The following is a 163130-nucleotide window of genomic DNA, read 5'->3' as shown; positions in this document are numbered from 1 at the left end:
GCCCCCCCCCGCGCCCCCCCCCCCCCCCCCCGCCCCCCCCCCCCCCCCCCCCCGCCCCCGCCCCCCCCCCGCCCCCCCCCCCCCCCCCCCCCCCCCCCGTGCTCCGCCCCCGGACCCCCGCGCCTCAATCGCCGGCGGGGCTGGATATGCCCGGATACGCAGGGCGAAGCTGAACGCGCAGGGCTGGATATGCCCGGATACGCGCGGCGAAGCTGACGTGCCAGGCTGGATGTGCCCGGATACGCGCGGCGAAGCTGACGTGCCAGGCTGGATGTGCCCGAATGCGCGCGGCGAAGCTGACGTGCCAGGCTGGATATACCCGGATACGCACGGCGAAGCCGGACGCGCAGGGGCCGGACATGCGAAAGGCCCGGTACCCCTTGCGGGGTACCGGGCCTCACCGCTTGCGCGGAGAGCTACCCGCTAGTGCGAGTGACCGTGGCCGTGACCGGCATCGGCCTCTTCCTCGGCCGGCTTCTCGACGACCAGGGTCTCGGTCGTGAGCAGCAGCGACGCGATGGACGCGGCGTTCTCCAGCGCGGAGCGGGTGACCTTGACCGGGTCGATGACGCCGGCCTTCACCAGGTCGCCGTACTCGCCGGTCGCGGCGTTGAAGCCCTGACCCTTGTCGAGCTCGGAGACCTTCGCGGTGATGACGTAGCCCTCAAGGCCCGCGTTCTCCGCGATCCAGCGGAGCGGCTCGACGGCGGCGCGGCGCACGACCGCGACACCGGTGGCCTCGTCGCCGGTCTTGCCGAGATTGCCCTCGAGGACCTTGACGGCGTGGACCAGAGCGGAGCCACCACCGGAGACGATGCCCTCCTCGACCGCGGCGCGGGTCGCGGAGATGGCGTCCTCCAGACGGTGCTTCTTCTCCTTGAGCTCCACCTCGGTGGCCGCACCGACGCGGATCACGCAGACACCGCCGGCCAGCTTCGCCAGGCGCTCCTGGAGCTTCTCGCGGTCCCAGTCGGAGTCCGTGGACTCGATCTCGGCCTTGATCTGGTTGACGCGGCCCGCGACCTCGTCGGACTTGCCACCACCGTCGACGATGGTCGTGTCGTCCTTGGAGACGGTGACGCGACGGGCGGTGCCCAGTACGTCCAGACCGGCCTGGTCGAGCTTGAGGCCGACCTCCTCGGCGATGACGGTCGCACCGGTGAGGGTGGCGATGTCACCGAGCATGGCCTTGCGGCGGTCACCGAAGCCCGGGGCCTTCACCGCGACAGCGTTGAAGGTGCCACGGATCTTGTTGACGACCAGGGTCGACAGGGCCTCGCCCTCGACGTCCTCGGCGATGATCAGCAGCGGCTTGGAGGCACCGGCCTGGATGACCTTCTCCAGGAGCGGCAGCAGCTCCTGGATCGAGCCGATCTTGCCCTGGTGGATCAGGATGTACGGGTCGTCGAGGACGGCCTCCATACGCTCCTGGTCGGTCACCATGTACGGGGACAGGTAACCCTTGTCGAAGGCCATGCCCTCGGTGAACTCAAGGTCCAGACCGAAGGTGTTGGACTCCTCGACGGTGATGACACCGTCCTTGCCGACCTTGTCCATCGCGTCCGCGATGAGGTCGCCGACCTGGCTGTCCTGCGCGGAGAGCGCGGCCACGGCGGCGATGTCGGACTTGTCGTCGATCGGGCGGGCCGTCGCGAGGAGCTCCTCGGACACGGCCTTGACCGCGGCGTCGATGCCCTTCTTCAGGGCGGCCGGGGACGCGCCCGCGGCCACGTTGCGCAGGCCCTCGCGGACGAGCGCCTGAGCGAGCACGGTGGCGGTGGTCGTACCGTCACCCGCCACGTCGTTGGTCTTGGTCGCCACCTCCTTCACCAGCTGGGCACCGAGGTTCTCGTACGGGTCGTCCAGCTCGACCTCGCGCGCGATGGTGACACCGTCGTTGGTGATGGTGGGCGCACCGAACTTCTTGTCGATGACGACGTTGCGGCCCTTGGGACCGATCGTCACCTTCACCGTGTCGGCAAGCTTGTTGACGCCGCGCTCGAGGGCGCGACGGGCGTCCTCGTCGAACTTCAGGATCTTCGCCATGGAGCTGAACTGTCCTCTCAAAACAAGAACTGCGCCCCTCGCCGCCCGGCTAGTTATTTCGCAGGGGGCCAGGGGCGCAGAACAGAAGCAAACGTGGGTGAATTACTTCTCGATGATCGCGAGCACGTCGCGAGCCGAGAGAACGAGGTACTCCTCGCCGTTGTACTTCACCTCGGTGCCGCCGTACTTGCTGTACAGCACGACATCGCCGGTCTTGACGTCGAGCGGAAGGCGCTCGCCGTTCTCGAAGCGGCCCGGTCCCACGGCCAGGACGACGCCCTCCTGGGGCTTCTCCTTGGCGGTGTCGGGAATGACCAGGCCGGAGGCCGTGGTCTGCTCGGCGTCGAGCGGCTGGACCACAATGCGGTCCTCGAGCGGCTTGATCGCAACCTTGGTGCTGGTCGACACGATCCGGTCTCCCCCTTCGGAGATCTCACGGGGTTAACAGTCTTTGGTCGGCGACCAGGTGGGCCCGTCGTCGCGGGTGCCGGACCTGCCGGTCGCACAGTACTGCTGGCACTCTCCAGTGGGGAGTGCCAGCACTGAGACTATGACCGCGATTAGCACTCGGTCAAGCGGAGTGCCAATTCACGCCCCTCGTGGCGCGCATGTCGTACGACGTCACGGACCGGACCCGGCTCGAACCGGCCCTGCCACAGGGAGAACGCCCGGCCCCTCCCGGCCGTTCCGGACTCCTGCGGCCAACCGCAGGCGACGACGACCATCGAGCCAGGTGCCCCGTGGTCCCCGCGCACCGCCGCCGGCCGCACCTCCGCCGGACTCGGCGGCCGGTTCACCCGCTGCGCGGCCTTGCGGCCCAGCCGTTCGATCGGGTCCACCGACTGCGCGCAGCCGGTGGTGACGGTCAGGAGCGCACCGGCGGCCAGCAGTCCGGCCAGCAGCCGGTGCGCCCTTCTCATACGTAGTCCTCCAGCCGGGCCACGGCGTATCCCTTGTCCGTGACGACCTTCATGACGGCGCGGACCAGGTCGGGCATGGAGCCCTTCCAGTCCTTCTTGCCGCGGAAGTGCGTGAGGATGATGTCTCCGGGGTGCAGGTCCTGGTCCTCCTCCCGCCACTCCATGTGGTCGGGGAAGGCCTCCTCCGACCACAGGGGTACGGCGGTGATGCCGCAGGACTTGGCGATCCGGAGGGTGTCGCCGTTGTAGTTGCCGTACGGCGGCCGGAAGAGCCGGGGGCGCTCGCCGTACTGCTTCTCGATGATGTCCTGCTGGTCGCAGATCTCCTGCTTCTGCTCGCCGTAGGAGAGGCCGGGCAGATAGCGGTGGTTGAGCGTGTGGTTGTTGAGGGTGACGCCACGGGACTGCGCGTCCTTGAAGTACCCGTAGTTGTCGCTCACCAGGTAGTCGCTGAGGAACGCGCTGTACGGGATGTTCAGGTCCGACATCATCCGCAGCAGCTCGGGGTCCTTGTCGTCCCCGTCGTCCATCGTCAGGAAGACGATCTTCTTGTCGGTCGGGACCGTGGTGAAGACCGGCGGCAGCGAGTCGTCACCGCCCTCGACCTCGAAGCCCTTGCGGGTGGTGATGTGCGGCTTCACGGCGGGCGGGACGGGCGCGGCCAGCGGTGTGCTCGCCAGACCCCACTTCTTGGCGGCGACCGCGCGGGCGGCCTGGGCGAGGCGGGCCTTCTCGGCCTGCGCGGCACGCGTGCCCGCCGCCCCCGCGTTCCCGGCCGGGCCGCCCGGCTGCCCGGCGAGGGCCTTGGCTCCCTGCCCGGCCCCGGTCGCGGTGCGGCTGTCGGTCCCGGCCGCGCAGCCGGAGCCGACCGCGGCGACCAGGAGCGCGGCCAGGACCGCGTAACCGGGCCGGCGCCGCAGGTATCCCCGGCCTCGCCCCGTCCCGCTCCGCAACACCCCCCTCCGCACCGACCAGATCCGACCCGACCCGACCCGCACCGGCTCCGCCCGCATCTGCGCCTGCTCCGCCTGCACCCGCTCCTCCTGTCCCGGTCTGCGCCTCTTCATGGTTGATTCTTCCTTTTGTCGTACAAGCTGCATGGCGCCGCATACTGCCAGCACGTGATCGGGCTCCCGGGCCGACACCGCCGCCGGGCCCGCACGGTCCCCCGGCTGGCTCACAATGGGTCAGGTGAACGCTCTCGCCCCGACCGGCCCGCCCGGCCCGCCCGACGCCCCCGACCCCCTCGCCGGCTTCCTGGCGCTGCGCACCCCGGAGGGCGCCGGACTGCTGGCCGGGCTGCGGTCGTACGACCCCGCCACGGAACTCGCCACCGCCACCCTGCTGCGCCGCACCCACCCGGCCGACCTCGTCTCGGCGGCGCTGGGGCAGGCCCGGCTGCGGCAGCGGGCGGAGGCCAAGTTCGGCGCGGAGGACGCGCACCGGATGTTCTTCACGCCCAACGGGGTGGAGCAGGCGACCCGCACCTCGGTGGCGGCCCACCGCGCCGGACGGTTCGCGGGCACCGGGGTGCGCAGCGTCGCCGACCTGTGCTGCGGCATCGGCGGGGACGCCATCGCGCTGGCCCGCGCCGGGATCTCCGTCCTCGCCGTGGACCGCGACCCGCTGACCGCCGAGGTGGCCAGGGCCAATGCCGCCGCGCTCGGCCTGGACGCGCTGATCGAGGTGCGGTGCGCCGATGTCACGGAGATCGACACCTCGCCGTACGACGCGGTGTTCGTCGACCCGGCCCGCCGGGGCGGCCGCGGCCGGATCTTCGACCCGGAGGCCTACTCCCCGCCCCTCTCCTGGGCGACCGCCGCCGCGCTGAAAGCCCCCAGGGCGGCGCTGAAGATCGCCCCGGGAGTCCCCCACGAGGCGATCGGCCCGCAGGCGGAGGCCGAGTGGATCTCGGACGGCGGCGACGTGAAGGAGGCGGTGCTCTGGTTCGGCGAGGGCTTCGAGGCCGGCGCGTACCGCGCCACGCTGCTCCCGTCCGGAGCCACCCTGTCGGCCCCGGCCGTGCTGCCCGCCCCGCCGGTCGGACCGGTCGGCCGCTATCTGTACGAGCCGGACGGCGCGGTGATCCGGGCCCATCTGGTCGCCGACATCGTGAACCGGTGCGGCGGCCGGCTGATCGACGGGATGATCGCGTACGTCACGAGCGACGAGCTGTACGAATCGCCGTACACGGCCGGGTACGAGATCACCGATCAGCTCCCGTTCAACATGAAGCGGCTGAAAGCGCTGCTGCGGGAGCGGAAGGTCGGTGTCCTGACGGTCAAGAAGCGCGGCTCACCGGTCGAACCGGAGGAGCTGCGACGGAAGATGAAGCTCCAGGGCCCGAACCGGGCCACCGTCTTCCTGACCCGGGTCGCGGACGCTCCGACGATGCTGATCGGCCACCCCGTGACCGGCCCGGAGGCAGGTCGGGGCTGAAGACGGGAGCCGACCGGGCCCGGGGCCTACGCGAGGTCGGTCAGGTCGTCGGCGTACACCTGTGAGAGCGGCTGCGGGCCCACGTACTGCTGGCAGTTGCACTGCCCCGACTCGAAGCGGACCGGCTTCTTCTGCTCGTCCCAGGCGGTCGGCACCTCGACCAGCTCATGGCACTTGCCCTGCTTGTCGTGCTTGGCGAGGTGGTGCGTGCAACCGCAGACCGGCTCCGGCGGCTTGTGCGCCGCCTCGACGGCCAGCCGTTCCTGCCGGTCGGCCTCCAGCAGCTCCAGCTTGCGCGTGTGCCGATTACGCAGCGCTGTACGGCCGTTGTCGACGAGCCAGCCGAATCCGCCCGTCCAGAAGATGATGAGCAGCCACCAGTACCACTGCATGAGCAGTCCTCCCCCTGAGTCCTTCGTGTACGCGCCAAGGATAGGGCCGGATTCAGCGGTGCGCCCCGCCGCCGGAGGAGATCAGCGGCGCGGGCGCCGGCGCCCCGATCAGCACCCGGATCACCCAACGCCGGTGCAGGAACGCCTTGGTGGCCCCGATGATCCCGATGAGCCAGCCGATGAACCCGAGGCCCATGACGAGGGCCATCAGGCCGTAGGTGTCGTCGCCCCGGACCGCGCCGGCCGGAACGGCGACGCAGGCGTACAGCCCGAACGCGCACAGGAGGAAGGAGCCCAGCAGCCAGACCAGGCTCGTGCCGGGCAGCCGGAGCACCCGGTCACCCGCCGCGTCACGGTCCAACTCGCCCCATTGCGCGAGCAGTCGGCGCACCTGCCGGTCGCGGCGCAGCCCGACGACGACAAGGATGACGGCCGGCACCAGGCAGCACACGCCCAGGGCGAGGAGGACCACGCCGAAGAAGGCGCTGAAGATGTCGTACGACTCCTCGAAGGTGATGAGCGCCGCGCCGGCCAGCGACCAGCCCAGCGCGCCGAGCCCGCCCCAGAGCCACAGCATCCCGAGCCGCGCCGGCCCCAGGTGCGTCTTCACCAACTCGCCGAGGATCAGGGCCCGGTCGGCGAGCAGCGCTCCCCGGTCGGGCCAGGTGCGTATCTCCACGGGCGGCGGTGGCGGGGGCAGCGCTGAACGGCGGGACATGCGCGCGACCCTACCGAGTGCCGGGCGCGCGCACGGCCTTCCGCCGCCGTGCGCCGGGGCCGGTGCTCAGGCGTTGCGCAGGGCCTCGACGTCGAGCCGCTTCATGCCGAGCATCGCCTTCATCGCGCGGGCCGCCTTGTCCTGGTCCGGGTCGGTCAGGGCCTCACCGAGGCCGGGCGGGACGATCTGCCAGGAGACGCCGAATTTGTCCTTGAGCCAGCCGCACTGACTCTCCTGCCCGCCGTCCGCGGTGAGCTTGTCCCAGAGCGCGTCCGCCTCCTCCTGCGACTCGCAGTCGACGGAGAGGGAGACCGCCTCGCTGAACGGGAACTCGGGGCCGCCGTTGAAGGCGATGTACTCGGTGCCCGCCAGCCGGAACCGTACGGTCATCACTGCGCCCGCCTCGCCCGGTGCGGCCGCGGTCCAGCGGGTGACGTCCACGACGCCGGAGTCGCCGCCGACGACCGAGATGTAGTGCGCGGCGGCCTCCTCGGCCTGGTTGTGGTCAAACCACAGGAACGTGGTGATCTTCTGCATGGTCGCTCTCCTCACGCGGTGGTGCGGACGGTCGTGCAGGGTAGACCGGTCGCGGGCCCGGAACTCATCGGCCGGCCCGGCCGAGCTCATAGGCCGGCCGGGTCAAGGAGCATCGCCCGGTCCAGGAGCATCGCCCGTTCCCGCTCGTCGCGGGTCGGCTCCGCCGCCCGTACGGACTCGGCGCGCGCCTCGTCCGTACGCCCCGTCCTGACCAGCAGATCCCCGCGGACGCCCGGCGGCAAGTGGTACGCCCTTGAGGGCGGGGTCCGCGGCCGGCGCGTCGACCGGTTCCCCGGCTCTCACCCCTGCGTCGAACGGGCCACGGCCGGACCGGCGCCTCCCGCGGAATTCTTCTGAGAATCCTCCGGACCGGCCACCGGGACACTCCCCGGATCGGCCCCCGAGGCACTCGGGAGCAGGACCAGCGCCGCCAGGGCCGCCAGCGCGAGCAGCCCGGCGGCGACCCAGAACGCGGCCGCGTAGCCTCGGACCAGCTCGTCCCGGCCCGCCGCTCCCCCGGTGACCCGCGCGGCGACCGTCACCAGGACCGCGAGTCCGAGCGAGCCGCCCACCTGCCGGGAACTGTTCAGCAGACCGGAGGCCATTCCGGTCTCCCCGGGCACCACATCGGTCGTGGCCGCGGTGCCGAGCGGTACGAAGCACATGCCGATACCGACGGCGGCGACCAGCGACGGGCCGAGGATCGAGGTGAGGAAGGTGCCGTCCGTCCGCGCGGTGGCCGCGAAGCCCGCGATGCCGAGCGCGGCGAGGGCGCCGCCGGTCGCCAGCAGCCGTCGGGTGCCGAGCCTCGCGACCGTACGGGTGGCGATCACCGAGCCGGCGACGACGCCCACACAGAACGGCAGGAAGGCGGCTCCGGCCGCCGTCGGCCCGTAGCCGAACACCTGCTGGAGGCAGAGCGAGACGAAGTAGAACGCGGCGAACTGCCCCGAGCTGAGCAGCAGGCAGAACAGGTTCGCCGTCAGGACCGGCCGCCCCCGCAGCAGGCCGGGCCGCAGCAGCGGCGACGCGGTCCGCAGCTCGACGGCGACGAAGGCGGCCAGCAGCAGGGCCGCGCCCCCGAGCGTGGTCAGCGTCCTGGCCGAGCCCCAGGGGTGTGCCGAGGTCCCCACCAGGCCGAGGACCAGCAGCGTCGTGCCGCCGGTGGCCAGCAGCGCCCCGGCCACATCGAGCCGGGCGCCGGTCCGGGCCGGGCCGGAGACCGGTCCGGTGCGCAGGGAGGCGATCAGTGCGAAGGCCACGATCGGCACGTTGACGAGCATCACCGCACGCCAGCCCGCCGCGTCCGTGAGCACCCCGCCGGCCAGCACCCCGACCGCACCGCCCGCCGCGCCCGCCATGCCCCAGAGCCCCAGGGCGCGGGAGCGCGCCGGTCCGGCCGGGAAGGCGATGGCGATCAGCGCGAAGGCCACCGGGGCGAGCGCCGCCGCGCCCACGCCCTGCACCGCCCTCGCGGCGATCAGCGCCCCGGGCGACTGGGCGAGGCCCCCGGCCAGGCTCGCCGCACCGAACAGCGCCAGGCCGCCCCTCAGCACCGGCCGGCTGCCGAGCAGGTCCGCGAGGCGTCCGCCGAGCATCAGCAGCCCGCCGAAGGCGAGCGCGTAGGCGTTCACGGCCCACAGGAGCCCCTCGGCCGAGAAGCCGAGACCGGCGCGCATATCGGGCAGCGCGACGTTCACCACGGACATGTCCAACGCCACCATGAACTGCACGACGAGAGCTACCAGCAGTAGCCAACGCGTCTGCCGTGACTGGTCGTTCACGGTCTTCCCCTTCCCTCACGGTCACTCGGTCGATGATTACTATACGCGTATAGAAATTAGGCGCGAAGGAGTCACGGCGAAGGAGGAGGGAGAGAAGCCGGGCGGAACGGGGACAATGGCCGGGTGTCAGGGACAGAGAAGAAACCGCCGGGGTCGAAGCGGTCCGTGGGGCGCCCGCGCAGGCTCGACCCGGACGCCATGGTCGCCACCGCGCGCCGCATCCTTGAGGAAGAGGGCCTGGACGCCCTGAGCATGCGGCGGGTGGCGAAGGAGCTCGGCTCCACCCCGATGGCGCTCTACCACTACGTCCAGGACAAGGACGAGCTGCTGATGCTCACCCTGTCCGGGACGGCCGCCGCCTTCCCGCGCCCGGAACTGCCCGCCGACCCGCGCGAGCGGCTGACCGCCGTCGCCGCGCACATGCACGAGATCATCGGGCAGCTCCCCTGGGTGCTCGACATCCTGGCGCTGGGCGAGCTGACCGACCGGAACGCGCTGTGGATGGTCGAGGAGATCATCGACTGCGCGCTCGCCTGCGGCCTGACCCCCGGGCAGGCGGTACGCGCCTACCGGACGATCTGGAGCTACGTCTACGGCGACCTGGTCTTCCGCAGGGCGGCCACCCGCCGCGCCGAACACCCGCCGCCCAAGCGGTACTTCCCCGACATGGTCACCGACGCGGACGCGGCGGAGCTGCCCCGCCTCACCGCGATCAAGGACGACTGGCGGGCGTACGCCGCCGACTACGACGTGGTGGACGAGCTCGACGCGATCGTCACCGGTCTGCTGACCCGAGGGACTCGAAGCGCCAGCGGTGCACCGGCCGGGTGACGATCCCCGCGTCCGGCTCGGGCAGCTCCGGCAGCTCGTCGCCGTACGCGCCCTCCCACCAGGTGATGACCAGGACCCGGTCCTGCGGGGCGCGCAGCAGCTCGCTGCGCAGCGGCGGCCGCGCCAGCTCGCCCGTCCGGGCCCGCGCCCACGCCAGCAGCTCCGCGCCCCGGCCCTCGGTCGCGCGGGCCTCCCACATCATCGCGACGGTCGCGGTGCTCATGAGTAGAGGTTGTCCTTGCTGATCTCGTGCACATGATCGTGCGTGTGGGCATGGCCGTGGGCGCTGCCCGGTACGTGGGTCTCGGTCACCGGCAGTGAGGAGTCGGCCGACAGCCCCAGGTCGGAGGCCGGCCGGTTGCGGGCCACCATCTCCGCGCCCAGTGCCGCGACCATCGCGCCGTTGTCGGTGCACAGTCCCGGCCGCGGCACCCGCAGCCGGATGCCGGCCCGCTCGCAGCGCTCCTGGGCGAGTGCCCGCAGTCGCGAGTTGGCCGCGACTCCGCCGCCGATCATCAGGTGGTCGACGCCCTCGTCCTTGCAGGCGCGGACGGCCTTCCGGGTGAGCACGTCCACCACGGCCTCCTGGAAGGACGCCGCCACGTCCCGTACCGGCACCTCCTCGCCGGCCGCGCGCTTCGCCTCGATCCAGCGGGCGACGGAGGTCTTCAGGCCGGAGAAGGAGAAGTCGTACGCGGGGTCACGCGAGCCGCTGAGACCGCGCGGGAACGCTATGGCCTTCGGATCGCCCTCCTTCGCGAGACGGTCGATGACCGGGCCGCCGGGGAAGCCGAGGTGCAGCACCCGGGCGATCTTGTCGAAGGCCTCGCCCGCCGCGTCGTCGATGGTCGCGCCCAGCGGCCGTACGTCGTTGGTGATGTCCGGCGCCAGCAGCAGCGAGGAGTGCCCGCCGCTGACCAGCAGCGCCATCGTCGGCTCGGGCAGCGGGCCGTGCTCCAGCTGGTCGACGCAGATGTGCGAGGCCAGGTGGTTCACCCCGTACAGCGGCTTGTTCAGCGCGTACGCGTACGCCTTCGCCGCCGAGACGCCGACGAGCAGGGCGCCCGCGAGCCCCGGACCCGCGGTGACGGAGATGCCGTCGAGGTCGCGGCCGCTGACCCCGGCCTCCTTCAGGGCGCGCTCGATGGTCGGCACCATCGCCTCCAGATGCGCGCGGGAGGCGATCTCGGGGACGACGCCGCCGAAGCGCGCGTGCGTGTCGACGCTGGAGGCGACGGCGTCGGCGAGCAGCGTCGTCCCGCGGACGATGCCGACGCCGGTCTCGTCGCAGGAGGTCTCGATGCCGAGTACGAGCGGTTCGTCAGCCATCAGTCAGTCTCTGTCTCTTGTACGGGTGCCTGTACGTCTTCTTCTTCGTGTACGTGCAGGCGCATGACGAGCGCGTCGATGTTGCCCGGCTGGTAGTAGCCGCGGCGGAAGCCGATCGGCTCGAAGCCGAAGCGCTCGTACAGCTTCTGCGCCCGGGTGTTGTCGACCCGGACCTCAAGGAGCACCTCGGCGCACTCGAAGGCCGTGGCGTGCTTGAGCAGATCGCTCAGCAGCTCGGAGCCGAGGCCGCCGCCCCAGTGGTCGCGGGAGACGGCGATCGTCTGTACGTCGGCGAGGTCGCCGGCCGCCGCCAGTCCCGCGTACCCGACGATCCGGCCGGTGACCGGGTCCTCGGCGACCACGTAGCGGCGGGTGGCCTGCGGGCCGCGGGCGTACGCCAGCTCGGACCAGAACATGCCGGGTGACCAGGCGTCGTCCGGGAACAGCTCGTGTTCGAGGCCGAGCACGGGGTCGATGTCCCACCAGCGCATCTCGCGCAGCACAGCGGTCGCGGTGGTCACTTCGGCGTGACCACCTTGTAGTTCTTCGGGACCTGCGCGTCGGGCCTGCGGAGGTAGAGCGGCTGCGGCGGCAGCAGGCCGGCGCCCGCGGCGAGGCGCTCGGCGGCGAGGGCGGCCAGGGCGCCGGCCGCGACGTGCTCGGGGCCGCGCGCGTCCGGGAACGCCTCGGGGTAGAGCACCGCGCCCGCGCCGACCACGGGGACCCCGGCGAGCTGGGCGGCGATGTCGGCGGGCCGGTCGACGGCGGGTTCACCGGTCCGGGTGCGGGGGTCCTCGTACCGCGCCCAGTAGACCTCCTTGCGGCGGGCGTCCGTCGCGACGGCGAACGGCCCCTCCAGGCCGGCCTGTCCGGCGGCGTACGCGAGTCCGTCCAGGGTGCACAGTCCATGCACGGGCACGGACAGCGCCGACCCGAACGTCGCGGCCGTCACCAGGCCGACCCGCAGCCCGGTGTACGGGCCGGGGCCGACGCCCACGACCACGTCCGTCACGGCGTCGAGTTTCACCCCGGCGGCGGCGAGGACGCGGTCGACGGCGGGCAGCAGCAGCTCCCCGTGCTTCCGGGCGTCGACCTGACCGGACTCGGCGACGACACGGGTCCCGTCGTACAGGGCGACGGTGACGGCAGGGGTGGCGGTATCCATAGCGAGCAAGAGCACGCAAACAGCCTACGGCTCCGGCGCGGGGGGCGACCGCGCCCCGTACGGCGTCCCGGTACCGGGGGTCTCGGCTGCTACCGTCACCGGGTATACGCGGAGTACGTGTAAACGCTTGTACGACAACCCAACGGCGAAAGAGGCGCGCACGGTGGCAAGGGGCAGCTCAGGAATCGTGGCCGCGCTCACCGCGGCGGCCGTAGCCGTGGTCGGTCTCCTGGCGTACCAGGCATCGGCGAACGCCCCCGACTCAGTCGCCCCCAAGCCGAAGACGTCCTCCAGCGGCACGCCCTCCGGGACGGGCCACGCCAAGCCGAAGCCGAAGCCGAAGAAGGACCCGCTCGCGGTTCCGGCCTCCTCGGGCACGGGGACGCGGGTGGTGTACGCGCTGGGCGACCGGCGGGTGTGGCTGGTCGACGCGAAGGACAAGCCGACGCGGACCTTCAAGGTGATGCCGAGCGCGGTGAGCGCGCTTCCGGGGACGTACCAGGTCACCTCGCGCTCCGGCACCGTCACCGGCTCCGACGGGGTACCGATCGAGCACGTGGTGCGGTTCGCGGCGACCGACGACGTGGCCATCGGCTTCAGCGCCGCGCAGGACGGCTCGATGGAGAGCCCGGACCCGACGCTGAAGGCGGGCGGCGTACGGATGTCCCGTGCGGACGGCAACGCGGTGTGGACGTTCGCCACGGTCGGCGCGAAGGTGGTCGTGATCCCGTAGGCCGGTCCGGGCAAATCAGCCCGTCCGGCGATTGAGGACGTCTTTGAGCTCGGCCAAATCAGCCCGTCCGGCGATTGAGGACGTCTTTGAGCTCGGGCGACACAGGCCCGGGGTTCCGTCCTCAAACGCCGGACGGGCTGAAAGTGCCGGACGGGCTTGATGGGCGTCAGGCGCGGTCAGGGGCCGAGGGCGCGCCCTCTCGCGGCGCGGCGGCCACGGCCGCACCCGGCCGCACCACGCCCGGCGGCGTGGACACCGCGATCGCCGCCGCCCCCGCGGCCAGCAGATCCCGCATCGATACCACCCGCGGCGGCTTCCGCACTTCGTGCTCGGATGTCGGCATGGACGCCTCCTGGGGCTCCGGTGGAAGGCAGGGTTAGGCAGACCTAACCTGCTCTCGCCCTCCATGTCACCACGCCCGCCCCACCGCGCGCAACAATTTGCCGACACCGTGTCGGAAAGCGGGCGCGGACCCAGAGATCACCCAGAGATCACCCGGAGATCACTCGAAGATCACCCGACGCCTCTCAGGCCTCACCAGGCCCGTTGTCCTCGTCCACCACCCACGGCGCCCACGGCGCGAGCCGCAGTCCCGCCCAGCGCGCGCCCACGCCCACCAGCGTCACCGCGCGCCGCTCGTCGTCCGTGTCACCGACCGCGCGGTCGATGAGCACCCGCAGCCGGTCGTCCGCCAGCTCCTCGACCTTGCCGTCGCCCCACTCGACGACCACCACCGATTCCGGCAGCGACACATCGAGGTCCAGGTCCTCCATCTCGTCGAGCCCGCCGCCCAGGCGGTACGCGTCGACGTGGACGAGCGCCGGGCCGTCGCCGAGCGCCGGGTGGACGCGGGCGATCACGAACGTGGGGGACGTGACGGCGCCGCGCACCCCCAGGCCCTCGCCGAGGCCGCGGGTCAGGGTGGTCTTCCCGGCGCCGAGCTCGCCGGTGAGCATCACGAGGTCGCCGGGGCGCAGCACACCGGCGAGCCGGCGGCCCAGGGCCTGCATCTGTTCGGGGGACTCGACGGCCAGGTTCACGGTGACGGTGCCCGGCCCGGCGCCCTCGGCGACCTCAGCCGCCGGGCTGTTCTGCGGTGCTTCCATGCCCGCCAACGTTAGGCGATTCCGGTACGGCTCCCGCCCGCACCAACAGGTCGGCCAGCCGGTCCGTCACCGTCTCCGGGTGCTCCAGCATCACCAGATGCCCGGCGTCCGGAACGATGACCAGCTCCGCGTCGGGCAGCTGGTCCGCGATCGCCTCGCTGTGCGAGCTGGGCGTCACCAGGTCCTTGTCGCCCGCCAGGATCAGCACCGGGACCTCGCGGAACAGGGGCAGCGCGGCGGTCTTGTCGTACTCGGTGAAGGCCGGGTAGAACTCCGCGACCACATCGATCGGCGTGGACTCGATGAGCCGCTCGGCGAACCGCTCGACCGCCGGGTCGACGTCCCGCGAACCGAACGAGTACCGCTTGATCAGTCCCGCGAACAGATCCGCGGTCGCCCGCCTGCCCCGCTCCACCAGCTCCGTCTGCGAGCCGAGCACCTTCAGCACCCCGGGCAGTACCCGCCGTACCGCGTTCACGCCCGCCACCGGCAGCCCGAAGCTGACCTCGCCGAGCTTCCCGCTCGACGTGCCGACGAAGGCGACGGCGGCGACCCGGTCGCGGAACAGGGCCGGGTACTGGTCGGCGAGCGACATCATCGTCATGCCGCCCATGGAGTGCCCGACCAGCACCAGCGGGCCCTCGGGCGCGGCCGCGTCGATCACGGCCTTGAGGTCGCGGCCGAGCTGGTCGATGCCGACGTGGACGCCCTGCGCCTGCGCCCGGCCGCGCTCCGAGCGGCCGTGGCTGCGCTGGTCCCAGTGGACCGTGCGCACCAGGCCGCGCAGGGCCGCGCGCTGGAAGTGCCAGGAGTCCTGGCTGAGGCAGTAGCCGTGGCTGAAGACGACCGTGACGGGGGCGGGGGCCTTGCGCCCGAAGAGCCGGCGCCTGCGCGGACCGGCCGCGGTTCCGGGGGGCGTACCGCCCGTGCCGGTGCCGCCGCCGGGTTCGACCTCGTCGATCTCGTAGTACAGCTCGGTGCCGTCGTCGGCCGCGGCCCGGCCCGGCAGCCCGCGCAGCGAGCCGTACGGGCCGGTGGCGTCCAGCGCCAGCCTGGCCCGTTTCCGCATCCCGCGGCCGACCGTCAGCCGCTCGACCGCGACACCGGCGGCCGCGCCCGCCGCGATCACGCCTATGGCGGCCCCGGCGATCCCCGCCCGGCGCCAGCCGACCGTCGAAGCGGCCGTCGCCATCGCGTCCCCCGCGCTGATCTCGCTCACCGTGCCGCGCTCCTCGTGGGTCGTGTCCGTCAGGTCAGGGCTGATCGAACAGGTCGGAACGGGTCAGAACCGGTCCGATCCGATCCATCTGATCCGATCCGTCCAGTCCAGTCCAGTCCAGTCCAATCCAATCCAGCCCAATCCGATCCGGTCCGATCCGGTCCGATCCGGTCTTCCGATCATGCTCAGATCGTGCCCGGTCAGGAACGCTTCCTCGTTCAGGACCCGGCCGACTTGCCGTCCGCCGTCCCGTCCCGGTAGACGCGCGGCACCCGGCCGCCGATCCGGGTGACGATCTCGTACGCGATCGTGTCCGCCGCCCGCGCCCAGTCCTCGGCGCTCGGCTCGCCCCGGTCCCCCGGGCCGAACAGCACGGCGTCGCTGCCCTCCTCGACCACGTCCCCGTCGAGGTCGACGACGAACTGGTCCATGGCCACCCGGCCCGCGACCGTCCGCCGGACGCCGCCGACCAGGACCGGGCCACGGCCCGACGCATGGCGCGGGATGCCGTCCGCGTACCCGATCGGCACCAGGCCGAGCGTGGTCTCCCTGGACGTCGTGTAGTGGTGCCCGTAGCTGATGCCGTGCCCGGCCGGCACCTGCTTGACCAGGGCGACCGACGCGGCGAGCGTCATCACCGGACGCAGTCCGAAGCCGGCCGGGGTGCCCAGCTCCGGGCTGGGCGAGATGCCGTACATGGCGATCCCGGTCCGCACCAGGTCGAAGTGCGACTCGGGGACGGTCAGCGTCGCCGGGGAGTTGGCGATGTGCCGGACCTCGGGCTCGGCACCGGCCTTCTCGGCGTACGCCACCATGTCGCGGAACGCGTCCAGCTGGGCGGCGATGGAGGGGTGTCCGGGCTCGTCCGCGCAGGCGAAGTGGGACCAGAGGCCGGTGATCCGGACGGTGCCCGCCTCCTCGGCGGTACGGGCGGCGGCGACGAGCTCGGGCCAGTCGGCGGGCTGGCAGCCGTTGCGCCCGAGGCCGGTGTCGGCCTTGAGCTGGATACGGGCGGGGCGGCCCGCCTCCGTGGCCGCCGCGGTGACCTCGCGCAGCGCCCACATACCGCTCACCGAGACGTCGACATCGGCCTCGATCGCCTCGCGCCAGGGCCCGCCCGGCGTCCACAGCCAGCACATCACCCGGCCGCCGAGCCCCGCCGCGCGCAGGGCGAGCGCCTCCTGCGGGGTGGCGGTGCCCAGCCAGGTGGCGCCCGCTTCCAGCGCGGCACGGGCACAGGGCACCGCGCCGTGTCCGTAGGCGTCGGATTTGACGACGGCCATGAGCTGCGCGCCGGACGCTCGGGCACGCAGAACGCGCACGTTGGCGCGGAGTGCGGCGAGGTCGATCTCGGCACGGGCTCTCAAGGACGCTGTCTCGTTCATCGCGCCCAGTGTCTCAGAGCTGTACGGCCCGGCCCTCCGGGCGCCGGTCGCGGCAGGGCGCGCGCCTCCGCTCCCGTCAGCCGTGGTGCAGCTCGTGTTCCAGGTGGTCGACGAGGACCGGTACATGGCTGTGCGGGACGTCCTTGACGGCCGTGACCAGCGTCACCGGGCCGCCGTCGCGGACCAGTGCGACGAGCTCGCCGACGGCGGCGGTGTGCGCGGGATCGGCCAGTTCGGCGCGGTAGCGGTCGACGAAGTCGTCGTAACGGGTGCCGGAGCGGTCCTCGTGGTACCAGGAGCGCAGCTCCTTCGACGGGGTGAGGTCCTTGAGCCACTTGTCGATCGCGGCGCGCTCCTTGGCGACCCCGCGCGGCCAGAGCCGGTCGATCAGGACGCGGGTGCCGTCGTCGTCCTCCTGCGCGTCGTACACCCGGCGTACGCGCACGTCACCGTCACCATCACCGTTGCTGCCCACGACCGCTCACTCCTTCGCTGCCGCTGTCCCCCGTCTCCGCCTCCCAGCATCACTCAGGCCCGTACGTCCCGCCAGGCCGCCCGGATCGCCTCCGCGACGTCCTGCGCGGCGACCGGCGAGCCGTCCGATGCGTGCCGGGCCGCGAGGCCGTGGAGGTGGGCGCCGACGGACGCGGCGTCGCGCGGGGCGAGGCCGGCGGCGAGCAGCGAGCCGGTCAGGCCGGAGAGCACGTCACCGCTGCCCGCGGTGGCCAGCCAGGAGGTGCCGGTCGGGTTGACCCGCACGGGGGTGCGCGGGGTGTCGGTGGCGACCAGCGTCGTCGAGCCCTTGAGCAGGACCGTCGCGCGGAAGCGGGAGGCGAGTTCGCGTACGGCGTCGAGCCGCCCCGCCTCGACCTCCTCGCGGGGGACGCCGAGCAGCGCGGCGGCCTCCCCGGCGTGCGGGGTGAGGACGGTGGGGGCGGTGCGCGCCCGTACGGCGGCTGCGTCCAGCAGCCGCAGCCCGTCCGCGTCGACCAGCACCGGGACGACCGCGGCCAGCACGTCGGAGACCGCCTCGACGGCGTCCGTGCCGTCGCCGAGCCCCGGCCCGACGACCCAGGCCTGCACCCGCCCGGCCTTCGACGGCGGGCCCGCGTGGACCAGGGTCTCCGGGTGCCGCGCGATGACCGCGTCCGCCCCCGGTCCGACGTACCGCACCGCACCGGCCCCGCCGCGCAGCGCCCCGGAGACGGCCAGCACCGCGGCGCCCGGATAGCGGGCCGACCCGGCGACGATGCCGACGACGCCGCGCCGGTACTTGTCGCTCTCGGCGCCCGGTACGGGTAGCAGCGCGGCCACGTCCGCGTACTGGAGCGCCTCCAGTTCGGGCACGTCCGGCAGTTCGGCGCCCAGCCCGATGTCGACGAGGTGCAGCGCCCCAGCCCGTTCGGCGGCCGGGTCGATAAGGAGACCCGGCTTGTACGCCCCGAAGGTGACGGTCGCGTCGGCGCGGACCGCGTCGCCCCGCACCTCACCGGTGTCGGCCTCGACGCCGCTCGGCAGGTCGACGGCGACGACGGGCGCCCCGTGTGCCGCGTACTGCGCCACCAGCGCGGCCGCCGCCGGGCGCAGTCCGCCGCGCCCGCCGATGCCGGTGATGCCGTCGACGACGAGGTCGACCCGGCGCCCCCAGTCGCGGTGCCGGCCCTCCGCCGGGCCCGCGTCGGCGTCCACCACCCGTCCGCCCGCCGCGCGCAGCGCCGCGCTCCCGCCCTCGTGGGCCCGGCCGGGCGAGACCCGTACGGCCAGCACACCGGCGCCGCGCCGGGCGAGCCGGGCGCCCGCGTACAGGGCGTCGCCGCCGTTGTCGCCGCTGCCGACGAGGAGGACGACGCGGGACCCGTAGACCCGGCCGCCGCGCCGCAGCAGATCGATGCACGCGGTGGCGAGCCCGGCGGCGGCGCGCTGCATCAGCGCGCCCTCCGGGAGTCGTGCCATGAGGGCCTGTTCGGCGGCCCGTACGGTCGAGACGCTGTACGCAGTACGCATGGCTCCAACGTACGCAGAGGCAGCCGCCTTCGGCACGCGGACGGACGGGCCGAAGGCCGGATCGGGCCCCGCGCTCACCCCTCCGCGATCACCACGGCCGACGCGATCCCCGCGTCATGGCTGAGCGACACATGCCACTGCCGCACACCCAGTTCGGCGGCGCGCGCGGCGACCGTGCCGCTCACCCGCAGCCGGGGCTGCCCGCTCTCCTCGACGTACACCTCGGCGTCCGTCCACAGCAGCCCGCCGGGCGCGCCGAGCGCCTTGGCCAGGGCCTCCTTGGCGGCGAACCGGGCGGCCAGCGAGGCGATCCCGCGCCGCTCTCCGCTGGGCAGCAGCAACTCGCTCTCCAGGAAGAGGCGTTGGGCCAGCTGCGGCGTACGTTCCAGCGCCGCGTCGAACCGTTCGATCTCCGCCACGTCGATCCCCACCCCGATGATCACGTACGTCCCCTCACAACTGCCCACTCACTTCATTCCACGGTCCGTTCCATTGTTCATCCCATTATTCATTCCACGGTGACGGACTTCGCCAGGTTGCGCGGCTGGTCCACCTCGTTGCCGCGGGCCGTGGCCAGCTCGCAGGCGAAGACCTGCAAGGGCACGGTCGCGACCAGCGGCTGAAGCAGCGTAGGCGTTGCGGGAATCCGGATGAGGTGGTCGGCGTACGGGACGACCGCCTCGTCGCCCTCCTCGGCGATAACGACGGTGAGCGCGCCGCGGGCCCGGATCTCCTGGATGTTCGACACGATCTTGCCGTGCAGCACGGAGCGCCCGCGCGGCGACGGCACCACCACGACGACCGGGAGACCCTCCTCGATCAGGGCGATCGGCCCGTGCTTGAGCTCACCGGCGGCGAACCCCTCGGCGTGCATGTACGCGAGTTCCTTGAGCTTCAACGCGCCTTCCAGGGCGACCGGGTAGCCGACGTGCCGGCCGAGGAACAGCACGGTGTCGTGGCACGCAAGGGAGCGGGCCAGCGCGCGCACCGGCTCCATGGTCTCCAGGACCCGCTGGACCTCGCCGGAGATCTCGGAGAGCTGGCGGATGACGGTACGGATCTCGTCGCCCCACTTGGTCCCGCGGACCTGGCCGAGGTACAGGGCGACGAGGTAGCAGGCGACGAGCTGGGTCAGGAACGCCTTGGTCGAGGCGACGGCGACCTCGGGACCGGCGTGCGTGTAGAGGACGGCGTCGGACTCGCGCGGGATGGTGGACCCGTTGGTGTTGCAGATGGCGAGGACCTTCGCGCCCTGCTCGCGGGCGTGCCGCAGCGCCATCAGGGTGTCCATCGTCTCGCCGGACTGCGAGATCGCGATGACGAGGGTGCGCTGGTCCAGGATCGGGTCCCGGTAGCGGAACTCGCTGGCCAGCTCGGTCTCGCAGGGGATGCGGGTCCAGTGCTCGATGGCGTACTTGGCGATCATCCCGGCATGGAACGCGGTCCCGCAGGCGACGATCACCACCTTGTCGACCTCGCGGAGCTCCGCCCGGGTGATCCGCACCTCGTCGAGGTGGAGCGTCCCCTCCGGGTCGATCCGGCCGAGGAGGGTGTCGGTGACGGCCTTCGGCTGCTCGGCGATCTCCTTGAGCATGAAGGAGGGGTAGCCGCCCTTCTCGGCGGCGGACGCGTCCCAGTCCACGTGGTACGGAAGCACCTCGGCGGGCCGCCCGTCGAACCCCGTGACGAGCACCCCCTCCCGGCGCAGCTCCACCACCTGGTCCTGGCCCAGCTCGATCGCGGACCGGGTGTGCGCGATGAACGCGGCGACGTCGGAGGCGAGGAACGCCTCGCCCTCCCCCACGCCCACCACGAGCGGCGAGTTCCGCCGGGCCCCGACCACCACGTCGGGCGCGTCCGCGAACACGGCGACGAGGGTGAACGCCCCTTCGAGCCGCCGGCAGACCTGCCGCATCGCCTCGGCCGGGTCGGCACCGCCGGAGTACGCCTCGGCGAGAAGGTGGGCGACGACCTCGGTGTCGGTCTCGGAGATCAGGTCATGGCCGCGCCCGGTCAGCTCGGAGCGCAGGGCGGCGAAGTTCTCGATGATCCCGTTGTGGACGACGGCGACGCGTCCGGCGTTGTCGAGGTGCGGGTGGGCGTTGGCGTCGGTGGGCCCGCCGTGGGTGGCCCAGCGGGTGTGGCCGATCCCGGCGTTTCCGGTCGGCAGCGGCCGCTCGACCAGCAGTTTCTCCAGATTGACCAGCTTCCCGGCCCGCTTCGCGGCGGCCAGCCCGCCATCGGCGAGGACGGCGATCCCGGCGGAGTCGTACCCCCGGTACTCCAGACGCTTGAGGCCCGCGACGACGACGTCCTGCGCCGACTGCCCACCGACGTATCCGACGATTCCGCACATACCAGTCCCTCCGTGGTCACCTGCCCATGTTCTTCGCATATTCGCAGAAGGTGCGGGGGGTGTCAGGGAGGACGGCGTCGGCCGGGAAATGCGGCGCCACGGCCCGGCGCCGCACGCCGCCGCCCCGGAGGACCGCGCCGGTCCGGCCCCACCCGAGACCCTGATCCCGTGCCTACGTGCGCGGGCTTCTAATATCAATGCCGGTGTTCTCCGGCGGATGCCGACGCCCGTTTGGTCGTGCCCGCCGCCCAACAGCGACACGACGACGGCCACCCCATGGCGGTGGAGTCGAGCATCGAGGAGAGGAACGTTCATGCGTGCCCGGAACATCGTTGCCGCCACCGCGACAGCATTGGCGCTGGTGGGCGCCCGCGACCTCATCCAGAAGAAGCACGCACTGCTCCGGAACTTCCCGGTGGTCGGGCACGCCCGGTACCTGCTGGAGACGATCGGGCCGGAGCTGCGGCAGTACATCGTGACCTCCAACGACGAGGAGCGCCCGTTCAGCCGTGACCAGCGCACCTGGATCTACGCGTCGGCGAAGGGCGAGAACAACTACTTCGGGTTCGGAACCGACAACGACATCGAGCACGTGCAGGGGCACGCGTACGTGAAGCAGCGCACGTTCGCCGGAGACCTGCTCCCCGACGTGCACGACCCGCAGGCCCTGCTGCCGTCGGCCAAGGTGCTGGGCGGACCGCGCGGGCGCGCCAAGGCGTTCCGGCCGGCGAGCGTGGTGAACATCTCGGCGATGAGCTTCGGATCGCTCTCCGGTGCGGCGATCACCGCTCTCAACAAGGGGGCGGCGCTGGCGGGCACGATGCACAACACGGGCGAGGGCGGCCTCTCGCCGTACCACCGCAACGGCGGCGACCTCATACTTCAGCTCGGTACGAGCTACTTCGGCTGCCGCAACGAGGACGGCAGCTTCAACATCGACAAGCTCTTGGACGTGGTCGCCGGCGCCCCGGTCAAGGCGATAGAGATCAAGCTCTCCCAGGGCGCCAAGCCGGGGCTGGGCGGGTTGCTGCCGGGCGCGAAGGTGACCCCGGAGATCGCCGAGATCCGTGGCATCCCGCTCGGCGAGGACTGCGCCTCCCCGTCGCGGCACACCGCGTTCAGCGATGTCGACTCGATGCTCGACTTCGTCGAACTGCTCGCCACCGAGACCGGTCTGCCGGTCGGGGTCAAGAGCGCGGTGGGAGAGATGGGGTTCTGGCAGGAGCTGGCCACGCTGATGGCGCGTGGCGACCGTGGCGTCGACTTCGTGACCGTCGACGGCGGCGAGGGCGGCACGGGGGCGGCGCCGTTGATCTTCGCGGACTCGGTGTCACTGCCGTTCCGGATGGGCTTCTCCCGGGTCTACGGCACCTTCGCCGAGCTGGGGCTGACCGACGACCTGACCTTCATCGCCTCCGGCAAGCTCGGCCTCCCCGAGAACGCCGTGGTCGCCTTCGCCCTGGGCGCCGACATGATCAACGTGGCGCGTGAGGCGATGCTGTCGATCGGCTGTATCCAGTCGCAGAGGTGTCACACCGACAAGTGCCCCACCGGCATCGCCACCCAGAACCCGCGCCTGGCCCGTGGCCTGGACCCGACCTCGAAGGCCACCCGTGCCGCCGCCTACCTGCGCACCCTGCGTATGGAGCTGATGAAGGTCTCGGCGGCCGTCGGCGTCGCCCACCCGGCCTTCATCACGGCCGACGACATCGAGATCCTGAACGGCGACTACGACGCCCGCACCCTGTCCGGTGTCTACGGCTACAAGGACGGCTGGGGCGAGCTGGGCCCGCAGGTCGCCGAAGAGATCACCGCGTTGCTCGCCACCCGGTCGAAGTCGGCCTTCGAGCAGGGACCGGCCGCCTGAGACGCCGGCGGTGGACCTGAACAGCTCCTGAGGGGGCGATGCCGGGGTCGATGCCGTTCCCGAGGCCGGAGCGGTGAAGTAGGAACGACTCATACTTTGAACCGTTCCTACTTTGCCGCCTGCCGCAGGAGAGCCCGTGGCCTTCACCGGACGTAGCCGTGAGCTGCGCATTCTCGGATCATGGCTGGAGCGCGTCACTTCGGGGACAGGGGGCAGCACCGGGCAGGCGCTGGTGATCAAGGGCCGACGCCGGATCGGCAAGACTCGCCTGGTGCAGGAGTTCTGTGCCCGTTCGGGGCAGCCGTACGTCTTCTTCCGGGCGACCCGCAGTCAACCCGCGCCGATGGCACGGCGGGCCCTGTTCGACGCGGTTGCCTGCGGCCAGGGAATGCGGGACCACGGCGCGGCGCTGGAGCACGCCGCCGCCCCGGAGGACTGGGTCCGGACGCTGGCCGCCGCCGCGGCCACCCTGCCGGCGGACGAGCCGGTGATTCTCGTACTGGACGAGGTCCCCTGGCTGTCCGAGGCGGACCCGGGATTCGGCGCGGCGCTCAAGACGGCGTGGGACATGCATCTGTCCGCGAAGCCGGTGCTCCTGCTGCTGCTCGGCTCCGACCTGGCGATGATGGACCGGCTGACATCGTACGACCACCCGTTCTACGGCCGGGCGGGTCAGTACACCGTGGGGCCGCTCAGCCCGGCGGACGTGCAGGATTCCACCGGACTCGACGCGGCAGCCGCACTCGACGCCTACCTCGTCACCGGGGGCTTCCCCGAAGTGGTCACCGGCTGGCGGACCGGGGAACCGGTCGCCTCCTATCTGCACCGCCAGGTGGAGGACCCGTCGTCAGTGCTGCTCACGACGGGCGAGCGCTCCCTCGCGGCGGAGTTCCCCGCCCGGCTCCAGGCGGGCAGGGTGCTCCGGGCGATCGGCTCGGGCGAGCGCACCTTCTCCGGCATCGCCGCGAGCACGGGCGGCGCCGACGGGCGCGCTCTGGCACACGGCACGCTCGCCCCGATACTGACCGAACTCACCGAGGCGAAGCGGATCGTTGCCGCCGACCTCCCCCTGTCCACCCAGGCAGCCCCCAAGCTCAAGCGCTACCGCGTCGCGGACACCTATCTGCGCTTCTGGCTGGCTCACTTGGAGGACGCCGTCGCACAGGCGGAAAGGGGCAGGGGCAAGATCTCGGCCGCACGCATCCAGCGGTCCTGGCCGTCCTGGCGGGGACGCGCGGTGGAACCGGTGATCAGGGAGTCACTCGCCCGCCGGGTACCGGACGGCCTCTTCCCCGAGGCGACCGAGGTCGGCGGCTGGTGGAACCGTCAGAACAACCCGGAGGTCGACCTCATCGGCGCCGACACCCAGCCGGTGGCGCGCCGGGTCGCCTTCGTGGGCTCGGTGAAGTGGCGCGACGAGACCCCGTTCGGGGCAACGGACCTGGCCGAACTCGTCGCGTCAGCACAGCAGGTGCCGGGCGCGCAGGACGCGGCCCTGGTCGCGGTCAGCCGCCGGCCCCCGACGGGAGCCGCGGCCGAGGGGCTGGCCGCGCACTGGGGGCCGGAGGCCGTGATCGCCGCGTGGCGGTGACGTCGGGCGCTGCCCTCAGTTGGCCGACGCGTACGAGACGAAGTCCGCCCAGGCGCCCGGCGCGAAGCCGAGTTCGGGGCCGGGGATGTTCTTGGAGTCGCGGACGTGGACGGCGGTGGGGGCGGCGGCTACCTCGACGCACGAGGGGCCGTCATTGGTGCTGTAGCTGCTCTTGAACCAGGTCAGGTCGGAAGGGCTTCCGACCGAGGGCTTCGCAGTCATGTCTCTCCCAGCAATTTTTCGACGAAGATTCGCGAGAGCCGAGGCGTGAGTGCCTGGGCCCGGGTCAGGCCGTACCGCATCTCAAGGATTTGGACTTCCTTGGGATCGCTGATCAGCCGACTGGTGAGCTGAACTTCGTTGAGCCCGACAGCCGTGCCGTCACTCAGCTTAAACACCCGATGAGGGCCTCCCAAGCCCGCGTGCTCCTCGGTCTCGGTCGGCATCACCTGGATCTCGACATGCCTCAACATGCTCAGTTCTAGCAGGTGTTCGAGCTGCTGACGCAACACCATTTTCCCGCCGGTGGGGCGCCTGAGCGTGGCCTCCTCCTGCACGAAGGTCAGCAGCGGGGCGGGCCGACGCTCGAAAATCGCCTGCCGGGCCAACCGCGCGGCCACAAGCTGGTCGACCTGTTCCTCGGTGAACGCCGGGCGGCGCTCCCCGTAGAGGGCGCGGGCATACGACTCCGTCTGAAGCAGCCCGTCGATCACACCGGCCGCAAACGAGCCCAACTCGACCGCATCGGCCTCCAACTTGGCTAGATCGCGGACCTTCTTCGGATACCGCGCCTCCGCCACATCCCGCTTCATCGCGGCGATCTTGCCGTTCGCGCCCAGGGCCTTGTCCGCCCGGTCCAGGAACTCCGGCTTGGGGATCCGGGTGCCGGTCTCCACTTTGTAGACCAGGTTCTCGCCGTACCCGATCGCCTCGCCCAGTTCTGCGGCGCGCAGGTTCGCCGCCTCCCGCCAGAGCCGGATCTGCCGGCCGACCACGGCCATCACGGCGCCCGACTCGTCCTCGGGGTCAACAGCCCAATCCGGTCCGTCCACCACGTCGTTGCCACTCATGCGCCATCCGCCTCCACCCGTTCGCGGCGCTCCGGCGCTGTACGGCTTGGACAGGCCCGTACGACCGCTGGACAGTCACCGTCCGTATACGTGTCACTGCTTTTTAGCGTAGCGACGGACGGCCACTCTGAGTGACGTGAACCGAGAAATCACCCAACCGCGTGCACGCAGCGGCCAATTCGCCGTGCAGCTTTCCGCGACCCGCCGGGGCGCCCGACTCGCCCGGCTGCTGGCGACCGAACAGCTCCGTTCCTGGGGGCTGCCGTTGGACGACGCGAGCCAGGTCATCGCCGAGCTGGCGTCGAACGCGGCGCTGCACGGTTACGTACCGGGGCGGGACTTCCGCATCCTGCTGACGGTCACCGGGGACACGCTCCGCATCGAAGTGACGGACGCACGCGGGGAGCGGCTGCCCCGTGTGCTGGAGCAGTCCGAGGCGTACGAGTCCGGGCGGGGGCTCCTCCTCGTCGAGGCGCTGGCCACGCGCTGGGGCGTCCGGCACGGCCCGTTCCCCCGAAAAACGGTCTGGGCGGAGGTCTCCCTCACCGGGTCGTAACGAGCGCGACGCGGCCGGCTACGACCCGGTGGGGCGCGTCCCGGTCGGCCGCGACGCGGCGGCCCACGACGTAAAAGGCTTTAAGTCCTTTGGGAAGAAGAAACTCTCAAACCAAACCCGACCCAACCCATCCCGGTGGACCTCAGCAGGCCCCGGCGCGCCCACGGGGGCGCCCGTCACTCACACGGGTGAGGTTGGCCAACTGAGCTGGATTTCGCCCGGGTTGCCTGGCATATGCTCGCGAAACCAACTTCAGACATGAGACGGCCCCCGCCGGGACTGACATCCCGAGCGAGGGCCTGACCACCAAGGAAGAGAACGCTTCCCGATGGATAACCAGCAGATTATCGCGCCCTCGCGCGCCTCGTCAGGCACCCGGCCAGGCACCCGGTCAGGCACCCCGTCGCGCGCCCGGTCAGGCGGCGTCCTACACGTCAACGTGCGCCACACCAGCCACTTCACGGTCGTGGGCAACCACCTGGCCCAGCACCAGGACCTCTCGCTCGTCGCGATCGGACTCGCCACCCACATCCAGTCGCTGCCCGCCGGGGCGAAGGTCGGCATCAAGTTCCTGGTCGAGCGCTTCCCGGAGAGCGAGGCCCGCATCGCCGAGGCACTGCGCGAACTCGAAGAGAACGGCTACCTGAGGCGCGACCGCGAACGCCTGGCCAGCGGCCGCGTGATCACGCGCACGACGTCGTACAACCAGCCGTGTACGGAGGCCGTCAGCCCGGCCGCACCGACTCCGGCACCCGCTCCAGCCCGTGTTCCGGCTCGGGCTCCGGCTCCAGCCCCTGTTCCGGCTCCGGCCCTGGTTCGGGACCCAGTTGCCCCACCGGCCCCCGCGACCACGCCCGCACCGGCCCCCGCGCCCGCGCCCGCACCCGTCCTCCCCCGGCCGCAGGCACTCACCCCGGACCTGCACCAACGCGCCTCGGCGATCCTGCTCGGGCTGCGGCGGGAGGCTCCCGTACTCGTCCTCTCCGACAAGGACATCCGCAGCCTCACCCCCGCCGTCGCAACCTGGCTCGAACGCGACGCCGTCCCCGAAACGATCACCCGGGCCCTGACGACGGACCTGCCCGTCCCCCTTAAGTACCCGGCCAAGCTGCTCGCGCACCGGCTGAGCACACTGCTCCCGGCCTCCGTCCCGCCCGCGCCGTTCTCCCCTCCCCCGGTGCCGCTCCAGAACTGCGACGACTGCGACCGCGCGTTCAGAGCGCCCGAGCCCGGCAGGTGCGGCGAGTGCGTCGCGGAGTCGTCCGTCACCGCGTAGAGGCGATGGCTACCCTGTTCCCGCGCCGAAGACTGCCGGACCCAGGCAGTGTGCGGAGGCTTGCCGCACCTGCATGCTGATGGCTGCCGACAGAGACGGGGCCATCAGTGGCAGCGAACACAATCCGCGCCGTGACGCGTGCACGCATGGGATCGGCCCTGGCGGTGACGGTCCTTCTGCTACCTTTCGGCGGCTACGGGCTGGCCAGGGCGGGGCTGGTACCGGACGGAACGCCGATCGCGCTCGGCCTGCTGTCGCTGATCGCCGGTGGCGTCCTCCTGCCCGCTCTGTGCGAGGAGCGGGCCCCGTTCCGGCACTCTTCGTCGCACCTGATCGCGCGCACCTTGACCGGCGAACGGTCCGTCGCCCTCAACCGGATCACCTCCGTCCGGCTGCTGACGACCTTCTCGTACGGCAGCGCGTACCGGACCCTGCTGGTCCGCGACGCCGACGGGGTGGCGCTGGGCATCACGACCGAGAGAAGCCGCAGAAAATTGCGCCGAGCAATAGAGAAGGCCGACGCGAACGCCGCGCGAGACGCCGTCAAACCCCGTGTGAGCCGCGCGGCTCGGGCACATCTGGGCCTTGCCCCAGGGCGCGGGCTGGTAGGCCACACGGTTCTCGCCCTTCTGGTTCTGACGGTGTCCGCGAGCCTCTACGTGGTGGTCGTGCTCCGACTCGGCGGGCGGTAGGGCGAAGGGAAGTATGCCTGCGCAAGCAGATCGTGAAGCTCAAGGAGCAACAGAGCTACGGTCTTGCCCCGCCCCGCCCCGCCCTCAGGCGGGGGCTCAGACGGCGACCCCGAGTTCCTTACGGGTCCGCCGGACGAACTCACGGGCGGCCGGCTCACGCCGCCAGGGGGCGAGGGCTGTGTTGAACTCGCGGACGTAGTCCAGGGCCCTGGAGGACTGCACGCGCGCGAGGATGTCGATGGACCGGTGGCCCAGTTCAAGGCCGAGGTCGAGGTCACGGGCCTGGAGGTGGGCGGTACCCACGATCGCCAGCCGCATGCCGACAGAGCGGGTGAAGACGCCCGACGGCATGGCGGCGGCCTGCTGGTTCCAGGCCAGGGCGACCTTGGGAATCTTCAGGTCGCGGAAGATCTCGGCGGCATCTGCCGACAGGCGGGCGTGGTGATAGAAGTCGATCCACGCAGGCTCGTCGCCGCTGTCGTCCTTCGCCTGTTCCAGCAGCGTCTCGGAGGCGGCCAGAGCTCGGGAAGCGGCCCTGGGGTCGTTCTCGCGGGCGTGAGCGCGGGCCTCGATCAGCTTGGTGAAGGCCAGCACCCTGTGCACCGCCTGGCCTTTCGCCCGCTCGAAGGCGCCCTGGGCCATATCGACGGCCTCGCCGGCGAATCCGCGCAGGAGTGACTGCATGGCCATCGTGGTCAGGACATAGCAACCCAGCTGAACGTCACCACCCGCGCGAGCCAGGCGGAGGGCCTGGATGAAGTGACGTTGGGCGACATCGTGTTCTCCGACGTCGAAGGCCGTCCAGCCGGCCAGCCGGGACAGTTCCGCGGTGACGGAGAACAGTTCGCAGCCGACGTCGTCGGAGAAGGAGCCCCGCAGCAGCGGAGCGGCCCGCTCCTGGAGGCAGGTGGTGACGGAGTTGGCTTTCCAGCTCCCACCGCCGTACTTGGAGTCCCATCGGCGGGCGTCGTTGGCTGCCTCGCGCAGTTCGTCGAGATCCGCACGGCCGACCTGGCGACCACCGTCGTGGCCAGCGGTCTCATCGGCGGGGGTGACCAACCGGCGGGTGACGGGGGTACTGAACGCGGACACGGCGAAGCCGGATGCGCCGGTGGTGAGGAAATCGCGGCGGTTCACGGAGCTCCAGAACGAAGTGGCGACGCGGACGGCATCAGCGGGATCTCGTGGGAAATCCAACCCCATGTTCGTGTCCGGTGTCTGCGCATCGCACATACCGATTTCGGCAAGGCCGACGGACCGGAGCCCAGCCGTTCACCGATCGCCTGGGCGAGGAACTTGGGAACCGGCCACTTCGGCGTCATTCCGCGTCTGCACCAGTTCGCGACGGAGGTATGCGAGTAGTCCGTCGCCATGCCAGCCTGTCGGCGAGCTGGTTGATCCGGTGGGCCAGGGACTTGTGACTCACACCGCAGCCTTCGATGAGCCGGGCCAGATCCGTGTTGGGCGGACGGCTCCGGCGGACGGTCGACGTCACGACGTCCCCCCGATCAGTTGCTCAAGCGTTGCGCACACGGAAAGTCGTACGGATCGAGGCCCGGAATTCGTACGCCGCTCGACGGCAGCCGGGCATTCTCGTCCGTATGCGCTTCCCGCGTGTTGGGTCACCGAGGGTATTGCCTCGCGGGCTTGCACTGAACCGCGCATGCGAGTTGTAAGCCCCCTTGCGAGCCCTCCCCGCGATCGCCCGCAACCGCTGTGATGAGGGTCCAGGCCACCGCCGGGACCGGAACAACTTCCTTTCGGCGGTGGCCACCACCAGGCATCCCAACCACCCTCGGGGGTGAACCAGATGTGCGGAATCGCAGGACTGGCCGGAGACGACGCCTCCCGGCACGAGAGCACGGTCGGCGCGATGGGTCTCTCGCAGGCCCATCGCGGGCCGGACGGCACGATGCGGGCCGCCTCGGTCGACAGGCGGGCGGTGCTGGCGATGAACACGCTGCTGATCGTCGACCCGCAAGCCATGCCCGGCCCCTACCTCGACCGCTCCACCGGCGTTCTGCTGGCCTTCAACGGCGAGATCTACAACTTCCGCCGGCAGGCGAAAGCCTGGGGCATCGAACTGTGCGCCCGCGAGTCGGACGCCCACTTTCTGCTGCGGGCCTGGACGAAGATCGGCCCGTCCTGCCTGGACGGGCTGGACGGCATGTTCGCTCTGGCCGTCTACGACCCACGCGTCCGCAAGCTGTTCCTCGCCCGGGACCGGCTCGGGGAGAAACCGCTCTACTGGCGGCTGGACGGCGGACGACTCGCGTTCGCCTCCGAGGTCACCGCCCTGACCGGCTACGGCAGTGCCCCGCCGGTCCTGCGGCCCGAGATGGTGTCCATCGAGACCCCGACCGGAGTCGACACCCCGTTCCAGGGTATCCAGTTGCTGGCCCCCGCCACCCTGATCACCTTCGACACCACCACCGGTTCCCTCGACCAGCACACCTGGTGGTCGCTGGAGGGCTGCCGGCCCTTCGAGGGTGACTACAAGGAGGCCCTGGCCCGGTTCTCGGTCGTGCTGGCCGAGCAGGTCCCACTACGGGCCCCGGCCGGCGACTTCGCCCTGCTGTTATCGGGCGGCCTGGACTCCTCCGTGCTGGCCTACCTGATGCGTCCGCCGGCCTGCATCACGGTCCGCTACCCGGGCCAGGACCGGCTGGACGAGTCGAAGACCGCCGCGGCCATCGCCCGTGACATCGGCGCCGAGCTGATCGTGGTCGAGCCGGGCACCTCCGACTTCGCCACCGTGCTGAAGCACATGATCTCGGCGTTGGACTATCCGATGGGCAACGCGTCGACGTTCTCCGAGTACATGGCCTACCGCAAAGCGTCTGCTCTCGGCCTCAAGGTCGTCGTCGGCGGGCTGGGGCCGGACGAGCTCCTGATGGGCTATGTCCGTCACGCGCTCGTCCTCTTCGGCGCCGACGCCGTCCTGGCCTCGGGACTGGAGGCATACCGGCCGCTGGCCACGAAGCTGATGCACGCCGCCGGACAACGACTGGACCCGGCGGAGGCTGTCACCCGGCTCGTCCTGCGCGGGCCCGACCCCGAGGGGCGGATCCGCGACCTGGTCGGCAGTGCGATGAGGCGGGCCGGCGGGGATCCGGCCCGCGCGTTGACGCTGGCCGATCTGGCGACAGCCTGGCGTCCGCTGGTGATGACCAGCGACAAACTCGCCTCCGCCCATGGACTCGAACGCCGGTCGCCCTACCTCGCCCGCGACCTGGTGGAGCTGTGCTATCGGCTGCCGGCCGAACACAAGATCTGCGATCCGGCCGAGGGGAAGCGGATCCTGCGGGACGCGGCGAAGGCACTGGGGCTGCCTCGGGAGGTCTGGGGCAGCCGGGACAAGCTCGGCTTCGCCAGCCCCGTCCCCGCCTGGCTGAACGGGCCCCTCGCAGCCTGGGCCGACGATCAGATCCGCACCGCTCTCGCCGAGGCGCCGACGGCCTGGCGGCCGTTGCTGGAGGACGGGCTTAAGCCCGGCAGTCGGTTCGACCGCACACGGATGCAGGCCGTGATGGCAGCAGCCTGGTTTTCGGATCAGGCGGTGAGGGCTGCCGCATGATCTTCAACTCCGTTACTACGGTGGCCGGATGCGATCCGACACCACCACCTCCCCGCAGCCGTCCACCGCCCGCGGAGCAGTCGCGGTCATCGCCGACCGGCGCGGAGAACTCCTCCTGCACCTGCGTGACGACTTGCCGGGCGCCATCGCCTGGCCCAACCACTGGAGCCTGCTGGGAGGCGGCGCGGACAGCGACGAAACCCCGGCGGCCGCGATCGTCCGCGAGCTCGAAGAAGAAGCCGGCCTGACCGTCTCCGGACTCACTGAACTCTTCGAGATCCGCGACGCCGACGGCTCCGGCCAGATCATCACCTTCTTCGCCGGATCCTGGGACGGCGACGAGACCCACCTTCCTCTCGCCGAGGGCGTCAAGCTCCAGTTCTTCGCCCCCGAACGCCTCGGCATCCTCATGATCCCGCCGTTCATCCGAGACGGGATACACCGTTACCTGGCCGCCCGGCCCGCCTGATCACCCCGCCCTCTTCGGGCGAGGAGGGATGGGGCCGCCGAGGCGGCCCCATCCGAAGGGAATACCCGCTCGTGAAGCTCACCGTCATCGGCTGCGGCTACCTCGGCGCCACCCACGCGGCCTGCATGGCCGAACTCGGGCACGACGTGCTCGGCATGGACGCCGACATGGACAGAGTCGCCACCCTCAACTCCGGCAAGGCCCCGTTCTTCGAACGCGACCTCGACGACCTGCTGACCAAGCACACCGCGACGGGCCGCCTCAAGTTCACCGCCTCCTACGCCGAAGCCGCCGCCCACGGCGACCTGCACTTCATCGGCGTCGGCACCCCGCAGCAGGTGGGCAGGAACACCTACGACCTCACCCAACTCTTCAGCGCTGTCCGCAAGCTCGCGCCGCGCCTGAAGGGCCCGGCCGTGGTCGCGGTCAAATCGACCGTCCCGGTCGGCACCGCACCACGCGTCGCGGAGATCCTGAGCGAGCACGCCCCTGCGGGCGAGAAAATCGAGGTCGCCTGGAACCCGGAGTTCCTCCGCGAGTCGTTCGCCATCGAGGACACCCTTCACCCAGACCGGCTCGTCCTCGGCTTCAACACCGAACACTCCTGGGCCGAAGCCGTCCTTCGACAGTGCTTCGGCAAGATCATCGAAGTGGGGACACCGACGATCGTCACCGACTGGGCCACGGCCGAACTCGCGAAAGCCTCCGCGAACGCCTTCCTCGCCACGAAGATCTCGTTCATCAACGCGATGGCCGAAGTCTGCGAGACAGCGGGCGCCGACGCCGGCCGGCTCGCCGACATCCTCGGCCACGACGCCCGCATCGGCCACCGCGGCATGCGGCCCGGTCTCGGATTTGGCGGCGGCTGCCTTCCCAAGGACATCCGCGGCTTCATGGCCCGCGCCGGTGAGCTCGGCGCCGACCAGGCCGTGACATTCCTGCGCGAGGTCGACGCGATCAACAACCGCCGCCGCGAACGCATGGTCGACCTCGCCCGCGAGCAGCTCGACGGCAACCTCATGGGCAAACGCATCACTGTCTGGGGCGCCGCCTTCAAGCCCAACACCGACGACGTCCGCGACTCACCCGCTCTCGCCGTCGCCCAGAAGCTCCACGAACTCGGCGCCACGGTAACCGTCACCGATCCCCAGGCCCTCGACAACGCCCGCAAGACGCAACCCGAACTCGACTACATCGACGACCCGATCGCCGCCGTCCAGGACGCCGATCTGCTGCTGCACCTCACCGAGTGGCCGCAGTACTCCCGCCTCCACCCCCACCGCCTGGCCTCGCGCGCCGCCGGCCTGCGGGTCATCGACGGCCGCGGCACTCTCACCCCGGCCACCTGGCGGGAGGCCGGCTGGACCTTCCGCGCCCTCGGCCGCCCCTGAGCCCACACGCTGACGCCCGCAGGCCTGCCCAGGAGAGCCCTTGGGCGGGCCTGCCCGCTTGGGAGGGGCATAAATCCAACAGCCGAACCCCTAAAGTCGATTACGCTGAGTTCATGTTCAAATGCGCACTGTGCGGTGCTCCAGTCAAGCGGCGCCGTGAACACGTCCGCCCCAGTTGGCTCTTGGACCGCTACAAGGACGACGGCCCATTCACCTTCTACCAAGGCGAACAGCCGATCCCCTACAGGAGCGGAAAAACGGAACGGTCGCAGCTGCCCCGAGTGATGGCTCCCGCCTGCGGGCACAACGACCGGGGCGGACGTGACTGCAACGGCTGGCTCAACACCAGCTTCGAAAAGCCCGCCACGCCGCACATCCGGGCCCTGCTGGACGGCGAGTCGATCAGCGGCTCCGCAGTTGAAGCCGTTGCCCGCTGGGCGGTCAAGACTCTCCTCCTCGAACAGCATCCCGAGGCACACGACTCAGAGCTGCCCAGTCGGGAACGCGGCTCGTGGGCGAACCTCGACAGCATGCTGCACGGCATGCGGACGACGGGACAGTTGCCGCCCCACCTTTCACTATGGTGCGCCGTCACCAGCCAGGAGGAGTCCGGGCCAGACACGCCTGACGAAATGGTTCTGCTCCCGGACCTGCTTGTCGCGGGGAAGGCGCCATCCGCTTTCGGCTTCTCAGCACTGGGCTTCGGCATGACTGGCGGACAGCAGCTTGCTCTGCAACTGCTGCACCACCCCTACGTCGAAGTCGAGCACCCCTTCGAGGCGGCAAACCTCGCCACACGACTCTGGCCCACGCCCCCCACCACGCTCAGCTCAACCGCGACGCCGGCCCTCGGCATGCAGGGCACACGGAACTGGGACCGAACCTTCTGCAAAGGCGGGTCCGAGATCAACCTGAACCAGATCCGGCTGTCCCAGTCCGGCTCCGGGAACCGGCTCGTCAGCCCCCGGATCAAGGCTCGCAAACTCGGGCCGGGCGGACTTCCCGCCCAAACACCGCAGACCTGCAGCGTTCAGGGTGCTGATCACTACTGAACTTGAATGTGTGATGTCGGCCCGAGCGTGTCAGCTGGTCAAGGTCAGACCGACATCACACATTCAAGTTCAGTAAGGATCACCGGGGGCTAAGGACTTGCAGGGAATCAAGGTGTTGCTTCCCTGCAAGTCCTTAGGAGATAGACATCCTGTCGACAGAACTACTGTCCGAGACGATGAAGTCCCGATCGCTGGAGTGTTCCGAGTCCTCATCACCGCTGAGGTACTCACCGGCGGCGTTGCGCTCGAAATCGTGGCTGCGGTTGCAGGTCGCGCATTCGATCTGCAAATTGTTGAGGTCGTTGTACGCGGCCTTCGCCTCATCATTGTTGGTGACACCCTTGGATTTCAGGTACTGCTTCCACGGCTGGCGGTGCCCGATGTCAATGCCGGGATAGGTGACGCCGCGCTGGCAGGACGCGCACCGCCACATCAGCGTGGGCTGCTCCGTGAATGGATCAGTGACACGGCGGCTCTCCGCTTTGTCGATCACGGACTCGCGGGTACGCGCATACCACTCCAGCCGCGGCAAGTTCGCGAGGAAGGCGTCCACCTGGGCCTTGGTTTGAGCATCGCGCCGCTGCTTGCCGGGGATGTCACTCTCCCCGTCAAACAGCAGCGGATCAGCCTCATCGTCATACCAGCGCTGGACCGAGGCCGAGACAGCGCCGGCGGTGGTTGCGGCACTCGGACCAAGACCCTGAATCGCACTGGCCCTACCCGAGCGCATCCGCGCCGCGTTCGACTCCGCCTCGCGCTCCTCATCGTCGTGCGGATGGGTCATGCTGAACCCGCCGCCCGTTCGATGTCCTGTCGAGGCTTTCTCCTGGTTGCGGACGACGTGGGTGAGCTCGTGGTCCAGCGTCTCCGAATCGCGGCCGTGCTCCCCGATCACAATGTCCTGATTCACTGTGAACGCCCGCGCCTGGACGGAGGCAGCCGCCTGCCGCGCGACAGTCCCCGTGTGCACCCGGACCGCAGACAGGTCAGCCTGGAATTGGTCTTCTTTGCGGGCCAGCGTGGCCTGATTCAGCGGGCGGCCGTGAGTGCGCAGACCAGCCTCGACGTCGGACCGCTGAACGGCTTCCTCGTCGTGCTGATGCTCTCCCTCTTCCTCTTCCCGCGCACGCTGCATCATCCGCAGCACCGTCTGGTTGCCGACGCTGGCCTGCAACCCCAACAACCCGGCGGGCGGGCCCGACCGTGCTGTACCGCCACGGGTGCCCGGAGCAGCGGATCGGGACTTCTTGTCGTGCGAGTGCATCCGGGCCTCCTCGGGTGGAGCTCTGGGTTTCGAACCTAAAGGCACTGTGCCTCCTCTGGAACCCGAAGCTCCGAGGCCTTTCGGACAAGTGGGCTCCGGTTCCTGTCCCACCTGTGGGAATGCCCCCCAGGAACGTCGGCGCCGTACCCAACTCTGCCCAAACGGGCAGTGTTCCCTCTCGAACACCGCCACCCGTCCATCCACCTCGCCGCGACCACCGGCAGCGACGCGAAAGCACGGGTGCAGACCCTCACCGGACTCCACATCGCCGGCACCTTCATCTGGTCCACCCGATGATCCAAACGAAACCGCCTAGCCTTACCTTCGATCAACCGGGCAGCCGGATGGCAGGAGATCACCATGTCAGCGATCGTGGTGATGCCTCGACCCAGCTCACTTGTATTGGCCATGTCACGACCACCGCCTGTCGCACCGGGTCGCGTCGATGGTCACCGCTCAACCGGGCCAGTGTCCACCGCTGGTCAGCCCAGCCATGGGCGAGGGGACCAAGCTCTGACTGCCGCTCCAAGACTGCCATTTGTTCTACCGAAAGCCTCGGACGCCCTGGTGATCCCTTCGACCGGACACCCTCTTCACCCCCCTCACGCCACTGGCGGCGCCAGCGTTCCGACCACTCGCTCACGCGCAGCGCGGCCGTGATCTCCCCGTTCTTCGCGCCGCTCTCGAAGCGACCGGCCGCCTCCAGCCGGATCCGCTCTATTGCAGCCCTCTTGCCATCAGTCAAACGGCCGCCCTGCGCGTATCTCCCACCACACAACTGCCGACCTCGCTCAGTCCCTGTCAGGCGAACGGCCCGACATCACCCAATCAAGTTCAGTAGCCGGTCTTCAGCTGGGTGAAGCGGAGGCGGTTGCCGAACGGGTCGCGGAAGCCGCAGTCGATTCCGTAGTCACGGTCGGTGGGCTCCTCGGTGAACTCGACGCCCTGGGCGAGCAGCGTCTCGTACGTCTTGCGGCAGTCGTCCGTGGTGAGGATGAGCCAGCCGCCCATCGCGCCCTTGGTCACCAGTTCGCGTACCTGCTCCGCCGTCTCCTCCGACATGGCGGGGGCGCCCGGCCGCTCCAGCAGGATCTGGCGCTCCGGGTGGCCGGGGACGCTGACGGCGAGCCAGCGCATGAAGCCCATGTCGACATCGGCGGCGACCTCCAGGCCGAGCTTGCCGACGTAGAAGTCGAGGGCCTGGTCCTGGTCGAGGACGTAGATCTGCGAGTGCGTGATTGCTGTGAACATGTGCTCAACGCTAGAGGGCGGGCCGCGGGAAAAGTTATCCAGAACTGCTCGGTTGCTCAGTCGCTCCATCGCTTCACGGCTCCGCCGCAGCGCCGCTCAGTCGCTCGGTCGCGTCCACGCCATCGTGAAGCACGTGGGAACGCCCGTGGGTACGGATTCCTTGCGGTACGTCCTCGGTGAGCGGCCGACGATGTCCCGGAACGTACGGCTGAAGGTGCCCGTGCTGCCGAAGCCGACCTCGAAGCAGATGTCCGTCACGCTGTGGTCGGTCTCCCGCAGCAGGAACATCGCGCGCTCCACCCGGCGGCGTTGCAGGTAGCGGTGGGGCGTCTCGCCGAACGTGGCACGGAAGGTGCGCGAGAAGTGCGCCGGGGAGACATGGGCGATCCGGGCCAGGGCGGCTACGTCCAGCGGCTGCGCGTACGCGCGGTCCATCGCGTCCCGGGCCCGGAGCATCCGGCGGTTCGACTCCTCTGCGGCGCGGCTCACACCGCCATCACACCACGCCCGCCCCCGCCACCGGCTCCGCCGGTCCCACACGTGCCGGCTCCGGCGCCGGGCTCTCCACAGCCCCCGGAGCCTTCCGGTCCCCCCGCACCAGCACGAGCACCACCACACCCGCGACGACTCCCACCGCACCGGCCACCACGGCCGCCGTGTTCAGCCCCGAGGCGAACGCCGCCCGAAGCGCGTGTTCCGGTACACCGGCCGCGCGCAGCCCCGGCGCGCCGCCGCCCGCGAGCGCGTGGGACCGCCCCTCGCTCAGCGTCTCCCCCATACGCGAGGTCAGCACCGTCCCGAACACGGCTACCCCGAAGGCGTATCCGAGCTGCCGGAACGTGTTGACCGCGCCGCCGGCCATGCCCGCCCGCTCCGGCGGTACGGAGGCGAGTGCGGCGCCCGCGATGGCCGGGGAGACCAGACCCGTGCCGATGCCCGCGACGATCAGCCCCGGCAGCAGCGCGGGCCACGAGGAGCCCGCGCTCAGCACCGCCTGGCCGAGCGTGCCGACGCCGATCAGTGCGAGCCCGACGCCGATGGTCAGCCCCGGCCTCACCCCGTGCAGCAGCCGCCCGCCGACGGCCGCCACCACGAAGGCCGTCGCGGCCAGCGGCAGCACCGCGAGACCGCCCTGGACCGGGCTGAGTCCGAGCACGGTCTGCAACCAGATCGAGGTGTACGGCAGGACGGCGAAGGCCGCCGCGTTGAACGCGAGCGCCCCGGCCATCACCCCGACGAAGCCGGGCTTACGGAACAACGACAGTTCCAGCAGAGGGTGTTCGACGCGCTGCTCGACGAGCACGAAGCAGAGCAGAGCGAGCGCGGCGACCCCGAACGTGGCGAGCGTGCTCGCGGACGTCCAGCCCTGGCTGCCCGCCCGGACAACGCCGTACGTCACCGCCCCCGCGAACACCGCGAAGGCCGCGGTCCCGGCCCAGTCGATCCGCCGGCCCCGCGCCCCGCGCGACTCGGGCACGGTCCGGGCCGTCAGCCAGATCGCGGCCACGCTGACCGGCAGGTTCACGAAGAAGATCCAGCGCCATCCCGGCCCCTCGGTCAGCAGCCCGCCGACCACCGGCCCGATCGCGGCGGCGGCACCGCTCACCGCGCCCCACAGCCCGAGCGCGGCGGACCGTTCCCTGCCCTGGTACACGGAGGCGAGCAGCGGCAGCGTGGTCGCGAACATCGCGGCCGCGCCCACCCCCTGGACCCCGCGTGCGGCCACCAGCGCCGTCGGCGAGGAGGCCAGCCCGCAGGCCAGCGAGGCGGCGGCGAAGAGCACGATGCCCGCGACATGGACCCGGCGCCGCCCGAACCGGTCGGCGGCGGCGCCGATCCCGAGCAGCAACGCGGCGAGCGCGAGCGCGTACCCGTCGATGACCCACTGGAGTTCGGAGAGCGACGCGCCCAGCGCCTGTGCCATGTCCGGCAGCGCCACGATCACGATCGTGACGTCGAGCAGCAGCATGAACGTTCCCAGACAGACCGCGGTGAGCGGCCCCCACTTACGCATGTCTTTCTCCCTGTACGGATTCGGCGTGGCCGGCGACCACTCCCGTACGATCGGATGAGCGCGACCGAAATCCCCAGCCAGGAATCGATGAGCGCCGGAATCCGACACAGAAGAGGCATTCAGCGATGGAATCCAACCCGCCGGGCGACGTCCTGGACCTCCGGATCCTGCACGCACTGGAGCTGGACGCCCGCGCCCCCTTCAGCAGGATCGCCACCGTGCTCGGCGTCTCCGACCAGACGGTGGCACGCCGGTTCCGCCGGTTGCAGACCGCGGGCGGACTCCGGGTCGTCGGGGTCCGCTGCGCGACCGCCGAGGACTCGCTCGACCACTGGCTGCTGCGCGTGCGGTGCGCGCCCGAGGGCGCGATGGCGATCGCCGAGGCCCTGGCCAAACGTCCCGACACCTCGTGGATCGGCCTCACCTCGGGCGGTACGGAGGTGACGTGCACGGCCAACGTACGCAACCAGGGCGATGCCGACGACCTGCTGCTCGGCAAGCTGCCGCGCACCCCGCACATCGTCGACATCCGCGCACACCAGCTGCTGCACCGCTTCTACGGCGGCCCTTCCGGCTGGCTCCACAAGAGCGGTGCGCTCTCGACCGAGGAGGCCGCCGCCATGGCCACCGCGCCCCTCCCGGACCACCCGGGCCCGGCAGTCATCACCGCCGAGGACGAGCCGCTGGTCGCCGCGTTGGAGGAGGACGGCCGGGCCACGTACCCCGAGCTCCAGAAGGCGACGGGCCGGTCCGAATCGGCGGTCAAACGCCGCCTGGTCCAGCTCGTCGCCTCGGGCGCGCTGTACGTCGACGTCGAGTTCGAATCCGACTACTTCGGCTTCCGCAACGCGAGCATGCTGTACATCACCGCCGCACCCCGCGCCCTCCACACGGTGGGCGAGGCACTTGCCACCGACCGCGAGGTCGCGTACGCGGTCGCCACCACGGGCACGTCCAACCTGCTGGCGGTCGTGATCACTCGTGACACCCGTCACCTGTACCGCTACCTGAGCGAGCGTCTGGGCCGGCTGGACGGCGTCGAGCACGTGGAGTCGATGCCGTTCCTGCGCCGCGTGAAGCAGCTGACGTACCGGCCGTTCCGGGGCTAGGGCCTCTCGTTTGGATCATGCTGGGCTCGCGGGGGCCGGCACCGCACCTCGCGGCGTTGTCGTCGGTCGCCAGGACTCCGCCCTGACTCCCTCCTCCGCCTTGCGATGCACGGCACCGGACCCCGCTCCCTGATCCAGCCTGATCCAAACGAAAGACCCTAGGCCGTGTCCGCGGATCCTCGGTACGGGAGGGCCCGGCGGTCGGTGTGATCCGTTCCGGGCCCCGCCCGGCGGCTCCGCTCAGCGCACGTCGACGAAGTCGACCGCGGAGGTGGCGGCGCCGGTGGTGGACCAGCCGCCGAAACTCCAGCGCCAGTATCCGTCGACGGATGCCTTGACGGTGGTCCTCAGTGTGCCCGTGGAGCTGGACTTCACCGTCTTGACCGTGGCGTAGGCGGAGCCGCCCTTCTTGCGGAACTGGAGCTTGACCGTCGCGGCGGCGACGCCGGTGTACCTGTGCTTCACCCAGTCCGCGCGCTTGAGGCTGCCCGTCACGGTGAGCGTTCCGCCCTTCTTCACCGGCTCCGGCGAGGCGTTGACCGTGGCCTTGGCCCACCGCCGGATCTGCACACCGCCGGGAGCGGTCGTGTACTGCTCCGTCCTGAGCTTCCCGTTGGTCTTCCAGAGCTTCGTCGCGACGCCGATCTTCCAGGTCGTCGCGTCGTTGTTCGAGTCCAGGCGGTAGCGCGGATCGATGTACAGCGCGCCTTCGCAGTCCGAGGTCCGGGCGGCCGTCTCGTAGCAGGTGTAGCCCGCCTGGAGGCTGCCGCTCCGCGCCCCCTTCGCGGCGGTGGTGCCGTGGTAGAGGTACGGATCCGCGTCCCACGCGCTGAAATCGGCCGTGCTGTACCCGGCGGGGAGGTGGACCCGGAAGGTGATCCGCGGTTCCTTCACGTCCGACGTTCCCACGACGACGGGCTTGCCGCCGTTCACGACGATCCCCGTCACCGTGATCCCGGTGCCAGCGGCCTGCGCCGTCGGAACCGTGAACGCCGAGAGGACGAGAGTCCCCGCGAGTACGGTCACGGCCCCGGTTCTGCTGCCTGTCTTCATTCGTACCTCGGTGGGCTTGCTGCCTGAAGGGCTGGGGAGCCGGTCGGCCGACCGGCGGAGCGGCAGGCTACCAGCGGGCCGGCCGGGCGATCCGGGCAGGGTGATCATGGAAATCCGCCAGGGCCCGGAAGTCCCGTCCGTCCCCCACGTGACCGACTCCACCCCCCACTCCGTTCGAACTCCCGTCGAACTCCCGCAACAATGACCCCGTGATCACTTCGCCGACACGGAGCACGAACCGACGCGCCGAGCACGCCGCGACGCCGTACGTCGACCTCTCCCGAGCGGAGTGGAGCGCGCTGCGCGACAAGACGCCGCTGCCGCTGACCGCCGAGGAGGTGGAACGGCTGCGCGGGCTCGGGGACGTCATCGACCTGGACGAGGTGCGGGACGTCTACCTGCCGCTCTCCCGGCTCCTCAACCTGTACGTGCAGGCCACCTCCGGGCTGCGGGGCGCGCTGAACACCTTCCTCGGGGACGCGGGCAACGGGCACGGCGCGCAGCGCGGCACCCCGTTCGTCATAGGGGTCGCGGGCAGCGTGGCGGTCGGCAAGTCGACCAGCGCCCGTATCCTCCAGGCGCTGCTGGCCCGCTGGCCGGAGCACCCCCGGGTGGAGCTGGTGACGACGGACGGGTTCCTGCTGCCGATGAAGGAGCTCCACGCGCGCGGGCTGATGTCGCGCAAGGGTTTCCCGGAGTCCTACGACCGGCGCGCCCTCACCCGTTTCGTCGCCGACATCAAGGCGGGCAAGGACGAGGTGACGGCCCCCGTCTACTCGCACCTGATCTACGACATCGTGCCCGGCGAGCGGCTCACCGTGCGGCGCCCCGACATCCTCATCGTCGAGGGGCTGAACGTGCTCCAGCCCGCGCTGCCCGGCAAGGACGGCCGGACCAGGGTCGGGCTCGCGGACTACTTCGACTTCAGTGTGTACGTGGACGCACGGGCCGAGGACATCGAGACCTGGTACCTCAACCGCTTCCGCAAGCTGCGCGCGACGGCGTTCCAGGACCCGTCGTCGTACTTCCGCAAGTACACCCAGGTCTCCGAGGCGGAGGCGATGGAGTACGCGGCGACGATGTGGCGGACCATCAACAAGCCCAATCTGGTGGAGAACGTCGCGCCGACCCGGGGCCGTGCCACCCTGGTGCTCCGCAAGGGCCCCGACCACAAGGTCCAGCGGCTGTCCCTGCGCAAGCTATGAGGCGCGGGAATCACCTGAGGAGCCCTTCGTGCTGCATCTGCGCCTGCTGGTCCCCGCCGAGCACACGGACGAGGTGACGGGCCTGCTGGAGCGGACCGTCGGCACCGCCCACCTCGTGGTGCTGCCGGGGGCCGCGCGTGACCCGGTCGGCGACATGGTGATGTGCGACGTGGCGCGCGAGGCGGGCGACGAGCTGATCGCGGAGCTGCGGCGGCTCGGGGTCGACACCTACGGGTCGATCACCGTCGAGAACATGGATCTGACGCTCTCCGCGCGCGCCGACCGGGCCGAGGAGGAGGCACCGGGCGAGGGCGCGGACGCGGTCCTGTGGGAGGAGCTGACGGAGGCGACCCACGAGGAGTCGACGTTCAGCGTCACCTACGTGTCGTTCCTCGCGGTCGCGACGATGCTCGCCGCCTGCGGTGTGATGCTCGACAACGCGATCCTGATCGTGGGCGCGATGGCGGTGGGCCCGGAGTTCGGCCCGCTGGCCGGGATCTCCACGGCGCTGGTGCAGCGCGCCCCGCGCCTGGTGTGGCGCTCGTTGTGGGCGCTGGTCGGCGGCTTCGCCCTCGCGATGGTGCTGACGGCCGGCTTCGCCTGGCTGATGGACGTCTTCGGGTTGTTCGACGCCGCGATGATCGAGGCGAAGCGGCCCAATACGGCGTTCGTCTGGCAGCCGGACTGGCTGTCGTTCGTGGTGGCGTTCCTGGCGGGCATCGCCGGGACGCTCTCCCTGACCTCGGCGAAGTCCGGGGCGCTGATCGGGGTCGCGATCTCGGTGACGACCGTGCCGGCCGCGGCCAATGCCGCGGTGGCGTTCAGTTACAGCGACTACCACCAGATGGCCGGCTCCGCGCAGCAGCTGGCGGCGAACCTCGGCGGCATCGTGCTCTCGGGGACGCTGACGCTGCTGGCGCAGAAGGCCCTGTGGCGGACGGCCCGGCGCCGCCAGCGGGCACACGCGGAGCCGCCCGTTCGCAGCACGCGGGCTTAGGGAGGCGGGCGCAGCCGCCCGCCCCCCCCTGACGCTTAACCCAGCGCGGACTTCACCACGTCGGCCAGCCGTCCGGCCACCGCGCGCGCCTGCTCGATGTCGGCCGCCTCGACCATGACCCGTACCAGCGGCTCCGTGCCCGACTGGCGCAGCAGCACGCGTCCGGTGGCGCCCAGCTCGCGCTCGGCCTCGGCCACGGCCGTGGCCAGCTCCGGGGAGGTGGCCACCCGGGACTTGTCGACGTCCGGCACGTTGATGAGCACCTGCGGCAGGCGCTCCATCACACCGGCCAGTTCGGCGAGCGTACGGCCGGTGGCGGCGACCCGTGCCGCCAGCATCAGGCCGGTCAGCGTGCCGTCGCCGGTCGTGGCGTGGTCCAGGACGATGACGTGGCCGGACTGCTCGCCGCCCAGGGCGTAGCCCTCGGCCTTCATCGACTCCAGTACGTAACGGTCACCGACAGCGGTCTGGACGAGCTGGATGCCCTCCCGCTCCATGGCGATCTTGAAGCCGAGGTTCGACATCACGGTGCCGACCACGGTGCCTTTGCGGAGCTGTCCGGCGTCGCGCATGGCGAGGGCGAGGACGGCCAGGATCTGGTCGCCGTCGATCTCCTCGCCGGCGCCGTCCACGGCCAGGCAGCGGTCGGCGTCGCCGTCGTGCGCGATGCCGAGGTCGGCGCCGTGCTCGACGACGGCGGCGCGGAGCAGCTCCAGGTGCGTGGAACCGCAGCCGTCGTTGATGTTCAGGCCGTCCGGGTCCGCGCCGATCGTGATGATCTCGGCCCCGGCGCGGGCGAACGCCTCGGGCGAGACGCGGGCGGCGGCGCCGTGCGCCTCGTCGAGTACGACCTTCAGTCCGTCGAGCCGGTTGGGCAGTACGCCGATGAGGTGAGCGACGTAGCGGTCGAAGCCCTCGGCGTAGTCGCTGATCCGGCCCACGCCGGCCCCGGTGGGACGGGCCCACGGCGCACCGGTGCGGTGCTGCTCGTAGACCGTCTCGATGCGGTCCTCCAGCTCGTCGGCGAGCTTGTGGCCGCCTCGGGCGAAGAACTTGACCCCGTTGTCCGGCATCGCGTTGTGGCTGGCGGAGAGCACCACGCCGATGTCGGCGCCCAGCGCGCCGGTGAGGTAGGCCACCGCCGGGGTCGGCAGTACGCCGACGCGCAGGACGTCGACGCCCGCGCTGGCGAGGCCCGCCACCACGGCGGCCTCCAGGAACTCTCCGGAGGCGCGGGGATCCCGGCCGACCACGGCCGTCGGCCGGTGGCCCTCGAAGGTGCCCACTTCGCCCAGTACGTGCGCCGCAGCGACCGAGAGGCCGAGCGCGAGCTCGGCCGTCAGGTCCGCATTGGCGACACCGCGCACGCCGTCCGTGCCGAAGAGTCGTCCCACTGGTGTCCTCCGAAGGTGCTCCGAAACGCAAAAAAACAGACCAGACAATCCACGGGCGTATGAACGTCTTATGCCGTTATATGCCCGAGGCTGCCAATAAACGAACGCCCCGGCAGCACGAGGTGTGCCGCCGGGGCGAACGAGTAACGCGGATGAGCAGGCGGTTTAGCGCTTGCTGTACTGCGGTGCCTTACGGGCCTTCTTGAGACCGGCCTTCTTGCGCTCGACCGCACGGTCGTCGCGGGAGAGGAAGCCGGCCTTCTTCAGCGTGGCGCGGTTGTTGTCCTCGTCCGCCTCGTTGAGCGAGCGGGCGACGCCGAGGCGCAGGGCACCGGCCTGACCCGACACGCCGCCACCCGAGATGCGGGCGATGACGTCGTAGCGGTTGTCGAGCTCGAGCACCTTGAAGGGCTCGTTGACTTCCTGCTGGTGCACCTTGTTGGGGAAGTAGTCCTCAAGGGTGCGACCGTTGATCTTCCACTTGCCGGTGCCCGGAACGATCCGGACGCGGGCGATGGCGTTCTTGCGACGGCCAAGGCCGGCCGCGGGCTGCGGGTCACCGAAGCGGCCCACGAGCGACTCCGAGGTGTACTCGCCCTCGACGGGCACCTCGGACTCGAAGGTGGTCACCTCGGCGAAGGTCTCTTCGCCCTCAGTGACCTCGGTGCCCTCGACGGGCGTCTCTGCAGTGGTCTCGGCCACGATTCTCCTCAGATCTTTCTGTACGTCTTAGGGGGAGGCCGAAACTACTGCGCGACCTGGGTGATCTCGAACGGGACCGGCTGCTGCGCAGCGTGCGGGTGCTGGTCACCCGCGTAGACCTTGAGCTTCGAGATCATCTGGCGACCCAGAGTGTTCTTGGGGATCATGCCCTTGATGGCCTTCTCGACAGCCTTCTCGGGGTTCTTCGCGAGGAGCTCGTCGTAGCGCACGGAGCGCAGGCCGCCCGGGAACCCGGAGTGGCGGTACGCCATCTTCTGGGTCTTCTTGTTGCCGGAGAGGTGAACCTTCTCGGCGTTGATGATGATGACGAAGTCGCCCATGTCCATGTGGGGGGCGTAAATCGCCTTGTGCTTGCCTCGGAGGAGGTTCGCAGCCGTGGTGGCCAGACGACCCAGGACGATGTCCTCGGCGTCAATGATGTGCCACTGGCGAGTGACATCGCCGGGCTTGGGGCTGTACGTACGCACTTCGTAGCCTTCGCTTCTTCAGTGGATGGGGTCCAGACACACGGCACCTCTGAAGCGATCATGCAGCTGGGGCCTCACAATGCCGGGAACGCTGCCCGTATGCGAGCCACTGGTAACTGCTCCAGAGAACCTACGTAAGGGCCCTTCGCGTGAGAACGACGAAGCCAATACGTATAACAATCCCCGACAGTACCCGCCGCGCCCCGGACGGGTCAAAACGCGTCACCCGCGACGGGTTCCCGGCCCCGGCCCGGGGTTCCGTCCTCAATCGCCGGACGGGCTTGCGCGTCTGCGGCAGCAGCTTCGCCGGTGTGCAGACGCGCGTGATGCAGGGGTGGGGACGTGCAGGGGAGTCCCCGCAGGAAATGGCGTACGACCCGGGTCCCTCTCGGACCCGGGTGAACACGCCATTTTCGAGGAGACGCCCCGGAGGGGCACCACCCCCCACCCACCCGGAAAGCGCCCCTGCGGGGCACCCGCACAAATCAAGCCCGTCGAGGGGGTCCCCCCATGCCCTTAAGGCTATGGGGGAGATTGAGGACAAAACCCCGCACCCCGCACCGGCGTCACCGCACTCGCGACACCCGCCGCTCGTCCCAGACCGGCTCCGCCGTCTCCCGGACGACCCCGTCGGAGCCGAAAACCAGATACCGGTCGAAGGACTTCGCGAACCACCGGTCGTGCGTGACGGCCATCACCGTCCCGTCGTACACCTCAAGACCGTCCTGGAGCGCCTCGGCCGACTCCAGGTCGAGGTTGTCGGTCGGCTCGTCGAGCAGCAGCGCCGTCGTGCCGGACAGCTCAAGGAGCAGGATCTGGAACCGGGCCTGCTGTCCGCCGGACAGCTTCTCGAACGGCTGGTCCCCCTGCCGCTCCAGCTCGTACCGCCGCAGCACGGACATCGCACCGCCCCGGTCCTTGGCCTGCTCCGTCCACAGGATCTCGACGAGCGTCTTGCCGAGCAGCTCCGGGTGGGCGTGGGTCTGCGCGAAGTGGCCGGCCACCACCCTCGCCCCGAGCTTCCACTCCCCCGTGTGCGCCACCGTCTCGCCGGCCAGCAGCCGCAGGAAGTGCGACTTGCCCGACCCGTTCGAGCCGAGGACGGCGACCCGTTCCCCGTAGAAGATCTCCAGGTCGAACGGCTTCATCAGGCCGGTCAGCTCCAGGTTCTTGCAGGTCACCGCCCGCATCCCGGTCCGGCCGCCGCGCAGCCGCATCCTGATGTCCTGCTCGCGCGGCGGCTCCGGCGGCGGGCCCGCGTCCTCGAACTTCTTGAAGCGGGTCTGCATCGCGTGGTAGCGGTTCGCCATGTCGGGGCTGTTCGCCGCCTGCTGCCGCATCCGCAGGACGAGCGCCTTCAGCCGGGCGTGCTCCTCCTCCCAGCGCCGCAGCAGCTCCTCGAAGCGCGCGAAGCGCTCCTTGCGGGCCTGGTGGTACGTGGCGAATCCGCCACCGTGCACCCATACGTCGCTGCCGGCCGCGCTGGGCTCCACGCTGACGATCTTCTCGGCGGCCCTGGACAGCAGCTCCCGGTCGTGGGACACGAAGAGGACCGTCTTACGGGTCTCCTTCAGCCGCTCCTCCAGCCACCGCTTTCCGGGGACGTCCAGATAGTTGTCCGGCTCGTCGAGCAGCAACACCTCGTCGGGCCCGCGCAGCAGCGCCTCCAGCACCAGCCGCTTCTGCTCACCGCCGGAGAGCGTGCGCACCTCGCGCCACTGCGCCTTCTCGTACGGGACGCCGAGCGCCGCCGTCGTGCACATGTCCCAGACCGTCTCGGCCTCGTACCCGCGCGCCTCGGCCCAGTCGCTCAGCGCCTGCGCGTACGCCATCTGCGCGGCCTCGTCATCGACGGTGAGGATCTTCTCCTCGGCCAGGTCGACGGCCCGCGCGGCCTCCCGGACACGGGGCTGGGCGACGGAAACCAGCAGGTCACGCACCGTGCGCTCGTCGCGCACCGAGCCGACGAACTGCTGCATCACCCCGAGCCCGCCGCTCACCGAGACCGAGCCGCCGTGCGGCTGGAGCTCCCCGGCGAGCAGCCGCAGCAGGGTGGTCTTCCCGGAGCCGTTCGCCCCGACGAGGGCGACCACCGCCCCGTCCGCCACACGGAACGAAGCATCGCCGAGCAGCACCCGCCCGTCCGGTAGGTAGTACTCCAGATGGCCTGCTTCAAGATGTCCCATGTACAGCATTGTCACGGCCCGCGAAGCTCTGGCCCAACCGGTTTGTGTTCCGTCCAGTGCCGTGACCGGCGATGTTTGTCCCGTAAGGAGCGTCGTCCAGTGCGTGCGATCGCAAGGCGGACAGAAGTCCTTGTAGCGGAGCTACCAGGGCTTTTGGCCAACGCCGCGAGCGTGCGTGCTGGACGACGCGACGGGGCAGACATCGCCGGGAGGGGCACTAGGATTCGCCGCATGAGCTTTGGGCAAGGGGGGCCCTCCTGGGGGCCGGGCGACAGCGGGACTCCGGACTGGGCGGCGCTGGCCGAGCAGTCCGCGGCGCGGGCCAGACGCAAGAGGTGGCTGATGATCGGCGGGGGCGCGGTGGCCACCGCCGCGGTCGCCGCGATCGTGGCCACGGCCGTCATCTCGACCAACAAGGACGACTCCGCCGCGTCCGGCGGGAAGAACGCGAGCCAGCTGCCCTCGGCGACCGACCTGCCGAGCGAGACGGCGCAGCCCGAGCCGTCCTTCTCCTCGGTGCAGCCGCCGCCCCCGCCGGACCCGAAGGACTACATATCCGACGTGAAGAAGGACCGGGCGCCCGTCAGCGCCGACGCCTTCTTCCCCGGCAAGCAGCTGAAGATGGGCGACCGCGTCTACGCCAAGGGCGCCACGAACCGCACCACGAACTGCGCCGCGACCACCCAGGGCGCACTCGGCTCCATCCTCGCCGGCAACGGCTGCGACCAGGTCATCCGTGCCACGTACAGCCGCGACGGCGTGGCCGTGACCATCGGGCTGGCGGTCTTCAAGACCGAGGCCCAGGCCAAGAAGGCCGCCGAGCAGGCCTCCGGCGGCATCGCGTCGCTGAGCGGCTCGGGTGTGCCGACCTTCTGCCGCGGCGGAACCGTCTGCCGCCGTACGGCCAACTCCTACGGCCGGTACGCCTACTTCACGGTCGGCGGCTTCACCAGCGGCAAGAGCGTCACCAAGGCCGACAAGAACGTGTTCGCCGTCGGCGACGACCTGACGAACTTCACGTTCCGGCAGATCCGCCACCGCGGCGAGGTCCAGGCATCGGCAGCCGCCACCGCCCCCACCACCTGACCCGGTCTCGGTCGCTTCCCTCCCTTTCAGCCACTCCGTTCAGTCACCTCTTCCCGATGCGGGGGATCTGCCGCTGTGCGCCTTGCCTTCCCGCTCGCGTTCCTGCGCATCGTGCGCCACCGCGACGCGATCGGCACCGACCTCGCGCCCGACGAGGCCGTGGCCCTCGACGCGCCGGACACCCCGCTGCGCGCCGCCCTCGCCGCGGCGGTGGCCGGAGACCACGCACCGGCCCGGGAGCTCCTCGCCGCCACCCGGACGCACGCCCAGTGGGAACGCAGGGACGCCTGCGTGAGCCGGCTGGCCCGGACCGCGCTGCACCACGACGGCTGGCTGGAGAGCTGGGTCCAGGAGTCGCCCGGGGACCCGGACGCGATCCTCGTCGTGGCCGACTTCCAGCTCCAGCAGGCCTGGCGGATACGGACGGACGCCGGCGCCGAGGACGTGGAACGCGACCGGTTCCAGGCCTTCTTCGCGCTCCTGGAGGACGCCGTACCGGTGATCGGCGCCGCGGCCGAGCTGAACCCCGCCGACCCGGTCCCGTGGCGCATCGCCCTCACGCACGCCCGCGGCATCCAGGCCCCGCGCGAGGTCTTCGACGCGTATCTGGCCGAGGCGCGGGCCCGCGACCCGCACCACTCCGGCTGCCACCAGCAGGCCCTGCAGTACCTGTGCGCCAAGTGGTTCGGCTCGCACGAGGAGATGTTCCGGTACGCCGAGCGGGTGGCGGCATCGGCCCCGCCCGGCTCGAAGCTGCACGCGCTGCCGCTGCGGGCGGCGCTGGAGTACCGGCTGTCCGCGCAGGACGGACCGGACGGGCCGGACGGCCCCGACCCGTACGGCCCCGAGACCGAGGCGGCCCTCACCCGGGCCCTGGGCCTCTCCGGCAGCTACCCGGCGGGCGAACGCGAGGCGGCCGGCTTCCGCAACGAGCTGGCCCTGATGCTGATCATGGACGACCGGCCGGCCGAGGCCCTCGACGTGTTCCGGGCCATCGGGGTGCACGCCACGGAGTTCCCCTGGGCCCGGCTCGGCGACCCCCTCACCGAGTTCCTCGAAGCCCGCTCGGACGTCCGGATCGACCTCGCCTCGCAGGTCCCGTTCTTCCGCCGCCCGCCCGAGCCGCCCGCCACCGACGCGGACGCCCCGGACTGGGCGGAGCTGGCCCCGCGCACGGTCGCCATCGTGCCCGCTCCCCCGGCCGAGGTCGCCCAGGCCGCCCTGCTCTGCGGCTACTCCCTGCGTACGGCCCCGGCCGGCGAGGGCTCCAGCTACGTCGAGGTGGTCCCGGAGGCCGTCCGCAGCCGGCGTACGGCGCTGCTCCCCGAGGAGCCCCTGACAGCGGCGGCCGAGACCTTCACGACCGGGGAGAGCTGGCCGGCCCTGGTCCTGCACCGCGCGCCGGGGCGCAGCAGCATCACCGCCCTCCACCAGGGCCGGACGCACGCCACGCACACCTGGCACACCGAGTCCCCCACCCCCGACCACACCGAGGTCCGGGCCACCGCGCAGAGCCTCGCGCACCTCTACCAGCAGGCCGACCCGCGCCCCCTGGCCCACATACTGCGCTCCACCGGCGACCCGGCCGGGCACCAGGAGGACCTGGTGACGGCCCTGGGCCTGCCGCCCGTGCCACCGGGCTTCGGAGGGGAGACCCAGGTCCTCGGTGAGCTCCCCGGAGCCAGGGTGCTGGCCAGGCGCGGACTCCTGGCGGGGATGCGCGACACGATGTCCACGGACAGCGGCGGCCATCCGCCGGAGCCCCGCCCCCCGCACACCCCGCGCCGGCTGCTGATCCGGACACTGATGCTGCTGGTCCTCGCCCCGGCCGCCGCCTTCGCGTGGTGGAGCCCGCAGATCGGCTGGTTCCGCTCCTCACTGCTGAGCGGTGCGGCGCTGTACGCGGCGGGGTCGCTCACGGGCGCGCTGCGCAGGCGCGGTCAGGCCACGGCCTGACCCCTCGTACGGGCCCCTCCGGTCAGCAGCAGCCGGCCCCCGGCAGGGTCCGCACGTTACGGGCCTCGACCGCCCGCGCCGCCAGCAACTCATCGGCGGGGTACGCGACTTCCTCCAGCGTCAGCCCGTGCGGCCGCACGACATGCACCCCGGGGTCCCGCACCCGGGCCGCCAGCACCTCGGCCGGCCAGGCCGCCGGGCGCCGCCCGTCCCCCACGAACAGGGCCGCGCCGATCAGCGCCCGCACCATGTTGTGGCAGAACGCGTCGGCCTGCACGGTCGCCGTCATGATCCCGGACGCCTCGTCCCGTACCCAGCTCAGCTTCTGCAAGGTACGGATGGTCGTCGCACCCTCGCGCTTCTTGCAGTACGCGGCGAAGTCGTGCTCCCCGGTCATCCGCGCCGCCGCCTCGTTCATCGCGGCAACGTCCAACGGCCGGTCGTGCCACAGGACATGACCCCGCACCAGCGGGTCCACCCCGCCCGGCCGGTCCGCCACCCGGTAGGCGTACCTGCGCCACAGCGCCGAGAAGCGGGCGTTGAACCCCGCCGGCGCCTCCTCGATCCGCCGGATCCGCACATCGGACGCCATCCGCCCGGCCATCCGCCGCAGCAGCTTGTCCGCGTGCTCGGCCCACACCTCGGCCGGCAGGTCCACGTGCGCGACCTGGCCGCGGGCGTGCACCCCGGCATCGGTGCGCCCGGCCACGGTCAGGTCGTACGTCCGCGAGGAGCGGGTCACCGTGCGCAGGGCATCCTCGATCTCCCCCTGGACGGTCCGCCGGCCGGTCTGCTTCGCCCAGCCCGAGAAGTCCTTGCCGTCGTAGGCCAGGTCCAGCCGCACCCGTACGAAACCGGGCTCCACTACGTCACTCACCAGCGATCCTCTCAAGATCCGTGCACAGCAGAACGGGCCCGCACCGCCCCGAAGGGTGATGCGGGCCCGCCCAGTGGTCTCAGAACGCTCAGGCGTCCTTCGACTCCTCGTCAGCCTCGGCCGGCTTGGCGTCCTCGACGGACTCGACCGGGGTCTCGTCCTTCTTGAGGGCGTCTTCCTTGACCGCACGCTTTGTGGCGGCCTCGGCCTCACCGGTGGCAGCCTGCGCCACGGTCAGGGCCTCGACCAGCTCGATGACGGCCATCGGGGCGTTGTCGCCACGACGGTTGCCGATCTTGGTGATACGGGTGTAACCACCGGGGCGGTTCTCGTACCGCGGGGCGATCTCGGTGAAGAGCGTGTGCACGATGCCCTTGTCCGTGATCGACTGCAGCACCAGGCGACGGTTGTGGATGTCGCCCTTCTTCGCCTTGGTGATGAAACGCTCCGCGACCGGACGCAGGCGGCGGGCCTTGGCCTCGGTCGTGGTGATGCGGCCGTGCTCGAACAGCGCCTTCGCAAGGTTGTTGAGAAGGTGCTTCTCGTGCGCAGCGCTGCCGCCCAGACGGGCGCCCTTGGCGGGCTGAGGCATGGTATTTCTCCTTGTGTGCTGCACCGGCCGTATCAGGTACCGGTGTCAGTTCCCGAGCGGCGGTCGCCACACGGAAGTATTCATCCGCCACACGCACTCGACATCAAACCCGCATATCAAGCCCGTCCAGCGCTTGAGGACACCCCTCTCACGCCCGAGCCCGAAATCCAAGCCCGTCCGGCGCTTGAGGACACCCCCCTCGCACCCGAGCCCGAAATTCAAGCCCGTCCGTCGATTGAGGACAAAGCCCTCGCCCGGTCCGGGGCGCCCATCACAAGGACACGCACCCCAGCCGGAGGCGAATCAGTACTGCTCGGTCTCCACAAAACCCGCATCCGCATCGTCGTCCGCGCCGAACGCGTCCGCCGCGGCGGTGGGGTCGAAGCCGGGAGGCGAGTCCTTCAGCGCCAGGCCCATACCGGCCAGCTTCGCCTTGACCTCGTCGATCGACTTCGCACCGAAGTTGCGGATGTCGAGCAGATCGGCCTCGGAACGAGCCACGAGCTCACCCACGGAGTGGATGCCCTCGCGCTTGAGGCAGTTGTACGAGCGGACCGTGAGCTCCAGCTCCTCGATCGGCAGCGCCAGATCGGCAGCGAGCGCGGCGTCCGTCGGCGACGGGCCCATGTCGATGCCCTCGGCGTCGATGTTGAGCTCGCGCGCCAGACCGAACAGCTCGACCAGGGTCTTACCGGCCGACGCCATGGCGTCACGGGGACGCATGGCCTGCTTGGTCTCGACGTCGACGATCAGCTTGTCGAAGTCGGTGCGCTGCTCGACACGGGTCGCCTCGACCTTGTACGTGACCTTGAGCACCGGCGAGTAGATGGAGTCGACCGGAATCCGGCCGATCTCCTGGCCCACCTGCTTGTTCTGGACCGCGGAGACGTAGCCGCGACCGCGCTCGACGGTCAGCTCCATCTCCAGCTTGCCCTTGCCGTTCAGCGTGGCCATGACGAGGTCCGGGTTGTGGACCTCGACACCGGCCGGCGGGGCGATGTCGGCAGCGGTGACCAGGCCGGGACCCTGCTTGCGCAGGTACATCACGACCGGCTCGTCGTGCTCCGAGGAGACGACCAGCTGCTTGATGTTGAGGATGAGGTCGGTGACGTCCTCCTTGACACCCGGCACGGTGGTGAACTCGTGCAGGACGCCGTCGATCCGGATGCTGGTGACAGCGGCACCGGGGATCGAGGAGAGGAGCGTACGGCGAAGAGAGTTACCGAGCGTGTAGCCGAAGCCCGGCTCCAGGGGCTCGATGACGAACCGCGAACGGAACTCGTCAACGACCTCTTCGGTCAGCGACGGACGCTGAGCGATAAGCATGGTGTGAATCCTTCAGTCGTGGGCGCCCACTATTTGACGCCCTACAGATGAAACAAGGATACGGGCGGCACACCCCCGTAGGGGGCATACCGCCCGTACCCACGCTACTGGCGCACGGCCGTCACCGGCCGTTGCGCATCAGACGCGGCGACGCTTCGGCGGACGGCAGCCGTTGTGCGGCGTCGGGGTGACGTCCTGGATCGAACCGACCTCGAGGCCCGTGGCCTGGAGGGAGCGGATCGCGGTCTCGCGGCCGGAGCCCGGACCCTTCACGAAGACGTCAACCTTGCGCATGCCGTGCTCCTGCGCGCGGCGGGCGGCCGACTCGGCGGCCATCTGCGCGGCGAAGGGGGTGGACTTGCGCGAGCCCTTGAAGCCGACGTGGCCGGCGGAGGCCCAGGAGATCACGTTGCCCGCGGGGTCCGTGATCGAGACGATGGTGTTGTTGAACGTGCTCTTGATGTGCGCGTGGCCGTGAGCGACGTTCTTCTTTTCCTTGCGACGCACCTTCTTGGCTGCGCCCTGACGACCCTTGGGGGGCATGTCTTTACTCCAGATGGAGAGGGGAGGTGATCGGTCCTACAGCGAAGACCGCTGGATGCTGCGGATGCCCGGTGACCCGGACGTTCGCAGTGCGTCCGCTGAGGACTACTTCTTGCCCGGCTTCTTCTTACCGGCGATCGCGCGACGCGGGCCCTTGCGGGTACGCGCGTTCGTGCTGGTCCGCTGGCCGTGCACCGGCAGACCACGGCGGTGACGAATGCCCTGGTAGCAGCCGATCTCGATCTTGCGGCGGATGTCGCCCTGGATCTCGCGGCGGAGGTCACCCTCGGTGCGGAGGTTGGCGTCCACGTACTCGCGGATCTTGACCAGGTCCTCTTCGGCCAGGTCACGAACGCGGGTGTTCGGGTTCACGCCGGTGGTGGCGAGGATCTCCTTGGACCGGGTGCGCCCGATACCGAAGACGTAGGTGAGGGCAACCTCCACGCGCTTTTCGCGCGGGATGTCAACACCTGAAACGCGTGCCATTCAATGGCTCCAGTTGTCATTTCGGGGGTCTTCCGCAGTGCCGCTCCCGATCGCCGACCGCTCGCTGGGAGCGGTGGTACGCCCGGGTCTCCGGCCCCCGCCGGAGGTGTCGTCAGCCGTGGCTTGGACGGGCAGTGCGTATGTACGTTTACGTGCGTCGCGCGAAGTACTGCGAGATGCGAGGGGGTCGTGCGTCAGCCCTGGCGCTGCTTGTGGCGCAGGTTGTCGCAGATGACCATGACCCGACCGTGACGGCGGATCACCTTGCACTTGTCGCAGATCTTCTTGACGCTCGGCTTGACCTTCATGGGATGTCAGGTTCTCCGGGTCAGTGCCAGCACCCGCCGAAGCGGAATGTGGGCAAGATCTACTTGTAGCGGTAGACGATCCGGCCACGCGTCAGGTCGTACGGGGAGAGCTCCACGACGACCCGGTCATCGGGAAGGATTCGGATGTAGTGCATCCGCATCTTCCCGCTGATGTGCGCGAGGACCTTGTGACCGTTCTGGAGCTCCACCCTGAACATGGCGTTCGGGAGAGACTCGATCACGGTGCCCTCAATTTCGATGGCACCTTGCTTCTTGGCCACGCTTCGCCTTTCGAATCGGCTACCTTGATCGGCTCTGCACACTCGTGTGCATACATACGGGCACACTGATGCACGAGAGCCGACGAGTCAGTCTACGTCAGCGGACTCCAAAAGACGAATCCGTCAAGTTTGCCCACCGCGGGAGATCCTTAGACCTCCGCGCCACCGTCAATCACCCCGGCGGGCGCGGTGCGGATCATTCAGCCCAACGGGTGCGGTTCATTCAGCCCAGCGGGTCCGGCGCCGCCTCCACGCCGTACTGCGCCAGCTTCTCGCGGCCGCAGTCCGGTGCGGTGAGCACCAGCGGGCCCTCCTCCGTGAGGGCGATGGAGTGCTCCCAGTGGGAGGACCAGCTGCCGTCGGTCGTGAGGACGGTCCACTCGTCGGCCATCACCTCGGTGCGTGCGGTGCCGAGCGAGACCATCGGTTCGATGGCCAGGCAGACACCGGGCACCAGCTTGATGCCCTTGCCGCGCTTGCGGGCGACGTAGTTCAGCACGTGCGGGTCCATGTGCATCTCGGTGCCGATGCCGTGGCCGCCGTAGTCCTCGACGATCCCGTACTTGCCGGTCGACGGGCGGGGCTGGCGGCGGATGTAGGACTCGATCGCCTTCGAGATGTCGACGAGGCGGTTGTTCACCTTCATCGCGGCGATGCCGGCCCACATCGACTCCTCGGTCACCCGGGACAGCTCGACGAGCTCCGGAGCGTGACCGGTGCCGACGAAGGCCGTGTACGCGGCGTCGCCGTGCCAGCCGTCGATGATCGCGCCGGCGTCGATGGAGATGATGTCGCCGTCCTTGAGGACGGTCTTGTCGTCCGGGATGCCGTGGACGACGACCTCGTTGACCGAGGTGCAGATCGTCGCGGGGAATCCGCCGTAACCGAGGAAGTTCGACTTCGCACCGTGGTCGGCGATCACCTTGCGGGCGACCTGGTCCAGGTCCAGCGTGGTGGCGCCGGGCACCGCGGCCTCTCGGGTGGCCGCGTGAATGGCAGCGACCACCAGCCCCGCCTCACGCATCTTCGCGATCTGCTCGGGGGTCTTGATCTGCACCATTGCGCGGCGCCTTTCTGGGTGGACGGTGACGGGTGCGGCGTACTCCACGATACGGCCGCAAACAGTCGGGCGCGGCGCCCATGGACGCCGCGGCCGACTGTGCACTCACATGTACTGCGGGGTTCGCTCTCAGGCCTCGTCGGGCTTCTTGAGCGCCTCCATGGCCCGCTCGGTCACATCGGTGACCTTGCCGAGCGCGGAGATGGTGACCACCAGGTTCTGTGCCCTGTAGTAGTCGATGATCGGCTCGGTCTGCGTGTGATAGACCTCAAGCCGGGTGCGGACCGTCTCTTCGCTGTCGTCGTCGCGCTGGTACAGCTCGCCACCGCAGGTGTCGCAGACACCCTCGGTCTTCGGCGGGTTGTACGTCACGTGGAACACGTGCGCGCTCTCGTTGCGGCAGACGCGGCGGCCCGCGATCCGCTTCACGACCTCGTCCTCCGGGACTTCGAGGTCGAGAACCGCGTCGAGCTTTACGCCCTCGTCCTTGAGCATCACATCAAGGGCCTCGGCCTGACCCACGTTGCGCGGGAAGCCGTCGAGCAGGAAGCCGTTGACCGCGTCCTGCTGGGACATGCGGTCCTTGGCCATCCCGATCGTGACCTCGTCCGGCACCAGCTGTCCCGCGTCCATGAAGGCGCGGGCCTGCTTGCCAAGGTCAGTGCCCTGGCTGATGTTGGCGCGGAAGAGGTCGCCCGTGGAGATGTGCGGAATCGACAGGTTCTTGGCAAGGTACGCAGCCTGCGTTCCCTTGCCGGCACCCGGCGGGCCGACGAGGACGATTCGCATCAGCGGAGGAACCCTTCGTAATTGCGCTGCTGGAGCTGACTCTCGATCTGCTTCACGGTTTCCAGACCCACACCCACGATGATCAGGATGCTCGTCCCGCCGAACGGGAAGTTCTGGTTGGCGCCACCGAAGCCTGCCAACGCCATCGTTGGCACAAGAGCGATCAGACCCAGGTACAGCGAGCCCGGCCAAGTGATCCTGTTGAGCACGTAGCTCAGGTACTCGGCAGTAGGTCGACCAGCCCGGATACCCGGAATGAAGCCACCATACTTCTTCATGTTATCGGCGACTTCCTCGGGGTTGAACGAAATCGCCACGTAGAAGAAGGCGAAGAAGACGATCAACAGGAAGTACGCGGTGATGTAGTACGGGTGGTCGCCCTTGACGAAGTGGTCCTTGATCCAGGTCGCCCAGGCTGCCTGGGAGTTGGAGAACTGGACGATCAGGGCCGGGATGTAGAGCAGCGAAGAAGCGAAGATGACGGGAATCACACCCGCCTGGTTGACCTTCAGCGGGATGTAGGTGGACGTACCACCGTAGGACCTGCGGCCGATCATGCGCTTCGCGTACTGCACCGGGATACGGCGCTGGGCCTGCTCGACGAAGACCACGAGGGCCACCATCACGAAGCCGATCAGGATGACGGTGCCGAACTCGATCCAGCCGTCCGCGAGCTTGCCGCTCGTCTTGATGGCCCACAGGGCGCCGGGGAAGCTGGCGGCGATCGAGATGAACATCAGGATCGACATGCCGTTGCCGATGCCGCGGTCGGTGATGAGCTCACCGAGCCACATGACGGCGGCGGTGCCGGCGGTCATCGTGGTGACCATGACGATGGTCGTGAAGATCGAGTGGTTCGGGACGATCTGATCGGCGACGGGGCAGCCGCTGAACAGTGCGCCACTGGTGGCCGTGGCCACCAGGCCGGTGCCCTGGAGGATGGCGAGCGCGACCGTCAGATAACGCGTGTACTGCGTGATCTTTGCCTGGCCGGACTGCCCCTCCTTCTTGAGCGCCTCTAGTCGGGGAATCACCACGGTCAGCAGCTGAAGAATGATGCTGGCCGTGATGTACGGCATGATGCCGAGCGCGAAGATCGTGATCTGCAGCAGTGCACCACCGCTGAACATGTTCACCAGGCCGAAAAGGCTGTTGTTGCCCTTACTTGCCTGATCAACACAGGTCTGGACGTTCTCGTAACTCACCCCCGGGACCGGGATGTGCGCCCCGAGCCGGTAGAGCACGATGATGCCGAGCGTGAAGAGCAGCTTCTTGCGCAGGTCGGGCGTCTTGAACGCCCGGGCGAACGCGGTGAGCACGGTGCCTCCTGCGACCCCCGCGCAATGCGTAGAGGTGACGGTCTTGAGGATTGACGAATACGTAACAGTCAAAGGTCCCCGGGCGGCTTGCGTCCAGGGCTTACCACAGCAACGGACGCCACCTTACCGGCGTACATGCCCCCCTAGGAACGACCAACCGGGGATGCCCCATATGAGAGGCATCCCCGGTCGGATGTTCAGGCCACCTATGTGTCCGAGTTGTCTCAGACCAGCTCGGTGACAGTGCCGCCGGCAGCGGCGATCTTCTCCTTGGCGGAGCCGGAGACGGCGTCAACCGAAACCTGCAGCGCCACGGAGATCTCGCCCTGTCCGAGGACCTTGACGAGGTGGTTGTTGCGCACCGCACCCTTGGCGACCAGATCGGCCACCGTGACCTCTCCACCCTCGGGGTAGAGCGTGCCGAGCTTGTCCAGGTTCACGACCTGGTACTCGGTGCGGAACGGGTTCTTGAAGCCCTTGAGCTTCGGGAGACGCATGTGGAGGGGCATCTGCCCGCCCTCGAAGCGCTCCGGAACCTGGTAGCGGGCCTTGGTGCCCTTGGTGCCACGTCCGGCGGTCTTACCCTTGGACGCCTCGCCTCGACCCACACGGGTCTTGGCGGTCTTGGCGCCCGGGGCAGGCCGGAGGTCGTGGGCCTTCAGCGGCTGGTTCTCCGCCATGTCAGTCGACCTCCTCAACCGTCACGAGGTGGCGGACGGTGTTAGCCATTCCGCGGAACTCGGGGCGGTCCTCCTTGACAACCACGTCGTGCAGGCGCTTGAGCCCGAGCGAACGCAGGGTGTCGCGGTGGTTCTGCTTGCTGCCGATGTACGACTTGGTCTGTGTGATCTTCAGGCGAGCCATCACATACCTGCCGCTCGAGCACGGAGCAGAGCAGCGGGGGCCACGTCCTCGAGGGGCAGACCACGGCGAGCCGCGATCTCCTCGGGACGCTGGAGACCCTGAAGGGCCGCCACCGTCGCGTGCACAATGTTGATCGGGTTCGAAGAACCGAGCGACTTCGACAGGATGTCGTGAACGCCGGCGCACTCCAGAACGGCGCGCACCGGGCCACCCGCGATCACACCGGTACCGGGGGAAGCAGGCTTGAGCAGAACAACGCCCGCAGCCTTCTCGCCCTGGATCGGGTGAGGGATGGTGCCCTGGATACGCGGAACCTTGAAGAAGCTCTTCTTGGCCTCTTCAACGCCCTTGGCGATGGCCGCGGGAACTTCCTTGGCCTTGCCGTATCCGACACCGACGCTGCCGTCACCATCGCCCACCACGACCAGCGCGGTGAAGCTGAAGCGACGACCACCCTTCACGACCTTGGCGACGCGGTTGATCGCGACGACACGCTCGACGTACGCGGTCTTCTCGGCGGCGCTGGCGCCACCGTCACGGCCCTTCCGGTCCCGCCGCTCGCCGCCACCGGCACCGCTTCCGCGGCGCTGGGGTCCAGCCATTGGAATTACCTCTCTCTGTTACGTCCGCTGTGCGTAGGAACCGGGGCTTAGAACTTCAGCCCGGCTTCACGGGCGGCGTCAGCCAGAGCGGCAATCCGCCCGGCGTACTGGTTGCCACCGCGGTCAAACACGACGGCCTCGACGCCTGCGGCCTTGGCGCGCTCGGCGACCAGGGCCCCGACCTGCTTGGCGAGGGCGCTCTTGTCACCCTCGACGCCGCGGATGGAGGCGTCAAGCGTCGACGCCGACGCGAGCGTGTGGCCCGCGATGTCGTCGATGACCTGAGCGACCATGTGGCGGTTCGAACGCGTCACAACCAAGCGCGGACGCTCGGGCGAACCGGAGATGTGCTTCCGGACGCGGATGTGGCGGCGCTTGAGGGCGGCACGCTTGTAGGCGTCGCCCTTGGCGATCTTTACACCGTATGCCATGGCTTACTTACCCGCCTTTCCGACCTTGCGGCGGATAACCTCGCCGGCGTACTTGACGCCCTTGGCCTTGTACGGGTCAGGCTTCCGCAGCTTGCGGATCTTCGCCGAAACCTCGCCGACCTTCTGCTTGTCGATGCCCTCGACACTGAACTTCGTGGGCGACTCGACCTTGAAGGTGATGCCTTCGGGGGCCTCGATGAGGATCGGGTGGCTGTAGCCCAGGGCGAACTCCAGGTTGGAGCCCTTCGCCTGGACGCGGTAACCGACACCGCTGATCTCGAGCGCCTTGATGTATCCCTGGGTCACACCGGTGATCATGTTCGCCACCAGCGTGCGGGACAGGCCGTGAAGGGCCTTGTTCTGACGCTCGTCGTTCGGGCGGACGACGTTCAGAACGCCGTCCTCACCCTTGGTGACCTCGATCGGCGCGGCGACGGTGTGCGAGAGGGTGCCCTTGGGCCCCTTCACCGCGACCGTGCGGCCATCGATGGTGACGTCCACACCGGCGGGAACCTGGATGGGGAGCTTGCCGATTCGCGACATGAGCTTTTCCTCCGTTCCCGACTACCAGACGTAGGCGAGGACTTCCCCACCTACGCCCTTCTTGCTGGCCTGCTGGCCGGTCAGGAGACCGTGGGACGTGGAGATGATCGCCACGCCCAGGCCGCCGAGAACCTTCGGCAGATTGGTGGACTTTGCGTATACACGCAGACCCGGCTTCGAGATGCGCTTGATGCCGGCAATCGAACGCTCGCGGTTCGGACCGAACTTCAGGTCGAGAACGAGGCTCTTGCCGACCTCGGCGTCCTCGACCTTCCAGCCGGTGATGAAGCCCTCCTGCTGGAGGATCTCCGCGATGTGCGACTTGATCTTGCTGTGCGGCATCTTGACGTCGTCGTGATACGCCGAGTTCGCGTTACGCAGACGCGTGAGCATGTCTGCGATGGGATCAGTCATGGTCATGAGTTGGCCTTCGGCCTCTCTCGCCGGGGTTTCCTGTATGCGCCATCCCTCTCCCCACTCAGTGGCGGGACGGGTGCGGTGCGGGGACCTACGGCGTAGTAAGTCGGTCTAGGGCGGCAGGCGCCCAACCACACAAGCCTACGGCATGTGAGGGCGGGCTCCTGCCGACCAGATACTTACCGAGAGCTTCCGGATAATCCCAACGCCCAAAGGGCGAAGGAGGATTACCAGGAGCTCTTGGTCACGCCCGGCAGCTCGCCACGGTGAGCCATCTCACGAAGGCACACGCGGCACAGGCCGAACTTGCGGTAGACGGAGTGGGGCCGGCCGCAGCGCTGGCAGCGGGTGTACCCGCGGACGGCGAACTTCGGCTTGCGGGCAGCCTTAGCGATCAGGGACTTCTTCGCCACGGTCAGTTCTCCTTGAACGGGAAGCCGAGGTGACGAAGGAGGGCACGACCCTCGTCGTCATTGGTCGCCGTGGTGACCACGGTGATGTCCATGCCCCGGACCCGGTCGATCTTGTCCTGGTCGATCTCGTGGAACATGACCTGCTCCGTGAGACCGAAGGTGTAGTTGCCACGGCCGTCGAACTGCTTCGGCGACAGGCCACGGAAGTCACGGATACGCGGAAGCGCGAGCGACAGCGTACGGTCCAGGAACTCCCACATGCGGTCACCACGGAGGGTGACGTGGCAGCCGATCGGCTGCCCCTCGCGCAGCTTGAACTGCGCGATCGACTTGCGGGCCTTGGTGACGGCCGGCTTCTGGCCGGTGATCGTGGTGAGGTCGCGCACGGCGCCATCGATCAGCTTGGAGTCGCGGGCGGCGTCGCCCACACCCATGTTGACCACGATCTTGACCAGACCGGGGATCTGCATGACGTTCTCGTAGGAGAACTCCTCACGCAGCTTGCCGGCGATTTCCTCGCGGTAGCGCGTCTTGAGACGCGGCGCAGTGGTGGTAGTCATCAGATGTCCTCACCGGTGCGCTTGGCAACGCGGATCTTGTTGCCCTCGTCGTCAAAGCGGTAGCCGACGCGAGTAACGACCTTGTTGCCGTCCTTCTCAACAACCAGCTGCACGTTGCTGACGTGGACGGGGGCCTCGGTCGTCACAATGCCACCGGTCTGCGAACCGCGAGCGGTCTGACCGGCCTTGGTGTGCTTCTTGACCCGGTTGACACCCTCGACGAGGACGCGGTCCTGAGCAGGGTAGGCAACGATGACCTTGCCCTGCTTGCCCCGGTCCTTACCGGTGATGACCTGAACCAGGTCGCCCTTCTTGATCTTCATGCTTACAGCACCTCCGGCGCGAGCGAGATGATCTTCATGAACTTCTTCTCGCGCAGCTCACGGCCCACCGGGCCGAAGATACGGGTGCCGCGGGGGTCGCCGTCGTTCTTCAGAATGACTGCGGCGTTCTCGTCGAAGCGGATGTACGAGCCATCCTGACGACGACGCTCCTTGACGGTGCGAACGATGACGGCCTTGACGACGTCACCCTTCTTCACGTTGCCACCGGGGATCGCGTCCTTGACGGTGGCGACGATGACGTCACCGATGCCCGCGTAGCGGCGACCCGAGCCACCGAGAACACGGATGGTGAGAATTTCCTTCGCACCCGTGTTGTCGGCGACGCGCAGTCGCGACTCCTGCTGGATCACGTCTATCTCCTGATCGTCTGCCGGTTCCCGGCGGGGGCCGCTCCGTTACCGGAGCGAGCCCCCACCGAGCCTGGCGGAACCTGCCTGAGGGGAATGCCCCTCAGGAATTACTTGGCCTTCTCGAGGATCTCGACGACGCGCCAACGCTTCGTGGCGGACAGCGGCCGGGTCTCCATGAGGATGACACGGTCGCCGACGCCGGCGGCGTTCTGCTCGTCGTGAGCCTTGAGCTTGTTCGTACGGCGGATGACCTTGCCGTACAGCGCGTGCTTGACGCGGTCCTCGACAGCGACGACGACGGTCTTGTCCATCTTGTCGCTGACGACCAGACCCTCACGGGTCTTACGGAAACCGCGGTCAGTGTTCGTCTCAGTCACAGTCTTCTCGCTCATCAGACGCTCTCCACCGTCTCGATGCCGAGCTCGCGCTCGCGCATCAGGGTGTAGATCCGGGCGATGTCCTTACGGACGGACTTGAGCCGGCCGTGGTTCTCGAGCTGACCCGTCGCCGCCTGGAAGCGGAGATTGAACAGCTCTTCCTTGGCCTCGCGGAGCTTGTTGAGGAGCTCCTCGTTGCCCAGCTCGCGCAGCTCGGACGTCTTGGTACCGGCCGACATCACGACTCACCTGCCTCGCGCCGAACAATCCGGCACTTCATCGGAAGCTTGTGAGCAGCGCGGGTGAGCGCCTCACGAGCAATCTTCTCGTTCGGGTAGGACAGCTCGAACATCACCCGACCGGGCTTGACGTTCGCGATCCACCACTCGGGAGAACCCTTACCGGAACCCATGCGGGTCTCGGCAGGCTTCTTCGTCAGGGGGCGGTCCGGGTAGATGTTGATCCAGACCTTGCCGCCACGCTTGATGTGACGGGTCATCGCGATACGAGCGGACTCGATCTGACGGTTCGTCACGTACGCCGGGGTCAGCGCCTGGATGCCGTACTCGCCGAACGCAACCTGCGTGCCACCCTTGGACATACCGCTGCGCTTCGGGTGGTGCTGCTTGCGGTGCTTGACCCTACGGGGGATCAGCATTTCGGTCAGGCCTCCGTTCCGGTGCTCTCAGCCGCCGGAGCAGCGGCGGACGCCTCGGCCTTGGGGGCCTCGGCGGCCGGAGCCGACTGCTGCGGCTTGCGGCCGCGACCGCCACGCTCGCCGCCACCACGGCCACCGCGGCCGGCCGGACGGTCAGCGCCGCCACGGGCCGGGCGGTTGCCCGCACGGGCAGCAGCGTTCTCGGCGCGGACCTCGGCGATGTTCTTGACATCGCCCTTGTAGATCCAGACCTTCACACCGATACGGCCGAAGGTCGTCTTGGCCTCGAAGAAGCCGTAGTCGACGTTCGCACGGAGGGTGTGCAGGGGCACACGGCCCTCGCGGTAGAACTCCGAGCGGGACATCTCGGCGCCGCCGAGACGACCGCCGCACTGGATCTTGATGCCCTTGGCGCCGGCCTTCATCGTGCTCTGCATGCTCTTGCGCATCGCACGACGGAAGGAGACGCGGGAGGAGAGCTGCTCGGCGACGGCCTGGGCCACCAGCTGAGCGTCCACCTCGGGGTTCTTGACCTCGAGGATGTTCAGCTGGACCTGCTTGCCGGTCAGCTTCTCCAGCTCGCCACGGATGCGATCGGCCTCGGCGCCGCGGCGACCGATGACGATGCCCGGACGGGCGGTGTGGATGTCAACGCGGACTCGGTCGCGGGTGCGCTCGATCTCGACCTTCGAGATGCCGGCCCGCTCCATGCCCTTCGTCATCATGCGACGAATGGCAACGTCTTCCTTGACGTAGTCCTTGTACAGCTTGTCGGCGTACCAACGGGACTTGAAGTCCGTGGTAATGCCGAGCCGGAACCCATGAGGGTTAACCTTCTGGCCCATTACCGGGTTCCTTCCTTGCTGCTGACGACCACGGTGATGTGGCTGGTCCGCTTACGGATCCGGTAGGCACGGCCCTGAGCACGCGGACGGAACCGCTTCAGGGTCGGACCCTCGTCCACAAACGCCTCGCTGATGACCAGCGAAGAGGCGTCGGGGTGGTCGTAGTTGTGTGCAGCGTTGGCAATGGCGCTGTCGAGCACCTTGCCAACCGGCACGCTCGCGGCCTGCGGGGCGAAACGCAGGACCGCCTGAGCCTCCGTGGCATCCATGCCACGGATGAGGTCCACCACTCGGCGGGCCTTCATGGGCGTGACGCGGATGTACCGCGCCTGGGCCCTGGCTTCCATGGTTGTCCCTTCAGTGTGAGTCGTCATAGTCGTTTCCACCCCGCGCTAGCGGCGCTTCGACTTCCGGTCGTCCTTGACGTGGCCGCGGAAGGTGCGAGTCGGCGAGAACTCGCCGAGCTTGTGGCCGACCATCGACTCGGTGACGAACACCGGGACGTGGATCTTGCCGTTGTGCACCGCGATGGTGTGACCCAGCATGGCCGGGATGATCATCGAGCGACGGGACCAGGTCTTGATGACGTTCTTGGTGCCGGCTTCGTTCTGTACGTCCACCTTCTTGACGAGGTGGCCGTCTACGAAGGGCCCCTTCTTGAGACTGCGCGGCATCTAAACCCGCTCCTAGCGCTTCTTGTTCGTCTTGCGGCGGCGGACGATGTACTTGCTCGATGCCTTCTTCGGCGAGCGAGTACGACCCTCCTTCTGACCCCACGGCGAGACCGGGTGACGTCCACCGGAGGTCTTGCCTTCACCACCACCGTGCGGGTGGTCGACCGGGTTCATCGCAACACCGCGGACGGACGGGCGAACGCCCTTCCAGCGCATGCGACCGGCCTTGCCCCAGTTGATGTTCGACTGCTCGGCGTTGCCGACCTCACCGATCGTGGCGCGGCAGCGGGCGTCGACCAGGCGGATCTCACCCGACGGCATACGAAGGTGGGCCATGGTGCCCTCCTTCGCCAGCAGCTGCACGGAGGCACCCGCGGAACGGGCGAACTTCGCGCCGCCGCCGGGCCGCAGCTCGATGGCGTGGAGGGTCGTACCGACCGGGATGTTGCGCAGCGCCAGGTTGTTACCGGGCTTGATGTCGGCGGCCGGACCGTTCTCGACACGGTCGCCCTGCGTCAGGCCGCGCGGCGCGATGATGTAGCGCTTCTCGCCGTCGGCGTAGTGCAGCAGCGCGATGCGCGCGGTGCGGTTCGGGTCGTACTCGATGTGCGCGACCTTCGCCGGCACGCCGTCCTTGTCGTGACGACGGAAGTCGATCACTCGGTAGGCGCGCTTGTGTCCGCCACCCTGGTGGCGAACGGTGATCCGACCGGTGTTGTTACGGCCGCCCTTGCTGTGCAGGGGACGGACCAACGACTTCTCCGGCGTGGACCGCGTGATCTCGACAAAGTCGGCGACGCTGGAGCCACGACGGCCCGGGGTCGTCGGCTTGTACTTGCGGATACCCATTTCTCAGTCCTCGTCCGATTCCGGACGACTCGACCTCCGCTAGGAGGTCGGGCCGCCGAAGATGTCGATTCGGTCGCCCTCAGCGAGGGTCACGATGGCGCGCTTGGTGTCAGCGCGCTTGCCGAAACCGGTCTTGGTGCGCTTGCGCTTACCCTGCCGGTTGATCGTGTTGACCCCGGTGACCTTGACCGAGAAGACCGCTTCCACGGCCTGCTTGATCTGGGTCTTGTTGGAGCCGGGCGCGACGATGAACGTGTACTTGTTCTCGTCGAGCAGCGCGTAGCTCTTCTCCGAGACAACCGGCTTGACGAGAACGTCACGCGGGTCGTCGTAGGTCTTGCTGGTAACGGTCGCCTCGCTCATCAGGCGTCGCTCCCTTCGGTCTCAGCGGTCTGGGGGCCAGACACGAAGGACTCGAAAGCGGCCTGGGTGAAGACCACGTCGTCAGAGACGATCACGTCGTACGTGTTCAGCTGGCCCGGGTCCAGGATGTGCACCTGGGGCAGGTTGCGTGCGGAGAGCCACGCGGCCTCGTCGTTGCGGTCGACGACCAGGAGCACGTTCTTGCGCTCCGAGATCTTGCCGAACAGCGTCTTCGCGGCCTTCGTGGAGACTGCGGCACCCTCGACCACGCCGGTGACGACGTGGATGCGGGAGTGGCGCGCCCGGTCGGAGAGGGCACCGCGCAGAGCGGCGGCCTTCATCTTCTTCGGGGTGCGCTGCGAGTAGTCACGCGGCTTGGGGCCGTGTACGACGCCACCGCCGACGAACTGCGGCGCGCGGGTCGAACCCTGGCGCGCGCGGCCGGTGCCCTTCTGGCGGTAAGGCTTGCGCCCACCACCGCGGACTTCGCCGCGACGCTTGGTCGAGTGCGTGCCCTGACGGGCAGCTGCCAGCTGTGCGACAACGACCTGGTGGATCAGCGGAACGCTGGTCTTCGCGTCGAAGATCTCCGCGGGGAGCTCGACGGTACCGGCCTTGTCGCCTGCCGGCGAAAGGATGTCAATGGTGCTCATTACCTCAAGCCCCCTTGGCCGCGGTACGGACCAGGACGAGGCCGCCGTTCGGACCGGGGACTGCGCCCTTGATGAGCAGCAGACCCTTCTCCGCGTCAACCGCGTGGATGGTCAGGTTCTGGGTGGTGACGCGCTCGTTACCCATCCGGCCGGCCATGCGCATGCCCTTGAAGACACGCCCAGGGGTGGCGCAGCCACCGATCGAACCGGGGGAACGGTGCTTGCGCTGGACGCCGTGGCCGGCGCCGAGGCCCTTGAAGTTGTGACGCTTCATGACACCGGCGAAGCCCTTGCCCTTGCTCTTGCCCGTGACGTCAACCTTGACGCCGGACTCGAACACCTCGGCAGTGACCTCCTGGCCCAGCGTGTACTCGCTGGCGTCAGGGGTGCGGAGCTCCACCAGGTGGCGGCGCGGGGTCACGTCGGCCTTGGCGAAGTGGCCCTTGAGGGGCTTGTTCACCTTGCGCGGGTCGATCTCGCCGAAGGCGATCTGGACCGACTCGTAGCCGTCGCTGTCGTTGGTGCGGACCTGGGTCACGACACACGGCCCGGCCTTGACGACGGTCACCGGGACAACCCGGTTGTTCTCGTCCCAGACCTGGGTCATGCCGAGCTTCTCGCCCAGGACGCCCTTAATGTTCTTAGCCATCTCGCGCGTCACCTCAGAGCTTGATCTCGATGTCGACGCCTGCCGGCAGGTCGAGACGCATGAGCGAGTCGACCGTCTTCGGCGTGGGGTCGAGAATGTCGATGAGGCGCTTGTGCGTGCGCATCTCGAAGTGCTCGCGAGAGTCCTTGTACTTGTGCGGCGACTTGATGACGCAGTACACGTTCTTCTCAGTGGGCAGCGGCACCGGGCCTGCGACCGACGCACCAGTGCGGGTCACCGTCTCGACGATCTTCTTCGCCGAGGAGTCGATGACCTCGTGGTCGTAGGCCTTGAGCCGGATGCGGATCTTCTGTCCCGCCATGGCTACTAGTAGTCCTGTCTCTCGTAACGCTCTGGAACCCGGGGTTCTGATTACTCCGCCTCCGACCCACGCGGTCGGGCGTGTCGCATCCCCTCTACGAAAATCTCCCGAAGAAGATCCCAACCAAGGGGGTGCGGGCCTGTAGACCGCGCTGCCGGGGGAGGAACCCCACCGGGCGCCTGGCCGGTGCCACACATACGCTTCCCGAAAGATTCCCGTACGTCCGGTCCACATGGGGCCGACGAGTACTGTGGGACTCGCTTCCGGTCCTCCCGGCGGGAGGCGCGCAGCATTGACACTCAACCGAGCAACCTGGTCAGTGTGCCATACGGGGTGTGAGCCTGGCCAATCGGGCGTGGGATCTTACCCCCCGGGGTCCGATGGTCAAACGCGGGCACGCGTCGGCAACCCCCGTTCGCCTCCCCAGGGCGGCTAATTCGGTCGAGTAGCGCAGCTCATCGCCCCTACAGTGACCGGCCGGACCAGGCACGTCACCGGGGGCGGGAATCCTGCGTACGCACTATCCGCGGACACCGCACCTGCCCTGGTCACCGGGGGCCGCCTCGGACGACGTGCGCCTCGCGGACCTCGCCGGACTCGCCGGCGCCGAGGTCGTGGTCACCGAGAAGCTGGACGGCGAGAACACCACGCTGTACGCCGACGGACTGCACGCCCGCTCCCTCGACTCCGCCCACCACCCCTCCCGGGCCCGGATCAAGGCGCTCCAGGGACGCGTCGGCCCCCGCATCCCGGCGGGCCGGCGGATCTGCGGCGAGAACGTGTTCGCCCGCCACTCCATCCCGTACGAGGACCTGGCCGGCCACTTCTACGGCTTCTCCGTCTGGGACGGCGACCTCTGCCTCGGCTGGGACCGGACCGTGGCGTTCCTGCGGGACCTGGGCATCCCGACCCCGCCGGTGCTGTGGCGCGGGGTGTTCGACGCCCGTGCGCAGCGGACGCTGCGGGCCCTGCGCCCGGACACCGGACGCCAGGAGGGTTACGTCGTACGTCCCGCCGAGGCCTTTCCGGCCGCCGCGTTCGGGCGGCGGGTGGCCAAGTGGGTACGCCCCGGCCACGTCCGGACGGACACCCACTGGATGCACGCCGCGGTGGTGGAGAACGGGCTCGGGCCGTCCGCCGCGCTGTGGGACGTGCGCTCGGGCGCCCCGGTGGACCCCGCCGCCCTCGCCACCGCCGTGGGAACCGCCCCCGGCGACGCCCCGGCCGCCCTCGCGACGGCCGACGAACTGGACGGCCTGAGCCTCACCGGCGACGACCGGCTGACCGGGGTACTGGCCGCCCTCCTCCACCGCACCCGTCGCGCGGCCCTCGCCCCCGCGCTGGCCGCCCCCCTCGGCATGCCGCTCGCCCGCCGCATCGCGGACCTCGGGTCTTTCGTTTGGATCAGGCTGGATCAGGGAGCGGGGTCCGGTGCCGTGCATCGCAAGGCGGAGGAGGGAGCCATGGCGGAGTCATGGCGACCGACGACAACGCCGCGAGGTGCGGTGCCGGACCCCGCGAGCCCAGCATGATCCAAACGAGAGGCCCTAGCCGGACTCGCCCCCTCACTGCACCGCCCCTACCCGGACGAGGAGCGCCGCGGCGGACTGGCGCGGATGTCGCTCGCCGCCGGGCTGCCGGTGCTGCACGCGGTGGCCGGCGGGCTGGCCGGCACCCCGGAGGCCCGCGAACAGGTGGAGTGGTCGCAGCTGCACGCTCAGCAGGTCCGCGAACCGGACGGGCTCCGGGAAACGTTCGCCGGCCTGGAGCGCGATGCGGCCGACCGCTGCCTGGCGCAGGCCCGTCACGCGTACGCGCTGGGCCGGATCAGTACCGCGCAGGAGGCGGTCGCCGCGACCTGGCGGTGGCGGGACGGGGCCTTCCCGCGCCTGGTCCACCTCGTCGGCCCCTCGGGCAGCGGCAAGAGCACCTTCGGCCGCGCACTGCCGGGCACCGGCACCTACATCTCCCTCGACGACCTGCGCCTCGCCCGCGGCTCGCGCGCCGACCAGAGCGCCAACGCGGACGTCCTGCGCGAGGGGCTGCGCCGCCTGGAGGCCGCGCTGCTCCCCGGCGCCACCGTGGTCTGGGACGCCACCTCGCTCAACCCGCACCAGCGCGACCTGGTGCACGCGGCCGCCCATCGCCGGAACGCGCTGGTCACCCACGCCGTGGCCTGGACCGGCGAGGAGGAGCTGACCGCGCGCAACACCCGCCGCGCCCACCCGGTCCCCCCGGAGGTACTGGCCTCCCAGCTGCGCCGCTTCGTACCGCCGTACCCCGGCGAGGCCCACCGCACCTGGTACATCGGCACCAGCACAACAGTGGAGGACCGGGCCTGATGCGTACGAGCGAGGAGATCTACCACCGGGTCCGCTGGGACCCCCGGTTCGACCCGGCGCGCTTCGTCCTGGGCGTCGCCCAGCGCTCCGCCGCCCCCAAGCGCGTGCCGCTGGAACGGTTCACCCCCGGCGGGGACATCCCCTGGCACCGGGTGCTGTTCTTCGAGGCGGACGGCGAGACGGTGTGGGACCGCACCTCGGGCGTCGACTGGATCGACGCGACGGACGCCGTCCGGATCCGCACCCCGCGCAGGCTGCCGTCCCCTTACTTCACCTCCCGCGCCCCGCACGCGTTCTCCCCTTATACGGACACCTGGGAACCGGCACCGGCCGGGTCGGCGAGCCCGGTCACCTCACTCACCGTGCCGACCGTGCTGACCGTGCTGACAGTGCTGACCGTGCTGACCTGGAACACCCTCTGGGACCGGTACGACAGCGACCGGATCGACACGGCCCGCCGCCGCCCCCTGCTGCTCGACGCCCTGTACGCGGCGGACGCGGACGTCATCGCGCTCCAGGAGGCGGAGCCCGCGCTGCTGGACCTGCTGCTGGGGACCGACTGGGTGCGGGACGGGTACACGCTCGCCACGGACCCGGCCGGCCGGGACGCGGCGGACTGCGGTCTGCTGCTGCTCAGCCGGCTTCCGGTGCGCGAGGCGGGGCTGCACGTCCTCGGCCCGCACAAGGCGGTGGCCGCAGCGGTCGTGGAGACGGCCGAGGGCCCCGTCACCGTGGCCGCGACCCACCTCAGCAGCGACCACTCCCCCGCCGGAGCCGCCCGCCGGGACACCGAACTCGCGGAACTGGCAACGGGGCTGGCCGGGGTCGAGGGCGAGGTGCTGCTCGTCGGGGACTTCAACGACGGCGGCGACCGCCCGCAGACCCGGCTGGCGATGACGGACGCCTGGCACGAGGTGCACGGCCCCGCCGACCGGACCCCGACCTTCGACCCGTGCGCCAACCCACTGGCCGCCGTCTCCTCACTGGCGGGCCGCGTCTCCCGGCTGGACCGGGTACTGCTGCGGACGGACCGGCTGCGGGCCCGGACAGCGCAGCTGACCGGCGACGCGCCGGGCCCGGAGGGGCTGTACATCTCCGACCACTACGGGGTACGGGTGGAGCTGGGCACGGCGGTTCCGGCTGTGTACATCTCCGACCACAACGGGGTACGGGCGGAGCCGGACCTGCGCCGGCACCTGGACGAGCCCCACGTCGACCTGGTCACCGTGGCGACCGGCGCGCTCTCCCCCGCCGACGCGGGCCACCTCGCGGAACGCGTCGCCGCAGCCCTCCCCGGCGCCCGGGTCCATGTCGTCGGCTCCCGGCGCATGGGCTGCGCGCTGCCGGACGCGGACCTGGACCTGGTGGCGGCACTGCCCGGCGCGTGTGACCCGGTCCTTCTACGGCAACGGCTCGCCGCCGCGCTCCCGGAGGCTCGGGAAGTCCGCGAGGTCGCCGGCGCCCGGGTGCCCGGCCTGCGCTTCCACCTGGACGGGCTCGACATCGACCTGGTCACCGTGGCGACCGGCGCACTCTCCCCCGCCGACGCGGTCGCCCGCCGTGCGGAGCTGGGCGAGGCGGCGGCCGTAGCGCTGAGCGCGGTGAGCGACGCGGCGGCGGTGCTCGCGGCGGCGGAACCCCAGCGGGACGCCTTCACGGTCCTCGCCCGGAACGTCAAGGCGTGGGCGCGGGCCAGGGGCCTGGACTCCGCCCCCTGCGGCGGGCTGCCGGGCCTCGCCTGGAGCGTCCTCGCGGCCCGTACCGCACACGAGTCGGGCGAGCTGCCGCAGCTCGCGCTGCTCCGGCACTTCTTCGCGACCTGGGCGGCGTGGGACTGGGCGAGGCGGTGGGACCGGCTGCGTCCGCCGGGGCGCCCGTCACGGTGCTGACCCCGACTTCCCCCGTGCGTTCCTGCACCACGCAGGTCTCCGCCGCCGGCCGCGATCTCCTCGCTGCCGAGCTGTACCGCGCCTGGGAGATCCTGGAGTCCGCCGAGGACGGCGACGACCCGCGTTCCCTGCTGTGCACGCCGCCGCCGCTACCCGAGCAGCACACCGCCTGGGCCCTCGCCTCAGTCCGCCCCGGCCCCGACCAGGGCCGGCTGCGCGGCAGGCTCCTCGCCCTGATCACCGCCCTCACCGACGCGGGCGCCGCCGACTGCCGCGTCTGGCCACGCCCGCTCACGGCCGACGGCCGCACGGGATACGCGATCGGGCTGGGCGCGACGCCACCGGACGGGCCCCGGCTGACGGAGATCGGAACGGAGCTGCTGCGCGGAATCAGGGACGCCTCGCTGGCGCCGGTGGGGCTGTCGGCGCTGCGGTCGAGCGGTGACCGGGCGTTCGCGGACGGGCCCTTCTGACAGGGACGCGAGTACGTAGGGGGATCAGCGCCCGGCGGCGTACGGGACGAAGCCCGCCCACGCGCCCTCACCGAAGGCAAGCCGTGGTCCGGGCAGGTTCTTCGAGTCGCGGACATGCACCGTGCCGGTGGCAGTCGCCACCTCGACGCAGGAGTCCCCTTCGCTGCTACTGCTGTAGCTGCTCTTGAACCACTCCAGCCCGAGAGCGCCCCCGGCAAAGGTGTTGCGGATCATGTCTCTCCCAGCAGTTGCTCGATGAAGGCCAGCGACTCCCGTGGCGAGAGAGCCTGGGCCCGGATCATCCCACAGCGCAGCTCAAGGATCCTGAGCTGCTTCGGATCGGATACCGGTCGCCCGGCAAAGGCGTCATCCGAGCGCCCCACCGCAGTGCCGTCCTCGAACTTCAATACTTCGACCCCGCCATCCATTCCCGCGTGGTCCTCGCGGCTGGTCGGCATCACCTGAATCTCGACATTCCGCAACTGCCCGACCTCCAGTAGCCGTTCGAGCTGTTGGCGCAACACCATTGTGCCCCCGATAGGACGACGCAGGGTCACCTCCTCCTGCACGAAGCTGAGCGTGGGAGCGGGCGACCTCTCAAAGATGCGCCGCCTGGCCATGCGCGCGGCCAACACCCTCGCCACTTCGTCCTCCGAGTACGCAGGCCGCCTCATCTCGAACAGAGCCCGTGCGTACTCCGGCGTCTGCAACAGGCCGTGGATGTTGTGGTTGCTGTACAACTCCATCTCAACCGCCCGCTCCTCCATCTTCGCCAGCTCCCGGATCTTCTTCGGGTACCGGACCTCCGCCACGTCCCGCTTCATCGCGGCGATCCTCCCGCCCGCGCCCAGCACGTCGTCCGCCCGGTCCAGGAACTCCGGCCGGGGGATGCGCCGCCCGCCCTCCACCTTGTAGACCAGGTCCTCCCCGTAACCGATCGCCGCCCCGAACGCGCCGGCCCGCATCCCGGCCGCCTCCCGCCAGGCCTTGATCTGGCGACCCACGGCGGCGACCACCGCAACGCCCGGCTCGTCATCGGGATCGACGTCCCAACCGGGCTCGTCCGCCCCGCCGCCGCCCTGCTCCGTACCGATCCCGTCCACACTCATCCGTGCCCCACTTCCGACGTGCGTGCCGTTCTTCCTCAACCGCCTCTGTTCCCCGCACGTCACTCCGGACAGCCGGGACAGCACTGGACAAGCCCGGGACAGTCACCGTACGCAAGGGCTTTGTCACTGGGCACGGTACGCAGAACCGGCCACGCTGAGTGACGTGAACCAACAAACCGCCACTCCCCAACGCCCCACCACCGAACGCACGTTCACCGTGCTGCTCTCCTCCACCCGCCGAGGCGCCCGGCTCGCCCGCCTCCTGGCCGTGGCCCATCTCGACCTCTGGGGGCTGCCGTCCGAGTCGGCGGCACACATCGTCGGGGAGCTCGCCGCCAACGCCACGGTCCACGGCCGCGTACCGGGCCGGGACTTCCAACTGCGCCTCACCGTCCACGCGGACGCACGGCTGCGGATCGAGGTCACGGACACCCGAGGTGACCGCCTGCCCGTCGCGGCGATCCCCGACCGGCACGCGGAGAGTGGGCGCGGCCTGCTCATCGTCGAGGCCCTCGCCGACCACTGGGGCGTCACTCCGGGCCCGGTCCCGCGCAAAACGGTCTGGGCGGAACTCGACCTCGCACCGTGACCGAAGCCACCGGGTCGCGGCCGCCCACGACCCCCTCGGCCACGACCCGGTGAGCCGCGACGCGGCCGCCCACGACGTCTAAAGGCTTTTAAAGAACTCGGGGAAATAACCCGACCCAACCCCACCCGACCCCGTCCTGACCTGCGTCACTCACACGGGTGACATATGACAACTGGGCTGGATTTGGGACGGGTTGGCTGGCATATGCTCGCCGCGACCACCACAGAACGAGACGGCCCCCGGCGAGACGCGAATCTCAACCAGGGGCCTGACCACGAGGAAATAGCCCTTCCCGATGGATACCCAGCAGGTTATCGCGCCCCCGTGCGCCCAGCCCAGCTCCCCTAGCTCTCCCGGCTCCCCCAGCACCCGGCACGACGTCACGCCGACATCCGGCGTCATCCACGTCAACACCCGCCACACCTCCGGCTTCACGGTGATCGGCAACCACCTCGCCCAGAACCGCGAACTCTCCCTCATCGCGATCGGGCTCGCCGTCCATATCCAGTCACTGCCCGCCGGGGCGAAGGTCGGCATCAAGGTGCTCACCGACCGCTTCCCGGAGAGCGAAGCCCGCATCACAGCCGCCCTGCACGAACTGGAAGACGAGGGCTACCTCCACCGCAGCCGCGTGCGACTCCCCAGCGGCCGCGTCGTCACGCGCACGGTCTCGTACAACCAGCCGCCCGGCGCCGCCGCGTCCACGACCACAGCACGGCAGCCCCAGCTCCAGCCCCGCCGAAGCAGTCCGCCGACCACACCCGCCGCCCCACCGCCACGCGAGGTCACCCCACCCGCCGCACCTCCGCCGCCCGCACCGGCACCCACGCCCGCACCCGTCCACGCACCCGTCCACGCACCCGTCCACGTACCCGTCCACGTACCGCCGCCCACCGCCCCCAGGACACCTCCCCAGCCGCTCCCCCAGCCGCACGCACCCACCGAGGAACTGCACCGGGCCGCCTCCGCGCTCCTGGCCGACCTACGCCGTCACGAACCCCAACTCACCCTCACCGAGAGCGACATCACCACCCTCACCCCCGGCATCGCCACCTGGCTCGAACGCGACACCCACCCCGACGCCATCCGCCACACCCTCACCAGCGACCTCCCCAACCCCGTCAAACACCCGGCCAAGCTCCTCCGCCACCGCATCACCACCCTCCTGCCACCCCCACTCCCCGACACCACAGCCCTCACCCCACCCCACCGCAAGACCATCACCATCCCGCTCCAGAACTGCGACACCTGCGAACGCGCCTTCCGCTCCACCGCCCCCGGCCACTGCCGCGACTGCCGAATCGAACACCCAGCCATCACACACAGCACCGCCTGACACACATCCACCCTCAACCCCGAACGGACCTGCATGGTCAGCTCACCGCACGAGGCAATGCACCGCATCTTCCAGGAGTACCCCGGCCTCTTCTCCCGCGTCTCCGAAGTCCTCGGCATCGACATCCCACAACCCACCTCAGCCACCGTCCTGCCCACCGACCTCACCGAAGCCAAACCCGTCGAACGCCGCGTCGACACCCTCCTCCGCATCGAAACAGAGACCACCGAACCCTTCCTCCTCGCCATCGAAGCCCAAAGCAAAAAAGACCCACGCAAAACAACCAGCTGGCCCTACTACGTCAGCTACCTCCACAACAAATACAACGGCCTCCCCGTCCTCCTCCTCGTCGTCTGCCAAGACCACACCACCGCCCAATGGGCCTCCCGCCCCCTCACCATCGGCCTCCCCCAATGGCCCACCCTCACCCTCAACCCCCTCGTCGCAGGCCCCCACAACATGCCCGTCATCACCGACATCGCCGAAGCCCGCAAAGACCTCGCACTCGCCACCCTCGCCGCCATCACACACGCCGACAATCCGGACGTCGGTGCCATACTGAAAACACTCTCCGCCGCACTACGCGAAGCACCCGACAACATCACAGACCCCATCGTCGAACTCACCGCACAAGGCCTGGGCAACCGCCCAGCCGCACAACAATGGAGGAACCTGGTGGCCGTGGATACCTCTTTCTACACATCCTTCATGTCAGAAGAAATCCGCGACGAAGGACGGGACGAAGGCCGAGCCCAAGGCCGCGCGGAAGGCCAGGCAACAGGCCAGGCCGAAGGCCTCCTGCTGATCCTCCAAGTACGCGGCATCGCCCTCACCGACGAGACCCGCCAAAAGATCACCACCTGCACCGACCCCCAGCTCCTGCACCGATGGCTCCACCGCGCCACCACCGCCACCACCGCCGAAGAGGTCGTCGCCGAGGACCACTGACCCCGGTCCTTGAACTCAGAGGGCGGTCGGCCCCGACCGGGGCCGACCGCCCTCTGTCCAGAAGTCCTTCATGCCGGAGAGAAGGACAGGAAAACGTGTTGGCCGCCTGCCACAGGGGTGCGACGATACGGCTGTTTTCCCACCCGGAGGGACCTTGTTCGCTTTCGTCTGTGCGCGGTGTGATGCCGAGTTGACCGCCCCGATGTCGCAGGTCTCTCTTCCGGTCCACGCCCATCAGAAATACGGGAACGGCACCCAGATGCCCGTGCTCATGGAGCCGGGAACGTTCGCTGTGGACCCGGCCCACTGGGGACCGCCTCGGCGGCCGTGGGGAGAGACCGACCCGGTGGAGGCGGAGGCCCGCGGCATCTGCGCACCGCTCCGCGCCCCGTCCGACGGCGCGACCGAGGCGATCGTGATCGCCCCCGGAGACATCCGCGGCACCCGGCTGATTCCCGAGAAGGGCGGCGGTGCCTGCTGCGGCCTCGACGCGAGCGATGGCCCCAACATGGCCTGTCAGAGGTGCGGGCTGGCCGTAGCGAGCAGGATCGACGACTGCTCGCTCTGGCAGGCGGTGAGGCTCGCTCCGGATGCCGTGCGCCGTCTCTGCGTCGGCGGGGCCGACGCGGCACCGCTGTCCTGGGAGGCGCTGTTGGAGGAGGGGCAGAGCACGCCCCCGTTCGAGCCGATCTCCACATGGGGAGGAAGAAGCCTTGGGTCGGGCCACTACTGGTCGTGGAGTCCGCGATGGGAGGCAGCGGCCGGCCACGCGCTCGCCCACCTGCTGGCGGCCTCCGGAAACCGGCCGGTGAGGGTCCCGAACGGCCTGATCGCGGACGTGTTCCAACGCGCCCTCGACTCTCTGCTGCCCATGGGACAGCCGGAACGACGCGCCGTTCTCGCCGGACCGGGAGAGCCTGCCCCCGCCGCGGACGTCGACATCCTGCTGGTGCCGGTGCATCCGCAGACGGGGCAGACCTGGGCCCCCGCCGGGCCGGCCGCATCGGTCCGCCTGGTGCCGCTGCCGCTGGGGGTGTGGCTGTGGATGGCCCTTCCCCAGCCGTACCCGCCCGTTCCCTCCTCGGGCCGTCTGCCCCGCGACGTCCTCCGTGACGACCCGCTTCCGCCCCGCCCCCGTTCTCTGTTCCGGGCCGACCGGGAAACGTTCCGGCACGCGCTGGTCCGGCTACCGGCCGTGCACAGCCTGTGGCTGCGCACGATCCTCGACAACCTCACGCAGCACAGGTTGGCCGACCTCTTCTAGGGCCTGTATTGGGCAGAGGACCGCCGACCCGGATTCCGGCTCTGACAGAATCCGGCCATGCATGTACGTACCACTCAGGCGTGGTCCCTGCGCCCCGCCACCCCCGAGGACGTCGACGCCATAGCCGAGCTCCGGGCCGTCGTGATGCGCCCGGACCTGGTCCGTCTCGGCCGCTACGACGAGCACCGGGTGCGCCGGCGGCTGCGCGACTCCTACCGGCCCGAGTACACCTCGGTGATCGTCCCCGACGGCCGTTTCGGCGGCAGCGTCACGCTGCGGCCGGTCGAGGACGGCTGGTGCCTGGAGAGCTTCTTCGTCGCCGAGGAGCTCCAGGGCAGGGGCATCGGCTCCGCGGTCCTGCGTGAGCTGCTGGCCCGTACCGACGCCGAAGGCACCCCGGTCCGGCTCAACGTGCTCCAGGGCAGCGCGGCCCGGCGGCTGTACGAGCGGCACGGGTTCACCCTGGAGCGCGAGGACCCGGTCGACGTCTACATGGTGCGCCGACCCGTACCCACTCCGTGAAAAGAAGAAGGGCCCCCTCCCGCCGCTCGCGCGACGGGAGGGGGCCCTTCTCGGTGCTCTGTGCGGAGCTACCAGGTCAGACGCTCAAGTACTTACTTGAGGATCTTGGTGACCTGGCCGGCGCCCACGGTCCGGCCACCCTCACGGATGGCGAACTTGAGGCCCTCTTCCATGGCGACCGGCTGGATCAGCGCGACGTTCATGAGGGTGTTGTCACCCGGCATGACCATCTCGGTGCCCTCGGGAAGGGTCACAACGCCCGTCACGTCCGTGGTACGGAAGTAGAACTGCGGGCGGTAGTTGTTGAAGAAGGGGGTGTGACGGCCACCCTCGTCCTTCGACAGGATGTAGGACTGGGCCTCGAACTCGGTGTGCGGCGTGACCGAACCGGGCTTGATGATGACCTGGCCGCGCTCGACGTCCTCGCGCTTGATGCCACGGAGGAGCAGACCGACGTTCTCACCGGCCTGGCCCTCGTCGAGCAGCTTGCGGAACATCTCGATGCCGGTGACCGTGGTGGTGGTCTTGTCCTGCTTGATGCCCACGATGTCAACGGTCTCGTTGACCTTGAGGACACCACGCTCGATACGACCGGTGACGACGGTGCCACGACCGGTGATCGTGAAGACGTCCTCGATCGGCATGAGGAACGGCTTCTCGACGTCACGCTCGGGCTGCGGGATCGACTCGTCGACGGCCTTCATCAGGTCGAGGACGGTCTGGCCCCACTCCTTGTCACCCTCAAGAGCCTTGAGCGCCGAGACCTTGACGACCGGAAGGTCGTCGCCCGGGAACTCGTACTCGGAGAGGAGCTCACGGACCTCGAGCTCAACGAGCTCCAGGATCTCCTCGTCGTCCACCATGTCGGCCTTGTTCAGGGCGACGACGATGTACGGAACGCCGACCTGGCGGGCCAGGAGCACGTGCTCCTTGGTCTGCGGCATCGGGCCGTCGGTCGCGGCGACGACGAGGATGGCGCCGTCCATCTGCGCCGCACCCGTGATCATGTTCTTGATGTAGTCAGCGTGACCCGGGCAGTCGACGTGAGCGTAGTGACGCTGCTCAGTCTGGTACTCGACGTGCGAGATCGAGATGGTGATGCCGCGCTGGCGCTCTTCGGGAGCCTTGTCGATCTGGTCGAAGGCCGAGGCCTCGTTCAGGTTCGGGTACGCGTCGTGAAGCACCTTGGTAATGGCGGCCGTAAGGGTCGTCTTACCGTGGTCAATGTGACCGATGGTGCCGATGTTGACGTGCGGCTTAGTCCGCTCGAACTTTGCCTTCGCCACTGGGTCCTCCTGCGGAGTGGTTCTGTACGCCTTGCTTCATCGGCGCCAGGTGATCTTTGCTGGGATGCCGGGACCCGGGGGCATCCGGCGCAGTGCTTGCGCGCTGCGCCGAATGCCCCACCGGGCTCCGGTGACAAGCCTAAAGCGTGAGCTCGGGAGAGTTACTCGCCCTTGGCCTTCGCGATGATCTCCTCGGCGACGTTCCGCGGAACCTCGGCGTAGGAGTCGAACTGCATCGAGTAGCTTGCGCGACCCGAGGTCTTGCTGCGGAGGTCTCCGACGTAGCCGAACATCTCCGAGAGGGGCACGAGGCCCTTCACGACGCGAGCGCCGCTGCGCTCCTCCATGGCCTGGATCTGGCCACGGCGGGAGTTGAGGTCGCCGATCACATCGCCCATGTAGTCCTCGGGCGTGGTGACCTCGACGGACATCATCGGCTCCATGAGCACGGGGGACGCCCTGCGGGCACCCTCCTTGAACGCCTGCGAACCGGCGATCTTGAAGGCCAGCTCCGAGGAGTCGACCTCGTGGTAACCACCGTCGAGAAGGGTGACGCGGACGCCGACCATCTCGTAACCGGCCAGGATGCCGAACTGCATGGCTTCCTGGGCACCCGCGTCCACCGAGGGGATGTACTCACGGGGGATGCGGCCACCGGTGACCTTGTTGACGAACTCGTAGGACGCGTCGCCACCCTCAATGGGCTCGATGGCGATCTGCACCTTCGCGAACTGGCCGGTACCACCAGTCTGCTTCTTGTGCGTGTAGTCGACACGCTCGACGGCCTTGCGGATCGTCTCGCGGTACGCGACCTGCGGCTTGCCGACGTTCGCCTCGACGCGGAACTCGCGCTTCATGCGGTCGACGAGCACTTCGAGGTGAAGCTCGCCCATACCACCGATGATGGTCTGGCCGGTCTCCTCGTCGGAGTGCACCTGGAAGGACGGGTCCTCCTCGGAGAGGCGCTGGATGGCAACACCCAGCTTCTCCTGGTCGCCCTTGGACTTCGGCTCGATGGCGACCTCGATGACCGGCGCCGGGAAGTCCATGGACTCCAGGATCACAGGCTTCTTGTCGTCACAGAGCGTCTCACCGGTCGTGGTCTGCTTGAGCCCCATGACAGCGATGATGTCGCCCGCGCCCACCGACGCGATCTCCTCACGCTTGTTCGCGTGCATGCGGTAGATCTTGCCGATGCGCTCCTTCTTGCCCTTGACCGAGTTCAGCACCGCGGTGCCGGCCTCGAGGCGACCGGAGTAGATCCGGACGAAGGTGAGCTTGCCGAGGTGCGGGTCGCTGGCGATCTTGAACGCGAGACCGGAGAACGGCTCGTCGTCCGAGGGACGGCGCGTGATGACGACCTCGGGGTCCTTGACGTCGTGGCCTTCGATGGCCTCGACGTCCAGGGGGGAAGGCAGGTAGCGGACGACCGCGTCGAGCAGGGGCTGGACGCCCTTGTTCTTGAACGCGGTGCCACAGAACACCGGGGTGACCGTGACGGAGTCGGCCGTGCCCTTCGACGCGAGCGTGATCCGGCGGACCGCCGCGTACAGCTGGTCCGCGGTGGGCTCGACGCCCTCCAGGTACAGCTCCATCATGTCGTCGTCGTTCTCCGAGACGGCCTCAAGGAGCTTGCCGCGCCATTCCTCGGCGGCCTCCTTGAGGTTGTCCGGGATCTCGACGGTGTCGTACATCTCGCCCTTGACGGCCTCTTCGGGGTACACGAAGGCCTTCATCGTCACGAGGTCGACGACGCCACGGAAGCCGGCCTCCGCACCGATGGGGAGCTGCATGACGATCGGGACAGCGCCGAGGCGCTGGACGATCATGTCAACACAACGGAAGAAGTCGGCACCGGTGCGGTCGAGCTTGTTGACGAAGCAGATACGCGGCACGCCGTAGCGGTCCGCCTGGCGCCAGACGGTCTCGGACTGCGGCTCGACGCCGGCCACACCGTCGAACACGGTGACGGCACCGTCGAGGACGCGGAGCGAACGCTCCACCTCGACGGTGAAGTCGACGTGACCGGGGGTGTCGATGATGTTGATGGTGTGGTCAACATCATCGAGCGGCCAGTGGCAGGTCGTCGCGGCCGACGTGATCGTGATGCCGCGCTCCTGCTCCTGCTCCATCCAGTCCATCGTGGCAGCGCCGTCGTGGACTTCACCGATCTTGTAGCTCACACCGGTGTAGAAGAGGATCCGCTCGGTGGTGGTCGTCTTCCCCGCGTCGATGTGGGCCATGATCCCAATGTTGCGGACCTTGGCCAGGTCAAGCGAAGTGGTGGCCATAAGGCTCAATCTTCTCTCGGTCTCGATGGGGTGAGCGACTACCAGCGGTAGTGCGCGAAGGCCTTGTTCGACTCGGCCATCTTGTGCGTGTCCTCGCGCTTCTTGACGGCAGCGCCAAGACCGTTGGAGGCGTCGAGCAGCTCGTTCATGAGCCGCTCCGTCATCGTCTTCTCGCGACGGGCGCGGGAGTAACCGACGACCCAGCGCAGCGCGAGAGTGGCGGCGCGACCGGGCTTGACCTCGATCGGCACCTGGTAGGTGGCGCCACCGACACGGCGGGACTTGACCTCGAGCGAGGGCTTGACGTTCTCAAGCGCGCGCTTCAGCGTGATGACCGGGTCAGCGCCGGTCTTCTCGCGGAGGCCTTCCATGGCGCCGTACACGATCCGCTCGGCGGTGGAACGCTTGCCGTTGAGCAGGATCTTGTTGATCAGCGAGGTGACAAGAGGAGAACCATAGACCGGGTCAATGATGACCGGGCGCTTCGGGGCGGGGCCCTTACGAGGCATTCTTACTTCTCCTTCTTGGCGCCGTAGCGGCTGCGGGCCTGCTTGCGGTTCTTGACACCCTGGGTGTCAAGGGAGCCGCGGATGATCTTGTAACGAACACCCGGCAGGTCCTTCACACGGCCACCACGCACGAGCACGATGGAGTGCTCCTGCAGGTTGTGTCCCTCACCCGGGATGTAGGCCGTGACCTCGATACCGGAGGTCAGACGCACACGCGCGACCTTCCGGAGTGCGGAGTTCGGCTTCTTCGGGGTGGTCGTGAACACACGCGTGCAGACGCCGCGGCGCTGGGGAGAACCCTCGAGCGCGGGCGTCTTGTTCTTCTCGACCTTGTCCTGCCGGCCCTTCCGGACCAGCTGCTGAATCGTAGGCACTACTTCTCCGGTTTCTGTGTGCCGTCGGTGAAACTAACCTGAAACATCTCCGACCCACGCGGTCGGGTGTGTCGAATACTGCGGGTCACTGCCCTGAAGGCGGTGGAAGCGCATATCACGGTGGCCAAAAACGGGCTCGCCGTGCGGTTGAGGACACGCACGCAAGCCCAGGCACACCCCAGGCACAAGGTCTGATCGTACCTACCTCATCGACTCCGGTCAAAACAAGTGCTGTCCACCCGGACAGGTCATCCGCCGGCAACCCCCGTCCGAACCCCGTGGAGGCGGCCCGTCGGCCCCGTCGCACCCGTGCCCGCACACGCCGGAGGGCGGCCACCCCGCGTACGGGATGACCGCCCTCCGGTCGTATCAGGCGACTCGCTTACTGGTTGTACGGACCGTAGTCGTAGTCCTCCAGCGGAACGGCCTGGCCGGAGCCCGTGCCGAACGGCGAGTAGTCGATGTCGTCGTAGCCGACGGCCGAGTACATCGCGGCCTTGGCCTCCTCGGTCGGCTCGACCCGGATGTTGCGGTAGCGGGACAGACCCGTACCGGCCGGGATGAGCTTACCGATGATGACGTTCTCCTTGAGGCCGATCAGGGAGTCGGACTTGGCGTTGATCGCCGCGTCCGTCAGAACCCTGGTCGTCTCCTGGAAGGAAGCCGCGGACAGCCACGACTCCGTCGCCAGCGAGGCCTTGGTGATACCCATCAGCTGCGGACGGCCGGAGGCGGGGTGACCGCCCTCGGTGACCACACGACGGTTCTCGGTCTCGAACTTCGAACGCTCGACGAGCTCGCCCGGCAGCAGCTCCGCGTCGCCGGACTCGATGATCGTCACACGGCGCAGCATCTGCCGGATGATGATCTCGATGTGCTTGTCGTGGATCGACACACCCTGCGAGTTGTAGACCTTCTGGACCTCGCCGACCAGGTGGACCTGGACCGCGCGCTGACCGAGGATCCGCAGCACGTCGTGCGGGTTGGTGGCACCCACGGTGAGCTTCTGGCCCACCTCGACGCGGTCGCCCTCGCCGACCAGCAGACGGGCGCGCTTGGAGATCGGGAAGGGGATCTCCTCGCTTCCGTCGTCCGGCGTGACGACGAGCTTCTTGGTCTTCTCGGTCTCCTCGATACGGACCCGGCCGGCGGATTCCGAGATCGGGGCGACACCCTTGGGCGTACGGGCTTCGAAGAGCTCGACGACTCGGGGCAGACCCTGGGTGATGTCGTCACCGGCCACACCACCGGTGTGGAAGGTACGCATCGTCAGCTGGGTACCGGGCTCACCGATGGACTGGGCGGCGATGATGCCGACCGCCTCACCGATGTCGACCAGCTTGCCGGTGGCGAGCGAGCGTCCGTAGCAGAAGGCACAGGTGCCGACCGCGGACTCACAGGTCAGGACCGAGCGGGTCTTGACCTCCACCACGCCGGCGCCCACCAGGGCGTCGATCAGGACGTCACCGAGGTCGACGTTGGCAGGCGCGATGACCTTGCCGTCGACGACGACGTCCTCGGCGAGCATGCGGGCGTAGACCGAGGTCTCGACGTCCTCCGTCTTGCGGAGCACGCCGTCGGCGCCCTTGACGGCGATCCTCAGCTTGAGGCCGCGGTCGGTGCCGCAGTCCTCCTCGCGGATGATCACGTCCTGCGAGACGTCCACCAGACGACGGGTCAGGTAACCCGAGTCGGCGGTACGCAGGGCGGTGTCCGCCAGACCCTTACGGGCACCGTGCGTGGAGATGAAGTACTCCAGGACGGTGAGGCCCTCACGGAAGGACGCCTTGATGGGACGGGGAATCGTCTCGTTCTTGGCGTTGGACACCAGACCACGCATACCGGCGATCTGACGCATCTGCATCATGTTTCCTCGGGCACCCGAGTCAACCATCATGAAGATGGGGTTCGTCTTGGGGAAGTTCGCGTTCATCGCCTCGGCAACCTCGTTGGTCGCCTTGGTCCAGATCGCGATGAGCTCCTGCGTGCGCTCGTCCTTGGTGATCAGACCGCGCTCGTACTGCTTCTGGACCTTCTCGTCCTGGTCCTCGTAGCCCTTGACGATGGCCTTCTTGGCCTCGGGCACGACGATGTCCGCGACGGACACGGTGACGCCGGAACGGGTGGCCCAGTGGAAGCCCGCCGCCTTCAGGTTGTCGAGCGTCGCCGCCACGATGACCTTGGGGTAGCGCTCGGCGAGGTCGTTGACGATCTCGGAGAGCTGCTTCTTGCCGACCGAGTAGTCGACGAACGGGTAGTCCTCGGGCAGCAGCTCGTTGAAGAGCGCGCGGCCCAGGCTCGTCCGCAGCCGGAAGGTGTCACCCGGCTGGTACTCGGGCTCGCCCTCCTCGGCGACCGGCGGCACCCAGCCACGCGGCGGGATGGTGCCCACCGGGAAGCGGATGTCGACGGACGACTGGAGCGCGAGCTCACCGGAGTCGAACGCCATGATCGCCTCGGCCGTGGAGCCGAACGCGCGGCCCTCGCCCTTGGTGTCACGGAGTTCACCGTCGGTGGTCAGGAAGAACAGACCCAGCACCATGTCCTGGGTCGGCATGGTGACGGGACGACCGTCGGCCGGCTTCAGGATGTTGTTCGAGGACAGCATCAGGATGCGGGCCTCGGCCTGCGCCTCCGCGGAGAGCGGCAGGTGCACGGCCATCTGGTCACCGTCGAAGTCCGCGTTGAACGCGGTGCAGACGAGCGGGTGGATCTGGATGGCCTTGCCCTCGACCAGCTGCGGCTCGAAGGCCTGGATGCCGAGACGGTGCAGCGTGGGCGCACGGTTCAGGAGAACCGGGTGCTCCGCGATGACCTCTTCCAGGACGTCGTACACGACCGTGCGGCCGCGCTCGACCATGCGCTTGGCCGACTTGATGTTCTGCGCGTGGTTCAGGTCCACCAGGCGCTTCATCACGAACGGCTTGAAGAGCTCCAGCGCCATGGCCTTCGGCAGACCGCACTGGTGCAGCTTGAGCTGCGGGCCGACGACGATCACGGAACGCGCGGAGTAGTCCACGCGCTTGCCGAGGAGGTTCTGACGGAAACGGCCCTGCTTGCCCTTCAGCATGTCGCTGAGGGACTTGAGCGGGCGGTTACCGGGACCGGTGACCGGGCGACCGCGGCGGCCGTTGTCGAACAGCGCGTCGACGGCCTCCTGCAGCATCCGCTTCTCGTTGTTCACGATGATCTCGGGGGCACCGAGGTCAAGGAGACGCTTGAGGCGGTTGTTGCGGTTGATCACACGGCGGTACAGGTCGTTCAGGTCGGAGGTCGCGAAGCGGCCACCGTCCAGCTGCACCATCGGACGCAGGTCCGGCGGGATGACCGGCACGCAGTCGAGCACCATGCCCTTGGGCTTGTTGCTGGTCTGCAGGAACGCGGAGACGACCTTGAGGCGCTTGAGCGCACGGGTCTTCTTCTGGCCCTTGCCGGTGCGGATGATCTCGCGGAGGCGCTCGGCCTCCTCGTCGAGGTCGAAGGACTCCAGGCGCTTCTGCAGAGCAGCGGCACCCATGCAGCCGTCGAAGTACGTGCCGAAGCGGTCACGCAGCTCGCGGTAGAGCAGCTCGTCGCCCTCGAGGTCCTGGACCTTGAGGTTCTTGAAGCGGCTCCACACCTCGTCGAGACGGTCGATCTCGCGCTGCGCACGGTCGCGCAGCTGCTTCATCTCGCGCTCGGCGCCTTCGCGCACCTTGCGGCGCACATCGGCCTTGGCGCCCTCGGCCTCCAGCTCGCCGAGGTCGGTCTCGAGCTTCTTGGCGCGGTTCTCCAGGTCGGAGTCGCGACGGTTCTCGACCTGCTGGCGCTCGACGGAGACGTGCGCCTCCAGCGACGGGAGGTCGCGGGTACGGCGCTCCTCGTCGACGAACGTGATCATGTAAGCGGCGAAGTAGATGACCTTTTCGAGGTCCTTCGGCGCGAGGTCCAGCAGGTAGCCCAGTCGGGACGGGACGCCCTTGAAGTACCAGATGTGAGTGACGGGAGCGGCAAGCTCGATGTGGCCCATGCGCTCACGGCGCACCTTGGCGCGAGTTACCTCGACGCCACAGCGCTCACAGATGATGCCCTTGAAGCGGACACGCTTGTACTTGCCGCAGTAGCACTCCCAGTCCCGGGTCGGACCGAAGATCTTCTCGCAGAAGAGTCCGTCCTTTTCGGGCTTGAGCGTGCGGTAGTTGATGGTCTCCGGCTTCTTCACTTCGCCGTGGGACCAGGTCCGGATGTCGTCCGCGGTGGCAAGGCCGATCCGCAGCTCGTCGAAGAAGTTGACGTCGAGCACTTGTCGTCAATCCCTCTTTCGGGGGTTCGAGCCCCCTCGCTTCACGCGAGAAATCGGGGCACTTCAGCAATGGTCTGAACGGGTCCGGGGAGAGCCGGCCGGATCACGTGGATCCGGCCGGCCAACCCGTCAGACCTCTTCGACGCTGCTCGGCTCGCGCCGGGACAGGTCGATTCCGAGCTCCTCCGCCGCGCGGAAGACGTCCTCGTCCGTGTCGCGCATCTCGATGGACATGCCGTCCGAGGACAGCACCTCCACGTTGAGGCAGAGCGACTGCATTTCCTTGATGAGCACCTTGAAGGACTCGGGAATGCCGGGCTCGGGGATGTTCTCGCCCTTGACGATGGCCTCGTAGACCTTCACGCGGCCGGTCACGTCGTCGGACTTGATCGTCAGCAGCTCCTGGAGGGCGTATGCGGCGCCATAAGCTTCAAGGGCCCACACCTCCATTTCACCGAAGCGCTGTCCACCGAACTGAGCCTTACCACCCAGCGGCTGCTGGGTGATCATGGAGTACGGACCCGTCGAACGAGCGTGGAGCTTGTCGTCGACGAGGTGGTGGAGCTTGAGGATGTACATGAAGCCGACCGAGACCGGCTCGGGGAACGGCTCGCCGGAGCGGCCGTCGAACAGGTTGGCCTTGCCCGAGGGCTGGACCAGCCGGTCGCCGTCGCGGTTCGGGATCGTGGCCTGGAAGAGGCCGGTGATCTCGTCCTCACGGGCACCGTCGAAGACCGGGGTCGCGACGTTGGTGCCGGGGGCGACCTGGTCGGCGCCGATGGTCTGGAGGCGCTTGGCCCACTCCTCACCGAGGCCGGAGACGTCCCAGCCGCGGCTGGCGAGCCAGCCGAGGTGGATCTCCAGGACCTGTCCCGGGTTCATTCGGGACGGGACACCCAGCGGGTTGAGGATGATGTCGACCGGGGTGCCGTCCTCCAGGAACGGCATGTCCTCGATCGGCAGGATCTTCGAGATGACGCCCTTGTTGCCGTGACGGCCGGCGAGCTTGTCACCATCGGTGATCTTGCGCTTCTGCGCGACGTAGACGCGCACCAGCTGGTTCACGCCCGGCGGCAGCTCGTCGCCCTCTTCGCGGTCGAAGACGCGGACGCCGATGACCTTGCCGATCTCACCGTGCGGCACCTTCAGCGAGGTGTCGCGCACTTCGCGCGCCTTCTCACCGAAGATCGCGCGGAGCAGGCGCTCCTCGGGGGTCAGCTCGGTCTCGCCCTTGGGCGTGACCTTGCCGACGAGGATGTCACCGGCGACGACCTCGGCACCGATCCGGATGATGCCGCGCTCGTCGAGGTCCGCGAGGACCTCTTCGGAGACGTTCGGGATGTCCCGGGTGATCTCCTCCGGGCCGAGCTTGGTGTCACGGGCGTCGACCTCGTGCTCCTCGATGTGAATCGAGGAGAGGACGTCGTCCTGCACGAGGCGCTGCGACAGGATGATCGCGTCCTCGTAGTTGTGACCCTCCCACGGCATGAACGCCACGAGCAGGTTCTTGCCCAGGGCCATCTCACCGTTCTCGGTGGCCGGACCGTCGGCGAGCACCTGGCCCTCGACAACCCGGTCGCCCTCGGAGACGACGACCTTCTGGTTGACCGAGGTGCCCTGGTTGGAGCGCATGAACTTCGCGATGCGGTACGTGGTGTACGTGCCGTCGTCGTTGGTCACGGTGATGTAGTCCGCGGAGACCTCCTGGACCACACCGTCCTTCTCGGCCTTCAGCACGTCACCGGCGTCGGTGGCGCAGCGGTACTCCATGCCGGTGCCGACCAGCGGTGCCTCGGACTTGATGAGCGGCACCGCCTGACGCATCATGTTCGCGCCCATGAGGGCACGGTTGGCGTCGTCGTGCTCCAGGAACGGGATCATCGCGGTGGCGACGGACACCATCTGGCGCGGCGAGACGTCCATGTAGTCGACTTCGGTGCCGGGCACGTAGTCGACCTCTCCGCCACGACGGCGGACCAGGACGCGGGGCTCGGTGAAGCGCAGCTCTTCGGAGAGCGTCGCGTTCGCCTGGGCGATGACGTAACGGTCTTCCTCGTCGGCCGTGACGTAGTCGACCTCGTCGGTGACCTGGCCGTCGACGACCTTGCGGTACGGCGTCTCGATGAAACCGAACGCGTTGACGCGTCCGTACGAGGCGAGCGAACCGATCAGACCGATGTTCGGGCCCTCAGGGGTCTCGATCGGGCACATGCGTCCGTAGTGGGACGGGTGCACGTCACGGACCTCGAAGCCGGCCCGCTCACGGGAGAGACCACCCGGGCCAAGAGCCGACAGGCGGCGCTTGTGGGTGAGACCCGACAGCGGGTTGTTCTGGTCCATGAACTGCGACAGCTGGCTGGTGCCGAAGAACTCCTTGATGGAGGCGACGACCGGCCGGATGTTGATCAGGGTCTGCGGCGTGATGGCCTCGACGTCCTGAGTCGTCATGCGCTCACGCACGACGCGCTCCATCCGCGCCAGGCCCGTACGGACCTGGTTCTGGATGAGCTCGCCGACGTTGCGCAGACGACGGTTGCCGAAGTGGTCGATGTCGTCGGTCTCGACGACGATCGAACGGCCGGACTCGCCGACGGTCTCGGTCTCCCCGGCGTGCAGCTTCACCAGGTACTTGATGGTCGCGATGATGTCGTCGCTGGTGAGGACACCGGCGTCGAGCGGCTCGTCCGCGCCGAGCTTCTTGTTCACCTTGTAGCGGCCGACCTTCGCGAGGTCGTAGCGCTTCGGGTTGAAGTAGAGGTTCTCGAGCAGCGTCTGAGCAGCTTCGCGGGTGGGCGGCTCGCCCGGACGCAGCTTGCGGTAGATGTCGAGCAGTGCGTCGTCCTGGCCCTGGGTGTGGTCCTTCTCCAGGGTGGCGCGCATCGACTCGTACTCGCCGAACTCCTCCAGGATCTGCTCGGTGGTCCAGCCGAGAGCCTTCAGGAGGACGGTGACGGACTGCTTGCGCTTGCGGTCGATGCGGACACCGACCATGTCGCGCTTGTCGATCTCCATCTCCAGCCAGGCACCCCGGGAAGGGATGATCTTGGCGGAGAAGATGTCCTTGTCGGACGTCTTGTCGATCGAGGAGTCGAAGTAGACACCCGGCGAGCGGACCAGCTGCGACACGACGACACGCTCGGTGCCGTTGATGACGAAGGTGCCCTTGTTGGTCATGAGCGGGAAATCGCCCATGAAGACCGTCTGGGACTTGATCTCGCCGGTCTCGTTGTTGGTGAACTCGGCCGTGACGAAGAGCGGGGCGGCGAACGTGAAGTCGCGCTCCTTGCACTCGTCGATCGAGTTCTTCGGGGGCTCGAAGCGGTGGTCGCGGAACGTAAGCGACATCGACCCGGAGAAGTCCTCGATCGGTGAAATCTCCTCGAAGATCTCCTCCAGGCCGGACTTGGTGGGGACGTCTTGTCCACTGTCCAGAGCAGCCTCGACGCGAGCCTTCCAGGCGGCGTTACCGAGGAGCCAGTCAAAGCTCTCGGTCTGCAGCGCGAGGAGGTTCGGAACCTCGAGGGGCTCCTTGATCTTTGCAAAAGAGATGCGCAGCGGGGCGGTGCTGGCGCCGTTGTTCGTATTCGCGGTCGAGGCGTTGCGCGAGGCGGCCAAGAGGGGGTCCTTCCGAGGGCTCGGACTCACTACGCGCGTACCGGTCCCAAACTGGACACATGGATAGATGTCCCTTTTCAGGGATGCTCAGTCCACGGTGCACAAGATGGGTATGCCCCTGGTGACGGGCAGGAGGCAGCTAACAGGCAGCGCAAAGGGTCAGTGTAGCCAAGAGGCACACTGATGTCCAGTCGGGGTTCTCAGAGACCCACGTTGCTCTCAACAGCTTGTTCTCAACACCTATGTCTAGCCCTGCATGAGTCGCGCTCTTCTTTACTGCCCTGTTCGCCGTCGATCCATGCCTCGGATCCGGATCGATGTGATGACGCGCCTTGAGAATTGCGCGCCTCGTGCGGTTCGTCAAGGCCCCCCAGCCGGGACAGGCCCGGGAGACCCGTACACGCCGCCCCTCGGCGCCGTCCGCGCTCCCCTCCGAGAGGCGCACGGCGAAGATCACCATACTCGTCAGCACGGGAAGAGCAAGGCACCCCCACGGGTACGCCGAAAGGCGATCACCCGTACGGGTGATCGCCTTTCGCGATGTGACGTCCGTGCCTCGCGGCACGGGGGTCCAGACGAGTCAGAAGACTCGCAGGGTCACTTGACCTCGACGGAGGCGCCGGCGCCCTTGAGGGACTCGGCAGCCTTCTCGGCGGCCTCCTTGGCGACCTTCTCCAGGACGGGCTTCGGGGCGCCGTCCACGAGGTCCTTGGCCTCCTTGAGGCCGAGCGAGGTCAGCTCACGCACGACCTTGATGACCTGGATCTTCTTCTCGCCGGCACCCGTGAGGATGACGTCGAACTCGTCCTGCTCGGCCTCGGCCTCGGCGGCGGGGCCACCGGCGGCGGGACCGGCGACGGCGACGGCCGCGGCGGCGGTGACGTCGAACTTCTCCTCGAAGGCCTTCACGAAGCCGGAGAGCTCGATGAGGGTCATGTCTTCGAACTGCGCGAGCAGGTCGTCCTGGGACAGCTTCGCCATGATAGGCGTCCTTCCACTATTCGGCAGGTGCCGGATGTATATGTCGGCGGGCGTACGTGGCGCCCGCTGGACCGCTGAGCGAAATTACTCGGCGGCCTCGACGGGAGCCGGCGTGCCGGCACCGTCCTGCTCTTCCTTCTTGGCGCGAAGCGCTTCCGCGGTGCGGACGAACTTCGACGGCAGAGCCTGGAAGAGCTGCGCAGCCTGAGTCTGCTTGCCCTTCATGGCACCGGCCAGCTTGGCGAGCAGAACCTCGCGGGACTCGAGGTCCGCGAGCTTCTTGAACTCATCGGCGGACAGCGCCTTGCCATCAAGGACACCGCCCTTGATGACGAGGTTCGGGTTGTCCTTGGCGAAGTCACGAAGACCCTTCGCCGACGTCACCGGGTCACCGGTGACGAAGGCAACCGCCGTCGGACCTGTGAACAGGTCGTCGAGCGTGTCGATCCCGGCCTCGTTGGCCGCAATCTTGGTCAGCGTGTTCTTCACCACGGCGTACTGGGCGTTCTCACCGAGCGAACGGCGCAGCTCCTTGAGCTGGGCCACGGTGAGACCCCGGTACTCGGTCAGCACAGCGGCGTTCGAGCTGCGGAACTGGTCCGCGAGCTCGGCTACCGCGGCAGCCTTGTCGGGCCTTGCCATGAGCGTCGGCCTCCTTCCGGGTGATGAGGACCGCTCAGAAGGGGCCGGAAAAGACGAAACGCCCCGGCACAGGTGCCAGGGCGTAGCTCAACCGCACGAAGTCCGGGAGCTTTCCACAGTCACCTGCGCAGGTCGTCCGTGTTCAACGGATCCTTCGGTTGCTGTTCCCCCTTGCGGGAGTGCAGCAACGACCAGCGGTCTTTGGCTTCTGCAGAAGAATACGCGACCGGGGTCGCGCCGAGCAAATCCGTCCCGCTCCGGCTGCCGCGGGTGGTTCAGGACGCGCCGCCGGACGCGCCCTGCTGCTGCTTCAGGAGCTCGGAGAAGTCGACGCTGTCGGAGGCCGGCGGCCGCTCGACCGACACCTTGGTGCCGTAGTCGCTGTAGAACACCGTTGAGTTGAGCTCGCCGGTCTTCATCTGGCCGCGCTCGGTCTTCTTCACCAGCAGGTCGTTCTTGTCGACCCAGATGTCGACCTTCTCCGTGCTGATCCCGGCGTCGTTGAGCTGCTTCTTGAACGCGGCGAGCTGGCCGGCGTCCAGCTCGGAGTTCTTGGCGGTCAGCTCGGCCACGTCGACCGTGCCGGAGTAGTGCGTGGTGGCGACACCCCGGACGTCCTCCTGGCCCACCTTCTTCACGTCCCCGGAGGCCAGCAGCGCCTTCACCCCCTGGTCGGGGGTGGTGTTCTGCATCTGGTCCTTCATCACCTCGCCCGAGGCGCCGGAGAGCTCGGCGAGGTCCTCGTAGCTGTAGTTGATCCAGTGCTTGCCACCGGCCTGCTGGGCGAAGACCTCGCCCATGTTGGCCGCGTAGCCGTCCTTGAAGTAGCGCGCCTGCATCGTGCCGTCGCTGCCGGCCTGCTTCAGGGTGTCCGCCATGGTGCCGCCGGTGTACTTGATCTCCATGACGCCGCTGATGCCGTCCGACCAGTCGATGGCGCCGGTCTGCTTCATGGACATCTGGCTGCCCATCTCGGTGGTGCCCTCGACCTTCGCCGAGTGCGCCCCACCGGTCTTCTTCTGCACCGCGAGCAGTGCGGCGATCGGTTCGGCCTTCGTCGCCGCCGCGCCGCCCTCGCTCTTGCTCTTGCTGTCCGATCCGCCGCAGGCCGCGACCGACGTCAGCGCCGCTGCCACTGCCACGGACAGACCCACGCGCCGTACGGTACTTGTCCTCATATCCGCTCCCACCCCTTTGTCCGGCTCTCGGTGACCTCACGCTAACGCACGGCTCCGACAGTCCACTGGTACGTATCAACGAGGACGGGCCCCGCACCTCGAAAGGTTGCGGGGCCCGTCAATGTCACACGTGACGCGGCGGTCGTACGAGCACAAGGGCTCAGACGGAGGCCGGGTCCTCCTCGACGAGGAGGTTACGGGTGCGGTTGGAGTCCAGCGGGATGCCGGGGCCCATCGTGGTGGCCAGGGTGGCCTTCTTGATGTAGCGGCCCTTGGCGGCGGACGGCTTCAGACGGAGGATCTCGTCCAGCGCCGCTGCGTAGTTCTCCACCAGCTTGGTCTCGTCGAACGAGGTCTTGCCGATGATGAAGTGCAGGTTCGAGTGCTTGTCGACGCGGAACTCGATCTTGCCGCCCTTGATGTCGTTGACAGCCTTCACGACATCGGGGGTGACGGTGCCGGTCTTCGGGTTCGGCATCAGACCACGCGGACCGAGCACGCGGCCCAGGCGGCCGACCTTGCCCATGAGGTCCGGGGTCGCGACGACGGCGTCGAAGTCCAGACGGCCCTTCGCCACCTCGTCGATGAGCTCGTCGGCGCCGACGATGTCGGCGCCCGCGGCTTCCGCGGCCGCAGCACGGTCACCGGTCGCGAAGACCAGGACCCGGGCGGTCTTGCCGGTGCCGTGCGGGAGGTTCACGGTGCCACGGACCATCTGGTCGGCCTTGCGAGGGTCGACACCCAGGGCAAAGGCGACCTCGACGGTGCTGTCGAACTTCGTGGAGGCGGTGTCCTTGGCGATACGGACGGCCTCGAGCGGGGCGTAGTTGCGCGCCCGGTCGATCTTGGCGTCCGCAGCGCGGAGGTTCTTGCTGCGCTTCACTTCTACTCCTGTGGTTTCAGAGTGTGGAGTCGTGGTGCGGACCAGCGCTTGGTCCTACCACTGAGGGCGGTGGGGCTGAATCAGCCTTCGACCGTGACGCCCATGGAGCGGGCGGTGCCGGCAATGATCTTCGACGCGGCGTCGAGGTCATTGGCGTTCAGGTCGGGGAGCTTCGTCGTGGCGATCTCGCGGACCTGGGCGGCCGTCAGCTTGGCAACCTTGGTCTTGTGCGGCTCGCCGGAGCCCTTGTCCACACCCGCGGCCTTGAGGATCAGCTTGGCGGCCGGCGGAGTCTTGGTGATGAAGGTGAAGGAGCGGTCGTCGTAGACCGTGATCTCCACCGGCACGACCATGCCACGCTGCGACTCGGTCGCGGCGTTGTAGGCCTTGCAGAACTCCATGATGTTGACGCCGTGCTGACCCAGTGCGGGGCCGACCGGCGGGGCCGGGTTGGCCGCACCGGCGTTGATCTGGAGCTTGATAAGCCCCGTGACCTTCTTCTTCTTGGGAGGCATGTGCTCTCTCCGGGTCCTAGTGAGAGTTTTCGCCGTCATCCGGTCATCCGGATGCAGGCATACCGCACAACGATAACGGGTATAGCTGCGCGACCAAAAACCGAGCAGGTCAGAGAGGCTTTGTCAGCCGGTCTGACCTGCTCGGTAGGCATGTGTCCAGAAGCTGGCGGCCCGCTCGGGGCAGTCGCTAGTTCTTCTGGATCTGGTCGAAGCTGAGCTCGACCGGCGTCTCGCGGCCGAAGATCTCGACGAGACCCTTGACCTTCTTCGAGTCGGCGTTGATCTCGTTGATCGTCGCCTGGAGGGTCGCGAACGGACCGTCGGTGACGGTGACGGAGTCGCCCACCTCGAAGTCCAGCACCTGGACCTCGACCTTGCGGGACGGAGCCGGCTTGCCCTCGGCCTCCGCGGCCTCACGGGCGGCCTTCTCCTCGGCCTCCGGAGCCAGCATCTTGACGATCTCGTCCAGGGTCAGCGGGTACGGGTCGTAGGCGTTGCCCACGAAGCCGGTGACACCGGGAGTGTTGCGGACGACGCCCCAGGACTCGTTCGTCAGGTCCATGCGCACCAGGACGTAACCCGGGAGCTTGTTCTGACGGACGTTCTTGCGCTCGCCGTTCTTGATCTGGACGATTTCCTCCTCAGGCACCTCGGCCTGATAGATGAACTCCTCCACGTTCAGCGAGACGGCGCGCTGCTCCAGGTTGGCCTTCACACGCTTCTCGTAACCGGCGTATGTGTGGATGACGTACCACTCGCCCGGCAGGGTGCGCAGTTCCTCGCGCAGGGCCGTGACGGTGTCGACGGGGGCGGCCGGCTCGGCCTCTTCCTCGTCCGCCTCGTCGGCGGCTTCCTCGGCCTCGGCCTCTTCGTCGTCCGCGGCGGCCTCGGCCTCGGCGGTCTCTTCGTCGGCGCTCTCGGCCTCGGTGTCACCGGCGTCGGCCGCTGCGGCCTCGTCGGCGCTCTCGGAGTGCACTGCGGCCTGCTCGGCGGGCTCGCCCGCGGCCTCGTCGGCAGCTTCGGCCTGGTCCGGCTCCACAGCGTCCGCCGCCTCGACGATGTCGAGCTCGTCCTCGGCGGACTCGAAGGCGCCCGCCGTCGGCTCGACGGCGTCGTTCAGGTTCGGGTCAGACACGGTGGCTGCTTCTTCCTGGATACAAATGGGTGGAACATGCGAAAGGGGCGCCCATGAGGCGCCCTCCGCGGGATCAGCCGAAGACGTACTTGATGACCCGCTGGAACCCGAAGTCAATCACGGTCACAAGACCAATCATGACGACTACGAACACAATCACCACTGAGGTGTATGTCGTCAGCTGGTTGCGGGTCGGCCAGACAACCTTGCGGAGCTCGGCCACGATCTGGCGGTAGAAGAGCGCGAGACGGCCCAGAGGGCCCTTCTTGCCGCGCTTGCCGCCCTTCCGGGTCTTCTTCTTCGACTCGGGGACTTCATCCTCGGCATCAGGCATGTCGATGGAGCCCACGGCGTCCGTCACGCTTCTCACCTGATTCCGGGTCATGGCCGTGCCGCGCCCGGTGGAGCCGCACGGCGATGCATTTAAGTACGTACATGCGCACACATCCCGGCGAAGGAGTGTGTAGCAGGGCCGGAGGGAATTGAACCCCCAACCGCTGGTTTTGGAGACCAGTGCTCTACCAATTGAGCTACGACCCTTTGTGGTTTCCACCAACCTACCGCATGCTCCCGGATGTCCCGAGTGCAGGAACGGCGCGGCTGGTGAAGGCCAACGACAGGTGAGTGTACGTGCTCAGCGGCCCGGCGTCGAACAGATAGCTCCCGACCGCTCCTGTCCGATGCTGTGCGGTTGTTTGTCCTCATGCTGTCCGAGTGCTGTCCGGTCCCTGAAACCCCTGTGCCGACAAGGAATACGGTCTGGGAGCATGGGGGGCATGAGCGCTGCTACTTCTCCCTCCGAGCGCCGGGTCTCCGCCCGCATCGGTGCGATCTCCGAGTCCGCCACCCTCGCCGTCGACGCCAAGGCCAAGGCCCTCAAGGCCGCCGGCCGTCCGGTGATCGGCTTCGGTGCCGGCGAGCCCGACTTCCCGACCCCCGGCTACATCGTCGACGCCGCGGTCGAGGCCTGCCGCAACCCGAAGTACCACCGCTACACCCCGGCCGGCGGGCTCCCCGAGCTCAAGGCCGCCATCGCAGAGAAGACGCTGCGCGACTCCGGCTACGAGGTGGACGCCTCCCAGATCCTGGTGACCAACGGCGGCAAGCAGGCCATCTACGAGGCCTTCGCCGCGATCCTCGACCCGGGCGACGAGGTCATCGTCCCGGCTCCGTACTGGACCACCTACCCCGAGTCGATCCGCCTCGCCGGCGGTGTCCCGGTGGAGGTCGTCGCGGACGAGACCACCGGCTACCGGGTCTCCGTGGAGCAGCTGGAGGCGGCCCGTACCGAGCGTACGAAGGTCGTCCTGTTCGTCTCCCCGTCGAACCCGACCGGCGCGGTCTACAGCGAGGCCGACGCCGAGGCGATCGGCCACTGGGCCGTCGAGCACGGCCTGTGGGTGCTGACCGACGAGATCTACGAGCACCTGGTCTACGGCGACGCGAAGTTCACCTCGCTGCCGGCGATCGTGCCCGAGCTGCGCGACAAGTGCATCGTGGTCAACGGTGTCGCCAAGACGTACGCGATGACCGGCTGGCGCGTGGGGTGGATCGTCGGCCCCAAGGACGTGGTGAAGGCCGCGACCAACCTGCAGTCGCACGCCACGTCCAACGTCTCCAACGTCGCCCAGATCGCCGCGCTGGCCGCCGTCTCCGGGAACCTGGACGCGGTCGCCGAGATGCGTACCGCCTTCGACCGGCGCCGGCAGACCATCGTGCGGATGCTCAACGAGATCGACGGCGTGCTGTGCCCGGAGCCCGAGGGCGCGTTCTACGCGTATCCCTCGGTGAAGGCGCTGCTCGGCAAGGAGATCCGCGGGAAGCGTCCGGCCACCTCGGTGGAGCTGGCGGCGCTCATCCTGGACGAGGCCGAGGTCGCGGTCGTACCGGGCGAGGCCTTCGGTACGCCGGGCTACCTGCGCCTCTCCTACGCGCTGGGTGACGACGACCTCGCCGAGGGCGTCTCGCGGCTCCAGAAGCTGCTGGGCGAGGCGAAGGCCTGACACTCCGTGCTGCGCACAAGCGGGTTCCCGGCCGAGCCGGGGACCCGCTTATGCGTTCAGGCAAGCGCTCGTTCGATGAATCCGGCTGCCTGGGCCGAGATCCTTGCGGCAGGATCTTGGAGTGACTCCTCCCCCCTGCGAGACTCCGTTGGGAGCGACAGGGGGCTTCCCAGCCGGCGATGACCGGCCGCATGACGGACAAGCCCTGCCCGACGCCTTCCGGCTCAGAGCGGAGCGTTACAGCTACAGAAGGTGATCGGCCATGGATCGTGATGTAAGGCTGTTGCCCAAGGCCCACCTGCACTTGCATTTCACCGGGTCGATGCGGCCCACGACTCTGCTCGAACTCGCCGACAAGTACGGTGTGCGGCTGCCGGAGGCGCTGACCGGCGGCGAGCCTCCCCGGCTGCGCGCGACGGACGAGCGCGGCTGGTTCCGTTTCCAGCGGCTCTACGACATCGCCAGGTCCTGTCTGCGCTCGCCCGAGGACATCCAGCGGCTGGTGCGCGAGGCCGCCCAGGAGGACGTCGCGGACGGCTCCGGCTGGCTGGAGATCCAGGTCGACCCCACCTCGTACGCGCCCCTGCTCGGCGGGCTCATCCCGGCGATCGAGATCATCCTGGACGCGGTGGACAGCGCGTCGCGCGCGACGGGGCTGCCGATCCGGGTGGTCATCGCGGCGAACCGGATGAAGCACCCGCTGGACGCCAGGACCCTGGCCCGGCTCGCGGTGCGCTACGCCGACCGGGGCGTCGTCGGGTTCGGGCTCTCCAACGACGAGCGGCGCGGCATGGCCCGTGACTTCGACCGGGCCTTCGCCATCGCCAGGGAGGGCGGCCTGCTGGCGGCCCCGCACGGGGGCGAGCTGGCGGGCCCGTCCAGCGTCCGCGACTGCCTGGACGATCTCGACGCGTCCCGGGTCGGGCACGGGGTGCGGGCCGCCGAGGACCCGCGGCTGCTGCGCAGGCTGGCGGAGCGCGGGGTGACCTGCGAGGTGTGCCCCGCGTCGAACGTGGCGCTCGGCGTCTACGAGAAGCCGTCCGACATCCCGCTGCGCACCTTGTTCGAGGCCGGGGTGCCGATGGCGCTCGGCGCGGACGACCCGCTGCTCTTCGGTTCCCGGCTGGCCGCGCAGTACGACCTCGTGCGGCGCCATCACGCCTTCACCGACGAGGAGCTGGCGGAGCTGGCCCGTCAGTCGGTACGGGGTTCGGCGGCGCCGGACGCGGTGCGGGCGGAGCTGCTGGCGGGCGTGGACGGCTGGCTGGCGAAGCCGGCGGGCTGAGCGGCCCCCGGTCCGGCCTGCTCCCCGATCCCCCGCAGCAGCGTGCGGGCCACCGACTCGGCGAACGCGTCGAGGGAGTGGGGCGGCCCGCCGGTCTCCGTGGCCGCGTAGGCGAAGGCCCGCTGGGCGCAGGCCCCCAGCAGCAGGGACGCGGCCGCGTAGGTGTCGGCGTCGGCCCGTACCCGGCCCGCGGACTGCTCCGCGCGCAGATAGGCGTCCACCCCGCGGATCGGCACGTGGGGGCCGGTACCCATCTCCCGCATCGCCGCGTTGTGGCGGTCCCTGAGCCTCGGCTCGGCGTACAGGGACGCCGCGATCGGGAAGCTCTGCTCGTAGAAGAGGGCGGCCTCGCGGGCGATCTCGGTGAGGTTCCGCTCGACCGTCCGTTCCCCCTCGCCCGGATCGGCGATCAGCCGCTTCAGGATTCCGTCGACCTTGGGCAGCCGTTCCTTCAGGACCGCCACGAAGAGCTCCTCCTTACTCGGGAAGTGCTTGTAGAGCGCGGCTTCCGAGCAGCCGGCGGCTTTCGCTATCTCCTTGGTGGTGGCGCGGGCCAGGCCGATGGTGAGCATCAGCCGGTGAGCGGCGTCGATGATGCGGGCGCGGGCCGGTTTCTGCTCCATGTGTACTCCAACGAACCTTGACGAGCGGGTGAGTATTCACTCACTCTAGAGGTGAGTGAATACTTACCCACCCCGGGAAGGTGCGCAATGAGACTCACGGTTTTCGGTGCGACAGGCGGTATCGGTCAGGAGATCGTCCGCCAGGCGGTGGCGGCGGGGCACGAGGTGACGGCGGTGGTGCGCGACCCCGCACGGCTGGCGGTCCCGCTCTCCGACGTGACGGTCCACACGGTGGCCCGGATCGATGACCCGGAGGCGCTGCGCGAGGCGGTCACGGGCCGCGACGCGGTGCTCTCCGGTCTGGGCTCGCGGGGCCGGAAGGCCGGCGGGATCGCCGAGCGGCTGACCCGCGGTGTGCTGGCGGCGATGGAGGCCGAGGGGACGCGGCGGCTGCTCGTGGTGAGCGCGGCCCCGGTCGCGCCGGAGCCCGCCGACGACCCGCTGCTCGACCGGATGATGCTCGGGGCGATCGGCGCGATCCTCAAGGAGGTCTACACGGACCTCACCGCGATGGAGGCCGCGCTCGCGGCCTCCGCGACGGACTGGACGTCCGTACGGCCCCCGAAGCTCACCAACGGCCCGCTGACGGGTACGTACCGGACGGTCTACGGCAGCAACCCGCGCAGCGGCCGGTCCATCTCCCGGGCCGACGTGGCGCACGCGATGCTGGCGCTGATCGACGACCCGGCGGCGGTGAAGCAGGGCGTGGGCGTGGCGTACTGAGCGGCCGGCCCGTGCCGGGTCCGGCTACAGGGTCACGCCCACGGTCACCGGTTCGTTGACCAGCGTGACGCCGAAGGCCTCGTGGACCCCGGCGACGACCTCGCGGGCCAGGGCCAGCAGGTCGTCGGTGCTCGCGGCGCCCCGGTTGGTGAGGGCGAGCGTGTGCTTGGTGGAGATACGGGCCGGGCCGGTGCCGTATCCCTTGGTGAATCCGGCCCGGTCGATGAGCCAGGCCGCCGAGGTCTTGGTGTGTCCCCCGCCCGCGGGGAAGGCGGGGGGCGACACCTCCGGTCCGAGCCGGTCCGCCACCCGGGCGAGGAAGGCCTCGAACTGCTCCCGGTCCAGGATCGGGTTGGTGAAGAACGAGCCGGCCGACCAGGTGTCGTGGTCCTCGGGGTCGAGCACCATGCCCTTGCCGGCCCGGAGCCGGAGCACGGTTTCGCGGGCGGCGGCGGCGGGAACGCGCTCGCCCTCCGCGACGCCCATGGCACGGGCCGTTTCGGGGTACTTCAGGGGCGCGGACAGGCCGCCCGCCTCTTCGAGCCCGAAGCGGACGCGTAGCACCACGAAGCGGTCGGGTTCGGCCTTGAAGCGGCTGTGCCGGTACGAGAAGTCGCACTCGGCGTTCGGAATGGTGACCGTCTCGCGGCTGTGCCGGTCGTAGGCGACGACCTCCGTGATGGTGGACGACACCTCCTGCCCGTACGCCCCGACGTTCTGGATCGGTGTCGCTCCGGCGGAGCCGGGGATGCCGGCCAGGCATTCGAGCCCGGCGAGTCCGGCCTCCACGCTGCGGGCGACGGCGTCCGTCCAGACCTCTCCGGCGGCGAGTTCGAGCGTGGCGCCGTCCAGCACGAAACCCTTGGTGGCGATGCGCAGGGCGGTGCCGTCGAAGCCCTTGTCGCCGATGACCAGGTTGCTGCCGCCGCCGATGACCAGGAGCGGGGTGCCGCTGTCGTCGGCCGCGCGCACGGCCTCGACCACTTCGGCGTCGGTCGTCGCGGTGAGGAGGCGGGTGGCGGGGCCGCCGAGCCGGAAGGTGGTCAGGGGGGCGAGGGGGGCGTCGTGGAGTTCCTGCACGGGGACAAGAGTACGGTCCGCTCCCCCGCCGTCATGGCGCGGCCGCGGACCGTATCGGCGTGACCACTCCTCAGGCGGGTACAGGGACCCGCGCCTCGGCCTGGTCGGGCTCCTGCACCGGGGTGGTGACACGGCGCGGGATCAGCAGGGCGACGAGTGCGGCGAGTGCCACCACTCCGGCGCCGAGCCAGACCGCGGGAACGGTCCCGTCCGTGAAGGACTGCGGGGTGCCGTAACCGCCCTGCGAGGAGAAGACCGTGGCGAGCACGGCGACCCCGAGGGCGCCGCCGACCTCGCGCAGCGCGTTGTTGGCGCCGGAGGCGATGCCCTGTTCGCCGGGGCGGACGCTGGACATCACCAGGCTGGCGGCGGGTGCGAAGTACAGGGCCATTCCGACGCCGCCGACGATCAGTCCGGGCAGCTGCGAGGCGTAGGAGGCGTCGGGGGCCAGCGCCATGGCGAACAGGCCGAGGCCGACGGCCTGGAGGGCGAGCCCGGTCACGACCACCGGGCGGCCGCCGAAGCGGTCGGCGAGCACCCCGGCGATGGGCGCCACCAGCATCGGCATTCCGGTCCAGGGCAGCATCCGCAGACCGGCCTCGGTGGGTGAGTAGCCCAGCACACCCTGGAGGAACTGGCTGAGCAGGAAGATCGAACCGAACATGCCGAGGAACATCAGCAGGCTGGCCATGTTGATCCCGAAGAACGCCCGGTTCCGGAAGAGCCGCATCGGCAGCATCGGGTTCTTGGCGTGGAAGCCGTGGTAGATGAACCCGCCGAGGAGGACGCCACCGGCGATGAGGGAGGTCAGGACGACGGGGTCGGTCCAGCCGTCGGAGTTGGCGTTCACCAGGCCGTAGACGATCCCGAAGAGCCCGCCGCTGACCAGGAGGGTGCCGGGCACGTCGAGCCGGGCGTCCGGGGCGTACGACTCGGCCAGGCGCAGCCGGGCGAGCGGCAGCAGGATCAGGCCGACCGGGACGTTCACCCAGAAGATCCACTGCCAGGAGAGGTGTTCGGTGAGGCTGCCGCCGATCAGCGGCCCGCTGGCCACCGCGAGGCCGGTCACAGCGCCGAAGAGGCCCAGCGCGGCGCCCCGGCGGGCGGGCGGCACCGCCGCCGTGAGCAGGGTGAGGGTGAGCGGCATCATGATCGCCGCGCCCACGCCCTGGACCGCGCGGAAGGCGATCAGTTCGTTGATCCCGGGCGAGAGGGCGGCCGCGGCGGAGGCGGCGGTGAAGACGGAGAGTCCGACGCTGAAGAGTCTGCGTCTGCCGAACCGGTCACCGAGGGAGGCGCCGAACATCAGCAGGACGGCGAAGGTGAGGGTGTACGCGTTCACCGTCCATTCCAGCTCTTCCAGCTCGCCGCCGAGGCTTTCGCGGATGGAGGGCAGGGCGGTGGTGACGACGAGGTTGTCGAGGGCGGCCATGAAGCTGGCGACGCTGGTGATGACGAGGGCCCAGACCGCTCCCGAGCGGCCTTTCGTTTGCTGGGTCACTGCTCCCCCTGAGGGTTAGTTATTGATTACTAACTTTTCTGGGCAGAAAATCGGGCCGAACACGGGGTTCACCCTGTTCAGGCCCTCGGCCTGGCGGATTCGTAGAACCCGGACCAGATCCGGTGACCGGCCGGATAGCCAAGTGAGGTCAGGGTGTTGATGAGCATCCCGTACGCGAGAAACGAGGTCGCCTCGTCGACATCGACGCCGAGCGCGAGGGAGATGTCGTCGAACATCTCCAGCCAGCCGGCCCGCAACGACTCACCGAACTCGTGGTCGCCCGCGGCCTCCGCCGCCGCGACGGCCGCGTACATCTGCATCTGCATCAGCAGCTGGTCGGGGTCGTCGATGATCAGACGCTGATACGCGGCGCCCATGGCCCGCAGCGCCTCATCGCCCTCGAGCCCGTCGGCGGCCTCGGCGAAGACCTGGCGGGTGTCCACCAGGCACCGCTCGGCGGCGGCGAGGAACATGGCCTGCTTATTGGGGAAGAGCCGGAAGAGGTAGGGCTGCGAGACGCCCACACGTCTGGCGATCACTTCGGTGGATGTCGCGCTGTACCCGCCGCGGGCGAACTCGGTGATCGCCGCCCGGATGACGCTTTCGCGCCGCTCGTCTGCACTCATCCTTACCATGCGGGCTAAGTTAGTACTCAATCACTAACTTAACAACCGGCATGGCACGGACGCTCATGCGCAAGGGGCACGGCCCCCAGCTTGATCTTTGACCTCAAGGCTAAAGAACAAGCTGGGACCGTGCCCCTTACGACACCCGGCTCCGGACGGCGTCAGCCGAGCTGGACCACGGCGCGGGACATGCCCAGCACCTTCTTGTCGTCACTCATCGCCGTCAGGTCGACCCGCACCCGCTTGTCGTCCAGCAGGGCGGCCACCTTGCCGCTGACCTCGATGAGGGCACCCTTGTCGTCATTGGGCACGACGACCGGCCTGGTGAACCGCACCCCGTACTCGACGACCGCACCGGGGTCGCCGGTCCAGTCCGTGACCACCCGGATCGCCTCGGCCATCGTGAACATGCCGTGCGCGATCACGTCCGGCAGTCCGACCTCGCGGGCGAACTTCTCGTTCCAGTGGATCGGGTTGAAGTCTCCGGAGGCGCCCGCGTACTGCACCAGCGTCGCCCGGGTGACCGGGAACGACTGCGCCGGCAGCTCCGTACCGACCTCGACCGACCCGTAATTCACCTTCGCCGTCATCACGCCTCCTCGGCGGCACGCGCCACCAGCTTCGTCCACGCCGTCACGACATGCTCGCCGGACTCGTCGTGGACCTCGCCGCGGACGTCCAGGATGTCGTTGCCCGCCATGGACTTGACCGCCTCGATGGTCGACGTGACCGTCAGCCGGTCCCCCGCCCGCACCGGGCGGACGTAGGCGAACTTCTGGTCACCGTGCACCACCCGGCTGTAGTCCAGGCCCAGCTGCGGGTCCCGCACGACCTGCCCCGCGGCCTTGAAGGTGATCGAGAACACGAATGTCGGCGGCGCGATCACATCGCTGTGACCGAGCGCCCTGGCCGCCTCGGGGTCGACGTACGCGGGATTGGTGTCGCCGACCGCCTCGGCGAACTCCCGGATCTTCTCCCGGCCGACCTCGTAGGGCGTGGTGGGCGGATAGGTCCGCCCGACGAAGGACTGGTCGAGCGCCATGAGCTCGCAACCTCCTGATGAAAGACGAATGGGCCGAAGTACAGCCCTATACAACGACACGAGGCCGCCCCCAACGGGGACGGCCTCGTGTACGAGCCTGATTCAGCGCGTTTCGCGGTGCGCGGTGTGCGAGTTGCAGCGCGGGCAATGCTTCTTCATCTCAAGACGGTCCGGGTTGTTACGCCGGTTCTTCTTGGTGATGTAGTTCCGCTCCTTGCACTCCACGCAGGCCAGCGTGATCTTCGGGCGGACGTCGGTGGCAGCCACGTGAGTGCTCCTTGGACGGACGGTGGACGGATGAACGCAAAAAAAGAGTAGCCGATCGGAGGACCGACCCCACAATCGGCTACTGTTAGTAGCGGTGACCGGACTTGAACCGGTGACACAGCGATTATGAGCCGCTTGCTCTACCGACTGAGCTACACCGCTTTGATGATGAGTCTCCCCGCCGAAGCGGGGGTTCCCGATCACCAGAGCCCCAATGCGGAATCGAACCGCAGACCTTCTCCTTACCATGGAGACGCTCTACCGACTGAGCTATTGGGGCGAGCGATGAAGACATTACACGCTCGGTCGCCGATCGCCCAAATCCGTTTCGAAGCCCCATCCCGAGCCCTCGATCGGCGCCGCTCCGAACCCTTGATCAGCCGCTCGTCCGGCGCTTGATCAGCGGTTCGACAGCCACCGGACCACCTCCCGCCCCATGCGTCCGCTCCGGCCCCACGCACCCCACCGGACGACACCGGTACGACTATTCAGCTCCTCCTCGAACCCGACACATCACACCCCTAGGCTCGACTCACTCTGCGTAATCCTGTCCCCTTCCCTGGAGCGCGATGCCCGACAGCCGGCCGCGGCCGCCAGACGACCACGCCGCCGACGCCGCCAACGGCCGGGAGAGCTCCGCGCTGACGCTCTGCGGCGCCCGTCTCACCGACGGCCGCATCGTGGACGTACGGCTCGGAGGCGGCCGCATCGAGGCCGTCGGCACCGCCGGCAGCCTCTCCGCACCCGGCGCCCGCGTCGATCTGCGCGGCCACCTGCTGCTGCCCGCACCCGCCGAGCCGCACGCCCACAGCGACACCGCACTCACCGCCGACGGCGCCGGACCGGGCGCTCCGGGACCGGCCTCGCAACTCCCCGAGGACGTCCAGCGGCGCGCCACCGAGGCCGCGTTGCTGCAACTCGGCCACGGCGCGACCGCGCTCCGCTCGCACGTGCGGATCGGCGGCGTACAGGGCCTCGCCGCCCTCGAAGCCGTCCTCCAGGCACGCCGCTCGCTGCGCGGACTCGCCGATCTGACACCGGTCGCCGTCCCCCGGCTGCTCACCGGCATCGCGGGCGCCGACGGCCTGGCCATGCTCCGCGACGCGGTGAAGATGGGGGCGGGCGCGGTCGGCGGCTGCCCCGACCTCGACCCGGACCCGACGCGATACGCCGAAGCCGTTCTGGAGATCGCCGCCGAGCACGGCTGCCCCGTCGATCTGCACACGGACAGTGACGACCCGGCCCGCCTCGCCCGGCTCGCGGCCATGGCGGGCGGACTGCGGCAAGGGGTCGCCATCGGCCCCTGCGCGGGCCTCTCGCGGCTCCCCCGGGAGGCCGCGGGCCGCGCCGCCGACCAGCTCGCCGCGTCCGGGGTGACGGTGATCTGCCTGCCCCAGGGCGGCTGCTGCGCGGTGGAGCGCCGGGGCACCGCCCCCGTACGGCTGCTGCGGGCGGCCGGGGTGCGGGTCGCGGCGGGCAGCGGGGCGCTGCGGGACCTCGCCAACCCGGTCGGCCGGGGCGACCCGCTGGAGGCCGCCTTCCTGCTGGCCTCGCAGAACGGGCTGCGGCCCGAGCACGCCTACGAGGCGGTGTCCGCGGAGGCCAGGCGTGCGATGGGGCTGCCCGAGGTGCGGATCGAGGCGGGCTTCCCGGCCGAACTGCTCGCCGTGCGCGGCGAACAGCTCTCCGGGGTGCTCTCACTGGCGTACAGCCGGATCGTGGTGCACCGCGGCCGGGTGGTGGCCCGGACCAGCGCGGTACGCGAGTACTGCGACTCGGAGACGGGCGGCGGGCCCGGACTCCCCCGCCAGGGACGGCCGGAATCCGGTCCCGGCGGCGGGCCCTGAGCGCGCAGCGGCGCTCTCCGGCGTACGGTCGTGACCATGCGCATTGTCATCGCAGGTGGACATGGTCAGATCGCGCTGCGGCTGGAGCGACTGCTCGCCGCACGCGGGGACGAGGCGGCGGGCATCATCCGGGATCCCGGACAGAGTGCCGCCCTCCGGGCGATCGGCGCCGAACCGGTGGTCCTGGACCTCGAATCGGCCACCGAGAAGGAGACCGCGGAGGTGCTGAGCGGCGCCGACGCGGTGGTCTTCGCGGCGGGCGCGGGTCCCAACAGCGGCAAGGACCGCAAGGACACGGTGGACCGCGGGGCCGCGGTGCTCTTCGCGGACGCGGCGCAGCGGGCGGGGGTGCGGCGCTACATCGTGGTCTCGGCCATGGGCGCCGACCCCGACCACCCCGGCGACGAGGTCTTCGACGCGTATCTGCGGGCCAAGGGTGCGGCGGACGCGTACGTGCGCTCCAGGACGGCGCTCGACTGGACGATCCTGCGCCCCGGAATGCTGACCAACGACGCGGGCACCGGTCAGGTGCTGCTCGCCGCGTCGACCGGCCGCGGCCCGGTGCCGCGTGACGACGTGGCGGCGGCGATCATGGAGCTGCTGGACACCCCGGCGACGGCGGGCCTGACGCTGGAGCTGATCTCGGGCAACGTACCGGTGATGGTCGCGGTGAAGGACGTCGCGGGGAACTGACGCGGGCGCCGGGGGCGGCGGATCCGCGGCCCCCGGCAGCGGCCCCCGTCAGCGGCCCTCGTCAGCCACCTCCGTCAGCAGCCTCTGTCAGCCGCCCGGTGCCGGACGTACGGTGATGCCGTGCCGCTCCAGCAGGGCGGCGGTGACCCCGTCGCCCTCGCGCAGCTCGCCGGCGAACGTACCGTCATAAACCCTGCCGCGCCCGCACGAAGGGCTGCGGGCCATCAGCAGCGCCTCGGTGCAGCCGGTCCTCCGCGCCGCCTCCAGCGCCCGCCCCGCGCCGTCCAGGAACGCCTCGGTCACGTCGTGCCCGGTGTCGTCCACGACGCGGGCACGGCCGTCCAGCACGTCGTGGCCGTCGCCGCCGACGATCTCGGCGGGGCGGCGGGGCGTGGGCAGCCCGGCGGCGACCTCGGGGCAGAAGGACACGGGCCGGCGGTCGCCGATGGCCGCGGCCATCTCCGGTGCGGCCTTGCCCCGGCCGTCGAAGCGGCAGGGCACCCCTTGGAGACAGGCACTGACCAGCACGGATTCCATGTTCACGCCCTTCGCGACGGCACAACAGAGAAGGCCCCCGTCCGAGGACGAGGGCCTTGCTTTGTGGCGGCGCCAGGGTTCGAACCTGGGTAGGCTGAGCCGGCAGATTTACAGTCTGCTCCCTTTGGCCACTCGGGCACACCGCCAAGGGATGCTGCCGTGAGACCCGTCTCTCGACGGCGCTCTGTGGCAACGACGTAAACGATACCTGATGCCCAGGGGTGCTACGCCACTGGATTGACCAGCGGCCCGGACGGGCGCGGGTGGCTAGGCTTTGGTGGGCGGCGTGGGGCCAGCGGGCCCCGCGGCCGCCCCGTAGACATCCCGTTTTCCAGCACCCCCGATACAAGGAGCCACACGTCATGGCCGACTCCAGTTTCGACATCGTCTCGAAGGTCGAGCGGCAGGAGGTCGACAACGCCCTCAACCAGGCCGCCAAGGAGATCTCGCAGCGTTACGACTTCAAGGGCACCGGCGCCTCGATCTCCTGGTCCGGCGAGAAGATCCTCATGGAGGCCAGCGGCGAGGAGCGGGTCAAGGCGATCCTCGACATCTTCCAGTCCAAGCTGATCAAGCGCGGCATCTCACTGAAGTCGCTGGACGTGGGCGAGCCCCAGCTGTCCGGCAAGGAGTACAAGCTCTTCGCCACCATCGAGGAGGGCATCTCCCAGGAGAACGCCAAGAAGGTCGCGAAGGTCATTCGCGACGAGGGCCCCAAGGGCGTCAAGGCGCTGGTCCAGGGTGACGAGCTGCGGGTCAGCTCGAAGAGCCGGGACGACCTTCAGGCCGTTCAGGCGCTGCTGAAGGGCCAGGACTTCGACTTCGCCGTGCAGTTCGCGAACTACCGATAGGACGCGGCGGTCCGGGCGCGGAGCGCAATACGCTGTTCCGCGCCCGGACGCCATGTCCGAATACCGCCGGTCGCGGCGGTGCGGGCGAAGCAGACTGGTCCGTGGCGGCCGATGATCCGGCTGCCGGCCGGACGAGGAGAGGGACGAGCCATGACCATGTACGCGACGGTCGACAGCCCGCTGGGCGAACTGCTGCTGGTCGGCGAGAAGGCCGCGGGACCGGCCGGCGACGGGGTCGCGCTCGTCTCGCTCTCCCTGCCGGGCCAGAAGGGCGCGGCGGTCGTCCAGGACGGCTGGAGCCGCGAGCCCGGGGCCTTCGCGGGAATCACCGCGCAGCTTCGGGAGTACTTCGAGGGCCGGCGGACCCGCTTCGACATCGTCCTCGCGGACGGCCGGGGCACCGAGTTCCAGCGCCGGGTGTGGGCCGCGCTGGATGACGTCCCCTACGGGGAGACGGTGTCGTACGGGCAGATCGCCGAGCGGGTCGGTGCCTCCGGGGCGGGGGTACGGGCCGTGGGCACGGCGATCGGGCGCAATCCGCTGCTGGTCGTACGGCCGTGTCACCGGGTGATCGGCTCGGACGGGGCGCTGCGCGGCTACGCGGGCGGCCTGGAGCGCAAGGAGCGGCTTCTGGGGCTTGAGGGCGCCCTGGCGGTGAGCTGATGAACGGGCTCTTCCCCAGGCCGCGGGCACAGGTCGCGCCGGGGGCCGTGCACATCCCCGACTGGCTGTCCGCGGAGCGGCAGCGGGAGTTGGTGACGGCGTGCCGGGAGTGGGCGCGCGGGCCCGTGCCGCTGCGGCACGCGGCGTTGCCGGGCGGCGGGGTGATGTCCGTACGGAGTGTGTGCCTGGGCTGGCACTGGCAGCCGTACCGGTACTCGCGTACGGCGGACGACGTGAACGGCGCGCCGGTCGCCCCGTTTCCGGAGTGGCTCGGGGAGCTGGGGCGGGCGGCTGTGATGGCGGCGTACGGGCCGGAGAGCCCTGTGGGGACGTACGCGCCGGACACCGCGCTGATCAACTTCTATGACGACGCGGCGCGCATGGGCATGCATCAGGACAAGGAGGAGCGGTCCGGTGCGCCCGTGGTGTCGCTGAGTATCGGTGACACCTGTGTCTTCCGCTTCGGGAACACGGAGAACAGGGGAAGGCCCTTCACGGACGTGGAGCTGGCCTCGGGGGATCTGTTCGTCTTCGGCGGGCCGTCGCGTTTCGCGTTCCACGGGGTGCCGAGGATCCGCCCGGGTACGGCCGGTCCCGCGACAGGCATGAGCGGTGGTCGGCTCAATCTGACCCTGCGCGAGACCGGGCTGGACGTCTGAGTAACGGGTGCGCCTCAGCGGCGTTCTCGGGAGTTCCCGAAGAACAGGCGGTAGATGATCAGCAGGACCAGCGATCCGCCGATGGCCGAGATCCAGGTCCCTGTGTCGAAGAAGTCCTTGGAGATCGGGCGGTCAAGGAACTTCGACGATATCCAGCCTCCCAGGAAGGCACCGACGATCCCGGTCAGGGTGGTGCCCACGAGGCCGCCGGGGTCGCGGCCCGGCAGCAGAATCTTGGCGATGACGCCGGCTATCAGTCCGAGAATGATCCAGCCAATAATGCTCATGCGTGCGAACCTACCCGTCACTCGGTCTTGGAATCCAAGACGTTCGTGAGGGTCGGCCGGTTGCGGTCCGCGGCGCGCGAACCGCATGTCTCGGGTTGTCCTGTTTGCCGCCCGCGGTGGCTTCTACCAGCCGGCGAACTGCTCGTCGGTGCTGACGATCTCCTTGCCGAAGGGCATCAGCGATACGGGGATCAGCTTGAAGTTCGCGATGCCCAGGGGGATGCCGATGATCGTGATGCACAGGGCGATTCCCGTGGTGATGTGCCCCAGCGCCAGCCACCAGCCGGCGAGGACCAGCCAGAGGACGTTGCCCACGCAGGAGGGCGCGCCCGCGTCCCGGCGGTCGACGACACGGTGGCCGAAGGGCCAGAGGGCGTAGACGCCGATACGGAAGGCCGCGAGGCCGAACGGGATGCCGATGATCGTGATGCACAGCAGGAGGCCCGCGACGAGGTAGCCGAGGAACATCCAGAAGCCGCACAGGACCAGCCAAATGACGTTCAGAATGGTTTTCACGGGCGATGACCTGCCATCTGCTCGAGTCGGGCAATGCGCTCCGCCATCGGCGGATGTGTCGAGAACATCTTGGACACGCCCTGTCCGGGGCGGAAGGGATTCGCGATCATCATGTGGCTCGCGGTCTCGATCCGCGGCTCGGGCGGCAGGGGAAGCTGCTTCGTGCCGGCCTCCAGCTTCCGCAGGGCGCTCGCCAGGGCCAGCGGGTCGCCGGTCAGCCGGGCGCCCGAGGCGTCCGCCTCGTACTCGCGGGACCGGCTGACGGCCAGTTGGATGACGGAGGCGGCGAGCGGGCCCAGGATCATGATCAGCAGCATGCCGAGGATGCCGGGGCCCTCGTCGTCGTTGGAGCGGCCGATCGGGATCAGCCAGGCGAAGTTGACCAGGAACATGATGACGGAGGCGAGGGCTCCGGCGACGGACGAGATCAGGATGTCGCGGTTGTAGACATGGCTGAGCTCGTGGCCGAGGACGCCGCGCAGCTCCCGTTCGTCCAGGATCCGCAGGATGCCCTCGGTGCAGCAGACCGCGGCGTTGCGCGGGTTGCGGCCGGTCGCGAAGGCGTTGGGGGCCTGCGTCGGGGAGATGTAGAGCCGTGGCATGGGCTGGCGGGCGGCGGTGGAGAGCTCACGGACCATGCGGTAGAGCTGGGGCGCCTCGAACTCGCTCACCGGGCGGGCGCGCATGGCGCGCAGTGCCAGCTTGTCGCTGTTCCAGTACGCGTAGGCGTTGGTGCCGACGGCTACCAGGAGCGCGACGATCAGGCCGGTACGTCCGAAGAAGCTGCCGATGAGGATGATGAGTGCGGACAGGCCCCCGAGGAGTACGGCGGTTCTCAGCCCGTTGTGCCGGCGGTGCACGGTACGCCCTCCAGGTGGTGCAAGCAGGGGAACCCTTTGCTTGGTGGGTGCTCCACTCCCCAGTGGAGCTTCCCGTACTGGTCAACGCCAGGCGAGGAGAGCTAGTTCCCTTGTGCTTGCGGTCCGGTCGCGCCCGCGGGACGGGGCCGCTCCGGCTGTTCGTGCCGGAGCGGGCCGTAGACCGTACGGGTGGAGGCGTGTCCCGGGGTCAGCGCTGGACGGGGAGTTTGGCGAGCGCGAGGGCCTCGGGGTCGGGCTCGACGTCGCTGGTGCAGTGGCCGCAGCGGGAGGCGACGGCCGGGATCTCCGTGTAGCAGCGGGGGCAGTCGCGCAGGGCGGCCTTGATGTCGGCCTGCTCCTCGTCCTTCTTGGCCGTGAAGCGGTTCTGGACCTTGGCCATGGGCACGACGACACAGAAGTAGAGGACCGCGGCGGTGATGAGGAAGGCGATCGCGGCGCTGACGAAGAGTCCGTAGGGGAACGTCACGTCGTCGAACTTGAACTCGGCCTTGCTGAAGTCGCCGGTGCCGCGGGTGATGAGGCCGATCAGCGGCACGATGAACGCGTTGCTGAACCCGGTGACGACTGCGGTGAACGCGGCTCCGACGGCGAGGCCGATCGCCATGGAGATCACGTTTCCGCGCAGGATGAATTCCTTGAACCCGTTCAGCACTGCTCTGGCTCCTCTGTGATGTCAACGCGGGGTGCGTCGTGTGCGGGCATGACCTTGCCCTGAGCGGGCTGTCGGGGGCAAGCCGATCTTGAAGCCGTTGGAACAGGTACCGGACAGGTGTCGCAACGGCGGTTAGAACAGGTTGACGGCGGCGAACCTGAGGACGGTCTGCGGGGCGCCCGAGAGGGCGATCCCGGCGATGGCGGTGAGGACGATCGCGGCGGTCAGCGGGGCCGGGGTCCGGTGCCGGGTGGTGGGCCGAGGCTGCTCCGTACCGTCCTGCGCGGGGCCGCGGAACAGGGCGGCGGTCCACTGGAGGTAGTAGTAGAGCGCGATCACGACGTTGACGGCCATGACGACGGCGAGCCAGCCGAGTCCGGCGTCGACGGCCGAGGAGAAGACGGTGACCTTGGCGAAGAGGCCGATGATGCCCGGCGGCAGTCCGGCGAGGCAGAGCAGGAAGAAGCCCATCGCGAGGGCGGCCAGGGGGCGGGTGGCGTAGAGGTTGCGGTAGTCGGCGATGCGGTTGCCGGGGTGGGTACGGGCGACCAGGGCGGCCACCGCGAAGGCGCCGAGGTTCACGACGGCGTACATCAGGGCGTACGCGACGGTGGAGCCGATCTGCCGGTCGCCGGCGTACGCGGCCGCGGCGATCGGCACCAGGAGGTAGCCGGCCTGGGCGACGGACGACCAGGCGAGGAGGCGTACGGCGCTGCGGGCGCGGGTGGCGCTCTGGCGCAGCGCGGCGACGTTGCCGACGGTCATGGTGAGTGCGGCGAGGACGGCGAGGGCGGGGCCCCAGACGTCGGCGTAGGAGGGGAACGCGACCACGGTGACGAGGATGAGGCCGGAGAAGCCGACCGCCTTGCCGACGACCGAGAGGTAGGCGGCGACCGGCAGGGGGGCGCCGACGTAGGTGTCGGGGACCCAGAAGTGGAAGGGCGCGGCGGCCGTCTTGAAGGCGAAGCCGACGAGGGTGAGGGCGACGCCCGCCTGGGCAAGGGTGGTGAGCTGCCCGGGGACGTCGTCGAGGCGGCCGGCGATCTCGGTGAGGTGGAGGGTGCCGGTCGCCGCGTAGACGAAGCTGACGCCGAGGAGCATCACGGCGGTCGCGACGACGGAGGACAGGAAGAACTTCAGCGCGGCCTCGGAGGAGCGCCGGTCGCCGCGCTTGATGCCGACGAGGGCGAACGCGGGCAGCGAGGCGACTTCGAGGGCGACGACGAGGGTGGCGAGGTCGCGGGCGGCGGGCAGCAGTGCGGCGCCCGCGGCGGAGGACAGCAGCAGGAACCAGAACTCGCCGGCCGGGAGCTTGCGGGTGTCGCCGATCGAGAGCAGTGCGGTGAGCAGTGCTCCGCCGAGTACGAGGGCCTGGATGATCAGGGTGAAGTGGTCGGCGGTGTAGCTGCAGACGCGGGTGCCGGTGGTGAGGCAGAAGGTGGAGCGGTCGCCGTCGCGCAGCGGGATGAGGAGGGCGAGGGCGGCGACGAGTCCGGCGACGGCTCCGTAGCCGAGGAGCGGTTTGCGTTCCTGGGGGACGAAGAGGTCGGCGACCAGGATGGCGAGGGCGACGGCCGCGACGGTGACCGGGGGCGCGATGGCGAGCCAGTCGACGGACTGGACGAGGCTGGTGGTGCTCTCGGCCGCTGTGGTCACGACTTGCCTCCTGCGAGGAGCTTCTGCACGGCCGGGTCGGTGAGGCCGAGGAGGACGGCGGGCCACAGGCCGGCCAGGACGGTGAGGGCGGCGAGGGGGGTCCAGGCGGCGAACTCGTGGTGCTGGATGTCGGGGATCCGGTGCGGTTCCTCGCGCTTGGCGCCCATGCAGACGCGGCGCACCAGGATGAGCATGTACGCGGCGGTGAGCAGGGTGCCGAACGCGGCGACGGACATGAAGGTCAGGAAGGCGGGGCGGCTCAGGCCGTCGGCCGGGTCGAAGGCGCCGAACAGGGCGAGCATCTCGCCCCAGAACCCGGCGAGGCCGGGCAGGCCCAGGGAGGCGATCGCGGTGAACGCGAGGAGGCCGCCGAGGCGGGGCGCGCTGCCGTAGAGCGCGGCGCCGGTGGCGCCGGAGAGGGTGTCGAGGTCGGCGGTGCCGTACCGGTCCTTGACCGCGCCGACCAGGAAGAACAGCAGGCCGGTGATGAGGCCGTGGGCGATGTTGGCGAAGAGCGCGCCGTTGACTCCGGTGGGGGTCATGCTCGCGATGCCGAGGAGTACGAAGCCCATGTGGCCGACGGAGGAGTACGCGATCAGGCGTTTCAGGTCGCCCTTGGCGCCGGGCCGGACGAGGGCCAGGCAGGCGAGCGATCCGTAGATGATGCCGGCGACGGCGAAGGCCGCGAGGTAGGGCGCGAAGGTGTGCATGCCGTCGGGGGCGACCGGGAGCAGGATCCGGACGAATCCGTAGGTGCCCATCTTCAGCAGGACGCCCGCGAGCAGCACCGAGCCGACGGTGGGGGCGGCCGTGTGGGCGTCCGGGAGCCAGCTGTGCAGCGGCCACATCGGGGTCTTGACCGCGAGTCCGATCCCGATCGCGAGAACGGCTGTGACCTGCACGGACGAGGTGAGGCCGCGGCCGTTGTCAGTGGCGAGTGCCACCATGTCGAAGGTGCCGCTCTTCAGTCCGATGAGGAGCAGCCCGAGCAGCATGACGACCGAGCCGAGCAGTGTGTAGAGGATGAACTTCCAGGCGGCCGCCTGCTTCTGCGCACCGCCCCAGCGGGCGATGAGGAAGTACATCGGGATGAGCACCATCTCGAACGCCAGGAAGAACAGCAGCAGGTCGAGGACGGCGAAGGTCGCGAGGGTGCCGGACTCCAGGACGAGGATCAGTGCGACGAAGGCCTTCGGGGAGGGGCCCGCGGGCGGTTTGAAGTAGCTGTGGAGCGCGCAGAGGAAGGTCAGCAGCGCGGTCAGTACGAGAAGGGGGAGCGAGATGCCGTCGATGCCGAGATGGATGCGGACGTCGAGCGCCGGGATCCAGCTGATGTCGGTGGTGGCCTGCATCTTCGACGGGTGGTCGTGGTCGAAGCCGAGGGCCAGCACGATCGTGGCGGCGAGGATCACGCCGGTGACGGTCACGCCGTGGCGGAGCACGGCCTGGTCGGGGTTGCGGCCCTTCAGTCCGGGCGGGGCCGGGAGCAGGGCGGCGACGGCTCCGATGAGCGGGGCGACGACGACGAACGCCAGAAGGAACTGCATCACGGATGCGCTGATATCGATCACGGTTCACGACCCGGCGTTGACGTTGGCGAAGACCACGGCGGCGACCGCCAGGACCAGGGAACCGGCGAGCAGTGCGCTGAGGTAGGTCTGCACGTTGCCGGTCTGGGCACGGCGGACGGCGGTGCCGAGCCAGCGTGCGCCGGTGGCGGAGCCGCGTACATAGGTGTCGACGACCTCGCGGTCCAGGAAGCGGACGAGGGTCGCCGCGGCCTGGACGGGGCGGACGAACAGCGCCGCGTACAGGGCGTCCAGGTGGAAGCCGGTGGCCGCGTGGCGGTGGAGCGGGCCGAGCAGCAGCCGGCCGGGGTCGGCCGGGTCGGGGGCGTCACCGGCGCTTCCGTAGGCGGCGGTGTGGCTCTCCATGGCCTCGGCCTCGATGAGCGCGGGTTCCGCTCCGGGGTGGGCGACGACGGAGCCCATGGGGGTCCGGGCGGCCAGTGCCGTGGTGTGGCGCCAGGCCCCGTAGGTGACGAGGCCGCCGACGAGGCCGACGCCGGTGGAGAGGACCGCGGTGGTCAGCGACGGGGTGAGGCGGTGGCCGTCGAACCAGTCGCCGATCACACCGACGGTGAGTCCGAGGGCGATGGTGGGGACGGCCAGGACCCAGAGGACCGAGGTCATGGCGACGGGCTGCCTGCCGTGGTCGGGGGCCTCGGCGCCGCGGCCCCGGAAGGCCAGGAGCCAGAGCCGGGTGGCGTAGGCGGCGGTGAGGACGGCGGCCAGGAGTCCGGCGACGAGGACGGTCCAGCCGGCGGCGGCCGGGGCGACGTGGCGGTCGCCCAGGGCGGTGTGCTCGGCGGCGACGAGGACGGCTTCCTTGGAGAAGAAGCCGGCGAACGGCGGGATGGCGGCCAGCGCGAGGAGCGCGACGGTCATCGTCCAGTAGGCGTCGGGGATGCGCTTGGCCAGGCCGCCCATGCGGGACATGGCGGCCAGTGAGTTGGTGCCGGCGGCGTGGATGACGACGCCCGCGGCGAGGAAGAGGACGGCTTTGAACGCACCGTGCGAGAGGAGGTGGAAGACGGCGGCGCCCCGGTCGCCGACGGCCAGGGCGCCGGACATGTAGCCGAGCTGCCCGATCGTGGAGTAGGCGAGGACGCGCTTGATGTCGTCCTGGGCGAGAGCGGCGAGTCCGGAGCCGATCATCGTGACGGCGGCCATCACGGCGAGGACGACGAGTGCCGCGCCGGAGGCGGCGAAGACGGGGAGCAGCCGGGCCACGAAGTAGATGCCGGCGGCGACCATCGTCGCGGCGTGGATCAGCGCGGACACGGGGGTGGGGCCGGCCATCGCGTCGGGCAGCCAGGTGTGCAGGGGGAACTGCGCGGACTTGCCCGCGACACCGGCGAGGAGGAGCAGCGCGATCACGGTGGGGTGGTCGAGGCCGCCGTTGGCGACGGAGCCCAGGATGCCGGTGATGCGGAAGGTGCCCGTGTCGGCGGCGAGGGCGAACAGGCCGATGAGGAAGGGGACGTCGCCGAGCTTGGTGACCAGGAAGGCCTTGAGGGAGGCGGCGCGGGCCTCGGGCGTCTCCCAGTAGTGGCCGACCAGGAAGTACGAGCAGATGCCCATGATCTCCCAGCCGACCAGGAGCACCATCAGGTCGCCGGAGTAGACGACGAGCAGCATCGCGGAGGTGAAGAGGGAGACGAGGGCCGCGTACGAGGGGTAGCGGGGGTCGTCGCGCAGGTACGCGGTCGAGTAGATCTGCACGCAGCTCGCCACGAGGGCGACGAGGACCGCGACGAGGACCGCGAAGCCGTCGAGGTGCAGGGCGAGGTCGACCGGGACCGAGCCGGTGGGGGTGAGCTGGGTCGCGGCGTCGATGGCCCGGCCGCCGCCCTGGCGGGCCGCGACGACGGCCGCGATGACGAGGGCGGTGAGGGAGGGCAGTACGGCGAGCGGGCGGACGAATCCCGGGGCGCCGCGTCCGAGCAGGAGTCCGGCCGCCGCTCCCAGGAACGGGAGGAGGGGGACGAGGACGGCGAGGGTCGTGGTGGTCACGGGGTGGCCTCTGCCTTCTTTGCCTTCCCTGCCGGAGCAGTGGCCTGGTCTTCGGTGCCGGAGGCGGTGGCTGTGCCGGCGTCGTCGCCGTCGCCGTCGCCGTCGCCGTCGCCGTCCGGGAGTGTCTCGGCCTCGTCGGTCTCGGCGGTGTCGCGGAGGCGGTCGATGTCGGAGCTGCCGCGGTTGCGGTACACGGCGAGGACGATGGCCAGACCGATACCGATCTCCGCCGCCGCGATGGCGATGGTGAACAGGGTGAGGGCCTGGCCGGAGTGCAGGGCGTCGCGGAGCCACACGTCGAAGGCGACCAGGTTGAGGTTTACGGCGTTGAGCATCAGCTCGACGGACATCAGGACCAGGATCGCGTTGCGGCGCGCGAGCACTCCGTAGAGCCCGGTGCAGAAGAGGAGGACGGCGAGCACGGCGGGATAGGCGAGGTGCATCAGCTCTTGCCCTCTCGGTCCTTGCGGGACAGGACGATCGCGCCGACGAGGGCGGCGAGCAGGAGGACGGAGAGCGCCTCGAAGGGGAGCACCCAGTGCCGGAAGAGGAAGGCTCCGGTGGCTTCGGTGGACCCCTGGACCGGCCCGTCCAGCTCGATCCAGGTGGTCCGGAAGGCGTCCACGACGACCCAGACGAGGGTGCCGGCGGCGACGACGGCCACCGCGAGGGCGGCCCGGCGGTTCTCCGAATCGGCGTCCGGGGAACGGCCGATGGGGGCCCTGGTGAGCATCAGGCCGAACAGGAGGAGGACGACGACGGAACCGACGTAGATCAGTACCTGCACCCAGGCGATGAACTCCGCCGTGAGCAGGAGGTATTCGACGGCGAGGCCGCCGAGCGTCACGATCAGCCAGAGGGCCGCGTGCACCAGCTGCCTGGTCGTGACGGTGACGAGCGCCGCGCCGAGGGTGGCGATCCCGACCAGGACGAAGGCGATCTCGATCCCGGTCGGGGAGAGGAAGCCGGGGTGGCTCTCGGTGAGGCTGAACGCGGGTCCGGAGGCGGCGCCCAGGGTGGTGCCGGCCGCAATTGCGGTGATCACGCCTGGCCCTCCTGATCCGTCGCCGTGGGGTCGGTCGGGGCGGGATCCGTCGCCGTGGGGTCGGTCGGGGCGGGATCCGTCGCCGTGGGGTCGGTCGGGGCGGGATCAGTCGGGACGGGCGGGGTGGCTGCGGCAGCGGCTTCCTGCTCGCGCTGGGTCCGGAGCTTCTCCGCCGTCTTGCGGGCGGCGGCGATCTCCTTCGGTTCCTCGGCCGCCGGGTCGAGCGCCGGCGGCTCCGGCACCGTCCACATCCAGTCGCGGAGCTTGTCGCGCTCGTGGGTGAGTTCGAGGATGTCCGTCTCCGCGTACTCGAACTCCGGCGACCAGAAGAGCGCGTCGAACGGGCATACCTCGATACAGATCCCGCAGTACATGCAGAGCGAGAAGTCGATGGCGAAGCGGTCCAGCACATTGCGGCTCCGCTCGCGCCCGCCCGGGGCCGCGGCGGGCGCCGTCTCCTTGTGGGAGTCGATGTAGATGCACCAGTCGGGGCACTCGCGGGCACAGAGCATGCAGACCGTGCAGTTCTCCTCGAACAGCGCGATGACGCCGCGGGAGCGGGGCGGAAGTTCGGGCTGCACATCCGGGTACTGCGCGGTGACGGTCTTCTTCGTCATCGTCCGCAGGGTGACGGCGAGACCCTTGGCCAGGCCTGCGCCGGGGATCGGGGGCACTAGTTGATCGCCACCTTCACGATGCCGGTGAGCGCGATCTGCGCGAGAGCGAGCGGGATGAGCGTGGTCCAGGCGAGCTTCTGCAGCTGGTCCTCGCGGAGACGGGGATAGCTCACGCGCAGCCAGATGACGACGAACGCGAGGACGGCGATCTTCAGGAGCGTCCAGACCCAGCCCAGTCCGTCGGCGCCCAGCGGGCCGTGCCAGCCGCCGAGGAAGAGGACGGTGGTCAGCGCGCACAGCACGACGATGCCCGCGTACTCGGCGAGCAGGAACAGGGCGAAGCGGAGGCCGGTGTACTCGGTGTACGCACCGAAGATGATCTCCGAGTCGGCGACCGGCATGTCGAACGGCGGGCGCTGGAGTTCGGCGAGCCCCGCCACGAAGAAGACCAGGGCCCCGGTGATCTGCCACGGCAGCCACCACCACTCGAAGGCGTCGAGGATGCCGGGGAGCGAGACCGTGCCGGCCGCCATCGCCACGGAGGCGGCGGCGAGCAGCATCGGCAGCTCGTAGGCGAGCAGCTGAGCGGCGGTACGGAGGCCGCCGAGCAGCGAGAACTTGTTGGCCGATGCCCAGCCCGCCATGAGCGAGCCGAGCACGCCGATGCCCATCACGGCGAGCGCGAAGAAGATGCCCGCGTCGACGACCTGGCCGACCGCGCCCTCGCCGGGGCCGATCGGAATGACGACGAGCACGAGGAGATACGGGAGCAGGGCGACGGCGGGGGCGAGCTGGAAGACGCGGCGGTCGGCCTCGGCCGGGACGATGTCTTCCTTCTGTACGAACTTCACGCCGTCCGCGACGAGCTGGGCCCAGCCGTGGAAGCCGCCGGCGTACATGGGGCCCAGGCGGCCCTGCATGTGGGCCATCACCTTGTGTTCGGCCTGGCCCACGACGAGGGGGACGACCATGAACACCGCGAACACGATGACGAGGCGGAGGGCGACGTCCAGTACGTCGTTCACTCGGTATCGCCTCCGGCGGGTGTGTCAGGGGTGGCAGGGGTGTCGGGAGTGGCAGGGGTGTCAGGAGTTTCGGCGGTGCCGGGAGTCTCGGCGGTGCCGGGAGTTCGGGGGACGTTGTGCCACGGCGCGTCCGTGGTGGGAGCCGAGGCCGGGCCCGTGGGCGTCGGCGGCACGACCGGCTGCTGCCCCGCCGAGCCGTCGCTCGCGCTGCGGGTGCGGCGGGCCGGGCGGTCGCCCGCGGGCCTTGCCGTACGGGTGGCACGGGCGGGAGCGGGAGGGAGCAGGCCCTTCATCGGACCCCACTCGTTCGGGTCGGGGACGCCGGGCGGCAGCATCGTGCGCCGCTTGGGGCCGCCGTGCTCCGACTCGCCCGGCTCCTTGGCGCCCGGCCAGGCCTTGGCCACGCGCGCCGCCAGGACGAAGTCCTTGCGCAGGGGATGGCCCTCGAAGCCCTCGGGCAGCAGCAGGGGGACCAGGTGCGGGTGGCCGTCGAAGGCGATGCCGAACATCTCGTGCGTCTCGCGCTCGTGCCAGGCCGCACCCGCGTAGACGTCGATCGCGCTGGGCAGCACGGCCGCCTCGTGCGGAACGGTCGTACGGACCAGCAGCCGTCGGACCGTCGAGCCGGGCGCGGAACGGTCGGGAAGCGCGGCGAGGTGGGCGCAGACCCGGAAGCCCGTGCCCGGTTCGTCCACGGCGCTCAGCCAGTCGAAATAGGTGCAGCCGAGCCCGTCACGCGCCGTTTCCAGCGCGGCGATCCAGGAGGCGGGCGGCACATCGACGGTCAGCAGGTCGTACGCCTGCTCCGCCGTGGCGTCCTCGCCGAAGATCTCGGTCACGGCATCCGGCAGCCGGTCGTAGCTCTCGGCGGCGGTCACTTCGGCTCCTCCCCGGAGGCGTCCGACTCGGAGACGTCCGGCTCGGAGGCGCCCGGCTCGGACCGTGCCTGCACTGCCTGCGGTGCGGCGACCAGTCCGCTGCGCAGCGCGGCGGTGGAGGGACGGGTCGCCCCGCCGTTCGCGTAGCGCTCGCCCAGCGACTCGCGCGCGATCTTCTCCTGGAGCTTGAGGATGCCCTGGAGCAGGGCCTCCGGCCGGGGCGGGCAGCCGGGCACGTAGACGTCCACCGGGATGATCTGGTCGACGCCCTTCGTCACCGAGTACGAATCCCAGTACGGGCCGCCGCAGTTGGAGCAGGCGCCGAAGGAGATGACGTACTTGGGCTCGGGCATCTGCTCGTACAGCCGCTTCACCGCCGGGGCCATCTTGTCCGTCACCGTGCCGGAGACGATCATCAGGTCGGCCTGGCGGGGGCCAGGGGCGAACGGGATCACGCCGAGCCGGATGAAGTCGTGGCGTGCCATGGAGGCGGCGATGAACTCGATGGCGCAGCAGGCGAGTCCGAAGTTGAAGACCCAGAGGCTGTAGCGGCGGCCCCAGTTGAGGACCACCTTCATCGGCTCGGGTGCGAGCCGGGACAGCACGCCCAGCCGCATCGGCTCAGGAAGGAACGTGGGTACGGGATCGGGTACGGGATCGGGCACGGGCACGGAACCCGACTCCGGCCCCGGCTCCGATCCCGGTCCCGACTCCGGCCCTGGTCCCGACTCCGGTCCCGACTGCGGCTGCGACTGTGGCCGTTGCTGCGGCTGACCGGCTGACGACGGGCTCGTCACGTCCATTCGAGGACGCCCTTCTTCCATGCGTAGAGCAGTCCCACGGCCAGGAAACCGAGGAAGATGAACATTTCCACCAGCGTCGTCGCGCCGTATCCGGGCGCGGCGAAGACGGTCGCCCACGGGAACAGGAAGATCGAGTCGACGGCGAAGATCACGTACAGGAAGGCGTACACGTAGTAACGGACCTGGGTGTGGGCCCAGCCCTCCCCCACGGGGTCCACGCCGCACTCGTACGTGAGGAATTTCTCCGGCGTCGGGACCACGGGGCGCATCAGCCGGCCGGTTCCGAAGGCGACGGCGACGAACAGCACCCCGACCACGGCGAGCAGTCCGACGACCGAGTAGCTGTGGAAGTACTCCGACGCGAGAACGGTCGGTCCCGGCAGGTCCGCAACGTCCGCCACGTCCGCCCCTCGCTCCCTCGAACCTCTCCGACGATCTGTACGCACGGGAGTCTAGGCCCTGTAAAGGAACGGTAAGCAGCCGCGTCGGACAACTGGTGGGGTTATCCCTACTTCATCGCCACCCATGAGCCCCATGGCGTCCGGGTGCCTCACCCGGCAGGCTGGGCATATGACCATGAGCCCCCAGGTACCCGACAACGACCGGCCGCCGCCCGTCCGCTTCGCCCTCGACGCGTGCACCTGGAAGGAGATCGCGCATCTCCTCGCCAACCTCCCCATGGCGATCGTCGGGTTTGTTTACACGGTGTTCATGATCGCCGTCGGTGTGGGGCTCGCGGTCACGGTGATCGGTCTGCCCCTGCTGGCCGCCGGGTTGCAGGGTTCGCGGCTGCTCGGCCGGGCCGAGCGGAGCCGGGCGCGGGGTCTGCTCGGGGTGCGGATCGACGAGCCGAGCCCGATGGCTCCGGTCCGCCGGGAGGAGGGGTTCTTCTCCTGGCTGTGGTCGAGCCTGAAGGACCCGGTGGGCTGGCGCGCGGTGCTGTACTCCTTCATCCGGCTGCCGTGGGGCGTGCTCACCTTCGTGGTGACGTTCGTGAGCCTCTTCGTCCTGTGGCCGGTGCTCCCCTATACGGCGCGGCTCATGTCCAACGCCGACCGGGGCATGGTGCGCGGACTGCTCTCGCCCTCCGACGAGCTGGAAAGCCGGATCGCCGAGCTGGAGTCGGACCGGGGTGTGGTCGTGGACACCGCCGCCGCCGACCTTCGCCGCATCGAACGCGACCTCCACGACGGCGCGCAGGCCCGCCTCGTCGCCCTCGCCATGGGGCTCGGGCTCGCGAAGGAGAAGCTGACCGACGACCCCGAGGCGGCAGCCCGGATGGTCGACGAGGCCCACGGCGAGGTCAAGGTCGCCCTCCAGGAACTCCGCGACCTGGCCCGCGGCATCCACCCCGCCGTCCTCACCGACCGCGGCCTCGACGCCGCCCTCTCCGCCATCGCCTCCCGCTGCACCGTCCCCGTGACGGTGGGGGTGGATCTGGCGTCCCGGCCCGCACAGGCCATCGAGGGCATCGCGTACTTCACCGTGTCCGAACTGCTCCAGAACGTCAGCAAGCACAGCGGGGCGCGCACGGCGTCCGTCGATGTGTGGCGGACGGCGGACCGGCTGCTGATCCAGGTCACCGACGACGGACGGGGCGGGGCCTCGCTGGACGGCGGTACGGGGATGTCCGGGCTGGCCGAGCGGCTGGGGGCTGTCGACGGTCTGTTCGTCCTCGACTCCCCGCCCGGCGGCCCGACGACGGTCACCGCGGAACTGCCCTGGCGCAACCGGGACGACGAGAAGAGCGCGGCCACGGCCGGCACGGACCGGACCGCCGCGGCCGAGCGGCGCTGAGGGGCGCCTCCGGGCAGCCCCGTGGGGTAGGGAAAACCCCCGGCCGGAGAGGGATACCGCCCTCATGGCGGGCCGCTCACCGCGACAGCACACTTGAAGTGCACACATGAACTTCGCACGTGAAGCACGCACAGCAGACAGAGCCGGCCTTGCAGACGCAGACGTAGACGCAGACGCAGACGCAGACGAGCAGAAGAAATGGACGGAACCCATGGCCACGACATACGGACCCGAGACGCGGGACGATGATCGACCGGGAACCGGCTTCGGGGACCGCACCGCGGAGAAGCACTTCTTCCCGGCCTGGCTGCGGGCCCCCGTCGAGGGCCGGACCTGGCGCGAGTTCACCTATCTGCTGCTGAGCCTGCCGATCAGCATCGTGCTGTTCTGCTTCGCGGTCACCGTGACGTCGGTGAGCGCCGGCCTCCTCATCACCTTCCTCGGGATTCCGCTGCTGGCCGCCGGGCTGGCCATGTGCCGCGGCTTCGGGGCGATGGAGCGGGCCAGGGCCCGTGGCCTGCTGAACCTGGACGTGCCCGCTCCCGCGCGGGTACGGGGCCGGACCGGCGGTCTCATGTCCTGGGTCGGGGCGGTCCTGAAGAGCGGGGTGTCCTGGCGGCACCTGCTCTACTCGGTGCTGCACCTCCCGTGGGCGGTCTTCGCCTTCTGCGTCTCGCTGACGTTCTGGTCGTGGGGCTGGGCCGCCCTCACGTACCCGTTGTGGCACTGGGTCTTCCCGACGCATGTGGGGGTCAGCGGCATCCAGCTGTACGGGGACGCCGGCCACCAGGTCTACCTGGACTCCTCCCTCGACCTGACGGCGACCAGCGCCACCGGGCTGGCGATCGTCCTGATCACCCCGTGGATCATCCGGGGCCTCGCCTCGGTGGACCGGCTGATGGTGGCCGGGCTGCTCGGTCCGTCGCAGCTGGCGACCCGGGTCACGGAGCTGGAGTCGGACCGGGGTGTGGTCGTGGACACCGCCGCCGCCGACCTTCGCCGCATCGAACGCGACCTCCACGACGGCGCGCAGGCCCGCCTCGTCGCCCTCGCCATGGATCTGGGGCTCGCGAAGGAGAAGCTGACCGACGACCCCGAGGCCGCCGCGCGGATGGTCGACGAGGCCCACGGCGAGGTCAAGGTCGCCCTCCAGGAACTCCGCGACCTGGCCCGCGGCATCCACCCCGCCGTCCTCACCGACCGCGGCCTCGACGCCGCCCTCTCCGCCATCGCCTCCCGCTGCACCGTCCCGGTCACGGTCGAGGTCGACCTGGCGTCCCGGCCCGCGCAGGCCATCGAGGGCATCGCGTACTTCACCGTGTCCGAACTGCTCCAGAACGTCAGCAAGCACGCCCACGCCACCCGCGCGTCCGTCGACGTGTGGCGGACCGCGGACCGGCTGCTGCTCCAGGTCACCGACGACGGGCGCGGCGGCGCCGGCCTGACGTCGGGCAGCGGTCTCGCCGGTCTGGCCGAGCGGCTTGACGCGGTGGACGGGATCCTGGTCGTCGAGTCCCCGGCGGGCGGCCCGACCAGGATCACGGCCGAACTCCCCTGGCGCGGCTGACCGCCCCTCCCCCTCCTCACTCCACCTCCGGCCGGCTCCGGTCCCCCGGGGCGACGCAACCCTTCGACCGTCCGCGGCGTCACCGCCGATACTGGGATGCTGGATGCTGAACGGCATACGGGCGGGGAACAGCGAGCAGTGGGGGAACAGACGTCGTGGTGGAGGACAGGGTGCGCGTGGTCATCGCCGAGGATTCGGTACTGCTCCGGGAGGGACTCACCCGGCTGCTGACCGATCTCGGCCATGACGTCGTGGCAGGCGTCGGGGACGCGGAGGCGCTGATCAAGACGGTGAGCGACCTCGCCGCGCAGGACGCGCTGCCCGATGTGGTGGTGGCCGACGTGCGGATGCCGCCGACCCACACCGACGAGGGCGTGCGGGCTGCGGTGCGACTGCGCAAGGAGTACCCGGGGATCGGGGTGCTGGTCCTTTCGCAGTACGTCGAGGAGCAGTACGCCACCGAGCTGCTGGCCGGGTCCAGCCGGGGCGTGGGGTATCTGCTGAAGGACCGGGTCGCCGAGGTCCGGGAGTTCGTGGACGCGGTGGTCCGGGTGGCGCAGGGCGGTACGGCGCTGGACCCCGAGGTGGTGGCGCAGCTGCTGGGCCGGAGCCGTAAGCAGGACGTGCTGGCCGGGCTGACACCCCGTGAGCGCGAGGTCCTCGGCCTGATGGCGGAGGGGCGGACGAACTCGGCGGTGGCCAAGGAGCTGGTGGTGAGCGACGGCGCGGTGGAGAAGCACGTCAGCAACATCTTCCAGAAGCTCGGGCTGTCCCCCAGCGTCGGCGACCACCGGCGGGTACTGGCCGTGCTGACCTATCTGAATTCCTGATACCGCGGCCAACTATCTGACACCCTGTCAGATAGCTGCCGGGGCGCTCCCGGCGGCCGTCCGGACGGGAGAGCCGGGCGGAAGAGCCGGACAGGCCGGCCGGCGACTCGCTGCAGGCCCTCTCCAGCGAGGGTCCGACGAGGAACCAGGTGGCTGATGAATCATGGCGGAACAGCGCCGAAAAGCGTCTCAAAATGCCGTCCATCATGTGATCGGCCAGAGGAAGGCGACCCTTACAGACGTAGGGTGGGGCCTGGGACCGCCGGCGGGCCGGATGGTTCCGAGCCGCCGCGCCGAGGGAGGTCCAGTAAGTGACCAGCCAGGTCAGTAGCCCAGCCGAACAGGCCGATGAGGCCAGTGAGGCGCTCGTGGGGGGACAGCGTGCCCCCCAGTCCGCAGCAGGCAACGGGGACAAAGAGATCCGCCGTCTGGACCGGGTGATCATCCGTTTCGCGGGTGACTCCGGTGACGGTATGCAGCTCACGGGTGACCGGTTCACCTCGGAGACCGCTTCCTTCGGGAACGACCTCTCCACGCTGCCGAACTTCCCCGCCGAGATCCGGGCCCCCGCAGGCACTCTGCCGGGTGTGTCGTCGTTCCAGCTGCATTTCGCCGACCACGACATCCTGACCCCCGGCGACGCACCCAACGTCCTCGTCGCGATGAACCCGGCCGCGCTCAGGGCGAATATCGCCGACGTGCCGCGCGGCGCCGAAATCATCGTGAACACCGATGAGTTCACCAAGCGGCCGATGGCGAAGGTCGGGTATCTGACCAGTCCGCTGGAGGACGGCTCGCTGGAGGCGTACAACGTCCATCCCGTGCCGCTGACCACCCTCACCATCGAGGCGCTGAAGGAGTTCGGGCTCCCCCGCAAGGAGGCCGAGCGCTCCAAGAACATGTTCGCGCTCGGGCTGCTCTCCTGGATGTACCACCGTCCGACCGAGGGAACCGAGACCTTCCTGCGGGCCAAGTTCGCCAAGAAGCCGCAGATCGCCGAGGCGAACGTGACCGCGTTCCGGGCCGGCTGGAACTTCGGGGAGACCACCGAGGACTTCGCGGTCAGCTACGAGGTGGCCCCGGCCTCCCACGCCTTCCCCACCGGCACGTACCGCAACATCTCGGGGAACCTCGCGCTGTCCTACGGGCTGATCGCCGCGGGCCGGCAGGCGGACCTGCCGGTCTACCTGGGCTCGTACCCCATCACCCCGGCCTCCGACATCCTGCACGAGCTGTCGAAGCACAAGAACTTCGGTGTGCGGACCTTCCAGGCCGAGGACGAGATCGCGGGCATCGGCGCCGCGCTGGGCGCCGCGTTCGGCGGTGCGCTCGGGGTGACGACCACGTCAGGGCCCGGGGTGGCGCTGAAATCCGAGACCATCGGCCTCGCCGTCTCCCTCGAACTGCCGCTGCTGATCATCGACATCCAGCGCGGCGGCCCCTCCACCGGTCTGCCCACCAAGACCGAACAGGCCGACCTGCTCCAGGCGATGTTCGGGCGCAACGGCGAGGCCCCGGTGCCGATCGTGGCCCCGAAGACCCCGGCGGACTGCTTCGACGCGGCGCTCGACGCCGCCCGGATCGCCCTGACCTACCGCACCCCGGTCTTCCTCCTCTCCGACGGCTACCTGGCCAACGGCTCCGAGCCCTGGCGCATCCCGGAGGTCGGCGGGCTTCCGGATCTGCGCGTCCAGTTCGCCGGCGGCCCGAACCACGAGCTGGCCGACGGCACCGAGGTCTTCTGGCCGTACAAGCGCGACCCGCAGACCCTGGCCCGCCCCTGGGCGGTCCCCGGCACCCCCGGCCTCGAACACCGCATCGGCGGCATCGAGAAGCAGGACGGCACCGGCAACATCTCCTACGACCCCGCCAACCACGACTTCATGGTCCGCACCCGGCAGGCCAAGATCGACGGCATCGAGGTCCCGGACGTGGAGGTCGACGACCCCGCTCAGGCCCGGACGCTGGTCCTGGGCTGGGGCTCCACCTACGGCCCCATCACCGCCGCCGTCCGCCGGCTGCGCGCCGCCGGGCACCCCATCGCGCAGGCGCATTTGCGCCATATCAATCCGTTCCCGCGGAATCTCGGCGAGGTGCTGAAGCGTTACGACAAGGTGGTCGTCCCGGAGATGAACCTCGGGCAGCTGGCCATGCTCATCCGGGCCAAGTACCTGGTGGACGCGCACAGTTACAACCAGGTCAACGGCATGCCGTTCAAGGCCGAGCAGCTCGCGACGGCCCTCAAGGAGGCCATCGATGCCTGAGACCAATGAACTCCTCCAGTCCGGGACCGGGACCGCGACCGGGACCGAGCCGAACGAGCTCCTCCAGCTGGTGCCGAAGTCCGAGGCCAAGCAGTCGATGAAGGACTTCAAGTCCGACCAGGAAGTGCGCTGGTGCCCCGGCTGCGGCGACTACGCGGTCCTCGCCGCCGTGCAGGGCTTCATGCCCGAACTGGGGCTGGCGAAGGAGAACATCGTCTTCGTCTCCGGCATCGGCTGCTCCTCCCGTTTCCCGTACTACATGAACACCTACGGGATGCACTCGATCCACGGCCGCGCCCCGGCCATCGCCACCGGACTCGCCTCCTCCCGGCGGGACCTGTCCGTCTGGGTGGTCACCGGTGACGGCGACGCGCTCTCCATCGGCGGCAACCACCTCATCCACGCCCTGCGCCGGAACGTCAACCTGAAGATCCTCCTCTTCAACAACCGGATCTACGGGCTCACCAAGGGCCAGTACTCCCCGACCTCCGAGGTCGGCAAGATCACCAAGTCGACGCCGATGGGATCGCTGGACTCCCCCTTCAACCCGGTGTCGCTGGCGATCGGCGCGGAGGCGTCCTTCGTCGCCCGTACGGTCGACTCCGACCGCAAGCACCTCACGAGCGTGCTGCGCGCGGCGGCCGACCACCCCGGCACGGCGCTGGTGGAGATCTACCAGAACTGCAACATCTTCAACGACGGCGCGTTCGAGGTCCTCAAGGACCGGGAGCAGGCCCAGGAGGCCGTGATCCGGCTGGAGCACGGGCAGCCGATCCTCTTCGGCACCGACAGCGCCAAGGGGGTCGTACGGAACCCTCGGACGGGTGATCTGTCGGTGGTCGCGGTCACCGAGGAGAACCGCTCGCAGATCCTCGTCCACGACGCGCACGCCGCCAACCCGAACACCGCGTTCGCGCTGTCCCGGCTCGCCGACCCGGACACCCTGCACCACACCCCGATCGGCGTGCTGCGCAGCGTCGAACGGCCGGTCTACGACACCCAGATGGCCGAGCAGCTGGACACCGCCGTCGAGCGGGACGGCAAGGGCGACCTGGGCGCGCTGCTCGCGGGCAACGACAACTGGACAGTGGTCGGCTAGATAGCGCCGTCCGCCCTGTTCGGCGACGTGAAGCGGCCTCCGGGAGTACACCCCGGGGGCCGCTTCGCGTCGCCGAACGGCTGACATTCCCGGCGTCCGGCGATTGCGGACCGGGCTCCGGCCGGCATCCGCGCACCATGTGGCCATGACCCTGGACCGTCCGGCGTACCGCATCAAACGACGGCTGCTCGGCAAGCCGCTGACCACCGAGCACATCAGCGACGAGAAGCTGAACAACCGGACGGCCCTCGGGGTGCTCGCCTCCGACTGCATCAGCTCGTCCGCGTACGGCTCCGAGGAGATGCTCCGGGTCCTCGTGCCCGTCGTCGGCGCCGCCGCGTTCACGATGATCATGCCGGTGACCTTCGCGATCCTGCTGGTGCTGCTGCTGCTGACGCTCTGTTACAGCGACGTGGTGACGATCTACACCCGGGCGGGCGGCTCGTACGTCGTCGCGCGGGAGAACTTCGGGCCGAACGTCGCGCAGATCGCCGCCGTGGCGCTGCTCGTCGACTACATCGTCACCGTCGCCGTACAGGTCTCGGCCGGCACCAACGCCCTCATCTCGCTGGCCCATCTGGCCGGCAACCAGTTCACCGGCCTGGACCATCTCCAGCTGCCGGTCTCCGTCGCCGTGATCGTGATCCTCGCGTACGGGAACCTGCGCGGGGTCCGTGAGGCGGGGCGGCTCTTCGCACTGCCCGCCTACCTCTTCATGGCCGCCGTCGGCCTGATCCTGGCCGTCTCCGCGGCGCGCGGGCTCACCGGCGGGCTGCCGCACGCCGATCTGCACGCCGCCGGGGTCGTACCGCTCGGCACCCCGGGCGACGGCTGGCTCTACGGCGCCTCGCTCTTCATCGTGCTGCGCTCGTTCGCCAACGGCGGCTCGTCCCTCACCGGGCTCGAAGCGATCTCCAACGGCATCTCCGCGTTCCGTGAGCCCCAGGGCCGCAACGCGCGCCGCACCCTCATCACCATGAGCGTGATCCTCGGCATCCTCGTACTCGGTGTCTCCACGCTGGCGCACTTCACCCATGCCGTCCCGTACACGGACGGCACGCCAACCGTCATCGCGCAGGAGGCCCATCTCGCCTTCGGGAGCGGGATCGTCGGCACGGTCGGGCTGGTCTTCGTGCAGCTGGCGACCGCGCTGGTCCTCTACACGGGTGCCAACACCCCGTTCACCGGCTTCCCCTACCTGGCCAGCTTCGTCGCCGAGGACCGGTTCCTGCCACGGGTGCTGACCCGGCGCGGGCACCGCCTCGCGTTCTCCAACGGAATCATCGCGCTGACCGTCGTCTCACTGGCGCTGCTCCTGGTGACCGGCGCCAGCGTGGACAAGCTGGTGGCGCTGTACGCGATCGGCGTGTTCACCGCGTTCACCATGGCGGGGGCCGGCCTCACCGTCTACCACCTGCGGCGCCGGGACCGGTACCGCAGGGCGAAGATCACGCTCAACGGGCTCGCCGCGGTCACCTCGGCGGCCGTCGTGCTGATCTTCGCGGTCACCAAGTTCACCGAGGGCGCCTGGCTGGTCGTGGTGGTCTTCCCGCTGGGGGTGTGGACGCTCATGCGGATCAACCGCGAGTACCGGCGCGAGGCCGCCGTGCTCCAGGGCATCCAGGCCCCGGGCGCGGACCGGGCGGTGTACAGCCGCCATCTGGTCCTGGTCCTGGTCGAGACGCTCGACCTGGCGACGCTGATGGCCCTGCGGTACGCGCATGAGCTGCGGCCCGACGAGGTCCGGGCGGTGCACTTCGCGATCGACGAGGCGTACGCCAGGCGGCTGGCCGCCCGCTGGGAGGCGACGGCCGCCACCGCCGTCCCGCTGGAGCTGGTGGCGTGCCCGGACCGGCGGCTGCGCCACGCGATGAAGGAGCTCGCGTACCGCAGCACCGAGGACGGCGAGACCTGGCTGACGGTCCTGGTGCCCCGGCGGACGTACAGCAACGCACTCGGGAAGCTGCTGCACCGGGGCACGGGCGAGAAGATGGGGAAGACGCTGACGCAGCTGCCGCACGTGGTGGTGACCATCCTGCCGTTCGACGTGTCGCGGGCGCTGCGGACGATGGAGGAGCGGCACCGGCCCGGGGAGAGCTGACCGCCCGGCACCCGGCCCAGCCGGAGCCCCGGCCTAGGTGTCTGGCCTAGGTGTCTGGCCTAGGTCCTCGCGTCGTACGCCGTGCGCGCCGCGCCCACCGCGTCCAGGTGCCGTTCCGACCAGCGCGCCAGGCCCCACACCTGCTCGGCGGCCTCCCGGCCCATCGCGGTGAGCGTGTAGTCCACCCGTGGCGGGATGACCGGCTTCGCGTCGCGGTCCACGAAGCCGTCGCGCTCCAGCGTCCGGAGCGTCTGCGACAGCATCTTCTCGCTGACCCCGCCGACCTCGCGGCGCAGCTCGCTGAAGCGGAACGAGCGTTCCAGCAGGGCGGCGAGCACCAGGACCCCCCAGCGGCTGGTGACGTGTTCGAGCACCACCCGGGACGGGCACATGGGCTCCCGCACGCTCGGTCCCCCCGCGAGCATCTCCCGCACGGTCGGCTGCCGCCCATCCGGACGGCGCACGTCCGGCTGCCTCTCCACGTTACTTACGCTCATACCAGTACCTTACTTCAAAGTGCGTACTTTCTTTTGGTTAGTGCCATCCCTAAGGTGAGTAACAGAAAGCGCGAACGGAACATAAGCACCCAAAGAGGAGCGACATCCCATGAGCATCGTCGCCACCGGAGCCACCGGAGAGCTCGGCCGGCTGGTCATCGACCAGCTGCTGGCCACCACGCCCGCCGGCGGGATCGCCGCCGTCGTCCGCGACAAGGAGAAGGCGGCCGGCCCGGCCGCCCGCGGCGTCGAGCTCCGGATCGCCGACTACAACCGGCCGGAGACCCTGGCCGGGGCCTTCCGGGCCGGTGACCGGGTCCTGCTGATCTCCGGCAGCGAGGTCGGCAGCCGGATCACGCAGCACGCGGCCGTCATCGACGCGGCCAAGGCCGCGGGCGTGGCGCAGCTCGCGTACACGGGCATCCTGGGCGGCCCGGACGCGGACTTCCTGCTGGCCGACGAGCACAAGGCGACCGAGCAGCTGATCCTCGACTCCGGGCTGCCGTACACCTTCCTGCGCAACGGCTGGTACACCGAGAACCAGACGGCCAGCCTGGCCCCCGTCCTGGCCCACGGCGCCGTCGTGAACAACGCGGGCGAGGGCAGGATCGCCTCCGCGCCCCGCGCCGACTACGCGGCCGCGGCCGTCGCGGTACTGACCGGCGAGGGCCACCTGGGCAAGGCCTACGAGCTGAGCGGCGATGTCGCCTGGTCGTTCGCGGAGTACGCCGCCGAGGTCGCCAAGGCGTCCGGCAAGGAGATCGTCCACAACGACGTCCCGGCCGCCGCGCACCAGGAGATCCTGGTCGGCGCCGGTCTGCCCGCGGAGCTCGCCACGATCCTGGTGGACGTGGACGAGGCGACGCGGCGCGGACGGCTCGCCGGCACCAACGGCGACCTGGCCCGGCTGATCGGCCGCCCGACGACCCCGCTCGCGGAGACCGTCGCGGCAGCGGTCGCCGCGGAGCGGAAGAAGAACGTCCAGTAGGGGCACCCGCGGCAGGGTCCCGGACCCGATGTCATGACCGTCTGGCGATACGGCAATGACACCGGGCCCGGTCGGCGTTACCTTCGTCTGGCCGGCGAAGCGTCGGCGCGCACCTGCCAGGAGGGCCCGTGAAAGGGACGAACGAACAGCGGACCGGGCTCCTGTCCGGATTCGCCGCCTACGGACTGTGGGGTCTGGTCCCGCTCTTCTGGCCACTGCTGAAGCCGTCCGGCGCGGTCGAGATCCTCGCCCACCGCATGGTCTGGTCCCTCGGCGTCGTCGGCATCGCGCTCCTCGCGCTGCGCCGCTGGTCCTGGATCGGCGAACTGCTGCGGCAGCCGCGGAAGCTGGCCCTGATCACCGTCGCCGCGATCGTGATAAGCATCAACTGGGGCCTGTACATCTGGTCCGTGAACCACGGCCACGTCGTCGAGGCCTCCCTCGGCTACTTCATCAATCCGCTGGTCACCATCGCCATGGGTGTCCTGCTCCTGGGGGAACGGCTGCGCCCCGTGCAGTGGGTGGCGGTCGGCACCGGCGTCGCGTCGGTGCTCGTCCTGGCGATCGGCTACGGGCAGCCGCCGTGGATCTCGCTGACCCTGGCGTTCTCCTTCGCGACGTACGGCCTGATGAAGAAGAAGGTCAACATGGGCGGCCTGGAGTCGCTCGCCGCCGAGACCGCGGTGGTGTTCGTGCCCGCGCTCGGCTATCTGCTGTGGCTGGGCGCGCGGGGCGAGTCGACCTTCCTCTCCGGGGGCGCCGGCCACCCGGTGCTGCTCGCCGCGACGGGGGTGGTGACGGCCGTACCGCTGATCCTGTTCGGGGCCGCGGCGATCCGCGTACCGCTCTCGACGCTCGGCCTGCTCCAGTACCTGGCCCCGGTCTTCCAGTTCATCCTGGGAATCGTGTACTTCCACGAGGCGATGCCGCCCGAGCGGTGGGCCGGCTTCGCCCTGGTCTGGCTGGCGCTCACGCTGCTGACCTGGGACGCGCTGCGGACGTCACGTCACACGAGGATGCAGGTGCTGGCCGCGCGACAGGCCGCGACGACATCGGCCGAGCCCGCCGCGGACGGTTCCGCTTCCCCTCCCGCGGTGACGACCCCGACCCCGTGACCCGCACCGCGACGCACGCCGCGACCCACGCCGCGACCCACACCGCACAATAATTGACCTGGTTGCTTTTTTAACTCGGTTGCGTTTCCATGGATCCCAACGGAAACGGCAACCGAGGAGCAGGCGTGCCCAAGCCCCCGACCACCACCGTGCTGATCACCGGATCCGGGCCGACCGGCCTGACCCTGGCCATCGATCTGGCCCGGCGGGACATCGGCGTACGGATCATCGACAAGTCCCCGCAGTTCCCGCGCAGTTCCCGGGCCAAGGGCCCCAACCCGCGCTCCCTGGAGGTCCTGGAGGACCTCGGTGTCATCGAACAGGTGCTGGCCGCCGGATCGGCGCCGCTGCCGATGCGCAAGTACCGCGGCGCGGAGGTGATCGCCGACACCGACCCGTACGCGGCGGCCCGCCCGACGCCGGACGCCCCCTACGACCGGCCGTGGCTGATCGCCCAGTGGCGGCTGGAGGAGATCCTGCGTGCCCGGCTCGCGGAGTACGGCGTACGGGTCGAGCTCGGCGCCGAACTCGTGGGGCTGGCCCAGGGCGACGACTCGGTGACGGCGTCCCTGGCCGGCGGCCGGGAGATCGAGGCCCGGTACCTGGTGGGCTGCGACGGCGGCCACAGCGCGGTGCGCAAGCTGCTCGGCGTCCCGTTCGAGGGGAAGACGGACGAGGAGCAGATGATGGTCTGCGGCGACGTCGAGGCGCAGGGGCCGGACCGCGGCGTCTGGCACCAGTGGTTCGACGGGGACGGCGGCGTGATGCTCTGCCCGATCCCCGGCACCCGGTCGGGCTGGTGGTTCCAGGCCGCCCCCGAGACGGACGCCGCGGGCAGTCCCGTACCCCCGTCGCTGGAGAGCTTCCAGCGGCTCTTCGCCAAGCACACCGGACGGCCCGGCGGCCTCCTCTCGTCGGCCACCCTGCTCTCCACGTACCGGGTCAACGAGCGCATGGTGGACCGCTACCGGGTGGGCCGGGTGTTCCTGGCCGGTGACGCCGCTCATGTGCACGCCATCGCGGGCGGCCTCGGGATGAACACCGGTATCCAGGACGCGTTCAACCTGGGCTGGAAGCTGGCCGGGGTCGCCACCGGCCGGGCGGCGCCGGAGCTGCTCGACACCTACGAGGAGGAGCGGCTGCCGATCGCCGCCCGCACCCTGGACATCACCGCGGAGCGGCTGCGGGCCACGCTGGAGGCGATCAAGGAGCCGGGCGGCGGCCTGGACTCGGCGGTCACCCCGCAGACCTACGGCCTGGGCGACGGCTACCGCTGGAGCTCCCTGGCCCCCGCCGGCGGCACCGCCCGGCTCCGCGCGGGCGACCGCGCGCCGGACGCGCCCTGCCGCGACGCGGCCACCGGAGCGCCCCGCCGGCTGTTCGAGACCTTCGCCGGACCGCACTTCACCCTGCTCGGCTTCGGCGCGGGCACCGCACAGGCCCTGCGCGACGCGACCGCGGCACACGGCGACGAACTGCGGGCGCACACGGTGGTCCGGGCGGACGGGGCAGACGGGGCAGACGGGGCAGACGGGGCAGACGGAGGCGCCGCGTACGGCGGGCTGACCGACGACGGCGGCCGGGTCCGCTCGGCGTACGGCATCGGGCCGGACGAGGACGACGTACTCGTACTGATCCGCCCGGACAACCACGTGGGCCTGATCGCCCCGGCCGGGGACCACCGGGCCGTCGCGGAGTACCTGAAGGGTGCGGCATTGGAGCGAGCTTGAGCGAGTCACGGCGGGTCGTCCCCCGGATGACCCGCCGCTTATATTTTCCTCACATCTTATGACCCGACCCCTGCGCACGTCCGGGACGTCCCGCACGCTCCTGCGTACCGCGACCGCCACCGCCGCCCTGTCCGCCGTGTCCGTCCTCGCCTGCGGGATCGCCCCCACCGCGGTCGCGGACGACACCGTGGTGACCGTCCATCAGGACGGGCTCGGCCCCGACGGCCCCTGGCTCCGCCTCCAGGAAACGACCCCGGACCGGGATCCGGGGGTCCAGGAGGTCTCCCCGAAGCCCGACCCGGTGCATCTCAACGGCAGCCTGCGCCTCGCCATCGCGGCCGGGCAACAGGCCCAGGCCGCCCACTACTTCAACGCGACCTGGACGCCGGAACCGATCCAGCCGCTGCTGGACGCGGGCATCTCGTACTGGGCGTACACGGCATCCGAGGGCTCCAGCGTCACCAACATCGGCGCCAACCTCCAGCTCCCGGCGTCCTGCGGGGGTTTCACCACCCTGTCGTTCGAACCCGGCAACAACACGGACAGCCAGGGCGCGGCGCTCAAGCCGGACACCTGGCAGAAGTACCGGCTCACCGGCGACTCCGTGATGCGGACCTCGCGTGCCGTCGCGGGCATCCCGGCGGGCGGGGACGCCCCGCTGTCGCACTTCGTCACGGCGTGCGAGGGGGCGTACGGGGTGATCGCCAACATCGGCCGGCTCGGCGACCCGAACGGCACGCTGAACACATACGTCGACAACATCACCGCCAAGGGCACCACCTGGGACTTCGCCGTCACCGGCCGGGCGTCGGCGGCGCTCACGGTCCCCGAGGAGATCAAGGCGGGCGACGGCCCCCGTCCGGCCGACGTCTCCTACACCGACCCGGCGGACGGCCCCGAGTACCAGGGCATCGGCACGCGTCTGACGCTCAAGGGACCGGCCGGGCTGGAGCCGGGCCAGCTGACCGTGATGTCCGAGGGCTCCACGGTCCCCCTGACCCGGGAGACGGACGGATCGCTCACCGGCGAACTGCGGACCAACCTCCGGGCGGGCGCCACGCTGGAGCCGGGCGGTAAGGCCGGGGCCGCGTTCACCCTGGCCGCGGCGGAGGGTGCGCCGACCGGGCGGCTCGACGTGACGACCGAACTGACCGTCACCGTCGACGGCACCGACGGTCCGGTGGGTACGGGCGTGAGCGCCACGGGCCACAGCCGGATCACCGACGGCACCGGTCCGGGACCGTCGCCCTCCCCCACGCACCCCCACCACCCCAAGCCCACCCCGCCCGGCGGCGGTCACGGCGGCGGGCACTGGGGCGGCGGCCACGGCAACGGCGCACCCCTGCCGAACGGCCCGGTCGACGCGGGTGACGGCTCCACCGCCCTGACCGGCTCCGGCTCCGACGGCCTCTCCGGTCCCGGTCTGGCGATCGGCGCGGCCGGGCTGCTGGCAGCCGTCGCCGCCGCGGTCGGCGGGCTCCGCACCGCGCGGCGCCGGCGCGGTTGAGCACCCGCCTCCGGCGGGAGCGGCCGCCCCGGCGGTCGTTCCCGCGCCCGGCCGGGGCGGCCGGGCTGATCCCGGCCGCCGCGGCGGCGCTGGTCCTGCTGCTGGGCTCCCCCCTCGCGGAGCCCGGCACCGGGACCGCCCCCCGGTCCGGCCCCGCGCCCACGGCGGCGCCCCTGCCCGCCGCCCGCCCCGTCCGCATCGACATCCCCGGACTCCGGGTCAGCGCACCCCTGGTGGACCTGGCCCTGGACAGCCGGGGCAGGCTCGGCGTGCCCGACCCGGCGGACCGCAACCTGGCCGGCTGGTACCGGGACGGCGTGACGCCTGGCTCCCCCGGCAACGCGATCGTGGTGGCCCACGTCGACACCTCCACGGGCCCGGCCGCCTTCGCCGGGCTCGACGCGCTGCCGGCCGGCGCCACCGTGGACGTCCACCGCGCGGACCGGAAGATCGCGACCTTCCGTATCTACGCGACCGAGGTGTACGAGAAGAGCGACTTCCCCAGCACCCGCGTCTACGGCCCGACGAAGGACGCCCAGCTCCGCCTGCTCACCTGCGGCGGCGCCTACGACCGCAGCGCGGGCGGCTACCAGTCCAACGTGGTGGCCTACGCCCGGCTCACGTCGGTCCGTGCAGGCTGAGAATCCCGCCACGCCCGAACACCGATTCGACCCCGCGGCGGGGCCGGCCGGGCAAGAATGGCGCCATGCCTCTTGACTGGAAGATCGTCATCGACGCCGCCGACCCGCACACCCAGGCCGGCTTCTGGGCCGAGGCCCTCGGCTACGAGATCGAGGACAACAGCCCCTTGGTCGAACGCCTCCTGGGAATCGGAGCCGTACCGGAGGCCATCACGACGACCGCGCACGGCCGGAAGGCCTGGCTCGACCTGGCGGCCGCCCGGCACCCGGACGACCCGTACGAGCCGGAGAGCGGAACGGGCCTCGGACGCCGCCTGCTGTTCCAGCGCGTCCCCGAGCCCAAGACGGTGAAGAACCGCCTCCACCTGGACGTGCACGCCGGACCGGAACGCCGCGAGGCGGAGGTGGCCCGACTGGAGCGACTGGGCGCGCGGGTGCTCCGCAAGGTCGCGGAGCCGAGCGGGACATGGACCGTGATGAGCGACCCGGAGGCCAACGAGTTCTGCGTGCAGTGACCGAGGGCGCGGCGCGGTACGAGGCCGAGGGGCCGGGGCGTGGACGCGGCACAGGACGGGAACGAGAGGCGCCCTGCGAACGGTGAGCGCCGGGGTGAAACCGCGCAGGGGGCTGATCCCGCCTCTAAGACACGCCCTGGCGATCCGCGCAGGCCCCGAAGTCGAGCCAGCCGATCTCAGGTCCGGACCAGCCCGACCACCCGTCCCAGCCGATCTTCTCCTCGCTCACGGAGACCCCGGCGCCGTCCTGCCGACCGGTATGGCGGGAAGCGGTGCCGTCCCCGCCCGACTGGACGATCTGGAGCTCGGCGCGGCCGTCGTGATCGGTGTCGGTGGCCCGCACCGCGTGCACGAACGTCGAGCCGCCCATACGGATGGTGCCGGTCCGGTCACTGCTCAGGTCGCGGGCGAGAGGCCCGTAGCGCACCTCGTGCACCACCATGTTCTGCCGAGGCGTATCGCCCTCGTCCTCCTGACTGTAGAAGAGAGCCAGGTCGAGGTACCCGTCGCCGTCGAAGTCGCCGAAGGTTCCCCGTGTCGCCATGTCCCGCATCGGTACGCCGCGCAGCTTCTGCCAGAAGCTGCGGGCCTCTCCGACGCCGACCGTGGTGCGGAGAACGTCACTGTGGAAGACCACTGAGCCGGTGCCGTTGCGGTCCGGGTCATGGATCTCGTCCAGTTGTCCGTCCGCGTCCACGTCGGCGCGCAGGCTTGTGCTGTCGACGGCACATATCGCCATGGGGGCGTGGTCGCCCGGTTCGGGCCCGATGGCCAGCAGAAGCCATGAGCCCGCGGCGACCACGACGAGACCGGCCCCGGTTGCCGTGAGCCGCCGACGGCGACGACGCGCGCGCTGTCGCCGCAGCGACGCGATCTCTTCCGCAAGCGTGGGTTGCTTCGGATCAGCAGAGGGAGGCATGGCCGAACCCTAGGGCCTCTCGTTTGGATCATGCTGGGCTGACGGGGTGCGGCACCCTGCCGAGGCCTGGCGCGATTTCTCCCGATACGCACCCAAGCCGTCCCGGCCGCCTCCCCGCACCGGACCATCGCCGCAGCTCAGGGCCGTACGGCGGAAAACGTAGATCCCTAGGCTTGGCCCATGCCTCTCCCACCCACCTACGCCCTTGTCGCCACGGACCTGGACGGCACCCTGCTGCGCGGCGACGCCACCGTGAGCCCCCGCACCCGCGCCGCGCTCGGCCTCGCCACTGCCGCCGGGGCCCGCCACCTGGTGGCCACCGGCCGGCCGGTGCCTGCCGTACGGGAGTTGTTCGCCGCGCTGGGGTACCGGGGGCTCGCCGTCTGCGGGCAGGGAACGCAGGTGTACGACGCCGGGGCCGGGCGCATGATCCACGCGGTCGGCCTGGACCGGGAGGCGGCCGCCACCGCGCTCGGCAAGATAGAGGCCCAGGTGGGGCAGGTCTTCGCCGCGGTGGACCAGGACGGGGTCGACGGCCTGACCCTGATCGAGCCGGGCTTTCCCATGCCGCGCCCCCCGCTGTCGGCCCTCCGGACGCCCCACCGCGACGCGTTGTGGGCCGCTCCGGTCATCAAGGTGCTGATCCGCCATCCGGAGCTCGACGACGACGCGCTGGCGGCCGCCGCCCACGCGGCCGTCGGGGATCTGGCGACCATCACCCTGTCCGGGCCGGGCACGGTCGAGCTCCAGCCGTACGGCATCGACAAGGGCGCCGGCATCGCGCTCGCCGCCGAGCACCTGGGGCTGGACCCGGCAACCGCGATCGCCTTCGGTGACATGCCGAACGACCTGCCGATGTTCCACAGTTGCGGGTACGGGGTGGCGATGGCCAACGCCCATCCGCTCCTGCGGGCCGCGGCGGACGAGGTGACCCTTTCCCACGAGGACGACGGGGTCGCCGTCGTCCTGGAACGGGTCTTCGGCTGACACGGCGCCCGTCAGGGCCGGCCCGGACCTGGACCGGGGCCGGGACCGGGACCGTGCCCGTGCCCGTCCTCGTCGGGGCCGGGCACGGCCAGCAGGAATTCGGCGCCGCCTTCGAGCATCCGCGCCACGTCGGCCGAGCGCGGGAGCATCGTCTTCTCGTAGCCGCGCACCGCGTCGTCGACGGTGGCGGAGCGGACGAGCGAGAGCGCGAGTTCACTGGCGTCGAGCATGGCGAGGTTGACGCCGACGCCCAACGGCGGCATGAGGTGTGCGGCGTCCCCGAGGAGCGTCACGCCGGGCGAGTGCTCCCAAGTGTGCGGCACCGGCAGGGCGAGGATCGGGCGGTCGACGTAGGGGCCGTCGTTGTCGGTGATCATCCGGAGCGTCTCCGGTGACCAGCCCGCGTACTCACCGAGCAGCTGCGCCCGGATGCCCTCGGTGTCCTCGGGGCGCAGTCCCGTCGCGGCGATCCAGTCCACGGGGACCCGCCGCATGATGTAGACGCGCAGGTGGCCGCCGCTGTTCCGCTGCGCGAACAGGCCACGCTCTCCATCGGCGGCGTGGGCGCTGCCCTTCCCGACCAGTTCGGAGAGCTCGGGGTGCGCGCTCTCCATGTCGTCGAACCGCGCCTCAAGGAAGGTGACCCCCGTGTAGTGCGGTGTCGCGGGCGACACCGCGGTGCGGACGCGGGAGAAGGCGCCGTCCGCGCCGATGACGAGATCGGCCTCGGCGGCCGGCCCGTCGGTGAACGTGAGCGTGCGCGGGCCGCCGGCCGGTCCGCTCACCGACTCGAGAGCGCGTCCCCACTGGACGGTCCCCGGTGCGAGCGAACGCAGCAGGAGGTCGCGCAGCTGTCCGCGGTCGATCTCGGGGCGGGCCGTTTCGCCTTCGTCCGGCACATGGTGGGCGATCACTCCTCCGGCCGGGTCCAGTTGGCGCATTTCCTGTCCCTCGAACCTGGCGAGCGCGAAGAACTCCTCCAGCAGGCCCGCCTCACGGAGGGCGAGTTGGCCGTCTTCCTCGTGCAGGTCGAGCGAGCCTCCCTGGTTCCGGGAGGTCTGGTCCGGATCGCGGTCGTACACGGTCACCGCGATGCCGTGCCGCTGGAGGATGCGTGCGCAGGTGAGGCCTCCGGGGCCTGCACCGATGATGCCTATGCGGGCGTCGGCGGGTGTCGGACTGTCCATGGTGGATTCCCCTCGTCGGCGGGGTTGCGGCGACGCCACGGCACGGCGGTCTGCGGTGTCGCGGCCCGATCGGCGGCAACCCCTGTCGGCACCCAGCAAAGCAGGAACGAGTGCATAACTGCAACCATTACAGTTTCGGCTTCATTCCAGTCGTGGGGTACGGTGGGCACCATGCCCGACACTCCGACCGTTGGCCGCCGCGAGCGCAAGAAGGCCGCGACCAGGCAGGCCATCGCCGACGCCGCCCTGGAACTCTTCCTGGAACACGGATTCGAACGGGTGAGCGTCCGTGACGTCGCCGAGAAGGCCGACGTGTCGACGACGACCCTCTTCGCGCACTTCCCGGGCAAGGAGGCGCTGGTCTTCGACCGCGAGGCGGAGGTCGAGGCCGCGCTGACCGCCGCCGTCCGCGAACGGCCCGCGGGCCAGGACGTGGTCGAGGCGCTCCGCGCTCACGCCCTGACGTCGTGGGTGCGGGTGGCGTCGGATCCGCGTCGGGACCGGTTCACCGCACTGGTGGACGGGACGCCCGCGCTGCGCGAGTACTGGGAACGCATGTGGATGCGGCACGCGGGCGCGCTCGGCGCCGTGATCGCGGAGGAACTCGGCCGGGAGGCCGATGACCTCGCGTGCTCGGCACTCGCACGGTTCGTCCTGGAAGTCCCGGCCCTGGCCCTGGCCGGACATGATCCACGCGCCTCCGTGGAGACGGTGTTCGATCTGCTGACGTACGGCTGGAAGTCGTCACAGCCCGGCCCCGGCGGCACGGCCGCGGAGCCCCGGAAGGGCTGACACACCCGGCCGGACCGGCCCCGATCCGCCGGAGAGCGCGCGAGCCCCTAAGCAACCGCCCCCAGCGACCGCAGCACATGGTCGACCAGCGACGCCACCGCCTCCGCGTCCTGCATCGGCTTGCGCAGCACGTGGCGGTAGTAGACCGGGCCGTACAGCATCTCCACCGCCAGCCGCAGATCGGCGCCCGGCGGGATCTGACCCCGCTCCTGAGCGATGCGCAGCCGGGTGACCACCTCTTCGAAGCGGGGTTCGATCAGCTGGGTGCGGACCGTTTCGGCCAGTTCGTCGTCGTGGTGGACCTCGGAGAGTATTCCGGCGTACGCGGGCCCGTAGGGCGGTACGGAGAGCACGCCGACCGCGCCGGTCACATGGGTCCGCAGGTCCGCGGCGATGTCGTCGGTGTCGGCGGCCGGGGCGGCCTGGACCAGCGCCTCCGTGAACGCCTCCAGCAGCACCGCGCTCTTTGACGGCCACCAGCGGTAGATCGTCTTCTTGCTGACACCCGCCCGCGCCGCGATCGCCTCGACGGTGACGCGGCCGTAGCCCTTCTCCGTACAGAGGTCGAGGGCGGCCTCCAGGGTCGCCCTGCGTGAGCTCTCGCTGCGGCGCAGTGAACTCGGCGATGTGATCATTCGGTGAGCATAGGGCCGTTCGAGCCAATCCTTATTGACAGTCCGTCGCCAGAAGTCGAACAATGCTCAGGCGGAAACGGAACGTACCGTGTCGGCTCGTTCCCACCCTTCGCACCGTTCGTGCCGTCCGTGCCGCGACGAGCCGATCGGGGGACGGCTCGCCCGGCCGGCGGTACGGGTGAGGGCCCCGGCCGAGGTCAGGCCGTGATGTCCTTCGCCGTGAAACGCGCCCAGGCCGCCGAGCCGAACACCGCCGCGTACAGCCCCTGGAGCTCCAGGTTCCGCACCAGGTCGTCCCAGTAGACCGGGGCGCGCAGCAGGTCCGCGAAGGACAGCCAGTAGTGCGGGAAGAGGTACGGGTGAATCCCGTGCAACTGCGGAATGGTGTCCACGATCTGCACCGTGATCAGGACCCCGACCGTCGCCGCCATGGCCGCGATGCCGCTGTTGGTGAGGGTCGAGACGAACAGTCCGAGCGCCGCGAAGCCGATGAGTGAGGCCGCGACCGCCATCGCGACCAGTACCGCCCTGAACAGGCCCTCACCGAAGCCGATCCGGGTACCGGAGATCGTCGTGACGTCTCCGACCGGGAACAGCAGCGCGCCCACGGCCAGCGCGGACGCCGCCACGACCAGGGTCGCGATCAGGCAGAAGGCCAGTGTGGTGGCGTACTTGGCGAGCAGCAGCCGGGTCCGCCCGGCCGGTGCGACCAGCAGGTAGCGCAGCGTTCCCGCGTTGGCCTCGCCCGCGACGGAGTCGCCCGCGATGACGCCCACCGCCATCGGGAGGAAGACCGGGAGCGTGGCGGCGAGGGAGGCGAAGACCAGGAAGAGGCCGTTGTTGGTCACCTGGGAGAGGAACGCGGGCCCGGCCCCGCCCTCGCCGGGGCCGGCCGATGAGCCGTTCGCCGTCTCGATCCGGACCGCGATCCCGATCAGTACGGGGACGGCTGCCAGCACCCCGAGCAGGGCGAGGGTGCGCCGGCGGCGCAGGGTGACGGTCAGTTCGGAGCGCAGGATGCCGAGCGTCCACAGCGGGTTGCGCCGGAGCGGGCGGGCCTCCTCGCGTACCTGTTCAGCCTGCGACATCGAATCCCTCTCCGGTGAGCGCGACGAAGGCGTCCTCCAGGGAGGCCCGTTCGACGCCGAAGGACCTGACCCGTACTCCGCCGCGCACCAGGGCGGCGTTCAGGTCGGACAGTTCCACGGAGCCCGGTGGGGCGTCGGCGCGTACCCGGTCTCCGTCGACGGTGAGCCCGGTGACTCCGTGTTCCTTGAGGACGCGGGCGGCGCCGGCCGGGTCCGGGGTGGTGACGGCGAGCCGGCCGCGGGTGCCTGCCGCGAGGTCGGCGACCGGGCCCTGGGTGAGCAGCCGGCCCCGTGCCATGACCGCCGCGTGCGTGCAGACCTGCTCGATCTCGTCCAGCAGGTGGGAGGAGAGGAACACCGTGGTGCCCTCGGCCGCCAGCTCCCGGACCAGGGTGCGGATCTCCCTCATGCCCTGCGGGTCCAGGCCGTTGGTCGGCTCGTCCAGGACGAGCAGCCGGCGCGGCCTGAGCAGGGCCGCGGCCAGGCCGAGCCGCTGCTTCATGCCCAGCGAGTACGCCCGCGCCTTCTTGCCGCCCGCTGCGGCCAGGCCGACCCGCTCCAGGGCGCCGGCGACGCGGGCGCGGCGGGTGCGCGGATCGGCGGTCGGGTCGGCGCAGTCGTAGCGCACGAGGTTGTCCCGGCCGCTCAGGAACCCGTACGGCGCGGGCCCCTCGATCAGCGTCCCGACGTGCGGGAGCACGGTGCGGGCCGCGTCCGGCATGGGGCGGCCCAGGACCCGCGCGGTGCCGGACGTCGGGGCGATCAGCCCCATCAGCATCCGGATGGTGGTGGTCTTCCCGGAGCCGTTGGGGCCGAGGAAGCCGAAGACGCTGCCGCCGGGGACGGTGAGGTCGAGCCCGTCGACGGCGAGCTGGCCGCCCCGGTACCGCTTGGTCAGGCCGCGGGTCTCGATCACGGGGGCGGCCTCCGCCGCCGGCCGTGGACCGCTCACGGTGCCGGGGCCGGTCACCGGCTCGGTCTCGGTCATGCGTACTCCCCATGGTTCGCCGGAGCGGACGCGCCGGACGGGTTCGCCGGAGCGGGCGCGCGGCCGGCGGGCACGGATCGTGTCCGCCCCGCCGTACGGAGGCTACGGCGGGGCGGACGCTTGGTGCACGCGTTGGCGGCGGTGTCGGGTGACGGAGACTGCCGGATCACCCCACGGGCTTCTCAGCCGGCGTTGTCCGCCGCCTTCACCAGCGCGTCCTTCGTGACCGCGCCGACGTACACCCGGCCGTCATCGGTCATCAGCGCGTTGACCAGGCGGGTCTTGAAGACCGTGCCCGAGCCGAACTTGCCGGTGACCTTGTCACCGACCGAGTCCAGGAACCCCTGCGCCTCGGCCGGTAGGTCGCCCGACGCCTTCGAGGGGACGCCCTTGCCGCCGGGGGCCTTGATCTCGGCGATGCTGTTCCAGCCCTCGCCGATCACGTTCAGGCCCTTGAGCTCGCTCAGACCGCCCTCGGCCTTCGGCGCCTTCTCGTGGTTTCCGGCGCTGTCGGCCTCGGTGACCTCGGCGCCCTTGGGCGGGGTGAAGGAGAACGAGGACGCGTCCGGCTTGCCGAAGTCGACGGAGGTGAACCCCGCGTCGATCGCCGCCTTGCCGCCGCTGCTGGGCTGAAGCGTGAACTTGAGCGGTACGCCGGTCTCCGCGTCCACCGCGACGGTGATCGAACCGATCGTGGAGCCGCTCTGCTCGGGCTTGACGACCAGCCGGTACGCATCGCGGCCGGCGACCTGGGCGGTGCCCCCGACCTTCACGGACGTGGTGCCGTCAGCGGCCTTGAGGGCCTGTTCGGCGAAGGCCTTCGGGGTGGTCGGTACGCCGTCCGGGGCCGGGTGCCCGCCGCGCTTCGCGGCGTCCCCCGCCTTCTCCTTCGCGTGGTAGACCGCGTTCGACTTGCTGTCGTACGCCCAGACCTGGTCACCGTTGTGGATGAGGCTGTACTCGGACGCGTTGTCCAGGATGGACACCCGCTGCTTGTCGGGGCCGTCCGCGGCCACCCGGAGGGTGTGCGTGCCGGACGCCAGCTCCGTCAGCTTCGTCTGCGGGTCGGCGCTCGCCGCGCCCTTGTCCCCCGCGCCGTCCGGGATGAAGGAACCGGCCAGGCCGCCGAGGGACGGGATGCCGAGGTCGGTGCTGATCTTCACCGTGCCGGACAGCTGCTGCGTGTCCGATGCGGCGATCTTCTCGATGAGTTCCTGTGCGCTGATCTCCGGCAGATCGGGGTCTCCCGAGCTCGCGAGCGCCGGGACCAGCCCGATCGTCGCGGCCGCCACGCCCGCCACCGCTACCGGGACGATGTAGCGGGCCGCTTTCCGGCGGCCCGCGACGGTGCCCGTGGTGCCGTGCGGGGCCGTGCCGTTGGTCCCTGCGCTGTCGTTCGGTGCCATGTGTGCCCTACCTCCGTGGTCGGCGGCTTCCGTCCGGATGCACTCGTCCACTCCGTGCCGCCATTCTCACCCGTTTTGGTCAGGAGTGGTTGTTCTCCATCTGACCAAATCGGGCGGCCCGAAGCGTCAGCCCGGGGGAGCAACTCCTCGTACCTCTTCGGTATGACACCGGGGGGCTGTGGCCCCGCCGACCCGTAGGGGACGGCGAGCAGACCGGGGCTCAGAGGTCACCCGACAGGCTCTCAGCCCGCGCGGTGCACCACGGCGTCGCACATCTCTTCCAGCGCGGACTTGGCGTAGCAGCCGGGCAGCGGCGCCAGCGTGGCCCGCGCCTCCTCGGCGTACCGGATGGTGTCGCGCCGGGCCTGGTCGAGCGCCGGGTGGGCGCGCAGCCGGCGCAGCGCCTCGGCGAGCCGGCCGCTGTCGGTCAGGTCGCCGTCCAGCAGCTCGACGAGCTCCAGGTCGTCCGGCTTGCCGTCGGCCTCGGCCTGCGCCCGCAGACGGAGCACGGGCAGCGTCGGGATGCCTTCGAGGAGGTCGGTGCCGGGGGTCTTGCCGGACTCGTGGGAGTCGGAGGCGATGTCGAGGACGTCGTCGGCGAGCTGGAAGGCGACGCCGAGCCGTTCGCCGTACTGGGTGAGGGTGTCGGTCGCCGAATCGCCGGCACCGGCCATCATCGCGCCGAACCGGCAGGCCACGGCGACCAGCGAACCGGTCTTGCCGCGCATCACCTCAAGGTAGTGGTCGACCGGGTCGCGGCCGTCGCGCGGGCCGGCGGTCTCCAGGATCTGGCCGGTGACCAGGCGCTCGAACGCCTCCGCCTGGATGCGCACCGCCTCGGGGCCGAGGTCGGCCAGGATGTGCGACGCGCGCGCGAAGAGAAAATCGCCGGTCAGCACCGCCACCGAGTTGCCCCAGCGGGAATTGGCACTGTCGACCCCGCGCCGCACGTCGGCCTCGTCCATCACGTCGTCGTGGTACAGCGTCGCGAGGTGCGTCAGCTCGACGACCACGGCGGCGGGCACCACGCCCGGAGCGTCGGCGTCACCGAACTGGGCCGCCAGCATCGCGAGCAGCGGCCGGAACCGTTTGCCCCCGGCGTGCACCAGGTGCTGCGCGGCCTCGGTGATGAAGGGCACCTCGCTCTTGGTCGCATCGAGCAGGCCCGACTCGACAGCAGCCAAACCGGCCTGGACACCGGCTTCAAGAGCCTGGTCCCGCACGCTCAGTCCGAACGGCCCGACGACGGTCACGAGGGGATCTCCTGTCTGCTGACGATCACACGGAATGTCGATGTGTCGCTGTCATCACTCAAGTCAGCGTATCCGGTCCCCTTTGGATCACCGTGGGCGCCTTCCCGCCACCGCCGGTATGTTCGGGATCAGCTCATACGATCAGGAGTTGTCCCTTTGTCCCACACCGCCACCGACACCGAACCCGCCCAGCCCCCACCCGGCGACGACCACGCCTTCTTCGGCCAGCCACGGGGTCTGATGACCCTGTCCGGCCTGGAGGTCTGGGAGCGGTTCTCGTTCCTCGGCATGCAGGCGATCCTGGTCCTCTACTTCGCCGACACCGTCGCCAACGGCGGCATGGGGATGGAGGCGGGTACCGCCGCGTCCGTCTCCGCCGCCTACGGCACCCTCGTCTACCTGGTCTCGGTGGCCGGCGGCTGGCTGGCCGACCGGATTCTCGGCTCGTACCGCGCCGTCCTGTACGGCGGCATCCTCATCGCCATCGGGCATTACTCCATGGCGGTGCCCACCGACGCCATGACCTGGGTCGGCCTCGGCCTGATCAGTGCCGGAACGGGCCTGCTCAAGCCCAATGTCGCCACCATGGTCGGCAAGCTCTACCGCACCGACGACGAGCGCCGCGACGCCGGTTTCGCCCTCTACTACATGGGCATCAACATCGGCGCGTTCCTCGGCCCGCTGATCACCGGCTGGCTCGGTGACCACGCGAGCTGGCACTGGGGCTTCTCGGCCGCCGCCTTCGGTATGACGCTCGGCCTGATCCAGTACGTACTGGGCCGGCGTCACCTGGCCGGGCGTAAGAACACCGCCGAATTCGCCCTGGCCCCCGCGCCGATGCGCCGGGCCGTCCGGCTCATCGTCATCGGCGTCGTCGTGGTCGCCGCGCTCGCCACCGCGCTGGCGCTGGCGGGCTGGCTGACCATGGACCGCTTCGTCGACGTGCTCACCCTCATCTCGGTGATCGCACCGATCGTGTACTTCGTGGTGATGTTCAGGAGCCCCCGGGTCAGCGCCGAGGAGCGCGGCAGGCTGCGCCCGTACGTGGTGCTGTTCCTGGCTTCCGTCGTCTTCAACTTCATCCTCTTCCAGGCGTACTCGACGATGATGCTGCTGGCGTCGACCAACGCCCGCACGGAGATCTTCGGCTTCCACTTCCCGGCCTCCTGGTACGCCTCGGCGCTCGGCGCGTTCGAGGTGGCACTCGCTCCGGTGGTCGCGGCCGTCTGGGCGAGGATGGGCCCGCGCCAGCCGCACGCGTCCAACAAGATCGCGATCGGGGTGATCCTCGGCGGGCTCTCGTTCCTGCTGATGGTCCTGCCGACCTCCGGGCACTCCGACGACACCTACAAGATGGCCGCCTGGTGGATCGTCGGCTCGTACCTGCTGCTCGGGCTCGGCGACATCCTGCTGGAGACCTCCGGCATGTCCGCGACCACGAAGCTCGCCCCCAAGGCGTTCGCCAGCCAGACCATGGCGCTCTGGTTCCTCTCCCTGGCTCTCGCCAACGGAATCCAGGCCCAGATCGTGAAGCTGTACGGCGAGGTCTCCAACCCCGCCTACTTCGGTGTCAATGGCGCTATCGCGGTGGTGGCCGGTGTGGCCGTCGTCGCCGCCGCCCCCTGGCTCAAGCGCACCATGCACCCCGTCCACTGAGGTACCCCCATGCTCATCCGCACCGAATTCCCGTACGAGACGACCCACGAGGACATCCGGATCCCGCTGCCGGACGGCACCCGGCTGTACGCCCGGATCTGGCGGCCGGTCACCGACGAACCGGTGCCCGCCCTGCTGGAGTACCTGCCCTACCGGCTGAGCGACTGGACGGCGCCCCGCGACGCGCAGCGCCATCCCTGGTACGCGGGCCACGGCTACGCCTCGGTGCGCGTCGACGTGCGCGGCCACGGCAACAGCGAGGGGCTGCCGGGCGACGAGTACGACGCGACCGAGCTCGCGGACGGCGTCGCCGTCATCCACTGGCTGGCCCAGCAGGAGTGGTGCTCGGGCCGCGTCGGCATGTTCGGCATCTCCTGGGGCGGCTTCAACTCCCTCCAGATCGCCGCGCTCGCGCCCGAGCCCCTGAAGGCGATCGTCACCGTGTGCTCGGCGGACGACCGCTACGACAACGACGTCCACTACATGGGCGGCTCGGTCCTCGCCGTGGACATGCACGCCTGGGCCGCCACGATGCTGGCCTTCGTCTGCCGGCCGCCCGACCCGGCCCAGGCCGGCGCCGGGTGGAAGGACATGTGGCTGGAGCGGCTCGAAGCGGTCGACCCCTTCATCCACACCTGGCTGGCCCACCAGACCCGCGACGACTACTGGAAGCACGGCAGCGTCTGCGAGGACTACTCCACCATCAAGGCGAACGTCCTCGCGGTCGGCGGCTGGCACGACCCGTACCGCGACACCGTCCTGCGGCTCGTCGAACACCTGGACCCGGCGAAGGTCCGCGGGCTGATCGGGCCCTGGTCGCACCAGTACCCCGACCGCGGTCTGCCGCCGGGGCCCGCCATCGGCTTCCTCCAGGAGACGCTGCGCTGGTGGGACCAGCACCTGAAGGAGAAGGACACCGGCATCATGTCGGAGCCGCTGCTGCGGTCCTGGATCAGCGAGTCGCACCGGCCCGCCACGGTGTACGAGACGCTGCCCGGCCGCTGGGTCGGGGACACCAGCTGGCCCTCGGAGAACGTCGTGCCGGTGGCGTACGCCCTCAAGGGCGGGCCGCAGACCGTCGACTCACCGCAGCAGACCGGGGTGGACGCGGGCCGCTTCTTCCCGTTCGGCAACGACGCCGACCTGCCGCCCGACCAGCGCGACGAGGACGCCAAGTCGGTGTGCTTCGAGTTCCCGGTCGAGGACGCCCCGATCGAGATCCTGGGCCGCCCCCGGGTGCGGCTGCGCGTCCGGATGGACGTACCGCGCGGCCAGGCCGTCGCCCGGCTCTGCGACGTCGCTCCCGACGGCTCCTCCACGCTCGTCACCCGCGGCGTCCTCAACCTCGCCGCCCGGCACGGCCGGGACCGCGCCGAGGACTGGCCGGTGGGGGCGACCGAGGACGTGACGTTCGAGCTGAACGGCATCGGGCACACCTTCCCGCCCGGCCACCGGATCAGGCTCGCGGTCTCCTCCTCGTACTGGCCCTGGATCTGGCCGCAGGCCGGTTCGGCGGGCTTCACCCTGGACGCCGCGGGCAGCCTCGTCGAACTGCCGGTGCGCCGGCACACCGAGGACCCCGCGATCCGCTTCGAGGAGCCGGAGCAGTCGGAGCCGCTCGGCGTCGTCCACCCGGCCACCCTCGACGAGCAGCGCCCCGAGCGCCTGGTGATCCGCGATGTCGCCAAGGGCGAGTGGCGGATGGAGGTGGACCCGCGCTACGGCGGCACCCGTGTCTACCCGGACGGCCTCGAATTCACCGAGGACGCGGTCGAGACGTACACGATCCAGGAGAGCGACCCGCTCTCCGCACGCACCCGTTCCTACTGGACCATCCGGCTGCACCGGCCGGAGATGGCCTGGGACGCGCGGATCGAGACGCGCTCCGAGATCTCCGCCGACGCGAGCGACTTCATCACCTCCAACGAGGTGGTCTGCAAGGACGGCGGCGAGGTCGTCTTCCACCGGACGTGGGAGAAGCGCATCCCGCGCACCGCCGGGTGAACCGTTCCGCCGTATCCCCGCTGTGTCCCCGCGTTCCTCCGGACGCCCGGGGATACAGCGGCACTTTCCGGGCACAGGGGGGTGGTTGGGGCTCTGCCACCGGATGACGCCCCCGACGTAACGTGTCCCCCAATCGACCTGGAAAGCGAGGCAGCAACAGATGCCCGAGCAGAGCAGCCCGCTCGATCTGGCCGAGGGCGATCCCTTCGGTCCGCACAACCTTCCGTACGGCGTCTTCTCCGCGCCCGACCGGCCCGGAGAACGACGCGTCGGCGTCCGCATCGGCAGCCATGTACTGGACGCCGGAGCGGCGGCGCTGGCCCTCGGCTCGCCGTACGCGCAACTGCTGGCCCAGCCCGACCTGATGCCGCTGCTCGCGGCCGGCCGCACCGCCTGGAGCGATGTGCGCCGGGCGCTGACCGCGTGGGTGACCGTCCCGGCCCACCGCGCGGACATCGAGCCGCTGCTGCACCCGGTGGACTCCGTGACGCTCCATCTGCCCTACCGGGTGGCGGACTACGTCGACTTCTACGCCAGCGAGCACCACGCCACCAACGTCGGCCGGATCTTCCGCCCGGACGGCGACGCGCTCACCCCCAACTGGAAGCACCTGCCGATCGGTTACCACGGCCGCGCGGGCACCGTCGTGGTCTCCGGTACGGACGTGGCGCGCCCCTGCGGCCAGCGCAAGGCCCCCACGGACCCGGCGCCCGTCTTCGGCCCGTCCGTGAAGCTGGACATCGAGGCCGAGGTCGGCTTCGTCGTCGGCGTCGGCTCGGAGCAGGGCCGCTCCGTCGCCCTCGCCGACTTCCGCGAGCACGTCTTCGGACTCTCGCTGCTCAACGACTGGTCGGCGCGGGACATCCAGGCGTGGGAGTACGTCCCGCTGGGCCCCTTCCTCGGCAAGTCGTTCGCCACGTCCGTATCGGCGTGGGTGACACCGCTGGAGGCCCTGGACGCCGCGCGCACCGCCCCGCCGGCCCGCGACTTCCCGCTGCTGCCCTACCTCGACGACGCGGACGACGAGGAGCCCGGCGGATTCGATCTGCGGCTCTCCGTCGCGATCAACGGCCAGGTCGTCGCGGAGCCGCCGTTCTCCACCATGTACTGGACGGCAGCCCAGCAGCTGGCGCAGATGACGGTCAACGGCGCCTCGCTGCGGACCGGTGACCTGTACGGCTCCGGCACCGTCAGCGGCGCGGAGCCGGCCCAGCGCGGCTCGCTGCTCGAACTCACCTGGAACGGGCGCGACCCGCTCGAACTCCCCAAGGGCAGGCGGACGTTCCTGGAGGACGGCGACACGGTGACGCTGACGGCCTGGGCACCGGGACCGGACGGCATCCGGGTCGGTCTCGGCGAAGTGACCGGACGGATCGTCTCCGCGCCATGATCCCGCCGCCGCCCGGACCGACGCTGCCCGAGGAACTGCTGCTGCTCGCGCTGGACCCGCAGCGCGGCAGACCGTACTGCCGCAACCGCTTCCTGGAGTACGCGACGGCCGGGGCGGCGCTGGCCGAGCTGGAGCTCCAGGGGTGGGTCACCGAGGAGCGCGGGCAGGCGCGGGTCGTCAACCCGCTGGACCCGCCGGACCCGCTGCTGGCCACCCTGACGCGGAGCCTGCCGGCCCCCGGCAAGGGCGGGCACGGCTCGGGCGTATCGGCCACGCGCTGGGTGCGGCGCGCGGGCCGGCAGGTCGAGGGGATGTACCTGGACGCCCTGGTGGGGCGCGGCGTCCTGCGCCGGGAGACCCACCGGTTCCTCGGCCTGCTGCCGTACCACCGCCACCCGGTGGTGGCGAAGGACCTGGCCGCGCAGGCCCGCGAACGCTTCGCCGCCGCCGAGCGGGCGGGCTTCCCCGATCCCCGCAGCCGGGCACTCGCCGCGCTCGTCTCGGCGGCGGGCCTGTCCCGCTTCGTCGGCACGGACCGGGCCGGCCGCGCCGCGATGCGCCGCCTGATCCGCGAACAGTGGCCGGCCCACGCGGTGCACCGCAACGTCCGCCGCGACAGGGCGAACCAGTCGGGGGGCGGGTAGGAACCTGTCAGGTATGGGCGCCGGTCAGCGCTGCGGGAGGCGTTCACACGTTCGGGGGAGCCTCATCCGGTTCCCGCCGGATACGCTGAAAGCTCCCGCGAGACTGCGTCCATGGGAGCACTGATGAGCATCGAACCCGAGGCATCCGAGCCGCGGTGGGCGGTCCCGCCCGTGGGCGGCTGGACCGCCGATGACCTGGACACGCTTCCGAATCTGCCTCCGCACACGGAGCTGATCGACGGGAGCCTGGTTTTCGTGAGTCCGCAGTCTCTGTTCCATTCACGAGCGGTCAGCTTCTTCGAATGGCAACTGCAATCGGTGGCGCCGCCCGACCTGGAGGTCGTGCGCGAGTTCACCATCGACATCGACCGTTACAACCGGCCCGAACCCGATGTGATCGTCGTTGACGGCGAGATCATCAAGGATCCCGACCAGACCCGTTTTCCCGCCGGGTCCGTGCAGCTCGCCATCGAGGTCGTCTCACCGGAGTCCCGGTCGCGCGACCGGGAAACCAAGCCCGTGAAGTACGCCCGGGTGAAGATCCCGCACTTCTGGCGAGTGGAGAACCACGACGGCCGTGCCGTGGTCTACGTCTTCGAGCTGGAGCCGGCCACCGGTGCCTACACCTCGACCGGCATCTTCCACGACCGGATGAAGGTGTCCGTGCCCTTCCCGGTCGACCTCGATCTCACCGCCATCACCCCGCGCCGCCGGGGAGCGGCGGCGGACCCGCAGTAGGTCCGCCGCCCGCCGCGCCCCCGGCTCAGTCGAACTCCGGCGGCTCCTCGTCCCAGCCGAACTCCGGATCGGCGTCCCGGACGGTGGAGCGGGGCGCCGCGGCAGGTGCGGGCACGGCGGCCGGGGCGGGGGCCGCTTGCGGGACAGGGGCCGAGGCCGGAGCCGGAGCCTGGGTGGTTTCCGGGGCCTCCGCGGGCGCGTCGCCGAACGATGCCAGCACCTCCAGCACCCCGTCCCCGTACGTCGCCAGCTTCTTCTCGCCCAGGCCGCTGATGCCGCCGAGCTCGGCGGTCGAGCCTGGACGCAGCGTCGCGATCTCGCGCAGCGTCGCGTCGTGGAAGATCACGTAGGCCGGGAGGCCCAGCTCCTTGGCCTGGGCTCCGCGCCAGGCGCGCAGCGCCTCGAAGACCGGAACGGCCTGCTCCGGCAGCTCGGCGGCCGCCGCCGAGGACTTCGCCTTCCGGTCGCCCTTCGAGGAGCGCGACGCGGGCTTCGGGGCCTCCTTGCGCAGCAGCACCTCGCGCTCCCGGCCGAGGACCGAGCCGCTCTCCTCCGTCAGCACCAGCGTGCCGTACTCGCCCTCGACGGCGATCAGGCCCTGGGCCAGCAGCTGCCGGACCACGCCCCGCCACTCCGCCTCGGCCAGCTCCTCGCCGATGCCGAACACCGAGAGCTGGTCGTGGTCGAACTGGATGATCTTCGCCGTCTTGCGGCCCAGCAGGATGTCGATGATCTGGCCCGCGCCGAACTTCTGCCCGCGCTCCCGCTTCAGCCGTACCACCGTGGACAGCAGCTTCTGGGCGACGACCGTGCCGTCCCAGGTCTCGGGCGGGGCCAGGCAGGTGTCGCAGCTGCCGCAGGAGGCCGTGGTGGGCTCCTGGCCGAAGTACTTCAGCAGCTGGGCCCGCCGGCACCGCACGGTCTCGCACAGGGCCAGCATGGAGTCCAGGTGCGAGGCGGCCCGGCGGCGGAAGGCCTCGTCGCCCTCGCCGCCCTGGATGAGCTTGCGCTGCTGGACGACGTCCTGGAGTCCGTAGGCCATCCAGGCCGTGGAGGGGGCGCCGTCACGGCCGGCCCGGCCGGTCTCCTGGTAGTACCCCTCGACGGACTTCGGCAGGTCGAGGTGGGCGACGAAGCGCACGTCCGGCTTGTCGATGCCCATGCCGAAGGCGATCGTCGCGACGACGATCAGGCCCTCCTCGCGCAGGAAGCGGGACTGGTGGCGCGCTCGGGTGCCGGCGTCCAGACCCGCGTGGTACGGGACGGCCTCGATGCCGTTGCGGCAGAGGTACTCGGCGGTCTTCTCCGTGGAGTTGCGCGAGAGGCAGTAGACGATGCCCGCGTCCCCGGCGTGCTCCTCCTTGAGGAAGGACAGCAGCTGCTTCTTCGGGTCGGCCTTGGGCACGATGCGGTACTGGATGTTGGGCCGGTCGAAGCCCGCCACGAAGTGCTTGGCGTCGGGCATGCCCAGGCGCTGGGTGATCTCCTGGTGCGTGGCCGCGGTCGCCGTCGCCGTCAGCGCGATGCGCGGTACGTCGGGCCAGCGCTCGCCCAGCACGGACAGGGCCAGGTAGTCGGGCCGGAAGTCGTGGCCCCACTGGGCGACGCAGTGCGCCTCGTCGATGGCGAAGACGGAGATCTCACCGCGCGAGAGCAGGCCGAGGGTGGAGTCCAGCCGGAGCCGCTCCGGGGCCAGGTACAGCAGGTCGAGCTCGCCCGCCACGAACTGGGCCTCCATCGAGCGGCGCTCGTCGAGGTCCTGCGTTGAGTTGACGAATCCGGCCCGCACGCCCAGCGCCCGCAGGGCGTCCACCTGGTCCTGCATCAGGGCGATCAGGGGCGAGATGACGATGCCCGTACCGGACCTGACCAGGGACGGGATCTGGTAGCAGAGCGACTTGCCGCCACCGGTCGGCATGAGCACGACGGCGTCCCCGCCGGCCACCACATGGTCGACGACCGCTTCCTGCTCGCCCCGGAACGTCTCGTATCCGAAAACCCGGTGGAGCGTCTGCCGCGCATCACTCTCGGCCACATCCACGGTCACATCTGTCACGCCTGTCACGCCCGTCCCGCTCATCGCTCTGTCCCCCGGTATCCGGCCCGTTCCGTCCCTGCTCTCCCCTGCCACGATAGGCGCCGCGTACGACAGCGCCGGACGGGCTTGACTCACAAGCCCGTCCGGCGCTGTTCCAGCGGTGGTGCCCTTCCGCCCTACCGCACGAAGACTCCCGCCTGGCTCGCCAGGTCCAGGAAGTACTGCGGGGCCAGGCCCAGCACCAGCGTGACCGCGACACCGACCGCGATCGTGGTCATCGTCAGCGGGGACGGGACGGCGACCGTGGGGCCGTCCGCCTTCGGCTCGCTGAAGAACATCAGCACGATGACCCGGATGTAGAAGAACGCGGCGATCGCCGAGGAGATCACACCGACGACGACCAGTCCGCCGGCGCCGCCGTCCGCCGCGGCCTTGAACACCGCGAACTTTCCGGCGAACCCCGAGGTGAGCGGGATACCGGCGAAGGCCAGCAGGAACACCGCGAAGACCGCGGCGACCAGCGGCGAGCGACGGCCGAGCCCGGCCCACTTCGACAGATGCGTCGCCTCGCCGCCAGCGTCACGCACCAGGGTGACGACGGCGAACGCGCCGACCGTCACGAAGGAGTACGTGGCCAGGTAGAAGAGGACCGAGGAGATGCCCTCCGGCGTGGCCGCGATGACACCGGCCAGGATGAAGCCGGCGTGCGCGATCGAGGAGTAGGCCAGCAGCCGCTTGATGTCGGTCTGGGTGATGGCGACGATCGCGCCGCCCAGCATCGTGACGATCGCGACGCCCCACATGACCGGCCGCAGGTCCCAGGTGAGGCCCGGCAGCACCACGTACAGCAGGCGCAGCAGCGCACCGAACGCGGCGACCTTCGTGGCCGCGGCCATGAAGCCGGTGACCGGGGTCGGGGCGCCCTGGTAGACGTCCGGGGTCCACATGTGGAAGGGGACGGCACCGACCTTGAAGAGCAGGCCGGTCAGGATCATCGCGCCGCCGATGAGCAGCAGCGCGTCGTTGCCCATGGTGTCCGCGAGTGCCGGGTCGATCTGCTGGATGGAGCCGTCCACCACGGAGGCGATCCGGGCGTACGAGACGGAGCCCGCGTACCCGTAGATCAGGGCGATCCCGAAGAGCAGGAACGCCGAGGAGAAGGCGCCGAGCAGGAAGTACTTCACCGCGGCCTCCTGCGACATCAGCCGCTTGCGGCGGGCGACGGCGCACAGGAGGTAGAGCGGGAGCGAGAAGACTTCCAGGGCCACGAAGAGCGTCAGCAGATCGTTGGCCGCGGGGAAGACCAGCATGCCCGCCACCGAGAAGAGGATCAGCGGGAAGACCTCGGTGGTGGTGAACCCGGCCTTGACCGCGGCCTTCTCGCTGTCGCTGCCGGGGACCGAGGCGGCCTGCGCCGCGAACGAGTCGACACGGTTGCCGTGCGACGCGGGATCGAGCCGCCGCTCGGCGAAGGTGAAGACGGCGACCAGCGACGTCAGCAGGATGGTGCCCTGGAGGAACAGGGCGGGCCCGTCGATGGCGACGGCCCCCATCGCGGCGATGTGCGCCTTCGTCGTGCCGTATCCGTCGGCCGCCAGGCCGACCACCGCGGCGAACGCGGCGACCAGGGCGAGGACCGTGAGGAAGACCTGCGTGTGGTAGCGGGCCCGGCGCGGCACGAAGGCCTCGACGAGCACGCCCAGGACGGCGACTCCGATCACGATCAGGACCGGGGTCAGCTGGGCGTACTCGATGACCGGCGCCTTGAACTTCTCGTCAGGGGCGGCCGATGTCACCCCGCCCGCCATTGTCCACAGGCTGTGGACAGCTGTTGCGCTCACTTGGCGGCCTCCACCTCGGGCTGGGGGTCCTTCTTCTGTACGTCCGACATGGTGTGCTGCACCGCCGGGTTGACGATGTCCGTCAGGGGCTTCGGGTAGACGCCCAGGAAGATCAGCAGTGCGATCAGCGGGAGGACCACCACCAGCTCACGGACCCTGAGGTCCGCCATGCCCTGGACCTCGGCCTTGACCGGTCCCGTCATCGTCCGCTGGTAGAGGACGAGGACGTAGATCGCGGCGAGCACGATGCCGGTGGTGGCGATGATGCCGACCACCGGATACGCGGAGAACACGCCGACCAGGACCAGGAACTCACTGACGAACGGGGCGAGCCCCGGCAGCGACAGGGTGGCCAGACCGCCGATCAGGAAGGTGCCGGCCAGGATCGGCGCCACCTTCTGCACTCCGCCGTAGTCGGCGATGAGCCGCGAGCCGCGCCGGGTGATCAGGAAGCCCGCCACCAGCATCAGCGCGGCCGTCGAGATGCCGTGGTTGACCATGTAGAGCGTCGCGCCCGACTGGCCCTGGCTCGTCATCGCGAAGATGCCGAGCACGATGAAGCCGAAGTGCGAGATCGACGCGTAGGCGATCAGCCGCTTGATGTCGCGCTGGCCGACGGCGAGCAGCGCCCCGTACACGATGCTGATCAGCGCCAGGACCAGGATCACCGGCGTGGCCCACTTGCTGGCCTCCGGGAAGAGCTGGAGGCAGAAGCGCATCATCGCGAAGGTGCCGACCTTGTCGACGACCGCGGTGAGCAGCACGGCGACCGGGGAGGTCGCCTCGCCCATGGCGTTGGGCAGCCAGGTGTGCAGCGGCCACAGCGGGGCCTTCACCGCGAAGGCGAAGAAGAACCCGAGGAAGAGCCAGCGCTCGGTGCTGGTCGCCATGGAGAACGTGCCGTTGGCGCGGGCCTCGGCGATCTCGGACAGCGAGAACGTCCCCGCGACCGTGTAGAGCCCGATCACCGCGGCCAGCATGATGAGGCCGCCGACCAGGTTGTACAGGAGGAACTTCACCGCCGCGTACGAGCGTTGGGCCGCGGCGTTCTCGTCGCCGCCGCCCGCCGCCGCGGCGGCCGCGGAGGAGGTGGCCCGGTCCCCGAAGCCGCCGATGAGGAAGTACATCGGGATGAGCATGGCTTCGAACAGGATGTAGAAGACGAAGACGTCGGTGGCCTCGAAGGAGAGGATCACCATCGCTTCGGTCATCAGCATCAGGGCGAAGAAGCCCTGGGTGGGCCGCCAGCGCCGGCTCTGGTTCTCCAGGGGGTCGGCGTCGTGCCAGCCCGCGAGGATGATGAAGGGCATGAGCAGGGCGGTGAGCGCCAGGAGCGCCACGCCGATGCCGTCGACCCCCAGCTCGTACCGGACGCCGAAGTCCTTGATCCAGGCGTGCGATTCGGTGAGCTGGAAGCGGCTGCCGCCGGGTTCGAAGCGGGCGAGCACGATGCCCGCGAGCACCAGGGTGCCCAGCGAGAAGAGCAGCGCCAGCCATTTGGCGGCGGTGCGCCGTGCGGCCGGGACGGCGGCGGTGGCGATCGCGCCGATCGCCGGGAGCACCGCCGTCGCTGTCAGGAGGGGAAAGGACATGTGATCAGACCGCCCTCATCAGCAGGGTCGCGGCAATGACGACCGCCGTACCGCCGAACATCGAGACCGCGTAGGAGCGGGCGTAGCCGTTCTGCAGTTTTCGCAGCCGGCCGGAGAGCCCGCCCATCGAGGCGGCCGTGCCGTTGACGACACCGTCGACCAGGGTGTGGTCGACGTAGACCAGGGAGCGGGTGAGGTGCTCGCCGCCGCGGACCAGGACGACGTGGTTGAAGTCGTCCTGGAGGAGATCGCGGCGGGCGGCCCGGGTGAGCAGCGAGCCGCGCGGGGCGATGGCGGGCACGGGCTTGCGCCCGTACATCATCCAGGCGATGCCGACACCGATGACGAGCACCACCATGGTGGCGGCGGTGACGGTGGTCGCGCTGACCGGGGCGTCGCCGTGGTTGTGGCCGGTGACGGGCTCCAGCCAGTTCAGGAAGCGGTCGCCGATGGAGAAGAATCCTCCGGCGAAGACCGAGCCGAACGCCAGGACGATCATGGGGATGGTCATGGACTTCGGGGACTCGTGCGGATGCGGCTCATGGCCCTCGGCGTCGGGCTGCCAGCGCTTCTCGCCGAAGAACGTCAGCAGCATCACGCGCGTCATGTAGAACGCGGTGATCGCGGCGCCGAGGAGGGTGACCGCGCCGAGGATCCAGCCCTCGGTGCCGCCCTTGGCGAAGGCCGCCTCGATGATCTTGTCCTTGGAGAAGAATCCGGACAGTCCGGGGAAGCCGATGATCGCGAGGTAGCCGAGGCCGAAGGTGATGAAGGTGACCGGCATGTACTTCCGCAGGCCGCCGTACTTCCTCATGTCGACCTCTTCGTTCATGCCGTGCATGACCGAACCGGCGCCGAGGAAGAGCCCGGCCTTGAAGAAGCCGTGCGTCACCAGGTGCATGATCGCGAAGACGTAGCCGATCGGGCCGAGCCCGGCGGCCAGGATCATGTAGCCGATCTGCGACATCGTCGAGCCGGCGAGTGCCTTCTTGATGTCGTCCTTCGCGCAACCGACGATCGCCCCGAAGATCAGCGTGACCGCGCCGACGATCACGACGACCATCTGTGCGTCCGGGGCGGCGTTGAAGATCGCGCCGGACCGGACGATGAGGTAGACGCCCGCGGTCACCATGGTGGCGGCGTGGATCAGGGCCGAGACCGGGGTCGGGCCCTCCATCGCGTCGCCCAGCCAGGACTGAAGCGGCACCTGGGCGGACTTGCCGCAGGCGGCGAGCAGCAGCATCAGGCCGATCGCCGTCAGCTTGCCCTCGCTCGCCCCGTCGGTGGCCGCCAGGACGGGGCCGAAGGCGAAGGTGCCGAAGGTGGTGAACATCAGCATGATCGCGATCGACAGGCCCATGTCACCGACCCGGTTGACCAGGAAGGCCTTCTTCGCGGCGGTGGCCGCGCTGGGCTTGTGCTGCCAGAAGCCGATGAGCAGGTACGACGCCAGACCGACGCCCTCCCACCCGACGTACAGCAGCAGGTAGTTGTCGGCGATGACCAGGATCAGCATCGCCGCGAGGAACAGGTTCAGATATCCGAAGAAGCGGCGCCGGCGCTCGTCGTGCGCCATGTAGCCGATCGAGTAGATGTGGATCAGCGTGCCCACACCGGTGATCAGCAGCACGAACGTCATCGACAGCTGGTCGAGCTGGAAGGCCACATCGGCCTGGAAGCCCTCGACCGGAATCCAGCTGAACAGCTTCTGGTGCAGCGCCCGGTCGGCGACGCCCTTCCCCAGCATGTTGAAGAAGAGCACCGCTCCGATGACGAAGGAGGCGGCGGCGAACAGGGTGCCGAGCCAGTGGCCCACACGGTCAAGGCGTCGGCCGCCGCAGAGCAGCACCACCGCTCCGAGCAGGGGCGCCGCGACAAGCAGCGCGATCAGGTTCTCTGCGTTCATTGGGTCCAGCGCCCCTTACAGCTTCATCAGGCTGGCGTCGTCGACCGAGGCCGAGTGGCGGGAACGGAACAGCGACACGATGATCGCGAGCCCGACGACGACCTCCGCGGCGGCGACGACCATCGTGAAGAAGGCGATGATCTGGCCGTCGAGGTTGCCGTGCATACGGGAGAAGGTGACGAACGCGAGGTTGCAGGCGTTGAGCATCAGCT

General features: G+C 69.8%; 164 protein-coding genes, 4 tRNA genes and 5 pseudogenes (1 of these 173 cut by a window edge). 54 read left to right on the top strand and 119 right to left on the bottom strand.

The annotated features are described in order from the left end of the window. Nucleotides 1-423: 423 nt before the first annotated feature. From groL to ACZ6S6_RS26900, 4 genes are all read right to left on the bottom strand, one after another. Entirely contained in the window at nucleotides 424-2046 is a 1623-nt protein-coding gene (gene groL / locus ACZ6S6_RS26915) for a chaperonin GroEL (protein WP_362964979.1), read from the bottom strand. A 102-nt stretch (nucleotides 2047-2148) separates the two neighbouring features. Next, nucleotides 2149-2457 carry a co-chaperone GroES gene (gene groES, locus ACZ6S6_RS26910; RefSeq protein WP_024490209.1) on the bottom strand — a complete coding sequence of 103 codons (309 nt, stop codon included), beginning with the start codon at nucleotides 2455-2457 and terminating at the stop codon, nucleotides 2149-2151. Between the two features lie 149 nt (nucleotides 2458-2606). Then, nucleotides 2607-2966 carry a hypothetical protein gene (locus ACZ6S6_RS26905; RefSeq protein ID WP_362964985.1) on the bottom strand — a complete coding sequence of 120 codons (360 nt, stop codon included), beginning with the start codon at nucleotides 2964-2966 and terminating at the stop codon, nucleotides 2607-2609. Next, nucleotides 2963-4033 (bottom strand): polysaccharide deacetylase family protein, encoded by a 1071-nt coding sequence (locus ACZ6S6_RS26900; RefSeq protein ID WP_469707147.1) that lies wholly within the window; start codon nucleotides 4031-4033, stop codon nucleotides 2963-2965. The genes ACZ6S6_RS26905 and ACZ6S6_RS26900 overlap by 4 nt, the downstream gene beginning before the upstream one ends. 115 nt (nucleotides 4034-4148) lie before the next feature. Here ACZ6S6_RS26900 and ACZ6S6_RS26895 point away from each other — a divergent pair, with 115 nt between their 5' ends. Beyond that, nucleotides 4149-5405 carry a THUMP-like domain-containing protein gene (locus ACZ6S6_RS26895; protein ID WP_469707146.1) on the top strand — a complete coding sequence of 419 codons (1257 nt, stop codon included), beginning with the start codon at nucleotides 4149-4151 and terminating at the stop codon, nucleotides 5403-5405. Nucleotides 5406-5431: 26 nt separating this feature from the next. Here ACZ6S6_RS26895 and ACZ6S6_RS26890 read toward each other — a convergent pair whose 3' ends face one another. The 5 genes from ACZ6S6_RS26890 to ACZ6S6_RS26870 all read right to left on the bottom strand — a co-directional run bounded on the left by ACZ6S6_RS26890 (nucleotide 5432) and on the right by ACZ6S6_RS26870 (nucleotide 8776). After that, nucleotides 5432-5797 (bottom strand): hypothetical protein, encoded by a 366-nt coding sequence (locus tag ACZ6S6_RS26890; RefSeq protein ID WP_362964973.1) that lies wholly within the window; start codon nucleotides 5795-5797, stop codon nucleotides 5432-5434. A 52-nt stretch (nucleotides 5798-5849) separates the two neighbouring features. Continuing rightward, the gene (locus ACZ6S6_RS26885; protein ID WP_362964971.1) at nucleotides 5850-6515 is read right to left on the bottom strand and encodes a hypothetical protein; all 666 of its coding nucleotides are present in this window, start codon (nucleotides 6513-6515) and stop codon (nucleotides 5850-5852) included. Nucleotides 6516-6581: 66 nt separating this feature from the next. Further along, nucleotides 6582-7052, bottom strand: coding sequence for a VOC family protein (locus tag ACZ6S6_RS26880; RefSeq protein ID WP_362964968.1), 471 nt, complete (start codon nucleotides 7050-7052; stop codon nucleotides 6582-6584). An 86-nt stretch (nucleotides 7053-7138) separates the two neighbouring features. Further along, complete coding sequence (locus tag ACZ6S6_RS26875) at nucleotides 7139-7294, bottom strand: hypothetical protein (RefSeq protein ID WP_469707145.1); 156 nt, start codon at nucleotides 7292-7294, stop codon at nucleotides 7139-7141. Nucleotides 7295-7351: 57 nt separating this feature from the next. Further along, nucleotides 7352-8776, bottom strand: coding sequence for an MFS transporter (locus ACZ6S6_RS26870; RefSeq protein WP_469707152.1), 1425 nt, complete (start codon nucleotides 8774-8776; stop codon nucleotides 7352-7354). Nucleotides 8777-8959: 183 nt separating this feature from the next. Between ACZ6S6_RS26870 and ACZ6S6_RS26865 the strand changes: the two genes are divergently transcribed. Further along, complete coding sequence (locus ACZ6S6_RS26865) at nucleotides 8960-9667, top strand: TetR/AcrR family transcriptional regulator (protein ID WP_469707144.1); 708 nt, start codon at nucleotides 8960-8962, stop codon at nucleotides 9665-9667. Here the strand turns inward: ACZ6S6_RS26865 and ACZ6S6_RS26860 are convergent. From ACZ6S6_RS26860 to tsaB, 4 genes are read right to left on the bottom strand one after another with little or no spacing between them, the layout of a single operon-like run. Continuing rightward, nucleotides 9612-9890 carry a hypothetical protein gene (locus tag ACZ6S6_RS26860; protein WP_362964962.1) on the bottom strand — a complete coding sequence of 93 codons (279 nt, stop codon included), beginning with the start codon at nucleotides 9888-9890 and terminating at the stop codon, nucleotides 9612-9614. The genes ACZ6S6_RS26865 and ACZ6S6_RS26860 overlap by 56 nt on opposite strands. Then, nucleotides 9887-10996, bottom strand: coding sequence for a tRNA (adenosine(37)-N6)-threonylcarbamoyltransferase complex transferase subunit TsaD (tsaD, locus tag ACZ6S6_RS26855; protein ID WP_469707143.1), 1110 nt, complete (start codon nucleotides 10994-10996; stop codon nucleotides 9887-9889). The genes ACZ6S6_RS26860 and tsaD overlap by 4 nt, the downstream gene beginning before the upstream one ends. Continuing rightward, a complete protein-coding gene (gene rimI / locus ACZ6S6_RS26850) occupies nucleotides 10996-11517 on the bottom strand; it encodes a ribosomal protein S18-alanine N-acetyltransferase (protein WP_362964959.1) in 522 nt (173 codons plus the stop codon). Before rimI ends, tsaD begins: the two co-directional genes overlap by 1 nt. Then, nucleotides 11514-12161 carry a tRNA (adenosine(37)-N6)-threonylcarbamoyltransferase complex dimerization subunit type 1 TsaB gene (tsaB, locus tag ACZ6S6_RS26845; protein ID WP_469707151.1) on the bottom strand — a complete coding sequence of 216 codons (648 nt, stop codon included), beginning with the start codon at nucleotides 12159-12161 and terminating at the stop codon, nucleotides 11514-11516. The genes rimI and tsaB overlap by 4 nt, the downstream gene beginning before the upstream one ends. A 187-nt stretch (nucleotides 12162-12348) precedes the next feature. On the opposite strand from tsaB, the gene ACZ6S6_RS26840 reads away from it, so the two are divergent. After that, nucleotides 12349-12894 carry a hypothetical protein gene (locus ACZ6S6_RS26840; protein ID WP_362964957.1) on the top strand — a complete coding sequence of 182 codons (546 nt, stop codon included), beginning with the start codon at nucleotides 12349-12351 and terminating at the stop codon, nucleotides 12892-12894. A gap of 166 nt (nucleotides 12895-13060) precedes the next feature. Here ACZ6S6_RS26840 and ACZ6S6_RS26835 read toward each other — a convergent pair whose 3' ends face one another. The 8 genes from ACZ6S6_RS26835 to glmS form a co-directional block, all read right to left on the bottom strand. Beyond that, nucleotides 13061-13237 carry a hypothetical protein gene (locus tag ACZ6S6_RS26835; protein WP_469707142.1) on the bottom strand — a complete coding sequence of 59 codons (177 nt, stop codon included), beginning with the start codon at nucleotides 13235-13237 and terminating at the stop codon, nucleotides 13061-13063. Nucleotides 13238-13421: 184 nt separating this feature from the next. After that, complete coding sequence (tsaE, locus tag ACZ6S6_RS26830) at nucleotides 13422-14000, bottom strand: tRNA (adenosine(37)-N6)-threonylcarbamoyltransferase complex ATPase subunit type 1 TsaE (RefSeq protein ID WP_469707141.1); 579 nt, start codon at nucleotides 13998-14000, stop codon at nucleotides 13422-13424. Further along, nucleotides 13969-15219: an alpha/beta fold hydrolase gene (locus ACZ6S6_RS26825; protein WP_362964951.1), complete on the bottom strand. Its 1251-nt coding sequence runs from the start codon at nucleotides 15217-15219 to the stop codon at nucleotides 13969-13971. Before ACZ6S6_RS26825 ends, tsaE begins: the two co-directional genes overlap by 32 nt. Nucleotides 15220-15437: 218 nt before the next feature. After that, nucleotides 15438-16604, bottom strand: a complete 1167-nt coding sequence (alr, locus tag ACZ6S6_RS26820) for an alanine racemase (RefSeq protein WP_362964949.1) — start codon at nucleotides 16602-16604, stop codon at nucleotides 15438-15440. Between the two features lie 76 nt (nucleotides 16605-16680). Beyond that, nucleotides 16681-17079 carry a DUF488 domain-containing protein gene (locus ACZ6S6_RS26815; RefSeq protein WP_469707140.1) on the bottom strand — a complete coding sequence of 133 codons (399 nt, stop codon included), beginning with the start codon at nucleotides 17077-17079 and terminating at the stop codon, nucleotides 16681-16683. A 53-nt stretch (nucleotides 17080-17132) separates the two neighbouring features. Then, nucleotides 17133-18608, bottom strand: a complete 1476-nt coding sequence (locus ACZ6S6_RS26810) for an NAD(P)H-hydrate dehydratase (protein WP_469707139.1) — start codon at nucleotides 18606-18608, stop codon at nucleotides 17133-17135. 74 nt (nucleotides 18609-18682) lie between these two features. Then, entirely contained in the window at nucleotides 18683-19051 is a 369-nt protein-coding gene (locus ACZ6S6_RS26805) for a holo-ACP synthase (RefSeq protein WP_362964981.1), read from the bottom strand. 65 nt (nucleotides 19052-19116) lie between these two features. Then, entirely contained in the window at nucleotides 19117-20964 is a 1848-nt protein-coding gene (gene glmS / locus ACZ6S6_RS26800; protein ID WP_469707138.1) for a glutamine--fructose-6-phosphate transaminase (isomerizing), read from the bottom strand. Between the two features lie 313 nt (nucleotides 20965-21277). On the opposite strand from glmS, the gene ACZ6S6_RS26795 reads away from it, so the two are divergent. Together ACZ6S6_RS26795 and ACZ6S6_RS26790 are read left to right on the top strand one after the other, a co-directional pair. Then, nucleotides 21278-22831, top strand: a complete 1554-nt coding sequence (locus tag ACZ6S6_RS26795) for an FMN-binding glutamate synthase family protein (protein ID WP_469707137.1) — start codon at nucleotides 21278-21280, stop codon at nucleotides 22829-22831. A 136-nt stretch (nucleotides 22832-22967) separates the two neighbouring features. Continuing rightward, complete coding sequence (locus ACZ6S6_RS26790) at nucleotides 22968-24422, top strand: ATP-binding protein (RefSeq protein WP_469707136.1); 1455 nt, start codon at nucleotides 22968-22970, stop codon at nucleotides 24420-24422. A 15-nt stretch (nucleotides 24423-24437) separates the two neighbouring features. Here ACZ6S6_RS26790 and ACZ6S6_RS26785 read toward each other — a convergent pair whose 3' ends face one another. Further along, the gene (locus ACZ6S6_RS26785; RefSeq protein ID WP_469707135.1) at nucleotides 24438-24644 is read right to left on the bottom strand and encodes a DUF397 domain-containing protein; all 207 of its coding nucleotides are present in this window, start codon (nucleotides 24642-24644) and stop codon (nucleotides 24438-24440) included. Then, on the bottom strand, nucleotides 24641-25492 hold the full coding sequence (locus ACZ6S6_RS26780) for a helix-turn-helix domain-containing protein (RefSeq protein ID WP_469707134.1): 852 nt from the start codon (nucleotides 25490-25492) through the stop codon (nucleotides 24641-24643). Before ACZ6S6_RS26780 ends, ACZ6S6_RS26785 begins: the two co-directional genes overlap by 4 nt. 136 nt (nucleotides 25493-25628) lie before the next feature. Here ACZ6S6_RS26780 and ACZ6S6_RS26775 point away from each other — a divergent pair, with 136 nt between their 5' ends. The 3 genes from ACZ6S6_RS26775 to ACZ6S6_RS26765 all read left to right on the top strand — a co-directional run bounded on the left by ACZ6S6_RS26775 (nucleotide 25629) and on the right by ACZ6S6_RS26765 (nucleotide 28016). Next, on the top strand, nucleotides 25629-26048 hold the full coding sequence (locus tag ACZ6S6_RS26775) for an ATP-binding protein (RefSeq protein ID WP_469707133.1): 420 nt from the start codon (nucleotides 25629-25631) through the stop codon (nucleotides 26046-26048). A gap of 328 nt (nucleotides 26049-26376) precedes the next feature. After that, the gene (locus tag ACZ6S6_RS26770) at nucleotides 26377-27324 is read left to right on the top strand and encodes a helix-turn-helix domain-containing protein (protein WP_469707132.1); all 948 of its coding nucleotides are present in this window, start codon (nucleotides 26377-26379) and stop codon (nucleotides 27322-27324) included. Between the two features lie 131 nt (nucleotides 27325-27455). After that, nucleotides 27456-28016 (top strand): hypothetical protein, encoded by a 561-nt coding sequence (locus tag ACZ6S6_RS26765; protein ID WP_469707131.1) that lies wholly within the window; start codon nucleotides 27456-27458, stop codon nucleotides 28014-28016. 96 nt (nucleotides 28017-28112) lie between these two features. Here the strand turns inward: ACZ6S6_RS26765 and ACZ6S6_RS26760 are convergent, their stop codons facing one another. Continuing rightward, the gene (locus ACZ6S6_RS26760; protein ID WP_469707130.1) at nucleotides 28113-29153 is read right to left on the bottom strand and encodes a sporulation protein; all 1041 of its coding nucleotides are present in this window, start codon (nucleotides 29151-29153) and stop codon (nucleotides 28113-28115) included. A 673-nt stretch (nucleotides 29154-29826) separates the two neighbouring features. On the opposite strand from ACZ6S6_RS26760, the gene asnB reads away from it, so the two are divergent. The 4 genes from asnB (at nucleotide 29827) to ACZ6S6_RS26740 (ending at nucleotide 34505) form a co-directional block, all read left to right on the top strand. Continuing rightward, the gene (gene asnB / locus ACZ6S6_RS26755; protein WP_469707129.1) at nucleotides 29827-31593 is read left to right on the top strand and encodes an asparagine synthase (glutamine-hydrolyzing); all 1767 of its coding nucleotides are present in this window, start codon (nucleotides 29827-29829) and stop codon (nucleotides 31591-31593) included. Between the two features lie 28 nt (nucleotides 31594-31621). Beyond that, complete coding sequence (locus ACZ6S6_RS26750) at nucleotides 31622-32062, top strand: NUDIX domain-containing protein (protein ID WP_469707128.1); 441 nt, start codon at nucleotides 31622-31624, stop codon at nucleotides 32060-32062. Between the two features lie 71 nt (nucleotides 32063-32133). After that, on the top strand, nucleotides 32134-33453 hold the full coding sequence (locus tag ACZ6S6_RS26745) for a UDP-glucose dehydrogenase family protein (RefSeq protein WP_469707127.1): 1320 nt from the start codon (nucleotides 32134-32136) through the stop codon (nucleotides 33451-33453). A gap of 182 nt (nucleotides 33454-33635) precedes the next feature. Further along, nucleotides 33636-34505 (top strand): hypothetical protein, encoded by an 870-nt coding sequence (locus ACZ6S6_RS26740; RefSeq protein ID WP_469707126.1) that lies wholly within the window; start codon nucleotides 33636-33638, stop codon nucleotides 34503-34505. Between the two features lie 133 nt (nucleotides 34506-34638). On the opposite strand, the gene ACZ6S6_RS26735 is transcribed toward ACZ6S6_RS26740, so the two are convergent. Then, complete coding sequence (locus tag ACZ6S6_RS26735) at nucleotides 34639-35769, bottom strand: eCIS core domain-containing protein (RefSeq protein WP_469707125.1); 1131 nt, start codon at nucleotides 35767-35769, stop codon at nucleotides 34639-34641. A gap of 168 nt (nucleotides 35770-35937) precedes the next feature. Here ACZ6S6_RS26735 and ACZ6S6_RS26730 point away from each other — a divergent pair, with 168 nt between their 5' ends. Then, nucleotides 35938-36066 carry a hypothetical protein gene (locus ACZ6S6_RS26730; protein WP_469707124.1) on the top strand — a complete coding sequence of 43 codons (129 nt, stop codon included), beginning with the start codon at nucleotides 35938-35940 and terminating at the stop codon, nucleotides 36064-36066. A gap of 160 nt (nucleotides 36067-36226) precedes the next feature. Here the strand turns inward: ACZ6S6_RS26730 and ACZ6S6_RS26725 are convergent. The 4 genes and pseudogenes from ACZ6S6_RS26725 to ACZ6S6_RS26710 form a co-directional block, all read right to left on the bottom strand. Further along, nucleotides 36227-36547: pseudogene (locus ACZ6S6_RS26725) on the bottom strand (IS630 family transposase); the annotation flags it as partial. Nucleotides 36548-36603: 56 nt separating this feature from the next. Further along, the gene (locus ACZ6S6_RS26720) at nucleotides 36604-37020 is read right to left on the bottom strand and encodes a VOC family protein (protein ID WP_469707123.1); all 417 of its coding nucleotides are present in this window, start codon (nucleotides 37018-37020) and stop codon (nucleotides 36604-36606) included. A 96-nt stretch (nucleotides 37021-37116) separates the two neighbouring features. Further along, a complete protein-coding gene (locus ACZ6S6_RS26715) occupies nucleotides 37117-37509 on the bottom strand; it encodes an AraC family transcriptional regulator (protein WP_362964916.1) in 393 nt (130 codons plus the stop codon). 7 nt (nucleotides 37510-37516) lie between these two features. Beyond that, nucleotides 37517-39034 (bottom strand): MFS transporter, encoded by a 1518-nt coding sequence (locus ACZ6S6_RS26710; RefSeq protein WP_469707122.1) that lies wholly within the window; start codon nucleotides 39032-39034, stop codon nucleotides 37517-37519. 125 nt (nucleotides 39035-39159) lie between these two features. On the opposite strand from ACZ6S6_RS26710, the gene ACZ6S6_RS26705 reads away from it, so the two are divergent. Further along, the gene (locus tag ACZ6S6_RS26705) at nucleotides 39160-40143 is read left to right on the top strand and encodes an Lrp/AsnC family transcriptional regulator (protein WP_362964912.1); all 984 of its coding nucleotides are present in this window, start codon (nucleotides 39160-39162) and stop codon (nucleotides 40141-40143) included. 240 nt (nucleotides 40144-40383) lie between these two features. Here ACZ6S6_RS26705 and ACZ6S6_RS26700 read toward each other — a convergent pair whose 3' ends face one another. Then, a complete protein-coding gene (locus ACZ6S6_RS26700) occupies nucleotides 40384-41169 on the bottom strand; it encodes a hypothetical protein (RefSeq protein WP_469707121.1) in 786 nt (261 codons plus the stop codon). A 236-nt stretch (nucleotides 41170-41405) separates the two neighbouring features. On the opposite strand from ACZ6S6_RS26700, the gene coaA reads away from it, so the two are divergent. Both coaA and ACZ6S6_RS26690 read left to right on the top strand, forming a co-directional pair. Beyond that, complete coding sequence (gene coaA, locus ACZ6S6_RS26695; RefSeq protein ID WP_362964908.1) at nucleotides 41406-42401, top strand: type I pantothenate kinase; 996 nt, start codon at nucleotides 41406-41408, stop codon at nucleotides 42399-42401. Nucleotides 42402-42429: 28 nt separating this feature from the next. Continuing rightward, the gene (locus ACZ6S6_RS26690; RefSeq protein WP_469707120.1) at nucleotides 42430-43398 is read left to right on the top strand and encodes a DUF389 domain-containing protein; all 969 of its coding nucleotides are present in this window, start codon (nucleotides 42430-42432) and stop codon (nucleotides 43396-43398) included. Nucleotides 43399-43433: 35 nt separating this feature from the next. On the opposite strand, the gene glmM is transcribed toward ACZ6S6_RS26690, so the two are convergent. From glmM to ACZ6S6_RS26670, 4 genes are all read right to left on the bottom strand, one after another. After that, nucleotides 43434-44792: a phosphoglucosamine mutase gene (gene glmM / locus ACZ6S6_RS26685; RefSeq protein ID WP_469707119.1), complete on the bottom strand. Its 1359-nt coding sequence runs from the start codon at nucleotides 44790-44792 to the stop codon at nucleotides 43434-43436. 165 nt (nucleotides 44793-44957) lie between these two features. Continuing rightward, the gene (rpsI, locus tag ACZ6S6_RS26680) at nucleotides 44958-45494 is read right to left on the bottom strand and encodes a 30S ribosomal protein S9 (protein WP_123461078.1); all 537 of its coding nucleotides are present in this window, start codon (nucleotides 45492-45494) and stop codon (nucleotides 44958-44960) included. Between the two features lie 44 nt (nucleotides 45495-45538). After that, a complete protein-coding gene (gene rplM, locus ACZ6S6_RS26675) occupies nucleotides 45539-45982 on the bottom strand; it encodes a 50S ribosomal protein L13 (RefSeq protein WP_024490227.1) in 444 nt (147 codons plus the stop codon). Between the two features lie 566 nt (nucleotides 45983-46548). Next, the gene (locus tag ACZ6S6_RS26670; protein ID WP_469707118.1) at nucleotides 46549-48168 is read right to left on the bottom strand and encodes an ABC-F family ATP-binding cassette domain-containing protein; all 1620 of its coding nucleotides are present in this window, start codon (nucleotides 48166-48168) and stop codon (nucleotides 46549-46551) included. A 231-nt stretch (nucleotides 48169-48399) separates the two neighbouring features. Between ACZ6S6_RS26670 and ACZ6S6_RS26665 the strand changes: the two genes are divergently transcribed. Next, on the top strand, nucleotides 48400-49254 hold the full coding sequence (locus ACZ6S6_RS26665; RefSeq protein ID WP_469707117.1) for a hypothetical protein: 855 nt from the start codon (nucleotides 48400-48402) through the stop codon (nucleotides 49252-49254). Between the two features lie 75 nt (nucleotides 49255-49329). Beyond that, on the top strand, nucleotides 49330-51210 hold the full coding sequence (locus tag ACZ6S6_RS26660; RefSeq protein WP_469707116.1) for a hypothetical protein: 1881 nt from the start codon (nucleotides 49330-49332) through the stop codon (nucleotides 51208-51210). 22 nt (nucleotides 51211-51232) lie between these two features. Here ACZ6S6_RS26660 and truA read toward each other — a convergent pair whose 3' ends face one another. From truA to rpsJ, 31 genes are all read right to left on the bottom strand, one after another. Further along, nucleotides 51233-52087: a tRNA pseudouridine(38-40) synthase TruA gene (truA, locus tag ACZ6S6_RS26655; RefSeq protein WP_469707115.1), complete on the bottom strand. Its 855-nt coding sequence runs from the start codon at nucleotides 52085-52087 to the stop codon at nucleotides 51233-51235. An 88-nt stretch (nucleotides 52088-52175) separates the two neighbouring features. After that, nucleotides 52176-52679 carry a 50S ribosomal protein L17 gene (gene rplQ / locus ACZ6S6_RS26650; protein WP_362966950.1) on the bottom strand — a complete coding sequence of 168 codons (504 nt, stop codon included), beginning with the start codon at nucleotides 52677-52679 and terminating at the stop codon, nucleotides 52176-52178. Nucleotides 52680-52982: 303 nt separating this feature from the next. After that, entirely contained in the window at nucleotides 52983-54005 is a 1023-nt protein-coding gene (locus ACZ6S6_RS26645) for a DNA-directed RNA polymerase subunit alpha (RefSeq protein ID WP_024491600.1), read from the bottom strand. Nucleotides 54006-54143: 138 nt separating this feature from the next. Next, nucleotides 54144-54548 (bottom strand): 30S ribosomal protein S11, encoded by a 405-nt coding sequence (gene rpsK, locus ACZ6S6_RS26640; protein WP_006376016.1) that lies wholly within the window; start codon nucleotides 54546-54548, stop codon nucleotides 54144-54146. A gap of 105 nt (nucleotides 54549-54653) precedes the next feature. Beyond that, nucleotides 54654-55034 (bottom strand): 30S ribosomal protein S13, encoded by a 381-nt coding sequence (gene rpsM, locus ACZ6S6_RS26635; RefSeq protein WP_014047799.1) that lies wholly within the window; start codon nucleotides 55032-55034, stop codon nucleotides 54654-54656. Between the two features lie 194 nt (nucleotides 55035-55228). Further along, on the bottom strand, nucleotides 55229-55342 hold the full coding sequence (gene rpmJ, locus ACZ6S6_RS26630; protein WP_003956441.1) for a 50S ribosomal protein L36: 114 nt from the start codon (nucleotides 55340-55342) through the stop codon (nucleotides 55229-55231). Between the two features lie 59 nt (nucleotides 55343-55401). Continuing rightward, entirely contained in the window at nucleotides 55402-55623 is a 222-nt protein-coding gene (infA, locus tag ACZ6S6_RS26625; protein ID WP_014047798.1) for a translation initiation factor IF-1, read from the bottom strand. A gap of 223 nt (nucleotides 55624-55846) precedes the next feature. Next, nucleotides 55847-56683 (bottom strand): type I methionyl aminopeptidase, encoded by an 837-nt coding sequence (map, locus tag ACZ6S6_RS26620; protein WP_362966948.1) that lies wholly within the window; start codon nucleotides 56681-56683, stop codon nucleotides 55847-55849. Between the two features lie 129 nt (nucleotides 56684-56812). Next, nucleotides 56813-57472, bottom strand: coding sequence for an adenylate kinase (locus tag ACZ6S6_RS26615; RefSeq protein ID WP_362966946.1), 660 nt, complete (start codon nucleotides 57470-57472; stop codon nucleotides 56813-56815). Continuing rightward, a complete protein-coding gene (gene secY / locus ACZ6S6_RS26610; RefSeq protein WP_362966944.1) occupies nucleotides 57472-58791 on the bottom strand; it encodes a preprotein translocase subunit SecY in 1320 nt (439 codons plus the stop codon). Before secY ends, ACZ6S6_RS26615 begins: the two co-directional genes overlap by 1 nt. Nucleotides 58792-59015: 224 nt before the next feature. Beyond that, complete coding sequence (gene rplO, locus ACZ6S6_RS26605; protein ID WP_362966942.1) at nucleotides 59016-59471, bottom strand: 50S ribosomal protein L15; 456 nt, start codon at nucleotides 59469-59471, stop codon at nucleotides 59016-59018. A 1-nt stretch (nucleotide 59472) separates the two neighbouring features. Then, nucleotides 59473-59655 (bottom strand): 50S ribosomal protein L30, encoded by a 183-nt coding sequence (rpmD, locus tag ACZ6S6_RS26600; protein ID WP_024491595.1) that lies wholly within the window; start codon nucleotides 59653-59655, stop codon nucleotides 59473-59475. Then, entirely contained in the window at nucleotides 59655-60257 is a 603-nt protein-coding gene (gene rpsE, locus ACZ6S6_RS26595; protein ID WP_123461068.1) for a 30S ribosomal protein S5, read from the bottom strand. The genes rpmD and rpsE overlap by 1 nt, the downstream gene beginning before the upstream one ends. Before the next feature lie 47 nt (nucleotides 60258-60304). Continuing rightward, nucleotides 60305-60688: a 50S ribosomal protein L18 gene (gene rplR, locus ACZ6S6_RS26590; RefSeq protein ID WP_024491593.1), complete on the bottom strand. Its 384-nt coding sequence runs from the start codon at nucleotides 60686-60688 to the stop codon at nucleotides 60305-60307. Between the two features lie 3 nt (nucleotides 60689-60691). Further along, nucleotides 60692-61231, bottom strand: coding sequence for a 50S ribosomal protein L6 (rplF, locus tag ACZ6S6_RS26585; protein ID WP_207318317.1), 540 nt, complete (start codon nucleotides 61229-61231; stop codon nucleotides 60692-60694). Between the two features lie 21 nt (nucleotides 61232-61252). After that, nucleotides 61253-61651 carry a 30S ribosomal protein S8 gene (rpsH, locus tag ACZ6S6_RS26580; RefSeq protein WP_024491591.1) on the bottom strand — a complete coding sequence of 133 codons (399 nt, stop codon included), beginning with the start codon at nucleotides 61649-61651 and terminating at the stop codon, nucleotides 61253-61255. 224 nt (nucleotides 61652-61875) lie between these two features. Next, the gene (locus ACZ6S6_RS26575) at nucleotides 61876-62061 is read right to left on the bottom strand and encodes a type Z 30S ribosomal protein S14 (RefSeq protein ID WP_362966939.1); all 186 of its coding nucleotides are present in this window, start codon (nucleotides 62059-62061) and stop codon (nucleotides 61876-61878) included. Between the two features lie 2 nt (nucleotides 62062-62063). Beyond that, the gene (gene rplE / locus ACZ6S6_RS26570; protein WP_018550615.1) at nucleotides 62064-62621 is read right to left on the bottom strand and encodes a 50S ribosomal protein L5; all 558 of its coding nucleotides are present in this window, start codon (nucleotides 62619-62621) and stop codon (nucleotides 62064-62066) included. Then, a complete protein-coding gene (rplX, locus tag ACZ6S6_RS26565) occupies nucleotides 62621-62944 on the bottom strand; it encodes a 50S ribosomal protein L24 (RefSeq protein WP_362966937.1) in 324 nt (107 codons plus the stop codon). The genes rplE and rplX overlap by 1 nt, the downstream gene beginning before the upstream one ends. Before the next feature lie 2 nt (nucleotides 62945-62946). Further along, nucleotides 62947-63315, bottom strand: coding sequence for a 50S ribosomal protein L14 (rplN, locus tag ACZ6S6_RS26560; RefSeq protein WP_003966950.1), 369 nt, complete (start codon nucleotides 63313-63315; stop codon nucleotides 62947-62949). Nucleotides 63316-63422: 107 nt separating this feature from the next. Next, a complete protein-coding gene (gene rpsQ / locus ACZ6S6_RS26555; protein WP_024494977.1) occupies nucleotides 63423-63707 on the bottom strand; it encodes a 30S ribosomal protein S17 in 285 nt (94 codons plus the stop codon). After that, the gene (gene rpmC, locus ACZ6S6_RS26550) at nucleotides 63707-63931 is read right to left on the bottom strand and encodes a 50S ribosomal protein L29 (protein ID WP_024494976.1); all 225 of its coding nucleotides are present in this window, start codon (nucleotides 63929-63931) and stop codon (nucleotides 63707-63709) included. The genes rpsQ and rpmC overlap by 1 nt, the downstream gene beginning before the upstream one ends. Next, nucleotides 63931-64350 (bottom strand): 50S ribosomal protein L16, encoded by a 420-nt coding sequence (rplP, locus tag ACZ6S6_RS26545; protein WP_003966953.1) that lies wholly within the window; start codon nucleotides 64348-64350, stop codon nucleotides 63931-63933. The genes rpmC and rplP overlap by 1 nt, the downstream gene beginning before the upstream one ends. Before the next feature lie 5 nt (nucleotides 64351-64355). Then, complete coding sequence (gene rpsC, locus ACZ6S6_RS26540; RefSeq protein ID WP_362966935.1) at nucleotides 64356-65195, bottom strand: 30S ribosomal protein S3; 840 nt, start codon at nucleotides 65193-65195, stop codon at nucleotides 64356-64358. Continuing rightward, nucleotides 65195-65542, bottom strand: a complete 348-nt coding sequence (gene rplV / locus ACZ6S6_RS26535; protein ID WP_073733141.1) for a 50S ribosomal protein L22 — start codon at nucleotides 65540-65542, stop codon at nucleotides 65195-65197. The genes rpsC and rplV overlap by 1 nt, the downstream gene beginning before the upstream one ends. 45 nt (nucleotides 65543-65587) lie before the next feature. Beyond that, nucleotides 65588-65869 (bottom strand): 30S ribosomal protein S19, encoded by a 282-nt coding sequence (gene rpsS, locus ACZ6S6_RS26530; protein ID WP_015610726.1) that lies wholly within the window; start codon nucleotides 65867-65869, stop codon nucleotides 65588-65590. A gap of 12 nt (nucleotides 65870-65881) precedes the next feature. Next, the gene (gene rplB / locus ACZ6S6_RS26525) at nucleotides 65882-66718 is read right to left on the bottom strand and encodes a 50S ribosomal protein L2 (protein ID WP_362966933.1); all 837 of its coding nucleotides are present in this window, start codon (nucleotides 66716-66718) and stop codon (nucleotides 65882-65884) included. Nucleotides 66719-66757: 39 nt separating this feature from the next. Next, complete coding sequence (gene rplW, locus ACZ6S6_RS26520) at nucleotides 66758-67081, bottom strand: 50S ribosomal protein L23 (RefSeq protein WP_356322373.1); 324 nt, start codon at nucleotides 67079-67081, stop codon at nucleotides 66758-66760. After that, a complete protein-coding gene (rplD, locus tag ACZ6S6_RS26515) occupies nucleotides 67081-67734 on the bottom strand; it encodes a 50S ribosomal protein L4 (protein WP_362966931.1) in 654 nt (217 codons plus the stop codon). The genes rplW and rplD overlap by 1 nt, the downstream gene beginning before the upstream one ends. A 4-nt stretch (nucleotides 67735-67738) precedes the next feature. After that, complete coding sequence (gene rplC / locus ACZ6S6_RS26510) at nucleotides 67739-68383, bottom strand: 50S ribosomal protein L3 (RefSeq protein WP_014047781.1); 645 nt, start codon at nucleotides 68381-68383, stop codon at nucleotides 67739-67741. Nucleotides 68384-68396: 13 nt separating this feature from the next. Further along, nucleotides 68397-68705, bottom strand: coding sequence for a 30S ribosomal protein S10 (gene rpsJ, locus ACZ6S6_RS26505; protein WP_003948644.1), 309 nt, complete (start codon nucleotides 68703-68705; stop codon nucleotides 68397-68399). Nucleotides 68706-69214: 509 nt separating this feature from the next. Here rpsJ and ACZ6S6_RS26500 point away from each other — a divergent pair. The 4 genes and pseudogenes from ACZ6S6_RS26500 to ACZ6S6_RS26485 form a co-directional block, all read left to right on the top strand. Continuing rightward, a pseudogene (locus ACZ6S6_RS26500) lies at nucleotides 69215-70090 on the top strand (RNA ligase family protein); the annotation flags it as partial. Between the two features lie 162 nt (nucleotides 70091-70252). Further along, nucleotides 70253-71047, top strand: a pseudogene (locus ACZ6S6_RS26495) (AAA family ATPase); the annotation flags it as partial. Further along, nucleotides 71047-72936 (top strand): RNA repair domain-containing protein, encoded by a 1890-nt coding sequence (locus tag ACZ6S6_RS26490; RefSeq protein ID WP_469707114.1) that lies wholly within the window; start codon nucleotides 71047-71049, stop codon nucleotides 72934-72936. The pseudogene ACZ6S6_RS26495 and the gene ACZ6S6_RS26490, both read left to right, overlap by 1 nt. A gap of 14 nt (nucleotides 72937-72950) precedes the next feature. Beyond that, a complete protein-coding gene (locus ACZ6S6_RS26485) occupies nucleotides 72951-73409 on the top strand; it encodes a hypothetical protein (RefSeq protein ID WP_469707113.1) in 459 nt (152 codons plus the stop codon). Nucleotides 73410-73433: 24 nt separating this feature from the next. Here the strand turns inward: ACZ6S6_RS26485 and ACZ6S6_RS26480 are convergent, their stop codons facing one another. Continuing rightward, nucleotides 73434-73643 carry a DUF397 domain-containing protein gene (locus ACZ6S6_RS26480; RefSeq protein ID WP_469707112.1) on the bottom strand — a complete coding sequence of 70 codons (210 nt, stop codon included), beginning with the start codon at nucleotides 73641-73643 and terminating at the stop codon, nucleotides 73434-73436. Further along, the gene (locus tag ACZ6S6_RS26475; RefSeq protein ID WP_362967415.1) at nucleotides 73640-74518 is read right to left on the bottom strand and encodes a helix-turn-helix domain-containing protein; all 879 of its coding nucleotides are present in this window, start codon (nucleotides 74516-74518) and stop codon (nucleotides 73640-73642) included. Before ACZ6S6_RS26475 ends, ACZ6S6_RS26480 begins: the two co-directional genes overlap by 4 nt. 163 nt (nucleotides 74519-74681) lie before the next feature. Here ACZ6S6_RS26475 and ACZ6S6_RS26470 point away from each other — a divergent pair, with 163 nt between their 5' ends. The 5 genes from ACZ6S6_RS26470 to ACZ6S6_RS26450 all read left to right on the top strand — a co-directional run bounded on the left by ACZ6S6_RS26470 (nucleotide 74682) and on the right by ACZ6S6_RS26450 (nucleotide 79177). Further along, complete coding sequence (locus ACZ6S6_RS26470; RefSeq protein ID WP_362967413.1) at nucleotides 74682-75107, top strand: ATP-binding protein; 426 nt, start codon at nucleotides 74682-74684, stop codon at nucleotides 75105-75107. A 295-nt stretch (nucleotides 75108-75402) separates the two neighbouring features. Continuing rightward, on the top strand, nucleotides 75403-76443 hold the full coding sequence (locus ACZ6S6_RS26465; protein WP_469707111.1) for a helix-turn-helix domain-containing protein: 1041 nt from the start codon (nucleotides 75403-75405) through the stop codon (nucleotides 76441-76443). Nucleotides 76444-76476: 33 nt separating this feature from the next. Further along, nucleotides 76477-77391: an RpnC/YadD family protein gene (locus ACZ6S6_RS26460; RefSeq protein ID WP_469707110.1), complete on the top strand. Its 915-nt coding sequence runs from the start codon at nucleotides 76477-76479 to the stop codon at nucleotides 77389-77391. Nucleotides 77392-77545: 154 nt separating this feature from the next. After that, nucleotides 77546-78655, top strand: a complete 1110-nt coding sequence (locus tag ACZ6S6_RS26455; RefSeq protein WP_362960680.1) for a hypothetical protein — start codon at nucleotides 77546-77548, stop codon at nucleotides 78653-78655. A gap of 57 nt (nucleotides 78656-78712) precedes the next feature. After that, nucleotides 78713-79177: a GNAT family N-acetyltransferase gene (locus ACZ6S6_RS26450; protein WP_362960677.1), complete on the top strand. Its 465-nt coding sequence runs from the start codon at nucleotides 78713-78715 to the stop codon at nucleotides 79175-79177. A 92-nt stretch (nucleotides 79178-79269) separates the two neighbouring features. On the opposite strand, the gene tuf is transcribed toward ACZ6S6_RS26450, so the two are convergent. From tuf to ACZ6S6_RS26380, 14 genes are all read right to left on the bottom strand, one after another. Next, on the bottom strand, nucleotides 79270-80463 hold the full coding sequence (gene tuf, locus ACZ6S6_RS26445; protein ID WP_362960674.1) for an elongation factor Tu: 1194 nt from the start codon (nucleotides 80461-80463) through the stop codon (nucleotides 79270-79272). Nucleotides 80464-80624: 161 nt separating this feature from the next. After that, complete coding sequence (gene fusA / locus ACZ6S6_RS26440) at nucleotides 80625-82754, bottom strand: elongation factor G (RefSeq protein ID WP_362960671.1); 2130 nt, start codon at nucleotides 82752-82754, stop codon at nucleotides 80625-80627. 38 nt (nucleotides 82755-82792) lie between these two features. Next, nucleotides 82793-83263, bottom strand: coding sequence for a 30S ribosomal protein S7 (rpsG, locus tag ACZ6S6_RS26435; protein ID WP_014047773.1), 471 nt, complete (start codon nucleotides 83261-83263; stop codon nucleotides 82793-82795). 2 nt (nucleotides 83264-83265) lie between these two features. Continuing rightward, nucleotides 83266-83637 (bottom strand): 30S ribosomal protein S12, encoded by a 372-nt coding sequence (gene rpsL, locus ACZ6S6_RS26430; RefSeq protein ID WP_003948652.1) that lies wholly within the window; start codon nucleotides 83635-83637, stop codon nucleotides 83266-83268. Between the two features lie 382 nt (nucleotides 83638-84019). After that, nucleotides 84020-87919 (bottom strand): DNA-directed RNA polymerase subunit beta', encoded by a 3900-nt coding sequence (locus ACZ6S6_RS26425; protein WP_362960669.1) that lies wholly within the window; start codon nucleotides 87917-87919, stop codon nucleotides 84020-84022. Between the two features lie 129 nt (nucleotides 87920-88048). Then, nucleotides 88049-91534, bottom strand: coding sequence for a DNA-directed RNA polymerase subunit beta (rpoB, locus tag ACZ6S6_RS26420; RefSeq protein WP_362960666.1), 3486 nt, complete (start codon nucleotides 91532-91534; stop codon nucleotides 88049-88051). 597 nt (nucleotides 91535-92131) lie between these two features. Continuing rightward, a complete protein-coding gene (gene rplL, locus ACZ6S6_RS26415) occupies nucleotides 92132-92515 on the bottom strand; it encodes a 50S ribosomal protein L7/L12 (RefSeq protein WP_073732691.1) in 384 nt (127 codons plus the stop codon). 84 nt (nucleotides 92516-92599) lie between these two features. Then, nucleotides 92600-93157: a 50S ribosomal protein L10 gene (gene rplJ / locus ACZ6S6_RS26410; RefSeq protein WP_362960663.1), complete on the bottom strand. Its 558-nt coding sequence runs from the start codon at nucleotides 93155-93157 to the stop codon at nucleotides 92600-92602. Nucleotides 93158-93432: 275 nt separating this feature from the next. Next, nucleotides 93433-94335, bottom strand: a complete 903-nt coding sequence (locus ACZ6S6_RS26405; RefSeq protein WP_362960660.1) for an SCO4651 family lipoprotein — start codon at nucleotides 94333-94335, stop codon at nucleotides 93433-93435. Nucleotides 94336-94495: 160 nt separating this feature from the next. Beyond that, nucleotides 94496-95218: a 50S ribosomal protein L1 gene (rplA, locus tag ACZ6S6_RS26400; RefSeq protein ID WP_123461041.1), complete on the bottom strand. Its 723-nt coding sequence runs from the start codon at nucleotides 95216-95218 to the stop codon at nucleotides 94496-94498. An 80-nt stretch (nucleotides 95219-95298) separates the two neighbouring features. Further along, nucleotides 95299-95733, bottom strand: a complete 435-nt coding sequence (gene rplK, locus ACZ6S6_RS26395) for a 50S ribosomal protein L11 (RefSeq protein WP_362960657.1) — start codon at nucleotides 95731-95733, stop codon at nucleotides 95299-95301. 187 nt (nucleotides 95734-95920) lie between these two features. Then, on the bottom strand, nucleotides 95921-96868 hold the full coding sequence (gene nusG, locus ACZ6S6_RS26390; RefSeq protein ID WP_362960656.1) for a transcription termination/antitermination protein NusG: 948 nt from the start codon (nucleotides 96866-96868) through the stop codon (nucleotides 95921-95923). A 73-nt stretch (nucleotides 96869-96941) separates the two neighbouring features. After that, the gene (gene secE, locus ACZ6S6_RS26385) at nucleotides 96942-97229 is read right to left on the bottom strand and encodes a preprotein translocase subunit SecE (protein ID WP_073732696.1); all 288 of its coding nucleotides are present in this window, start codon (nucleotides 97227-97229) and stop codon (nucleotides 96942-96944) included. 106 nt (nucleotides 97230-97335) lie between these two features. After that, nucleotides 97336-97408: transfer RNA gene (locus ACZ6S6_RS26380), tRNA-Trp, on the bottom strand. Between the two features lie 236 nt (nucleotides 97409-97644). Between ACZ6S6_RS26380 and ACZ6S6_RS26375 the strand changes: the two genes are divergently transcribed. Together ACZ6S6_RS26375 and ACZ6S6_RS26370 are read left to right on the top strand one after the other, a co-directional pair. After that, nucleotides 97645-98871 carry a pyridoxal phosphate-dependent aminotransferase gene (locus tag ACZ6S6_RS26375; RefSeq protein ID WP_362960653.1) on the top strand — a complete coding sequence of 409 codons (1227 nt, stop codon included), beginning with the start codon at nucleotides 97645-97647 and terminating at the stop codon, nucleotides 98869-98871. A gap of 262 nt (nucleotides 98872-99133) precedes the next feature. Further along, nucleotides 99134-100156 (top strand): adenosine deaminase, encoded by a 1023-nt coding sequence (locus ACZ6S6_RS26370; protein WP_362960650.1) that lies wholly within the window; start codon nucleotides 99134-99136, stop codon nucleotides 100154-100156. Between the two features lie 26 nt (nucleotides 100157-100182). Here the strand turns inward: ACZ6S6_RS26370 and ACZ6S6_RS26365 are convergent. Beyond that, nucleotides 100183-100779, bottom strand: a pseudogene (locus ACZ6S6_RS26365) (TetR/AcrR family transcriptional regulator); the annotation flags it as partial. An 87-nt stretch (nucleotides 100780-100866) separates the two neighbouring features. Here ACZ6S6_RS26365 and ACZ6S6_RS26360 point away from each other — a divergent pair. After that, nucleotides 100867-101502: an NAD(P)-dependent oxidoreductase gene (locus ACZ6S6_RS26360; protein WP_469707109.1), complete on the top strand. Its 636-nt coding sequence runs from the start codon at nucleotides 100867-100869 to the stop codon at nucleotides 101500-101502. A 24-nt stretch (nucleotides 101503-101526) separates the two neighbouring features. Here the strand turns inward: ACZ6S6_RS26360 and ACZ6S6_RS26355 are convergent, their stop codons facing one another. The 8 genes from ACZ6S6_RS26355 to ACZ6S6_RS26320 form a co-directional block, all read right to left on the bottom strand. After that, nucleotides 101527-102582: a UDP-N-acetylmuramate dehydrogenase gene (locus tag ACZ6S6_RS26355; RefSeq protein WP_469707108.1), complete on the bottom strand. Its 1056-nt coding sequence runs from the start codon at nucleotides 102580-102582 to the stop codon at nucleotides 101527-101529. A gap of 70 nt (nucleotides 102583-102652) precedes the next feature. After that, nucleotides 102653-104083: an MFS transporter gene (locus ACZ6S6_RS26350; protein ID WP_469707107.1), complete on the bottom strand. Its 1431-nt coding sequence runs from the start codon at nucleotides 104081-104083 to the stop codon at nucleotides 102653-102655. A gap of 77 nt (nucleotides 104084-104160) precedes the next feature. Further along, entirely contained in the window at nucleotides 104161-104709 is a 549-nt protein-coding gene (locus tag ACZ6S6_RS26345; RefSeq protein ID WP_362960640.1) for a TetR/AcrR family transcriptional regulator, read from the bottom strand. A 161-nt stretch (nucleotides 104710-104870) separates the two neighbouring features. Beyond that, a complete protein-coding gene (locus tag ACZ6S6_RS26340) occupies nucleotides 104871-105299 on the bottom strand; it encodes a MaoC family dehydratase (RefSeq protein WP_362960637.1) in 429 nt (142 codons plus the stop codon). After that, nucleotides 105299-105751 carry a MaoC family dehydratase N-terminal domain-containing protein gene (locus ACZ6S6_RS26335; RefSeq protein WP_362960634.1) on the bottom strand — a complete coding sequence of 151 codons (453 nt, stop codon included), beginning with the start codon at nucleotides 105749-105751 and terminating at the stop codon, nucleotides 105299-105301. The genes ACZ6S6_RS26340 and ACZ6S6_RS26335 overlap by 1 nt, the downstream gene beginning before the upstream one ends. Before the next feature lie 102 nt (nucleotides 105752-105853). Then, a complete protein-coding gene (rpmG, locus tag ACZ6S6_RS26330; RefSeq protein WP_003956487.1) occupies nucleotides 105854-106018 on the bottom strand; it encodes a 50S ribosomal protein L33 in 165 nt (54 codons plus the stop codon). 89 nt (nucleotides 106019-106107) lie between these two features. Next, nucleotides 106108-106180 (bottom strand) — tRNA-Met (locus tag ACZ6S6_RS26325). Between the two features lie 45 nt (nucleotides 106181-106225). Then, a tRNA-Thr gene (locus tag ACZ6S6_RS26320) sits at nucleotides 106226-106298 on the bottom strand. A 289-nt stretch (nucleotides 106299-106587) separates the two neighbouring features. Between ACZ6S6_RS26320 and ACZ6S6_RS26315 the strand changes: the two genes are divergently transcribed. Next, the gene (locus ACZ6S6_RS26315; RefSeq protein WP_469707106.1) at nucleotides 106588-107865 is read left to right on the top strand and encodes an amidohydrolase family protein; all 1278 of its coding nucleotides are present in this window, start codon (nucleotides 106588-106590) and stop codon (nucleotides 107863-107865) included. Between the two features lie 36 nt (nucleotides 107866-107901). Beyond that, complete coding sequence (locus ACZ6S6_RS26310; RefSeq protein ID WP_469707105.1) at nucleotides 107902-108558, top strand: SDR family oxidoreductase; 657 nt, start codon at nucleotides 107902-107904, stop codon at nucleotides 108556-108558. An 87-nt stretch (nucleotides 108559-108645) separates the two neighbouring features. Here ACZ6S6_RS26310 and ACZ6S6_RS26305 read toward each other — a convergent pair whose 3' ends face one another. Beyond that, on the bottom strand, nucleotides 108646-109095 hold the full coding sequence (locus tag ACZ6S6_RS26305) for a 2-thiouracil desulfurase family protein (protein WP_469707104.1): 450 nt from the start codon (nucleotides 109093-109095) through the stop codon (nucleotides 108646-108648). A 64-nt stretch (nucleotides 109096-109159) separates the two neighbouring features. Next, nucleotides 109160-109241 (bottom strand) — tRNA-Tyr (locus tag ACZ6S6_RS26300). A gap of 216 nt (nucleotides 109242-109457) precedes the next feature. Between ACZ6S6_RS26300 and ACZ6S6_RS26295 the strand changes: the two genes are divergently transcribed. The 3 genes from ACZ6S6_RS26295 to ACZ6S6_RS26285 all read left to right on the top strand — a co-directional run bounded on the left by ACZ6S6_RS26295 (nucleotide 109458) and on the right by ACZ6S6_RS26285 (nucleotide 111268). Continuing rightward, nucleotides 109458-109946 (top strand): YajQ family cyclic di-GMP-binding protein, encoded by a 489-nt coding sequence (locus ACZ6S6_RS26295; protein WP_362960624.1) that lies wholly within the window; start codon nucleotides 109458-109460, stop codon nucleotides 109944-109946. Nucleotides 109947-110096: 150 nt separating this feature from the next. Continuing rightward, nucleotides 110097-110609, top strand: coding sequence for a methylated-DNA--[protein]-cysteine S-methyltransferase (locus ACZ6S6_RS26290; RefSeq protein ID WP_362960621.1), 513 nt, complete (start codon nucleotides 110097-110099; stop codon nucleotides 110607-110609). After that, entirely contained in the window at nucleotides 110609-111268 is a 660-nt protein-coding gene (locus ACZ6S6_RS26285) for an alpha-ketoglutarate-dependent dioxygenase AlkB family protein (RefSeq protein WP_362960618.1), read from the top strand. The genes ACZ6S6_RS26290 and ACZ6S6_RS26285 overlap by 1 nt, the downstream gene beginning before the upstream one ends. 14 nt (nucleotides 111269-111282) lie before the next feature. Here the strand turns inward: ACZ6S6_RS26285 and ACZ6S6_RS26280 are convergent, their stop codons facing one another. From ACZ6S6_RS26280 to ACZ6S6_RS26215, 14 genes and pseudogenes are all read right to left on the bottom strand, one after another. Then, nucleotides 111283-111555 (bottom strand): GlsB/YeaQ/YmgE family stress response membrane protein, encoded by a 273-nt coding sequence (locus ACZ6S6_RS26280; protein ID WP_362960615.1) that lies wholly within the window; start codon nucleotides 111553-111555, stop codon nucleotides 111283-111285. A gap of 123 nt (nucleotides 111556-111678) precedes the next feature. Beyond that, entirely contained in the window at nucleotides 111679-112071 is a 393-nt protein-coding gene (locus ACZ6S6_RS26275) for a YccF domain-containing protein (RefSeq protein WP_362960613.1), read from the bottom strand. After that, nucleotides 112068-112931, bottom strand: coding sequence for a zinc metalloprotease HtpX (gene htpX, locus ACZ6S6_RS26270; RefSeq protein ID WP_362960610.1), 864 nt, complete (start codon nucleotides 112929-112931; stop codon nucleotides 112068-112070). The genes ACZ6S6_RS26275 and htpX overlap by 4 nt, the downstream gene beginning before the upstream one ends. Before the next feature lie 208 nt (nucleotides 112932-113139). Further along, nucleotides 113140-113604, bottom strand: a complete 465-nt coding sequence (gene mscL, locus ACZ6S6_RS26265; RefSeq protein WP_362960607.1) for a large conductance mechanosensitive channel protein MscL — start codon at nucleotides 113602-113604, stop codon at nucleotides 113140-113142. Nucleotides 113605-113736: 132 nt separating this feature from the next. Next, a complete protein-coding gene (locus ACZ6S6_RS26260) occupies nucleotides 113737-115260 on the bottom strand; it encodes an NADH-quinone oxidoreductase subunit N (RefSeq protein WP_469707103.1) in 1524 nt (507 codons plus the stop codon). After that, a complete protein-coding gene (locus tag ACZ6S6_RS26255) occupies nucleotides 115257-116807 on the bottom strand; it encodes a complex I subunit 4 family protein (protein WP_469707150.1) in 1551 nt (516 codons plus the stop codon). Before ACZ6S6_RS26255 ends, ACZ6S6_RS26260 begins: the two co-directional genes overlap by 4 nt. A gap of 27 nt (nucleotides 116808-116834) precedes the next feature. Further along, the gene (locus ACZ6S6_RS26250; RefSeq protein ID WP_469707102.1) at nucleotides 116835-118835 is read right to left on the bottom strand and encodes an NADH-quinone oxidoreductase subunit 5 family protein; all 2001 of its coding nucleotides are present in this window, start codon (nucleotides 118833-118835) and stop codon (nucleotides 116835-116837) included. Further along, a complete protein-coding gene (nuoK, locus tag ACZ6S6_RS26245) occupies nucleotides 118832-119278 on the bottom strand; it encodes an NADH-quinone oxidoreductase subunit NuoK (protein ID WP_469707101.1) in 447 nt (148 codons plus the stop codon). Before nuoK (ACZ6S6_RS26245) ends, ACZ6S6_RS26250 begins: the two co-directional genes overlap by 4 nt. Beyond that, entirely contained in the window at nucleotides 119278-119868 is a 591-nt protein-coding gene (locus tag ACZ6S6_RS26240) for an NADH-quinone oxidoreductase subunit J family protein (protein WP_469707149.1), read from the bottom strand. Before ACZ6S6_RS26240 ends, nuoK (ACZ6S6_RS26245) begins: the two co-directional genes overlap by 1 nt. Before the next feature lie 8 nt (nucleotides 119869-119876). Next, nucleotides 119877-120554: a NuoI/complex I 23 kDa subunit family protein gene (locus ACZ6S6_RS26235; protein WP_469707100.1), complete on the bottom strand. Its 678-nt coding sequence runs from the start codon at nucleotides 120552-120554 to the stop codon at nucleotides 119877-119879. After that, the gene (locus tag ACZ6S6_RS26230; protein WP_362960595.1) at nucleotides 120554-121522 is read right to left on the bottom strand and encodes a complex I subunit 1/NuoH family protein; all 969 of its coding nucleotides are present in this window, start codon (nucleotides 121520-121522) and stop codon (nucleotides 120554-120556) included. The genes ACZ6S6_RS26235 and ACZ6S6_RS26230 overlap by 1 nt, the downstream gene beginning before the upstream one ends. Before the next feature lie 8 nt (nucleotides 121523-121530). Further along, nucleotides 121531-122400, bottom strand: a pseudogene (locus ACZ6S6_RS26225) (NADH-quinone oxidoreductase subunit C); the annotation flags it as partial. Further along, entirely contained in the window at nucleotides 122397-123203 is an 807-nt protein-coding gene (locus ACZ6S6_RS26220; protein WP_469707099.1) for an NADH-quinone oxidoreductase subunit B, read from the bottom strand. The pseudogene ACZ6S6_RS26225 and the gene ACZ6S6_RS26220, both read right to left, overlap by 4 nt. Next, nucleotides 123194-123604: an NADH-quinone oxidoreductase subunit A gene (locus tag ACZ6S6_RS26215; protein ID WP_362960593.1), complete on the bottom strand. Its 411-nt coding sequence runs from the start codon at nucleotides 123602-123604 to the stop codon at nucleotides 123194-123196. The genes ACZ6S6_RS26220 and ACZ6S6_RS26215 overlap by 10 nt, the downstream gene beginning before the upstream one ends. 169 nt (nucleotides 123605-123773) lie before the next feature. Here ACZ6S6_RS26215 and ACZ6S6_RS26210 point away from each other — a divergent pair, with 169 nt between their 5' ends. The 6 genes from ACZ6S6_RS26210 to ACZ6S6_RS26185 all read left to right on the top strand — a co-directional run bounded on the left by ACZ6S6_RS26210 (nucleotide 123774) and on the right by ACZ6S6_RS26185 (nucleotide 132861). Then, nucleotides 123774-125000, top strand: coding sequence for a sensor histidine kinase (locus ACZ6S6_RS26210; RefSeq protein WP_469707098.1), 1227 nt, complete (start codon nucleotides 123774-123776; stop codon nucleotides 124998-125000). A gap of 211 nt (nucleotides 125001-125211) precedes the next feature. Then, nucleotides 125212-126567 (top strand): sensor histidine kinase, encoded by a 1356-nt coding sequence (locus tag ACZ6S6_RS26205; protein WP_469707097.1) that lies wholly within the window; start codon nucleotides 125212-125214, stop codon nucleotides 126565-126567. A gap of 170 nt (nucleotides 126568-126737) precedes the next feature. Beyond that, a complete protein-coding gene (locus ACZ6S6_RS26200; protein WP_362960691.1) occupies nucleotides 126738-127397 on the top strand; it encodes a response regulator transcription factor in 660 nt (219 codons plus the stop codon). A gap of 311 nt (nucleotides 127398-127708) precedes the next feature. Then, a complete protein-coding gene (locus tag ACZ6S6_RS26195; protein ID WP_362960584.1) occupies nucleotides 127709-129661 on the top strand; it encodes a 2-oxoacid:acceptor oxidoreductase subunit alpha in 1953 nt (650 codons plus the stop codon). Beyond that, complete coding sequence (locus ACZ6S6_RS26190; RefSeq protein WP_469707096.1) at nucleotides 129654-130760, top strand: 2-oxoacid:ferredoxin oxidoreductase subunit beta; 1107 nt, start codon at nucleotides 129654-129656, stop codon at nucleotides 130758-130760. The genes ACZ6S6_RS26195 and ACZ6S6_RS26190 overlap by 8 nt, the downstream gene beginning before the upstream one ends. A 145-nt stretch (nucleotides 130761-130905) precedes the next feature. Beyond that, entirely contained in the window at nucleotides 130906-132861 is a 1956-nt protein-coding gene (locus ACZ6S6_RS26185) for an APC family permease (RefSeq protein ID WP_362960578.1), read from the top strand. A gap of 59 nt (nucleotides 132862-132920) precedes the next feature. On the opposite strand, the gene ACZ6S6_RS26180 is transcribed toward ACZ6S6_RS26185, so the two are convergent. Next, a complete protein-coding gene (locus ACZ6S6_RS26180) occupies nucleotides 132921-133286 on the bottom strand; it encodes a winged helix-turn-helix transcriptional regulator (protein WP_362960688.1) in 366 nt (121 codons plus the stop codon). A 181-nt stretch (nucleotides 133287-133467) separates the two neighbouring features. On the opposite strand from ACZ6S6_RS26180, the gene ACZ6S6_RS26175 reads away from it, so the two are divergent. From ACZ6S6_RS26175 to ACZ6S6_RS26150, 6 genes are all read left to right on the top strand, one after another. Beyond that, complete coding sequence (locus ACZ6S6_RS26175; RefSeq protein ID WP_469707095.1) at nucleotides 133468-134346, top strand: NAD(P)H-binding protein; 879 nt, start codon at nucleotides 133468-133470, stop codon at nucleotides 134344-134346. A gap of 128 nt (nucleotides 134347-134474) precedes the next feature. Beyond that, the gene (gene rarD, locus ACZ6S6_RS26170) at nucleotides 134475-135461 is read left to right on the top strand and encodes an EamA family transporter RarD (RefSeq protein ID WP_362960572.1); all 987 of its coding nucleotides are present in this window, start codon (nucleotides 134475-134477) and stop codon (nucleotides 135459-135461) included. A gap of 125 nt (nucleotides 135462-135586) precedes the next feature. Then, complete coding sequence (locus ACZ6S6_RS26165) at nucleotides 135587-137191, top strand: FAD-dependent monooxygenase (protein WP_469707094.1); 1605 nt, start codon at nucleotides 135587-135589, stop codon at nucleotides 137189-137191. Nucleotides 137192-137249: 58 nt separating this feature from the next. Next, a complete protein-coding gene (locus ACZ6S6_RS26160) occupies nucleotides 137250-138698 on the top strand; it encodes a hypothetical protein (RefSeq protein WP_469707093.1) in 1449 nt (482 codons plus the stop codon). Beyond that, nucleotides 138695-139339: a class F sortase gene (locus ACZ6S6_RS26155; protein ID WP_362960563.1), complete on the top strand. Its 645-nt coding sequence runs from the start codon at nucleotides 138695-138697 to the stop codon at nucleotides 139337-139339. Before ACZ6S6_RS26160 ends, ACZ6S6_RS26155 begins: the two co-directional genes overlap by 4 nt. Nucleotides 139340-139404: 65 nt before the next feature. Further along, nucleotides 139405-139854, top strand: coding sequence for a VOC family protein (locus ACZ6S6_RS26150; RefSeq protein ID WP_362960560.1), 450 nt, complete (start codon nucleotides 139405-139407; stop codon nucleotides 139852-139854). Nucleotides 139855-139978: 124 nt separating this feature from the next. Here the strand turns inward: ACZ6S6_RS26150 and ACZ6S6_RS26145 are convergent, their stop codons facing one another. Continuing rightward, nucleotides 139979-140773, bottom strand: coding sequence for a hypothetical protein (locus ACZ6S6_RS26145; protein ID WP_469707092.1), 795 nt, complete (start codon nucleotides 140771-140773; stop codon nucleotides 139979-139981). A 180-nt stretch (nucleotides 140774-140953) separates the two neighbouring features. Here ACZ6S6_RS26145 and ACZ6S6_RS26140 point away from each other — a divergent pair, with 180 nt between their 5' ends. Further along, nucleotides 140954-141760 (top strand): HAD family hydrolase, encoded by an 807-nt coding sequence (locus ACZ6S6_RS26140; RefSeq protein WP_469707091.1) that lies wholly within the window; start codon nucleotides 140954-140956, stop codon nucleotides 141758-141760. A gap of 11 nt (nucleotides 141761-141771) precedes the next feature. Here ACZ6S6_RS26140 and ACZ6S6_RS26135 read toward each other — a convergent pair whose 3' ends face one another. After that, nucleotides 141772-142947 (bottom strand): FAD-dependent oxidoreductase, encoded by a 1176-nt coding sequence (locus tag ACZ6S6_RS26135; protein WP_469707090.1) that lies wholly within the window; start codon nucleotides 142945-142947, stop codon nucleotides 141772-141774. A gap of 171 nt (nucleotides 142948-143118) precedes the next feature. On the opposite strand from ACZ6S6_RS26135, the gene ACZ6S6_RS26130 reads away from it, so the two are divergent. Beyond that, nucleotides 143119-143739, top strand: coding sequence for a TetR/AcrR family transcriptional regulator (locus ACZ6S6_RS26130; RefSeq protein WP_362960550.1), 621 nt, complete (start codon nucleotides 143119-143121; stop codon nucleotides 143737-143739). A gap of 47 nt (nucleotides 143740-143786) precedes the next feature. Here ACZ6S6_RS26130 and ACZ6S6_RS26125 read toward each other — a convergent pair whose 3' ends face one another. From ACZ6S6_RS26125 to ACZ6S6_RS26105, 5 genes are all read right to left on the bottom strand, one after another. Continuing rightward, nucleotides 143787-144374, bottom strand: a complete 588-nt coding sequence (locus tag ACZ6S6_RS26125) for a TetR/AcrR family transcriptional regulator (RefSeq protein ID WP_469707089.1) — start codon at nucleotides 144372-144374, stop codon at nucleotides 143787-143789. Between the two features lie 197 nt (nucleotides 144375-144571). Beyond that, on the bottom strand, nucleotides 144572-145462 hold the full coding sequence (locus tag ACZ6S6_RS26120) for an ABC transporter permease (RefSeq protein ID WP_469707088.1): 891 nt from the start codon (nucleotides 145460-145462) through the stop codon (nucleotides 144572-144574). Next, nucleotides 145449-146450 carry an ABC transporter ATP-binding protein gene (locus ACZ6S6_RS26115; protein WP_469707087.1) on the bottom strand — a complete coding sequence of 334 codons (1002 nt, stop codon included), beginning with the start codon at nucleotides 146448-146450 and terminating at the stop codon, nucleotides 145449-145451. The genes ACZ6S6_RS26120 and ACZ6S6_RS26115 overlap by 14 nt, the downstream gene beginning before the upstream one ends. Before the next feature lie 182 nt (nucleotides 146451-146632). Continuing rightward, nucleotides 146633-147856 (bottom strand): LolA family protein, encoded by a 1224-nt coding sequence (locus ACZ6S6_RS26110; protein ID WP_362960539.1) that lies wholly within the window; start codon nucleotides 147854-147856, stop codon nucleotides 146633-146635. A gap of 242 nt (nucleotides 147857-148098) precedes the next feature. Continuing rightward, a complete protein-coding gene (locus ACZ6S6_RS26105; RefSeq protein WP_362960536.1) occupies nucleotides 148099-149109 on the bottom strand; it encodes a polyprenyl synthetase family protein in 1011 nt (336 codons plus the stop codon). Between the two features lie 156 nt (nucleotides 149110-149265). On the opposite strand from ACZ6S6_RS26105, the gene ACZ6S6_RS26100 reads away from it, so the two are divergent. The 5 genes from ACZ6S6_RS26100 to ACZ6S6_RS26080 all read left to right on the top strand — a co-directional run bounded on the left by ACZ6S6_RS26100 (nucleotide 149266) and on the right by ACZ6S6_RS26080 (nucleotide 155541). Next, nucleotides 149266-150765: a peptide MFS transporter gene (locus ACZ6S6_RS26100; RefSeq protein WP_362960533.1), complete on the top strand. Its 1500-nt coding sequence runs from the start codon at nucleotides 149266-149268 to the stop codon at nucleotides 150763-150765. Nucleotides 150766-150774: 9 nt separating this feature from the next. Further along, a complete protein-coding gene (locus ACZ6S6_RS26095; protein ID WP_469707086.1) occupies nucleotides 150775-152769 on the top strand; it encodes a CocE/NonD family hydrolase in 1995 nt (664 codons plus the stop codon). Nucleotides 152770-152929: 160 nt separating this feature from the next. After that, nucleotides 152930-154159 (top strand): fumarylacetoacetase, encoded by a 1230-nt coding sequence (gene fahA / locus ACZ6S6_RS26090; protein ID WP_469707085.1) that lies wholly within the window; start codon nucleotides 152930-152932, stop codon nucleotides 154157-154159. Further along, nucleotides 154156-154803, top strand: a complete 648-nt coding sequence (locus tag ACZ6S6_RS26085; RefSeq protein WP_362960525.1) for a GOLPH3/VPS74 family protein — start codon at nucleotides 154156-154158, stop codon at nucleotides 154801-154803. Before fahA ends, ACZ6S6_RS26085 begins: the two co-directional genes overlap by 4 nt. 123 nt (nucleotides 154804-154926) lie before the next feature. Further along, nucleotides 154927-155541 (top strand): Uma2 family endonuclease, encoded by a 615-nt coding sequence (locus ACZ6S6_RS26080; protein ID WP_362960522.1) that lies wholly within the window; start codon nucleotides 154927-154929, stop codon nucleotides 155539-155541. A 25-nt stretch (nucleotides 155542-155566) separates the two neighbouring features. On the opposite strand, the gene recQ is transcribed toward ACZ6S6_RS26080, so the two are convergent. From recQ to nuoK (ACZ6S6_RS26055), 5 genes are all read right to left on the bottom strand, one after another. Beyond that, a complete protein-coding gene (gene recQ / locus ACZ6S6_RS26075; RefSeq protein ID WP_469707084.1) occupies nucleotides 155567-157621 on the bottom strand; it encodes a DNA helicase RecQ in 2055 nt (684 codons plus the stop codon). Nucleotides 157622-157755: 134 nt separating this feature from the next. Further along, nucleotides 157756-159420, bottom strand: a complete 1665-nt coding sequence (nuoN, locus tag ACZ6S6_RS26070; RefSeq protein WP_362960516.1) for an NADH-quinone oxidoreductase subunit NuoN — start codon at nucleotides 159418-159420, stop codon at nucleotides 157756-157758. Further along, nucleotides 159417-161012, bottom strand: coding sequence for an NADH-quinone oxidoreductase subunit M (locus tag ACZ6S6_RS26065; protein WP_362960514.1), 1596 nt, complete (start codon nucleotides 161010-161012; stop codon nucleotides 159417-159419). The genes nuoN and ACZ6S6_RS26065 overlap by 4 nt, the downstream gene beginning before the upstream one ends. 4 nt (nucleotides 161013-161016) lie before the next feature. Continuing rightward, nucleotides 161017-162918: an NADH-quinone oxidoreductase subunit L gene (nuoL, locus tag ACZ6S6_RS26060; protein ID WP_362960511.1), complete on the bottom strand. Its 1902-nt coding sequence runs from the start codon at nucleotides 162916-162918 to the stop codon at nucleotides 161017-161019. A 15-nt stretch (nucleotides 162919-162933) separates the two neighbouring features. Then, on the bottom strand, nucleotides 162934-163130 hold the 3' portion of the coding sequence (nuoK, locus tag ACZ6S6_RS26055) for an NADH-quinone oxidoreductase subunit NuoK (protein ID WP_362960508.1). The gene runs 103 nt beyond the window's last position; the window shows 197 of its 300 coding nt (coding positions 104-300); the start codon falls outside the window, past its right edge; the stop codon is at nucleotides 162934-162936.

This window comes from Streptomyces sp. NPDC048671, assembly GCF_055587045.1.
The sequence above is the reverse complement of the archived record's forward strand: the minus strand, read 5'-3'. Positions and strand labels throughout refer to the sequence as shown.

Excerpts from the sequence above, each read along its gene's own strand:
- rplL (WP_073732691.1), bottom strand. The coding sequence starts at position 92,515 with ATGGCGAAGCTGTCCCAGGACGACCTGCTCGCGCAGTTCGAAGACATG.
- ACZ6S6_RS26140 (WP_469707091.1), top strand. The coding sequence starts at position 140,954 with ATGCCTCTCCCACCCACCTACGCCCTTGTCGCCACGGACCTGGACGGC.
- recQ (WP_469707084.1), bottom strand. The coding sequence starts at position 157,621 with ATGAGCGGGACGGGCGTGACAGGCGTGACAGATGTGACCGTGGATGTG.
- ACZ6S6_RS26190 (WP_469707096.1), top strand. The coding sequence starts at position 129,654 with ATGCCTGAGACCAATGAACTCCTCCAGTCCGGGACCGGGACCGCGACC.
- rplK (WP_362960657.1), bottom strand. The coding sequence starts at position 95,733 with ATGCCTCCCAAGAAGAAGAAGGTCACGGGGCTTATCAAGCTCCAGATC.
- ACZ6S6_RS26110 (WP_362960539.1), bottom strand. The coding sequence starts at position 147,856 with ATGGCACCGAACGACAGCGCAGGGACCAACGGCACGGCCCCGCACGGC.
- ACZ6S6_RS26360 (WP_469707109.1), top strand. The coding sequence starts at position 100,867 with ATGAGACTCACGGTTTTCGGTGCGACAGGCGGTATCGGTCAGGAGATC.
- ACZ6S6_RS26115 (WP_469707087.1), bottom strand. The coding sequence starts at position 146,450 with ATGACCGAGACCGAGCCGGTGACCGGCCCCGGCACCGTGAGCGGTCCA.
- ACZ6S6_RS26810 (WP_469707139.1), bottom strand. The coding sequence starts at position 18,608 with ATGCGTACTGCGTACAGCGTCTCGACCGTACGGGCCGCCGAACAGGCC.
- ACZ6S6_RS26890 (WP_362964973.1), bottom strand. The coding sequence starts at position 5,797 with ATGCAGTGGTACTGGTGGCTGCTCATCATCTTCTGGACGGGCGGATTC.
- tsaB (WP_469707151.1), bottom strand. The coding sequence starts at position 12,161 with ATGGATACCGCCACCCCTGCCGTCACCGTCGCCCTGTACGACGGGACC.
- ACZ6S6_RS26095 (WP_469707086.1), top strand. The coding sequence starts at position 150,775 with ATGCTCATCCGCACCGAATTCCCGTACGAGACGACCCACGAGGACATC.
- ACZ6S6_RS26255 (WP_469707150.1), bottom strand. The coding sequence starts at position 116,807 with ATGCAGTTCCTTCTGGCGTTCGTCGTCGTCGCCCCGCTCATCGGAGCC.
- rpmJ (WP_003956441.1), bottom strand. The coding sequence starts at position 55,342 with ATGAAGGTCAAGCCGAGCGTCAAGAAGATCTGCGACAAGTGCAAGGTG.
- ACZ6S6_RS26770 (WP_469707132.1), top strand. The coding sequence starts at position 26,377 with ATGGATAACCAGCAGATTATCGCGCCCTCGCGCGCCTCGTCAGGCACC.
- rplF (WP_207318317.1), bottom strand. The coding sequence starts at position 61,231 with ATGTCGCGAATCGGCAAGCTCCCCATCCAGGTTCCCGCCGGTGTGGAC.
- rplE (WP_018550615.1), bottom strand. The coding sequence starts at position 62,621 with ATGACTACCACCACTGCGCCGCGTCTCAAGACGCGCTACCGCGAGGAA.
- groL (WP_362964979.1), bottom strand. The coding sequence starts at position 2,046 with ATGGCGAAGATCCTGAAGTTCGACGAGGACGCCCGTCGCGCCCTCGAG.
- ACZ6S6_RS26780 (WP_469707134.1), bottom strand. The coding sequence starts at position 25,492 with ATGAGTGGCAACGACGTGGTGGACGGACCGGATTGGGCTGTTGACCCC.
- rplX (WP_362966937.1), bottom strand. The coding sequence starts at position 62,944 with ATGAAGATCAAGAAGGGCGACCTGGTTCAGGTCATCACCGGTAAGGAC.
- ACZ6S6_RS26645 (WP_024491600.1), bottom strand. The coding sequence starts at position 54,005 with ATGCTTATCGCTCAGCGTCCGTCGCTGACCGAAGAGGTCGTTGACGAG.
- ACZ6S6_RS26135 (WP_469707090.1), bottom strand. The coding sequence starts at position 142,947 with ATGGACAGTCCGACACCCGCCGACGCCCGCATAGGCATCATCGGTGCA.
- nuoK (WP_469707101.1), bottom strand. The coding sequence starts at position 119,278 with ATGCACCTCGCCTATCCCGCCGTGCTCGCCGTCCTCCTCTTCTGCACC.
- ACZ6S6_RS26870 (WP_469707152.1), bottom strand. The coding sequence starts at position 8,776 with ATGGTGGCGTTGGACATGTCCGTGGTGAACGTCGCGCTGCCCGATATG.
- ACZ6S6_RS26185 (WP_362960578.1), top strand. The coding sequence starts at position 130,906 with ATGACCCTGGACCGTCCGGCGTACCGCATCAAACGACGGCTGCTCGGC.
- ACZ6S6_RS26180 (WP_362960688.1), bottom strand. The coding sequence starts at position 133,286 with ATGCTCGCGGGGGGACCGAGCGTGCGGGAGCCCATGTGCCCGTCCCGG.
- tsaD (WP_469707143.1), bottom strand. The coding sequence starts at position 10,996 with ATGGCTGACGAACCGCTCGTACTCGGCATCGAGACCTCCTGCGACGAG.
- rplO (WP_362966942.1), bottom strand. The coding sequence starts at position 59,471 with ATGGCGGAGAACCAGCCGCTGAAGGCCCACGACCTCCGGCCTGCCCCG.
- rpsJ (WP_003948644.1), bottom strand. The coding sequence starts at position 68,705 with ATGGCGGGACAGAAGATCCGCATCCGGCTCAAGGCCTACGACCACGAG.
- rplC (WP_014047781.1), bottom strand. The coding sequence starts at position 68,383 with ATGGCTAAGAACATTAAGGGCGTCCTGGGCGAGAAGCTCGGCATGACC.
- ACZ6S6_RS26175 (WP_469707095.1), top strand. The coding sequence starts at position 133,468 with ATGAGCATCGTCGCCACCGGAGCCACCGGAGAGCTCGGCCGGCTGGTC.
- ACZ6S6_RS26880 (WP_362964968.1), bottom strand. The coding sequence starts at position 7,052 with ATGCAGAAGATCACCACGTTCCTGTGGTTTGACCACAACCAGGCCGAG.
- ACZ6S6_RS26290 (WP_362960621.1), top strand. The coding sequence starts at position 110,097 with ATGACCATGTACGCGACGGTCGACAGCCCGCTGGGCGAACTGCTGCTG.
- ACZ6S6_RS26705 (WP_362964912.1), top strand. The coding sequence starts at position 39,160 with ATGGAATCCAACCCGCCGGGCGACGTCCTGGACCTCCGGATCCTGCAC.
- ACZ6S6_RS26460 (WP_469707110.1), top strand. The coding sequence starts at position 76,477 with ATGGTCAGCTCACCGCACGAGGCAATGCACCGCATCTTCCAGGAGTAC.
- ACZ6S6_RS26860 (WP_362964962.1), bottom strand. The coding sequence starts at position 9,890 with ATGAGCACCGCGACCGTCGCGATGATGTGGGAGGCCCGCGCGACCGAG.
- rpsH (WP_024491591.1), bottom strand. The coding sequence starts at position 61,651 with ATGACCATGACTGATCCCATCGCAGACATGCTCACGCGTCTGCGTAAC.
- ACZ6S6_RS26130 (WP_362960550.1), top strand. The coding sequence starts at position 143,119 with ATGCCCGACACTCCGACCGTTGGCCGCCGCGAGCGCAAGAAGGCCGCG.
- ACZ6S6_RS26670 (WP_469707118.1), bottom strand. The coding sequence starts at position 48,168 with ATGGGACATCTTGAAGCAGGCCATCTGGAGTACTACCTACCGGACGGG.
- asnB (WP_469707129.1), top strand. The coding sequence starts at position 29,827 with ATGTGCGGAATCGCAGGACTGGCCGGAGACGACGCCTCCCGGCACGAG.
- rplD (WP_362966931.1), bottom strand. The coding sequence starts at position 67,734 with ATGAGCACCATTGACATCCTTTCGCCGGCAGGCGACAAGGCCGGTACC.
- glmS (WP_469707138.1), bottom strand. The coding sequence starts at position 20,964 with ATGTGCGGAATCGTCGGATACGTCGGTGGGCAGTCGGCGCAGGACGTC.
- ACZ6S6_RS26120 (WP_469707088.1), bottom strand. The coding sequence starts at position 145,462 with ATGTCGCAGGCTGAACAGGTACGCGAGGAGGCCCGCCCGCTCCGGCGC.
- ACZ6S6_RS26405 (WP_362960660.1), bottom strand. The coding sequence starts at position 94,335 with ATGAGGACAAGTACCGTACGGCGCGTGGGTCTGTCCGTGGCAGTGGCA.
- ACZ6S6_RS26465 (WP_469707111.1), top strand. The coding sequence starts at position 75,403 with ATGGATACCCAGCAGGTTATCGCGCCCCCGTGCGCCCAGCCCAGCTCC.
- ACZ6S6_RS26900 (WP_469707147.1), bottom strand. The coding sequence starts at position 4,033 with ATGAAGAGGCGCAGACCGGGACAGGAGGAGCGGGTGCAGGCGGAGCAG.
- ACZ6S6_RS26205 (WP_469707097.1), top strand. The coding sequence starts at position 125,212 with ATGGCCACGACATACGGACCCGAGACGCGGGACGATGATCGACCGGGA.
- rpsC (WP_362966935.1), bottom strand. The coding sequence starts at position 65,195 with ATGGGCCAGAAGGTTAACCCTCATGGGTTCCGGCTCGGCATTACCACG.
- ACZ6S6_RS26665 (WP_469707117.1), top strand. The coding sequence starts at position 48,400 with ATGAGCTTTGGGCAAGGGGGGCCCTCCTGGGGGCCGGGCGACAGCGGG.
- rplV (WP_073733141.1), bottom strand. The coding sequence starts at position 65,542 with ATGGAAGCCAGGGCCCAGGCGCGGTACATCCGCGTCACGCCCATGAAG.
- rpsQ (WP_024494977.1), bottom strand. The coding sequence starts at position 63,707 with ATGAGCGAGAAGACTGTGACTGAGACGAACACTGACCGCGGTTTCCGT.
- ACZ6S6_RS26885 (WP_362964971.1), bottom strand. The coding sequence starts at position 6,515 with ATGTCCCGCCGTTCAGCGCTGCCCCCGCCACCGCCGCCCGTGGAGATA.
- ACZ6S6_RS26085 (WP_362960525.1), top strand. The coding sequence starts at position 154,156 with ATGATCCCGCCGCCGCCCGGACCGACGCTGCCCGAGGAACTGCTGCTG.
- alr (WP_362964949.1), bottom strand. The coding sequence starts at position 16,604 with ATGAACGAGACAGCGTCCTTGAGAGCCCGTGCCGAGATCGACCTCGCC.
- rplJ (WP_362960663.1), bottom strand. The coding sequence starts at position 93,157 with ATGGCAAGGCCCGACAAGGCTGCCGCGGTAGCCGAGCTCGCGGACCAG.
- ACZ6S6_RS26480 (WP_469707112.1), bottom strand. The coding sequence starts at position 73,643 with ATGATCCGCAACACCTTTGCCGGGGGCGCTCTCGGGCTGGAGTGGTTC.
- ACZ6S6_RS26220 (WP_469707099.1), bottom strand. The coding sequence starts at position 123,203 with ATGGACGTGACGAGCCCGTCGTCAGCCGGTCAGCCGCAGCAACGGCCA.
- ACZ6S6_RS26735 (WP_469707125.1), bottom strand. The coding sequence starts at position 35,769 with ATGCACTCGCACGACAAGAAGTCCCGATCCGCTGCTCCGGGCACCCGT.
- ACZ6S6_RS26345 (WP_362960640.1), bottom strand. The coding sequence starts at position 104,709 with ATGAGTGCAGACGAGCGGCGCGAAAGCGTCATCCGGGCGGCGATCACC.
- rpmD (WP_024491595.1), bottom strand. The coding sequence starts at position 59,655 with ATGGCTCGCCTGAAGATCACACAGACCAAGTCGTACATCGGCAGCAAG.
- ACZ6S6_RS26065 (WP_362960514.1), bottom strand. The coding sequence starts at position 161,012 with ATGTCCTTTCCCCTCCTGACAGCGACGGCGGTGCTCCCGGCGATCGGC.
- ACZ6S6_RS26785 (WP_469707135.1), bottom strand. The coding sequence starts at position 24,644 with ATGACTGCGAAGCCCTCGGTCGGAAGCCCTTCCGACCTGACCTGGTTC.
- ACZ6S6_RS26615 (WP_362966946.1), bottom strand. The coding sequence starts at position 57,472 with ATGCGAATCGTCCTCGTCGGCCCGCCGGGTGCCGGCAAGGGAACGCAG.
- ACZ6S6_RS26720 (WP_469707123.1), bottom strand. The coding sequence starts at position 37,020 with ATGTTCACAGCAATCACGCACTCGCAGATCTACGTCCTCGACCAGGAC.
- rplW (WP_356322373.1), bottom strand. The coding sequence starts at position 67,081 with ATGAGCGAGGCGACCGTTACCAGCAAGACCTACGACGACCCGCGTGAC.
- ACZ6S6_RS26340 (WP_362960637.1), bottom strand. The coding sequence starts at position 105,299 with ATGACGGCGAAGGTGAATTACGGGTCGGTCGAGGTCGGTACGGAGCTG.
- ACZ6S6_RS26905 (WP_362964985.1), bottom strand. The coding sequence starts at position 2,966 with ATGAGAAGGGCGCACCGGCTGCTGGCCGGACTGCTGGCCGCCGGTGCG.
- ACZ6S6_RS26160 (WP_469707093.1), top strand. The coding sequence starts at position 137,250 with ATGACCCGACCCCTGCGCACGTCCGGGACGTCCCGCACGCTCCTGCGT.
- rpsS (WP_015610726.1), bottom strand. The coding sequence starts at position 65,869 with ATGCCGCGCAGTCTCAAGAAGGGGCCCTTCGTAGACGGCCACCTCGTC.
- ACZ6S6_RS26080 (WP_362960522.1), top strand. The coding sequence starts at position 154,927 with ATGAGCATCGAACCCGAGGCATCCGAGCCGCGGTGGGCGGTCCCGCCC.
- rpsM (WP_014047799.1), bottom strand. The coding sequence starts at position 55,034 with ATGGCACGCGTTTCAGGTGTTGACATCCCGCGCGAAAAGCGCGTGGAG.
- rplQ (WP_362966950.1), bottom strand. The coding sequence starts at position 52,679 with ATGCCTCAGCCCGCCAAGGGCGCCCGTCTGGGCGGCAGCGCTGCGCAC.
- rplR (WP_024491593.1), bottom strand. The coding sequence starts at position 60,688 with ATGGCATACGGTGTAAAGATCGCCAAGGGCGACGCCTACAAGCGTGCC.
- ACZ6S6_RS26150 (WP_362960560.1), top strand. The coding sequence starts at position 139,405 with ATGCCTCTTGACTGGAAGATCGTCATCGACGCCGCCGACCCGCACACC.
- nuoL (WP_362960511.1), bottom strand. The coding sequence starts at position 162,918 with ATGAACGCAGAGAACCTGATCGCGCTGCTTGTCGCGGCGCCCCTGCTC.
- ACZ6S6_RS26315 (WP_469707106.1), top strand. The coding sequence starts at position 106,588 with ATGCCCGACAGCCGGCCGCGGCCGCCAGACGACCACGCCGCCGACGCC.
- ACZ6S6_RS26295 (WP_362960624.1), top strand. The coding sequence starts at position 109,458 with ATGGCCGACTCCAGTTTCGACATCGTCTCGAAGGTCGAGCGGCAGGAG.
- rplP (WP_003966953.1), bottom strand. The coding sequence starts at position 64,350 with ATGCTGATCCCCCGTAGGGTCAAGCACCGCAAGCAGCACCACCCGAAG.
- ACZ6S6_RS26750 (WP_469707128.1), top strand. The coding sequence starts at position 31,622 with ATGCGATCCGACACCACCACCTCCCCGCAGCCGTCCACCGCCCGCGGA.
- ACZ6S6_RS26895 (WP_469707146.1), top strand. The coding sequence starts at position 4,149 with ATGGGTCAGGTGAACGCTCTCGCCCCGACCGGCCCGCCCGGCCCGCCC.
- rpsK (WP_006376016.1), bottom strand. The coding sequence starts at position 54,548 with ATGCCCCCCAAGGGTCGTCAGGGCGCAGCCAAGAAGGTGCGTCGCAAG.
- rplB (WP_362966933.1), bottom strand. The coding sequence starts at position 66,718 with ATGGGTATCCGCAAGTACAAGCCGACGACCCCGGGCCGTCGTGGCTCC.
- ACZ6S6_RS26305 (WP_469707104.1), bottom strand. The coding sequence starts at position 109,095 with ATGGAATCCGTGCTGGTCAGTGCCTGTCTCCAAGGGGTGCCCTGCCGC.
- rpmC (WP_024494976.1), bottom strand. The coding sequence starts at position 63,931 with ATGTCGGCCGGTACCAAGACGTCCGAGCTGCGCGAGCTGGGCAACGAG.
- ACZ6S6_RS26335 (WP_362960634.1), bottom strand. The coding sequence starts at position 105,751 with ATGGCGCTCGACCAGTCCTTCGTCGGGCGGACCTATCCGCCCACCACG.
- tsaE (WP_469707141.1), bottom strand. The coding sequence starts at position 14,000 with ATGGAAGCACCGCAGAACAGCCCGGCGGCTGAGGTCGCCGAGGGCGCC.
- ACZ6S6_RS26125 (WP_469707089.1), bottom strand. The coding sequence starts at position 144,374 with ATGATCACATCGCCGAGTTCACTGCGCCGCAGCGAGAGCTCACGCAGG.
- ACZ6S6_RS26310 (WP_469707105.1), top strand. The coding sequence starts at position 107,902 with ATGCGCATTGTCATCGCAGGTGGACATGGTCAGATCGCGCTGCGGCTG.
- ACZ6S6_RS26490 (WP_469707114.1), top strand. The coding sequence starts at position 71,047 with ATGCGTACGAGCGAGGAGATCTACCACCGGGTCCGCTGGGACCCCCGG.
- ACZ6S6_RS26375 (WP_362960653.1), top strand. The coding sequence starts at position 97,645 with ATGAGCGCTGCTACTTCTCCCTCCGAGCGCCGGGTCTCCGCCCGCATC.
- ACZ6S6_RS26145 (WP_469707092.1), bottom strand. The coding sequence starts at position 140,773 with ATGCCTCCCTCTGCTGATCCGAAGCAACCCACGCTTGCGGAAGAGATC.
- ACZ6S6_RS26285 (WP_362960618.1), top strand. The coding sequence starts at position 110,609 with ATGAACGGGCTCTTCCCCAGGCCGCGGGCACAGGTCGCGCCGGGGGCC.
- ACZ6S6_RS26710 (WP_469707122.1), bottom strand. The coding sequence starts at position 39,034 with ATGCGTAAGTGGGGGCCGCTCACCGCGGTCTGTCTGGGAACGTTCATG.
- ACZ6S6_RS26795 (WP_469707137.1), top strand. The coding sequence starts at position 21,278 with ATGCGTGCCCGGAACATCGTTGCCGCCACCGCGACAGCATTGGCGCTG.
- ACZ6S6_RS26280 (WP_362960615.1), bottom strand. The coding sequence starts at position 111,555 with ATGAGCATTATTGGCTGGATCATTCTCGGACTGATAGCCGGCGTCATC.
- ACZ6S6_RS26835 (WP_469707142.1), bottom strand. The coding sequence starts at position 13,237 with ATGCCGACATCCGAGCACGAAGTGCGGAAGCCGCCGCGGGTGGTATCG.
- fahA (WP_469707085.1), top strand. The coding sequence starts at position 152,930 with ATGCCCGAGCAGAGCAGCCCGCTCGATCTGGCCGAGGGCGATCCCTTC.
- ACZ6S6_RS26370 (WP_362960650.1), top strand. The coding sequence starts at position 99,134 with ATGGATCGTGATGTAAGGCTGTTGCCCAAGGCCCACCTGCACTTGCAT.
- rpsE (WP_123461068.1), bottom strand. The coding sequence starts at position 60,257 with ATGGCTGGACCCCAGCGCCGCGGAAGCGGTGCCGGTGGCGGCGAGCGG.
- ACZ6S6_RS26475 (WP_362967415.1), bottom strand. The coding sequence starts at position 74,518 with ATGAGTGTGGACGGGATCGGTACGGAGCAGGGCGGCGGCGGGGCGGAC.
- fusA (WP_362960671.1), bottom strand. The coding sequence starts at position 82,754 with ATGGCCACCACTTCGCTTGACCTGGCCAAGGTCCGCAACATTGGGATC.
- ACZ6S6_RS26450 (WP_362960677.1), top strand. The coding sequence starts at position 78,713 with ATGCATGTACGTACCACTCAGGCGTGGTCCCTGCGCCCCGCCACCCCC.
- rpsG (WP_014047773.1), bottom strand. The coding sequence starts at position 83,263 with ATGCCTCGTAAGGGCCCCGCCCCGAAGCGCCCGGTCATCATTGACCCG.
- ACZ6S6_RS26210 (WP_469707098.1), top strand. The coding sequence starts at position 123,774 with ATGACCATGAGCCCCCAGGTACCCGACAACGACCGGCCGCCGCCCGTC.
- map (WP_362966948.1), bottom strand. The coding sequence starts at position 56,683 with ATGGTGCAGATCAAGACCCCCGAGCAGATCGCGAAGATGCGTGAGGCG.